This window comes from Paenibacillus sp. FSL K6-1122, assembly GCF_037977015.1.
Classification (GTDB): domain Bacteria; phylum Bacillota; class Bacilli; order Paenibacillales; family Paenibacillaceae; genus Paenibacillus; species Paenibacillus amylolyticus.
Genome location: NZ_CP150272.1, coordinates 2,018,173 through 2,248,858 on the forward strand (window position 1 = coordinate 2,018,173; position 230,686 = coordinate 2,248,858).

The 230,686-nt window shown below is 45.2% G+C and carries 189 protein-coding genes, 2 tRNA genes and 1 riboswitch (2 of these 192 running past the window's edge); of the genes, 150 read left to right on the top strand and 41 right to left on the bottom strand.

Annotated elements, in window-relative coordinates; all coding sequences use genetic code 11:
• The 6 genes from NSQ20_RS09100 to NSQ20_RS09125 all read left to right on the top strand — a co-directional run.
• Nucleotides 1–1,253, top strand: partial view of an EAL domain-containing protein gene (locus tag NSQ20_RS09100; protein ID WP_340032313.1) — the 3' portion only. It extends 874 nt beyond the left edge of the window; the window shows 1,253 of its 2,127 coding nt (coding positions 875–2,127); its start codon lies off the left edge, out of view; the stop codon is at nucleotides 1,251–1,253.
• Between the two features lie 161 nt (nucleotides 1,254–1,414).
• A tRNA-Gly gene (locus NSQ20_RS09105) sits at nucleotides 1,415–1,485 on the top strand.
• A 519-nt stretch (nucleotides 1,486–2,004) separates the two neighbouring features.
• Nucleotides 2,005–3,897, top strand: a complete 1,893-nt coding sequence (gene abc-f, locus NSQ20_RS09110; protein WP_340032314.1) for an ABC-F type ribosomal protection protein — start codon at nucleotides 2,005–2,007, stop codon at nucleotides 3,895–3,897.
• Nucleotides 3,898–4,307: 410 nt separating this feature from the next.
• Complete coding sequence (gene pheS, locus NSQ20_RS09115; protein ID WP_340019848.1) at nucleotides 4,308–5,342, top strand: phenylalanine--tRNA ligase subunit alpha; 1,035 nt, start codon at nucleotides 4,308–4,310, stop codon at nucleotides 5,340–5,342.
• A gap of 82 nt (nucleotides 5,343–5,424) precedes the next feature.
• Nucleotides 5,425–7,878 (top strand): phenylalanine--tRNA ligase subunit beta, encoded by a 2,454-nt coding sequence (pheT, locus tag NSQ20_RS09120; protein ID WP_340032315.1) that lies wholly within the window; start codon nucleotides 5,425–5,427, stop codon nucleotides 7,876–7,878.
• A gap of 138 nt (nucleotides 7,879–8,016) precedes the next feature.
• Nucleotides 8,017–10,725, top strand: coding sequence for a hypothetical protein (locus NSQ20_RS09125; protein ID WP_340032316.1), 2,709 nt, complete (start codon nucleotides 8,017–8,019; stop codon nucleotides 10,723–10,725).
• A 104-nt stretch (nucleotides 10,726–10,829) separates the two neighbouring features.
• On the opposite strand, the gene NSQ20_RS09130 is transcribed toward NSQ20_RS09125, so the two are convergent.
• Nucleotides 10,830–11,222, bottom strand: a complete 393-nt coding sequence (locus NSQ20_RS09130) for a cytochrome c oxidase subunit II (protein ID WP_036669784.1) — start codon at nucleotides 11,220–11,222, stop codon at nucleotides 10,830–10,832.
• A gap of 220 nt (nucleotides 11,223–11,442) precedes the next feature.
• Nucleotides 11,443–11,802, bottom strand: a complete 360-nt coding sequence (locus NSQ20_RS09135; protein WP_036610114.1) for a phage holin family protein — start codon at nucleotides 11,800–11,802, stop codon at nucleotides 11,443–11,445.
• Nucleotides 11,803–11,990: 188 nt separating this feature from the next.
• Between NSQ20_RS09135 and NSQ20_RS09140 the strand changes: the two genes are divergently transcribed.
• The 4 genes from NSQ20_RS09140 (at nucleotide 11,991) to NSQ20_RS09155 (ending at nucleotide 16,878) form a co-directional block, all read left to right on the top strand.
• The gene (locus tag NSQ20_RS09140) at nucleotides 11,991–14,357 is read left to right on the top strand and encodes an endonuclease MutS2 (protein WP_340019851.1); all 2,367 of its coding nucleotides are present in this window, start codon (nucleotides 11,991–11,993) and stop codon (nucleotides 14,355–14,357) included.
• A 50-nt stretch (nucleotides 14,358–14,407) separates the two neighbouring features.
• Complete coding sequence (locus tag NSQ20_RS09145) at nucleotides 14,408–14,848, top strand: DUF350 domain-containing protein (protein WP_082219034.1); 441 nt, start codon at nucleotides 14,408–14,410, stop codon at nucleotides 14,846–14,848.
• A 119-nt stretch (nucleotides 14,849–14,967) separates the two neighbouring features.
• Nucleotides 14,968–15,534 (top strand): hypothetical protein, encoded by a 567-nt coding sequence (locus NSQ20_RS09150; protein WP_076327048.1) that lies wholly within the window; start codon nucleotides 14,968–14,970, stop codon nucleotides 15,532–15,534.
• A 129-nt stretch (nucleotides 15,535–15,663) separates the two neighbouring features.
• Nucleotides 15,664–16,878, top strand: a complete 1,215-nt coding sequence (locus NSQ20_RS09155; RefSeq protein ID WP_340019853.1) for an MFS transporter — start codon at nucleotides 15,664–15,666, stop codon at nucleotides 16,876–16,878.
• 95 nt (nucleotides 16,879–16,973) lie between these two features.
• Here the strand turns inward: NSQ20_RS09155 and NSQ20_RS09160 are convergent, their stop codons facing one another.
• Nucleotides 16,974–18,194 carry an FAD-dependent oxidoreductase gene (locus NSQ20_RS09160; RefSeq protein WP_076252433.1) on the bottom strand — a complete coding sequence of 407 codons (1,221 nt, stop codon included), beginning with the start codon at nucleotides 18,192–18,194 and terminating at the stop codon, nucleotides 16,974–16,976.
• Nucleotides 18,195–18,291: 97 nt separating this feature from the next.
• On the opposite strand from NSQ20_RS09160, the gene NSQ20_RS09165 reads away from it, so the two are divergent.
• From NSQ20_RS09165 to NSQ20_RS09195, 7 genes are all read left to right on the top strand, one after another.
• Nucleotides 18,292–18,528 carry a hypothetical protein gene (locus NSQ20_RS09165; RefSeq protein ID WP_036610100.1) on the top strand — a complete coding sequence of 79 codons (237 nt, stop codon included), beginning with the start codon at nucleotides 18,292–18,294 and terminating at the stop codon, nucleotides 18,526–18,528.
• A gap of 31 nt (nucleotides 18,529–18,559) precedes the next feature.
• Nucleotides 18,560–18,955, top strand: coding sequence for a spore coat protein (locus NSQ20_RS09170; RefSeq protein WP_062833450.1), 396 nt, complete (start codon nucleotides 18,560–18,562; stop codon nucleotides 18,953–18,955).
• A 160-nt stretch (nucleotides 18,956–19,115) separates the two neighbouring features.
• Entirely contained in the window at nucleotides 19,116–19,616 is a 501-nt protein-coding gene (locus tag NSQ20_RS09175; protein WP_024628343.1) for an Lrp/AsnC family transcriptional regulator, read from the top strand.
• Nucleotides 19,617–19,629: 13 nt separating this feature from the next.
• A complete protein-coding gene (locus NSQ20_RS09180; RefSeq protein WP_036610094.1) occupies nucleotides 19,630–20,838 on the top strand; it encodes an aminotransferase class I/II-fold pyridoxal phosphate-dependent enzyme in 1,209 nt (402 codons plus the stop codon).
• Between the two features lie 143 nt (nucleotides 20,839–20,981).
• Nucleotides 20,982–21,248: an aspartyl-phosphate phosphatase Spo0E family protein gene (locus NSQ20_RS09185; protein WP_017689627.1), complete on the top strand. Its 267-nt coding sequence runs from the start codon at nucleotides 20,982–20,984 to the stop codon at nucleotides 21,246–21,248.
• Nucleotides 21,249–21,416: 168 nt separating this feature from the next.
• Complete coding sequence (locus NSQ20_RS09190; RefSeq protein WP_017689626.1) at nucleotides 21,417–21,968, top strand: hypothetical protein; 552 nt, start codon at nucleotides 21,417–21,419, stop codon at nucleotides 21,966–21,968.
• 37 nt (nucleotides 21,969–22,005) lie between these two features.
• Complete coding sequence (locus NSQ20_RS09195) at nucleotides 22,006–22,548, top strand: bifunctional adenosylcobinamide kinase/adenosylcobinamide-phosphate guanylyltransferase (RefSeq protein ID WP_100529510.1); 543 nt, start codon at nucleotides 22,006–22,008, stop codon at nucleotides 22,546–22,548.
• 85 nt (nucleotides 22,549–22,633) lie between these two features.
• Here NSQ20_RS09195 and NSQ20_RS09200 read toward each other — a convergent pair whose 3' ends face one another.
• Nucleotides 22,634–23,245 (bottom strand): DedA family protein, encoded by a 612-nt coding sequence (locus tag NSQ20_RS09200; protein WP_017689624.1) that lies wholly within the window; start codon nucleotides 23,243–23,245, stop codon nucleotides 22,634–22,636.
• Nucleotides 23,246–23,393: 148 nt separating this feature from the next.
• Here NSQ20_RS09200 and NSQ20_RS09205 point away from each other — a divergent pair, with 148 nt between their 5' ends.
• The 8 genes from NSQ20_RS09205 to NSQ20_RS09240 all read left to right on the top strand — a co-directional run bounded on the left by NSQ20_RS09205 (nucleotide 23,394) and on the right by NSQ20_RS09240 (nucleotide 30,700).
• Nucleotides 23,394–23,969 carry a cob(I)yrinic acid a,c-diamide adenosyltransferase gene (locus tag NSQ20_RS09205; protein ID WP_036610088.1) on the top strand — a complete coding sequence of 192 codons (576 nt, stop codon included), beginning with the start codon at nucleotides 23,394–23,396 and terminating at the stop codon, nucleotides 23,967–23,969.
• Entirely contained in the window at nucleotides 23,966–24,949 is a 984-nt protein-coding gene (locus NSQ20_RS09210; protein WP_340032317.1) for an RluA family pseudouridine synthase, read from the top strand. The genes NSQ20_RS09205 and NSQ20_RS09210 overlap by 4 nt, the downstream gene beginning before the upstream one ends.
• Nucleotides 24,950–25,343: 394 nt before the next feature.
• A complete protein-coding gene (locus NSQ20_RS09215; RefSeq protein WP_017689621.1) occupies nucleotides 25,344–25,709 on the top strand; it encodes an arsenate reductase family protein in 366 nt (121 codons plus the stop codon).
• 139 nt (nucleotides 25,710–25,848) lie between these two features.
• The gene (locus NSQ20_RS09220; RefSeq protein WP_017689620.1) at nucleotides 25,849–26,742 is read left to right on the top strand and encodes a 5'-3' exonuclease H3TH domain-containing protein; all 894 of its coding nucleotides are present in this window, start codon (nucleotides 25,849–25,851) and stop codon (nucleotides 26,740–26,742) included.
• A 5-nt stretch (nucleotides 26,743–26,747) separates the two neighbouring features.
• Entirely contained in the window at nucleotides 26,748–27,854 is a 1,107-nt protein-coding gene (locus tag NSQ20_RS09225) for a phosphodiester glycosidase family protein (RefSeq protein WP_340032318.1), read from the top strand.
• 30 nt (nucleotides 27,855–27,884) lie between these two features.
• Nucleotides 27,885–28,598, top strand: coding sequence for an MOSC domain-containing protein (locus tag NSQ20_RS09230; RefSeq protein WP_340032319.1), 714 nt, complete (start codon nucleotides 27,885–27,887; stop codon nucleotides 28,596–28,598).
• Nucleotides 28,599–28,643: 45 nt separating this feature from the next.
• On the top strand, nucleotides 28,644–29,522 hold the full coding sequence (locus NSQ20_RS09235) for an ROK family protein (RefSeq protein WP_047842269.1): 879 nt from the start codon (nucleotides 28,644–28,646) through the stop codon (nucleotides 29,520–29,522).
• A 176-nt stretch (nucleotides 29,523–29,698) separates the two neighbouring features.
• Nucleotides 29,699–30,700 (top strand): HRDC domain-containing protein, encoded by a 1,002-nt coding sequence (locus tag NSQ20_RS09240; RefSeq protein WP_340032320.1) that lies wholly within the window; start codon nucleotides 29,699–29,701, stop codon nucleotides 30,698–30,700.
• A gap of 70 nt (nucleotides 30,701–30,770) precedes the next feature.
• Here the strand turns inward: NSQ20_RS09240 and corA are convergent, their stop codons facing one another.
• Nucleotides 30,771–31,706 carry a magnesium/cobalt transporter CorA gene (gene corA / locus NSQ20_RS09245; protein ID WP_036610074.1) on the bottom strand — a complete coding sequence of 312 codons (936 nt, stop codon included), beginning with the start codon at nucleotides 31,704–31,706 and terminating at the stop codon, nucleotides 30,771–30,773.
• A 451-nt stretch (nucleotides 31,707–32,157) separates the two neighbouring features.
• A riboswitch (SAM riboswitch) is annotated at nucleotides 32,158–32,281 on the top strand.
• Between the two features lie 236 nt (nucleotides 32,282–32,517).
• On the opposite strand from corA, the gene metA reads away from it, so the two are divergent.
• The 6 genes from metA to NSQ20_RS09275 all read left to right on the top strand — a co-directional run bounded on the left by metA (nucleotide 32,518) and on the right by NSQ20_RS09275 (nucleotide 39,415).
• Entirely contained in the window at nucleotides 32,518–33,435 is a 918-nt protein-coding gene (metA, locus tag NSQ20_RS09250; protein ID WP_036610071.1) for a homoserine O-succinyltransferase, read from the top strand.
• 24 nt (nucleotides 33,436–33,459) lie between these two features.
• Nucleotides 33,460–34,647 (top strand): PLP-dependent transferase, encoded by a 1,188-nt coding sequence (locus NSQ20_RS09255; RefSeq protein ID WP_036610068.1) that lies wholly within the window; start codon nucleotides 33,460–33,462, stop codon nucleotides 34,645–34,647.
• On the top strand, nucleotides 34,644–35,816 hold the full coding sequence (locus NSQ20_RS09260; protein WP_036610065.1) for an aminotransferase class I/II-fold pyridoxal phosphate-dependent enzyme: 1,173 nt from the start codon (nucleotides 34,644–34,646) through the stop codon (nucleotides 35,814–35,816). Before NSQ20_RS09255 ends, NSQ20_RS09260 begins: the two co-directional genes overlap by 4 nt.
• Before the next feature lie 241 nt (nucleotides 35,817–36,057).
• Nucleotides 36,058–37,194 (top strand): cyclic dehypoxanthinyl futalosine synthase, encoded by a 1,137-nt coding sequence (mqnC, locus tag NSQ20_RS09265; RefSeq protein ID WP_074096829.1) that lies wholly within the window; start codon nucleotides 36,058–36,060, stop codon nucleotides 37,192–37,194.
• Between the two features lie 233 nt (nucleotides 37,195–37,427).
• Nucleotides 37,428–38,405, top strand: coding sequence for an aldo/keto reductase (locus NSQ20_RS09270; protein ID WP_340032321.1), 978 nt, complete (start codon nucleotides 37,428–37,430; stop codon nucleotides 38,403–38,405).
• The gene (locus NSQ20_RS09275; RefSeq protein ID WP_076252422.1) at nucleotides 38,402–39,415 is read left to right on the top strand and encodes a zinc-binding alcohol dehydrogenase family protein; all 1,014 of its coding nucleotides are present in this window, start codon (nucleotides 38,402–38,404) and stop codon (nucleotides 39,413–39,415) included. The genes NSQ20_RS09270 and NSQ20_RS09275 overlap by 4 nt, the downstream gene beginning before the upstream one ends.
• 85 nt (nucleotides 39,416–39,500) lie before the next feature.
• On the opposite strand, the gene NSQ20_RS09280 is transcribed toward NSQ20_RS09275, so the two are convergent.
• The 4 genes from NSQ20_RS09280 to NSQ20_RS09295 form a co-directional block, all read right to left on the bottom strand.
• Nucleotides 39,501–40,406, bottom strand: a complete 906-nt coding sequence (locus tag NSQ20_RS09280; RefSeq protein ID WP_051447155.1) for a YitT family protein — start codon at nucleotides 40,404–40,406, stop codon at nucleotides 39,501–39,503.
• Between the two features lie 113 nt (nucleotides 40,407–40,519).
• Nucleotides 40,520–41,758 carry a cation:proton antiporter gene (locus NSQ20_RS09285; protein WP_036610060.1) on the bottom strand — a complete coding sequence of 413 codons (1,239 nt, stop codon included), beginning with the start codon at nucleotides 41,756–41,758 and terminating at the stop codon, nucleotides 40,520–40,522.
• A 4-nt stretch (nucleotides 41,759–41,762) separates the two neighbouring features.
• Entirely contained in the window at nucleotides 41,763–42,257 is a 495-nt protein-coding gene (locus tag NSQ20_RS09290; protein ID WP_036610059.1) for a cation:proton antiporter regulatory subunit, read from the bottom strand.
• A 294-nt stretch (nucleotides 42,258–42,551) separates the two neighbouring features.
• Complete coding sequence (locus NSQ20_RS09295; RefSeq protein WP_051447154.1) at nucleotides 42,552–42,956, bottom strand: hypothetical protein; 405 nt, start codon at nucleotides 42,954–42,956, stop codon at nucleotides 42,552–42,554.
• Nucleotides 42,957–43,127: 171 nt separating this feature from the next.
• On the opposite strand from NSQ20_RS09295, the gene NSQ20_RS09300 reads away from it, so the two are divergent.
• From NSQ20_RS09300 to NSQ20_RS09375, 16 genes are all read left to right on the top strand, one after another.
• Nucleotides 43,128–44,081: a putative sporulation protein YtxC gene (locus NSQ20_RS09300; protein ID WP_051447153.1), complete on the top strand. Its 954-nt coding sequence runs from the start codon at nucleotides 43,128–43,130 to the stop codon at nucleotides 44,079–44,081.
• Between the two features lie 415 nt (nucleotides 44,082–44,496).
• Nucleotides 44,497–46,434, top strand: coding sequence for a threonine--tRNA ligase (gene thrS / locus NSQ20_RS09305; RefSeq protein ID WP_036610058.1), 1,938 nt, complete (start codon nucleotides 44,497–44,499; stop codon nucleotides 46,432–46,434).
• Nucleotides 46,435–46,610: 176 nt separating this feature from the next.
• A complete protein-coding gene (locus NSQ20_RS09310) occupies nucleotides 46,611–47,402 on the top strand; it encodes a 3D domain-containing protein (protein WP_256721250.1) in 792 nt (263 codons plus the stop codon).
• 112 nt (nucleotides 47,403–47,514) lie between these two features.
• Entirely contained in the window at nucleotides 47,515–47,730 is a 216-nt protein-coding gene (locus tag NSQ20_RS09315) for a hypothetical protein (protein ID WP_036610057.1), read from the top strand.
• A 198-nt stretch (nucleotides 47,731–47,928) separates the two neighbouring features.
• On the top strand, nucleotides 47,929–48,957 hold the full coding sequence (gene liaF, locus NSQ20_RS09320; protein WP_340019866.1) for a cell wall-active antibiotics response protein LiaF: 1,029 nt from the start codon (nucleotides 47,929–47,931) through the stop codon (nucleotides 48,955–48,957).
• A 3-nt stretch (nucleotides 48,958–48,960) separates the two neighbouring features.
• Complete coding sequence (locus NSQ20_RS09325) at nucleotides 48,961–49,986, top strand: sensor histidine kinase (RefSeq protein WP_036669825.1); 1,026 nt, start codon at nucleotides 48,961–48,963, stop codon at nucleotides 49,984–49,986.
• An 18-nt stretch (nucleotides 49,987–50,004) separates the two neighbouring features.
• On the top strand, nucleotides 50,005–50,667 hold the full coding sequence (locus tag NSQ20_RS09330; RefSeq protein WP_340032322.1) for a response regulator transcription factor: 663 nt from the start codon (nucleotides 50,005–50,007) through the stop codon (nucleotides 50,665–50,667).
• A 148-nt stretch (nucleotides 50,668–50,815) separates the two neighbouring features.
• Nucleotides 50,816–52,480: a trypsin-like peptidase domain-containing protein gene (locus tag NSQ20_RS09335; RefSeq protein ID WP_340032323.1), complete on the top strand. Its 1,665-nt coding sequence runs from the start codon at nucleotides 50,816–50,818 to the stop codon at nucleotides 52,478–52,480.
• A 175-nt stretch (nucleotides 52,481–52,655) separates the two neighbouring features.
• Complete coding sequence (locus NSQ20_RS09340) at nucleotides 52,656–53,345, top strand: response regulator transcription factor (RefSeq protein ID WP_036610048.1); 690 nt, start codon at nucleotides 52,656–52,658, stop codon at nucleotides 53,343–53,345.
• Between the two features lies 1 nt (nucleotide 53,346).
• Nucleotides 53,347–54,807 carry a HAMP domain-containing sensor histidine kinase gene (locus NSQ20_RS09345; protein ID WP_076318315.1) on the top strand — a complete coding sequence of 487 codons (1,461 nt, stop codon included), beginning with the start codon at nucleotides 53,347–53,349 and terminating at the stop codon, nucleotides 54,805–54,807.
• Nucleotides 54,808–54,874: 67 nt separating this feature from the next.
• Nucleotides 54,875–55,828: a 4-hydroxy-3-methylbut-2-enyl diphosphate reductase gene (locus NSQ20_RS09350; RefSeq protein ID WP_036669829.1), complete on the top strand. Its 954-nt coding sequence runs from the start codon at nucleotides 54,875–54,877 to the stop codon at nucleotides 55,826–55,828.
• A gap of 286 nt (nucleotides 55,829–56,114) precedes the next feature.
• Nucleotides 56,115–57,179, top strand: coding sequence for a 3-deoxy-7-phosphoheptulonate synthase (aroF, locus tag NSQ20_RS09355; protein WP_036610039.1), 1,065 nt, complete (start codon nucleotides 56,115–56,117; stop codon nucleotides 57,177–57,179).
• Nucleotides 57,180–57,592: 413 nt separating this feature from the next.
• A complete protein-coding gene (gene glnA / locus NSQ20_RS09360) occupies nucleotides 57,593–59,017 on the top strand; it encodes a type I glutamate--ammonia ligase (RefSeq protein WP_340032324.1) in 1,425 nt (474 codons plus the stop codon).
• A gap of 239 nt (nucleotides 59,018–59,256) precedes the next feature.
• A complete protein-coding gene (gene serC / locus NSQ20_RS09365) occupies nucleotides 59,257–60,345 on the top strand; it encodes a 3-phosphoserine/phosphohydroxythreonine transaminase (protein ID WP_076318316.1) in 1,089 nt (362 codons plus the stop codon).
• A gap of 139 nt (nucleotides 60,346–60,484) precedes the next feature.
• The gene (gene trmL / locus NSQ20_RS09370) at nucleotides 60,485–60,952 is read left to right on the top strand and encodes a tRNA (uridine(34)/cytosine(34)/5-carboxymethylaminomethyluridine(34)-2'-O)-methyltransferase TrmL (RefSeq protein ID WP_017689589.1); all 468 of its coding nucleotides are present in this window, start codon (nucleotides 60,485–60,487) and stop codon (nucleotides 60,950–60,952) included.
• Nucleotides 60,953–61,119: 167 nt separating this feature from the next.
• Entirely contained in the window at nucleotides 61,120–61,374 is a 255-nt protein-coding gene (locus NSQ20_RS09375) for an AbrB/MazE/SpoVT family DNA-binding domain-containing protein (protein ID WP_036610032.1), read from the top strand.
• A 101-nt stretch (nucleotides 61,375–61,475) separates the two neighbouring features.
• Here the strand turns inward: NSQ20_RS09375 and NSQ20_RS09380 are convergent, their stop codons facing one another.
• A complete protein-coding gene (locus NSQ20_RS09380) occupies nucleotides 61,476–62,399 on the bottom strand; it encodes a serine hydrolase (RefSeq protein ID WP_340032325.1) in 924 nt (307 codons plus the stop codon).
• 473 nt (nucleotides 62,400–62,872) lie between these two features.
• Here NSQ20_RS09380 and NSQ20_RS09385 point away from each other — a divergent pair, with 473 nt between their 5' ends.
• The 6 genes from NSQ20_RS09385 to NSQ20_RS09410 all read left to right on the top strand — a co-directional run bounded on the left by NSQ20_RS09385 (nucleotide 62,873) and on the right by NSQ20_RS09410 (nucleotide 70,536).
• The gene (locus tag NSQ20_RS09385; RefSeq protein WP_036610029.1) at nucleotides 62,873–63,637 is read left to right on the top strand and encodes an alpha/beta hydrolase family protein; all 765 of its coding nucleotides are present in this window, start codon (nucleotides 62,873–62,875) and stop codon (nucleotides 63,635–63,637) included.
• 11 nt (nucleotides 63,638–63,648) lie between these two features.
• Nucleotides 63,649–64,608, top strand: a complete 960-nt coding sequence (locus NSQ20_RS09390) for an ABC transporter permease subunit (RefSeq protein WP_017689585.1) — start codon at nucleotides 63,649–63,651, stop codon at nucleotides 64,606–64,608.
• A gap of 18 nt (nucleotides 64,609–64,626) precedes the next feature.
• Nucleotides 64,627–65,529, top strand: coding sequence for a carbohydrate ABC transporter permease (locus tag NSQ20_RS09395; RefSeq protein ID WP_340032326.1), 903 nt, complete (start codon nucleotides 64,627–64,629; stop codon nucleotides 65,527–65,529).
• A gap of 53 nt (nucleotides 65,530–65,582) precedes the next feature.
• The gene (locus tag NSQ20_RS09400; RefSeq protein ID WP_340026907.1) at nucleotides 65,583–67,178 is read left to right on the top strand and encodes an ABC transporter substrate-binding protein; all 1,596 of its coding nucleotides are present in this window, start codon (nucleotides 65,583–65,585) and stop codon (nucleotides 67,176–67,178) included.
• 98 nt (nucleotides 67,179–67,276) lie between these two features.
• A complete protein-coding gene (gene bglX / locus NSQ20_RS09405) occupies nucleotides 67,277–69,442 on the top strand; it encodes a beta-glucosidase BglX (protein ID WP_340032327.1) in 2,166 nt (721 codons plus the stop codon).
• Nucleotides 69,443–69,519: 77 nt separating this feature from the next.
• Entirely contained in the window at nucleotides 69,520–70,536 is a 1,017-nt protein-coding gene (locus NSQ20_RS09410) for a LacI family DNA-binding transcriptional regulator (RefSeq protein ID WP_253507053.1), read from the top strand.
• A 298-nt stretch (nucleotides 70,537–70,834) separates the two neighbouring features.
• Here the strand turns inward: NSQ20_RS09410 and NSQ20_RS09415 are convergent, their stop codons facing one another.
• Together NSQ20_RS09415 and NSQ20_RS09420 are read right to left on the bottom strand one after the other, a co-directional pair.
• Nucleotides 70,835–71,899, bottom strand: coding sequence for a phosphodiester glycosidase family protein (locus NSQ20_RS09415; RefSeq protein ID WP_036669840.1), 1,065 nt, complete (start codon nucleotides 71,897–71,899; stop codon nucleotides 70,835–70,837).
• On the bottom strand, nucleotides 71,896–72,306 hold the full coding sequence (locus NSQ20_RS09420; protein ID WP_051447152.1) for a uroporphyrinogen-III C-methyltransferase: 411 nt from the start codon (nucleotides 72,304–72,306) through the stop codon (nucleotides 71,896–71,898). The genes NSQ20_RS09415 and NSQ20_RS09420 overlap by 4 nt, the downstream gene beginning before the upstream one ends.
• A gap of 439 nt (nucleotides 72,307–72,745) precedes the next feature.
• On the opposite strand from NSQ20_RS09420, the gene NSQ20_RS09425 reads away from it, so the two are divergent.
• The 3 genes from NSQ20_RS09425 (at nucleotide 72,746) to NSQ20_RS09435 (ending at nucleotide 75,580) form a co-directional block, all read left to right on the top strand.
• Nucleotides 72,746–73,402, top strand: coding sequence for a response regulator transcription factor (locus NSQ20_RS09425; RefSeq protein ID WP_017689577.1), 657 nt, complete (start codon nucleotides 72,746–72,748; stop codon nucleotides 73,400–73,402).
• A gap of 136 nt (nucleotides 73,403–73,538) precedes the next feature.
• The gene (locus NSQ20_RS09430) at nucleotides 73,539–74,762 is read left to right on the top strand and encodes a PLP-dependent aminotransferase family protein (RefSeq protein WP_036610015.1); all 1,224 of its coding nucleotides are present in this window, start codon (nucleotides 73,539–73,541) and stop codon (nucleotides 74,760–74,762) included.
• Nucleotides 74,763–74,953: 191 nt separating this feature from the next.
• Nucleotides 74,954–75,580, top strand: coding sequence for an FMN-dependent NADH-azoreductase (locus tag NSQ20_RS09435; protein ID WP_036610012.1), 627 nt, complete (start codon nucleotides 74,954–74,956; stop codon nucleotides 75,578–75,580).
• Between the two features lie 113 nt (nucleotides 75,581–75,693).
• Here the strand turns inward: NSQ20_RS09435 and NSQ20_RS09440 are convergent, their stop codons facing one another.
• A complete protein-coding gene (locus NSQ20_RS09440; RefSeq protein ID WP_076318322.1) occupies nucleotides 75,694–76,539 on the bottom strand; it encodes a DUF2161 family putative PD-(D/E)XK-type phosphodiesterase in 846 nt (281 codons plus the stop codon).
• Between the two features lie 361 nt (nucleotides 76,540–76,900).
• Between NSQ20_RS09440 and NSQ20_RS09445 the strand changes: the two genes are divergently transcribed.
• From NSQ20_RS09445 to NSQ20_RS09465, 5 genes are all read left to right on the top strand, one after another.
• A complete protein-coding gene (locus tag NSQ20_RS09445; protein ID WP_036669848.1) occupies nucleotides 76,901–78,796 on the top strand; it encodes a PrkA family serine protein kinase in 1,896 nt (631 codons plus the stop codon).
• A 243-nt stretch (nucleotides 78,797–79,039) separates the two neighbouring features.
• Nucleotides 79,040–80,047 carry a globin-coupled sensor protein gene (locus tag NSQ20_RS09450; RefSeq protein ID WP_076318323.1) on the top strand — a complete coding sequence of 336 codons (1,008 nt, stop codon included), beginning with the start codon at nucleotides 79,040–79,042 and terminating at the stop codon, nucleotides 80,045–80,047.
• A 129-nt stretch (nucleotides 80,048–80,176) separates the two neighbouring features.
• On the top strand, nucleotides 80,177–81,181 hold the full coding sequence (locus NSQ20_RS09455) for a LacI family DNA-binding transcriptional regulator (RefSeq protein WP_017689571.1): 1,005 nt from the start codon (nucleotides 80,177–80,179) through the stop codon (nucleotides 81,179–81,181).
• A 281-nt stretch (nucleotides 81,182–81,462) separates the two neighbouring features.
• A complete protein-coding gene (locus tag NSQ20_RS09460; protein WP_340032328.1) occupies nucleotides 81,463–84,285 on the top strand; it encodes an endo-1,4-beta-xylanase in 2,823 nt (940 codons plus the stop codon).
• A 265-nt stretch (nucleotides 84,286–84,550) separates the two neighbouring features.
• Nucleotides 84,551–87,031 carry an EAL domain-containing protein gene (locus tag NSQ20_RS09465; RefSeq protein ID WP_340032329.1) on the top strand — a complete coding sequence of 827 codons (2,481 nt, stop codon included), beginning with the start codon at nucleotides 84,551–84,553 and terminating at the stop codon, nucleotides 87,029–87,031.
• Between the two features lie 139 nt (nucleotides 87,032–87,170).
• Here NSQ20_RS09465 and NSQ20_RS09470 read toward each other — a convergent pair whose 3' ends face one another.
• Nucleotides 87,171–88,607: a SpoVR family protein gene (locus tag NSQ20_RS09470; RefSeq protein WP_076252399.1), complete on the bottom strand. Its 1,437-nt coding sequence runs from the start codon at nucleotides 88,605–88,607 to the stop codon at nucleotides 87,171–87,173.
• Nucleotides 88,604–89,773 (bottom strand): sporulation protein YhbH, encoded by a 1,170-nt coding sequence (gene yhbH / locus NSQ20_RS09475; RefSeq protein ID WP_036609998.1) that lies wholly within the window; start codon nucleotides 89,771–89,773, stop codon nucleotides 88,604–88,606. Before yhbH ends, NSQ20_RS09470 begins: the two co-directional genes overlap by 4 nt.
• A 254-nt stretch (nucleotides 89,774–90,027) precedes the next feature.
• Here yhbH and NSQ20_RS09480 point away from each other — a divergent pair, with 254 nt between their 5' ends.
• The 10 genes from NSQ20_RS09480 to NSQ20_RS09525 all read left to right on the top strand — a co-directional run bounded on the left by NSQ20_RS09480 (nucleotide 90,028) and on the right by NSQ20_RS09525 (nucleotide 100,246).
• Entirely contained in the window at nucleotides 90,028–91,362 is a 1,335-nt protein-coding gene (locus NSQ20_RS09480; protein WP_340032330.1) for an MFS transporter, read from the top strand.
• A 424-nt stretch (nucleotides 91,363–91,786) separates the two neighbouring features.
• Complete coding sequence (locus tag NSQ20_RS09485; protein WP_340032331.1) at nucleotides 91,787–93,055, top strand: sulfotransferase; 1,269 nt, start codon at nucleotides 91,787–91,789, stop codon at nucleotides 93,053–93,055.
• Nucleotides 93,052–94,983: an asparagine synthase-related protein gene (locus tag NSQ20_RS09490; RefSeq protein WP_036609989.1), complete on the top strand. Its 1,932-nt coding sequence runs from the start codon at nucleotides 93,052–93,054 to the stop codon at nucleotides 94,981–94,983. The genes NSQ20_RS09485 and NSQ20_RS09490 overlap by 4 nt, the downstream gene beginning before the upstream one ends.
• Nucleotides 94,984–95,048: 65 nt before the next feature.
• Nucleotides 95,049–95,183 (top strand): paeninodin family lasso peptide, encoded by a 135-nt coding sequence (locus NSQ20_RS09495; RefSeq protein ID WP_179088635.1) that lies wholly within the window; start codon nucleotides 95,049–95,051, stop codon nucleotides 95,181–95,183.
• A 53-nt stretch (nucleotides 95,184–95,236) separates the two neighbouring features.
• Nucleotides 95,237–95,374: a paeninodin family lasso peptide gene (locus NSQ20_RS09500; protein ID WP_174806426.1), complete on the top strand. Its 138-nt coding sequence runs from the start codon at nucleotides 95,237–95,239 to the stop codon at nucleotides 95,372–95,374.
• A 138-nt stretch (nucleotides 95,375–95,512) separates the two neighbouring features.
• Nucleotides 95,513–96,460 carry a hypothetical protein gene (locus NSQ20_RS09505; RefSeq protein ID WP_036669862.1) on the top strand — a complete coding sequence of 316 codons (948 nt, stop codon included), beginning with the start codon at nucleotides 95,513–95,515 and terminating at the stop codon, nucleotides 96,458–96,460.
• Nucleotides 96,457–96,756 (top strand): lasso peptide biosynthesis PqqD family chaperone, encoded by a 300-nt coding sequence (locus NSQ20_RS09510; protein ID WP_036669864.1) that lies wholly within the window; start codon nucleotides 96,457–96,459, stop codon nucleotides 96,754–96,756. The genes NSQ20_RS09505 and NSQ20_RS09510 overlap by 4 nt, the downstream gene beginning before the upstream one ends.
• Before the next feature lies 1 nt (nucleotide 96,757).
• Nucleotides 96,758–97,243, top strand: a complete 486-nt coding sequence (locus tag NSQ20_RS09515; protein ID WP_101313307.1) for a lasso peptide biosynthesis B2 protein — start codon at nucleotides 96,758–96,760, stop codon at nucleotides 97,241–97,243.
• Nucleotides 97,244–97,295: 52 nt separating this feature from the next.
• On the top strand, nucleotides 97,296–98,429 hold the full coding sequence (locus NSQ20_RS09520) for a nucleotidyltransferase family protein (protein ID WP_340033011.1): 1,134 nt from the start codon (nucleotides 97,296–97,298) through the stop codon (nucleotides 98,427–98,429).
• Complete coding sequence (locus NSQ20_RS09525) at nucleotides 98,429–100,246, top strand: ABC transporter ATP-binding protein (protein ID WP_340033012.1); 1,818 nt, start codon at nucleotides 98,429–98,431, stop codon at nucleotides 100,244–100,246. The genes NSQ20_RS09520 and NSQ20_RS09525 overlap by 1 nt, the downstream gene beginning before the upstream one ends.
• Before the next feature lie 162 nt (nucleotides 100,247–100,408).
• Here the strand turns inward: NSQ20_RS09525 and cysC are convergent, their stop codons facing one another.
• Entirely contained in the window at nucleotides 100,409–101,047 is a 639-nt protein-coding gene (cysC, locus tag NSQ20_RS09530; RefSeq protein ID WP_340032332.1) for an adenylyl-sulfate kinase, read from the bottom strand.
• Between the two features lie 207 nt (nucleotides 101,048–101,254).
• On the opposite strand from cysC, the gene NSQ20_RS09535 reads away from it, so the two are divergent.
• Together NSQ20_RS09535 and pdaA are read left to right on the top strand one after the other, a co-directional pair.
• Complete coding sequence (locus NSQ20_RS09535) at nucleotides 101,255–101,665, top strand: hypothetical protein (protein WP_036609973.1); 411 nt, start codon at nucleotides 101,255–101,257, stop codon at nucleotides 101,663–101,665.
• A 97-nt stretch (nucleotides 101,666–101,762) separates the two neighbouring features.
• A complete protein-coding gene (gene pdaA / locus NSQ20_RS09540; protein ID WP_340019877.1) occupies nucleotides 101,763–102,542 on the top strand; it encodes a delta-lactam-biosynthetic de-N-acetylase in 780 nt (259 codons plus the stop codon).
• Between the two features lie 200 nt (nucleotides 102,543–102,742).
• Here the strand turns inward: pdaA and NSQ20_RS09545 are convergent, their stop codons facing one another.
• Nucleotides 102,743–103,591 (bottom strand): DegV family protein, encoded by an 849-nt coding sequence (locus tag NSQ20_RS09545; RefSeq protein WP_076318333.1) that lies wholly within the window; start codon nucleotides 103,589–103,591, stop codon nucleotides 102,743–102,745.
• Nucleotides 103,592–103,695: 104 nt separating this feature from the next.
• Nucleotides 103,696–104,166, bottom strand: a complete 471-nt coding sequence (locus NSQ20_RS09550) for a hypothetical protein (protein WP_340032333.1) — start codon at nucleotides 104,164–104,166, stop codon at nucleotides 103,696–103,698.
• A 287-nt stretch (nucleotides 104,167–104,453) separates the two neighbouring features.
• Between NSQ20_RS09550 and NSQ20_RS09555 the strand changes: the two genes are divergently transcribed.
• Entirely contained in the window at nucleotides 104,454–104,840 is a 387-nt protein-coding gene (locus tag NSQ20_RS09555) for a DUF423 domain-containing protein (RefSeq protein ID WP_017689551.1), read from the top strand.
• A gap of 124 nt (nucleotides 104,841–104,964) precedes the next feature.
• Here the strand turns inward: NSQ20_RS09555 and NSQ20_RS09560 are convergent, their stop codons facing one another.
• Nucleotides 104,965–105,537 (bottom strand): hypothetical protein, encoded by a 573-nt coding sequence (locus tag NSQ20_RS09560; RefSeq protein WP_036609959.1) that lies wholly within the window; start codon nucleotides 105,535–105,537, stop codon nucleotides 104,965–104,967.
• A 269-nt stretch (nucleotides 105,538–105,806) separates the two neighbouring features.
• Here NSQ20_RS09560 and NSQ20_RS09565 point away from each other — a divergent pair, with 269 nt between their 5' ends.
• From NSQ20_RS09565 to NSQ20_RS09635, 15 genes are all read left to right on the top strand, one after another.
• Nucleotides 105,807–108,518: a hypothetical protein gene (locus NSQ20_RS09565; RefSeq protein WP_340032334.1), complete on the top strand. Its 2,712-nt coding sequence runs from the start codon at nucleotides 105,807–105,809 to the stop codon at nucleotides 108,516–108,518.
• 5 nt (nucleotides 108,519–108,523) lie between these two features.
• On the top strand, nucleotides 108,524–109,282 hold the full coding sequence (locus NSQ20_RS09570; protein WP_036609958.1) for a hypothetical protein: 759 nt from the start codon (nucleotides 108,524–108,526) through the stop codon (nucleotides 109,280–109,282).
• A gap of 146 nt (nucleotides 109,283–109,428) precedes the next feature.
• Complete coding sequence (locus NSQ20_RS09575; protein WP_051447147.1) at nucleotides 109,429–110,190, top strand: hypothetical protein; 762 nt, start codon at nucleotides 109,429–109,431, stop codon at nucleotides 110,188–110,190.
• Nucleotides 110,191–110,207: 17 nt separating this feature from the next.
• Nucleotides 110,208–110,750 carry a hypothetical protein gene (locus tag NSQ20_RS09580; RefSeq protein WP_036609956.1) on the top strand — a complete coding sequence of 181 codons (543 nt, stop codon included), beginning with the start codon at nucleotides 110,208–110,210 and terminating at the stop codon, nucleotides 110,748–110,750.
• 65 nt (nucleotides 110,751–110,815) lie between these two features.
• Nucleotides 110,816–111,436, top strand: coding sequence for a hypothetical protein (locus tag NSQ20_RS09585; protein ID WP_101313314.1), 621 nt, complete (start codon nucleotides 110,816–110,818; stop codon nucleotides 111,434–111,436).
• Between the two features lie 33 nt (nucleotides 111,437–111,469).
• Nucleotides 111,470–112,042, top strand: coding sequence for a hypothetical protein (locus tag NSQ20_RS09590; RefSeq protein ID WP_340032335.1), 573 nt, complete (start codon nucleotides 111,470–111,472; stop codon nucleotides 112,040–112,042).
• A 4-nt stretch (nucleotides 112,043–112,046) separates the two neighbouring features.
• Nucleotides 112,047–112,733 carry a hypothetical protein gene (locus tag NSQ20_RS09595; RefSeq protein WP_340032336.1) on the top strand — a complete coding sequence of 229 codons (687 nt, stop codon included), beginning with the start codon at nucleotides 112,047–112,049 and terminating at the stop codon, nucleotides 112,731–112,733.
• On the top strand, nucleotides 112,733–115,315 hold the full coding sequence (locus NSQ20_RS09600; protein WP_340032337.1) for a hypothetical protein: 2,583 nt from the start codon (nucleotides 112,733–112,735) through the stop codon (nucleotides 115,313–115,315). The genes NSQ20_RS09595 and NSQ20_RS09600 overlap by 1 nt, the downstream gene beginning before the upstream one ends.
• A 65-nt stretch (nucleotides 115,316–115,380) precedes the next feature.
• On the top strand, nucleotides 115,381–116,532 hold the full coding sequence (locus NSQ20_RS09605; RefSeq protein WP_340032338.1) for a discoidin domain-containing protein: 1,152 nt from the start codon (nucleotides 115,381–115,383) through the stop codon (nucleotides 116,530–116,532).
• Between the two features lie 58 nt (nucleotides 116,533–116,590).
• Nucleotides 116,591–117,829 carry an SPRY domain-containing protein gene (locus NSQ20_RS09610; RefSeq protein ID WP_253507090.1) on the top strand — a complete coding sequence of 413 codons (1,239 nt, stop codon included), beginning with the start codon at nucleotides 116,591–116,593 and terminating at the stop codon, nucleotides 117,827–117,829.
• A gap of 484 nt (nucleotides 117,830–118,313) precedes the next feature.
• Entirely contained in the window at nucleotides 118,314–119,909 is a 1,596-nt protein-coding gene (locus NSQ20_RS09615; RefSeq protein WP_340032339.1) for a hypothetical protein, read from the top strand.
• A gap of 11 nt (nucleotides 119,910–119,920) precedes the next feature.
• The gene (locus tag NSQ20_RS09620; protein ID WP_222215531.1) at nucleotides 119,921–121,879 is read left to right on the top strand and encodes a DNRLRE domain-containing protein; all 1,959 of its coding nucleotides are present in this window, start codon (nucleotides 119,921–119,923) and stop codon (nucleotides 121,877–121,879) included.
• Between the two features lie 145 nt (nucleotides 121,880–122,024).
• Nucleotides 122,025–122,285: a hypothetical protein gene (locus tag NSQ20_RS09625; RefSeq protein WP_340032340.1), complete on the top strand. Its 261-nt coding sequence runs from the start codon at nucleotides 122,025–122,027 to the stop codon at nucleotides 122,283–122,285.
• Nucleotides 122,286–122,912: 627 nt separating this feature from the next.
• Nucleotides 122,913–123,674, top strand: a complete 762-nt coding sequence (locus tag NSQ20_RS09630; protein WP_101313324.1) for a hypothetical protein — start codon at nucleotides 122,913–122,915, stop codon at nucleotides 123,672–123,674.
• 325 nt (nucleotides 123,675–123,999) lie between these two features.
• The gene (locus NSQ20_RS09635; protein WP_017689545.1) at nucleotides 124,000–124,302 is read left to right on the top strand and encodes a DUF1805 domain-containing protein; all 303 of its coding nucleotides are present in this window, start codon (nucleotides 124,000–124,002) and stop codon (nucleotides 124,300–124,302) included.
• A gap of 106 nt (nucleotides 124,303–124,408) precedes the next feature.
• Here NSQ20_RS09635 and mtnA read toward each other — a convergent pair whose 3' ends face one another.
• Together mtnA and mtnK are read right to left on the bottom strand one after the other, a co-directional pair.
• Nucleotides 124,409–125,482 (bottom strand): S-methyl-5-thioribose-1-phosphate isomerase, encoded by a 1,074-nt coding sequence (gene mtnA / locus NSQ20_RS09640; protein ID WP_340032341.1) that lies wholly within the window; start codon nucleotides 125,480–125,482, stop codon nucleotides 124,409–124,411.
• 24 nt (nucleotides 125,483–125,506) lie between these two features.
• Nucleotides 125,507–126,724, bottom strand: coding sequence for an S-methyl-5-thioribose kinase (gene mtnK / locus NSQ20_RS09645; protein WP_340032342.1), 1,218 nt, complete (start codon nucleotides 126,722–126,724; stop codon nucleotides 125,507–125,509).
• 296 nt (nucleotides 126,725–127,020) lie between these two features.
• Between mtnK and NSQ20_RS09650 the strand changes: the two genes are divergently transcribed.
• The 10 genes from NSQ20_RS09650 to NSQ20_RS09695 all read left to right on the top strand — a co-directional run bounded on the left by NSQ20_RS09650 (nucleotide 127,021) and on the right by NSQ20_RS09695 (nucleotide 136,598).
• Complete coding sequence (locus NSQ20_RS09650) at nucleotides 127,021–127,482, top strand: Dps family protein (RefSeq protein ID WP_017689542.1); 462 nt, start codon at nucleotides 127,021–127,023, stop codon at nucleotides 127,480–127,482.
• Nucleotides 127,483–127,605: 123 nt separating this feature from the next.
• A complete protein-coding gene (locus NSQ20_RS09655; protein ID WP_017689541.1) occupies nucleotides 127,606–128,181 on the top strand; it encodes a DUF1802 family protein in 576 nt (191 codons plus the stop codon).
• Nucleotides 128,182–128,559: 378 nt separating this feature from the next.
• Nucleotides 128,560–129,342, top strand: a complete 783-nt coding sequence (gene sufC / locus NSQ20_RS09660; protein WP_036609931.1) for a Fe-S cluster assembly ATPase SufC — start codon at nucleotides 128,560–128,562, stop codon at nucleotides 129,340–129,342.
• A gap of 25 nt (nucleotides 129,343–129,367) precedes the next feature.
• Nucleotides 129,368–130,672 carry a Fe-S cluster assembly protein SufD gene (gene sufD, locus NSQ20_RS09665; RefSeq protein WP_036609929.1) on the top strand — a complete coding sequence of 435 codons (1,305 nt, stop codon included), beginning with the start codon at nucleotides 129,368–129,370 and terminating at the stop codon, nucleotides 130,670–130,672.
• Nucleotides 130,669–131,889 carry a cysteine desulfurase gene (locus tag NSQ20_RS09670; protein WP_047842300.1) on the top strand — a complete coding sequence of 407 codons (1,221 nt, stop codon included), beginning with the start codon at nucleotides 130,669–130,671 and terminating at the stop codon, nucleotides 131,887–131,889. Before sufD ends, NSQ20_RS09670 begins: the two co-directional genes overlap by 4 nt.
• Complete coding sequence (gene sufU / locus NSQ20_RS09675; RefSeq protein WP_017689537.1) at nucleotides 131,879–132,310, top strand: Fe-S cluster assembly sulfur transfer protein SufU; 432 nt, start codon at nucleotides 131,879–131,881, stop codon at nucleotides 132,308–132,310. The genes NSQ20_RS09670 and sufU overlap by 11 nt, the downstream gene beginning before the upstream one ends.
• A 20-nt stretch (nucleotides 132,311–132,330) precedes the next feature.
• On the top strand, nucleotides 132,331–133,728 hold the full coding sequence (sufB, locus tag NSQ20_RS09680; protein WP_036669904.1) for a Fe-S cluster assembly protein SufB: 1,398 nt from the start codon (nucleotides 132,331–132,333) through the stop codon (nucleotides 133,726–133,728).
• A gap of 301 nt (nucleotides 133,729–134,029) precedes the next feature.
• The gene (locus NSQ20_RS09685) at nucleotides 134,030–135,379 is read left to right on the top strand and encodes a jacalin-like lectin (RefSeq protein ID WP_340032343.1); all 1,350 of its coding nucleotides are present in this window, start codon (nucleotides 134,030–134,032) and stop codon (nucleotides 135,377–135,379) included.
• Nucleotides 135,380–135,587: 208 nt separating this feature from the next.
• On the top strand, nucleotides 135,588–136,307 hold the full coding sequence (locus tag NSQ20_RS09690; RefSeq protein WP_053061508.1) for a M23 family metallopeptidase: 720 nt from the start codon (nucleotides 135,588–135,590) through the stop codon (nucleotides 136,305–136,307).
• Nucleotides 136,308–136,457: 150 nt separating this feature from the next.
• Nucleotides 136,458–136,598 carry a hypothetical protein gene (locus NSQ20_RS09695; protein WP_017689533.1) on the top strand — a complete coding sequence of 47 codons (141 nt, stop codon included), beginning with the start codon at nucleotides 136,458–136,460 and terminating at the stop codon, nucleotides 136,596–136,598.
• Nucleotides 136,599–136,730: 132 nt separating this feature from the next.
• Here NSQ20_RS09695 and NSQ20_RS09700 read toward each other — a convergent pair whose 3' ends face one another.
• Together NSQ20_RS09700 and NSQ20_RS09705 are read right to left on the bottom strand one after the other, a co-directional pair.
• Entirely contained in the window at nucleotides 136,731–137,780 is a 1,050-nt protein-coding gene (locus NSQ20_RS09700) for an HD-GYP domain-containing protein (RefSeq protein WP_036669905.1), read from the bottom strand.
• A gap of 124 nt (nucleotides 137,781–137,904) precedes the next feature.
• Nucleotides 137,905–138,651, bottom strand: coding sequence for a molybdenum cofactor biosynthesis protein MoaE (locus NSQ20_RS09705; protein WP_036609923.1), 747 nt, complete (start codon nucleotides 138,649–138,651; stop codon nucleotides 137,905–137,907).
• A 120-nt stretch (nucleotides 138,652–138,771) separates the two neighbouring features.
• Between NSQ20_RS09705 and NSQ20_RS09710 the strand changes: the two genes are divergently transcribed.
• The 8 genes from NSQ20_RS09710 (at nucleotide 138,772) to NSQ20_RS09745 (ending at nucleotide 146,106) form a co-directional block, all read left to right on the top strand.
• Nucleotides 138,772–140,202 (top strand): 5'-nucleotidase C-terminal domain-containing protein, encoded by a 1,431-nt coding sequence (locus NSQ20_RS09710; RefSeq protein ID WP_340032344.1) that lies wholly within the window; start codon nucleotides 138,772–138,774, stop codon nucleotides 140,200–140,202.
• A gap of 73 nt (nucleotides 140,203–140,275) precedes the next feature.
• Nucleotides 140,276–141,397: an HD-GYP domain-containing protein gene (locus NSQ20_RS09715; protein ID WP_036609917.1), complete on the top strand. Its 1,122-nt coding sequence runs from the start codon at nucleotides 140,276–140,278 to the stop codon at nucleotides 141,395–141,397.
• A gap of 220 nt (nucleotides 141,398–141,617) precedes the next feature.
• Nucleotides 141,618–142,754 (top strand): radical SAM/CxCxxxxC motif protein YfkAB, encoded by a 1,137-nt coding sequence (gene yfkAB, locus NSQ20_RS09720; RefSeq protein WP_155985059.1) that lies wholly within the window; start codon nucleotides 141,618–141,620, stop codon nucleotides 142,752–142,754.
• 46 nt (nucleotides 142,755–142,800) lie between these two features.
• Complete coding sequence (locus NSQ20_RS09725; RefSeq protein WP_036609914.1) at nucleotides 142,801–144,153, top strand: hemolysin family protein; 1,353 nt, start codon at nucleotides 142,801–142,803, stop codon at nucleotides 144,151–144,153.
• A 278-nt stretch (nucleotides 144,154–144,431) separates the two neighbouring features.
• A complete protein-coding gene (locus NSQ20_RS09730; RefSeq protein WP_036609912.1) occupies nucleotides 144,432–144,671 on the top strand; it encodes a spore coat associated protein CotJA in 240 nt (79 codons plus the stop codon).
• Entirely contained in the window at nucleotides 144,661–144,936 is a 276-nt protein-coding gene (locus NSQ20_RS09735) for a spore coat protein CotJB (RefSeq protein WP_036609910.1), read from the top strand. The genes NSQ20_RS09730 and NSQ20_RS09735 overlap by 11 nt, the downstream gene beginning before the upstream one ends.
• A 98-nt stretch (nucleotides 144,937–145,034) precedes the next feature.
• Nucleotides 145,035–145,604 carry a manganese catalase family protein gene (locus NSQ20_RS09740; protein ID WP_036609908.1) on the top strand — a complete coding sequence of 190 codons (570 nt, stop codon included), beginning with the start codon at nucleotides 145,035–145,037 and terminating at the stop codon, nucleotides 145,602–145,604.
• A 193-nt stretch (nucleotides 145,605–145,797) separates the two neighbouring features.
• Nucleotides 145,798–146,106 carry a hypothetical protein gene (locus NSQ20_RS09745; RefSeq protein WP_076327012.1) on the top strand — a complete coding sequence of 103 codons (309 nt, stop codon included), beginning with the start codon at nucleotides 145,798–145,800 and terminating at the stop codon, nucleotides 146,104–146,106.
• Between the two features lie 263 nt (nucleotides 146,107–146,369).
• On the opposite strand, the gene NSQ20_RS09750 is transcribed toward NSQ20_RS09745, so the two are convergent.
• From NSQ20_RS09750 to NSQ20_RS09765, 4 genes are all read right to left on the bottom strand, one after another.
• A complete protein-coding gene (locus NSQ20_RS09750; protein WP_340032345.1) occupies nucleotides 146,370–147,362 on the bottom strand; it encodes a 3-oxoacyl-[acyl-carrier-protein] synthase III C-terminal domain-containing protein in 993 nt (330 codons plus the stop codon).
• A gap of 54 nt (nucleotides 147,363–147,416) precedes the next feature.
• Nucleotides 147,417–147,767, bottom strand: a complete 351-nt coding sequence (locus NSQ20_RS09755; protein WP_036609902.1) for a hypothetical protein — start codon at nucleotides 147,765–147,767, stop codon at nucleotides 147,417–147,419.
• A 186-nt stretch (nucleotides 147,768–147,953) separates the two neighbouring features.
• The gene (locus tag NSQ20_RS09760; protein ID WP_017689521.1) at nucleotides 147,954–148,322 is read right to left on the bottom strand and encodes a carboxymuconolactone decarboxylase family protein; all 369 of its coding nucleotides are present in this window, start codon (nucleotides 148,320–148,322) and stop codon (nucleotides 147,954–147,956) included.
• Between the two features lie 12 nt (nucleotides 148,323–148,334).
• Nucleotides 148,335–149,966: a thiamine pyrophosphate-binding protein gene (locus NSQ20_RS09765; protein ID WP_340032346.1), complete on the bottom strand. Its 1,632-nt coding sequence runs from the start codon at nucleotides 149,964–149,966 to the stop codon at nucleotides 148,335–148,337.
• Between the two features lie 411 nt (nucleotides 149,967–150,377).
• Between NSQ20_RS09765 and NSQ20_RS09770 the strand changes: the two genes are divergently transcribed.
• Entirely contained in the window at nucleotides 150,378–151,349 is a 972-nt protein-coding gene (locus NSQ20_RS09770; RefSeq protein ID WP_340032347.1) for a Gfo/Idh/MocA family oxidoreductase, read from the top strand.
• A 178-nt stretch (nucleotides 151,350–151,527) separates the two neighbouring features.
• On the opposite strand, the gene NSQ20_RS09775 is transcribed toward NSQ20_RS09770, so the two are convergent.
• Nucleotides 151,528–153,246 (bottom strand): methyl-accepting chemotaxis protein, encoded by a 1,719-nt coding sequence (locus NSQ20_RS09775; RefSeq protein ID WP_340032348.1) that lies wholly within the window; start codon nucleotides 153,244–153,246, stop codon nucleotides 151,528–151,530.
• Between the two features lie 294 nt (nucleotides 153,247–153,540).
• Between NSQ20_RS09775 and NSQ20_RS09780 the strand changes: the two genes are divergently transcribed.
• The 8 genes from NSQ20_RS09780 to NSQ20_RS09815 all read left to right on the top strand — a co-directional run bounded on the left by NSQ20_RS09780 (nucleotide 153,541) and on the right by NSQ20_RS09815 (nucleotide 163,573).
• The gene (locus NSQ20_RS09780) at nucleotides 153,541–154,227 is read left to right on the top strand and encodes an HAD hydrolase-like protein (protein WP_047844222.1); all 687 of its coding nucleotides are present in this window, start codon (nucleotides 153,541–153,543) and stop codon (nucleotides 154,225–154,227) included.
• A 205-nt stretch (nucleotides 154,228–154,432) separates the two neighbouring features.
• Nucleotides 154,433–155,323 (top strand): sugar ABC transporter permease, encoded by an 891-nt coding sequence (locus NSQ20_RS09785; protein WP_091014599.1) that lies wholly within the window; start codon nucleotides 154,433–154,435, stop codon nucleotides 155,321–155,323.
• A gap of 54 nt (nucleotides 155,324–155,377) precedes the next feature.
• Nucleotides 155,378–156,247: a carbohydrate ABC transporter permease gene (locus tag NSQ20_RS09790; protein WP_340033013.1), complete on the top strand. Its 870-nt coding sequence runs from the start codon at nucleotides 155,378–155,380 to the stop codon at nucleotides 156,245–156,247.
• Between the two features lie 104 nt (nucleotides 156,248–156,351).
• Nucleotides 156,352–158,103 carry a sensor histidine kinase gene (locus tag NSQ20_RS09795; protein WP_340032349.1) on the top strand — a complete coding sequence of 584 codons (1,752 nt, stop codon included), beginning with the start codon at nucleotides 156,352–156,354 and terminating at the stop codon, nucleotides 158,101–158,103.
• An 11-nt stretch (nucleotides 158,104–158,114) separates the two neighbouring features.
• Nucleotides 158,115–159,719, top strand: a complete 1,605-nt coding sequence (locus NSQ20_RS09800) for a helix-turn-helix domain-containing protein (protein ID WP_340032350.1) — start codon at nucleotides 158,115–158,117, stop codon at nucleotides 159,717–159,719.
• 133 nt (nucleotides 159,720–159,852) lie between these two features.
• Nucleotides 159,853–161,250: a sugar ABC transporter substrate-binding protein gene (locus tag NSQ20_RS09805; RefSeq protein WP_340032351.1), complete on the top strand. Its 1,398-nt coding sequence runs from the start codon at nucleotides 159,853–159,855 to the stop codon at nucleotides 161,248–161,250.
• Between the two features lie 68 nt (nucleotides 161,251–161,318).
• Nucleotides 161,319–161,654: a cupin domain-containing protein gene (locus NSQ20_RS09810; protein WP_340032352.1), complete on the top strand. Its 336-nt coding sequence runs from the start codon at nucleotides 161,319–161,321 to the stop codon at nucleotides 161,652–161,654.
• Nucleotides 161,651–163,573, top strand: a complete 1,923-nt coding sequence (locus tag NSQ20_RS09815) for an alginate lyase family protein (RefSeq protein ID WP_340032353.1) — start codon at nucleotides 161,651–161,653, stop codon at nucleotides 163,571–163,573. The genes NSQ20_RS09810 and NSQ20_RS09815 overlap by 4 nt, the downstream gene beginning before the upstream one ends.
• Nucleotides 163,574–163,635: 62 nt before the next feature.
• Here the strand turns inward: NSQ20_RS09815 and NSQ20_RS09820 are convergent, their stop codons facing one another.
• From NSQ20_RS09820 to NSQ20_RS09840, 5 genes are read right to left on the bottom strand one after another with little or no spacing between them, the layout of a single operon-like run.
• The gene (locus tag NSQ20_RS09820; protein ID WP_051449675.1) at nucleotides 163,636–164,814 is read right to left on the bottom strand and encodes a YheC/YheD family protein; all 1,179 of its coding nucleotides are present in this window, start codon (nucleotides 164,812–164,814) and stop codon (nucleotides 163,636–163,638) included.
• A gap of 35 nt (nucleotides 164,815–164,849) precedes the next feature.
• Nucleotides 164,850–165,956, bottom strand: coding sequence for a YheC/YheD family protein (locus NSQ20_RS09825; protein ID WP_036609870.1), 1,107 nt, complete (start codon nucleotides 165,954–165,956; stop codon nucleotides 164,850–164,852).
• Nucleotides 165,956–167,329, bottom strand: coding sequence for a YheC/YheD family protein (locus NSQ20_RS09830; RefSeq protein ID WP_036609869.1), 1,374 nt, complete (start codon nucleotides 167,327–167,329; stop codon nucleotides 165,956–165,958). The genes NSQ20_RS09825 and NSQ20_RS09830 overlap by 1 nt, the downstream gene beginning before the upstream one ends.
• 60 nt (nucleotides 167,330–167,389) lie before the next feature.
• On the bottom strand, nucleotides 167,390–168,580 hold the full coding sequence (locus NSQ20_RS09835) for a YheC/YheD family protein (protein ID WP_340032354.1): 1,191 nt from the start codon (nucleotides 168,578–168,580) through the stop codon (nucleotides 167,390–167,392).
• A 50-nt stretch (nucleotides 168,581–168,630) separates the two neighbouring features.
• The gene (locus tag NSQ20_RS09840) at nucleotides 168,631–169,998 is read right to left on the bottom strand and encodes a YheC/YheD family protein (protein ID WP_036609865.1); all 1,368 of its coding nucleotides are present in this window, start codon (nucleotides 169,996–169,998) and stop codon (nucleotides 168,631–168,633) included.
• A gap of 237 nt (nucleotides 169,999–170,235) precedes the next feature.
• Here NSQ20_RS09840 and NSQ20_RS09845 point away from each other — a divergent pair, with 237 nt between their 5' ends.
• The 3 genes from NSQ20_RS09845 (at nucleotide 170,236) to NSQ20_RS09855 (ending at nucleotide 172,610) form a co-directional block, all read left to right on the top strand.
• Nucleotides 170,236–170,583, top strand: coding sequence for a YlbF family regulator (locus tag NSQ20_RS09845; protein WP_036609862.1), 348 nt, complete (start codon nucleotides 170,236–170,238; stop codon nucleotides 170,581–170,583).
• Nucleotides 170,584–170,778: 195 nt separating this feature from the next.
• Complete coding sequence (locus NSQ20_RS09850) at nucleotides 170,779–171,063, top strand: hypothetical protein (protein ID WP_085981456.1); 285 nt, start codon at nucleotides 170,779–170,781, stop codon at nucleotides 171,061–171,063.
• Nucleotides 171,064–171,275: 212 nt separating this feature from the next.
• Nucleotides 171,276–172,610, top strand: coding sequence for a DRTGG domain-containing protein (locus NSQ20_RS09855; RefSeq protein WP_036609860.1), 1,335 nt, complete (start codon nucleotides 171,276–171,278; stop codon nucleotides 172,608–172,610).
• A 145-nt stretch (nucleotides 172,611–172,755) separates the two neighbouring features.
• On the opposite strand, the gene NSQ20_RS09860 is transcribed toward NSQ20_RS09855, so the two are convergent.
• From NSQ20_RS09860 to NSQ20_RS09870, 3 genes are all read right to left on the bottom strand, one after another.
• Entirely contained in the window at nucleotides 172,756–173,097 is a 342-nt protein-coding gene (locus NSQ20_RS09860; RefSeq protein ID WP_340032355.1) for a YtpI family protein, read from the bottom strand.
• 82 nt (nucleotides 173,098–173,179) lie between these two features.
• Entirely contained in the window at nucleotides 173,180–173,668 is a 489-nt protein-coding gene (locus tag NSQ20_RS09865; RefSeq protein WP_036609856.1) for a hypothetical protein, read from the bottom strand.
• Between the two features lie 21 nt (nucleotides 173,669–173,689).
• Nucleotides 173,690–174,019 (bottom strand): YtrH family sporulation protein, encoded by a 330-nt coding sequence (locus NSQ20_RS09870; protein WP_026081169.1) that lies wholly within the window; start codon nucleotides 174,017–174,019, stop codon nucleotides 173,690–173,692.
• A 267-nt stretch (nucleotides 174,020–174,286) separates the two neighbouring features.
• On the opposite strand from NSQ20_RS09870, the gene NSQ20_RS09875 reads away from it, so the two are divergent.
• The 8 genes from NSQ20_RS09875 (at nucleotide 174,287) to NSQ20_RS09910 (ending at nucleotide 184,614) form a co-directional block, all read left to right on the top strand.
• Nucleotides 174,287–178,432, top strand: coding sequence for a DNA polymerase III subunit alpha (locus tag NSQ20_RS09875; RefSeq protein WP_340032356.1), 4,146 nt, complete (start codon nucleotides 174,287–174,289; stop codon nucleotides 178,430–178,432).
• 309 nt (nucleotides 178,433–178,741) lie between these two features.
• Entirely contained in the window at nucleotides 178,742–179,233 is a 492-nt protein-coding gene (locus NSQ20_RS09880) for a phosphatidylglycerophosphatase A (protein WP_036609851.1), read from the top strand.
• A gap of 284 nt (nucleotides 179,234–179,517) precedes the next feature.
• Nucleotides 179,518–179,706 carry a hypothetical protein gene (locus NSQ20_RS09885; protein ID WP_017689496.1) on the top strand — a complete coding sequence of 63 codons (189 nt, stop codon included), beginning with the start codon at nucleotides 179,518–179,520 and terminating at the stop codon, nucleotides 179,704–179,706.
• Between the two features lie 405 nt (nucleotides 179,707–180,111).
• A complete protein-coding gene (accD, locus tag NSQ20_RS09890; RefSeq protein ID WP_036609844.1) occupies nucleotides 180,112–181,005 on the top strand; it encodes an acetyl-CoA carboxylase, carboxyltransferase subunit beta in 894 nt (297 codons plus the stop codon).
• Nucleotides 181,006–182,037: an acetyl-CoA carboxylase carboxyltransferase subunit alpha gene (locus tag NSQ20_RS09895; protein ID WP_340032357.1), complete on the top strand. Its 1,032-nt coding sequence runs from the start codon at nucleotides 181,006–181,008 to the stop codon at nucleotides 182,035–182,037.
• 105 nt (nucleotides 182,038–182,142) lie between these two features.
• On the top strand, nucleotides 182,143–183,570 hold the full coding sequence (gene pyk / locus NSQ20_RS09900) for a pyruvate kinase (RefSeq protein ID WP_017689492.1): 1,428 nt from the start codon (nucleotides 182,143–182,145) through the stop codon (nucleotides 183,568–183,570).
• 101 nt (nucleotides 183,571–183,671) lie between these two features.
• Nucleotides 183,672–184,208 carry a thioesterase family protein gene (locus NSQ20_RS09905; RefSeq protein ID WP_047842320.1) on the top strand — a complete coding sequence of 179 codons (537 nt, stop codon included), beginning with the start codon at nucleotides 183,672–183,674 and terminating at the stop codon, nucleotides 184,206–184,208.
• Nucleotides 184,209–184,215: 7 nt separating this feature from the next.
• Nucleotides 184,216–184,614: an FxsA family protein gene (locus tag NSQ20_RS09910; protein WP_036669966.1), complete on the top strand. Its 399-nt coding sequence runs from the start codon at nucleotides 184,216–184,218 to the stop codon at nucleotides 184,612–184,614.
• Nucleotides 184,615–184,715: 101 nt separating this feature from the next.
• Here the strand turns inward: NSQ20_RS09910 and ytvI are convergent, their stop codons facing one another.
• Nucleotides 184,716–185,834, bottom strand: coding sequence for a sporulation integral membrane protein YtvI (ytvI, locus tag NSQ20_RS09915; RefSeq protein WP_036609832.1), 1,119 nt, complete (start codon nucleotides 185,832–185,834; stop codon nucleotides 184,716–184,718).
• A gap of 530 nt (nucleotides 185,835–186,364) precedes the next feature.
• Between ytvI and citZ the strand changes: the two genes are divergently transcribed.
• From citZ to NSQ20_RS09935, 4 genes are all read left to right on the top strand, one after another.
• Nucleotides 186,365–187,477, top strand: a complete 1,113-nt coding sequence (gene citZ / locus NSQ20_RS09920) for a citrate synthase (protein WP_017689488.1) — start codon at nucleotides 186,365–186,367, stop codon at nucleotides 187,475–187,477.
• A 147-nt stretch (nucleotides 187,478–187,624) separates the two neighbouring features.
• A complete protein-coding gene (gene icd / locus NSQ20_RS09925) occupies nucleotides 187,625–188,917 on the top strand; it encodes an NADP-dependent isocitrate dehydrogenase (protein WP_036609828.1) in 1,293 nt (430 codons plus the stop codon).
• A 15-nt stretch (nucleotides 188,918–188,932) separates the two neighbouring features.
• Nucleotides 188,933–189,874, top strand: a complete 942-nt coding sequence (gene mdh, locus NSQ20_RS09930) for a malate dehydrogenase (protein ID WP_036609827.1) — start codon at nucleotides 188,933–188,935, stop codon at nucleotides 189,872–189,874.
• A 141-nt stretch (nucleotides 189,875–190,015) separates the two neighbouring features.
• On the top strand, nucleotides 190,016–190,435 hold the full coding sequence (locus NSQ20_RS09935) for a hypothetical protein (RefSeq protein ID WP_036610969.1): 420 nt from the start codon (nucleotides 190,016–190,018) through the stop codon (nucleotides 190,433–190,435).
• A gap of 264 nt (nucleotides 190,436–190,699) precedes the next feature.
• Here NSQ20_RS09935 and NSQ20_RS09940 read toward each other — a convergent pair whose 3' ends face one another.
• Complete coding sequence (locus NSQ20_RS09940) at nucleotides 190,700–192,259, bottom strand: histidine kinase N-terminal 7TM domain-containing protein (protein WP_340032358.1); 1,560 nt, start codon at nucleotides 192,257–192,259, stop codon at nucleotides 190,700–190,702.
• Nucleotides 192,260–192,648: 389 nt separating this feature from the next.
• On the opposite strand from NSQ20_RS09940, the gene NSQ20_RS09945 reads away from it, so the two are divergent.
• The 12 genes from NSQ20_RS09945 (at nucleotide 192,649) to NSQ20_RS10000 (ending at nucleotide 205,787) form a co-directional block, all read left to right on the top strand.
• Complete coding sequence (locus NSQ20_RS09945) at nucleotides 192,649–193,521, top strand: SDR family oxidoreductase (RefSeq protein ID WP_340032359.1); 873 nt, start codon at nucleotides 192,649–192,651, stop codon at nucleotides 193,519–193,521.
• Nucleotides 193,522–193,773: 252 nt separating this feature from the next.
• Nucleotides 193,774–194,121, top strand: coding sequence for a cupin domain-containing protein (locus tag NSQ20_RS09950; protein WP_340032360.1), 348 nt, complete (start codon nucleotides 193,774–193,776; stop codon nucleotides 194,119–194,121).
• A 43-nt stretch (nucleotides 194,122–194,164) separates the two neighbouring features.
• On the top strand, nucleotides 194,165–195,985 hold the full coding sequence (locus tag NSQ20_RS09955) for an ATP-binding protein (protein WP_340032361.1): 1,821 nt from the start codon (nucleotides 194,165–194,167) through the stop codon (nucleotides 195,983–195,985).
• Between the two features lie 116 nt (nucleotides 195,986–196,101).
• Nucleotides 196,102–196,830, top strand: coding sequence for a response regulator transcription factor (locus NSQ20_RS09960; protein WP_036609823.1), 729 nt, complete (start codon nucleotides 196,102–196,104; stop codon nucleotides 196,828–196,830).
• 152 nt (nucleotides 196,831–196,982) lie between these two features.
• The gene (locus tag NSQ20_RS09965; protein ID WP_340032362.1) at nucleotides 196,983–198,164 is read left to right on the top strand and encodes a methyl-accepting chemotaxis protein; all 1,182 of its coding nucleotides are present in this window, start codon (nucleotides 196,983–196,985) and stop codon (nucleotides 198,162–198,164) included.
• A 227-nt stretch (nucleotides 198,165–198,391) separates the two neighbouring features.
• The gene (gene pstB, locus NSQ20_RS09970; protein WP_036609821.1) at nucleotides 198,392–199,147 is read left to right on the top strand and encodes a phosphate ABC transporter ATP-binding protein PstB; all 756 of its coding nucleotides are present in this window, start codon (nucleotides 198,392–198,394) and stop codon (nucleotides 199,145–199,147) included.
• A gap of 63 nt (nucleotides 199,148–199,210) precedes the next feature.
• On the top strand, nucleotides 199,211–199,870 hold the full coding sequence (gene phoU, locus NSQ20_RS09975) for a phosphate signaling complex protein PhoU (protein WP_036609819.1): 660 nt from the start codon (nucleotides 199,211–199,213) through the stop codon (nucleotides 199,868–199,870).
• A 234-nt stretch (nucleotides 199,871–200,104) separates the two neighbouring features.
• On the top strand, nucleotides 200,105–202,759 hold the full coding sequence (gene polA, locus NSQ20_RS09980; protein WP_340032363.1) for a DNA polymerase I: 2,655 nt from the start codon (nucleotides 200,105–200,107) through the stop codon (nucleotides 202,757–202,759).
• 118 nt (nucleotides 202,760–202,877) lie between these two features.
• A complete protein-coding gene (gene mutM, locus NSQ20_RS09985; protein WP_036669994.1) occupies nucleotides 202,878–203,705 on the top strand; it encodes a DNA-formamidopyrimidine glycosylase in 828 nt (275 codons plus the stop codon).
• A 100-nt stretch (nucleotides 203,706–203,805) separates the two neighbouring features.
• Entirely contained in the window at nucleotides 203,806–204,621 is an 816-nt protein-coding gene (locus NSQ20_RS09990) for an MntP/YtaF family protein (protein ID WP_076326994.1), read from the top strand.
• Between the two features lie 9 nt (nucleotides 204,622–204,630).
• Complete coding sequence (gene coaE / locus NSQ20_RS09995; protein WP_100529451.1) at nucleotides 204,631–205,227, top strand: dephospho-CoA kinase; 597 nt, start codon at nucleotides 204,631–204,633, stop codon at nucleotides 205,225–205,227.
• Complete coding sequence (locus NSQ20_RS10000; protein ID WP_036609809.1) at nucleotides 205,224–205,787, top strand: lytic transglycosylase domain-containing protein; 564 nt, start codon at nucleotides 205,224–205,226, stop codon at nucleotides 205,785–205,787. The genes coaE and NSQ20_RS10000 overlap by 4 nt, the downstream gene beginning before the upstream one ends.
• A gap of 82 nt (nucleotides 205,788–205,869) precedes the next feature.
• Here the strand turns inward: NSQ20_RS10000 and NSQ20_RS10005 are convergent, their stop codons facing one another.
• Nucleotides 205,870–206,091: an alpha/beta-type small acid-soluble spore protein gene (locus NSQ20_RS10005; protein WP_017689472.1), complete on the bottom strand. Its 222-nt coding sequence runs from the start codon at nucleotides 206,089–206,091 to the stop codon at nucleotides 205,870–205,872.
• 116 nt (nucleotides 206,092–206,207) lie between these two features.
• On the opposite strand from NSQ20_RS10005, the gene nrdR reads away from it, so the two are divergent.
• A complete protein-coding gene (nrdR, locus tag NSQ20_RS10010) occupies nucleotides 206,208–206,675 on the top strand; it encodes a transcriptional regulator NrdR (protein WP_036609807.1) in 468 nt (155 codons plus the stop codon).
• A gap of 186 nt (nucleotides 206,676–206,861) precedes the next feature.
• Nucleotides 206,862–206,934: transfer RNA gene (locus NSQ20_RS10015), tRNA-Ala, on the top strand.
• Nucleotides 206,935–207,889: 955 nt separating this feature from the next.
• On the opposite strand, the gene NSQ20_RS10020 is transcribed toward NSQ20_RS10015, so the two are convergent.
• The gene (locus NSQ20_RS10020; protein ID WP_340032364.1) at nucleotides 207,890–208,027 is read right to left on the bottom strand and encodes a hypothetical protein; all 138 of its coding nucleotides are present in this window, start codon (nucleotides 208,025–208,027) and stop codon (nucleotides 207,890–207,892) included.
• 164 nt (nucleotides 208,028–208,191) lie between these two features.
• Between NSQ20_RS10020 and NSQ20_RS10025 the strand changes: the two genes are divergently transcribed.
• The 4 genes from NSQ20_RS10025 to NSQ20_RS10040 all read left to right on the top strand — a co-directional run bounded on the left by NSQ20_RS10025 (nucleotide 208,192) and on the right by NSQ20_RS10040 (nucleotide 218,129).
• Nucleotides 208,192–210,039 (top strand): AAA family ATPase, encoded by a 1,848-nt coding sequence (locus NSQ20_RS10025; protein ID WP_340032365.1) that lies wholly within the window; start codon nucleotides 208,192–208,194, stop codon nucleotides 210,037–210,039.
• 2 nt (nucleotides 210,040–210,041) lie between these two features.
• Nucleotides 210,042–212,006 carry a UvrD-helicase domain-containing protein gene (locus tag NSQ20_RS10030; RefSeq protein ID WP_340032366.1) on the top strand — a complete coding sequence of 655 codons (1,965 nt, stop codon included), beginning with the start codon at nucleotides 210,042–210,044 and terminating at the stop codon, nucleotides 212,004–212,006.
• Nucleotides 212,007–212,160: 154 nt separating this feature from the next.
• Nucleotides 212,161–216,402 carry a DUF3883 domain-containing protein gene (locus tag NSQ20_RS10035; RefSeq protein ID WP_340032367.1) on the top strand — a complete coding sequence of 1,414 codons (4,242 nt, stop codon included), beginning with the start codon at nucleotides 212,161–212,163 and terminating at the stop codon, nucleotides 216,400–216,402.
• A gap of 14 nt (nucleotides 216,403–216,416) precedes the next feature.
• Nucleotides 216,417–218,129 carry an NERD domain-containing protein gene (locus tag NSQ20_RS10040; RefSeq protein ID WP_340033014.1) on the top strand — a complete coding sequence of 571 codons (1,713 nt, stop codon included), beginning with the start codon at nucleotides 216,417–216,419 and terminating at the stop codon, nucleotides 218,127–218,129.
• 591 nt (nucleotides 218,130–218,720) lie between these two features.
• Here the strand turns inward: NSQ20_RS10040 and NSQ20_RS10045 are convergent.
• Complete coding sequence (locus NSQ20_RS10045) at nucleotides 218,721–222,287, bottom strand: S-layer homology domain-containing protein (RefSeq protein WP_340032368.1); 3,567 nt, start codon at nucleotides 222,285–222,287, stop codon at nucleotides 218,721–218,723.
• A 459-nt stretch (nucleotides 222,288–222,746) separates the two neighbouring features.
• Between NSQ20_RS10045 and NSQ20_RS10050 the strand changes: the two genes are divergently transcribed.
• Nucleotides 222,747–230,686: the 5' portion of an immunoglobulin-like domain-containing protein gene (locus tag NSQ20_RS10050; RefSeq protein ID WP_340032369.1), read on the top strand. It continues 109 nt past the right edge of the window; the window shows 7,940 of its 8,049 coding nt (coding positions 1–7,940); the start codon lies at nucleotides 222,747–222,749; the stop codon falls past the right edge of the window.

Genomic DNA, 230,686 nt, shown 5'->3' on the forward strand with positions numbered 1-230,686 from the left:
GCCTTTCACAGCAGCTGAAAAAGATGATGGATGATGCCGTGGTGCAGGAACAGCTTGTTGGTGTATTGGTCCTGAATATTAATCGGTTCAAAACCATTAATGATTCGCTTGGACAGCAAGCAGCTAACCGTGTTTTGCGTCAGGTAGGTCAACGACTGAAACAATTGTCCCTTCCAGGAGAAGAAGTCTTTGGTTTGGGAAGAGATGAGTTTGCATTAACGATGACAGATTTCAGTTCAACCGATACAGCGTTGCGTCGGACAAGATCCATTTTGCAACTTTTTGAGAAGCCCGTCTTGGTTGATGGCAATGAGTATCATCTGACACTTGGAATTGGGATGGCCATTTTCCCACATGATGGGGAGTCACCACTGGAGATTATTCAGAATGCCGATACGGCTTTGCACAGTGCTAAGGAACAAGGAATGGAACTGAATCGTTTTGCCCATGCGATGCAGATGAAGGCACAGGAGCGTTTGCAGCTTGAGAATGATCTGCGCAAGGCGTTGGATCGAGGTCAGTTCTACCTGGTCTACCAGCCGCAGGTTAATCTGCAAAGTGGGCTAATCGTTGGCATGGAAGCTTTGGTGCGTTGGCAGCATCCGCAGCGAGGCTCGGTATCTCCGGCGGATTTTATTCCTCTGGCAGAAGAGAGTGGGCTCATTGTGCCACTTGGCGAATGGGTGCTTCGTGAAGCGTGTGCACAGAACAAACAGTGGCAGGAAGCCGGTTATCGTAAACTGTGTGTTTCGGTGAATCTGTCGATGAGACAATTCAGGCACTCCCATTTGTTGGACAATATCAATGGCATTCTCAAAGAGACGGGACTAGAGCCTGTATGGCTTGAACTGGAGATTACAGAGAGCATGACATTTGATAAAGACCGGTCATTCGAACAGTTGCGCAAAATCAAAGAAATTGGTGTGCATATCAGTATTGATGATTTTGGAACGGGATACAGCTCGTTGCACTATCTGAAGGATCTGCCGATTGATCGGCTTAAGATTGACCGTTCATTTGTGAATGAAGTCATGGAGGACAGCAATAACGCAGCGATCGTATCTACCATCACCTCAATGGCGCATCATTTACAACTGAAAGTCACAGCTGAGGGTGTGGAGAACGAAGATCAGATGGTCTTTCTTCGCAATCAACACTGTCACGAGGCTCAGGGTTATTTCTTCAGCAAACCGATTAAAGCCGCTGAATTTGAAAAGAAGTTTTTGAGAGATGTGGATAAGCCTACAGGATAGGGAACAGCGGGGGCGCGAGGGTGCTCCTGCTTTTTTTTTGATGGATGCGTAATGAAAAAAATGGAAAATATGACTTGCATGCTATAGAGGATCATGGTATATTATTATTTGTAAAATCACTGTTAAATTCCTAAGGAACTTAACAATAAATCTTCAATTATGCGGGTGTAGTTCAATGGTAGAACTTTAGCCTTCCAAGCTAATAGCGTGGGTTCGATTCCCATCACCCGCTTAACGAAGCAGTACCGGAGTCCTTGCGATGCAGGGGCTTTTTCTATTGCGCTAAAGGAAATCCCGTGGTAACAGCGATCAGAAGATTGTTCTATTTTAGGAGTGGCGAGTAAGTAAGTATTCTTTAGTTTAAATTATGTACCCTTTGCTTTTTTACAATGTTCTGGTACAATAACGGAGAAATTGATACTACACATGAATGAGAGGTAACCATACGTCCCATGAAGTAAAACACATGAATTGAACCCCAGTTAACTGCAGACGGTTTTATGACGCAGTCAGCCAGAGCGGCTGAGCAATGAGGGGATTCGTGTGTCCAAATTCAGCTATGGGAAAAGGTATGGAGCAAGTAAGCCATTGAGGTTTACGTGTACCCTGTATTTTGGGTTTCTTTGTTCATGCCGTAGCTTACCTTAGATCTGTCTTTGAATGCTTGATCCAACCCTGAATTGCCAAACCGCCGGCTGATGCCAGCGGTTTTTTTTGTTCAGCAAAAAGGATGCAGGAAGGATGAGGCCTCATGATGACATTGGTACGCTTACATGAAGTATCAAAAGAGTGGAACGGTATTGAATTGTTTACAGGATTGAATTTGGAGATTAATGAGGGCGAACGACTCGCCATTTTGGGTCGCAACGGATGCGGCAAGACAACGTTGTTACGCATCATTTTGGGTGAGGAGCATGGTGGTGGACGGATTGAACGTCATATCCCTCAGCAGGAATGGGGGTTCATGCGCCAGCGCTCGGAAATTGAGACCGGGATGAATGTACTGGATGCGGTCCGCCGTGAGAGCGGTCAGATCTATGAAGTGAAACGGAACTTGGAAGAACTGGAACAACGTTTGAGCATGAGCACTGAAGCGGATGAAGAGCTGCTTGCAGCTTATACACAAGTGATGGAGCAATATGAACAGTTGAACGGTTATATGTGGGAGACTGAGGTAGAGAAAGTACTGACTCGCCTCGGATTATCCGCAGAGCATTGGAATAGACCCTATCATTCCTTGAGTGGTGGACAAAAAACAAAGGCTCGTTTGGCGGGGCTACTTGTCAGCAAACCCAAGTTCCTGATCCTGGATGAACCGACAAATCATCTGGATGAGGGAAGCATGCGCTGGCTGGAAGAGTGGTTATCCTCATATGAAGGTACGCTATTATTTGTATCACATGATCGTACGTTTATTGATCAGGTAGCAACAGGAGTCATTGAGTTCAGTCCAGATGCCCTGACCAAATACAAGGGAGGTTACTCCGACTACAAGATCCACAAAGAGCGTGAATTACGCGAACAGGAAACGATCTACCGCAGGCAGGAATTGGAACGTAAGGCGTTGGAAGAAACGATTCGAAATTATCAGGAATGGTTCCATAAAGCGCATAATTCGGCGACTGATGTGGAGGTGAAGATCACCCAGAGTTTCTACAAAGCCAAAGCCAACAAAAATATTTCACGTTACCATGCGAAACAAAAACAGCTGGAGCGTTTGGAGCGGGAACGGGTGGATAAACCTCGTGAAGCTGCAAAGTTGAACATGGAATTACAGATGAATCCACTGGCTGCACGCCAGCTGCTTGCGCTGGAAGAGGTGAGTTTTTCATATACGGGAGACAAACCATTGCTGCGCGATCTTCGGATTGCTGTGGAACGTGGAGATCGGCTTGCTGTACGTGGTCCTAATGGAACGGGCAAGACAACACTGCTGAAGTTGATGATTGGTGAACTGGAACCTTCGCAAGGCAAGGTCACACGGCATCCACAGCTGAAAATCGGTTACTTTTCACAGGAGCTGGAAGGGCTCCCCGAGAATCAGACGCTGCTGGACAGCTTGCTTACTCTTCCATCCATGACACAAAGTGCGGCACGTACCATTCTGGGATGTTTCCTATTTTCCAGAGATGATGTATTCAAGCGCATTGGGGATTTGAGCATGGGGGAAAAGTGCAGAGTGGCATTTCTGAGACTGTACTTTGGCGGAGCCAATCTGCTGGTGCTGGACGAACCGACCAACTATCTGGACATCGATACCCAGGAAGTCATGGAAAATGTATTAAAACAGACTTCAGGTGCTTTGGTGCTTGTATCCCATGACCGGATGCTGACGAAGTCACTCGCGAATCGGTTATGCGATCTGGAGGCTGGTGGCACAGTAACTCTGTTTGAAGGAGGTGTGTCGGATTGGGAGCAGTCCACCAAACTTCGGGAGGTGGCGCTGGAGACCCGGGAATCCGATGATGAGCGGTTACGATTGGAGATGCGCCTATCGGAGTTGCTGTCTCCTGTGAGCACTGCTGGAAAAGACAGTCTGACACAGCCCGAGCATTCGAATGAGCGAGCAGTCGAGGCAGCTGAGATTCGCGAAATCCAGCAGCGCCTGAAACAATTGAAAGATAATGGTGCAAGCATAAATTAGAACATGGACGGCTTGCTATTTCGATCTATTTTGCATATAATTATGAACGATCATCGATGATTACATCGATATAGGTAAACTAAGCAAACGTGATGATGGAGATAAGTAAGCAGTGCCTCTGGACAGGGAGGAAGCGCCGTAGATTGAGAGCGTTTCTGTAGAACAAGGCTGCCGAAATTCACTCCGAAGCGGTTCCCTGAACCTGTTTGTGTGCAGACACAGAGGCAACAGTAGGGGCAAACGGTTAACGGTCGTTATTCCGTACAAAGTGAGACAGAACCAGTTGCAGGCCATAAGGGCCACGCAGCAATGGATGTCTAACAAGGGTGGTACCACGGTCTTTTCGTCCCTTCAGGGGAGAGAAGGCCTTTTTTTGTTGCAAAAACACCACAAAAAGGGGGCAATTACACATGAAAGAACGTTTAGAGGCATTGAAGATCGAAGCGCTGGAGCAGTTGTCTGGTGTGAATGATCCGCAGACGCTCGGTGATCTGCGTGTAAAGTATTTGGGGAAAAAGGGTGCATTAACTGAGATTTTGCGTGGTATGGGTGCGCTTAGTGCGGAGGAACGTCCAGTTATTGGTCAAGTCGCCAATGATGTTCGGGCTGCCATTGAGGAAGTCATCGACAGCAAGCAGGATCAGTTCCAGAAGGAAGAGACGGCGAAGCGTCTGCAATCCGAGAAAATTGATGTGACTCTGCCAGGACGTCGTGGACGTCAAGGCGGACTGCATCCACTGACCAAAGTGGTACAGGAGATCGAAGATATTTTCATCGGTATGGGATACCGCGTTGCGGAAGGTCCTGAAGTCGAAATGGATTATTACAACTTTGAAGCATTGAATCTGCCGAAGAATCACCCGGCGCGCGATATGCAGGATTCTTTCTATGTTACCGAAGAATTGTTGATGCGTACCCATACATCTCCGGTTCAAGTACGTACCATGCAGAGCATGAAGGGCGCAGTGCCTGTCAAAGTCATCTGCCCAGGTAAAGTATACCGCCGTGATGATGACGATGCGACGCACTCTTTCCAATTCAACCAGGTTGAAGGATTGGTCATTAGCGAAAACATTCGTATGAGCGATCTGAAAGGAACCCTACTGCAATTCGTACGCGAAATGTTCGGTTCCCACACAGAAATTCGTCTGCGCCCAAGTTTCTTCCCATTCACAGAGCCAAGTGCGGAAGTGGATGTAACTTGTGTACAATGTGGCGGCAGCGGCTGTCGCGTATGTAAGCAAACAGGCTGGCTTGAAATTTTGGGCGGCGGTATGGTTCACCCGAAAGTACTGGAAATGGGTGGATACGATCCGGAGAAATACAGTGGTTTTGCATTTGGAATGGGCGTAGAACGTATTGCGATGCTGAAGTATGGTGTCGATGATATCCGTCATTTCTACAATAGCGATCTGACCTTCCTGAAGCAATTCGGACGGCTGTAACTTTAAGACAAGAAAGATTAACCATATAGAGCAAGCGAATGAACCGGGAACACCAATTTATAGATGAAGGAAGTGAACGTCCATGAGAGTATCGACAGATTGGCTGTCTGATTATATTTCCCTTGAAGGTGTGACGCCACAGGAATTGGCTGAGAAAATCACCCGTGCGGGTGTCGAAATTGATGTAGTGGAGAACCGCAACAAGGGCGTCAATAAAGTTGTTGTAGGTTATGTGAAGAGCAAGGAGAAACACCCCGATGCAGACAAACTGAATGTATGTGTCATCGATGCTGGTCAGGAAGAAGATCTGCAGATCGTGTGTGGTGCGAAAAATGTGGATGCAGGCCAAAAAGTAGTCGTAGCCCTGGTTGGAGCAAAGCTCCCTGGTGGATTGGATATCAAAAAAGCCAAACTGCGCGGTGTTGTCTCCCTTGGCATGATCTGTTCCGCCAAAGAGCTGGGCATGAACGACAAATTGTTGCCGAAAGATCAGCAGGAAGGTATTCTCGTTCTGCCGGAACAAACAGAGGTTGGCACGCCAATCAGCCAGGTTCTTGGTCTTGACGATCATGTTCTTGAACTGGACCTGACACCGAACCGTTCCGACTGTCTCAGCATGCGTGGTGCAGCTTATGAAGTGGGTGCCATCCTGGGTCGTGAAGTGAAGCTGCCAAGTCCCAAAGACCAACTGGTTGAAATTGGTGATGCAGCCGCGAATCATATCTCTGTAGAGATCAAGGCACAGGAGCAATGCATTCACTATGCAGCTCGTTATGTAACCGGCATTAAGCTGGGTGCTTCCCCGCTGTGGATGCAAAACCGTCTCATGGCGGCAGGTGTTCGCCCAATCAATAACATCGTTGATATCACGAACTATGTCATGCTGGAATACGGTCAACCGCTACATGCATTCGATGCGGATAAGCTGGAAAAGGGCCATATTGAAGTGCGGATGGCCAACGAAGGCGAAACGATTGTTACGCTGGATGGACAAGAGCGTAAGCTGGAGCCACACATGTTGCTCATCACGGATGGCGTGAAACCAGTAGCCATCGCTGGGGTTATGGGTGGCGAGAATTCCGAGGTATCGGAAGACACGGTGAATCTGTTGCTGGAGTCCGCCAAGTTCGACGGCGGAACCGTTCGGAAAACGTCGCGCCAACTGGGGCTACGTTCCGAAGCAAGCATGCGTTTTGAGAAGGAAGTAGACCCGGGTGCGGTGATTACGGCTTTGGATCGTGCGGCTGAACTGATTCAGCGTTATGCTGAAGGTGAAGTGCACCAGGGAATCGTGGAAGCTGGAGCAGAAGCTGCGGAGAAACGTGTAATTCAATTGTCGCTGGACCGACTGAATCGTTATCTGGGAACCGATCTGTCTTTGCTTGAGGTAAAAACGATCTTCGCTCGCTTGCACTTTGCATGTGGTGATGCTGATCAAGGATTGCTGGATGTGGAAGTGCCAACACGCAGAGGGGATATTACGCTTGATGTAGACTTGTTTGAAGAGATTGCACGCCTGTACGGATACGACAACATTCCAACCACATGGATTGAAGGACCGACGACTCCAGGGGCATATACACGCTCTCAAGCGATGCGTCGCACGATTCGTGGATTGCTCTCAGGCAGTGGCTGGCAGGAAATGATCAGTTACTCCTTTGTACACCCGGATAAAGCGACATTGTTCCCGGCATTGACACAAGGCAGTAAAGCCGTGAAACTCGCGATGCCTATGAGTGAGGACCGCAGTGTGCTTCGTACGAGTATTTTGCCGCAAATGCTGGATGCAGCGGTGTATAACATGAACCGTAAACAGGATTCACTGGCTGTATTTGAAGTGGGCAATGTGTTCTTCACTGAAGAAGATCAGTTGACCAAACAACCACATGAGATTCCGGTACTGGGCTTGCTGCTCACCGGGAATCGTGCAAGCCAGCAGTGGAATGTTGGAGCGGAGAAAGTAGACTTCTTCGATCTGAAAGGTGCTCTTGAGCATCTGTTCGCCTATGTGGGGCTTGAACAACGCATTCGCTTGGTAGCAAACAGCCCTGAAGGATTCCATCCGGGACGTTCCGCATCGGTTTACCTGGAAGGTAAGGATGGCGGGGAAGGCACATTGATCGGTACATTGGGTCAATTGCATCCGGAACTGCAACAGCAGTATGATCTGAATGATGTGTACATCGCAGAGATTGCACTTGAATCGATCTACAATGAAGCAGACGCTGACATTCGTTATCGTGAACTTCCGCGTTTCCCAGCCATGGAACGTGATATCGCGGTTGTTGTGAATGAGGATATTGAAGCGGGAGATATGCTGCGCGCCATTCGTGAATCGGCGGGTGAATTGTTACAAACTGTACAGGTGTTCGATGTGTTCACTGGTAGTAAACTGGGTGAAAACAAGAAAAGCGTGGCGATGGCACTGGTATACCGGAATCGTGAACGTACACTGACCGATGAGGAAGTTACTGAAGTTCATGCCCGTGTAGTGGCTCGTCTGGAAGAGCAATTCGGAGCGGAATTGCGTAAATAGGACAAAAGAAGATTTTTTGAACAAAGATTAGCAGGAATTGTTTGAAGTCACATCGAATCCTTAGCATTAGAGGATCGATGTGACTTTTTTGTGATTACAGCTTAGAATCAACATACAGACTTGAAGGAGGGCACAACTGTGACTACACCTGATCGTACACGCGTCACCGTAGAGATCTACGGGACTTCCTATAAACTGGTTGGCAGCAGTGCCGACTATATGAAACAAGTAGCTAACCTGGTAGATGAGCGTATGGGCGCGATCTCCAAGCAAAATTCCCGTCTGGATACTCCGCGTATTGCGGTACTGGCGGCTGTACATATGGCTGAACAGTCTCTTCAGACTCAGGAAATCCGTAATGAACTGAAGATGCTCACTGGAGAACGTACAGAACTGAGAAACGAATTGAATCGGTTAAACGCCATACAAAATGAACATCAACAAGAATTGGAACGGCGTGACCAGGCTCTTGCTGATTTGCAACAGCTGAAGATTGAAGCAGAGCAGGCGTTGCAAAAGTCCGAATCGGACAAAAATTCAGAGATAGCCAAGTTGAATAAGCTGCTGGAGCAAGAACGCGCTCAAGCAACGGAGCGAGTGCAGAAATTGCAGGCCCAAGCGACGGCACAACTGAAGGAAGCAGAAGCCAAGGGAACGAAACAGCTGAAGGAAATGGAAGAGAAAGCGGCTAACCAGCTTAAAAATGCACAGGCACAGGCTGCTTCCCAGCTCAAAGAAGCTCAGAACCGTTCTGCAGCCGAATTGCAGCAGGCGCAGGCCAAAGCTGCGGCGCAATATAAAGAGTTGCAGGACAAGACTGCAGCTCAATTAAAAGAAGCCGAAAGCCGTGCCGTTGCAGAACGTCAACAGATTGAAGCCAAGGCTGCGCAGCAGGTTCAGACAGCCAAGGAAGAAGCCGAGTCGGCCATTTTGTCCGAGTTGGAGCAGGCAGAGAGCAATCTGAAGAAAGCTCAGGAAGAGGCAACGTTGCAATATAACGAACTTCAGCAACAGATGGAACTTCGTCTTCAACAGGCTGAAGAAAAAGCGCTGCAACAGACACAAGAGCTTACGGATCAGGCGAATCAGGAACGGGCTGACTTGCAGGAACAAGCGGAGCAGAAGCGCCTGACTGAGATAAATCAGTTGAATGCGGAGTTCAAGGCGTTATCCGAGCAGTTGGAACTCGAATGGATGGAAAAAGAAGCAGCCCTCGAGGAACAATTGCAGCAAGCCAAGGAAGCAGCAGCGTCCCAGGCGAAAGAAGCCGAAGCGGCGGCAGAGGCCTTGTTGCAAGAAGAACAGGGCAAGCTCAAGCAGCAACTTGAGGAACAACGTAAACAGGCGGAGACTCGACTATTAGATGTCGAAGAGCAATTAGAAGAAGTGATGACCCAGCTCATCAGTGCACAGGACATGGTTGCAGAGCAAGAACAGCAGCTTCAGCACGAGCGTGGTCAATTGGAATCGTTACGTCATGAGCATGGGGTCCGTAAACAGGAGCAGGAAGTTCAGACTCGCCGAATTACGGAACTGGAACAACAACTGGAGCAGTTGAAAGAGGACCGTTCCCAGTTGCAGGAGCTTCTACGTGAAACGGAACAGGCTGCCCAGCAATCCCGTGATCTACAGGAACAATGGAAGCAGAAGTATAATGAAACTGTGGATAGAGAAACCTCTCTAACAGCACAGCTACGCAAACTTCAGGAGCAACATGCACAGCTTGAACAGGAAGCCCAAAAGCTTCGTGAGACTGAAGTGAAGTCGGAAGAGGAACAGCGCAGACTGCAAAAAGTGCTTGAACAGGCTCATGCTGCGGTGCGTACATTGCAGAATGAGATCGGCACGCTTACGGAACGTGAGCAGTCCTTGAAGGATCTTGCTGAGCAGCGATTGGCTGAGATCGGAGACCTGGAGAATCAGATTCTTGAAGTTGCTGAACAAAATGAAACGTTGGAGTCTGGTGTGCAATCCCTTCATGATGAATTGTCCGTGGTGAAGGAAGAGTCTCGTTTCAACCATGAAGAGGCTGTGCAATACCAGAAGGATGCAGAGCTTTTGGAAGAGAAACGCAATCAGCTTGAAGTTGAGCTAAATGTTGTTCGGGAAGAGCTGAACCGACTTCAGGATAACTATAAACAAATCCGTAATGATTACAGTGATGCATTACAACGGGAAGAGAATTACAGTTCCAAGCTGGATGAATTGAGCAAGGAGAAACAAGAGATTGTGAGCGCACTTGAAGAAGCAAGACAGTCTTCAGCTAAACTTTACGAGCGCTACTCGGAGCAAGAGAGCCGGCTAGCCCAGACTGAGGAAGAAGCGTTGGAATGGCAGATCAAATACGAAGAACTGTCAGCCAAACAGACCGAGTTGGCATCCCGTCTGGAGCAGTTGACAAGACGTGAAGAAGAACTTCGCTCAAGCGTTGAACAAGCAGAGCAGAACGACCAGGTGTGGCAACGCCGTGCAGATGAATGGGCGGCTCAGGAACAATCCTGGCAGGAACGCTGGGCTACACTTGAGAATGAACTGACGGTTTGGAAGAGAGAAAGTGCGGCAAGTAGTGAGTTGCTGGAGGGACTGGAGCAAGAACGACAGCAGCTGGACAAGTTACGTGCAGAAGCGACCCAAGAGAAAGAGATCATGGAAACTGAACTGCTTGAGATGGGGGAGCGTTACGAACTAGCGGCCAATCAATTACGTTTGTTACAGGTTGAACGTGAAATGGAGCAGGAAAAGGCAGAGCAGCTGAACACGGAATATCGTCAGTTGCATGATGAATATACGAAATTGCAGACGGAATATAACGAATGGATTGAATTGATTGAACAGGACCAGACCTAGCGGAATGAATGTAGCAGAACTGGCTCGTGGGCAACGTACTCTGGTACAATTTGTTATACTAAAGAAGGAGCTCCCGTCGCTGCGGGGGCTCCTTGTCTTGAATACTATTCTTCAACGATAATTTTGGAGATCATGCTGCTGTGTCCTGAACCACAGAAGACAGAACAGGACATTTCAAACTCACCAACTTTGTCCGGGGTTATGACTTTGGAGCTATTTCTGGTATCCAGTTGAAGATTCAGCTCAGGCACAAGGATACCGTGATTCCCGTTTTCATTTTTATAAACAATGTTAACGGGAACGCCTTTTTTAAGATGGTACTCAGGTTGATCGAATTCATAGTTACTCGCCTTGATGACCAATTCTTCACTGGCTGTAACTCCAGCATCAGCATCGGATCCATTGCTGCCAGATTCTGCGGACTGTTTTGCCCCTCCACATGCAGTGAGGACCAGAATTAACATACAGGCAGCAAGCCATGTTATGCCTTTCTTCATCATATGCCTCCTTAAAGCGTGATATGGATAAAATTTGAATGATTGCTCCAGTCATCATACCGCAATATGTGGATGCCTGTACACGCTGCGTATGTCGTTTTTTTGAAAATTGTACGTGTACGGCAGAGCGTGTGTACTGCCCGAATGAAATAAACCCCTTCCGGCACAGGGCCTTCAGAGGTTTAGGAGAATACATGGGGACGTTAGGGTGAAGTGGAGATTAACTTTTGGAGCTTCGTCCGGCATCAAAAGGGGTGGATACCGGGATGAAGAGATCGATAATCCCGATAACCAGCGCAGCGAGAATGGCACCGAGCAGGCTGACTTCAACATGATCTACAACATATTGACCAAGCCAAATCACCAGTGCGCTAACGATAAATCCGACAATACCGCGACCAAACGGGTTGACTCTTTTGCCGAAGATACCTTCAACGATCCAGCCGAGCAGGGCAATGACAAGAGCAAGCAACAGAGCGCTCCAGAAGCCACCAACGGCGAATCCGGGAACGATCCAGCTGACCACCATTAATACAATTGCAGCGATGACAAATCGCACGACATGTCCCAGGAAATTCATGGTGTTTACCTCCTTTTATTCGGATTGAACTGAGCAGGGCAACTCCAAGGGGGATGGAGAGGTTGCACAATCCTGACACCTGTAGTTTGTGGTGTTATGGTTGAAGTTATGTGTGGAAGGATTCGTTAAATAGCGTAAGAAAGTTTCTTTCGTTATAATACAGATATAGTTTGGAAGGAGTTGTACACTTGGACACGAAAATTTTACACACACTGGAATATCGCAAAATTTTAAATACATTGCTTAGCTTTGCCCAGACGACCATGGGAAAAAAGAAAGCGGAGCAACTTGAACCAAGCAGTGAACTTGAAGAAGTGAAGCGGTTGCTGCAGCAAACCGATGAAGCCTTCACATTTGATCGCTTGAAAGGCTCACCGTCGTTTGGGGGAATTGTAGATATCACGGCTTCCATCAAACGTGCTGAAATTGGAGGCACACTTAACCCTCACGAACTTTTGGGAATATCCAATACAACCTTTGCAGCGCGGCGATTGAAACGTCAGATTGGTACTTTGCATGAAGATGAGCCCATCGAATCATTGTTCTATATCAGTGATCAACTGTCAGAGCAAAAAACGCTTGAGGATGCTATCAAAATCTGTATTGACGATAATGCAGAGGTTGCCGACAGTGCAAGCGTAACGTTGGCGCAGATTCGTCGTGAGCTGCGAGGCGGAGAAGCGCGGATTCGCGAAAAACTGGATTCCATGATTCGATCCTCTACCGTATCCAAGATGCTTCAGGATCAGCTCATCACCATCAGAGGAGACCGTTTTGTTATCCCGGTGAAAGCTGAATATCGTTCGTACTTTGGCGGGATTGTGCACGATCAATCCGGTTCGGGTGCTACATTGTTCATTGAGCCAGAATCCATTGTTGCAATGAACAACAAATTACGCGAGACCCGGATTCGGGAAGAACGCGAAATAGAAATTATTTTGCAGAAATTGACGGCACTTGTCAGTGAGCAGGGAGAGTGGCTGTTGTATGATGTCGACTTGCTGGGATCACTTGATTTTATCTTTGCCAAAGCACGTCTGGCTCGTGAACTGAAAGCAACATTGCCTCGCATGAATGACCGCGGGTTCCTGAAGCTCAAGAAAGGCCGCCATCCACTGATTCCGATTGAAAACGTGGTACCAATTGACATAGAGTTGGGCAATGATTATACATCCATTATCGTGACAGGTCCCAATACGGGTGGTAAAACGGTAACGCTCAAAACGATTGGATTGCTGAGCCTGATGGCCATGTCCGGTTTATTTGTTCCGGCTGAGGATGGCAGTCAGTTATGTGTATTTGATGCAATCTATGCAGACATTGGGGACGAGCAGAGTATCGAGCAGAATCTGAGTACTTTCTCCAGTCATATGACCAACATCATTCGCATTCTGAAAAACATGACACCAAAAAGTTTGGTATTGCTTGATGAACTTGGCGCAGGGACAGATCCGGCTGAAGGTTCCGCACTGGCGATCTCCATGCTGGAGCATATGCACCGGACGGGATGTCGCATGGTTGCAACCACTCACTACAGTGAACTGAAAGCATACGCATATGAGCGTAAAGGTGTCATTAATGCCAGCATGGAATTTGACATCAACACACTGAGTCCAACCTATCGCCTTCTGGTGGGTGTACCTGGACGAAGTAATGCATTTGCCATTGCAGAGCGACTGGGACTGCCGGGTTACATTCTCGACTACGCCCGTGGCGAAGTGAAGGAAGAGGATCAACGGATTGAACACATGATTGCTTCTCTTGAAGAGAACCGTCTTACGGCTGAACAAGAGCGTGAGAAGGCAGAGAGCTTGCGCCAGGATATGGAGAAATTACGCAGTCGTCATCAGACCGAACTGGAGAAGCTGGAACAGCAGCGTGATCGCCGGATTGAAAAAGCAGAAGAAGATGCACGCAGCATTGTGGACAAAGCTCGCGCGGAAGCCGAGAAGATTATAGCAGATCTTCGCCTGTTGGCTATGGAAGAAGGTGCTTCCGTGAAGGAGCACAAACTCATTGCTGCCCGCAAACAGCTGGACGAGGCTGAACCGGAGAAACGCAGAAAAACGGTCAAGAAGGCGGCAACAGCGCCGAAGACTCGTGCTATCGGTCCTGGTGATGAAGTGCTTGTCTACAGTTTGAATCAAAAAGGCCATGTTGTAGAGATGGCGGGCAGCAAAGACGCTATGGTACAACTGGGGATTATGAAAATGAAAGTATCCCTGGATGACTTGGAACTGCAGCAATCGGCTCCCGCAGCCAAACCAAAGCAAAAACCGGTAACGGGTATGAAGCGCACACGTGATGACAATGTGAAAAGTGAATTGGATCTGCGTGGTACCAACCTGGAAGAAGCCCTGATGGAGACAGACCGGTTCATTGATGAAGCTTTCCTTGCCAACCTGGGCCAAGTTTATATTATTCACGGTAAAGGTACAGGAATTTTACGTTCCGGTATTCAGGATTACCTGCGTAAGCATAAACATATTAAAAGCTACCGGCTGGGCAATTACGGAGAAGGCGGGAACGGTGTGACCGTCGCAGAATTGGAATAGCCGGTCCATGAATCAATGATATTCTGCGACCTTATTCATGAAGGTCGCAGATGGGGAGAGGGGAACGGTGCGTGATAGAAAGCATTGACCAATTGCTGTCTCATCCCTTGGGGATGGTACTCGGTTTTTTCTCGGTAGCGATTATGGAGCTGCTTGTATTTCTGGCTTGCTTCGAACTGGTGACCAAGTATAAATGCTGGACGGAGATCAAGAAGGGCAATGTGGCCGTTGCGATGGCTACAGGAGGCAAGATCTTCGGGATCTGCAACGTATTGCGGTTCTGCATACAAGCGAAATCTTCGGTATATGAAGCCATGACGTGGTCATTCGTAGGGTTTATCCTTTTGCTCATTGCCTACTTTTTGTTCGAATTCCTGACACCCGTGTTCTCCATTGATAAGGAGATCGAATCGGATAACCGAGCTGTCGGATTGATATCCATGATTATTTCAGTCTCGCTGTCGTTTGTTATTGGCGCGAGCATTATCTAGGGGGACCGGTCATGAAGATATTGATACGGATTTTGTTTGCGGCATCGATCGTGTTTTTTGCCATCGGTGTCATCTATGTAATGAATACATGATTATATGAAAGAGAAAGGTTGATCAATATGGAAACAACAGTATGCCCTTGGTGTCAGACGGAGATTGTATGGGATGAGGAGCTCGGTCCTGAAGAAGAGTGTCCTTATTGCCACAATGAGTTAAAAGGATACCGTACACTCAACATTAACATCGATGATGAAGAGAACGATGAAGCTGAGGACGACATCTATGATGTAGACGATGTAACGAACGAGAAACAGACTACGGATCTTTCGGATCTGTGGGGGGATGAAGTCGAACTCAAATTGCCGGAGTTGCGAACGTTAACCAAATACGCGGATGAAGGTAATGATCTCATTCAGTATGAACAAGGTGTACAGAAGCAACTTGATCATCAGGAAGAAGTACCAGAGTGCCCGAATTGCCGGGAATTCATGATTCTCGCAGGTACACAAGCTACAACGCAGGATAACTTCACACCAGTTGCTAACGCAGCTTCAGGCGAAGGGTCACTATTGGCATCACCGTTTAAAGTATTGACCTATGTATGCTCGGGATGTTTCCAAGTTCAATACAGTCTGTCTGAGGAAGATCGTCTGCGTCTGATCAAGAACCTGAGTACGCAGGAATAAACATTTCGGCGATTCTAACCAATTTCATAGCAATCCTGAAGATTCATCATGTTTTCCTCTTGCTTGGGGCACGTTAACCCTAAGACCTACCTGTACATAGTTCACTTCAGGTGGATGAAGGAGGAGCAGATGAAGATTACTTTAGGCCGACAATCCATTCTGCTTTTGGGCGTGAATGGATTGTTTGCGTTAGCCGGAGCGCTGTCGGGAACCTTTTTGAATGTGTTTCTGTGGAAAAGCCGTCCGGATTATGCCATGTTGGGGTGGTTCACTCTCAGCCAGCAACTGGCCATTGGACTGACATTCTGGCTTGCTGGCAAATGGGTCAAGGAACACAATAAAATGAGTGCACTACGACTAGGTACTGCGCTGTCCGGTATATTTTATATGATAGTCCTCTGGGCTGGTTCCAAAGCTGTAGACTGGATATGGCCTCTGGGTATGCTACTAGGTTGTTCCTTGGGGTTATTCTGGATTGCATTTAATGTTGTGTATTTTGAAATAACGGATCGGGAAAACAGGGATTTATTCAATGGCTGGGTCGGGTTACTTGGTTCGATGACAGGAATTATAGGTCCATGGTTCTCCGGTCTGATTATTACTCGCATGACAGACAATACAGGATATCGGCTCATCTTCACGGTATCACTCGTTATTTATGTTATAGCAGTAGTTTGTAGTTTTTTTCTGAAAAAAAGAAAGGTGAGCGGTACATACCGCTGGTCGGAACCTTGGATACAGCTATCCAAGCGGGATAGTCCCTGGAGGACCTTAGGCCTGGGTTTATTCGCTCAGGGTGCACGTGAAGGTGTCTTTGCCTTCCTGATTGCACTGCTTGTATATTTGGCTACCGCACAGGAGTACAAATTGGGGCAGTTCTCACTCATCACTTCAGCTGTGGCACTAGTAAGTTATTGGGCAGCCGGGAAATGGTTTAAACCACAGTATAGATCAAAAGGCATGTTCATTGGAGCCCTCATTCTGCTTGTTGTGCTTCTTCCTCTTCTCTGGAAAGTGACCTATGGAACGCTGTTAATCATGGGTATTGGGAGTGCTGTTGCGATGCCGTTATATGTATTACCGATGATATCAGCGGGATTCGACATGATGGGCACAAGTGGCGAAAATGTAGAGAAAAGGGTTGAACTTGTCGTTTTGAGAGAGTTATGCCTGATGCTTGGCAGACTATGTGGGTTGGCCATATTTATTGTGACGGTCTTAAATGCTCCCTCTCTACGCATGTTAACCTGGCTTATTATTGTCCTCGGTGCTTCTCCGCTAATTGGATGGATCTTTATGCGCAAGTTATTGAACCGAACGGAAGGGCAAGAGCCCTCGGCTTAGCAGGCTTCCCAATATATAAACAGGGTACAGCGGCGGGAAAAGAGAACTTTCCGTGTGCTGTACCCTATTTGTAGTTGTATTGATTCAGTTGTTGGTTATACAGGAGATGGTTTACTTGTACGTGTGAGAGAGAACAGATCCATATCAGGGTTTTGTTTGCCAGTAATAGCATCCACAATTAAGGAAGCAGCAATCATGCTGTATACGGTCCCGTTACCTCCATACCCTTCTACAAAATATGAATGCGGATAATCGGGATGTGTACCGATCAGGGGGAGGCCATCATTCGTATTACCAAACACAGCGCCCCAGGCATAATCGACTTCAAGATCATCTAAAGGGAAATAGGAACGGACCTCTTCCAGGAGTGTATCTCCCCGGTGTTTTGAACGTATTTCACGTTGATCCTCTCGAGGTGTTTCTTCATCCAAACCGCCTGCGATGATTCTTCCGTCCGGTGTTGTTCGCATATACAAATATGGGCGAGCTGTCTCCCAAATCATGCTGTGTTCAAACCATTCACTAAGATCAGACAACGGTTTGGTAGCAATCGCGTAGGTCGTTTTCAGATAGGCTCCGCGATCCTTTTTGATGTCCTGTGTCTCGTAACCGGCAGCAAATATGACTTTCTTGGCACGGATTTTACCGTTGGCAGTGTGGCAGACTACACCATCTTCATCGTATTCACAGTGTATCATCTCCGTCTGACCATAGATTCGAGCGCCACGCTTATTGGCGGATTCAAACAAGGCATGAACAAAACGATAGGGGTTCACTTCCGCATCTCCCATGGTGTACAGTGCAGCGGGTTTGCTGAAGGGGAAATGCTGGCTTATTTTGTCGGCATCCCACAGTTCAGCTTCAAAACCATAACGCTTCAAGGTCTGATATTCTTCCTCCAATAGGGCCACATCATCTTCACTGCTCGCAAAACAAAGACTTGTTCGTGGGATAAACCAAGGGTCTGTATCCAGGCTGTCTGCAATTTGAGCAAGTTGTTTCATTGCTTCACGACAAAGCTCATAAAAACGTACGCCTGTTGCTTCACCAAAAGTGTGGATACATGAGGTTAGTGTCTTGTCATTGGTGTATTGTAAAAGACCTGTATTGGCAGAACTGCTGCCGTTGGCAATGTCTCGCTTATCAATCACAACAGTGTTAACACCCTGTTCCGTGAGTAGTTTAGATGTCAATGCGCCCCCCATGCCCCCACCAATGATGAGGCAGTCACAAGAGATGTCTTCTTGCAGAGCAGAATAATTAAATGTTGAATTGAAAGTGGAGGGCCAGAAAGGTGTGCCATAGACCAGATCCATTAGAAACATCTCCTTTATAATTTAAATTTGTATACTTTTGTGTGACCGGGTTAACAATAATTGCGCATAAACTTTATGCCGAGGAGGCCATCGAAACATGCAGAATCATACTATGCAAGCGCTGAGTCCCAAGGAATTGAACTACATTGCGGACTCTATCACCAATGAAGAACTGCTGATTAAGCAGTGTGCAGCCACAGCTTCCATCACACATAATCCACAAATTCAACAAGCTCTGAATCACTATGTTCGCTCACATGAACAACATCTGAACACGCTTGTCAATGCATTGCAGCAACATCAGTCTCTTGCACCGGCGCAAGTCAGTAATTGAAGACAACTCTAACTGTATAGGAGGAAAACGCATGTATTCTCAATCTTTATCATCTAATGGCGCTTTTATGCAGGAGCAGGATCTGCTGAAGTCGATTCTTGCAGATTTAAGACGAACCTCACGCGAATATACGACTGCGACAACGGAAGCTTCCTGCCCCATGACACGTCGAATGTTCACAGACCTGACGAACGATACCCTAAGATTACAAGGGGAACTGTTCAATCTGATGCAGCAAAACAACATGTATTCTGTCTCATCCAAGGCACTTCGTCAGGATGTGGACAAGCAAATTCAGTCCGCCCACCAGACCCAACAAAAGTGTCAGCAGTTCATTCAGGAAAAGAATACGCAGAACAGTTCATATAGCCAAGCTCCTAATGTGCCGCAGCATCAACCGAATTACGGTAACCCTTATTACATGTAACCTTTGCAAAAGAGGTTTGAAGCACCTAATGGTAAAGGACCATACCACCGCTTGCCTGAATTCAGGGCAGGCGGTCTTTTGTCTATGCATCAACGTCAAATTCATGTAATATAAGTATTAATTCATTTTCAGGAACCTGGATGATGCTGGAGGGAAAACCATGAAAGATTTGAACGATCTGCAATTAAAAGTTCTGGATCTGCTGAAGGAAGACGCGAGAAGGACTCCCGCACTGCTGTCGACGCTGCTGGGGGAGTCGGAAGACAAGATCAAGAACGCCGTGGCACAGCTAGAACAAGACCACGTCATCGTGAAATACGCAACCGTCGTGAACTGGAGCAAAATAGATGATGAAAAAGTAACGGCCTTGATTGAAGTACAGATCACGCCGGAGCGTGGTCGTGGTTTTGAAGGGATTGCTGAACGTATTTATCTCTATCCGCAAGTGAAGTCCGTATATCTCATGTCTGGTGCATACGATCTGCTCGTTGAAGTGGAAGGTGGCAACCTGCGTGAAGTCGCTAATTTTGTGTCGGAGAAACTGTCTCCGATAGACTCTGTACTTTCAACCAAAACAAATTTTATTCTTAAAAAATATAAGCAGGACGGGATTATCTTTGAAGACCATCAGGAAGACAACCGTCTCATGATCTCGCCGTAAAGGAAGATGTGTCATGATAGTGAATGAACAGACAACCGGGAACAACAAGAAAATGACATCTTATCTGGCACCCCTCGTGCAGCAGATACCTCCATCCGGAATTCGCAAATTTTTTGATCTGGTTGGAGACAACAAGGATATTATCACATTGGGTGTGGGTGAACCTGATTTTGTTACCCCTTGGCATATGCGTGAAGCTTGTGTATACTCGCTGGAAAGAGGTATGACCAGTTACACATCCAACGCAGGTATGCCGAAGTTAAGAGAAGCCATCAGTGAATATCTGGATACTCAGTTTGATACCAAATACGATCCCAAGGATGAGATTATTGTTACCGTGGGTGGCAGTGAAGCGATTGACCTGGCTTTGCGAGCATTAATCGTACCTGGCGACGAGATTCTCATTCCTGAACCTTCGTACGTGGCGTATTCACCAATCGCTTCAATCGGTGGCGGTATACCGGTTGGTGTTGAAACCTATGCGAAAGATCAGTTCAAGTTAACGGCCGAAGCACTTGAAGCTGGTATCACACCAAAGTCGAAAGTGGTTATTCTGTGTTATCCGAGTAATCCCACTGGAGCCATCATGACGTATGAAGAGTGGCTGCCTATTGCTGAAGTGATTAAAAAGCATGATCTGATTGTGATCGCGGATGAAATTTACGCTGAATTGACGTATACGCAAAAACATGTTAGCTTTGCAGCTATCCCTGACATGAAGGAGCGGACCATTCTCGTAAGCGGATTTTCGAAGGCTTTTGCAATGACAGGTTGGCGGATCGGTTACATGTGTGGTCATCCTGAGCTTATTGCAGCCATGCTCAAAATCCATCAGTATACGGTAATGTGTGCGCCGGCCATGGGTCAGGTTGCTGCACTTGAGGCGTTGACAAATGGTTTGGGTGAGAAAGATCGGATGGTAGAATCGTATAATCAGCGTAGACGTTTAATTGTGCAGGGCTTCAGAGATATTGGACTTGATTGTCATGAACCTCAGGGAGCATTCTATGCATTCCCGAGCATTCAAAAGACGGGTATGAGTTCAGACCTGTTTGCTGAGCGATTGTTAACGGAGAATAAAGTGGCTGCTGTTCCGGGCAATGTTTTTGGCCCTCAGGGTGAAGGCTTCTTGCGTTGTTCTTATGCTACTTCTGTAACCCAATTAAATGAAGCTTTGGAACGAATCGGAAACTTTGTTTACAAACTGCAAAAAGAGGGTTAATACTAAAGTAGAATCTTTTTACAAATGTGACATTGTTATTATTGGAAAAAAATAACTTTCTTTTACAAAATAATGTGATATAATTCAAATTTGAAATAAGTTTTCATATATTTGGAAACCATTTTTCCAAGGAGGGGTTAGCTTTGTTTTGTGTTGAATATGATTTACCGACGAATCGTGGGCACTATCTGGCAGAAGGCGATCATGGCGACCGATGGTCGGTGAAACCCGATAACGCATCTTTGCATGACATTTCCTTGGAAGATGAAATTCATATGCTTCGTCGCAAGATGGAACAGATCTTCCTCGAAGAGAAATCATTCACATCCGATATTGTAATTGAGATCAGCAGTTTGCTGGATTTAAAGATTAATGAATATATGAAGGCTAACCCGATTAAAGCAAAATAACGTTTATGCTGGATTGAAACGTTTCATTAATCGAATTAGAAAGGGAGACCTGAGAAGGTCTTCTTTTTTTGTGTGTAAAGGCAGGGTGAACCCCCGATAAGCCAGGTTATTTTTTTGCGTGGAACAATTGTGATATATTGGACATAGGAGACTAAAGGGGGAACTGGAATGAAGAGATTTTGGGGGCTTACTGCAATCATTTCTATCGTTTTTCTGCTTGCTGGTTGTGGAGGTAAAGATGGTTTTTCGATTTTCATCATTGATAACCAAGGAAATCCATCTGTAATCTCAGAACAGTTACAGGCCAATCTGCAACAGAAACTGGGCGAGGAACCCAAGGTAGAAGTGATCACCAGTGCGATGTATGATGTTCAGAAAATTATGGTAGAATATGCGGCTGGAGGACATGATATTTTCATATTGCCTGAATCCGACATGAAACAATACGGAAGTAATGGCTCCAATGTTCCGCTGGATGATACTTTTGATCCCAAGAAGTTTGAACGGGGTGTATTTGAGGGTGGAGTATTGGTAGAGAAGGGTGAAGGAGATGGAGGTTCAGATCTCAAGCAAGAATCACATCTTTACGGCATTCCACTCGAAGATATGAAAATGTTTAAAGATGTAGAATATGCTGCGAGCAATTTGTTCGCTACCATTCCAGTGTCATCTTCCAATGTCGAAGAATCCAAAAAAGTGCTGAAGGCGCTGACAGAGTAAAGAAAATTCAGAATGGCTATGGAAGGAGGGAAGCGGATTGCTGATTACGGTCACAGGCGGCATAGGTAGTGGTAAAACCCGGTTTGCCCTTAAGTACGCAGCCGGGATTAGCCGGGAGGGTGTATATTTATCCACCGGTGATCATGATCCCGTTATTCCCGAATTGCCATCCGCTCATTATCGTGCCATTCATGCCGGGAACGGTCAGCATCTGACAGAGGTGATCACCCAGATTAATCGGGAATCCAATCTGTTTTTGGCGGATCAGCGAATTGTAATTGTAGACAGTCTGACCTCCTGGATGGCTGCCGGTTTCAGGGCAACAAAGGATCTGGATCATCAGCGTTCAGAGACACAGCTTTTGCTTGATGCTTTATTGTCTTATCAGGGGAAGTTGCTTGTGATTACCAATGAAATGCATGGCACATTGCATCCTACCGAGGAAGAACGAATATTTACAGCGAGAATGGCTTCGGTTAATCGGATGCTGCAGATACATGCTGAAAAGATGTACATGCTGGTATCTGGTCTGGCTATCGATCTTAAGAGTCAGGGCATGCGAAATGAAGATGAACGATAGCGAGATGACATAAACGGGTGACATAAAGAAGCCTCCTTAACCACGAATTGGTGGCGAGGAGGCTTTATTTATTAAGCTATTCTTTTTATTTCTGCTTTTTGCTACGTCTGATCCACCAGATGATACATCCGATGACAATGATGGCCAGAATGACGTACACTACAATGGAATAGACGTCCATAAAGTGCAAAATGCTCTCCCATGATGCGCCAAGCGCAGCACCAACGCAGACAAGAATGACATTCCAGATCAATGTACCAATGGTTGTAAAGAGAAGGAATAAACCAAATTTCATATTGGACATGCCTGCGGGAATGGAGATAAGACTACGAACGAGGGGAACCATTCGGCAGAATAATACGGTCCACATGCCATATTTGTCAAACCATGCATCGACACGGTGAATATCCTCTTTTTTGATGCGCAGAACATGTCCCCAGCGTTCCACAATTTTCTCAAGGCGTTCGACGTCAATGAGTAGACCAATACCATACAGGATCACAGCACCAAGGACAGAACCAATAGTTGCAGCGATAATAACTCCTGGAAGAGTGAGACTGGTATAGGTGGTCATGAATCCGCCAAACGGCAAGATGATTTCGGATGGAATCGGGGGAAATACGTTCTCAAGAGCAATAATGAGTGCAATGCCTATGTAGCCGTATTGTTCCATGAAATCGGTTATCCAGTTTTGCATAATCGTCTCCTTTACTTTTGGTTTCCTTTGATTTGTCGTATACTCGGCAGAGCACACCAATTCTTATATACGTGTAAAGCGATAGACGGGTTTCTGAAAAAATGGCATTCCCGTATTCATTATTATATTACCAATTGGAGGGATAACGATGGGCATATATACACGAACAGGTGACGAAGGACAGACTTCGGTTATCGGTGGACGCGTCATCAAGGATGATGACCGGGTTGAGGCTTATGGTACGATTGATGAGTTGAACTGTTTTGTAGGCCAGGCGATCAGCCTTATTGACTCGGCTCAAGGGGAATTTGAAGATCTGCGTGAACATCTGCTGGAAGTTCAGCAGGAACTGTTTGATTGCGGGTCGGATCTGGCCTTTGTGAAGATTAGTGAGACCAAATATAAGGTGAGAGATGAAATGGTCACACGTCTGGAACAATGGATCGACCAGTATGATGCAGAGAACCCAAAAGTGGAACGGTTCATTATTCCTGGTGGCAGTCAGCTGTCTTCTGCTCTTCATGTGTGCCGTACTGTATGTCGTCGCGCAGAGCGTCGCACGGTAACACTTGGACAACATACAGATATTAATCCGTCTGTACGACGGTATCTAAACCGACTGTCTGATTACTTCTTCGTGGTTGCACGGACAGCCAACGCGAGACAACAGGTGGCGGATATTGAATATGTGCGGAGCAAAAAAGTCTTCCGCCGCAAAGAATGAGCCAGTATTATTCGCCGATTGTCTACACGGTGACCGAACAAGAAGATGGCTGGCTGCTGAAGACCGTGCTTCAGCGCCGGCTGCTGGTGTCGCGTAAGCTTTTGTCCAAAATTAAGCTGACGGAGCAAGGTATCATGCTTAATGGAGAGCGCGTGTACATTAGCGTCAAGGTAGCTGCGGGTGATGTCGTTGAAGTTCGGATGGAGCAAGAGGAATCGGATGATATTTTGCCTGAGCTTATTCCCTTTACCGTTCTGTATGAAGATGAGCACTTGCTTATTGTCAACAAGGATGCGGGCATCATCGTTCATCCGACGCATGGACATTATACGGGTACTTTGGCAAATGGCGTTGTTCATTATTGGAAATCTAAGGGTGAGCGCTTCCGGTTCAGACCGATTCATCGACTTGATCAGGAAACGTCAGGTGTGCTCGCCATAGCCAAGAACCCTTATGTGCATCAACATGTCTCTGAACAGATGATTGCAGGAACAGTGGACAAGAAATATATTGCACTTGTGCACGGCAGTCCTGTCCCGGAACAGGGGGCAGTAGATGGACCGATCGATCGCGATCCTGAAGAGCCACACCGCCGAATCGTAACACCTGATGGCTACGCTGCAAGAACGTTGTACACGACCGTAACACGTTGGTCAGGGGGCAGCGCCAGTGCGATAAGCCTCAAGCTGGAAAGTGGCAGAACCCATCAGATCAGGGTACATATGACGTCCATCGGCTGCCCGTTGATAGGTGATCGAATGTACAAGACACTACCTGTGCATGAGATCGATGAGCAGACCATGGCTGTTCAAGAAGAACGGGATACCTGGATCGAACGCCAAGCATTACACGCTTGTGAATTGACGTTTGAACATCCCATTCTAAAGGAACGCATAACGTTCCAAGCTCCTTTTCCAGCAGATATGGCCGCGCTAGAGAAGCGTTTGAATGATGACGCAGCTCCCAGAGAAGAACTGTAGGAAGCTGCGACGGGGCTCTTAGTTTTGCACCTCGTATCGCAGTTTCCTGCACGGCCTGTCCTGTTTGGAGTTCAACGCTGTTTGTCTTACCCTTGTGAGGGATGCTTTATGCACCCGAACAACATGCCGTAGGCTAATCTTTATGGTTTAATGTATTGATGCTTACCCATTTCATGTTAAATATTTCAAGAATTCAAATCTCAAAAGCTTTTAAGGATACAAAAGCTGTAAGATTTTGATCCGAAAAAATATAGCCGAATGTGAGTTTTTGATCTCATTCGCAAAAGTCAGTAAAATTACATGGCGATGGTATCGATTTGGAGCGACTTTTGGATTTGCGAAGCAAACCAAGGGAAGCGAAAAGTCGAAACCGGAGCAGAGGAGGAACACATACATGAGTAACTTAAAAGTATATCAATATGCCAAATGCGGCACATGCCGCAAAGCTGTAAAATGGCTTGAAGCTCAAGGACACGAGCTGGAGTTAATCCCTATTTTTGATTCACCGCCATCCGAATCTGAACTAACAGAACTCATCCAAAAGAGTGGACTGGAAGTAAAAAAGTTCTTTAATACGAGTGGGGAAGTGTACAAAGAACAACAATTGAAGGACAAGCTTCCGGGCATGTCCGCTGATGAACAGATTCGTTTGTTGGCTTCCAATGGTCGGCTGATCAAACGTCCGATCGTTACGGATGGAGAAAAGGTGACGGTTGGATTCAAGGAAGAAACGTACGAGCAGGAATGGAATAACGCATAAACGCGCTGAATATCAGCCTTGAATTGTTCAAAATTCAGGGCTTTTTTGGCTGAACGATGGTTGGCGGAACTATGCTATAATGATAGAATTAGTTTCGATATTTTATATGCTAGATTTAGATAGGAGAGAACAAATTCAAGTGAATCAACGTAATGAACCTACTTTGTTGCTGGTAGACGGTATGGCGGTGTTGTTCCGTGCTTTTTATGCGACATCTGCAAGCGGATATATCAGACGTACAAAGGCAGGGTTGCCTACCAACGCAGTCTACGGATTTATCCGTTATTTCTGGGATGCGGTTCAGACTTTTGGGCCAAGTCATGTCGTATGTTGTTGGGATATGGGCGGTAAGACGTTCCGCGGTGAAGAATATGCAGCCTACAAAGGCAACCGGGCCGAAGCTCCGGATGACCTGATTCCCCAATTTGCTCTGATTCGTGAAGTCATGGATAGCCTGGGTATTCCGAATATAGGTGCACAAGGATTCGAAGCCGACGATTGCATCGGGACGCTTGCGAAGTATTATACCGAAGAGACCGATATGAATGTTATGGTACTGACGGGTGACCACGACATGTTGCAACTGATCAATGACCGCACAAGTATCATTATTATGAAAAAAGGCCATGGCAACTACATGGTGTACAACCCTGAAACGCTCATGGCTGAGAAACAACTGACACCTCGTCAAGTGATTGACATGAAGGGTCTGATGGGAGATGCCAGCGACAATTATCCCGGAGTACGGGGAATTGGTGAGAAAACAGCGTTGAAGCTTGTACAGGAATACGGCTCCATTGAAGGGATTCTGAGCAACATGGATAAACTGACCCCTTCGGTGCGTAACAAGATTGAGAATGATCTGGACATGCTTCATTTGTCCCGCAAACTGGCAGAGATTCATTGTGCTGTTCCGGTTGCCTGTGCGCTGGATATCTGTGAATTGCGTCTTGATCCGGATATGGTGATGGACAAGTTTGAACAACTTGAGATGAAGAGCCTTGGCTCTTGGATGGGAGTGGCAATAGGGTGAGCAACATGAATAACGTACGAACAGGCAAAAAGTGGTGGACAGGGGCTATGGCCCTTGTCCTGGCCTTGCCCGTAATTCTTTCGGGAGCAGTAAGTGCACCACAGACAGTGGATGCCAAAGCAGCAATTAGTACCAAAGTACAGAAAGTAAAAGCAGCAGGACGTAATTTTACCGTACAGACCGTTTCGATTCCAAAGGGAACACCGGTTACTGTCGGACTCGCGAAGAAGCAAGTTGGCCAGACGGCAACATTGCCATCGATTGTGAAAGCCTATGGTGCGCAAGCAGCCATTAACGGAGCATTTTTTGAAGCATATAACGGAGCACCAGATCCATACGGTATGTTAATAGCAAATGGTAAGGTCATACATATTGGAAGATACGGAACATCCATCGGATTTAAGGAAGACGGCTCGGCGATCATGGATTCACTTCAGGTGAGTTTGACAGGTAAAGTAACGGATACAAAAGGTAAATCACGGAGTTGGTATGCAACCTTTATTAATCGAACACCTTCAGCGAACGCAAGCATTACGATGCTGTATACGCCTGAACGAGGTGCCACAGTCGGATTCAAAGGTGGGACTGCGGTTGTCATGGAGAAAGGTATCGTGACCAAAAAAGTGCCCAATACAAATGTAGCGATCCCTAAGAATGGCTCGGTACTGGTCTTCACAGGTAATCAGAAGTCTTCTTCGGACCGTTTCACTGTTGGTTCGACCGTAGAAATGAATTATAAGTATACGAACGCAGCAGGCAAAGAGATCCCTTGGCAAGATGTAGTGACTGCTGTTGGGGCAGGACCCCGCCTGGTGAAAGACGGTAAGGTAGCTGTCAATCCGACGAGCGAAGGTTTCAAGGATGCCAAGATTCTTAATGCTTCCGGAGCCAGAAGTGGTATTGCGATCATGGCGGACGGTTCTGTTATGCTGGCTACCGTTTCCGGAGCAACAATCAAGGAGTGGGCAGCGGTGATGCAGAAGCTTGGCGCCAAACAGGCCATGAATCTGGATGGCGGTGCTTCCTCGGGTATGTATGCCGGGGGCAAAATGTTGACTTCTCCAGGTCGGCTATTGAGTAATACACTCGTATTTGGCGCTTCTGTGCGTTAAAAGAAAGTGATTATGGGAGGTATGACGCAAATGACACTCACATCTGATCGAAAGCCAGGGGAGGGCAATACAGCTGTTCTGGCCATTAATGTAGGACTGCCGCAGCCGCTCCCTGGGCAGAAGCGTGAAGTGCTGAGCGGCATTGTGAAACATCCTGTATCCGACGCGGTTTTCCTGTCATTCACTGGAATGACAGGGGACGCGCAGGCGGATCTGGTGCATCATGGCGGACCTGACAAAGCCGTTTGTGTATACGATTACAGTCGTTATCCGGCGCTGGAACAACTGATGGATCGCAAGCTGGATTGGGGAGCTTGTGGAGAAAATCTGACGGTTGAAGGCTGTGCCGAAGAAGACGTACGGATTGGTGATGTGTACGAGTTGGGCCAAGCCACAGTGCAGGTCAGTCAGCCCAGACAACCTTGCTTCAAGCTGGGTGCGAGGTATGACTATAAGGAGCTGCCTGTTTATTTTCAGGAGAGTGGATATACCGGCTTTTACTTTCGTGTACTGCAAGAAGGTGAGGTAGGGCCTTTATCGATATTTCGACGGATCAGCACCGATCCAGCCTCAATGACGGTTCTTGAAGCCAATCGAATCATGCATCAGGGGAAAGAAAATGTCGAAGGTATTCAGGCGTTGCTGGCCATTCCTGCGCTGTCAGACAGCTGGAGGCAAACGTTAATGAAACGATTGTCCAAGCTGGAGAACAAGCAGCAGGGTAATTATCGTGTCATCAAGTAAAGCAATTCGAATTCCTTTTTAAACTAACTTGGGAGTGTGACTAACATGACGATCTTAGGCGCAATTGAAGCAGGCGGAACCAAATTTGTATGTGGTATTGGCACGGAAAATGGAGAAGTTCTGGAACGTGTAAGTTTTCCAACAACAACACCGGAAGAGACCATGGCTCAAGTGATTTCATTTTTTGAAGGCAAAGGCATTGAAGCTCTGGGTGTAGGTTCATTCGGTCCGATTGATCCGATTGAAGGAAGCCCAACATATGGCTATATCACAACAACACCTAAACCACACTGGGGACAATATAACGTGATTGGCAAGCTCAAGGAGCATTTTGATGTGCCGATGACATTTGATACGGATGTGAATGGTGCGGCACTTGGAGAAGCAACCTGGGGCGCTGCACAAGGTCTTGAGAGCTGTCTGTATATCACTGTGGGTACAGGTATTGGTGCAGGCGCTGTGGTTGGCGGTAAAATGGTCCATGGATTGTCACATCCAGAGATGGGACATATCATTGTACGCAGACATCCGGAGGATACATACGAGGGTTTCTGTCCGTATCATGGTGACTGCCTCGAAGGCCTTGCAGCTGGCCCAGCTATTAACAAACGTTGGGAGCAACCGGCTTATGAACTGCCTGCAGATCATAAAGCTTGGGAGATCGAAGCACATTACCTGGCACACGCCCTGATGAACTATGTTCTGATTCTCTCTCCGCAGAAAATTGTCATGGGTGGCGGAGTAATGAAGCAGGAGCACCTGTTCCCGATGGTTCGTAGCAAACTGCAGGAGTTGCTTGCAGGATACGTTCAGCATCCGGCACTTCAATCCGACATTGACCAGTATGTTGTTTCACCAGGACTTGGCGACAATGCAGGGCTGTGTGGTTCGCTGGCGCTTGCCAAGTTGGCATTGAATAAGTAGAGCAATAAGGGATTGACGAATTTTACCATTGTGGTATGATATGGGCAACAGCATAGTACGGTTAATGAGGAAGCACCTCTCTTGCATGGATTTTGCAGGAGGGGTGTTTTTTTATGCTGCCTATAGGTAGTATCTCTAACTCGTATAAGCTGAATATTCAAAGGGAGGGAACGAAAATGGAAGTCATTTTCATGAACAGATTGTCCAGAATGTCAGATCAGAATGCAGAGTATGCACAGTTATGGATTGGGGAAGAGGAAGATAGTTGGCAGCTGGGATGGAGTCGCTACGAGGAAGGAGAGCGTGAGGACAGCATCTGGTATGAAGGGACTTCTTGGGAGGAGCTGCTTCATATTTACCGTCATCAGCTTGCCATACAGATGAGTGAGGGGTACCGACCGCAGTTGCAGGGGTTATTTCATGAGAATGATGATCTGAAGTCACGCAGTTATGGTGGACAGCGGCTCCATTGTTACAGTGAGTTATACGGCAATGAACAATTATATACGGATCTGTGCACATGGCGCAGGAAGAGAGCTGTGTCTGACCGGAAGGCACCGTATTTTATTGCAACGAATCGTCTGCTGCGTTTGATCAGTGCCTTTGTTCCGCAGTCGATGGATGAACTGATGCAACTGCCGGGCGTAGGAGAGAGCAAAGCGACTGAGTATGGTACGGAATGGATGGAGATTACAAACGGGTTGGAGCGTTCAACGACATTCCCGCTGGAATGGGTATACACGGCGCTGAAGGAAGAAGAGTATGAGAGCTGGTTATACAAGCAGAGAGAGCAGAAGTACAAGCAGGAACTTGATAAGTTCACCACGCGTAAGCAGGTGCTTGAAGGCATGAAGGAAGGGTATACGTTAGAGGAGATTGTTAATCGATCCGGATTATCCCGACGCGAGTTGGTTGAGCTGTTAGAGGCATTGGATCACGAAGGTTATGACACCGATTGTCTTCTTGATGTGGAGCTGGCAGTGATGCCAGAGAACGAACAAGAGGCCGTATGGAGTGCGTATGAGGAGCTGGGAGATACGTTCCTGAAGCCAGTATTACATAAGGTGTATGGAGGAGAGAAACCCGATGGAGGAAGTCTGGAGCAGGTCTATGAAAGACTGCGCATGATTCGAATCCGCTTCCGTCGGCACGCAGAGACAGAGAAGAATGTTGGTTAATGATCAGAAATGAAAAAAGACGAGGCGTTTCTCCCGGAGGAGCGCTTCGTCTTTGTTATTTCATACGAGTTCATACCCAGTCTTTCTTGCGGAAAATGAAGAACATGCTCAGGCCCAGTGTAACCATCAGGCCAATCACAACAAAATAACTGTATTTCCAGTTAAGCTCTGGCATATTCGTAAAGTTCATGCCGTATATACCGGTAATGACCGTCAGCGGCATGAAGACCGTGGTGATGGCGGTAAATACACGCATGATCTCATTCGCCCGGTTCGCAATACTGGATTGGTAGGCTTCTCGCAAGTTGCCCATCAGGTCGCGATATGTCTCAAAGGTTTCAGATATTTTTACGGCATTCTCATAGATGTCACTGAAATACTTTTGCAGTTGATCATCGATGAGACGCAGATCTTTTTTGTTGAGTGTATTAATGACCTCTTTCTGAGGTCCGAGCACTTTCTTCAGCCACAGAATCTCACTGCGCAGCCCGATAATTTCACTCAAATGTGACTTTTTGGTGTGCATCAGAATGTCTTCCTCAAGCTTCTCGATTCGTGCTTCAATTCGGTCACCTACGGTGAAATAATTATCAACAATCAAGTCAACCAGCAAATACAGCAGACGATCCGGTGTACTGATTTCCTGTTCCCACAGGATCGGTTTCAGTGTGCGCAATTCGCTGATCTTGTGCTTGGTAACACTAATAATGAAATGTCTGCCAAGGAATAAGTTGACCGCACGTAGAAATATCTCTTCATCATCAAAACGGATGCTATTAATCACAATAAAATAATGGTTCTCATAAATTTCAATCTTCGGACGTTGTTCTTCGTCACTAAGACAGTCTTCTACAGCCAGATCATGCATCAAGAACAGCGGCTGAAGTACCGCCAAATCGTCTACGTCTGCATCAATCCAGTAAAATCCTTCCGCTGGTGGAGTCAGCGCCTGCTGAATGTCGTCCACCGGAATAAATACACCGTTGTTTACCAACCGGATTTTCATCGTTAATCTACTCCTTCTGCACCCGCCAACTTGGCGGATATTATCATTATGGGCGCAAAAAGAACAAATCAGCCGGTCGGCAGCGGAGCCTGGAGATCAGGGCTGCGTTCACTATATAATCAAACGGAAGTCACGTCCCGCTGCCGGCATGCTGATGTCAGTTCTCTATGCAGTTTGTCGGAATTCGGCTGCCAGTCAGGCCTCGGGTCGCCATCCATTTAATATGTCACCTCTCACATAAGGGTTTATAACACCTTGTTTAGTATACCGCTGGTACAAGGTGCTTTCAAGCGCAAAAATGTGTCTATTTCGCGCCCTGAGGCAGTGTATGACAACGGATGATGAACGGTTCCGATCTGGGAAGCAGACATCGAACTGCAACTTGACGTGAGGGCATTAATGTAATAAAGTAGACGGTGAACCATATTTAATTACAATCTAATACAGCGAAATCTTATCAAGAGTAGGTGGAGGGACTGGCCCGATGAAACCCGGCAACCGGCGGTATACCGCACGGTGCTAATTCTTGCAGCGACTAAGTGTCAGGTGGCACTGTTGTAACTGAGAGATGAGAGAGGCGCATATCTATTTTACATATGACCTTTCTCGAAATCCGAGGAAGGTCTTTGTCATATGCCCCGACTTCTCAGCAGTGATTTTCGCTAAGGAACTTGAGGTTGTTTGTAACGTTGGATGAAAGAGCAATTCAATGTTTTTACAAGCTCAAGGCAGTCTATAACTGTATTGATGTGAAGACATCAAGCCAAGGGTGGCTGCATCTATCTATGCACAAGGAGGAGTTAGACTTACTATGCCAATCAAAATACCCGATACGCTACCAGCAAAAGAAGTACTTGAAGGAGAGAATATCTTCGTCATGGATGAAACTTCTGCATATCAGCAGGATATTCGTCCACTCCGTATCGCTATATTAAACCTGATGCCCACAAAGGAAACGACCGAAACACAATTGCTTCGTCTGGTGGGAAACACGCCTATTCAGGTGGATGTCGTTCTTGTACATCCCAAATCCCATACGTCGAAGAATACGTCTCAAGAGTATTTGGATCTGTTCTATAAAACCTTTGATGAGATTGAGCACCGTCGTTTCGATGGAATGATCATTACGGGTGCCCCGGTGGAACAGATGGATTTCGAAGACGTGAACTATTGGAATGAAATCCAGGAGATCTTCGAATGGACCAAAACCAATGTGACTTCAACCCTCCACATATGTTGGGCTTCTCAGGCAGGTTTATACCATCATTTTGACGTACCCAAGGTTGCACTTGATGAAAAGTGTTTTGGCGTTTTCCCACATACCATCAATAAACCACATGTTCCGTTGTTGCGTGGATTCGATGAAGTATTCAACGTTCCACATTCCCGTCATACGGAAGTGAGACGCGAAGATATTGAAAAGAATGAGAATTTAGAGATTTTGGCTGAATCTGAGGAAGCGGGGATCTTCCTGGTTGCTACCAAAGACGGCAAACAGATTTTTGCCACAGGACATGCCGAGTATGACCCGTTCTCATTAAAGTGGGAGTATGACCGGGATGCAGCCAAAGGTTTGGATATCGCATTGCCTAGGCATTATTATCCGAATGACGACCCTTCCCGTGTGCCACCAGCTACTTGGCGCGCTCATGCCAACTTATTATTCTCTAACTGGCTCAATTACTATGTGTATCAAGAAACACCTTACGATATTGGCCCGCAAATCTAATCGAGATTACAGGAGGATGCAGCAATGGAAGACAACAACAAGTTGAAAATCGAAAGCCGCTTAGCACAAATTGGGTCCATTAATGAACCGGTAACAGGCGCCATTAACTTTCCGATCTATCAATCCACTGCGTTTCGCCACCCGAAGCTTGGACAAAGCACGGGGTTTGATTATATTCGTACGACTAATCCAACCCGTAAAGTATTGGAAGAAGCCGCCGCAGCGCTGGAGTCCGGTGATGCAGGGTTTGCCTGTAGCTCGGGAATGGCCGCGCTGCAAACGATCTTTGCCATGTTTGGTCAAGGGGATCATCTGATTGTATCGCTGGATCTGTATGGTGGAACCTATCGTCTGCTGGAACGTATTCTGTCCCGTTTCGGCGTAACTGCAAGTTATGTGGACACGAATGACCTGGCAGCACTGGAGAAGGTTCGTCAGCCGAATACCAAAGCTGTATTTATTGAGACACCAACCAATCCACTGATGATGATCACAGATGTGGAAGCTGTCGCTTCCTGGGCGAAAAGTTACAACCTGTTGACCATTGTTGACAACACGTTGCTGACTCCATTTTTCCAACGTCCGATTGAACTGGGTGCCGATATCATCATTCATAGCGCTACCAAATATCTGGGCGGACATAATGATGTGCTCGCCGGACTAATTATTACCAAAGGTGAGGCGTTATCTGCTGAGATGGCGTTCCTGCATAATTCCATTGGAGCGGTATTATCTCCAAGTGACTCCTATCAGCTGATGAAAGGTATGAAAACGCTGGCTCTTCGCATGGAGCGTCATGAGCACAATGCAATTACTATTGCCAAATACTTGCTTGAGCACCCAGCGGTGGTTGAAGTGTATCATCCAGGTCTATCCGATCATCCGGGGTATGGGATACAGAACAAACAATCCACGGGTAACACAGGTATCTTCTCTTTCAAAGTGAAGGATGCACGTTATGTTGAACCGTTGCTACGTCATATCCAACTCATTGCTTTTGCCGAAAGTCTCGGCGGAGTTGAATCACTCATGACTTATCCAGCAGTACAGACTCATGCGGATATTCCGCTTGAAATTCGTGAAGCCGTAGGTGTGGATGACCGTCTGCTCCGGTTCTCCGTAGGCATTGAACATGCCGAAGATCTGATTGCAGATCTCGGCAATGCTCTGACAGTTGCACAACAGGAAGTGGAAGGAGGCGTGCACTCATGAGTGAGTCCAACAACAAGCCCAAATCCGAGTTAAAATTTGATACCAAATTGCTCCATTTTGGAGATGAGATTGACAAAACGACTGGAGCGTCCAGTGTACCGATCTACCAAGCATCAACATTCCATCATTTTGATATCTTCAATCCGCCTCAACATGATTACAGTCGTTCGGGTAATCCGACACGTCAGGCTTTGGAAGATTACATCACACTGCTGGAGGGCGGTGCACGAGGATTCGCCTATTCATCGGGAATGGCCGCGATATCCAGCGTGTTCATGATGTTCTCCGCAGGGGATCACATGATTGTTACGGAAGACGTATATGGAGGTACGTATCGTTTGCTTACTTCCATATTAAGCCGTATGCAGATCGAGACAACCTTTGTAGACATGACCAATATAGATGAAGTAAAAGCGGCACTCAAGCCAAACACCAAGGCAGTTTATATGGAAACACCTTCCAACCCTACACTGCGAATTACGGATATCGCTGCCGTAACTGACTGGTCGAAGGAACATGACCTGATCACGATTCTGGATAACACCTTTATGACACCGTACTATCAGCGTCCAATTGAGCTTGGTGTGGACATCGTCGTACATAGTGCTACGAAGTTTCTCGGAGGTCACAGTGATGTACTGGCAGGGTTAGCGGTTGCTCGCACGGAATCACTTGGCGTACAACTGAAACAGTTGCAAAATGGACTTGGAACTGTACTCGGGGCACAAGAATCCTGGCTTCTGATGCGCGGGATGAAAACCTTGGGGGCTCGTATGGCTCATAGTGAACGGAGCACAGCCAAACTGGCGGCATGGCTTAATGAGCGCAGTGATATTACCGCTGTGTTTTATCCTGGACTTGAGGATCATCCGGGCCGTGAGGCACATGAGCGCCAGTCCACAGGATATGGAGCTGTCGTTTCTTTTGACGTCGGTTCAGGTGATCGTGCAAAAGCAGTTCTTAACCGGGTGAAGCTCCCCATTGTTGCTGTAAGCTTGGGAGCTGTGGAGAGTATTCTGTCCTACCCAGCGATGATGTCTCATGCGGCAATGCCGGCTGAGGTTCGCCGTGACCGTGGCATTACAGATGGGTTGCTGCGCTTCTCTGTAGGTCTGGAAGATATCGAAGATCTCATTGTAGATTTGGAGCAAGCACTTCAGGAATCCTAACAAAAATGGATGCCCGAATCCGCCGATGTGTATCACTTAAGTTCGAACTAATTCTTTTCCATATGTAAAAATTTTTACTTATTTTTAAAGCACCTGTACATAAGGTGCTTTTTTTCACATGTAACCTGTGTTACGATATGTGGAGTACAGAAATGCGATGTTGCCACCAGAACTTGCTTCTCTTGAACAAGTTGGGACGGATCGTTATATAATTTCTCTTCATGAGGGAGGCTTTTTTACGATGAGTACGGTAGACCGTATCTTAGATAAAGCCCTTCGGGGCGAACGTTTGGACTTGGAAGACACGATTCAGTTATTTGAATCCAATGAAGTGGACAAAATCGGGGCAGCTGCTAATGTCATTATGAAACGCATGCACCCTGAACCATACAGAACATTTGTAATTGGGCGTAACGTCAACTACACAAACGTGTGTGATGTGTACTGCCGTTTTTGTGCTTTCTACCGCAGACCTGGTTCGGATGAAGGTTATGTGCTTCCGGACGAAGTGATTTTCCAGAAGATTCAGGAAACGGAAGATGTGAATGGTACCGAGATTTTGATGCAAGGTGGAACGAATCCAAACTTGCCTTTCAGCTATTATACAGACCTGTTGAAAGCTATCAAAGAGCGTTTCCCGAACATCACGATGCACTCTTTCTCCCCAGCGGAGATTATGAAAATGGTTGAAGTATCCGATGGCCTTACATTGGAAGAAGTTGTTCGTGCCATTCACGAAGCTGGACTGGATTCCTTGCCTGGCGGCGGCGCTGAAATTCTGGATGACCGCACACGTCGGAAGATCAGTCGCTTGAAAGGTTCATGGCGTGATTGGATGGACGTTATGCAAACTGCACACCGCATCGGTATGAACACCACGGCAACGATGGTTATCGGACTTGGTGAATCGATGGAAGAGCGTGCATTACACTTGCTCCGAGTACGTGAAGCTCAGGACGAATGTATTGCGAACAAGTATGACTCCGAAGGTTTCCTGGCATTCATTCCTTGGACCTTCCAGCCAGACAATACCAACCTTAAGCTGGAGCGTCAGACTCCGGAAGAGTACTTGAAGACTGTAGCCATCAGCCGACTGGTGCTGGATAATATCAAGAACATTCAATCCTCTTGGGTAACGATGGGTCCTGAGATCGGTAAGAAGTCGCTTGAATTTGGCTGTAATGACTTCGGTAGCACGATGATCGAAGAGAACGTTGTATCTGCTGCTGGTGCAACTTACAAAGTTAACATTGAATCCATTCTCCGTTTGATTCGGGAGTCCGGTTATATCCCGGCACAACGTAACACCCGATATGACATCGTTCGTATGTTCGACGAAGAGAATGCCGTACATGAAGATTTCGTAATGCAGAACTAATTCTAATTAATTCAATACTACTCTCCATAAACTTTGATCGTTAGATAAGTATTTATGAAGCCAAGCCCGCTGACTACTCCGTTTGGAGAGACGGCGGGCTTTTTGATTTCTTTCTGCGGTTCGAGGTCATCAAACAGTACATGTTACGCAATTGGCGATATTTTATATTGAAATTGAACTGTTACAATGAAAGAGAACTTGTTTAGTCAGACACGCTGGAAGGGGTTAAACCGATGAAGAGAAGAATACTTGGCAAGACGGAACTGGACGTACCTGTATTGAGTTTTGGAGCATCCTCACTCGGTTCTGTATTTCGTGACATTAACCGGGACGAAGGGATTCGCACTGTACATGCAGCCGTAGATGCGGGGATGAATTACATAGACGTTTCGCCTTACTACGGGCTGACAAAAGCGGAGACCGTGTTGGGTGAAGCCATCCGCAGCTTGCCGCGTAGTTCATATATGTTATCAACCAAAGCCGGACGGTATGGGGAAAATGAGTTTGATTTTTCACGTCAGCGGATTCTGGATAGCGTGCAAGAGAGCCTGGATCGATTGCATACAGACTATATCGACATTCTGTTTCTGCATGATATTGAATTTGTGCCAGCAGAGATTATTATCGAAGAAGCTTTTCCAACGCTGTTGCGTCTGAAAGAGCAGGGAGTTATACGACATGCGGGCATTTGTGGATTGCCCTTACCATTGTTTGAGAAGGTTCTGCCACAGATCGATGCGGATGCGATCATCTCGTATTGTCATTATTCATTGAATGATACCTCATTATTATCGTTATTGCCCCTGTTGGAAAAAAAAGAAATTGGCCTCGTCAATGCTTCGCCTCTTTCTATGGGCTTGTTGAGTACCCGAGGGGCTCCTGCCTGGCATCCGGCAGATGATCGGGTGAAAGAGCTCTGCCTGAAGGCTGCCCGCTTCTGTGCAGAACAAGGTAGTGACATTGCCAAGCTGGCCGTGCAATTCTCCACATCGAATGAACGAATTCCGACAACACTGGTGAGCAGTGCCAGCCAGCGCAATATCCTCAATAATGCAGCCTGGATAGAGGAACCGTTGGATCAGAGCCTGCTGGATGAAGTGCTGCGCATTCTGGCTCCATTGCATAACGAGACGTGGTCAAGCGGACGACCTGAATATAATACGAAGCCAAGCAACACGTCAGCAGAAGCATCCAAGGGGGAGCAACGATGAGAGCCATTGTATGTGAAGAAATAGATCAATTGAAGCTCCAGGACCTGCCTCAACCAGAACGAGCAGAAGGAGAGGCGTTGGTTGCCATTCGGCGGATTGGGATCTGTGGAACGGATCTGCATGCGTACAAAGGCAATCAGCCATTCTTTACCTATCCTCGTGTTCTGGGTCATGAACTGGCGGCTGTTATTGAAGAAATCGGTCCGAACGAGGCTGGGTTACAGCCTGGGGATCAGGTAAGTATTATTCCGTATCTGCACTGTGGTCACTGTATTGCATGTCGCAGTGGAAAAACCAATTGTTGTGCGTCCATGCAAGTCATGGGTGTGCACGTAGACGGAGGCATGAGAGAAAAAATCAACGTGCCTGTCTCACATCTGCTCTCAGCAGAGGGTTTGACACTGGATGAGACGGCAATGGTAGAACCATTAAGCATTGGAGCCCATGCCGTCAGAAGAGCAGGAATTAAACCTGGTGAGCATGTGGTTGTGATTGGAGCTGGACCCATTGGATTGGGTGTGATGGCATTTGCCAAACAGGCGGGGGCGCGTGTTATTGCCGTTGATCGTAATCTGGACAGGCTGGAGCTTAGCCGGACTTGGGCTGGAGCGGATGACCTGGTACAGGCCAATGAACATGCTGTACAACAAGTAGCTGAAATTACGGGAGGCGACTATGCTACAGCTGTCTTCGATGCAACAGGTAACGTGAATTCCATGAATGGGGCCATTCAATATGTGGCGCATAGTGGTCAACTCATTTTTGTAGGACTGGTGAAAGCGGATATTACCTTTCATGACCCCGAATTTCACAAGCGGGAGATGAGCATCCTGGGCAGTCGAAACGCAACCTGTGAAGATTTTGAACAAGTCCTGTCGACCTTGCGTCAAAAGAAATTAAGCATGGATGGGTATATCACACACCGAGTGGAATTTGATGAGTTACCTACTGCAATAGATCAATGGCTTTTGCCAGATTCACATGTAGTCAAAGCTATCGTTGAACTATAATATCAATTAATTATAATAACAGAAAAAAACGCTCTCTGACCTTGGTGGACAATACTGTCCATCCATAGGGGAAGAGAGCGTTTTTTTATTTTTCCGGATTCGTTACAATACCCGCATGTGGATCAATGTGACGCACAATGGACTTTAACCAGATCATCTCCAGCACATGTACCTCATAATAAAGTGCACCCGGGATTTGCCTGATCCATCCTTCCGCCATCGCGAGTTGTGTTGAGTCAGAAGTGGCTTCCAGAATTCCAGGTTCTCGGCGTAGCCGTTTGCGTACAGCTTTTTCAACTTGAGAGCTTTGTGTGGTCAATATGCATACTTTGCGTTTGGAAGAGAAGCCCCTGAATGCAATGTACACCATTTCATAAGCAATAAGGTAGGCGATTACGGAATACATCGCTTGGTCCCAGCCAAAGACAACACCAGCGGCTGTCAGTATCAACAAGTTAAGCAGCATGATTATTTTTTCGATAAGCATCCGTTTTCCGCTAAACACACGTTCAGGTGGGCGGGAAGACGGATCACCGATTTCCAGCGTATCCAGTGTCCCGCCATACCGCACGACGAGTCCAATTCCGAGTCCGAGGCATAATCCGCCAAACATGGCAGCAGCCAGCGGATGCTCTACAAGTGGCGGCATGGGATGAAGCACAATGGCACCGATCGAAAAGACAACCAGACCTAGAACAGTAACCAGTACAAATTTCTTCTGCACAATCTTGTAAGACAGAAATATAAACGGAACATTGAATAAAAATAGGAACAAACCAATCCTCATTTCGGTCCAGTGGGCGAAGAGTGAGGAAATACCTGTAATGCCTCCAATAATAATTTTATTGGGGTGTAAGAACAATTCAAGTCCCACGGAGGCCAGAATTCCGCCCGCAATAACAAGAAACAGGTTTAACCAGCGGCGGGTAGACGATATCCTGGTCTTGGCGGTGTTTGGCACCGGATTAGCCGATATCAGAGGTGCTTTCATAGGTCATCCTCCTTAGTGCGGCTTTCGAGCCATTCTCCCTGGGTTAGTCACAGAAAGATCGGCGTAAGAGCCGCGAAGTACGTTAGTATGTCTGTTCTGTACAGACATAGGTGTTATCCTTCTTTCTGCAGAACCTTTGGTTCTTCTTTCTTTTTCCGAGGATCTTTGAACTTGAATATTTTATCCAATAAACGGAATACATGTTTGGACTCTTTGGTTAATAAAGGACCCAGAATGGCCAGAATTAGGACATACAGCGCGGCAAACGGTTGAATCATTGGCAACAGTCCCCCGGCTTTACCCATGTTGGCCAAGATGATGGAAAACTCACCCCGTGACACAATGGTTAATCCAATATTCGCCGATGCTTTGGGTGATAGTCCTGCACTGCGCCCGGCCAGCATACCCGCTAGGAAGTTACCGAACAATGTAATAACAACTGCAATCAGAGCTAACCATACGGCATCGCCACCCAAGGACAACGGATCAATGGACAATCCAAAGCTGAAGAAGAAGATTGCTCCGAAGAAGTCACGGAACGGTAGAATCAAGTGCTCAATCCGTTTTGCGTGTTCTGTTTCAGCAAGCACCAGACCAACCAGTAATGCACCAATCGCTTCGGCAACATGAATGGTTTCAGAGAAACCAGCTACCAGGAACAAGGCTCCAAATACAACGAGAGAGAATAGCTCATTCGATCGAATTTTAAGCAATTTGTTTAGTAGCGGTGTTGCTTTGCGTCCAAGGATAATTACGATAAGCATGAATCCGAGTGCAATAAGTGCAGACATGATGACGCCTCCGATGGAGGATGAATCACTAAGCACAAGTCCGGACAAGATCGAGATATATACAGCGAGGAATACATCTTCGAACATAATAATACCCAATATCATCTCTGTTTCCGGGTTGGCCGTTCGTTTCAAATCCACGAGTACCTTGGCCACAATGGCACTGGAAGAGATGGTAGTTATACCTGCGATAATAAGTGCTTCTGCAACTGGGAAACCGGACACAAAACCGAATATTAATCCCAGCGTAAAGTTAATGCCGATGTAGATCGAGCCGCCAACTGCAATAGAGCGACCCGATTTAATTAAACGACCTACCGAGAATTCAAGTCCAAGGTAGAAGAGAAGGAACAGGATACCGATCCGACCCATAAATTCAATAAAAGGCTGACTTTCAATAAAACGGAAGTCCAGATGCCAGATTTTCATGGCATGTGGCCCAACGGCCATCCCGATCAGAATATAAAATGGAACGACCGAAAATCTTAGTTTTGCCGATAAAAGGCCGGCTGCTGCAATGAGCACAAGGGCCAGACCTACTTCGAATATCAAATGATCCATCTATTTACCCCCTTCCAGTCAGGAGGAGGGATTTAAACAGTTTCTGCTGATTGCGTTCGCCAACGGCTACCACCGTGGATTCTGCACTGATAACTACCTCCGGACCTGGGCTGATATGTTTTTTGTGATTTTTCTCTACAACGGCGATAACCGTTGCCCCAGAGTTTTGACGTACGTCCAATTCACCGATGGATTTACCGATACTTCCGAAGGATGGTTCGATTTTGTACCACTCGATAATCAGGTCGTCAAACGTTACTTCAATATTTTCAAGCTGTTTTGGTTTGTAAGTTAATCCGCCAACAATAGCAGCAATCTGTCGTGCTTCGTAATCGTCAAGTGTGATCATCGAGATGCTTTGATCGGGATCATCATACTCGAAGTGGTACATTTCCCGGCGACCGTCATCGTGAATAATAATGACAATTTTATCACCGCTACTTGTTTCAATCTGAAATTTTTTGCCGATTCCCGGCAAGTCTGTTTCGCGTACATCCATGGATTGTTGCCTCCTTATAATTAGGGGCTGGCCATAGAAGACAGGCTTATTTCCCGAAAATGATTAATCTGCTGCTCAAGGGAACATCAAAAGATGCGGGTAAACAGAGCCAGAAATTCCTGACACAGCCATATGATTTGAATTTGTCGGTGTGGGTACAACAAAAACAGGTACTGTCATAAACATAGGTTTATCTAACGTGTGCTAAAAGGGTTATAAGTTATGCACAAGCGCACCGTCTTTCATTACAGAGGTGTCTTCATGCAAAAGCAACCTGTAAATACGTCGTAACGGCTAGTGAAGAGCGTTTACGTATTTTGGTGCTATAGGGGTGAGGGATACATACATGCTGGTAAACTTAATAGGTAGCAGAAATAATCTGCGTTTAAACAAACAATACCACGGTTTAAAGGACAGACCCGTTGTAGGGATTCGCAGCATCAATAACAATGCGAGGACAAGAAAGACAGGCTTATTATGCGTAACCGCAATCAGCTTGGACATAACTTGTGGATATTTGCGAATGACAGGTTTCTGCTGGGATTCGGGTATTTGCAACAGCACTTCCTTGTTGGAAGTTGCTTCTACAGACACCCCAACGGCAGATTCGGACTGCATCGGAATAGGGAAGCACAAGGCTTGGAAAACGCACAAAATGATAATGATAGTGTAGTGGAGTATTCTAGGTTGTTGTCTCATTTTGGCTTCCCTCCTTTCCCGTGAAATATACTGTTATTAAAATAATAACACATTTTTGTCTTAACTCCAAACCTCTTTATAATATACTGAGAAATCATGACACGCTTTCCATCAATCCGCTTCGTATATCCCCATCGGCCTTGCCATATACTTTGAACAGGAAGGAAAGGAGTGATTCTTGTGGAACTGTTTGCTGTATGGACCGATGTATCGGGGCAAGAGGAAGCGGATCAATTTTATCGTTGTGTCAAGGAAAAAACCAAAGGTTTACATATAAGTAAAAGAGGATTTCGGCTCACCTTCAAACATAATGATGGAAGAGCAACCTGGGTGTGCAGAGGGAATGAGAATCACGAAGACTTCCAGCAATGGCTTCCCCGGATCAGTGATCTGCTCTCCCTTGGACTCGCCGACTTCATTATGGAGACACAAGAACGGAGCATGGTGGAGGATATGATCGCCAAGGCGTGTTCTGTCATGGATGAGCATGAGGTGGAAAAGGTCAATCGAATCTGCATGCCACTTCTATTAAATGGTGATCTGGATCAGCCCGGACTTCGAGAGCGCCGTCGTACTACGTTAGCCAGTGGACTACGGCAGGACCTGGAGGATGTTCACTTTTTTCACCTTGAAGGCATTATCAACTTCCGCATACGGCCATATAAGCAGGAGCTTCAGGAATTAGTGGAGTATGCGCTGGATGAGTTTTGGATGGATCGGCAGTATGAAGAGTTTATGGGGCTGTTAAAATATTTTGTGTTTTTTCAAGAAGCCAAAGTACCTCTGGTTCATCTTGTACACAAGGGAATGCATGAATTTCAGGTCCTGGATGCTGGACTTAATCTGTTACCCGTGCAAAAGGATGAACAGGTCGTTGTGGAAATGCCGGGTCTGGAACTGGAGATGGATATTGAAGATATGATTGTAAGTACACTCATCTCAATCTCTCCTGAGAAGGTCATGCTCCATACACGCACCCCGGATCTGCCAATCATCTCGACCATATGCCAGATCTTTGAAGACAAAGTGCAAATATGTCATCATTGCCCGGAATGCGAAGTGCTGCGCTCAGGATTGTTGACAGGTCTTGACGCAAGTGATCTCGGCAATTATAATAACTGTTGATCCATGAATTTTTCATGTGAACCATTGAACCAAAAGCGATGACAAAGACAACAACCACACGCAAGATAGGTGCAGAGAGAGGAACCAAGGCTGAAATTTCCTCCGGATATCACGTATGGTTTACCCCTTTGTAGCTGCAATTTTGAAAGTGGAGTTAGAATATCGCCTTTATTGGGGATTATCCGCGAGTAAGGATCTGCCGGGTCATGCCCGTTATCGTCATGCCAATGAGGGCTGTATTTCCGAATATGGATGAATCAGCTGAATTAGGGTGGAACCACGAGTATATATCACTCGTCCCTTTGCCGGGACGGGTGTTTTTTGCGTTCCTTTGCAAAATGACTGGAATAGCAATAGATAATCAGTCCATAAATATCTGGACACAAAGGTTACATTAACAGGAGGAATGAGACAAATGGCAGTGAACATTAAATTACCGGATGGTTCGGTACGTGAGTACGCGGATGGCAGTAGCATTGAGGACGTAGCCGCTTCAATTAGCAGCGGATTGCGCAAAAATGCCGTAGCCGGCAAGCTGGATGGTATCGTGGTGGACTTGTCCACAACACTTCATGAGGGAGCATTGGTGGAGATCGTAACTCTGGATTCACCAGAAGGACTTGAAGTGATGCGTCATAGTACAGCTCACTTGATGGCTCAAGCAGTGAAACGTTTATATGGGAACAAAGAGGTACGCCTCGGTATCGGCCCTGTCATTGAAGATGGTTTCTACTATGATATGGACCTCGAACATGCGCTCAATCCTGAAGATCTGCAAAAGATCGAGAAGGAAATGGAACGTATTGTGAATGAGAACTTGCCAATTGTACGTAAGGAAGTTAGCCGCGAGGACGCGATCAAAACGTTCGAAGAAGTGGGCGATCCTTACAAACTTGAGTTGATTCGTGATTTGCCAGCGGACAGCGTGATTACGATTTATGAGCAAGGTGAATTCTTCGACTTGTGTCGTGGCCCTCACGTACCATCAACTAGCAAAATCAAAGTGTTCAAACTGATGAATGTCGCGGGTGCTTACTGGCGTGGAGATAGCAAAAACAAAATGCTTCAACGTATCTATGGTACGGCTTTTGTGAAAAAAGCACAGCTGGACGAGCATTTGCACTTCCTCGAAGAAGCTAAAAAACGGGATCACCGTAAGTTGGGTAAAGAGCTGGAAATGTTCACATTCTCCCAACTGGTCGGTCAAGGCTTGCCAATCTGGTTGCCTAACGGTGCGAAGCTGCGCCGTACTCTGGAGCGTTATATTGTGGATCTGGAAGAAAGCCTGGGATACCAGCATGTATACACACCAGTTCTGGGTAACGTGGAATTGTATAAAACATCTGGACACTGGGAGCACTACCAGGAAGATATGTTCCCGAAAATGGTAATGGATAACGAGGAACTTGTTCTCCGTCCAATGAACTGTCCTCACCATATGATGGTGTACAAGTCCAGCATGCACAGCTACCGTGATCTGCCAATCCGTATTGCAGAGCTTGGTATGATGCACCGTTATGAAATGTCGGGGGCATTAACAGGTCTGCATCGTGTACGTGCAATGACACTGAACGACTCACACATTTTTGCACGGCCGGATCAGATCAAAGAAGAGTTCGCTCGTGTTATCGAGTTGATTCAAACAGTCTATAAGGATTTCGGTATTAACGAATACCGTTTCCGTCTGTCCTATCGTGATCCGCAGGATACCGAGAAATACTTCCAGAACGACGAGATGTGGGAGATGTCCCAACGCATGCTGCGTGAAGTTGTGGAAGAACTTGACCTTCCATTCTATGAAGCTGAAGGTGAAGCGGCGTTCTACGGTCCGAAGCTGGATGTACAGATCAAAACAGCTCTGGGCAAAGAAGAGACATTGTCTACGGTTCAACTGGACTTCCTGTTGCCTGAGCGCTTTGAACTTGAATATGTGGGCGATGACGGACAGAAACATCGTCCAGTCGTTATTCACCGCGGTGTAATTAGTACAATGGAACGTTTCACAGCATTCTTGCTGGAGAACTTTGCAGGAGCTTTCCCATTGTGGTTGTCTCCGGTACAGGCAAAAGTGATCCCGGTATCCGGAAACTTCGACGATTATGCGCGTGAAGTGGAAGCGAAACTGAAACGTGCGGGAATCTCTGCTGAAGCCGATCTGCGGAACGAGAAGCTTGGATATAAAATCCGTGAGGCGCAGCTTGAGAAAATGCCTTATATGTTTGTTGTTGGTGAGAATGAGCGTAATGCAGAAGCCGTATCCGTGCGTAAGCGTGGAGAAGGCGATCTGGGCATGAAACCGGTCGATGAAATTATCGCTCAATTGAAAGAAGAAATTGCAACACGTTTGGTATAAATGAACAAATGATCTATCAGATAACCAGTGCATAAGTTGCGCTGATCACTCTGAATAACGTCTGAATAACATGGGATTGACCTATGTTATTCAGGCGTTTTTTCGTAGTGTTTGCAGTAAAAAGTATAGATTAATTGCTTTTTGGAAAACCTTTGCAGTGAGGGGGAGGTTATACAATGAAAAAGCAATTCTCAATTCAAAAGGAACATATACGGGGTTTATTGGTTGGCTGTGTAATATTCGCCGGGATGATGATCAACCTGAATCAGGCGGATGCCTATACATTTGAAGAGGAAAGTGCAGTACTGCATGTGGAGAGTCACAACAGTAGAAGTGAAGGTCTGATTATTAAGACTTCGAGCAAGCCTATTCAGGAATTTCCGGAACAGGTTAGCCATCAATACAGCGATGAGGCTCAGTTGACGACCATGGTGTATATGGCTTTATTGTGGTCACCACAACCAATGGTCATTCCAAGACCTGAGCTTCCAGAGAAACAAGTGGCAGATCCGTCTATGCCTGTGCTTGCTCCGCGTTCAGAACAAATCCTGGGTACACAAAAGGTTACAGCAACGGGATATACGGCAGGTGTTGAGTCTACAGGAAAAGGACCCAAACATCCTCAATACGGAATTACGTATTCCGGTGTCAAAGTACGTCGTGATAAAGAAACAGTTTCCACGATTGCAGCTGATCCAAAATTGTTCCCAATGGGTTCCATTCTGTACATTCCAGGCTATGGTTACGGAATTGTTGCAGATACGGGTTCAGCGATCAAAGGCAATAAAATCGATCTGTATTTCCCGACTACCAAGCAAGTGTACAAAGAGTGGGGAAAAAAGGATGTGGAGGTACAGGTGATCAGGCAAGGCGCTGGGAAATGTACAGAGAAGATGCTCAGCGAGTTGGCCGATGCAATCGATGTGTACAAATCTGTACCGGATTCGTGGTTGGACAAGGCCATTTAATTTCACATGTTGAACATGAATAACTGAAGTGCTCTCTTCACATAATACTGACTGGGGACGAACCCCGCGGTGCAGCAATGCATCGTAAATATGAAGAGAGAGGTGATTCGTTGTGGCTAAAAAATCACAAGGGTACCAAACGCCAAACGAGAAGTACAATGCAGAGTTTGGAGAAGAGAATGCAGCAGCAAAAGTGAAGCAATCCGCTCAAAACAAAGTACAAGATAATTTCCAAACACCTGATGAAAAATACAATGCCGAGTTCGGTGTAGAAAACACAGGCCAAACTGGCCAAGGTCAAGGCAAAGCATCGAAATACAAAAAATAATTGAAGATTCATTAATCAAATGATGATTCAGCACCCTGGAGCAGCAGCTCCGGGGTGTTTTACATATGCGAAGTTTTTTACATTAATATCCTCCCATCTCAGTCTGGAGACCGAGATGAATTCCACCTGCCGCCGCTGTTCTCAATGTCTTGTCTGAGTTACACTGGATACATAATAAAGACAAAGGAGACATGAGCGATGAAACGATCGACGCGTGACCGCTGGTGGGTTGGCATACCTCTTATTGCTATTGGTGCGATGATCTTGTTCAGACAATTGGGATATGACATTGATGTAGGATATATTTTCAGAACATATTGGCCGTTATTTCTAATCTGGTGGGGGGTCAAAGGAATCTCCGAGATTCGTCGCAACGGGGGTTACGCCTTTATAGGACCGGTAATTGTACTGGCGATTGGTGGTTACTTTCTTGCCCGTAACCTGGGATGGATTGATTACTCCATGGGGGAGTTCATTCGTTATCTGATCCCGGTTATGCTGATTGGCGGAGGATTGTTTGTACTGATCGGGCCACGACGTCGTGATCGGAAACATCATGACAAGATGCAGCCACCTCCAGCACCTGAGCAACCTTATAAACCGTTGGCTCCGGAGGATCTGGAGATGCCGTCATCGTTTGACGAACAGTTCGAGAAAACATTTGGCAAACCAAAACAGGAACAGAAAAACGATGCACATGGCCCTCACTTCACAGGATCAACAGATTCATCATCACAAGGGCATCAATATAAGAAGAAACATCAATCGTATAACTCTAACGATACCGGATATGGAGAACATTATGATGATGACTACGGAAATGGTTATGGGGATTATGGCAGTGGCAATACCATTAATAAATCGGCGTTCATCGGTGATCTGTACATGGGGCAGGAAGTGTTCTCGTTGAAACCAATGAACATCTCGGCTTTTATCGGAGATACCGTAATTGATTTGACGAAGGCACAGATTCCTTATGGGGAGACGAAGATTGTCATTTCTTCATTTATTGGGGATGTGAAAGTATTTGTTCCGGAAGATATGGATCTGGGTGTGACGGTGACGACAAATTCCTTCATTGGAGATATGTCACTGTTGAACCAGAAACGCGGCGGATTCCTGAGTAGTGCCCAGGCTGAAACTGCCCATTACCATGAAGCTAGCAAAAAGGTACGGATTATTGTAAGTGTGTTTATCGGAGACGTCAAAGTGAATAAGGTGGGTTAATGCATGATTCGAACAATTCTCAAGGCCAATAAATGGGAACTGATGATGTATTTTGCGCTAACTGGTCTGATTACACTGGGCGGATTCTATCTATTGTATGGAGAGGTGTTGATGGGGGCTGGTCGTCAGCGGGCATGGACCTATGTTGCCGTTGTTGTGCTGGCCACCGTTATCACCGGATATATCGCTGCATTACGACTCCAACGCAAGATCGACCTGCTAGATCTCAATATGTTGAAAGTATCCAAGGGTAATCTGGCGGTACGCATGCCTGAAGCGGATGACGCTTCGTTTGGTCGTGTCTATCAGGAGTTCAATGTCATGATGGATTCGATTGAGAAAAAGATGAGACTGCTTCAGCGCCTCGGTGAACAGGAAGTCATTGAGAAGGAGCAAGCCTCGGAGCGGGCTGTGCTTGAAGAGCGCAAACGAATGGCAAGGGACCTCCATGACACGGTTAGCCAGCAGTTGTTTGCCATGCATATGTCGGCTTCGTCTTTACCGCGACTGCTGGAGATGAATCCGGAACATGGTGGTAAAGTACTGGACCAGTTGATCCAGATGTCACATATTGCACAGCGTCAGATGCGAGGATTGATTGCCCAACTTCGACCGGTGGAGCTGGAAGGGCGTGACCTCACCGCAGCACTGGATAGTTGGTTTCCAGATTATTGCAGGCAGAATGGTCTTAAAGGTGTGAAAGAGCTGGAACTGGATGGCGGAATCTCGGATGCCATTGAGCACCAGCTGTTTCTTGTTATTCAGGAGGCAGTTGCCAATGTTGTGAAGCATGCAGAGGCGGGAGTGGTTAGTCTGTCCATACGGGAGAGTGAACATCAGATCAGCATGAGCATCAGCGATGATGGTCAGGGATTTTTGCAGCAAGCGGAGCGTCCGGGTTCATACGGGTTATCTACCATGCGTGAACGGGCGGAGAAGCTTGGGGGGCAAGTTCAGATTATATCGAAACCGGGAGCGGGAACGACGGTACGGGTATTGATCCCGAAATTCCCGAACGTTCCTGAGTGAACCAGAGGGGGAGACGCAATGAGTGGTAAAGTAAACGTGATGATTGTGGATGACCATGATATGGTGCGCATGGGGTTGAAAACATATCTGATGCTGGAACCTACTTTTCATGTGATGGGAGAAGCGGGCCACGGGCAGGATGCGCTTGATCAGTTACGTAAGTTAAATGATAGTGAAATGCCGGACCTGATTCTTATGGATCTGATGATGCCTGTAATGAATGGCGCTGAAGCAACAAAAGCCATCATGACTGAATTTCCAGGGATGAAAATTGTGATGCTCACCAGTTTCCTGGAGGATGATCTGGTTGTGCAAGCGATTGAAGCGGGTGCGGTAAGTTATATACTGAAGACAGTCTCTGCTGAGGAACTGATCTATGCTCTGCAAGGGGCCTATAGAGGTATGCCTGTTATGACAGGTGATGTGTCGCAGGCGTTAACCCGTGGAATCAGACAACGTACAGCGAGAGAGAGTGAATCGGGACTGACTGAACGGGAGAAGGAAGTACTGCTGCTTATTGCAGAGGGAAAGACCAACAAAGATATCGGAGAAGAATTACATATCAGTATCAAAACCGTCAAAACACATGTAAGTAACCTGCTGATGAAATGTGAGATGGACGATCGTACACAGTTGGCCATCTATGCGCATCGTCAGGGATGGGTGAAAACGAAAGGGTAAAATGCTGTCGTGACGGGGAAAAGAGTCTATTCTTACGTGCTTTTATCTCCTTTTTAATTGTTTTTAAGGTACGGTTAAGGTTTAAAGTACAAAATAAGGACAGTTAAAGAATATCTCTTGGAAATAAGAGATTGGGAGGTAGAGAGGCATGGACGAACGCAACTATAGATCGAACCGTCAAGACGAGGAAAACGAAACCAAACAAACGGAGAACCGTAATTCTTCCGGAACGGACGAATCCTCCTATTATTATTCTTATGGACCTTTTCAGTCCGTGAATCAGGAAGATACAGCAAATCACATGGGAAGCAATAATCAGCGTGAAGAAGGAAATGTAGAGATTACAAAACCTGATCCGGTGAGACCCGTACCTACTTACTATAATAGTGAATCATCTGAACAAGCGAAAAGATCATCAGGAGGCGGCGGAAACGGCTCAGGTAACGGTGGAGATCAAGGGAATGGCGGCAAAGGCAACTGGAACTATAATAACCGCAAGCCACGTTCTTCCGTAAGATCACTTCTATTTTCCTTTATTGCCGGTATGCTGGTCATCACCGTTCTCATGTACACAGCTGACAGAACAAACATGTTCACACCGGAGACGGCACTTACGAACACGGACAATCAAAGTTCAGGACAGGAAGCATCCACAAACACAGGCGGAGGCAACAATGTCACGGCGTCGTTACTGCCAACAGGCAAAGAAGATGTGTCTTCCGTAGTAACAAGTACAAGTCCGGCTGTCGTCAAAATCGAAACACTCGCGAAGCAGTCCTCACGTACAGGATTGGGTCAGGGTGGATCAAATACAAGTGATCCGCTGTACCAATACTTCTTTGGTAATGGCGGCGGAACGGAAGGCAATCAAGGCCAAAGCCAGCAACCACAAAGCGGTAATCAGCTTGTACCTATGGGCATTGGTTCCGGGTTCATTTTTGACAAAGAAGGATATATCCTGACGAACCAACACGTTGTTCAGGGTGCAGATGTAATCCAGGTAACCCTGGAGAACAACAGCAAGCCTTATGAGGCTAAATTGCTGGGAAGCAGCTTTGATCTGGATTTGGCTGTATTGAAAATTGAGAAAAATAGTGGTGACGATGCGTTCCCTGTAGCTCCACTGGGTGATTCCAACAGTACTCAAGTCGGTGAATGGCTTGTAGCTATTGGTAACCCTGAAGGATTCGAACACACGGTTACAGCAGGTGTACTGAGTGCCAAAGAACGTACGATCAGCATTCCAGATGAAGAAACAGGAAAAACACGCGAGTACAGCCATTTGCTGCAAACCGATGCTTCGATTAATCCGGGTAACTCCGGTGGTCCGTTGCTTAACCTGAATGGGGAAGTTATCGGAATGAACGTTGCAGTAAGCGCAGATGCACAGGGGATTGGTTTTGCAATCCCGTCGAGCGTCATCTCTGAAGCTGTTAAATATCTTAAAGAGAACAAAGAAGTTCCCAAAGAGCCAGTACCCTTTATCGGTGCGTCTCTGATGGCTCTCACGCCTGAAGTTGCTAAACAAATGGGAACAGACGTTACCGAAGGTTCAGTTGTAGCCAGCACGATCTTCCAATCACCGGCTTACCAAGCAGATCTTCGTGCATATGACATCATCACAGGTGCCAATGGTACGCCGTACGCGACAAGTCAAGATCTGATTGATTTCATCAAGAAACAGGAAATCGGTAGTGAAGTTACACTGAACGTGGTGCGTGATGGTAAGAAGATGGATCTGAAAATCAAAATCGGCAACAAAAATGATTTTGATACTTCACAAACCACAGATACACAACAGCAGCAACCATAAATATAAGGTAAGGATTAACACAACGGAAGGGTTTGAAGGCCCTTCCGTTTTTTTGCCCTGATGAAGCAGGGTTACAATGGACCAGGACGGATTGGAGACGCCTACTTGAAGATGCAGATTGTGCTTCTGCCTGTTACAATGGGATAAAACGTTAGGATAAAGGAGAAAGACCACCATGCGCTCAACTATTTTGATTGTGGATGATGACGAAAAAATTGTATCCATGCTCCGCCGGGGGCTGGCTTTTGAAGGATATGAGGTACAGACGGCTTCCAATGGAGCCGAAGGCCTCAGCAAACTGATGGACAAGGAGCCGGACATCGTTGTGCTGGATGTGATGATGCCGCAGATTGACGGATTTGAGGTATGTCGCAGATTGAGAGAAGCAGGCAGCAAAGTGCCTGTGCTGATGCTTACGGCCAAGGATGAAGTACAGAGCCGGGTGACCGGACTGGACACAGGAGCCGATGACTACCTTGTAAAACCTTTTGCGCTGGAAGAATTATTGGCACGTGTCCGGGCATTGCTGCGCCGCAAGTCAGATAGTGCGGGTACACCAGACAATCGTCTGATGTATGAAGATATCATTCTGGACAATGACTCACGTGAAGTATTGCGAGATGGGCAGCGTCTGGAGCTGACTGCCAAAGAATTTGAACTGTTGAATCTGTTCATGCAAAATCCAAGACGGGTACTGTCCCGTGATCTGATTATGGATAAAATCTGGGGTTATGATTACAGCGGTGAGTCTAACGTGCTTGAAGTATACATTGCCATGCTCAGACAGAAGACTGAAGAATACGGTGGCAAACGTCTAATCCAGACCATCCGGGGAGCCGGTTATATTCTGAGAGGTGACTCCTGACATGTCCATTCGGTTAAGACTAACCGCATGGTATTCTGGTATTCTGGCCGCCGTGCTTATTTTTTGGGGCGTTGTCATCTATGCCTTTGTTTATTTTAATTCCTATCAGGAAGTCGAACAGCAATTAAAGGTGAAAAGTGCCCGGATTACGGATCAAATTGGTGTAAATCCTCTTTCGCAGTCGTTGGATCTGGACCCATTTACAGAGAGCCAGCTTCAGGAGGCACAAATTTACATTCAACTCTGGGATTATCAGAGTCGCTCAGGCATAATTTCCGGCAATATGAAAAAACTGGAGATTCAGTTTCCGGTATTAAAAGCCAATGAAATTCTTGAAAAGCGAGGCATATCCAAGATCTATGTGGATGGTACACCGTTTCTGGTGAATCAGCTTCCCCTTTCTCTTCAGGGAACCAATGAAGTACGTGGGATTCTTCAGGTTGGTGCGAATGTAAGTTCACAGGAGCGCTTGCTGGAAGCGTTGCTTAATATTTTGGTTTTTGGCTGGCTGGTAGCGATGGCCCTCGCTATTACCTCAGGTCTCGTCCTGGCTCGCAAGTCGATGCGTCCGCTCGTAACTGTCATTGATGCCGCCAATCAGATTCAATCTGGAGATGACTTAAGTGTACGTATTCAATATGCTGGGCCGAAGGATGAGATCGGGCGTCTGATTGAAACGGTGAATAATATGCTTGAACGTACAGAATTGTCATTCCGTGGTTTGGAGGAGACGAATGCTGCCCAGCGCCGCTTTGTATCCGATGCATCGCATGAACTGCGTACGCCGCTGACCACCATACGCGGGAACGTAGACTTCCTGAAGAAGCTGTGGGATCAGGAGGGGACCGACCGACCGAATCTGGATGAGGAGACCGTCAAACAAATGTCGCTGGAAGCCATTGAAGATATGGCGGACGAGGGAAAACGTATGAGCAGGCTGATCAGCGACATGTTATCGCTGGCGAGAGCGGATACGGGTCAGAAAATTGAACTGAATCCGACCCCGCTGCAAATTCTCGTACAGGAAGTGGCACGTAGAGCACAATTTCTGGATCGTCAGGCAGACTGGCTTCCAGGAGATTTTTCCATCCTTAATGGTATTTATGTGAACGGTAGCAAGGACTATCTGCAACAGATGTTGTTTATTTTCATCGAAAATGCGTTTAAATACACACCTGAAGGCTCTGTGACGCTGGATGCCGTATTATACAAAGGTCAGGTAGGACTACGCATCAGCGACACTGGTATTGGGATGGATCGGGACGAAGTGCCGTTCATCTTTGATCGCTTCTATCGGGCGGATGAATCCCGTGGGGCGACACCGGGGATCGGTCTGGGACTTTCGATTGCGAAGTGGATTATTGAAGAACACCACGGATCGGTTGAGGTTGTGACCAGACGTGGAGAAGGAACCACCTTTATTATCTGGTTGCCGGTTGTCTTTGCTCCGCCTATCGAATAAAGGTATAATAGACAGGACTGCAATTACATCGGCAACGTTGCCGAGAAAGAAAGCGGGTGGCAACCAAGTGGAAGTACTACGAATTTCGCCGCGGGGATATTGTTACGGCGTTGTGGATGCGATGGTGCTCGCGCGTCAAGCGGCACGCAATCTGGATTTACCACGACCTATTTATATATTGGGTATGATTGTGCATAACCAACATGTGACGGATTCCTTTGAAGATGAAGGTATTATTACATTGGATGGTCCGAACCGGATGGATATTTTGAGCCAAGTGGAGAGTGGCACGATTATTTTCACAGCTCATGGTGTATCTCCTGAAGTGCGCAAGTTGGCACGGGACAAAGGATTGACAACAGTGGATGCAACATGCCCTGATGTCACCAAGACACATGATCTCATTCGGGAGAAGACGGCAGAGGGTTATCAGATCATCTATATCGGCAAAAAGAATCACCCTGAACCAGAAGGTGCCGTTGGTGTTGCACCAGATCTCGTTCATCTGATCGAGAAGGAAGAAGAGATCGAAGAACTGAACGTATCTCCAGGCAAAATCCTTATTACGAATCAGACAACGATGAGCCAGTGGGATATTAAACACATTATGAGCCGTCTGCTGGAGAAGTTTCCGGGCGCAGAGATTCATAATGAGATTTGCCTTGCAACTCAGGTTCGTCAGGAAGCTGTAGCGGAACAGGCAGGTCAATCGGACCTGGTTATCGTGGTGGGTGATCCTCGCAGCAATAACTCTAACCGTCTGGCACAAGTGTCGGAGGAGATTGCGGGTGTTACGGCCTACCGTGTATCTGATGTTTCCGAGATTCAGCAAGAATGGCTGAAAGGTGTAAATAAGGTGGCGGTTACTTCGGGTGCATCAACACCAACGCCGATCACGAAAGAAGTCATCCTTTACCTGGAACAGTATGAACATGACAAGCCGGAGACGTGGGAGATCAAACGTACCGTGAACATGAGCAAACTGTTGCCTCCAGTTAGAGAAAAAACACGTACACCTTAGGAAATGTAAAAGTAAGTCTAAGTGTATGTGAATTAAAAACGAGATGTGAATGAGAAGAATCCTGTTATGCAGATCCGAATGTCGGAGCCTGTGGAGCAGGATTCTTTTTTTGTATATGGATAAGGAATGTGTACCTTGACGCAATCAGATAACTATGGTATATTCACTTTAACGGATAAAAGCTTAAAAGCGAACAAGCGTTTAAGCACGACAGAGTTTTTATATTTAATCAGACGCACGTTAAGGAAATTATTGTGCTCTCATACAAGGAAGGATGGGAATTAATATGATCGTTATTGCAGGCAAAGCTACACCGGAGGAACAGATTCAGGATATCGTTGCAGTTATTGAAAAAGAAGGGCTTCAGGTGCATATCTCTCGCGGAGAGGATCGTACTATCATTGGTTTGATTGGTAAAGTTGAACCTAAAATGCAAGAGCATCTTCGCCAAATGAAAGGTGTCGAGAATGTCGTTAAAATCTCGAAGTCTTACAAATTGGCAAGTCGTGACTTCCATCCGGAAGATACGGTGATCTCCATCAAAGGTGTAGATATCGGCGGAAAAGAACTTGTTGTCATGGGCGGACCATGTGCGGTTGAATCCGCTGCACAGATTGATGAGATTGCCGGGCTTGTGAAAGCTGCTGGTGGGCAAGTGTTACGTGGGGGAGCATTTAAGCCTCGTACGGGTCCTTACAGCTTCCAGGGAACGGGCGTAGAGGGATTGATCATGATGGCGGAAGCAGGCAAGAAACATGATCTGCTGACCATTACAGAAGTCATGACACCTGAGTATGTGGATATTTGCGCCGAGTACGCAGATATTCTGCAAGTAGGTACACGTAACATGCAGAACTTTGACCTGCTCCGCAAATTGGGTGAGTGTGGCAAGCCGGTATTGTTGAAACGTGGTTTCAGTGCGACATACGATGAATTGTTGAATGCGGCTGAATACATTCTTGCGGGTGGTAACCCAAATGTTATGCTGTGTGAACGTGGTATTCGTACGTTTGAATCCTACACACGGAATACGTTGGATCTGTCCGCGATCCCTGTTCTGCAGTCTCTGAGCCATTTGCCGGTTATTTCCGATCCGAGCCATGGTACTGGACGACGTGAACTGGTGGAACCGATGACAAAAGCTTCTGTTGCTGCAGGTGCCAATGGCCTGATCATTGAAATGCATACCGATCCGGATAACTCCATGACAGGAGATGGTGTGCAGTCTTTGTTCCCTGACCAATTCGCTAACCTATTGCAGGATCTGGAGAAATTGGCACCAATCGTGGGTAAATCATTCAGCACAGCCAAACAACCGGCAGAATTTTTCCCGGCACGTGTAGGCGTTTAATAAGAATTTCATAGTCAAGGTCTGGATCATCATCCGGGCATCTCCTCTGATCTCGTTCATTGCAACGGAATCAGATAGATGCTCGGTTTTTTGCATATTTTGCAGTTTTGAACGTATTTATTAATCAATAGTGATAAGAAACATTTATGATGTGAAGTTTTTCCCATGATTTAGGTTAAAATAGGGGTCGCTTTACCGCATTAAACCAGTTAAATGTATATAAAACTAGTTGTTATATGAATTTATGTTATTTATAAAGTGTGAGTATATCTAACATCCCTTCAAAAAATACCTTACATAAGTATTGACGATGTCATATTTTAAAATTTATAATGACGACAGAAAAAAATTCGAATTTAGACATTTTCTTAGTGGGGTTGTTTAATGTTCGGAATATTTGGGAGGACGAATACATGTCGGTTGAAAACGTATTGAAATCAATTCAAGAGAACAACATCGAGTGGGTAGATTTTCGTTTTGTAGATTTAGCTGGTCGTGCACATCACATCTCGTTGCCAGCTTCGGCTGTTGATGCAGACACGTTCGTAAATGGAGTAGCTTTTGACGGTTCTTCTATCCAAGGTTTCCGCGGAATTGAAGAGTCCGATATGGTTATGATGCCAGACCCTGAAGCGACTTATGTCGATCCGTTCACTGCACACCCTACATTGAATGTTATGTGTGATATCTTCACTCCAGATGGCGAGCGTTATGAGCGTGACCCACGCAGCATCGCTGTTAAAGCAGAAGCTTATTTGCAAGAGAGCGGTGTAGGTACAGCGGCATTCTTCGCACCTGAATCCGAGTTCTTCATCTTCGACGATGTACGTTATGAGAGCGGCACGAACAGCTCTTCTTACTATGTAGATTCCGAAGAAGCTTCGTGGAACACGAACCGCAAAGAAGAAGGCGGAAACCTTGGTTTCAAAGTACGCACTAAAGGTGGATATGTTCCAGTAGCGCCAGTGGATACACAACAAGATATTCGTAGCGAAATGTGTCGCCTTTTGGAAGAAGCGGGCCTGTCGATCGAGCGTCATCACCATGAAGTGGCGACAGCGGGTCAAGCCGAAATCAACTTCCGTTTTGATACATTGAAGAAAACAGCAGATAACCTGCTTGCATACAAATACATCGTGCACAACACTGCACGTCAATATGGTAAAGTAGCAACATTCATGCCAAAACCATTGTTCGGTGATAATGGTAGCGGAATGCACGTTCACCAATCCATCTTTGATGGCGATTCCCCATTGTTCTATGACAAAGCGGGATATGCTAACCTGAGTGAAATGGCTCTGCACTACATCGGAGGTATTCTGTACCATGCTCCGGCACTGATCGCTTTGACTAACCCTAGTACAAACTCATTCAAACGTCTTGTACCTGGTTACGAAGCACCAGTTAACTTGGTTTACTCCAAAGGTAACCGTTCCGCAGCAGTTCGTATTCCGGTTGCAGCTGTGACACCAAAAGGTTGTCGTATCGAGTTCCGTACACCAGACTCCACAGCTAACCCATACTTGGCATTCTCCGCAATGTTGATGGCGGGTCTGGATGGAATCAAACGCAAAATTAACCCAACTGAGCTTGGATATGGTCCGCTCGACAAAAACATCTATGACCTGTCTGATGCAGACAAAGAAAACATCCGCAGTGTGCCAGCTTCCCTGGAAGAAGCACTTGATGCATTGGCAGCTGACAACGAGTTCTTGACTGAAGGCGGCGTATTCACAAAAGACTTCCTTGATAATTACATCAACCTCAAACGTGATGAAGCGAAAGCAGTAGCGATCCGCATTCATCCGCACGAGTACAGCCTCTACTTCGACTGCTAATCGGTCGGGGTCGGAACAGTTCTTGTTCCAACTTAAAGCCTCCGGGACACGCTCTCGGAGGCTTTTCCTTGAATTAAACAATGTAGTGCTTTAACTTTGCAGGGTGATAAAGGAATTTGATGACCTGAATTCAACACTTCAGTGCATATTGCCCTTGAAGCAGATAGAGAATACTGATATCATAGCGATAATATTCACTTTGTATGTCAGAGTTACGGATGGAAAGGGCGGGGGATTTTGTGACAAAAAGAGCGTATAACTTTAATGCAGGACCTGCGGCGTTACCACTTGAGGTACTGGAGCGTGCACAGGCGGAATTTGTAGATTTTCGTAATACAGGCATGTCGATTATGGAGATGTCTCACCGTGGAGCGGTGTATGAGTCTGTACATAATGAAGCTCAGGAGCGGTTGTTGTCGCTTCTAGGCAATCCAAAAGGATACAAGGTTCTCTTTCTGCAGGGCGGTGCAAGCACTCAGTTCGCGATGTTGCCAATGAACCTGCTCGGTGCAGGGCAGACTGCAAGTTACGTGATGACTGGTAGCTGGGCGAAGAAGGCTCTGTCTGAGGCGAAGTTGATCGGCGAGACACATGTTGCTGCATCTTCAGAAGCAGAGAAATTTATGAAATTGCCGGATGTTTCGAATCTGAGTTTGCCAGAACGTACGGCTTATGTGCATCTGACTTCGAACGAAACGATTGAAGGTACGCAATTCAAGTCGTTCCCGGATACCGGTTCAGTACCTCTGATTGCGGACATGTCGAGTGATATTTTCTGTAAACCATTTGATCTTAATCAGTTCGGCATGATCTACGCGGGTGCACAGAAGAACCTGGGTCCATCCGGAATTACGGTTGTAATTGCTCGTGAGGAACTGGTGAGCGAATCGCCTAAAACGATTCCAACCATGCTTCGTTACAGCACACATGTAGATAACAATTCCCTGTACAATACGCCACCATCCTTCTCAGTATATATGGTGAATGAAGTATTGAAATGGATTGAAGAACAGGGCGGACTGGCTGGTATTGAGCAAAAAAATACGAAAAAAGCGGAATTGCTCTATAACACAATTGATGGTTCCGGTGATTTCTACCGTGGTTGTGTGGAACAAGAAGATCGTTCCCTCATGAATGTGACCTTCCGTCTTGCTTCTGAAGAATTGGAGAAAAAGTTCATCAAGGCTTCGGAGGAAGAAGGATTTGTAGGTCTGAAAGGACATCGCAGTGTGGGTGGTCTCCGTGCCTCTATTTATAATGCTGCTCCTTATGAGAGTGTTAAGGCACTGACAGACTTCATGAGCCACTTCCAGAAGACAAATGGATAAATTAGTATAGGTACGGTGTAATGGACCTTTGTGTCTTATCCTGTGCCTTACCAGAGCCTTCCACATTGACGTGTGGAGGGCTTTTCTTTAAGATTAGAGGGTTGTCGTCAACATGAAATGAAAAGGAGATTGAACACATATGGCTTTACACATCGTTCTGGTTGAACCAGAAATTCCGGCGAACACAGGCAATATTTCGCGTACTTGTGCGGCAACCGGTACCCATCTGCATCTCGTACGTCCACTTGGATTTCGAACAGATGATGCTACATTGAAACGTGCAGGGCTGGATTACTGGCATGCTGTCCATATTGAATACCACGACTCATTTGCTGAGGTTCAGGAAAAATATCCGGAAGGTCGTTTCTTCTATGCAACTACGAAGGCCAAGAACCGATATAGTGATTTTAATTTTCAGGATGGGGATTTCCTCGTTTTTGGTAAAGAGACTAAAGGCCTGCCACCTGAATTAATTGCTGCGAATCCCGATACATGCATGAAAATGCCAATGACTGGTGACGTTAGATCATTAAATCTGTCCAATTCGGCAGCAATTATTGTATATGAAGCGTTACGCCAGCTCAATTTCCCGGGGTTAGAAGGATAAAATTTGGTTATAAATGACGGCTAGAATTCGGAAAAAAAACATTTTTCAAAAAAAAGGACAAAAAATGTTTATTTCCAGCAGGATTCGACAAAATCTTGGCGAATCTATAAACATAGTACAAATGTACCTAGAAATTTAGAGTAAGATAGGAGAGGTGTGCCGTAGCTATGAAGCCAGCTGGAGTAGTTCGCAAAGTTGACCAATTAGGTAGGATCGTATTGCCTAAATCTTTGCGTAAAAGGTATCAAATGAATGAGGGAGATCCTGTAGAAATCTTAGTACAAGGGGACCATATTATCTTGGAGAGATATCGTCCAAAATGTATTTTCTGCGGATCCATCGAGGAAGTCAACGAGTTCAAAGAGCGTTACATATGCGCACAATGTTTAGATGAAATGACTCAGCTTCCACAACACGGATAAGAAATAACGTCATGGGGTCCATTGACCCCGTGGCGTTTTTTTTTTTTTATTCTCAATTGAATGGCATAATTGCAATTTGAAAAAAAGATAAAATACGTAGACTAACGCTGGGTGTAAAGGGGTAAAACCTCATTCCACACGGCATTCAGGATGCCTTGCATATTTTCTTCCTCACTATTAATACATATGACAGCTTCCTTTGAGGGAATTATGATACACAACTGACCATAGGCACCATCGGCGCGGTAAGCGTCATGAGAACACATCCAGAACTGATACCCGTAACCTTTTCCCCAATCTCCGTCTCCAGTCGTTTCGATCTGCTGGGACGTAGCCTGTCGAATCCAATCCGCAGGTACAAGCTGTCTGCCTTCCCAAAAGCCCTCCTGCAACAGTAACTGTCCAAATCGACTCAGTTCCTCATTGCTTATCCAAAGACCTGCACAGCCAAGCGTTACGCCGAGTGGAGAGGTTTCCCACTCTACATCATGGATGCCAAGCGGATCAAATAACCGTGGAGTCAGGTAATCTTTCACGGTTTGGCCGGTAGCAGCCTGTAGCATGGCTGAGATCATAAATGTATCCCCACTGCTATATGTAAATTGTTCTCCAGGTACCCGGTCCATAGGCAGAGACATATAATATTTCGCCCAGTCCTTTTCGGTCAATGAAGCTCGCTCATCAGCCCAAAGAGGGGGAGAGTCATGACCCGAAGACATTCGGAGAAGATCACTTAGTTTCAATTCCTGCGGCGATGGGAGATTGCGCTGTGCGGCGGGTACATGATCATGATCATAAGAGAAATAATCACCAAGTGTCGCATCGAGATGTATCAGACCTTCTTCAAGCGCAAGACCAACGGCCATACACGTGAAGGATTTACTGATGGAATGTTGTACTCTGCGCTGATCCTTATCCCGGTCCCAATGGGCAAGCAGATGCCCTTTTTGTAATATGCGAATGGAAAAAACGTTCAATTGTTGCTCCGTAATCGTATGAATGAAACCTTTGAGTTGCTCAGACATATTAACCTCCCTAATATCAGGTGAAACCTGAGTAAAATCGGTTGGTGAAACGTTTCCGTAATTCGAATGCAAAATCAGAACCCATGTTAGTATAAACCTGGTTTGGTGTCAATTAAAGTTGTAATAGTACTTACTAAATTTTCATTTTTTCGTAATAATAGTGTCTTTGGACGCAAATTTAGACTTAAAAGAGCATTTTTTCGAGAAAAAAACGCGAAATTTGTAAAAAGGTTATTGACAGGATTTACTCATCGGGCTTATGATTTATTCGAAACGATTCGAAGAAATCGCTTCCACATTAAAAGTGTTGTAATGAAGTCCATGTGAATCAACGTTGGCTATGTTTTGAAACGATTCGAGAAAATCGTTTCGATAACCCATCGTAATACAAGGGAATCTACAACAGCCTGCAATCCAACGCCAGAGAAACGAATGAGTAAAGACAGCAGGCGATGATGAGAGGGGTTACATTTATGGCACATATAACGATCGAAACTGGATCGCCAACCTTATGCATGAATACCAGCATACATGTTGTGTCCAGTGACTCCGGAGAGACTTCAGGCGGTACACTATATCTGTTGCACGGGGCAGGCGATAATGCGAGTACCTGGCAACGGTTAACCACAATTGAGATGTATGCAGCGCAATATGGCTGTACGATCATTATGCCGGAAGCGAATCGAAGCTATTACACCGATATGGAATACGGCCTGAATTACTTCCACTACATCACTCAGGAGTTACCTGAAATATGCAAGCGTCTGCTCAATCTGAATCCTGATCCGGAGAAAACATACGTTGCAGGTTTATCCATGGGTGGATATGGTGCACTGAAATGTGGACTAACTTATCCAGAGCGATATCGCAAAGTAGTGTCTCTATCCGGCGTAACGGATATCCAGACACGGCTTCATGATCCCCATATGCCAGCGACCATGATCAAGGAAATGAAAGCGGTTTTTGGAGAACGTTTACAGGTAAAAGCCGATCAGGATATTTACGCACTGTCGGCCAAGCTGCTGGAACAGGGTGTTCCTTTACCGGATATCCTCAGTTGCTGTGGCGATAGTGACCCCTTTGTAGAGATGAATCGCGACTATGCGAAATACATGCAGGGGACTGCCTTTGATTTTCGGTATGTGGAGACGCCGGGGGCTCATGAATGGAAATTTTGGGAGCACCACCTGAGAACGATGTTTGATTTTCTGTACAACGACAAGACCATAGTAGAGTGAGGAGATGCAATGTGAAACCTGCAGCCGAAGGACCTAGCAAAAAGCTGAAGGGAAACGTGAAGGGCAATTCGCTCTGGACTGAAATCTGGAAGCACCGAATGACATACACCCTGCTTATTCCGGGGCTTGTCTGGCTAATACTGTTTGCCTACATGCCGATGGGTGGCCTGTCTCTGGCATTCAAAGATTACAAGGCCAACCTGGGCATCTGGGGAAGTCCATGGAGCGGATTCGAGAACTTCAAATATGTTTTCCGTGATCCAACCTTTATCGACGCAGTATGGCGTACGCTGTACATCAATATTTTGAAACTGATTATTCAGTTCCCGTTCCCGATCATTCTGGCGCTGTTGCTGAATGAATTGCGGATGCGCAGAGGGAAAAAATTGTTCCAAACCGTTCTTACGTTCCCGCACTTCCTTTCCTGGATCATCGTATCCGGGGTAGTCATCAATGTGCTGGCATATGACGGACTGGTAAATAGCGCGCTCGGATTACTCGGATTGCCAACGATTAACTTCCTGGGGTCTGAATCCAACTTTGTACCCATGTTGCTGTTGACTGATATTTGGAAATCAAGTGGATGGGGCGCGATTATATTCCTGGCTGCCATTTCCGGTATTGATCAGGATCAGTATGAATCAGCACAGATTGACGGGGCTTCCCGTATGCAACAGATGTTCAAAATTACTTTACCGAACATCCTTCCAACCATCACAATCATGTTTATTCTCTCGGTTGGTGGATTGATGTCTTCCGGGTTTGACCAGATCTTCAACTTGGCAAATGCCGCTACCAAAAATGTATCGGAAGTACTCGATGTATATATCTATCGGATTACGTTCCAGTCATCTACCGATTTCTCATTCTCGACAGCGGTCAGCTTGTTCCGTTCCTTGGTGAATATGGCCTTGCTGCTTCTTGCTGACAGATTTGCCAAGTGGCTTGGCGGAGACGGTTTGTTCCGATAAGAGAGGAGGAAAAATGAGATGAGCAAGAAAGCTAACAAAAAAACGAGAATTGGTACAGAAAAAATGACACTTCTCGATTACATTATTTTCGCCGTATTACTAGTGCTTGCCCTGATGATCCTGATTCCATTCTGGAATGTCATCATGATCTCGTTTGCAACACAAAAAGAATATGCTGACAATCCATTTTTGATGTTCCCTAAAGAATGGACATTGGATTCCTACAAGGCATTGTTCGCTGACGGAACGATTCTGACGGGGTACAAAAATACAATTATATTGTTAGTTATCGGCTTGCCACTCAGCTTGTTCCTGACAACAAGCATGGCATATGGCCTTAGTCGCAACAAATTTCCGTTTAAGAAATTTCTCTTTTTCCTGGTACTGTTCACTATGATCTTTAATGGTGGTATCGTACCGCTGTACCTGATCATGAAATCACTTCATCTTACAGGTACGCTGTGGTCCGTTATCCTGGCGGGAAGCTTCAGTGCGTTTAACATGATTCTGATGATGAACTACTTCTACACCTTGCCTGAATCACTCATGGAATCGGCGAGACTGGATGGAGCAGGAGAGTGGAGAATTTTGTTCTCCGTTGTTCTTCCGCTGGCTACACCAATTATGGCTACAATTACGTTGTTCTACGGTGTGGCTTACTGGAACAGTTGGTATGATGCGATGATATTCCTTCGAAAAGCGGATCAGTTACCACTCCAGAATGTACTCCGAAATATTATCGTGACATCTACGACGAATGCATCCAATGCATCCAGTGTGGATGCTGCCCAGGCAAGCAACTTCTCAATGGGTATGAAGATGGCGGCCGTATTTGTCACCATGGTACCAATTATGTGTTTCTTCCCAATGCTGCAAAAACACTTTGCCAAAGGGGTATTAACAGGGGCAATCAAGACCTGATATACGTATAGGATTTTGCAATAAAATTCTACTAAAAAACATGGGGGTAAAACATGAAAACGAAAAAAAAGTTGTCAGTAAGAGCTCTCTTTGCCATCACGCTTAGTGTAGTTATGCTGATGGTGACCGCTTGTTCCAGTCAAGGAGCTTCGGGTGGTAACGAAAAAGATGCAGAGGGAAATTACAAAGACAACCTGACCATCTCTGTAGCTAACCTGACAGAAATCAAAAACGGGAACCTGGATAATGACTTCCACAAGTTCTGGACAGACAAATTTAATTTAACATGGGACTACAACTATATCGATTGGGATTCATGGGGCGAGAAACTTCGTCTGTGGATCAACTCTGGCGACTTGCCGGATGTAGCGGTATGGAACTACGTACATGGCGATGCCATTAACAGCATTGAACAAGGTTTGTTCTACAAATTCCCGGATGACTGGAAAGAACGCTGGCCTAACGTGGCAGCAGCTTACAATTTGACGGGTCTTGGAGACAAGTTGGAAGAATTGACAGGTGGAACATATGTCCTGCCTAGACCAATCTATTTCGAAAACAAACCGGCTGACCCACTCACGAACCAAATTGGTGTCATTGCGCTACGTAAAGACTGGGCTGAAGCGGTTGGTTTTGAACTGAAAGATGCTTATACAACGACCGAATTGAACGAATATGCTGCACTAGTAAAAGAAAAAGATCCAGGCAAAGTGGGTAACAAACTTGTACCTCTGTCCTACAATGCGGCAGATGCCATGACAAACATGATTATGCCAAACAGTGTGCATGCCATGACTGACTCTCCGTTCTACAAAGGTGAAGATGGCCAATTCCACTGGGGACCAGCAGATCCTGAAACGCTGACAGGACTTAAATTGATGCAAAAAGCCTATAAAGATGGACTGCTCAATCCTGAGTTCTACACATGGAAAAACAATGAAGGTCAAAACAACTTCAAAGTAACAGGTACAGCTGCTGTAACAAGTCTGGGCGGACTGGCTTCGTACAGACAAGGTCTGGATTCCGATATGAAAAAAAATCTGGGTGTAGATAGTGATGAACTGGTACACACAGCAATCGTAGTAGGCGATGACGGTAAATACCGTAACATGGAACAAGCCAACTTCTGGTCTGCATTGATCTTCAATCCGGAGATTAGTGACGAGAAATTCGAACGGATCATGGATCTGATCGATTACTCCGCAACAAAAGAAGGACAGTTGCTCATCAACATGGGCTTTGAAGGAAAAGATTGGAAATATGATGAAAACAACGAACTCGTTAGCTTGTTGCCAGAAGGAACGGTATTGGAAGATAAATATCCAGCACGTTTCGAAGGTCTGTATCTGCTTGGTGACGACTTCAGTGTTGTAAACCCTGCAATCAAAAAAGATTACCGTGATAGAGCCGTGAAATTGTTCGAAGAAAAAGCAAAACTTGGTACAGAAGGCAAATCGCTTGCACCATACGATTGGGATGTCAACCTGTACGATTCCAAAGCTAAGAGTCAGGCTTCATTCGACTACCAGAATGAATATGCCAACTTGATCCTCAAAAACGGAGATCTAGAGGCAAACTGGAAAGAATGGGTAAACAGTAAAATGTCCCTGGTTCAACCTTATCTGGATGAGCTAAACGATAAATTCTAGTAATCATTCAGTAATTAATTTTGAACCCGGTGCGCGGTCTCTCCCCGAACGCAGCCGGGTTCTTTATTTCAACAACTTATAGTGGAGGATACGATTAGATGAATAACGAGCAGTTGCTAGATCTGGTAAGACAGATGACGTTGGAGGAAAAAACAGCTCAGCTTCTTCAGTTGACTGCCAACTTCTATGAAGGAACAAATGTTGAAGGTCAGATCACAGGGCCGATGGAAGAGATGGGGATTACGGAGCAGTCCGTGGATGCCAGTGGGTCCATTCTGGGGTTGTCCGGTGCGCAGGCCATCATTGATGTACAGCAAGCTTATATGAAAAAAAGTCGTTTGGGCATTCCGCTTTTGTTCATGGCTGACGTAGTTCATGGATTCAAAACCATTTTCCCGATTCCACTCGCGATCGGTTGTTCATGGGACACAGAACTGGCTGAGAAAAGTGCTGAAATTGCAGCACGTGAATCAGCTGTATCCGGTTTGCATGTTACCTTTGCACCGATGGTGGATCTGGTTCGTGACCCGCGCTGGGGCCGTGTGATGGAAACGACAGGAGAAGATCCTTATCTGAACAGTTTGTTCGCGGCTGCGTTTGTACGTGGATATCAGGGCGACAGCTTGAAGGATGAGCCAGATCGTCTTGCAGCCTGTGTTAAACACTTTGCGGCATATGGAGCGGCTGAGGGTGGTCGGGATTACAATACGGTGGACATGTCTGAGCGTAACCTGCGTGAGTACTATTTGCCAGCGTACAAAGCAGCGTTGGATGCGGGCGTGGAAATGGTCATGACTTCGTTCAATACGGTTGACGGTATTCCGGCAAGTGGCAATGAGAAGTTAATGCGCGGTATTTTGCGTGACGGGTGGGGCTTTGATGGTGTATTGATCTCGGATTGGGCTTCCATTCGCGAGATGATTGCGCATGGTGCTGCAGAAGATGATCGTGAAGCGGCATATCGTGCCATTCGCGCAGGAGTAGATATGGAGATGATGACACCTTGTTATGTACATCATTTGCCTGAACTGATTGAGAGTGGTGAAGTGGATGAGAAACTCATTGATGAAGCCGTTCTGCGAATTCTGCAACTGAAAGAAAAGCTGGGATTGTTCGATAATCCACTGCGTGCAGCTGATCCTGAACGTGAACGTGAGATTGTATTCTCCAAAGAGCACCGTCAGGTATCGTATGAACTGGCAACCAAATCGGCTGTCCTGTTGAAAAATGATGGCAGCGTGCTTCCACTTCAACCTGACGCTAATGTAGCCCTTATTGGTCCTTTTGCACAGAGTCCTGATATTCTGGGCTGGTGGTCCTGTGAAGGAGTTAAGGAAGATGCAGTTAAGTTGGGAACAGCTCTGCAAGAACGCCTGACGGGTGGGAAAGTTCAATTTGCTCAAGGCAGTAATGTTCATACGATTACAGCTGAGCAGATTGCCGAAGCCCTAGAAGTGGCAAGCAAAGCAGATCTGATTGTCCTTGCTCTTGGTGAAGACTCCGAGATGAGTGGAGAAGGTGGCTCACGCACGGATATTCGTCTGCCAGCAGCCCAATTGGAATTGGTTAAACAGCTCAAAGCAGCGGGAAAACCGATTGCCAGCGTTATTTTCAACGGCCGTCCATTGGATCTGCATGGTGTAATCGATGAATCGGATGCCGTTCTTGAAGCCTGGTTCCCGGGTAGTGAAGGCGGAGCTGCGATTGCAGATGTTCTGACAGGTGTAGTGAATCCATCCGCACGTCTGACGATGTCCTTCCCGCAGTCTATAGGTCAGATTCCGGTCTATTACAACCATTTCAATACAGGTCGTCCACTGAACCCGGAGAAGACGGAAGAACGTTACGTATCCAAATACATTGACAGCCCGAATGAACCTTTGCTTCCGTTCGGTTATGGTCTCTCATACACTTCGTTCTCTTATGGTGATCTTGAAGTGTCAAGTAACGAGATGACTGCCGAAGAGTCCCTGAGCATTCAAGTACGTGTAACAAACACGGGTGAGCGCGCAGGCGTAGAGACCGTTCAGTTGTACGTTCGTGATGTAACGGGTGAAGTCGTTCGTCCTATGCGTGAGCTGAAAGGATATGTGAAACTTGCACTGGCGCCAGGCGAGAGTGGTACAGCCACATTTACGTTAAATGAAGAACAGCTTCGTTATCACCATTCCGATTTAAGCCACCGCAGTGATCGAGGCGAGTTCCATATTCTTGTGGGTGCAAACAGTCGGGATACTCAGAAGAAATCATTCAGACTTGTTTAATCTTGTGAATGTAAAGAGTAATGTGTCAGGCCTTTTGTTATGGAAGGCCTGATGAACATAACAGGGGAGCGAAGAATGTGGTCAGTATCAAGGATATCGCCAAACAGGCGGGAGTTTCCATCTCTACTGTGTCATATGCGCTGAATGGCAGCAACAAAGTGACCGATGAGACGAGTTCCAAAATTTTGGCCATTGCCAAAGAACTGAACTATGTTCCAAATGCCGCAGCAAGAACACTGAAGAAGAGGGAATCCAAAATTCTAGGTGTATTCTTGACCGATTTTAGAGGAGATGTGTATGGAGACTTGCTGAGTGGCATGAAAGCCGTATGTAATGCTCAAGGCTATGACCTGATCGTGTGCAGTGGTAAACAATCCCATCGCATGCTTCCAGAGAGAATGATTGATGGTGCGATCATTCTGGATCATACGTTTGCAAGTGAGGAACTAATGCAGTATGCCGATCGTGGGCACAAAATCGTTGTATTGGACCGTGAGATGGATCATCCCAACATTAATCAGGTTCTGCTGGATAACAAAGCCGGGGCGACACTTGCGATGGAACATCTTATTGAACAGGGACATAAGAAAATCTACGTGGTGACAGGACCGGAAGGTTCGTTTGACTCTGTGCAGCGGTTAAAGGCTGTGAGACAGGTTGCGGAACGTGAAGCCGATGTGGAATGGATTGAGATCACGGGAGATTTTGAAAAGAGTGGTGGAGAACAAGCCGCAGATCAGATTGTACAGGTGTATGATGGACCGGCAGCGGTATTCTGCCTCAATGATGAGATGGCTATTGGCTTGTGTGATCGTCTGGCAGACAGTGCACTTGGCGTTGGTCAGGAGATTGATGTCATCGGATTCGACAATATTGAATTGAGCAAATACGTCCAGCCGAGATTGGCAAGCATTGATTATTCCAAGCGCAAGTGGGGATCACTCGCCGCTGAACAACTGATCAAAATTATTGCTGGAGAACCCGTTGATCATGAACGAATTTATGTGACATTAGTTGAGGGTGGGTCGGTGAGTGGGCCTATTCCGTCTGATTCGGTTATATCCATGCGGAATGACCGGGCGGTTAGCTATTGATCCCGAATACAGCAAGAGACAAGGCTTAGAAGAATCGAATCATTCTTTTAAGCCTTGTCTCTTGTTATTTCTAGGATGAAGCAATAGAAAAAGCCTCTCCAGAGAGAGGCTTGGCCTTTACAAGCCTTTTGTTTTGTCATTGTTGTAGGATGAAGTGAGAATGCCTGTAATGAAGAGAGTCAATACGATTGCAATAATCCAGAATGTCAGTGAAAATGACATGCCCTTCGCACCTCCTGCACAAGCTCATTTTCTTCTATTATAACCATTATAGGTAGAAAAGAAATGCTTCACCCTATTATTTGTAAAATAAAAAGTGTGTGGGCACCGGTCTGAGGCTGCCATCTGAAGGGTTATTTACAACCCGATTATTCAGAATAAGCGAGGATGATCCACCGCCATCCAGATTATAGGCGTCAATCACCCCAAGCTTGTACAACCGCCCTTGCAACTCTTCAAGGGTAGCACCGGAACTTCCGCCCTCATTATATCCGTCAACTACAATAATCAATAACTGATCATCTTTATAATTGCCAATGACTGTACGTGGTGCTCGTTTGGGTGATACTTTCCATTTGGCAGGAATTGTGGTTTTACGCCCATTCTGTAGCAGCACCGGAACAAACGTAGCCCCGAATTGCGGTTGCAGGCGATCCAGTGAGTTTTTGTCGGAGAACTTGCCTCCGACCAGTTTACCGGCATCGTTAAGTCCTACAAAAAACAGATCTTTGAAACTGGCCTGGAAACCATTCACGTATTTCCCGTCCATGACCGTTGTGCTAAGTGGATAACGTTTGCCCCCACTGTCAGCAAATCCACCTGCGTTAATCCCGGCAATTGCGCCGTTACGCTTCACAGCCTGCATGGTCGTCTCAGAACGCCCAGGTTCACTGTCTAGAGCCATCTGCATGGCTGTAGGGTCTTTTAGCTTGATCTTCATGGCATAGCCCTTATAGCTGCCAGGATTCACTCTGTACATTTCAATCGTTAGCCGGTCACTGTCTACCCGTTCAAATGGAACGCCAAGCTTGGATGAAATCCGTTTGTTGTAGATCGTTTCCGGACGATCCGCCTGGGTGGAAGCCTTCTGCACAAGTGTAGACATCGTACTAGTTGTTTTATTATAGAGCTGTGTCGTTCTTTTAATAGAAGAAGAAGTCTGGACAGCAGCATCTTTTGCCCCCGCAAGCTCTTGGCTAATTGCTTGGGTCCGGGGTGTAATCGTATCCTCTGACAGTTCGGTAGGCATCAAACCTCCGGGTTCAAGTGGAGGACGAAGCAGCAGCAGGCATAATATCAATCCAACAAAAGGAGCGAGTGCAAGCATAAAAAAACGATTAACCTGTTTGACGGGTGTAATCATTTGAGCAGGTCCATCTTTTTCTGGAGTGTCTCCAGTTGTTTTTTGACTTCGCTCAGCTGGGTATACAGTTTGTTGCTGTTATCCGTTTTGTCACTTGCATTATCCTTGGTGAAAGTCAGCAATTCATTGAAGGATTGAACCTGTCCCTGCAGGTCTTCTACTTCCTTTGATATCGTTGTTAGCTGATTTTCATAGTCGGTTTTTAGCGCTGCAATCTGCTGCTGATTATGGGCTTGAAGCTGGTTAATCATCTGTTGCTGGAGATGGTTACTATAATAGTAGGTTCCAACGACTCCTAGTGCAATGAGAACAATCCACATTACCAGAAACAGTTTGATTGAAGATCCAGCCTTGCCTTTGGCGCTCCGGGTGTGATGGATGTCAGAGGACGGGTCAGATGGTTTCATATCATCACTCCTGGTCATTTATAGGTACAAAAAAATTTCCAGTCCTCATTCTATCATGCCCCTATTGATTACGCAAAAATGAAATTCTTTACTTAATAGAGTAAAAAGAGATTGCATCGGAAGGAAGTCCTAGGATACAATTTCTTATAGATGCAATAAGTAGGAACTTTGGGCAGGTTTTTCGACTTTTTTAGATAGAAATGCAGGAAATTTATACTATATTTTGACCTTTCCGGGGATGGAAAGATGGACGTCATGGTGTTTTTATAACAAAATACAGTGGAAATAGAGCTTTTTTATCGGCTTCCTCCTGTATTTTTCTGTTTTTCGACATAATCCGACCTATGCTTCTTCTATACTCGGATTGTCGCATAGACGATGAAATCATCATGACAGAATTTAAAAGTTATTTGTCCAATACATAACAGGGGGAACAACAATGAAAAAAGTATGGCAGGTGGTCATCATAGATATCCACCCCACCAGCATGCTCGGTACAAAATTGATTTTGGAAGAGCAGCAAGATCTGACGGTACGTGGCATGACTTCGACCGGAACAGAAGGGCTCGATCTGGTGAATATTCACCAGCCTGATCTGATTCTGATGGATTATCGTCTTCCGGAGGGTCAGGCAGATCAATATATTGCCCAGATGAAGAATCTGTCAGCTCACAGTCACATCATTATTTTGACGGATGAAGACAATGTGAAGCTGTTTCGTCATCTGATGAGCCTTGGTGCAAGCGGCATGTTATCCAAACAGGCTTCCCCTAGCCAGCTGATTCATCTGATCTCTGGATTGCGTGAGGGCCATGTGTCCATTCCATTGTCGTGGTTAAACAGTGCGGAGTGGGCGCAACCTGTGGAGTCTCCGACAGAAGCACGTGTCATTGAATTAACAGAAACCGAAACTTTTATCATGGAAAGAATTGTTCAGGGTGTAACCTATGATAAAATAGCGAATGAGATCAACGTTAGCAGACGTTCCATTGATAATTACCTGCGTAAAATATACGTGAAGCTGGAAGTGAGCAGTAGAGCACAGGCCATTGAACGTTATGCCTTGCATGCAAGACAAGTGAAGACGGGATCCTGACGAAACAGGTCTGTTCTTCCCATGATCACAACAGTTCGGTATGCATCCGGTCATATTCGATGGCGAGCAGGAATAGGTTGTAGGGCTGCGGACTGCGAGTACAGTTTCGGAATAGGGACGAAAGGGGAACGGATCGATGAAATATTTCTTTGCTTCCCGTACCAACAGGCTTTTGTCATCACCACTGAGGGATATACGTGAGATGTCTGGCAGGGATTATTTCATTTCTCTGGCGGAAGAATTGCCTGCGGAGGAGTTGTTTCCTTTCAAATTGTTGGAAGAAGCAGCGGTGTCTGTCTTTAGTTCAGGCCCCTCCGCATTGCAATATGGAGAGCCAGCAGGCTACACACCCCTAAGAGAGTGGTTGAACAAAGACTGGAATGCACGCAAAGGCATACGAACGGTACCCGAGCAGATTCTGTTGACTACTGGTACCCAGCAGGCCATCGATCTGGTGATGCGTCTATTGCTTGAGCCAGGAGATTCTGTACTGGTTGAACATCCCACATCTCCAGGCTGTCTTGAGGTTCTGGAGATGCAAGGAGCCAAGATTGTGCCCGTAATGGGTGATCGGGACGGCATACTGCCAGACCTTTTAGAGCATCACATGCAGCAGGTTAGACCGAAGCTGCTTTTTGCTGCACCCAGTTTCTCGAATCCGACCGGTGCTTTGTGGAGTATGGAGCGGCGGGAGGCAGTCCTTGAGCTGTGTTCGCGCTATGGTGTACTGCTTGTGGAAGATGATTCTTACGGAGAGCTCCATTTCGATGGCCTTGAGCCAACGGAATTCTATCGTAAATATCCTTCACTCTTTGCACTGGATACTGCCGATCAGGGTGGACATGTTCTCTACATTGGTTCATTCAGCAAAACGGTAGCGCCCGCTCTTCGAACCGGATGGGCCGCTGGACATCCTGCGCTGATTCAGGCAATGGCCTCGGTTAAACGAATTGCAGATGGTCAGTCCAGTCCGATGAATCAGCGGCTGTTGTATCAATTGCTTGCCCATTCCCCATTTCGTTGGAGTGATCACCTATCGATGTTGAATCGGGAGTATAAGACAAGACTCAAACTGATGCTTGAACTGTTGAAGAGGCCGGGCTGGAAAGGGTGTCAGTACAACATCCCTGAGGGCGGAATGTATCTGTGGGTACAGTTGCCGGAAGGATTGGATAGTGGCGCTCTGCTTAAGGCGGCTTTGCCCAAAGGTGTATCCTTTCTTCCTGGATCACTATGCTCCACAGGTGTACAGGATCAACGTTACATCCGATTGAACTTTAGCCACCCGGGCCGGGATGAATTGCTGCTTGGCATGAACCTGATCAGTGAAGCCATTTCCGAATTTACGGCTCGTAGCTAAGTCAGATCAAAAATAGATTTTGTAGCAAAAATTAAAATTGGTTCATGACCAAAGTGATTACGTTATTGCATCCACTAACATTTTTATATATAATATGAATTAATGAGTTGTTGGTTTCTTTATATAAGCTACAATGGTGGCCAGTTCAGGAAAAGCACTCATATATTTTATTTAACGGGGGAAAATTCAACATGTCTAATATTTTATTTGTTAAAGCAAATGACCGTCCTGCAGATCAAGCAGTCAGCGTTAAATTGTACGATGCATTCTTGAGCGCATACAAAGAGTCCCACCCAGGTGACACAGTTACTGAGTTGGATCTCTACAATACAGAATTCCCATTCTATGGTAACACTGCTATCACAGGTACTTACAAAGCAGCAAACGGTTTTGAACTGACAGCTGACGAGCAAAAAGCAGCTTCACTTGCAGCACAATTGCAAGATCAATTCCTGGCAGCTGACAAAGTTGTATTTGCATTCCCACTGTGGAACTTCACTGTTCCAGCTCCATTGGTAAACTACATTGCTTACCTGAGCCAAGCTGGTAAAACATTCAAATACACTGCTGAAGGTCCTGTAGGACTTGCTGGCGACAAAAAAGTAGCTTTGCTTAACGCACGTGGTGGCGTTTATTCCGAAGGCCCAATGGCAGCTGCTGAAATGTCCCTGAACTTCCTGAAAACAGTTCTCGGCTTGTGGGGCATTCAAAACCCTGAAGTGGTTATCGTTGAAGGACATAATGCTTCTGCTGATCGTGCTGAAGAAATCGTTACTGCAGGTCTGAAATTGGCTTCCGAAGTAGCAGTAAAATTCTAATAACAATCTTCTATATAGAACACATCAAAACACCTGTAGTCTCCAGTGGAGATTACAGGTGTTTTTTTGCCTTCTCATTTTTTTTCACATCCGTTACTTCAGATGATTCCATATCAGATATGGCCTGTATTTTTTAAGTACTGCTCCGCTGTTTCAGCGATGTGTGCAAGGTCGTCCTTATTTTCACCAGATACAGAATACGTTACATCGAGTTCATTAATGGTTCGTTCAATCATATCATTATCCTCAAGCATGTGTGCATGCTCGGTTAACGCCTGTACTCCCTTAATCGTCAGAATATACTTTCCACGGGAGAGGCGTTCAAACCAGCCATAATAATTTTTTTGCAGAATTGCTGCGGCAGAACCTACGCCTGTCTGTCTGGCAAGGTTGGCTGGAGAGGCTTCTCCGTTCGTCCGTAGAGCGGATGCGACACGCAAAGCCTTCTCACGATATGCTGTGACCAGCTGTCTTCGTGTACTACCTCCCGTATTGTAGTCTCCGCTGCGTTCGTCGAATTCCTTGAGCAATCGCTTCCGCCGAACACCGCTTTTACGGGCAACCTGATTGGGGCCAGTGAGGGGGATCAGGGCGGAGGGCTCGCACAATACATCAATCAGGGGAGCTTTGGTTTTGTAAAATGTGACAGTCAGCAGCCCCAGACCGAGCTGTCTGCATAGTGCGGTCAGTTCGCTCCAGCGTTGGTTCACGGCTCCGCGTTTACTGCGATTGCGCTCGACGGCCAGATACACGAACGGGCTAAGTTTCAAGCGCTGCATGCCCTGCAGCAACAGGGAGAGATTAAATGTTTTTTTCATCTCCACAATGAGTGGTTCGTCCTGGTCTGATCTGACTCCGACGAGGTCACAATGTCTGATTTCCGCCTTGACGTCGAAGCCACGCTGCTCGAAGAAAGCCTTCACAGGCGAATATAATTCGGTTTCGTATTTCACTGCCATCGTCCGTGCTCCTTTCCAGAAGTGGCCTGTCTCTGACCATGTGTTGTCCGGTTTCCTGAATTTAGAACCCTCATTATATCATATTCGTTCTTTTTTTTCTGAAGGCACAAGATGTCTGATAGAACAGGGAAAAGCCAAAATTCGAAGTGGTTGATTGAAAAAAAGAGGTCAACTTATCCGAATTGCCGCATAGGTATGTAATACACTTTTCACAACAAAACAAGACGTTTGGACAGAGGGTGGCGGGACTACACAGGACCGCAAGATTGGTATTCAAGCAGGAGCCGCAATTCTATTGATTTCTTCATACCATTCGGAATGGTTGACAATCACACTAAAGGAGCCATGGGAGGTACCAAGCATGAATATTTTTGAACGCGTTGCGGAACATCGGGCAGAGAGTGACCGTTTGACATGGAACGGAACATTTGAAGATTATATTGCACTGCTGAGAGAGGACCCGACTCCGGCAATGACGGCTCACGCCAGAGTGTATGAGATGATTGAATCGTTTGGGGTGGAAGAAGTAGGTGGGCATAAGCGGTACAAGTTTTTTGAACAGGAGATCTTTGGGCTGGACCGTTCGATTGAAAAGTTGGTTGAAGAATACTTTCACTCGGCAGCACGCCGTCTGGATGTACGGAAGCGGATCTTGCTCCTGATGGGTCCCGTAAGTGGAGGGAAATCGACGCTGGTGACGCTGCTGAAGCGTGGGCTTGAACAGTTCTCGCGGACAGAGAAAGGTGCCATATACGCCATTGATGGATGCCCGATGCATGAGGAACCGCTGCATTTGATTCCGCTGGAGCTTCGTCCTGAAGTGGAAAAGGAAATTGGAGTCCGTATTGAGGGTAACCTTTGCCCATCCTGCCAGATGAGACTCCGTACCGAATATGGTGGTGATATCAGCAAGGTACCGGTGGAACGGGTCATTGTTTCCGAAGATAATCGCGTGGGAATAGGAACGTTCAGTCCATCCGATCCGAAATCACAGGATATTGCCGATCTGACGGGGAGTATCGACTTCTCCACCATTACGGAGTTTGGTTCCGAATCCGATCCACGTGCCTATCGTTTTGATGGGGAGTTGAACAAGGCGAACCGTGGGTTAATGGAGTTCCAGGAGATGTTGAAATGTGATGAGAAATTCCTATGGAATCTCCTGTCGCTCACGCAGGAAGGAAATTTCAAAGCAGGACGTTTTGCCTTAATCAGTGCGGATGAAATGATTGTGGCGCATACGAATGAATCGGAGTATAAGTCTTTTATCTCCAACAAGAAGAATGAGGCACTGCAATCCCGGATGATTGTCATGCCGATTCCGTACAACTTGAAGGTATCCGAGGAAGAGAAAATCTATGCCAAGCTCATTCAGCAAAGTGACATGAAGCATGTTCATATTGCACCGCATGCACTGCGGACTGCAGCCATTTTTTCCATACTTACCCGCTTGAAGGAAACGAAGAAACAAGGCATGGATCTCGTTAAAAAAATGCGCATGTATGATGGTGAAGAAGTGGAAGGATACAAAGAAGCTGATCTGCGCGAGATGCAAAATGAGTATCTGGATGAAGGGATGTCCGGCATTGATCCACGGTATGTCATTAACCGGATCTCCAGTGCTTTGATTAAGCAAAATCTTCAGTGCATTAACGCGCTGGATATTCTGCGGGCGATCAAGGACGGTCTGGACCAGCATGCTTCAATTACAAAGGAAGAGCGGGAGCGTTATCTGAACTTCATTGCTCTTGCACGCAAGGAGTATGATGAACTGGCCAAGAAGGAAGTGCAGAAAGCATTTGTTTACTCATTCGAGGAATCCGCAAGAACGTTATTCGAGAATTACCTCGATAACATTGAAGCATTTTGCAACTGGTCCAAGATGCGTGACCCGCTCACGGATGAAGAGATGGACCCGGATGAGCGTCTGATGCGATCCATAGAGGAACAGATCGGGATCTCCGAGAATGCAAAGAAAGCGTTCAGAGAAGAGATTCTGATCCGAATCTCGGCATACTCCCGCAAGGAGCGCAAGTTCGAATACAGCAGCCATGACCGTTTGCGTGAAGCGATTGAGAAAAAGTTGTTCACCGATCTGAAAGATATTGTCAAGATCACAACCTCAACCAAAACACCGGATGCAACACAATTGAAACGTATGAATGAAGTCATTAAACGTTTAATTGAGGAACATGGATACACCGCAGCCAGCGCGAATGAACTGTTACGTTATGTGGGTAGTCTGCTTAATCGCTAATCGGCAACGAACCATTCCGGATCAGGCTCCTGATGCCTGTTGTGAGGCTCCTTCACAGCAGGGTCAGGGCCTTTTTAATTACATGAAGGTCATATCAGTCTAAAAAGCTGACAAATAAGGTTAATTTTAAAGAGAATTAGTTCTAATGGTATATGTATATTTAGGTATTTTAGTCTATAATCAATACATATATTTACAATTTAAAGTAATTTAGTGTTTATTAAGGAGCTGACTGAACCAGATATGAGCAGTATTTCCGCAACAAGACAGAAGCAACTTGATTACATGGGATTAACCGCAGGGGATCTAAAACTGCTTGCCGATCATCGGCCTGTTTTTAAAAAAGTCGTTAATGAAGTGGTGGATCATTTCTACAATCATGTGGGGAATTATCCTGAATTGGTAGATCTGATCGCTCGATTCTCTACCATTGATCGTCTAAAAGAAACACAGAAGATGTACTGGTTATCAATGACGGATGGAATCGTGGACGACGCATATATTGAGCAACGGATTGCGATTGGACTTGTGCATTCACGGATTGGTCTGTCTGAAGATTATTATCTGGGTACCTATATGGTCTACCTGGATATTGCAACGAGCATATTCCAACAGGTTATCCCTGATTCCTGGCATCTTGTCATTCAAGCGCTCAGCAAAATGTTTAATCTGGATTCACAGCTTGTCCTTGAAGCCTATGAGAAGAAAGAAAAAGAAAAGTTACATCAGCTTGCCGATGACCAACAACATACATTACAGGCAATTACGCAGATTACCCAAGAGCTTACAGGCATGATTAGTGAATTAAATGAAAGTGCAATGGCGATATCAAGTGTAGCCAAAGAAACAGCGGCTTCTCAGGATCAGGCTCAGGTTATGCTTACCGAATTAACAGGAGAGATCCAGCAGATCGGAAAAATGGGTGAACTCATTCGCGAGATATCGGATCAGAGTCATCTTGTCGGCCTGAACGCAGCGATTGAAGCTGCTCATGCAGGAGAGTTTGGACGTGGCTTCGAAGTAGTCGCTAGTGAGGTGCGCAAGCTTGCAGCCAGTTCCCGGGATGCCCAGGGTAAAATTCAGTCTAATCTGGAGCAGATCATGAAGAAACTGAGCAGTGTGCAGCAGGAGTCGGATCATACTTCCAGAGGGGCACGTAGCCAAGCTTCACGCTCGGCTGAACTCGCTGTATTTGCAACAACAATGGAGAAACTGTCTCTGGATTTGAAGAAACTGGAACAGCAGGAATAGAGCTTAAAAGCATTAGGAACCTTCCATACCGTTTCAGGCTGTTTTAAGCTATAATGGGTAGACAAACCTGCCGATGTTATAGAAAATGCAGCCGGAGACAGGGGATTCGAAAGAGGTTGAGGTGATCAGATGGCTTCTATCCATGATGTAGCCAAGGAAGCGGGAGTATCTGTTGCAACCGTTTCCAAAGTGATAAACGATTATCCTGATGTAAGTGAAAAAACACGCAAAAAAGTCAATATAGCCATCGAATTATTGAAATATCAACCCAATGTGGTCGCACGTGGACTTGTCAAACGCCGTTCATGGACGGTGGGAGTACTGTTAACGGTTCCGTTTACGAACCCTTTTGTGTCCGAGTTGCTGGAAGGGATCAAGACAGCGCTGGAGAACAGTGGATATGACCTGGTCCGGTTGTCTACTCGATTCGATGATCCGGCGTACTCGTTCATCAAACATTGCCGCAGTCGTAATGTGGATGGCGTAGTAGTATTCGGGGAAGGCAGAGAAAACGCGAGTATTCAGGAACTGGTGGATGCAGAGATTCCAACGATGTTTGTTGATACGGACATGTTGGGCAAACGTGCCGGTTACATTACTACGGATAACGCGAACGGGATCTCGATGGGTGTCAAACATCTGCATGAGCTTGGGCACCGCAAAATTGCCTATATCTCAGGGACACTTGGACCTGCTGTAGCCAATCTGCGATTGGAAGGATATCGGGAAGGGCTGCGAGAATGCGGCATCCCGTATTCTACGGTATATCTGGAGATCTGCGATTATTCCTTCGACGGGGGAAGCAAGGCTGCCCGACGATTGCTGGCACTTCAGGATCAACCAACGGGAATTGTCTGTGCATCAGACATGTCTGCTTTTGGTGCGATTCATGAAATTGAAAAGCATGGACTGAGTGTACCAGAAGATATCTCGGTTGTCGGGTTCGATAACACGTATTATGCTGAGGTATTCAAACCGGGGTTGACCACGGTGAATCAGAATATCTATTCCATTGGCATTAAGTCCATTGAATATCTGATTGCCATGATCGAGAATCCATCTTATTCTCCTCCTGTGGTGACGGAACCTTCCAATCTGGTTATCCGTCAGACGACAGCACCTTTAAAAGCTTAAAAGCTTAAAAACGTAAATAGTAAAGATGTTTACACGAAGCACAGCTAATAAGCTGTGCTTTTTGTCGTTATATATCTCATTTGGAAACATATGGATTAGGGAGTGGTACAAGTCCTATAGTTTAACGGGTAAACAAAGTTTACTGGCAATCGTATAATGAAAGTGCTTACAATTTTCTGTCCATTTGCATCTATCCATCCTGTATAACGATCTTGTAAAGGGCTGGCACATGGCAGAGCAAAGGTTATTCTTCACAAACAACGAACCAAGGAGGAGATCGGATGCATTTGAGAAAATGGTGGAGCTTGTGCTTGTCGGCTGTATTGATCTTCAGTTTGTTCCCAAGTGTGGGAACAGGAGGGACACGTGCTTCGGCAGCGGACGTTAAGACTGGCGATGATGAAGTACTGTTCAAGGCTGATTTTGAAGATGGTGTGTTGGGACAATGGCGTCCACGTGCAAGTGAAAAGCTTGATATCGTAACGCAAGTAGGTCATGACAGTACACGCAGCCTGAGAACCTCTTCACGTACCGAAACGTTCCATGGACCCTTAATTGAGATGCTGGATCATGTACAGAAGGGCAGCACAGTTCATATTTCATTTTGGGCCATGTACGATGAAGGGCCGGACAGTCAGGTCCTTAACGGTGCACTCGAGAAAGAATACAATAAAGACGCTTCGAGTCTTGAATATGCTACCTTTGCCTCCGCTACCTTGAATAAAGGACAGTGGAAAAAAGTCGAGGCCGATGTGGTGATTCCCGAAGAAAATAGTGGTATCACCGGATTCCGCATGTATGTGGAGACACCATGGAAGACGTCAGCGGAAGTGACGCCGGCAGATACGATTTCATTTTACGTGGATGATGTTCTGATTACGGCTGCTCAGAAAATTGAAATAGAGAAGGATATTCCGAATCTGGTCGATATGGTGGGACAAAATTACGCAATGGGAGCTGCCATCAACCAGTCTGCACTAGACGCGGAAAACCAGCATTCCCAGTTGTTGACGAAACACTTTAATAGTATTACAGCGGACAATTTGATGAAAATGGATGCGATGCAGCCCAAGGAAGGAGAGTTTGTCTGGTCAGAGACAGATCGCCTGGTGAAGTTTGCCGAAGCAAATGACATGGAAATCAGAGGTCATACGCTGTTATGGCATAGTCAGGTGCCGAATTGGTTCTTTACTGATCCGAATGATGCATCGAAACCTGCCACGCGGGAACAGTTGCTTGCACGGATGAAAACCCATATTCAAACCATCGTGACCCGGTACAAAGGAAAGGTTCATACATGGGATGTCGTCAATGAAGTCATCTCAGACGGAGGCGGCTTGCGGAATGAGGCCAGTAATTCCAAGTGGAGAGATATTATTGGGGATGTGGATGGCGACGGAGATGACAGTGATTACATTGAGTTGGCTTTCCGTTATGCACGTGAGGCTGACCCCGATGCTGTACTGGTGATTAATGACTATGGAATGGAGGGCAATGGAAACAAGGTGAATGATATGGTGAAGCTTGTAGAGAAGTTGCTTGCCAAAGGAACACCGATTGATGCGGTTGGATTCCAGATGCATGTATCCATGTACGGACCGGATGTAAAGCTCATTCGTGAGGCTTTTGAGAAAGTGATCGCTCTTGGTGTGAATGTACAGGTTACAGAGCTGGACGTTTCGATCTATTCAAGTAATTCTGAACTGGAGATGCCTGTCACAGATGAATTAATGCTGCAACAAGCTTACCGTTATCGTGAACTGTTCGACCTGTTCGACGAGTTGGGAAAACGCGGTGTAATGGACAGCGTTACAGTCTGGGGACTTGCGGATGATGGTACATGGCTTGATAATCATCCAGTCAAAGGACGCAAAGATGCACCATTGTTATTTGATCGTAAATTAAAAGCAAAACCGGCATTTTGGGCACTGGTGGACCCTACCACCCTTCCGATCTATCGTAATGAATGGACAGCATTGAAGGCCAGCCCTTCTTTCCCGAATCACAAAGGACAGGAAGATATTCTTTGGGGTGCTGTGAAAGGACTCGAAATTAATCATCTGGCAGATGGTACATCTGCGGTTACGGGTGAGGCTCGTATGATGTGGGATGCCAAAAAGGTGAATTTACGAGTGGAAGTGAAGGATACCACACGTCGCAAAGGGGATCAGGTGCAGGTTTTCCTCGCGGAAGAAGTCAAGGGGACAGGCGCTGCAACTTCTGAAGCTGATCTGTCTGCCAAGAAGAAAAATCCGCCGTCTGCAAATGGTCAATATACATTTAAACGGGATGGCGCTAAAGGCAAAGATAAAAATACTTACAACGTACAGGAGACAAAAACCGGGTATGTTGTATACGCATCACTGCCTATGTCAGCTGCTTTACTTACCGAAGGCCAGGTCTTGTCTCTGGATTTTCGGATTACGGATGAACATGCTGCTGGAAAGACAGCGACCATTGTTTGGAATGATATTTCCAATCAACAGCCCGACAAACCAGCCAACCGGGGCAAACTGAAGCTCGGTTCTGTCTTGAAACAAACCAAGGTCACTTATGGCAAACCTGTCATTGATGCAAAAAAGGATAACGTCTGGAAAAAAGCTGCATCTGTTAAAACGGATGTCTGGGTGGTCGGAAACGCCGGTGCAACGGCGACTGCACAGCTGTTATGGGATGAGAAATACCTGTACGTATTGGCAGATGTGAAAGATCCATTGCGAAGCAAATTAAGTTCTAATGCACATGAGCAGGATTCGATCGAGATTTTTATCGACCCTAGCAAAGATCAGACGACATTCTATCAGGAGGATGATGCCCAGTACCGGGTCAATTTTGATAATGAGGCTTCTTTTGGTGGAAATGCACGGAAAGAAAGTTTCAAATCAGCTACCCGATTAACAAGCGGAGGGTATACAGTTGAAGTGGCAATCCCACTAGACAGCGTTCGTGCTGAAGGGCAAAGATGGATTGGGTTTGATCTTCAAGTTAATGATGATGGCGCGGGAGATGGCAAGCGAAGCAGTGTGTCCATCTGGAGTGATTCATCAGGTAATTCTTATCAAGATACTTCCGGTTTTGGCAGTCTGTTACTGACTCGTAAATAGAATATTTAGTTGTGAATTAGAATATGAGAATGTTAGTTATTCAATATTGTATATCTGGAAATAAGTGTTGATTTTAAAGGCTGGGACGTTTAGACTATATACATTCATATAAACGGGTTCCAATGTATGACAACGGCTTCAACTAAGTCTGTTGTCACGAGTCAAATGATGCGGAGGGAGTGCCTGTCATCCAGACAGCGCACTCGCTTCTTTTTTACATTTTTGCATACATACAAGGCATTTCCCGGTTGAAAGGACAGAGTGAGTGGAGCACCTACATGGCACGTACAACTTAGAACTTGTTATTTTATCCTATATTATTGCATCGTTAGCTTCATACGCTGCCCTTGACCTTGCAGGCCGTGTAAGTCAGGCTAGCGGGATGGCGCGGAATGTATGGCTTACCTGCGGTGCAGTATCGATGGGGCTGGGAATCTGGTCCATGCATTTCGTAGGTATGCTGGCTTTTGTTCTGCCTACGCAAGTCTCCTATTCCACCGGTAAGGTTGTTTTATCTGTTCTACTTGCTATTGTCGCATCGGGGGTGGCCTTGAACATTGCGGGTAGACAATCGGGCAGGATAAGCAAACTCATGATTGCTGGAGTACTGATGACCGCGGGGATCAGCTCGATGCATTATGTGGGAATGGCAGCGATGTCAATTCCGGTTACGTATGAACCAGGCAGAGTGGTGTTATCTATTCTGATTGCAGCGCTTGCTTCATTTGCGGCATTGTGGCTCATGTTTTTCTTCCGTTATCATCAATCAAGACATACTTGGGTTTACAAGATGGGCAGCGGTCTCATTATGGGTATTGGAATCTCTGGCATGCATTATACCGGGATGTCAGCGGCACATTTCCATCATTCACATGGCTCGATGGTAAGTTCAGGTATGCAGATTGAGCCAGGTATTCTCGCCTACTTGATCGCATCGGGCACATTTATTGCTTTGGGTTTGACGTTGTTTGGCATATTTATCAATCAGCGAATGTCACAGAAAGATCGACGGATTCATGAGAATGAGCAATGGTATCAGGCCCTGTATCATAACCATTCGGATGCTATTATTTCAGTGAACAAGGAAGGTATTGTTAAAGGGATTAATGCTGCTGTAACAACAATCACCGGATATCCTGAAAAAGAGGTCATGGATCGTTCCATTGATGAGATCGCTCAGCAAATCGATATAGAGTGGATAAGTGAATTTGATTCCATCGATTGGGATGATCATGGGCTGGAGCAGGCGCACTACATGGCCAAAATGAGAGATGTACAGGGTGAACTTCTGGACCTTAGTATTGTTGTAGTTCCTGTTGTCATTGATGGCAGACATGTGGGAAGTCACATTTTGATCAAAGACGTAACGGAGGAGAAGCAGGCTCAGGAGAAGATTCGTCACCAAGCTTTGCATGATCCGTTGACGGGGCTGCCCAATCGGCGCAAGTTGGATGATGTGCTGGCTTGTACGATTAACGATTCAGCAGAAAAAGGGAACTCTTTTGCCGTTATGGTGATGGATATAGATCGTTTCAAGATGATTAATGACTCGCTGGGACATTCCATTGGAGATGTATTTCTAAGAGAAGTGAGCAACCGGATCATGAAAGCCATAGAAGCTTCTGATCCCTTGGCTATGGAGAATGTCATGCTGGCCCGGATGGGCGGGGACGAGTTCACACTCGTTGTGACCCAGGGTCAAGCGACAGAAGTAAGAGTGGCAGAACTTGCAAAACAGATTGTTGAAGCCATTCAGTTACCTTATCGACTGAAGGAGAATGACTTTTACGTAACCGCCAGCATTGGAATTGCGATGTATCCGGATCATGGAGTGGGCGTGGATGCTTTGTTGAAACATGCGGACTCCGCCATGTATGAAGTGAAGAAAAACGGCAAAAATGGTTTCCAATTCTACACTGCCCAACTGGATTCGGAACTATATGAACGTATTGAGCTGGAGGGTTATCTTCGTAAAGCTTTGGAACGCGATGAGATGGTCCTGTACTATCAACCACAGATTCGTACTGAGGATAGCCGCATGATTGGTGTGGAGGCTCTTATACGTTGGAACCATCCACTCAAAGGTCTGCTCGCACCCAATGTGTTTATCCCGCTTGCAGAAGAGACAGGCATGATCTATGAGATTGGCAATTGGACGCTCCGGGAAGCATGCAGGCAGATGAAACTCTGGCATGCCAGTGGCGGACCACTCATTCCGGTATCGGTTAACTTGTCCAGCCAGCAGTTCCACCAATCCAACTTGGTAGAACAGGTCAAGAATGCACTCTTGGAGACAGGGCTGGATGCTCGATATCTGGAGCTGGAAATAACAGAGAGCATGATGATGGATGCAGCCGTATCCACGGCGATCCTGAATGAACTGACAGCACTGGGTGTCAAGATCAGCCTGGATGATTTTGGTACGGGATACAGTTCACTCAGTTATCTGAAGCATTTCCCGATTCACAAGCTCAAGATTGATCGTTCGTTTGTGACGGACATTACAGAGAGTCACAGCGATCAAGCCATTGTGGCGACCATTATATCGATGGCACAGAATCTCAAGATGGAAGTCATTGCTGAAGGCATTGAGACGAAAGGCCAACTGGATATTCTGATGCAGAATGATTGCCGCGAGATTCAGGGATATTATTTCAGTCGGCCACTGCCGGCAAGTGAAGTGGAGCATGATTTTTTTGTGCCGCTGCGATTGCAGGGTAATAGTACACCACCGGCACCATCCTAATTTTATGTATGCCAAGCGGCAAGTCCCCGTTTATGTCGGGAACTTGCCGCTTTTTTATGTCTTATCTTTTATTAATCATTAAACTCACCCATGATAAGAGCATTTATATTTTCGTTTCCTATAATGATAATCGAAAACCTTACATAAACTTGCGGTGGTGTTTCTTGCCATCATACGTAAACCAGATCGGTTTATCCTCGACACGTGTCTCGACATGTACGGTACGTCCCCAGAGGCGATACAGATAGGGCAGAGTGCGTTCCATATATTTCAGATCCAACTCAATGCCTTCATATTGATGCTTGAGCACGAGTTCCCCTGTCCGCAGATAATCAGCATCTTGCACGACCAAGTAAGGGGAGCCCCCGTTGACACGTGAAAATACGAGCTGATCCCGTATGTTCTCCCAGGACTTGTCGGTGATTTTCCAGTCCGGGCCTTTTTTCTCAAATACGTAGAGGTCCAGATCCTCGGTTAATTGCTTGGTCATGTAATTGCGGATAAAGGAGGTATCGGAATCGAATTCACGCACCTCGAACATTTTGGCACGACCTTGCCCTGGTTTGCGGCCCCAACGTTCCTGTTCTTCACGGGTTGGGTTATCCCAGCGCCGTTCAATATCCTCAAAGATCTTCAGTCCCAAATAATATGGATTCAGACTTTGTTTGGATGGCTGCACCACGGAGGAGTTGAGTTTGGCAAATTCGATCGTATCCTCACTGTTCAGATCAAGCTCACGGATAATGCGTTGATGCCAGTAAGATGCCCAGCCTTCGTTCATGATTTTGGTTTCCATCTGTGGCCAGAAATATAACATCTCCTCACGCATCATACTCATGATATCCCGCTGCCAGTCGGTCAACACTTCCGAGAATTCCTGAATAAACCACATGACATCCTTCTCCGGTTCAGGCGGAAAATGATGGACCTGAATACCTTCAGCGGGTGCTTCTTCCGTCTGCACGTCATCAAGTGACCATAGATCATCATAGCGACCTTCCGGCCGTGGTTTTTTCTCACCGCGCTGCTCCCGCATTTTCATCTCCATGTAACGTTGTTTGTCCAAATGGCGGGGTTTAATCAGCTGTGGGTCCACATGTTCCTGAATTGCGATCACGGCATCGATAAATGCTTCAACCGCTTCCGTGCCGTATTCCATCTCATAATTGCTGATCCGATCCGCCGTAGCGGCCATGCTTTCGACCATATTACGGTTGGATTTGGAGAAGCGGGCATTGTTTTTGAAAAAATCGCAGTGTGCCAATACGTGGGCTACGATCAATTTGTTCTGAATCAGGGAATTTCCATCCAGCAAGAAGGCATAACAAGGGTTGGAGTTGATGACAAGCTCATAAATTTTGCTGAGTCCAAAATCGTATTGCATTTTCATCTTATGAAATGTTTTGCCAAAGCTCCAGTGGCTGAATCTGGTCGGCATGCCGTAGGCTCCAAATGTATAAATAATATCCGATGGGCAGATTTCGTACCGCATGGGGTAATAATCCAGGCCAAAACCATTGGCAATCTCCATAATCTCGGCAATAGCGTATTCTAGGTCGCGGATCTCATCTGTCATCTAACGCTGCCTCCTTCCCGTTTCTGGAAAAAGCTGCGCAAAGCTTTGTACACTTCGCCTTTTTCTTTGATCACATAATACATGAACTGATCCATCTTGATATGACGATAAGCCGACATCAGTGTGCTGCTGCGGTTGTACTGATTCACTTCGCCGTATCCAAACATATTGCTACGCTTCATTAACTCACCGATTAGCTTCACACACCGTTCGTTATCCGAGGTCAGATTATCCCCGTCAGAGAAGTGGAAAGGGTAGATGTTGTAGCTGGAAGGTGGATACCGACTGTCAATAATATCCAGCGCCTTCATATATACAGAGGAGCAGATGGTGCCTCCGCTCTCGCCGCGGGTAAAGAACTCTTCTTCGGTTACTTCCTTGGCTTCCGTATGATGGGCGAGGAAAACAATCTCAACTTTCTCATACTGACGGCGTAGAAAACGGGTCATCCAGAAGAAAAAGCTGCGCGCGCAGTATTTCTCAAACGAACCCATGGACCCGGATGTATCCATCATGGCAATAATAACGGCATTGGATTGTGGAATGATTTTGTCTTCCCATGTCTTGTAGCGCAGGTCATCTGGACTGATGTGATGGATGCCTGGCGTACCAGTCGTTGCATTGCGACGCAGATTCTCCAGAATGGTACGTTTCTTGTCAATATTGGACTGCATGCCTTTTTTGCGAATATCGTTGAAAACTACCGTATGTGTCTCAATCAGGTCTTTATCTTTCTGCTTCAGATCGGGTAATTCCAGCTCAGCGAAGAGCATATCTTCCAATTCCTCAATACTAACTTCGGCTTCCACAATATCATGACCAGGCTGATCACCAGCTTTTTCGCCTTTGCCGGGTTTCTGCGAAGCAGAGGGATCACGACCGATGACGTCTCCGACCTGACTGTCACCGTCTCCTTGACCGACATGTTTTTGCTTCTGGTAGTTATACACAAAACGGTACTCATCCAGACTGCGGATTGGTACCTTGATGATTTGTTTTCCATCAGACATGATGATGTTTTCTTCCGTAATCAGATCAGGCAGATTCTGCTTGATGACATCTTTCACCTTTTGCTGATGGCGCTGTTGGTCCTGGTACCCTTTGCGGTGAAGCGACCAATCTTCCTTCGACACAACGAACGAGTAAGGCTGGTGTGAATTTGACATGTAGGCACCCCCCATTGATTACGCGGCACAGTTTGGCCTGTCGGTAATTAAGTATATTCACGGGCGAGGACGATATGTGATGAGAGTGGATATAAAATGATACAATTACGCAAGTTCACCTCAGAGGTAAGGTGAGTCGTAAGAACAGAACTGCACCATTTTTTACAGAAATAGTGAACAAGTGTGATATCCTTCCTATACAATAGGAGAAAGACATCAATCATTTAATAGATGCATGTAAAGGAAGGATTTATGTGAATAAAAAGGCGATCAAGGCTTGGATTATGTATGATTGGGCCAACTCGGCTTATGCAACAACTGTGCTGGCCGCAGTACTGCCTGTATTCTATGCATCGGTGGCTGCAGCAACGCTGGATACGGATACCGCCGCCTCCTACCTGGCCTATACACACTCCATTGGCATGTTGTGCGTAGCTCTGCTAACACCGTTGCTAGGCACGCTAGCTGATTTGTCAGGACGGAAGGGCGACTTCCTGCGTGTATTTGCAATTATAGGCGTCCTTGCTACATTGGGATTCAGCGCAATCGGTGAAGGGGACTGGTTCCTTGCTTCCGCGTTGCTGGTCATATCTACAATCGGTTTTGCGGGTGGTAACACCTTTTACGATGCAATGCTGCCGGATCTGGTACCCGTGGAACGAAGGGACATGATATCCTCCAAAGGTTATGCCTATGGTTATATTGGAGGAGGCTTGTTGCTTGCAGTGAACCTGCTGATGATTCAGCAACCGGGCTGGTTCGGGATGAGCAGTACACTGGCAGGCACAAGACTTGCTTTCATCACCGTCTCGTTGTGGTGGTTGCTGTTCTCGATACCGATCTTCCGCCATGCTCCGAGACGGCCTGCATCACCGGATCTGCCCGGAACGTGGACAGGGTACGTTGCGGTGGGCGTGCGCAGAATGCGGCAAACCTTTCGTCAGATGCGGCGTTTTCCCCAGTTAATCCGCATGTTGGTGGCTTTCTGGTTTTTTAATGACGGCATTAATACCATCATTCTAATGGCTACGATCTATGGGACAAGTATAGGCATAGGCACAGCTGACCTGATGCTCGCGCTACTGTTAACCCAGTTCATCGGGTTCCCGTGTACATTGTTACTGGGAGCATGGGCACAGCGTTGGGGAGCAAAGCAGGTATTAATCGTTAGCTTATCGGTCTACATATGTATTGTGATTCTCGGTTATTTCATGACACAAGCGATCCACTTCTATGTGCTCGCCGGGCTGGTTGGTGTCGTGCAGGGTGTGAGTCAATCCACAGCGCGTTCCCTGTTTAGCAATCTGATGCCAGCAGGCAGAACAGGAGAGTATTTTGGTTTTGTGAATATTACAGGCAAATTCTCTTCGATCTTTGGTCCATTTGTGTTTGGTTATGTTGGGCAGATCACGGGTTCCACACGTTGGGGTATTCTGTCGCTCATCTTCTTTTTCGTCGCGGGCATTGCTGTATTGTTAACCGTGAAGGTACAGAAGGGATTGCAGGATGCTACACGGGCAGATCAGGAAGAAGAGCGAAATGGGAGCGTTGGAGCTACTGGGAAAAGTTCAGATGTAAGATTTACCTGATGGTTGTTCACCCGTTTTCATATTAAGTTTCTCAACGGATTACGTATGGCTTCAGGCATTGTTCCTCACAGAACATGTCTGGAGCTTATTCGCGTTTGTGCAATCAGAACATAATTGATCCATGAATAAGTGCTTAAATGACAGACAGCAGAATACAGTGAAAGAGTATCAATTTATGAAAAGGTGAAAATAAAAGATTGACATGATACATTTTGTATCATAGAGTAAAACTATAAATACATATTGTATCTGAGAGTTGTCGAATGTAATCATGTGTTTTGCTTCATTCCCGGGTGAACTTCCGACGGAATATTGCAAAATGCTCACCTATAGCATGCATATTACTCGTTTTGCCAAACACAAAGGTAGAGTCTGGTCTATCCCAGCTACACATTTATACTAATGAACAGAGGAGAGGCTGCCATTGATCGATGCTCAAGGTAACGGACTTGTTTTCTTACTATGTGTTCCCCGCAGTGGTAGTTCCTTATCCACCGTAATGCTGCAAAATCATAGTCGTATATTTGCCACCCAGGAAATGTGGTTTCTGATGAATCTTGTCGATTTACCCAAGGCTGATTCACGTGCTTACGGTGGCAGCTCCATCATGCGCCAGTTCTACAATGCCATGGTATCTGAGGATGTCTTTGAGAAGGCGTGCAGAAGTTTTGCTCTTGAAATCTACAATGGATTCCTGGAGGGGAGCGGAGCAGACTTCATCGTTGATAAATCTCCACGGTACTATTACATGCTGGAATGGCTGGATCGTCTGTTCCCTCAGTCCAAGCGTATTCATCTCCAGCGTAATCCTCTGGCCGTAGCAGCATCATTCAAAAAGGTAAACCGCCATACAGGAGAAGGATTCGACCTGATTCATAGTCTGCAGAGCCCCAAATTAAATATGAAATCCGTAGATCTCACACTTGGGATGCTCCGCTTGAATGATTATTTTGCCAAACCCCACTCCAATGCGTATGAATTGCAATATGAACGATTGGTTTCCAATCCTCAAGAAGAACTTGAGAAACTATGTGCGTTTCTGGGAATTCGATATGAACAGGGAATGGAGCAGTATGGACAGTTTCTGGACAGTGCCAAGTCTGACATGTTCTACAGTATGGGCGTGGGTGATCCTTTCCTCTCTTCGCATCAAGAGGCACATCAGGGTTCTGTTAACAACTGGAAAAACATATTAGAACCACATGAAGTTGAACTGTATTGCCGTGTGATGGGGGCAGATCTGTTCCACCAGATGGGATACAGTGAACAGCTCGCAGAAGCCGAACAATGGACGGGTGTACATTATGATGCAAGTCCGGATCAAGAGGTCATTGACCGAATCACGCATCAGTTGACAGCAGCGACCGGTTGCCAGTGGCAACCACAATACCGAATGCAACCGGCAGATTCTGTCGTTCATGATCCGGTTGGGAATCGTAATGACCCAGTTGTCGAAGAACCGGAAAAGACAGACCCGACGCTAGCTGCACTGGTAACGATCAGACAGCTGCAAGCCGCATTACGTGCAGCAGATCATCGTCTGGAACGGGGTTACAGTGAGCGAGAACGCTTGAAAGTCCAGCTGGCTTCTGCTCAAAGCAAAATACAGCGTATCAAATCATGGGTACCATTTGGTCATCAGATCAGCGCATGGGCTTCACAGCGCAAGATTCTACGGGGAGGCAAGTCATGAGCGCCATAGCAGGAATTGTTCACAACGATGGTCAGCAGGCGCTATGGGAAGACAGCTGGCGTCTGTACGCAAGCCTGGGGCATGTCCCTGCGGATACAACAGGGGTGTGGAAAGGCAATGAGGCGTTCCTCAGCTGTCATGCCCAATGGATTACACCGGAGTCGGTTAGCGAGAAGTTGCCTTTATATGATGAGGAAAGTGGTCTGACCATCACGGCAGATGCGATTCTGGATAACCGGGAACAACTGGCAGATCAATTACAGATATCCAGAGCTGAACTGGCTATGTTGGCGGATAGTGAATTGATCCTGCGTGCCTATCAGCGCTGGGGAGACGATGTAGCCGTCCGATTGCTGGGGGATTTTGTATTCGCGATATGGGATGAGCGGAATCGAAAACTGTATGCAGCAAGAGATATTACAGGCATGAGAGCTTTTTATTACCGACATGATGGTTCACGTTTTGCTTTCTGCACACTGATGAATCCGTTGCTCGGGCTTGAAGGGGTACATAAAGAACTTGATGAGACCTGGCTGTCCGAATTCCTTGCCATTCCTGACATGCATGATTCAGCAGATATCAATTCAACTGTATATCGGGGAATAAGCCAGCTGCCTTCTGCACATACACTTGTCTTCCGGGATGGGAGACTGGAGCTGAAGCAATATCATCGCTGGAATGAAGTGGAACCTCTAAGGCTTAAATCCGATGGCGAGTATGTAGAAGCGTTTAGGGAGGTCTTTGGGCAGGCGGTTGGATCACGATTGCGAACGCACAGACAGGTGGCTGCTGCATTAAGTGGCGGACTGGACTCGGGAGCCGTGGTTGGTTTTGCTTCCGGAACACTGAGAAGTCAGGGCAAACGGCTGCAGGCCTATAGTTATGTTCCCGTACCCGATTTCACAGATTATACGTCGAAAACGTTGCTCGCAGACGAACGGCCCTTCATACGTTCCACGATTAATCATGTCGGCAATATCACAGAGAACTACCTCGATTTTGAAGGCAGAAGTCCACTCAGTGAAGTAGATACCTGGCTCGACATTATGGAAATGCCCTATAAATACTTTGAAAATTCATTCTGGATTCGCGGATTCTATGAAAAAGCGAGCCAGCAAGATGCAGGCATCCTGCTCACAGGGGCACGTGGTAATTTCACCATCTCCTGGGGACCGGCTCTGGATTATTACGCCAGTCTACTGAAAAGTGGCCGCTGGTACCGCTGGTTCCGTGAGATGCAGCAGTATAGTGAACGAACGGGCATGCCTTTCTCACGTATAGCCAAGATCACCGGGAAAAAGGCATATCCGGATTGGTTCAAGGCTCAGTCCAAAGGAGCCAGCCAGGCCGCATCCGTACAATTGATCCATCCTGACTTTGCGCAGAGAACGGGTGTACTGGAAAGACTCAAATCCATTATTGTTCTGCAGGGCGGTGCCCAGGCTGATGCACTCAAAGTCCGTGCCGAGAAATTTAATAACCTGGCCATCGCCAACAAAAATGGTGCTGTAGCTACGAAATGTTCTCTGCGTTACCGCGCTTGGGAACGTGATCCGACAAGTGATGCCAGAGTCATCCGGTTCTGTCTGTCCGTTCCGATTGAACAATATGTGAAACAAGGGACGGATCGTTCATTGATTCGCCGGGCTACTTCACCGGAGTTGCCTGACAAGGTCAGACTGAATCAACGGGTACGAGGTGTGCAGCCTGCAGATTGGTTACATCGCATCATTCCAAATTGGGATGCCTTTACGGCTGAGTTACGTGCTTTGTGTTCTGACAGCAAGGTTGCTGGCATATTAAACACGGAGCGTATCAAATCTGCCCTGGCCAACTTTCCAAGTCCGAGACCAGAGCTTGCTTCACATCCAGATCTGCGATTGATGATGCATAGTCTGATCGTCTATCGGTTCATTCGGAAATTCTGATATAGCCCGGTGAACTGTGGGCCCGGATTTTTCTTACAATTGACTCATGATAGGAGGTGAATACGATGCAAATGGAAAAAAAGGAATGGCAAGAACCAGCACTGGAAATATTGGAAGTCAACCAAACAATGGCGGGCACAGGTTACAAACATATCGACTGGGTTACGGTTCACGATGCGGATCTCTACGGAACTAGTTAGAAAGCTTTACCATATGCCATCATACTTAGAAGTGCGAAAAGGAGGTGAATACGATGCAAATGGAAAAAAAGGAATGGCAAGCACCAGCTCTTGAAGTGTTGGAAGTCAATCAAACAATGGCCGGTACTGGCTACAGACAAATTGACTGGATCACGGTTCACGATGCGGATCTGTACGATCCAACTTCCTAAGTTGTTTAGTTTTATGAAGTGTCATCATACTTAAAGGGCGGAAATGCAACAAATCCAGCTTTTCGCCTCCGCCCTTATATTGAGCAACATGAATATAAGGGCTTTTTTTACATTTTATTACGAAGGAGGCGTCGTTCATTGTTGCCTGTGCATTATGTGGCGTATGGTCTGCGCTGGTCGAGCCAAATTCGAATGCCTGAACTACAGATCGCACCCAAGGATGCGGAGACTGATTTTGATGTCGTGGATGTGCACATCGAGTCTTCAGATCTGACCCCATTGTGGGAGGATTGGGATGTAGGCAACGACAACTTTGTGGCACGAGAGGGCAGTCTTTTTTTCAAAATCGAAGATACAGGTCTGTTTCTAATGGAACAAGGAAAGCGCATTGTTGTATCCCCTCAGCCAGGAGCGGATGAGAAAAAGGTCAGATTATTCATCCTGGGCACCTGTATGGCGGTCATTATGATGCAGCGTGGCATCCTTCCATTGCATGGTAGTGCAGTGGTTATTGATGGCTGGGCTTACGCATTTGTCGGACATTCGGGAGCAGGCAAATCGACACTGTCGGCCGCACTGGCATCACGCGGGTATCCGCTTCTCACCGATGATGTTGTTGCACTGACCTGGGATGCCGGAGGAAGAGCTATCGTATCACCTGGTTACCCGCAACAGAAGTTATGGCAACCCAGTCTGGACGGCTTCGGCATGAAGGAACAGGATTATGCAACGGTTCACGCAGAGATTACGAAGTATGCGATACCTGTTCAGCACTATTTTCATGAGATGGCCGTACCACTAGGTGGAGTATTTGAACTTGCTCCACAACCGGAGGAAAACCATACATCTGTTCAACTGGTTGAAGTGGCGGGGCTAGAACGACTGCATCTGTTATGCTCGCATACGTTCCGTGGTGGACTCGTTGCAAGACAGGGGCTGGCACAGTGGTTGTTCGAGACGGCTTCAAGACTTTCAGCAAGTGTGGAGATTGGCAGATTGGTCAGAACGGGTGCTGAGTTTACAGCATTTGAGATGGTGGATCGGATCACAGATCATATACGCAAAGGAGTGCATACAGGACAATGACAGCGACTACGCCGATGAATGTGGAAGACCGGGTAACCCGGAAGGAAGGCAATCTGGTCAGTGATATGGGTAGTGAGAAAGTCATGATGAGCATTAGCTCTGGAAAATACTATAATCTCGGGAGTACCGGTGGACGAATCTGGGACCTGATCGCAGAAGAACGCACGCTGGGTGAAGTTGTTGAGGTACTTGCTGCGGAGTATGAGATTGAGCCAGATGTATGTCGTGAGCAGGTGGTGCAATTCATGGAACATCTGTCCCGTGAAGGTTTAATCGACGTTACTCGCGGAGTGTAGAATGATGTTGCGAAAAATAAAGGCTTATCTCTCGCTCCCGCGGTCGATGCGTCGACTGGTATGGGAGGCCTATATCCTCCTTGGCTGGGCACGCATACAGAAGGCTATGCCATTCGCCAAAATCGCGCCAGGGCTGGGTACGCCTATGGTAGAAACACCGATGACAGGACTCGAACGCAGCGAGGTCATCACTATACGTAATATTTCCAAAGCAATTTCGCTCGCCAGCAAATATACGTTATGGGAAAGCCGCTGCCTTGTAATGGCGATTGCCGGGATGAAGATGCTTGAGCGACGCAAGATAGAGAGTACGTTATACATGGGGACTGCACGGAATAAGCAAGGACATATGATGGCTCATGCCTGGCTGCGAAGTGGTAAATTGATCGTGACCGGAGCTGATACTATGGACCAATATACGGTTGTCGGTGTGTTTGGCAAACGGTGTCCGGAGAAGGGATCTGGGGAGATTGTCTATGATACATGAAAGTGAACTCTATTCATCAGGGTTTCCGAAGGAGCTTAAGCTGATTTTGAGCATGATTAGAGGTGATCTGACGGCTCTATCCCCTGAAGAACTCAAGGCGGGTTTGCAAGGAACCGATTGGCAGCTTTTTCTGCGGCTTGTCTATCATCACCGCTTATACTCTGTCCTTTATGTGAAAATGAAAGAATTAAACTCTGCAATCATTCCTGCAGATGTTATGGAGAGTCTGAGACAACAATATACGGTCAATACGTTCCGCATGTTACATCTAACAGCTGAGATGGAGCAGGTGTGTGGTGCTTTTCGTGAACGCGGTATCCGCAATATTACACTAAAGGGACCAGCGCTCGCCCATGATCTCTATGGCGATGTATCGATGCGAACCTCCAAAGACCTGGATATCCTGATTCCGTTTGATGATGTGGAAGCGGCTGAAGGCATTCTGGCTACCCTCGGATATGTATCCAAGGAAGGGGAGCGGGCACCTACGGTGCGCAGCTGGAAATGGCGGGAACATCATATCTGTTACACCCATCCGGTCAAAAGGACTCAAGTGGAGATCCATTGGCGCTTGAACCCGGATTCGGGCAAAGAAACCAATTTTGAATTGCTGTGGAAACGCAGCCGGTTCAGTTCATACACACAGACACCTGTCCGTATGCTCGAACAAGAAGACCTATGGGCTTATCTCGTAACCCATGGTGCACGACACGGCTGGTTCAGACTGCGCTGGTTACTGGATATCGACCAGATGATCCGCAGTATGCCACTTGATGTGAAGAAATTAGAGAGACGTCTGAAAGCGGAGGGGCGTTTATCGATTGGTTCGCAGGCTCTTCACTTAGCCTCAGATCTGTTGAATACGCCGCTGGATGTAGAGTACAGGTCCTTGATGTCCTTAAGTGACCGTACAGGCAAGCGATTAGCCAACGAAGGCGCAAAGTTCATGAACGACATGCTGGAAAGTCCGGCTGATATGAAGTCTTATCAATCGTATTTGTTTAAACTTCGAAGTACAAAACAGAAATGGTTTTTCTTTATTGAACGTTTATATCCAAGTACATGGGATGTGGATCAATTGCCACTTCCACGTTCTTTGTTTTTTCTATACTTTCCGTTACGTCCGTTTCTCTGGTTCTGGCGGCGAATTAAAAGGTATACGGTGACGGAAAGGGGTAAAGTATGATCTCGGAATTAAGGTATTTCATGCGAAAGTTGCATCATGTCACGGGGCCCATTTTATATTGGAATCTGCTAGGGATGATCTGTATCAGTCTCATGGAAGGGATCGGTATCTACATGCTTGTTCCGATGCTGAGTCTGATTGGCATATTTGAGATGGGCTCCACAGGCTTAAACATTCCCTGGCTTGGCGTCGTGTTGAATCGTTTTTCTGAAAATAGCCAATTGTTACTCGTATTGTTCACTTTTGTGTTGATTGTCTCCGGACAGGCCTGGATGCAGCGTCTCCAGACGATCCGTAATACTCGAATCCAGCAGCAATTTGTACGAACGCTGCGCATGGAAACCTATGGTGCTATTATTATGGCGCAATGGTCATTTTTTCTCCAAAAACGAAAATCCGATTTTAACCATATATTAACGACTGAACTTGCACGTGTGAGCCAGGGAACGAGCATTATGCTGCAAATGGCAGCCTCGCTGATCTTTACGGCCATTCAGATCGGTCTTGCTTTCTGGTTATCCGCCAAGCTGACGGCACTTGTGCTGATCTGTGGATTGTTATTATTTTTTGTCTTGAGAAAATTCGTCAAGCGGGCCAAGCAGATCGGAGACCAGACCTCTGAATTTTCCCAAAGTTATTATAACGGCATTACCGAGCATTTCAACGGCATTAAGGATATTAAGAGCAACATGCTTGAGCGCTCCCACATGAACTGGTTTGAGCGCATGTGCAGACAGATAGAACGCAATGTCATTCAATTTAGCCAATTGAACAGTGGAACACAGCTAATTCACCGGATGTCCGCGGCAATCATTATTGCGGCATTCATCTATCTTTCTCTCCGTGTAATGACGGTGCCACCCGCAAGTCTGCTGCTCATCATCCTAATCTTTTCCCGCTTATGGCCAAGGTTTACGGCAATTCAGTCCAATCTGGAGTACATCAGCTCCATGCTGCCTGCATTTCGGGTAGTCAGAGAATTACAAGCGCAGACGGCGAAGAGTCGTGAGATTAGTGAAGAGATTGCTTCGGCAGGAGACGTTGGAACTGATGGGATTCAACCTATGGAACTGAAGGGATCTATCACCTGTGAGGATGTCTGCTATCGCTATGAGGGAAGTGATGCTTACTCATTGAGAAATGTGCAAGCTTCGATTCCAGCAAGGGGTATGACCGCAATTGTGGGGAAATCCGGAGCAGGCAAAAGCACGCTGATAGATCTGATTATGGGCCTTGTGAGGCCTGAAACTGGTCGTATTTTGATTGACGGTGTTCCTCTGTCAGAAGAACGATTATTGAGCTGGCGAAGTTCAATCGGATATGTCTCCCAAGATCCATTCCTGTTTCACACAAGTATTCGTGAGAATCTGCGTCTGGTTGATCCAAATGCAAGTGAAGAACAGATGTGGCAGGCTTTGCAATTTTCCTCCTCTGCAGCATTTGTACGGAAGTTGCCTCAGGGTCTGGATACGATTATTGGTGATCGGGGTATTCGTCTATCCGGGGGTGAACGTCAGCGATTGGTGCTTGCCCGGGCTATGCTGCGTAATCCTTCTGTATTGGTACTGGATGAAGCAACGAGTGCGCTGGACAGTGAGAATGAACAGTACATTCATGAGGCGCTGGAACGGTTAAAAGGACATGTGACCATTATTGTGATTGCACACCGATTGTCTACGATTCGGACGGCAGATCGTGTAATTGTACTTGATGAAGGTCGGGTGATTCAAGAGGGCGGGTACCAGCAGTTATCTACTGATCCGGTAGGGACGTTCAGCAAACTTTTGAACATGCAAGCGGGTGTTGTGGGGCAGTAAGTGAGTGAGTGGACATCAGAAAACGTTCAAACGTGATGATAGAGTGTGTATCTTTTTCTCTTTATTCATTTATCGATGGTATAACCAGCAATGGGTTCACATAAAGAGGCGCGCCACGATTGGTGCGCCTTTCATGTAAGTAGTTAGTATAATGAGCAAGAATTAATGAACGAGGGCTGTTTTCGTAGGAAGCGTCAGTTGAAGAGCACCGATCTGCTCCAAATGCTGTACGATCTCTTGCACGGCTTCCTCAATGGACCACTGCTCTGTATCGATGATAAATGAAGGAGATTTGGGTACATCATAGGGGGCGGAAATGCCTGTGAAATGCGGGATGTCACCATTGCGTGCTTTTTTGTATAGACCCTTTGGATCACGACGCTCACATTCTTGAATTGAACAGCGCACATAGATTTCAATGAAATCATCTGGTTCAAATAACTGTCTAACCATCTCCCGATCCTGTTCATGAGGAGAGATAAAAGCCGAAAGTACAAACAACCCGGCATCTACCATTAACTTCGATACTTCACCAATTCGCCGCAGATTTTCTTGACGATCCCCTGCTGTAAAACCGAGATCACGGTTCAGTCCATGACGTACATTATCCCCGTCCAGAACATAACAGCGTACGCCTTGATCGTAGAGATACTGCTCCAGGGCAAATGCAAGGGATGACTTTCCTGCACCTGATAACCCGGTAAACCATATGGCACGACTATGGTGCCCATTATGCTTCTCCCGGTCTTGCCTGTTGATGCTGGATGATTGCCAGGTTATGTTGCGCTCTTCCTTCGACATGAGTATCCCGCCTTTTCCCTACCATGATATGTATAATATTTTAACATATTTACAAGATTATAGCACCTTACAGATTTCTTCAAAATAAGCGTGAATCGACAAAATATCGGGTATAGATGTAGTACATACATAAGCATTATGCATATATCCAAGGAGTATTTTGAATCAAATGATGCAAAATGCTCACATCGCAGGAGGAACAATGTCATGAATAAAAACATACAAAACATACAAGTTGGGTTCAAATGCCCGGATTGCCAACAGGATATCCGAGCGGAATTTATAGATGAACAGGTCAGCACGGTTCGTTGTAAGGGTTGTGACAGAGCGTATACACTTTTGAAGCCAACCATAGGTGATGAGATTCTACTGGATTGGGAGCAGGAGGCTTTGTATCACAAGCTGAGGGCAGAGCGGTCCGAACTGGATAATCACAATATGTCGGCCTTGATTATCAAAGTTATCGAGTTGCTTACATGGCGTGATCGGGGAGATGGACAGACCCGTGCTATACAGACCGTGAGGGAATGGCTTGCTTCCAGTGGCAAACCTCAGACCTTACTTGAATTGTTCCATCAATCTCCGCCACAACCTGAAAATAAACGTTTCGATCGTTAATGATTTACATACATTAGCCGTTCCTGTGGCATATTACCTGAAGGTGTTCGTGTGTGCAAACGACTAACCGAATTTTTCAGGAACAGGAGCGGATAGAATGAAGCGAATGGTTCTATATATACTGTTGGGACTGTTATCCATCAGTATGGTACCGGCACAGACTGAAGCATCACCGGTTACCGGAGCGTATCACTTTGGCTTCAAAAAAAGTCAAAACGGTCAACTGCCCTCCATTGATCAGGAAGGCTTCAAATCAATCTTACAACATAACGATGCCATTTTCCTGGGGGATACAAAACAGAAGGAATTGTATCTCACGTTTGATAACGGGTATGAGAATGGATTCACACCTGCCATACTGGATGTTTTGCGTACCAAGAAGGTGCCAGCGGCTTTCTTTGTGACAGGTCATTATCTGAAAGATCAGCCTGAGTTGGTCAAACGTATGGCGGCTGAAGGTCATATTGTCGGTAATCATTCATGGAGTCATCCGGACATGACCCGCATCTCCAATGAAAAGCTTAGAGAGGAACTTGAGAGGGTCAAGACGGAGGTCAATCGGCTGACCGGTCAACAAGCGACCTTTTTACGGCCACCGCGTGGAATTTTTAACAATCGTACGCTTGCAGAGAGTCATGCCCAAGGGTATGTGAATGTGTTCTGGTCTGTTGCTTATAAAGATTGGGATACCAATGTGCAGCGTGGCGCACAATATGCTCATCAACAGGTGTTGAAACAACTCCATCCGGGCGCTGTCATTTTGCTTCATTCAGTATCCAAAGATAACACGGAGGCTCTGGGTTCCATTATTGATGAGGCCCGCAAGCAAGGATATGCATTCAAAAGTCTGGATGATCTGCGGACCAAAAGTTATTGATCCATTATCATAATGAGCAATGGACCAAGTGTAGGTCATTCAAAAGTTTAGCAAAAATATTAAAGGGCATCCTGAGCGATTAAGCTCGGAATGCCCTTTTTAGTTTATAACGGTATGCCAGTCCAAGTATTGGATGTACCACATACAGATCCAGAAGAAAGGATTGGATTGGGTAATACGATACGATGTAACGTGTAATACTATAAAACAGTATTATAGATGATTCCAATCGTTTTCGGGCCGCAATGACTGCATACTACACAACCAGCAGTGGTTAGTTCAACTCGGGCACCCGTCTGTTCCTGTAAAGACTTCTTCAAGTCAAGCGCATCCTCTTCAGCCATGGTGTGCACAACAATCAGCAGGTCTGGATCGATCTGATCCTTCTGGCTGAGCGTATTATTCAGCATTTGTTCCAGAGCTTTCTCCCGTTTGCCGCGCACTTTATAAGCAGGTGCCATCTTGCCATCTGTTACCCGGATGACAGGACGAATCTTCAACAGGCTTCCAATCAGGTTCTGCATGCCCGAACAGCGTCCGCCTTTATGCAGATACTCTAGTGTATCGATAACAAACTCCGTGCGTACATTTGATTTCATCGCCTCAATCAGGTGTGTAATCTGAGTCAGGTTTTGTCCTTTATCAGCAGCATGAACAGCTTTCATCACCATCAGTGCAATTCCTGATGAGAGATTCTGTGAGTCAATGACCGATATTCGACCTTCCGGGAACTCGGAACTCGCTAGTCGTGCATTTTGATAGGTAGAGGAAAGTTCAGAAGATAAGCTGATATATAAAATCTCATCCCCTTGATCTATGTAAGGTTGAAATGCCGTTATGAAATCAGCAGGGGAAGGTGCAGCTGTTTTGGGAAGACGCCCATCTTGGCTAACACGTTCATATAGCTGTTCAGGCTTAATCTCAGCACCGTCTTTCAGTGATTCTTCACCGAACACGACATATAAAGGGATGATACCGATATCGTGCTGCTGGATCCATTCTGGAGCCAGATCACTTGTGCTGTCCGCAAAAATTTTGATTCGTGACATGTCAATCTCCTTTGAAAACAATGATTTTGGCAAAAAATATAGATTGTACTTATGTGTAAACCCATTCATTTTATTATAAGGAAACATGACGCTGATGCAAAGCGTTACATCAGCGTCATGCCTACCAAGATAAGTCCAACGAATAACAGAATCATGATCCCATTTAATATGGTTCCGATAATGGCAAAAACTTTCTTTCGATTCTTGAGGACAAGACCAATAATTCCGACGATGCCTCCGGCCAGATTGAGAATCAGGCAGACCAGAATGGCTAATGAAGCCAGAACCACTGCTGGATGCAAGGCGATCTCTTCTGTCTGCAACGGGGTGAAAACTCCGATGGACTCGTTTACAGCCATGGTGGCAATAAAGAATATCAAAATATAACCCAAGATTGCAACCAATCCAATGACAAAGCTGGCGATCCCAGGTCCGGAATGTTTCAGTGGTATCATTGGTTGCCTTTCATCATCTGGCGGGTATGCTTCATACCCATTGTTATTGTATGGATCTGCATGGCCAGGATTCTGATCCGTGTTGTTATAACCTGAATTATAGGAATCGCGATTATCCATAATGTTGACTTGCCTCCCTTAATCATCGTACTGAGTGTTATTAACCTAATCGATGAGTAATGATTCTCCTTTTAAAATACAACGATTACATACCTGTTTACTTTTCCATAATTATCGATAAAAATCAAGGATTTACGCCAGTTTTCTACGATATTTAGGGCAGGGATAGGATTGTTAAGTATAAACAGACATATGATCTTTGAAGCTCCGTCCAGACTGGTAAAGAAGGAGTGGATTCGCTACAATAATAGGTGTGAAGTGTAGTTGAATTAAGGGAGAGAACTTATATGCAACGTAGATGGATGATGCTTGGAGCTGTAATGACCATGCTGTCGGTGGCGATTGGTGCGTTTGGTGCTCACATGCTCAAGGATACAATTGGGCCGGCGGCCATAGCTACATATGAGACAGGTGTGCAATATCACATGATTCATGCATTGGCCTTGCTCATTATTGGCTTGACGGCTGGTCAACTTGGAGCATCGACAAAACTGAAGTGGGCAGCGCGTCTGTTGTTTATCGGAATTATCGTGTTCTCGGGCAGTTTGTATGTGCTTAGTATTTCTGGCATCAAGATTCTGGGTGCCATCACACCGATTGGTGGGGTAGCCTTCATTGCCGGATGGTTGTTATTGGCATTAGATGTATGGCAGCGAGGTAAGGATCGCTCCTGATCGGTCCAAATAAATCTCGGAGGGTTCAATCCTACATGAACCATTGAACTAAAAAAGCAACTTGCGTTAGAATGTCCCGTCATTCTAACGCAAGTTGCTTTTTGTTTTAATCTGATGAAGTTAGTTACAGAAACTCATCGATTTCATTGGTTCGGAACGTATACACCTGTTTTTCATCGACATGGTAGATGCTCACAATACTGGTATCACGATCAAAATTCAGAATACGGCAAGGAATGCTCTGATGTTTACCGTTCTTGTTATTGACAACAATACGGGTGAGTTTATTCTCTTTAATGAGCGTGTCAATCCACGCGTCAAACGAGTTCCCATCGGATACATTGGATGTTTGGGTGGCAGGCTTTTTCTCGCTAACCGGTTGTTCTTGTTGATTCTGTGTTTTGACTGGAGCAGGTGAGGCAGGTGTCTGAGCTGCAGTGGACGCCTTCTGTGCTGCGTTGGCTTTTTTGCGTTCGTTGTGAAGTGTGACGAAAGAGTCCTTCTTGGACTGGAGTGTCGCTTCAATAATTTTGCCTAGCTCTATGCCGGATTGAATCCGAAAGTCCGCAATTTGTTCTTCATTGTTTATGAACTCCAACAGGGACTGCAGTGCCAATGCATTTGAGCGGCTCTTAATAAGTATATCGACATTAAATAAAAAGCCGATGTCCTCTTGATTGGATAAGGTTTCTTTCATTCATCCCAGCCCCGTTAAAAATTATGTCAGCTCAAAAAAACGCTTCAATTCACTATATCATTAAAAAGGAAATTATCATAGTGCTAGAGACGCAGAAATATGCCGATTCGAGATGAATCTAGTCCCGGAGTGCCCCTTAAATTCTCCCCAGAATAGAACAAATAATCTTCTTTTTTCATCCCCTGATCGTCCTGTTTGCCTGCGCCAGTCGTGCGGGTCTACTCTATAATTTATTTAATCAGGACAGGAAGCAACAGGGGGAATCGGGAATGGGCAATGCATATCAGGATCGATTGAGATACGTTTATAAAATTACATCTTCCAGAATTAGAAAAGCGGATTATGATCTGCATCTTACTTATCAAGAAGCGACAGTAAATGGAGAAGTGGCATCTATTGGAAACCATCAGGTGTTTCGTTTTATAGATCGTATTCGAGGCTACAAGGAGAGGGAACAAGATCTGGCTAGAATCAAGCTGGAAATAGAGCGATTAAAAGCCTTGAAAACCAATGCTGAACATAAAAGAACAATGAAGAAATTGCATGAAGAACTGAAAAACCTGAAATTTGCCGATGATTACTTGCTGGTGGTCATTGAAAATAATAAAGACTATGATCGGCTGAATTCATCGAAAGCTTTCTCCATCAACGGCAAGAAATACAAGCGGTTATTGGCTACGACAGGTGGAGCCAAAAGTTCGACGGTCATCTATGTGAGTGAGGATATCCACCCGTCTTTGGAGAAAAGATTGAATAACGGCAGAGATCCCAATAAAGAGCTGGTTCCTGCCAAACTGGAGGCATATAAGGCCTTGGCTTGCAGTACAAGCACGCCTGTGTCACATCCCGAACGTGTATTGGTTATTCATGATTGTATAACTGAATTTGGTGCAGACATAATTCAGATTGATGATACCGAGACAGAATACCCTCGCATAGAGAGTAGGAAAAATGAGCCTATTCAGATGAATATGAGTGATGGGTTCGGTCTTATCTCTCCTGCACTTAGTGAACGATGGGCAACCGAGCTGGGACATGCATATATCCCGAGTGGATTTTGTATTCGTAATAGCTTCTGTAAAGGGATGGTCTTTACATTTGATTATCACGAATTTGCAGATCGAGTTGCAGGCAATTATATGGTGGACGATGCCTGGGGTAATCCTGTGGATATTCGAGAGGTAGACCTGATCATCACAACGTCCATGCTCAAACTATGGAGCTCATACAACAGTATCGACGATTACCTGTTATGTTGCGGTTATTATGGCTACACGTTCAGCGTAACGAAGGTTACACCCGAAGAACTGGAGGATGAGCGTCATTTAAATTACCAGTTTATTCAGTCACTCCAATTGGATGATAACGAGATTGGTGAACTTATTCGTCCCACAGTAGACTCGATTAAAGATGTGCTAGGTGAAGACTATCGCAAGGCACTGTTATTTCTCAAAGGAATTCACATCCATGAGAACGATTATAGAAATAGTCCAGATGATTATATCAAAGGGCTGATGGTAGACCCGCGACTTATAGATGATCCTTTTGTGCGCAACAAAATTCATACCTTAATACGTAAACGAATGAATGAAGCCAAGATCGGAGTTCTAAGAGTGAAAGGCAATTTCAGCATTATTTCTGGCGATCCCTATACATTGTGTCAGAGCATATTTGGCTTACCTTTAACAGGATTGCTGAGTTCAGGTGAGTTCTACTCCAGCTATTGGAATGAACGCCATGTGGACCGCGTGGCTTGCTTCAGAGCTCCGATGACTTGTCATAACAATATCAAGGTGCTTCGTTTTCAAAATACAGATGAGATGCAGCATTGGTATCGCTATATGAACACGGTCACGATCTTAAATTCATGGGATACGACGACACATTCTTTAAATGGTGCAGATATGGATAGTGATCAGGTCTTAACTACAGACAACTACACGATTCTTGGGGCAATACAGGAGCTTGATGCGATTGTATGTGTACAGAAAACCTCAGCCCATAAAATTCCGGATGAAAAGGATCTGATTAAGGCTAACAAAGACAGCTTTGGTGATCTGATCGGTTTTACAACGAACAAAATCACATCGATGTTTGATGTATTAGCCAATTATGAGGAGCATAGTGCAGAATATCAGGAAATGATGTACCGAATTCAATGTGGTCAGCATTATCAACAAAATGCCATTGATCAGGCTAAAGGTATTGAATGTAAAAAAATGCCGAAGCACTGGTATGATATTCGCGCTGCGGTAACGGACGAGTCTGCCTTGAAAATGGTAGCACACAAGAAACCTTATTTTTTCATATACAATGACCCGGAACAGAAAAAAGAATATGCCACTTATGTAGAAAAAACGAGTCAGAAGTGCTTGCAGTTATTTGGCATGACTGTGGATGAGTTGTATTTGAAGAAGGAGCTATCTCCGGATCAGGAACAGTTCCTGGCACAGTATGAACAGAGAATGCCTGTATCCACGGCACCTTCTGTGATGAACCGGTTATGCCATCAAGTGGAAGACGAGTTCAACAAGTTAAAGTTAAAACAGACCGAGAGTCCGTTTGATCATACGATATTGAAGAGTACCAAGAAATATTCCCAGGCTCGTTATAAAGAGCTCCAACGATTATATCAGATGCATAACGAAGAGCTACGTAGCTATATGACTAACTTGCGCAAGAGTAAGGTGAAAAAGGAAGAAAGATCAGCCCGATGGCAGTTGTTTGTTTCACGTTTCAAGGAGCAGGCGCTGGAGATCTGCAATAACGAAGAAGATCTGTGCAATATGATTGTGGACATGTGTTATCGAAATGCGGAGAAATCAAAGCAATTTGTATGGGATGTCTCCGGGGATCAGATTATTCGCAATCTATTGCTCCGCAATGATCACATCATCCATTATCCGGTTAGAGACCGGGACGGCGATATTGAGTACGCGGGAAAAACCTTTAAAATGACCCAAATGCATGTGAAGGAGTAGCGCCCTTGAAAATCATTCTGAATGAACGTCATCATGCCGAGCAAGCAATTGCACATGGGAAAATGGATAAGAAGCCAACCAAAACGTTGATTTGTTTAGCTAAATACGGGCTTCAACAAGGGAAGAACGCCGAAGATGCATATGCGTTGTTAAATCAGTTTATGACCAAGTATTATCCAGACTACAATGCTGTCCAGTGGGATACATTTCTCAATCGTATCATTAAGCAGTCTCAGAAGTATATCAAGATAAGGGAGGAGGCAAGCAAGAGCACGTTAATCGAGATTGATCATGTACCTGTAACGCACGAAGAACTTCAAAAGATCAAACAACTTAAAAGTAAACGACTCGAGAAATTGGCCTTTGTTTTACTGGTCTACAGCAAGATTAATAATCGAATCAATGAAAATGATACGTACTGGATTAATCATGAATGGAAAGAAATCTACGGTGATAGTCAAATGGCCGTAAGCAAAAAAGATCAGGGGTTATTGGTGCACAAACTTATTCAGTTAGGGTATCTCAAAGAAAGTAAACGCGTCGATTCAACTAATGTACAGGTTTTGTTCGCTGCGGAGCATGGTGAGGTTGCCTTCCAGTTAGTTCGCTTCGATGACTTTGTGCTGGAGTACTCTCGCTGGAAAGGAGAAAATATTAAAAATTGTACCGTATGCGGAAAACGGATGCTTGCAAAATCGAATCGAATGAAATACTGCAAGGAGTGCAAAAAAGCTGGCATTAGTCCAATTAGAAAACTTCTCTAAAGCCAGACACAGCAATGTTTTGCATGGTTGTTCAAGAATTTCTTTAATGATAAGCCAGAGACAGGTTTCCTAGTTATGGGGGAGGTATCAACTTGGAAGCCGTCTTATAAAGAAAATACGCTACATAACGCTTAGGTAGGTGAATTATGTCAAATGGGATAACTTTAGCACATGTAGAGTCTTTAATTAGAGAAGCGGTGAAACATAGCGGTCCCGGGCAGCCAGGAGATCCTGACGAAACTGAACTCGCTATCAAGCGGGCACTGGAGGCTGCTGGCGAAGCCTTACAGGCTGCCGGAAAAGCAAAAGAGGCTTATCAGACGACTCGACTTGTGTATCAGAGTCCAGTTGCTGATTTTGAGGAGTTAAGTATGCAATACTCTTCTCCTGAAATAGGCTGGACGGTGCAGACGTATAAGGATGGTAAAAGATATCGTTTTGATGGACAGACATGGGTAGAGATTGATGTATTTGGTCAAAACCTTCAGGTCGTTAATTCCGATGTGGATGGGCTCATGAGTACAGCTGAACACCTGAAATTAAATGAGATTCCATTGGAAGTACAGGATCGTGTTATTGTCTTTTGCAAAGAATCACAGGTTTACCCGGAAGTACTGGGCATTTTAGCCCCTTTTCCATTCGATGGCGAGATTTTACATGTAAAGGGCTACTGTGGGGTTACTGGAGATACCGCAACTGAAATAAGAATTGAACGATCCAAGGATCTCATTCACTGGCAGGATGTGATGGGGAGTCCACTGAAATTTGAAGCATTTCAACATCAAGATGATGGTGAGGCTACATTTGAGGTGAGAAAAGTGGAGGCTGGAGATATCTTCAGAATCAACATCGTCGAAGCCGGTTCAAACATTCAACATCTTACGATTCAATTAACGATCAGAACATAAAAAGGAGATGGATTATAATGACACAACCAATTATTTCATGGATGGATGCTACACATAGTAATGAGATTATTACCCCTTTTGACTACAAGGTTATTGATGCGGATAGCAAAAGTGATATTTTTATTTTCAATGTATGGAACAATAAAAATGGTGCTTCGGACGTATCTAAAATGGAAGATTGCACGATTACAACGCGAGATATGACTGGTGGTACTGGTGACACGGAGGCTCATGATGTAGAAGTGGTGAAGAATAACTGGTTCCACGTTCAGGTTGATTCCTTGGGGGAGACAGACCTGGAAGAAGAAAGTTCACGTATTGGTAAGGATTTTTCCAAACCCATCGGAACAACAGGCAAGACAACCAAAGATCATACGGGAACCGCTTATGCAACACCATTTGCACCGGGACCGAAAGAAATCCTGGGCGTTAGTAACAATGGAAATCCTCAAGATGCGGCTGGTAACTATGTAACGCTATCCATTCAATGTGTAGTACCGCTGAACGCGAAAAGTGGCAAGCAACAGTTCAAGAAACGTATCTCTTATCGTTACGTGTAAAAAAAGAAACAGTTATGGGACAGGCTATTGCAGCCTGTCCTTTTTATTAAAAGGGGGGAAGTTCTGTGATTCTAGGTAATACACAATTTACGCGCTCACCTGTATCTCAAGCTTATGTATGGATTGCTGATTACTATGATGGTACTTATTTAAGCGAATTCGATTTGCAGACACAACAATCAAACAGTTTTTATAAAATTAACAAGGAAAAGTTGGTCTCTTTTGGATTGATTGGGCAAGGATCTCACGTGTATCACAACGTTGCCAACGGTGTATTTCATATTAATGCGGATCGGTACTCTATATCATACGTATGTGAAGAACAAGAATACCCGCTAACGGGTAGGACCTTTCTATACAGTGACATCATTCAATTTAAGAATGTTTCTTCAGATGTGAATATGAGTGGACATTCAGGTAATGGGAGTTCGGGGGCTTTCCATAATACGATTGAATGTTTTAACTTCGGTTACAAAAAAATGATGAATTTGAACGATGTGCAGATTAACTTTCAATGTGTTTGTTCCCTGCCGTTGAAAGAAACTGCGTTTCTCCAAATTAAAATTACCTCAGATCAGGACCTGCCTGGGCAATTAGTTATTCGTAAAAATGGCTTTGTCATAGATCAAATCGTAGCCCCTCTGAAGGCAAATCATGCAGGGATCATAAACTGGGACATTCGTTGAGTTGGATTTTGAGATGAGATAGGTGGTGAGAGTATGGCGATTCAAGAAATAGCACTGGATATAGATCTATCTATAGGTGTTTTCAAAGATACGATATATCAGGCCCAGAAGTTGAAATTAAGAGAGTTGAGCCAGGATGCGGACGGGAATTCAATCTATCCAGCTAATGGGTCTTGGGAGTCCACTCCCATTCGGATTCAGGATAAGATTGCTTCATTTAAAGGTGTGGCTGCAAAGGTAGATGTAGTAGGGGGAGCATCATACAAGATCTATTGGAGTACATCTGAGGATGGCTTTGAGTGGGGGGCGTATGAGGAAATCTCTGCTAATAGCGCTGTGTCCAAATCGCCTGCAAAGTATGCGAAGGTGAAAATTGAGATTTTTGCAGAAAAGAAATATTCGAACTTTTACATAGACGATTTTAAAGAGAAGGGGAAATACAACAACTCCTTTGTTGAAAGCGATTCGGGTTCACTAGGCTTAAAGAAAATATATCAATTGAACATGGAACGAGCATCGGATACTCCGACAGGGATAGTGCTACGTCAGAAGGTTGAAAATACGAAATTTCAAAAAGTAGATGGAATCAGAGTGAGTAAGGGGTGATTTTATGGCAGTTCCAGCGACTATAGGCGTATTGAGATCAAATATAAGTGATATGGAGATTGGCGACTATATTGTATGGAGATATGATTCTTCTGGAGAGCAATTTATAGATGGCACTCTAGGAATAAACGAAATACCTGTAAATGGGTTGGTTGGTACTACAAGTTTAAACAACTACTACTGGTACGCTATTAAAGTAGACAAAGGTCTTTTAATCTCTGATCGCATTAGACATCATACTGTCACTTGGGATTCAATGAATGCAAATAAGATTATTGAAGGTTTGCCTAAAACCTTTGGTGGTGTCTCAGGAATTGTCCGTAGTATATCTGGTGGAGTAGGATATGCAGACAAAGATGGAAAACTGAGCATGAAGGACTTAGGATTGGGAGCATTCCCTACAATTAATGAGTGGGATGTGTATATCAAAAATGGTCGTTTGGGTGGAAAGGTAAAGCCCAATGACGATAATGTTTGGCATCATCTAAATGTTTTTTCTTGGACTAAAGAATCTCCAGCTATTGGCACATGGACTACAAATGCTGGAACATCATTAAGTGCAACTAATACTTCAAAAATTGTACGTGGATATGAATCAAGGTCAGACAATCGAGGTGTAGCTTTTACAGGTTCTTCGGCATCACAAAACTATATTGGTTTTCGTCCAGTATTTGAATATAAGGAGGTGTAATGATGGCAGTATTAGGAGATCAATTAGTTGCACCCGAATCAGGGTGGAGACGCTATGATGATACACATGTTGGCTTAAAGTATACAGGAACTTGGACCACCCCATCCCCATCCAATACAGTTTATTATGGTGGCAGTATAAGAGTAACTAGCCGAGCTGTCGACAATAACTATGTTACATTTTCTTTTTTCGGAACAAAGCTTAGGATTATCTCTGACTTTTACTCAGATAGGCATTCTGATAACTCTATCACGATAGATGGTGTAACAGAGATGTATAGTGCGTTTCGTACAGTAGGTTCCCCTAGCCTTCAGCAATCCATAGTGTATGAAAAGACTGGATTACCTCTTGCATTTCACACGGTTACTATTGCAACAGGTCATAATCGTATAAATTTCACTTTAGATGCTATAGATATTGATGAAACGGGGTATCTGTATGGACACACTCTAACCTCCCCTGAAACAGGATGGAAGAGGTATGACGATACACACGATGCTTTTGCTTATCTTGGAACGAATTGGATTGCTTATACAGGGGCAAATCAAGGTATTTACAACAATAGTCATCACTATACATCTCAAGGAAAAGGTGACACTGAAATTAGGTTTAAATTTTACGGAACCAAATTTAGACTAATTTCAAGCATAGGTCCGGCTTTTGCAAATGATATTTCAGTGGTCATTGATGGAGTAACTGAGAAGTTTAATCCAAGAATGCCAACAACAGCAGACGAAAGACAGAAAGTAACCTATGAAAAAACCAATCTACCATTAGGTATTCATGAAGTTAATCTTATCAGCGGAACGAACGGAGATTGGAGGTTGGATATTGATGCTGTAGATATTGATGATAACGGTTATTTGGTAGCACGTGTCGGACAACAACTGACAACACCAGAGCCAGAGTGGAAGAGGTATGACACGGATAACTACGCACTGTATTTGGGTACAGATTGGAAGACAGTAACGAATTCCACGGGGCGTGTATTTGAAGGTGGCTCAGTTAGGTATAGCAATGTAATTGGGAATTATATAAAATTTTCTTTTACAGGAGACAAGCTTAGACTCATTGCAGAGTATGGTAGCGCATATGATACAAATGTTGAAGTTAGCATTGATGGAGTAATAAAATATATCGACCTAACAACTTCATCTTCTTCTATTCAATATCAACCTCAAAGGATCGCTTTTGAACAATTAGGTTTAACTGATGGGGTTCATGAGGTTATAGTTAAAAAAGTTAGTGGCACAGGTAATTTTCATATTGATGCAATAGACATTAATGTAACTGGACGCATGGTAAGACTTATTGGAACCAAATTGACTACACCAGATGAGGGTTGGAGAAGGTATGATGACCAAGATGTCTACTTTGTTCGTGACAATACCTCTGATTGGACACTCTACTCCCACTCTAGCACCTACAAAGGATCATATTTATATGCAACCAAACCAAGTGGCGAAACTAAAATAAGCTTTGATTTTATTGGAACTAAAATTAGAGTCATTGATGTAATGCATCAAAATCGTGGTATTTCAAAGATTGAAGTCGATGGAGCGGAATATACATATTCATCTACTGACTCAAGTAGTGGGAATTTTCAGCGTCTTGTTTTTGAATTGCTTGACTTACCTCGGGAGAAACATAGTGTGACCATATCCTATGTGTCTGGAACATATATTTCACTCGATGCCATCGATATTGATTCCGATGGTCGATTATACCATCCAGATGAAGTAACAAGCATTGCAGAACTTGAGGTTGGTAAACGTATCAGATGTAACTATGTTGCTTTAGCTTCTGGTGCGGCAGGAGAGTTTAAAAATATAGGAAAACAAACATCTGACTTTATCTCAACAACATCTATTCCAAGTGTGCCTAATGGCGATTTCTATTTTATTTTTGCTGACGAATACAATAAGAAGAAGATATTGATTGCAGACAGGAATATTCAAGCGGCTATCACATGGGATGCATTAAATAGTAATGGTCTTGTATTTGCCGTTCAAAAGGATTTAGGAGAGAAGAATTATATGTTCGTTGCAAGACTCCTATCTGGTGGATATTCGGCGGCAGACAAAGACAATGAATGGGATCAGTACATTGTCAACTCAACGTTAAATGGTAATATTATTGCTGGAGACGATAGAGTATGGAATTGGAGCGCAGGATATTCCTTAGCAAGCACAACAAATTCTAATAGTGCGAACAGGGTTCGAAGAGGGGCAACTACGGTTGCAACATTTAGTGCGGTGGCTTCTTCATCTACATCTTCTAGTGGATATAGACCATTATTTGAACTAGAAACTTTGCCAATGTTTAAATCCTTCGTCAAACATGATGGAGCCTATAAAAGGCTTGATACTGGAACTTTAGAATGGAATACAATTTCAGCAACTTTACCATCAGAAGACACTTTTATTAATGAAGGAATGGATGATCTATCTGTATTAGACAGGGAAAACGAAGTTTTTATACAGACCATGAATGCAAATGGCTCACTAGGATCAGGCAAGTTGTTCAAAGAAAGAATCGATCTGAAGAAGTATTTTGAAATAACGAACGTAAGTGTGAAGTAGGGCTTAAATGCTCTACTTCTTTTTGTTGTTGAAATAATGATCTTATTTAGAAAGGAGAATCGTTCATGGGGTATTATAAAGATTTGCTCCCTGCAATGACTGCGGCAAATGTGCCGCAACCATATGCTGTTCAAGCTAACGAACAAGTAACAAATGGATTGTTGTGGTATGCAGTAGATAAAAACTCTTCTACTTTTTGGAATACAAATGCGAAAGCTCCATCATGTTGGTTCAGGGTTGACTTCGGCAATAAAGTTAAAGTTGCTAGATATTCTATATCTATAGATACAACAGTACCACCTACTGGATTTAACTTAGAAGCAAGTGAGACTGGTTTATTTTCAGGAGAACAGGTGATATTAGATTCGCAAAATTCTGTTGTGTGGAATACAGATGGTAAAAATCAATATGATACAAACAATTCAAATTCATATAGATATTACAGGGTTAACTTCACTTCTGGAACATACTCAATGAGAATCAAAGAGTTTGAATTTTTAGAGTATGTACATCATAATAGAATCTTGCTTTCATCAGGCGATAAGTTTTATTCAGTAGGTGGAATAAAATATGAGAATGCAATCCCAAAAATGACCAGCAACACTTCTGCTTCGCCCATAGTTCCTATATTCTCAACAGAGTGGACAAATGGTATTCAGACTGGAGCGGGTTCAGCGTTCAATGCATTTGACGGAGATAAAGAAAAAGTTTTTGGATGGTCTAGTGCTTCATCTGGATATTATATCGGAATTGACTGGTCGATTGAGAAAAAAATTATTGGTTATCGATTAACATCCCATTCAAGTATTAGTAACACACCTCCGACTGCTTGGTATTTTGAGTCAAGCAATGACAATTCAACTTGGACTATTCTAGACACAAAAACTGGTATCAGTTGGACTAAGGGGGAAACAAAGGAATTTATTATTAAGAATGAATTATCATACAGATACTATAGAATTCGAGGAACATTGAACATAACTTGGGCTATAGCTGAATTCGAATTATTACATTTATCCCCGTCTTACTTGGTTAGTGTGCCAAAACTGAATGAAGAATCTTTTCTTAAATATGGTAGAGACTCTTCAGTGCCATTCAATTTAATGAATAAGGTTCAAAAAAATAAGGATGAGTACAACTCATTAGGCTCAGGTAAAACCTTTGAACACACAGTTGATATGTCAAAACGCCGAGTAGATAAAATTACCCTCGGTTAATCGAGAACACCTCTATAAGATGTGTTCTATTTATTTTTGGGAAGGAGATGCTCCATTTATGGAAACAATCCCAGTTACATTAAACCCAAACGATATGGGTTCAGGGTTCACTTTTTCTAATGGTAACCTTACCGTAGTCACCTCAACTGATTATCGTGCTATTCGTGCTACACACGGTAAGTCAAATGGAAAATGGTATTGGGAGGTTAAATATGATGCTGGAGTAAAAAACGTTCATATTGGGGTATCCAACAAATCATTCTTTTTAACAGGGAATATTGTTGCAGATAGCTCAATGTGGAGAACTTATTATGGTAATAGCGGGAACAAGTATCCGGAAAATACAGCATACAGTACAGTCTGGGATATTGGGACAGTTGTGGGTGTCGCACTTGATCTTGACAATGGAACATTAGAGTTTTTTAAGAATGGTGTTAGTATGGGCATTAGTCACACTAATGTAAAGGAATTAGGAGAAGTTTATCCTACTCTAGGCTCATTTAGTTCAAACAGTAAAACAGTCACAATTAATTTTGGTGTAAGACCCTTTGTACATAATGTTCCTTCTGGATTTAAAGCTTATAACTTAGTGTACTCTAATAAATTTTTATTTTCATCAGAAGACAAGCACTATAGCATTACAAATAAATACAAAGATAATGCTATTCCTGCAATGACATCTAACACTACTCCATCAGGTGTTGTTGATGCAAGTTCGACTTACACAACATTTTATCCATGGAGAGCATTTGATAGAATTGTTGATCCAAATGGATGGGTTGCAGCTAGTGGAATTTTGGTCGGATGGTTAAGCTATGAGTTTCCGCAGGCCAAATTAATAACTGCGTATTCTATTAAGTCTGGAACAACCCCAGTCAACAGACCTCCAAAAACCTGGACATTTGAGGGATGGGAAGGAACGAAATGGATTATCCTTGACACCAGAATAAATGAGCCTAACTTTACTGTAGAAGAGTTCCGTCTCTACGGGTTTAAGAATAAAGTTGGGTTCAAGAAATATAGAATTAATGTTACTGCCAACCAAGGCGCTGGAGACTTCTTGGCGATTGGTGATTTTGGCATGTATGAATCCGAAAGGTACATAACTTCCGTGGAATGTTCGGAAGTAAGTATTCTAGAACATGGGATGAACAAAGGAATGATTATTGATTTGGAGGATGAATTCAGCGAAAGAAGGTCATTGGTTAAAGATAGTGAAAAAATCGGTTCAGGAAAAGTCTTCAAACAAAAGATTAATACTAACAAAGTATCAATCAAAAAAGCATCAATTATTTAAATCAGTTAGATGAAATTGTTTAATTTACATTTAGAAAGGAGATGGGATTATGGCAAAGCTTGTGAATATCGTACCACCTATGACATCGTATACTTCACCTTCAGGGGTAGTAAGCTACAATGGTCAAAATGGTGCATATCACGCTTATAAAGCCTTTGATAGAAGTCAAGGTACGTTCTACGGAACCTATCGTGTCACTAATACATGGGTTTCTTACAGGTTTCCAACCTCTATAAAATTGGCAGGGTACTCGATATATTGCTTGGAAAACAACTCGCCACCTCGATCTTGGGTTCTGGAAGCAAGTAATGATGCAGTTACATGGGATCTAATTGACACAAGAAATGATTATGTAGTCGCATCATGGACAAACAATAGAAAAGTCACTTTCAATATCGCTCCCACTAAAGCCTATCTCAACTATAGAGTACGGGTAACAAGAAATAACACCTCTGAAGTAATCAATATCCATGAGATTGAATTTATGGATTGGGTCTATGACAATAAGTATTTAGTGCAAAATAGCTCAACCTATAAGTATTACGCAAGTGGGCAATGGCAAGTGATTTCAGGTTCACCCACCGAGCAGGACTATTTAAACTATGGTATGGACGACATCTCCATCATACCTGAATCCGCATGGTCACAACTTCAAGGTGAAGTAGAACTATGTTACTACACGGACGACCCAACCAAAACAGAAGCATCTTTCAATATCGAAACTGAACCCTTCACCCTAGCGGAAGAATGGGAAGACAAAGAGATCAAAATCATTGAATACACTGACGACCCGAATCAAACCGAATCAACGATTACAATCGAAACCGAGCCTTTTACAATATACGATGAGTTGGGTGATAGTGTAGACGTTCTATACTACACAGATGATCCATCCAAAACATCAGCGGAACTGAATATTACGGCTAACTACTCCCCATTGGATGAACTTGAGGGAGATTTTGACGTAGTTACGTGGACGAATGATGAAGAGGTAATCGCCGGAAACCGGGACATGATGCTAACCTATGACGCGCTACCGTTTGAACAGTTAATTGTGCAACCAATAGACATAGCACTCTATGGAGATGTCAAAAAGGTTATTGCTACGAAAGTAACGGAGAACAGTCCGGAAGGTATATTAAGAATGGCTGCTTCGTTCGACTCAGGGCTCACATGGAAGACATACCGTTTCAACAAGTGGCTTGATCTGGATATCCAGGATACAACGTTATTCAAAAGAAAAGGAATGAACCTGGACACACTCAACGCCATCCCTGAAAAGGATCTAATAGCTTTAACACGAATCGCCTATTACTTCGATAGCAACAAGCATTATGAAAATAGCTATTCGCTGGACGAAGTGAAGATGGTCGTTGATGCACCGCGTAATGCGGTTGAGTTTAGAGATATGTCACTGCAACTGGTAAACACCACTGCCACAATCAACCTGACCTTTTCTGGTAACAAACTTACAGGTGTGCTGGATGATGTAGATCAGGGCAAGGTTAAGTACCGCGTGTTGTTGAACGGTAAAACGTATTATCCGGCGGATGGCAATTTTACGCGACTAGCAGCTTCACCATTCAATATTGAACTCAATATTGACGAGAGAAATGTTAATTTTGGCGTTGAGAATACCTTGAAGGTTGAATTTCAGGACTATTGGGGTGCCACAGACTCTAGGGAAATCAAGTTTATCGGATCGTATTCAGGATTAATGTTTATGGATGAGTCTGGAGACTTTCTGTCAGATACCTTTGGCGGAATTTTGAAACAACTTGATTATGGGGTGATTATTGCCGGACAGACGACGTTAACGAAGAAAGTCAGAATCAAAAACTTGCTTGGATACGCTGTGGATCATGTATACCTGGAGATGGATAAGAAATTCGAAACGGATGGTGTTGAAGTCCAATTATCCAGACAGGCCGACCCGTTTCTTCCGATCGATTATCTGACCTATGGTCTGATTCAACCGGAGGATAGCATCGATTTTTATATTCGTATCGCAACGGATATTCATGCCAAGCCGAATCCTAATGGCAATTTTGAAATGAAGGTCACAGCAGACCGGGTGTAGCTCTCAATACAATGAGACAGGAAGTGAGTGGAATTAATAACGGGGAGACTCTATTAGATAGTTATATACATATTAAAAGTCCGGAAAATCGTTTTACAGCAAAGTATATTCTGTACAATCAGGTGGATGAAGAACTGTCTTCAACCCTAATAGCTGCTACAAGAAAAGTGTCCGAGATCGTATCCAGTGTATCCGTACGTGTCAGACGGTCACAGGAATTGAGCAATTTGCTATATGTAATGTACAAGGCGCAAGGAGATCTGAGCGCAACCATTCAAGCGGCTTCCAAAGTTGATCTTGAAGGCATGTTGTACGTTCGGCCACATAACCGTGCACACGGCAAATATGAATTACTGGAAGCACCGCGTGTAACTGTTAATCTTAAGCCTGTTGCTGATGCAACCACGCGAAGTCAAACTCACTTGCAGACGATCAACTTTGGTGATACACAGCGTATGATGATCGGCAGAGACGAGATGGAGCAATTCGAATCGTTTATACATTTCGGTGATCTGGATACCAGAATACCCGATTTGTTACATTTGGAAGAAGCTAAATTGAGGTTATATTACACAGGAACCCTGGCATCTGGAGCACACATTGAGCTGCATCAGCCTGATACGTTGTGGCGTGAGTACGGGATTACGTATGCGAACAGACCTCAGTCCATTCAGCTCTTATCGTCCAGTTATATCATTGATACGACTGAACGTTATGTTGAGTTTGATATGATGGCATTACTCCAAATGTGGAGAGAAGGTATTCTTTCAAATGTTGGAATGATTATTCAGTCTAGCGGTAACACGCCGATCTATTTCAACACTCGTGAGTCTTCTAAACCACCTGTTTTGCAAATTAAATATATCACTTCTCAGATCTATTCCATCGGTCGAACCGAAATTGAAAGTGAAGTTTTTATTTATGGCGCAGGTCGCAAGGATATAGCTTCAACGTTAGTTGTACACAGTGATATTGGTTTGGATTGGCTCAAATCTCAGTTGTACGTCCACCGCTATGAGGATCATATGCATCATGATATACCTCAAGTAATCGCAGTCAGTCGTCCGGACCTGGATATAGATTTGACAATAGCTAAACGTATAGATGCAGAACTGGATTCGAACATTTCTATTGCTGAAAGTAGGATAGAAGAGAAGGAAACATGGGTTGTTGTTTCTAAACCCGAGCTTCATTCGCAGTTCATTACTGCTATACGAACAACTAAAGATACAGACGGTAACCTTGTTGTTAGAACAAGTCTTGACGACACAAGAACTGTAGAAATCGCAGTGTCTCATCCTGACTTACCTTCAGTTATTACGGTAGATAGACAGATGTCTCTAGTCAGTACGTTAACGATATCACAGTTGTTCGATGATGGACGGGATACGAGTTTAGTTGTATCCATACCTGATCTTCATGGTTCATTGGAAGTCTCCAATTATGTAAAAGCAACTTCAACGTTGGGGTCTTTGCTAACGGTCATGTACGACGATGATTCGACTGTGATTTCGGAGATTATGGTTAATAAGCCTGATCTGAATAGTGTTCTTCAAGTCAGAGCATTAGATCATGATGAGAGGGCAGGCAGTCTTGAGATTCCTTATCTGGAAGAACAGCCTGGGCAATTATATATCTCCAGACCTGATTTGCTTTCCAGCATTGAGGTCAAGTATATGGATGTTTTGGATGGCCACATTAGTATTAAGGAAAGAGAATACTTGGATGGCTATCTTCAGGTGCGAGAGTGGAAGGATATGCAGTCTACGGTAGATGTGAGACAGATTGTGGATATGGCTACTGAAATGACAATTTCCAAGCCTGATCTGGCCGCTTATGTCCTACCAAGAGTTATTGGGTATGAAGAGTTAGATTCGATCACAAGTATCCGTAAACGGGATGCCAGTGATTTAGTAACCACAGTGATTGTGAAGAGCCCAGGGAATCAAGCGTATTTTTACATTTTATAAAATGAGTTAACTATCAAAGAGGGCGTTGGCCCTCTTTTTTTTGCGTTTAGGCTTTGCCCAACTCTAAGCATCTGTACTTTATTGTGTAACAGTCGTCTTCTCGTTATGATACAATGTGTTCATCACATATTAAGGAATGAAGACCATGCGTCAAGAGGACAGCGTATTTGAACAGATTATGAAGCAGAAAAGATTGAAGCCTATCAAGCCTGAAACTACAAAAGTTCTAGTTAAACCAATACATAAAAAGAAACTAGCTCAGGAGCAATTAAGTGATATGGATGTCCAGTTCAAAAAGTCGGTAGCTGAATCAATAGACCGCAGTGTACTGCATAGACGTGTACTGGGAATTAGAAGAGAGTTAACGGAGATAAGACGATTAAAGAATGATGAGCATACGTTTTAAGGTAGGCCCAATTCGACTCACTTTAGACGACGCTTTAATCCGTTTTCATATGGTGTGAATTCCATTTATAGTCTATTTTAACCAGTTAAATTTATGATAGCAAAGACGTAGAAAAAGATATAGACGCCGATGTGGTTGCTTTTGAATCTAATTGGGTGAGGGTCAAAAATAACCATCTCCACCTCCTGAAACAGAGATTGATGATAGGTGGTGATTATATACTTGCGCCCTCTGTTTTTTATTTTCTTGCGATATATTGATGTATTGATTATTTCTAATAGCTTTATCTGAAAGTGGAGAGGAACGAACAACAGGTTCTCTATTGCTACTACAGTCTTTTTTCGGTGATTTCTTTTGTTGTTTTCTACATCCATAACCATGTTTAGGATTTGTCTTTTTGTTCGTACTTAAAGTTGTTAGAGGAGAGTCTACCTGAATCTTATAATAATAGTTATATGATTCAAAAGAGATAGACGTAAAGAAACAAATAGATTTAAAATGAAAGTCTGTTTGTATACTGATATTTAAGGCCTATTTCAAGCAGGATGAAATGGCAATTATTTAAAGACATTAGTCATTATTTACTATATAATTAGCAATGTAAATAGTACATTAGGAGGTAGTATTTTGAAGTTGTTAAGAATTTTAGCTTGGTTATTCGTTCCTTTCATTATGATTTTTGTCTCATGGAAGAAGCTTGGCAAGGTTGCGAAAATCGGCGGTGCTATATGGGCTGGCTTTATATTATTGATAATTGTGATACCAACTGAGGAAAAGCCAAACGTGACAGCAACCGTAGAAACAGATGCAGTGGCCTCACAGGAAAAAGCACCAAAAGTGGAAAAGGCAGTTGCTGTGGTTGATACAAAAACCGAGAAAAAAGATGATCAAAAGGCTAAAGAAGAGGCTAAGCTGAAAAACGAAACTGACGCTGCAGCTAAAAAAGCCAATCAAAAAGAAGTATTAGCATTTGAAAAATCTGTTTATGCATTAGAAGAGACTATGTCTCCAATTATGAATACATATCAAGAAGCTATGACAGGCTTAGGAAATGGTACGGTTGACATCTATACTGTCTATGAAGCAACAGAAAATGCACAGAAGGCCGCCAAACACTTGCAGAGCAAATTCTATAATTTAGATGTTCCAGAAAATCTCCCTAAAGATGTGAAACAAATGTTGAATGCAACGGCCTCGAACTTGAGTACAGCCTATTATTCTAAAGGTAAAGCATTCGATGCAGTTCTTGAGTTCTTGGACGATCAGAAGCCCAGTCATATGTCCAAATTTAAAGAAGAAATCTCTATGGCAGATTCATTTGTTATGAAGGGTATTTTGAAATTAATGGAAGCGAAAACTGCTGTTGGATTAGAGGTAGATTCAAAATAGTTTAATATTAGAATAAGAATGAGATGCCCGTTATAGGGCATTTTTTCTTTTTGTTGTGAATTTAATTTTACCAATAAAAAAAAGATCCACTTAGTACTATATCGCATTTTTTGTCCTGTTAGAAAGCTGCCTCATTTCTGAGGTGGCTTTTTATATTTCAAATAAAGCATAGTTCTACTATCTAAGTCTGCGAAAAGATTTACCAACAGTATATTTGAACTGTAAGTACCTACATTTTCTCAAACACGGCAGGTGTCCACACGACAATCCAGAATGAGGCATACAATTATCGTGACCTGTGGAAGAGGAGGTGGATCGGGAAATTATGGTGACGATGGAGCCCATTGTAGTTGGAGAACATGTATTAGTTGGGGTAGAAGTCAAACTGCCCAAAACAACTTTGCTGACTATTAACACATCCAAAGGATATATCATGTGCGGAGCACTCGACGTGGGATTACTTAATGAGAAGCTCGGGGATCGCAAAATTATTGCAGCTCGGGCGGTTGGTGTGCGTACACTGGAGCAATTGTTGCATGCACCTATGGAGTCGGTGACAACAGAAGCCGAGGCCATGGGCATTACGGTTGGCATGACGGGTGTAGAGGCTTTGTTGAAAATGATCTAAGCACTAACAAAAGGGCTCCCTATGGGAAGCCCTTATTTAACGCCGTAATACAGAGCCTGGCACATCGTAGCTCCCACCTCTATACACACGAACTCTTTCTATTAAATTAAGCTTCTTCCTTCGCGAACAAGGCAGCCAGGTTTTCTTGGAAAGGAGCGCGAACAACGCCTTTTTCCGTGATAATAGCTGTTACATATTCGTTAGGCGTTACATCAAATGCTGGATTGTATACTTTAACACCTTGCGGTGCTGTACGTTTCCCAAATCCTTCAGTGACTTCTTCCGCAGCACGTTCCTCAATTGGAATGAAGTCCCCGGATGGAGTGGACAAGTCGATGGTTGACAATGGGCTGGCTACATAGAACGGAATATTGTGAGCTTTGGCAAGCACAGCCACGCTGTATGTTCCGATTTTGTTAGCTACATCGCCATTCGCAGCAACACGATCAGTTCCGACGATAACGGCTTGAATCCAGCCTTTGGACATCACCATGCCTGCCATGTTATCACAGAGCAGCGTAACGTCAATGCCGGCTTGCTGTAGCTCAAAAGCAGTCAGGCGTGCACCTTGAAGTACGGGACGAGTTTCGTCTGCAAATACCTTCAGGTGAATGCCACGTTCCTGTGCGAGATACATTGGAGCAGTTGCCGTACCATATTTCGCAGTAGCCAGTCCACCTGCATTACAGTGAGTGAGTACACCCATACCATCTTCGAACAATGGCAGTGCATTCTCACCGATCATGCGGCATACTTCTTCGTCTTCTTTCTGAATCAACAGAGCTTCTACTTCAAGAGCATCATTGCCCTCATCCAGGCTCAGGCCGGATTCAACGACCTCATTTGCTTTTTGCATCATGCGATCCAGTGCCCAGAAAAGGTTCACCGCTGTTGGTCGGGAAGTAGCCAGATGAGCACATATGGATTTTACGTGATCCAGCCAACCTTGAATGGTCGATCCGTCATATGACTTGGCACCCAGTACGACACCAAATGCAGCAGCAATACCGATTGCTGGAGCACCGCGCACTTTCATGGAGTGGATGGATTCCCATACTTCCTCAGGAGTGTACAATTTCAGCATGAGGATGGTTTCGGGCAGCAGACGCTGGTCAAGCATTTCAAGCTTGTCCTTTTTCCAGATGAGAGAGGACAGAGGCTGATATTCAGGGGTTGTCATGGGTGGTTCCCTCCGTTCCTTATGTTAAGCCTTAGTAGTAGTAACAGCTGTGGATACAATATCCAATACTTCGCCGATGGTATTCAAGCGACGATTGTTCTTGATCAATGCTTTACCAATGGACAACGCTTTACGCTGAGCATGTTCACGTTCAGTCGCATTTGGAATGGTATCTATATCCGCCACGTGAGCGAGTCCCACGATACGACGAACCATTTTGGCACCTGCAAAGCCGATCGAATCTCTGAACAATTGTTGCACATACAGATCCTGATAGCCTGGCGTTTTTGCCATCGGATCAACGAGGTCATTAACCCAGAGGGCACGGAAACGAGATTCGAATTCAGTCCATACATCACGAACCATATTCAGCAAAAGCGTCTCACGCTCACGCAAAGCAGTCTCATTCTGAATCCATCCTGGCAGGGATGCGTAATTTAAGAGCAGGTTTGCGAGGACTGCACCGACATCAAATCCCATGGGGCCGTAATATGCAAATTCGGGATCGATGACCTTGGTTGATTCAGGTGTAACAAAAATACTGCCTGTATGCAGATCTCCATGAAGCAGTGCCTGCCCATGTGTCAGGAATTTTTCCCGTAGTAATGCGACTTCAAGGTGAAGCACTCCATCTGTGCGGAGGGCTTCAGCCTCGTCCTCAATGGAAACATCATAATTATTTTTCTCAGCGATCCGGTAGGGTTCATCAAAGATCAGATCCTCCGTTATTTTGCATTGGTCCGGATTAATGAATCTGCCCTGTTGTTCCTTCTTCAATTGCTGATCCATGCCCAAGTCGGATGTGAAGAACAGCGTTCTTGCCATGAATTCCCCAATATGCTGTGCAAAAAGAGGATAGGAAACACCTTCGATCAGGCCTTTACGCATGATCACATGATCACTCAGATCTTCCATAACCGTTAACGCAAGGTCATCATCGTAATGATACACTTCGGGTACCATCCCTGGACACAGACGATACTCTTCCTGCAGAATCTCACGTTCAATGCGGGCACGTACCACAGAGAGTGGCCATGATTCTCCAACCACTTTCGCATAAGGAAGCGCCTGTTTGATAATGATACTTTTATCGGAGTTCTGATCCGTGATGTGGAATACCAAATTCAGATTGCCATCGCCGATCTCGTGACAATCCAGATTCGCATCTGCCGCAAATGGACCCGGTAATGTTTTGGCCAGTTCAATTGCATCCTGGGGGGTAAACGGGCGATATTGGGACAAAGGTGCCACCTCCATATATATGAAGAAACAGGAAAACCCACTTCTTTGCTTGGTATATGTCAGTATATCGGAAATAACGCGGTTTTTGAACTTTTTTTTGAGACAAGTCAAGTCGATCCTGATTCGAACTTCCGGTTCAAGGGTAAAAACAAATAGGCCGGACGGTTGAGAGAAACGCCGTTAACAAGTCTCTCCACTACATGTGGTGACACATTATTAACTCTCTGTTATGCATTGCGGGACAACCTGCTTATCATGGCATGACAGACTAATTTTAAATAAAGGATGGGATTAATATGGCTACAAAAAACAAAACAGATCAAGCAAAATCGGTGGAACAAGTACTTAATCGTCAGGTAGCTAACCTGAACGTATTGTATGTTAAAATCCATAACTATCACTGGTACGTTAAAGGACCTAACTTCTTCACGTTGCATGTGAAATTCGAAGAGTTCTACAACGAAGTTACAGTACAAATGGATGAAATCGCAGAGCGTATCCTTACGCTGAAAGGTAGCCCGGCGGCTACAATGAAAGAGTATTTGGAGCTTTCCTCTATCCAGGAAGCAGCAGGCGGAGAAGACGCAAAAACAATGGTGCAAAACCTGATCGAGGACTTCGCTACACTTTCGAATGAATATCAGGAAGGTATCGAAGTTGCAGATGCAGCTGAAGATCAACCAACATCCGATATGCTGACAGGCTTTAAGGCTGACCTGGAGAAACACATGTGGATGCTTCGCTCTTTCCTGGGTTAATATAGCCAAGATTTTGCTTAATACAAATGGTTTCTTACGCAAGCCTTCTGCTCCCCAATCGGTTGTCAGAAATGCCCTGAGCGTCTATACTGCTGACAAGAACGATAGGGGAGGGGACCGCTTATGTTAGAACCAACGATACCGGCTTTAAAAGAATGGGCTTCTGCAATCAAAGCACTGGAAACGGGTCGCCAGATTATGGTGATGCGCAAAGGTGGCATTGTAGAGGAAACCCGACATTTTGAGCTGAAAAGTCCAGCGTTTTATCTGTATCCGACTTATGAACATCAGCGTAAAGAACTGATTAAGTCCTCGGATCAATCCTATGTTGAAGAATCACTGGCCGAATGGGTGCCCGAAGCTTCGACAATCCGTATTACTGCATATGCCGAAGTAACGCAGGATCTGGAGATACGAGATCAGGAGATGCTGGATCGACTTCTTGACTTTCATATGTGGACAGCGGATTTTGCCGAAGACCGTTTGAAATGGAAACGCAAAGATCCGCTCCATGTATTGATTTTACGTGTGTACCTTTTGAAAGAACCGATGGAAATCCCCGTACTGCCTGAATATAATGGTTGCCGTTCATGGATTTCTATTCCGAATGGTCCGGTGCCGCGCGAAATGACGCCGGTGGTGGACGTTGCGGATTTTGACGAACAGGTACAGAAGATTAACGAGATGCTCAAATTGTAAATGGTAACATTATTTAACGGAGGGACTTGTCCATAATATGGATGAGTCCTTTTTTTAGATTAGTGTACAGCAGATGGCATAAAAGCTTGAATTGCTGTGATTTTTCTCACTGTGCATTTGTGCTTAAGATGTTTTCTGATTTGATTCAATTTGTCTTTTACTATAGAATCAGAAAGAATAAGGTTTCATGCAAGGGACAAAGGTTCTTAGGAAATGACTTGATTATCATTGAGAATCAGTTTAGAATTATTCTAAAGTGTTCTTGCTTTAAGAATCGAGTACAGGAGAAATTCAGGGGAAGCCCTGTTCAGATATAATAGGCGCTTTTTCGTTTTCGACAACTAACATCAATTTAATCAATGGAGGGAAACAATACACATGGCTACGAATTTCGTCATTGAAGGTCTGAAAGCGACGATCGAAGGTAAGGAAATCCTGAAAGGCATCAACCTGGAAATGAAAGGTGGAGAAATCCACGCAATCATGGGACCAAACGGAACAGGTAAATCCACTCTGGCTTCTGCATTGATGGGTCACCCTAAATATGAAGTAACAGACGGTAAAATTACACTTGATGGTGAAGATGTATTGGATATGGCTGTAGATGAGCGCGCACGTGCAGGTCTCTTCCTGGCTATGCAATACCCAAGTGAAATTGCAGGTGTTACAAACTCCGACTTTTTGCGTAGTGCAATTAACGCACGTCGTGGCGAAGGTAACGAGATCTCCCTGATCAAGTTCATTCGTCAAATGGAAGGTAAAATGAAAGAACTCGACATGAACCCTGAGTTCGCTCACCGTTACCTGAATGAAGGTTTCTCCGGTGGTGAGAAAAAACGTAACGAGATTCTGCAAATGATGCTGCTTGATCCGAAAATCGTAGTACTTGATGAAATTGACTCCGGTCTGGACATCGATGCTTTGAAAATCGTGGCTGATGGTGTGAACGCTATGAAGAGCGAAGACCGTGGCTTCCTGATCATCACTCACTACCAACGTCTGTTGAACTACATTACGCCTGACTATGTTCACGTAATGATGCAAGGTCGTATCGTGAAATCCGGCGGACCTGAATTGGCTCACCGTCTGGAAGCGGAAGGGTATGACTGGGTAAAGGCAGAGCTGGGAATTACAGACGAAACTGTAGGCCAAGAAGCGTAGAGACAAAACGGAGGAGGATTAATTAATGACTACACAAACAATTCTTCCGGTTGAATCTGAAGCGCTTCGCGCCTTGTCGGAAAGCAACAATGAACCCGGCTGGTTGACCGAACAGCGGCTTGAAGCTTTAAAGCTTGCGAGCGGGCTTGCGCTTCCTAAACTGGAAAAACAAAAAATCGAACGCTGGAATGTCAGCGAGTACGGAACATATAAAACAAGTGAAGCTATTTCTTCTTTGACAGAAGTACCTGCTTCTATCAAAGATCTGGTTCAGGATCAAGCTGAAGGCAGTCTGGTTATCCAGCGCAATTCCGGTACGGTATACTCCAAGGTGTCTGCTGATCTGGCAGCAAAAGGAGTTATCTTCACGGATCTGGCTACAGCGGTTCGCGAACATGGCGATCTGGTAAAACAATATCTGAACACAGCAGTTAAAGCGGATGAGCATTCCCTCGCTGCATTGCATGCGGCACTTTGGAATGGCGGGGTCTTCCTGTATGTTCCGAAAAATGTCGAAATCGAAGTACCACTGCAAGCAGTGTTGCTTACGGACGACGCATCTGCAACGTTTGCACCTCACGTGCTTGTAGTTGCAGAAGCAAACAGTTCAGTAACTTATGTTGATAACTATGTATCTGGCGAATTGTCCGCACCTGTTTTCCATAATGGTGTTGTGGAAGTATTCGCAAAATCCGGTGCTAAAGTACGTTTCGCATCGGTTCATCAACTGAGTGTGAATGTAACTGATGTTTCATTCCGTCGTGCAGTGTTAGAGAATGATGCTTCCATCGAGTGGATTGTAGGCGAAATGAACAATGGCGACACAGCGAGCAACACGATGACCGTGCTGAAAGGCAATGGATCAAGTTCTGATTCCAAAGTCATCGCTGTAGGTTCCGGTTCGCAGAAAATCAACTACACCACAGAAGCTCGTCACTTCGGCAAGAATACACCAAGTCAGATGATTACACGTGCAGTTATGCGTGAAGAAGCATCTGCAATCATTAACGGAATCACTAAGATTGAGAAAGGCGCTACCAAAGCCGATGGACAGCAGACAGAGAAAGTGTTGATGCTGAGCCCTAAAGCACGTGGAGATGCGAACCCAATCCTCCTTATTGATGAAGATGATGTAACAGCAGGTCACGCGGCTTCTGTTGGTCAAGTCAATGCCGAGCAGATTCATTACTTGATGTCGCGCGGAATTAACCGTACGGATGCCGAACGCCTGATCATCTATGGCTTCCTGGCTCCGGTGGTGGCGGATATTCCTCTGGAAGCACTGCGCACCCAATTGCAGTCCCTGATTGAGAAGAAGCTGGGACAATGAACCCATCCATTCGCGAGCAGTTCCCGATCCTCCACCAGGAAATTAACGGACACCCGCTCGTATATTTAGATAGTGCTGCAACTTCACAGAAGCCTCATGCTGTGATCGAAGCAGTCAAACATTATTATGAGTATGAGAACTCCAACGTACACCGTGGTGTTCATACCCTTGGAAGCCGTGCAACGGACGCTTACGAAGGCGCACGTGAGAAGGTAGCCAAGTTTATCAATGCCCGCAGTACACAGGAGATTATCTTTACTCGCGGGACAACGACAGCCCTCAATCTGGTGGCTTCATCGTACGCCCGCGCCAATTGCAAAGAAGGCGATGAAATTGTTATCACGCAAATGGAGCACCATAGTAATCTGATTCCTTGGCAGCAGGTTGCCAAGGAGACAGGTGCAACATTGAAATACATTCCGCTTCAGCCTGACGGTCATATTGAATTGGCTGATGTTGAGAAGACGATTACGAACAATACTAAAATTGTAGCAATCGCTTATGTATCCAATGTTATGGGTCTAATCCATCCTGTGAAACAAATTGCTGAAATTGCACACCGTAATGGTGCTGTCATCGTTGTTGATGGCGCACAAAGCACACCTCACATGAAGGTGGACGTTCAGGATCTGGACTGTGATTTCTATGCATTATCCGGTCATAAAATGTGCGGACCAACCGGAATCGGTGCACTCTACGGCAAAAAGGCGCTGCTGGAGTCCATGGAACCCATTGAGTTCGGTGGTGAAATGATTGATGATGTGGGTCTGTACGAATCCAACTGGAAAGAGCTTCCCTGGAAGTTCGAAGGTGGAACCCCGATTATCGCAGGTGCGGTAGGGTTGGGAGCTGCCATTGATTTTCTGGAGCAGATTGGTATGGATGAGATCGCACATCATGAGAGTGTGCTGGCAGCTTATGCAACAGAACGATTGGCCGAGATCGATGGGTTAACCATCTATGGCCCAGCCAAGCGGCATGTGGGTGTTGTTACCTTTAATCTGGGGGATGTTCATCCGCATGATGTGGCAACTGTGCTGGATGCGAGTGGCGTAGCCATTCGTGCCGGACACCATTGCTGTCAACCACTAATGCGCTGGCTTGAAGTTAGCTCAACAGCTCGTGCCAGCTTCTATCTATACAATAACGAACAAGATGTAGATCGGCTTGTCAGCGCCTTAATCCAGACAAAGGAGTATTTTGGCGATGCAACTTGATGATCTGTACAGACGTGTTATAATGGACCACTACAAAAACCCGCGTAACCGCGGAACATTTGATAATGACGCTGTCACGGTGAATTTGAACAATCCAACGTGCGGCGACCGGATTTCACTGCAAATTTTGCTGAAAGACGGAATCGTCCAGGAAGCCAAATATACGGGTGAAGGCTGCTCCATCAGCATGTCCTCTGCATCGATGATGACAGAGGCCGTCAAAGGCAAAACGATGGAACAGGCACTCGATATCGCTAACCGTTTTTCCTCACTGATGAAAGGTGAAGAAGTCGATTTCGACGATTATGAAGATCTCGAAGCCCTATCCGGTGTGAACAAGTTCCCTGCACGCATCAAATGTGCCACTCTGGCCTGGAATGCATTACGCAAAGGGATTGACGAAGAGAACAAAGTACAATAACGATAGGGAGGTAGAGCAAGATGGCTAAAAAAGCACCAGAAATGGAAGAGTACAAATATGGTTTTCGCGACGAGCACAAATCCATCTTTCAAACCGGTAAAGGTCTGACTGCAGAAGTGGTTACCGAGATTTCCAAGATTAAGAATGAACCGGAATGGATGTTGGAATTCCGTTTGAAATCCCTGAAACAATTCGAAAAGATGCCAATGCCGAAATGGGGCGGAGATCTCGACGGATTGGATTTCAATGAAATTCAGTACTACGTTCGTGCTTCTGAAAAACAAGGTAAAACATGGGAGGAAGTTCCTTCCGAAATCAAGGAAACCTTTGATAAATTGGGTATCCCTGAAGCAGAGCAAAAGTTCCTTGCAGGTGTATCGGCTCAGTATGAGTCCGAGGTTGTATACCACAACATGCAAAAGGAATTGGAAGACCAAGGTGTAATCTTCATGGATACGGACACGGCTCTCAGAGAGCATCCCGAAATCCTGCGTGAATATTTTGCAACGGTTATTCCACCAGCAGATAATAAATTTGCTGCTTTGAATAGTGCGGTATGGTCCGGAGGAAGCTTCATCTACGTGCCTAAGGGCGTTAAATGTGAAGTACCTCTGCAAGCCTACTTCCGGATTAACTCCGAGAATATGGGACAATTCGAGCGTACACTCATCATTGCGGACGAAGACAGCTTCGTTCACTATGTAGAGGGCTGTACAGCTCCAATCTACAGCACGAACTCACTGCATAGTGCGGTTGTTGAGATCATCTGTAAGAAAAATGCTCGTGTTCGTTACACAACGATCCAAAACTGGGCACCAAACATCTACAACCTCGTTACGAAACGTGCGGTTGCAGAAGAAAATGCAACGATGGAATGGGTCGATGGTAACATCGGTTCCAAACTGACGATGAAATATCCAGCGGTTGTACTGAAAGGCCGTGGAGCTAAAGGTTCCGTACTCTCCATCGCTGTAGCTGGTAAAAACCAGCATCAGGATGCAGGTGCGAAAATGATCCACTTGGCTCCGGATACAACATCTACGATTGTATCCAAGTCCATCAGTAAACATGGTGGTAAAGTAACGTACCGTGGTTTGGCTTCCTTTGGACGTCAAGCTGAGGGCGCGAAATCCAACATCAAGTGTGACACACTCATTCTCGATAATGAGTCCACATCGGATACAATTCCTTACAATGAAATCATGAATGATAACATCATGCTGGAGCATGAAGCTACAGTATCCAAAGTGTCTGAGGATCAACTCTTCTACCTGATGAGCCGTGGTCTGACTGATGCAGAAGCAACACAGATGATTATCATGGGCTTCATTGAGCCATTCACGAAGGAATTGCCAATGGAATACGCTGTTGAGATGAATAGATTGATCAAGTTCGAAATGGAAGGTTCCATTGGTTAATCCAATGCAGCGCCTTTTGAAGCCGTAAAGCTGAAGCTAGTTGCTGATGTTAAGCGGTAGATATCGTTTTATGTGATCGAATACCCTCTAGAACAGACTTTTTAAAAAGTCTCTCTAGGGGGTATTTTTATTCAAAAAATCTGGGGATAACAGTGATCAGAAGGTTATTCTGTTATCGGAGTGGCAAGCGGAAATATTCTTTAGTTCAATTTGTATATTTACAAATGAATAGACCAGCGTTATTCTTCCATTAACGAATATTACATATATTTGAATAGATTCTAATATGAGGAGGGTTATGATGCGAAGAAGTATAGTTCAAAAAGGAGCAGCCTTGGTATTGTCTGCTGTTGTTGCCTTTACAAGCTCTCTGTTATTTTTATCAACGGCGAGTGCAGCAGAAGGTGGATCGGTATCGGGTTCATTCAAGGTACTCAGTTACAATGTAGGTGGTCTTCCGGACCTGGTATCCAGCTCCAACCCAAAGGAGTACACCGTTCAGATTTCCCCAAAATTAAATGACTATGACATCATTAATGTGCAAGAGGATTTTAATTATCATAATGAGCTGATATCCCTAGTCACTCTGCCGTATTTGACGAAAACAAGCGGAATTGCGGGGTTTGGTAGTGGGTTGAACAGTCTGTCCAAATATCCATTCCGTGACTTGAAGCGTATTACCTGGGATAAGCGATCTGGTCTTTTTGACAATGGAAGTGATGAATTGACTCCAAAAGGATTTACAGCAGCTACATATGAGATCACACCTCAGGTAAAATTGGACGTGTACAACTTGCATGCGGACGCAGGTAGCGATGATAAATCGCTTGAGGCCAGACGAGATAATATCAGACAACTCTCCAATTACATAAAGGAGCACTCGGACGGGAACGCAGTTATCGTATTCGGGGATACCAATACACGGTACACCCGTGCCGCTGACAATATAGAGCTACTCATGTCTGAGAATGGTTTAAGAGATCCGTGGATCGATTTGATTCGTGGTGGGAGTATTCCCGCTGATGGAGACGCCCTTATGGATGCAAGCAATTTAAATGGACCCAACTATGAGATCGTGGACAAAATTTTGTATCGCGGAAGTAAAGCATTGTCCCTTAATGCACAGAGCTACCGTTTGGAAAATCAAACATTTGTTGACCCGAGTGGGAAGCAACTCTCCGATCATTATCCGATTACAGCGGAATTTGTGTACAGCACATCTTCTCAGTACCAACTAAGTTCAACAATCGGAGGATCTGGAGGAACTGGGTTTAATGATCTGAATCAGATTCCCGATGCCAGACCTAGCTCAGTGGTGCTTAACTCGGGCAATCGTGTAGACGGCATTTCAACGCTGTACAGGGATGGAACGAACCTGGTACATGGTGGTCAATCCAACATTGCCACACTGAACTTGGCAGACGGAGAGTACTTAACCGAGGCAACAATTGGTCAGGGGACACGTAATGGAGATAAACGGATCTTTTACGTGGAGTTGTCCACCAATCTTGGAAATAAAGTAGAAGGCGGACAAAAGACCACAGAACAAATCAAACTTGAGGCACCAGCGGGGTGGTACATTGCCGGATTTTATGGAAGAGCAGGACAGGAATTGGATCAGCTAGGCGTCATATACAGACCTCTGAATTAGAAGTGAGCAGTGGTTAAAATGAAATAATAATATATACATCTCATAGAGTGTTCATATTAGCACAGCGCCGCTTGGAATATACCGTTGGAGAGACCATAAGGTTTCCTTAATGATATTCTGAGCGGTATTTTTGTGGAATAAAATAAGACCAATAGCACAAGCCATTTCATAGATTTAAGCATTTAATGATAGAAAAGGATGTGAGTGTATGAGCGTGAACCCTTTCGAGGGATATCGGATTACAAGTTCATTCGGCTATCGAATTCATCCTATTCATGGTGGACAGACATTCCACCGCGGAATTGATCTCGTGACAGAGCCTTGGAATGGCCCCGTCTATGCCTTTATGGAAGGTAGGGTACGTTTTGCTTCCGAAGGAGTTACAGGCTCCGGATTCGGTGGTTATGGGCTTACAGTTGCAATTCAAGATCATCGCGGTTACTTGCATTGTTATGCTCACCTTTCGCGGATTGCCGTAAACGTTGGGCAGCGGGTGAAGAGAGGCCAGCTTATCGGTAATCAGGGAAGCACGGGTCAGAGTACCGGCCCGCATGTACATTATGAGATCCGGAAAACCAGCGCGCCATCTTACGGATATACTGCCAGCGAAGATGGTGTGACAGAACCGGGTGTGTATCTACAGGCCGAATACGGAACTGCATCTCAGGAACAGGAGGCTCCGCCGATGACGACTGAGCAGAAGAAAATGTTTGAAGCCATGCAGAAAACGCTGGAGATTCAAGGGGGATGGATTCAGCAACAGGAGCAACTTTCCAATATGGATTGTCCCGCATGGGCTCAACAAGCATTTGATTATTATCGACCGTTTATTATGAATGACAAAGGCAGTTATGAATTTTGGAGATTACTTGTTATCATGTACCGCAAGGAAAAAGGCATCCAGGTTCATTCGGAGTCCGATATATAGATCCCTGCAAAGAACAGGGAGTAGCAAAAGGCTAACCCACTCAGGTAGATGCAGACAGACAACCATTTATCGAATGTTGCCTGTTCGCCCGGTTCATTCCAACGGAAACGTCATATGTTAGGGTATACCTGATGAAGAGGAGGCAATCACATGAGCGAAGTAGGATATGGCTGTGGTGGCAATGTAGGCGGAGTAGGCGGCGTTGGTGGATACAATATGTTCACAAACACTGGTGCAATCTTGGTACTGTTCATTCTGTTGGTTATCATTACAAAAGCATTCTGTGTGTAATCCAACATGATTGAATCGGAATAGACAAAAGGGAAGCCGATTACGGCTTCCCTTTTGTCATATGCCAACCTATAAGTTGGTTATTTCAGTTACTATGGGGTTCTTCGTATACATGCTGTGTACAATGAACAGTTATTGTACATAAATCTCAACGATAGCAATATCTCTTTCTTTCGCTAAATCGATAAAGGCCGTAGAGGTCTGAACGAGTGGTCGGAAATAATCCGCAGGATTATTCATGACAATGAGTCCCGTCTGACCCGTGGTGAGCAGAACCCTTTTACCGATAAAATTAGGCAGCATGTGCTTGATCAGTTCTTGTGTTGCTTCAGCATTTAACTGACCAAAGCTGAGGCTGTACAGTTCACACAGTACAGAGATCAGTTCCTGTTTGGTCTGGTACACCCGATTGGTCGTCATGGCGCTGTAAACGTCTGCTACAGCAGTTATACGGGAATAGGGGTGGATCTCGTCTCCTCGCAGTCCATGAGGATAACCACTTCCATCCTCGCGCTCATGATGTTGAAGTGCAACCGTTGCCAGAATTTCATCCTGCGTGGATTCTTTAATGATATCGTACCCATAGAATGTGTGTTTCTTCATTTCGTCAAATTCTTCCGTAGTCAATTTACCAGGTTTATGTAAAATCTCAGAAGGAATCTTGGACTTGCCGATATCATGAAGATATCCTGCTTTGGCTACCGTTAGACATTCCTCGGGGTTGTAACCCATCCAGCCGGCGATATAAAAAGCGAGCATTCCGACTTGCAATGAATGGTTGTACGTATAATCGCTATCCCCGTCCAGCATAAGCAACAAGGAGACAACATCTTTTTGTTTTTCCAACTGTTCTGTTAGGGTAAACAAAATCTCATCGACCTGTGTCTCATCAATAAAACCCTTCTCCATCGCTTGTTGAAATAGAGATTCAGTACCTTTGATCGTATCGTTAAACAAATTAGTTAACAGACGGGTTTGATCGGAAGGTAAGGTTTGTGCATCAGAGTGTAGGTCGGATGGTGTGTGTTCTACATCTGCGTACTCGATTCCATGTTGCAACAGTTTGGATAGGTCATCTTCACTGAGGGTGGAACCTTTCATCAGCATGTGGAGACCCGAACTGTTGTATACATCATTTTGTAACAGGTCACCCGGTTTAAGATCAGTAACATGCACTCTCACGTATAAACCACCTTTTCTCGACTAATATCGACACATATAATTATAATAACAAGAAAAAAATGGGTTGACAACGACTTATTTACTATTAACCCACTCTGTCTAAAAAGGTGTAAAGGCTCATTGTTTAGTTCTCCATGGGGTTCCATGGTCCTAATTGATGTCCCTTCCATTCAGATCCATCTTCCCAAATTTCCTTTTTCCAGATCGGAACGGTCTGTTTGAGTCTCTCTATGGCGTAACGGCTTGCATCATAACAGTCGTTGCGATGAGGCGAGGAAACAGCAATGACTACACTAATCTCTGCTACATCCACTTTCCCGATTCGGTGACTGATTGCACATAACACACCAGGCCAGCGATCGGAGATTTCCACACCAATGGCTGCCATCTGAGAAAGAGCCATCGGCACATAGGCCTCGTATTCAAGATGAACGGTGCGCTGTTCACCGGTCATTTCACGAGTTGTACCTACAAAAGTAAGAGCTGCCCCGTGATTCGGGGTAATCACTAGCGCCGTTGTTGCTTCCACGGACAAAGTGGATTCTGTAATTAGAAATAAGCCATCTTCAGTCCGATGCTCTGGAACGGTAGAGCGAAGCTGTTCATCGGATATATCCGTACCATCGCCTCCAGAGACGGGAGGGATCAACGCAAGTTCATCTTCTGAGCTAAGTATAGTATCGGCAGGAGCGTACTGCTGGTTAACTGCCAAAAAGGATGTCCTTATCTGAGAAGCTGCCTCTGGGTAGGCCAGACTCAGTTTTTCTTTTAAATCGGCAGCGGTTGGAATATCTCCAATGTACTCAAACTCCAGAAGGGATGTATTTAAACGTTCTGCAATGCCTGCAAATAGTTGAATTGTCAATTTCATAGATATGACTCACCTCTTTTTGATCTCTAAACCCTATAAATATATCATAACGACGCGGAAAATGTTATGCTTATCCATTAGAAGAATGAACGTTTATTGAAGAGCAGGGGAGGCGGTGTGATGAGCACCAGGGAGAAGCAAACGTTAACGATTCTGCACACCAACGACATCCACAGTCACTTCGGCTCCATGAGTACCATCGCCGCTATGATCAATGAGGAACGTGACCAAGGTGGCAACTTCCTTGTATTGGATATCGGCGATCATATGGACCGAATGGCCGTTGAAACAGAGGGAACACTGGGTACGGCTAATGTTGATGTTATTAACCTGACGGGCTACGATGCCATTACAATCGGTAACAACGAAGGACTAACCTTTACGCCAGATCAGCTCTCACAGTCCTACGCTGGACTTCTGTGTCCTGTGGTATGCAGCAATGTTGTAGAGCAAGATACTGGACTTGCGCCAGTGTGGATGAAACCTTCTCTGATTGTGGAGAAAGGTCCATTTCGCGTTGGTCTGCTGGGGGCAACGGCCCCTTTTACCACGTTTTATGAATTGCTCGGGTGGGATGTTCTGGACCCTGTGGAGTCATTAAGAGCTCAAGTGGAAGCATTACGTGATGAAGTGGATGTTGTGGTTATTCTTTCTCATCTGGGGCTTTCGACAGATCGGAGACTGGCGGAGCAGATTACGGGAATTGATGTTATTCTCGGTGGACATACCCATCATGTTCTCGAAGAACCCTTAGTCATTGGTCAGACCGTGCTGGGCGCAGCTGGAAAATTTGGCCAGTGGCTTGGGAAAGTGGTTCTGGAACGAACAAGTGTGGGGGAACCTCTCCAACTGGTAAGTAGCGGTTGTATGGCTGCCAAGAGTATATTACTGGATGATCAGGTCGCGCTGGCAATCGCTACGAATCGTGCGGAGGCTCAAAGAACACTCAATCAGACGGCAGTGATAACGGATCGGGTGCTGCCCATCACGTACGACCGGGAATCCCCGTTTGCTACCTTGCTTGCACAAGCTGTTCGTCATTTCACGGGGGCACAGCTGTCTCTGGTGAATGCAGGTCAGCTTCTCGGAGAGCTTCCACAAGGTAATATTACAAAAGGAATGTTGCATTCCCTATGTCCATCTCCTATAAATGCTTGTACAATATGCTTGAGTGGAAGTCATATTCGTGAAGCACTTGAGCAGTCCTTGTTGGACGAGTTTTCAGGTAAGCCCATTGTGGGATTTGGTTTTCGTGGTCATATTCTAGGCACGTTATGTATGGACGGAATGGAAGTTCAATACAATCCAGATGCGCCAGCCTATGAGAAGATCCAGACCATATCCATCAATGGGGAGCCTATGGACGAACAATGTGAGTATATCGTTGGGACACTGGACATGTTTACGTTCAATGTGGGGTATCCTCCTCTTGCTCATGGAACCCGTACGCTCTATCATCTTCCGGAATTCATACGCGATTTGCTGGAAACGGAAATAAAACGACCAGGGGCTCTGGACGACAGCCTGCGAGCCCGCTGGCATCAAAGCTAAATTTAAAGTACTTGCCTTCTGCTGAAGCGGCGGCTAGTGGTAATTACATCTACGGAGCGGGAGAGGATAGGCTGTGCGTTTAGTACATATAAACTTATTGCAGCCTGGCATGAAGCTGGGGAAACGTATTTATAGTGAAGAAGGCCTTGTATTACTTAGTGAGGATGTAGAGCTAACCAGTCGATTGATTGGACGCCTTAAGGATCTCGGAGTCGGTTATGTGTATATTAAAGATGCTGCGACAGAGGACATCATTGTTCCTGAAATGTTGCAGGAAGAGACCCGAAGGAAAGCACTGGTCGAGATTAAACAGCAATTTCAGAGCATGTCAGGACTGAAAACCAAAAATCGGATTCCTCATTTCGGTAAAGCGCTTAGTGGTGTGATGAATGCGATTCTGGAAGACATCGGCAGTCAGAAGGAAGCCATGATTATGCTGATGGACATGAACTCCAGTGATTTTGACCTGTATAATCATTCGCTGAATGTATGTGTGTATACACTGGTTCTTGGTGTCGCTTCGGGTTACACACGCCAGCAATTAATGGAGATTGGTCTGGGTGCCTTATTGCATGATATTGGCAAGACACAGATTGCACCAGAAATTCTGCATAAGCCTTCCAGATTAAGTGACGAGGAATTCAAAATCATTCAGCAGCACACTACATATGGACATCGTATTCTCAAAGACGAACCAGGTATACCGCTTCTATCTGCACATTGTGCATTGCAGCACCATGAGCGAATTGATGGCAGCGGATATCCCTTTGGGCTGAAGGATAAAGAGATTCATGAGTATGCCAAGTGGATTGCTCTTGCTGATTCGTATGATGCCATGACAACGAATCGAGTCTACAAGCAAGCCTTGCTGCCACATCAGGCCGTAGAGGTGCTGTATACGGGCTCAGGAACGCTTTATGAACAACGAATGCTGGAGAGATTCAGGGATTGTGTAGCGATCTACCCCGTGGGTCTATCGGTCACGCTCAGTACGGGAGAGGTTGGGGTAGTTGCAGCGATTCATCCACGTGTTCCTCAACGTCCACTTATCCGGGTGCTCAAGGATGCCGACGGCCAGACCTTATCTTCGCCCTACGAAATTAACCTGTCTACAGCACTGTCTGTGATGATCACAGGTGTAGAGGGTCTGGAGGATACACCTTCATCTGCCCAAAGTGAACGGTTGGAAAGCTGAACAAGCTTAGAAATGATTAGCGCTCATGTCGTAATATCGGGGCCGTTTCGTGATTCGGCCCGGAGTTACCTGAGTGTTTTTTGTCATGTAATGGACAGGGTCTACGTATGCCGGAGCATTCAAAATTGTGCTATGATAAAAGACAACTCCAAAAAGAGAAACACAAGGTATGATGTAAATAAAACTTTTTAGGTTAATAAAAGGAATAAGGTGAAGAACAATGACCATGCTAAACTCAGGATCGGTACAACCGATGCCTTTATCGCCAACGAATGATCCGTGGGATCCGATTGGCTCTCTGCGTACATATGGACGCCATGTGTTGACCAGTGTAGAAATGACTGTGACACATCTGTGCAACATGCGGTGTGAGCACTGTGCCGTAGGAGATATGCTTACGATGCGTGAAGCGCCGGCTCTTCCATTACCGCTGATGCTGAAACGATTGGATGAAGTGGAGCATCTGCAGACGATTAGTCTGACGGGTGGCGAGCCAAGCTTTAGCCAGAAAACAGTGGATGAGATGATCATCCCGCTGCTCAAATATGCCAAGGAACGTGGAATTCGTTCCCAGATCAATTCGAATTTAACGCTGGATATCAGCCGATATGAGCAACTTTTGCCGTATCTGGACGTTATGCATATCTCATTCAACTACCTGAATGCTGACGATTTCCATCAAGTCGGATTTGCGAATAGTGGCAGACCTGTGAAACGTGAAGTCGCGGTGAAGATGTATGAGAAAATGATTGAAAATTCCCGCAAATTAAGTGAAGCAGGCATGTTTATCTCTGCCGAGTCCATGATTAACTTCCGTACACACGACAAGCTGGATGGTATTCATCAATTGATTCGTGAGATGGGCTGTGTTCGTCACGAAGTGCATCCAATGTATAATTCGAACTTTGCTTCGTCGTTGCCCGTGTTATCACTGGACCATATGAGAGCAGCGATACATCGTTTGCTTGATGCACGTGACAAAGATATGTGGATGCTCTTTGGTACTCTTCCATTCTTCGCGTGCAGTGCTGCAGAGCAGGATCGAGAACTGATCAATCGACTATACAGCGAACCAAATGTGACGGTGCGTAATGATCCGGACGGACGCAACCGCGTTAACGTGAACATGTTTACGGGCAATGTATATGTGACGGATTTTGCGGACATCCCGGCGTTTGGCAACATTCGTGATCGTAAACTGGATGATGTGTTCCATGAATGGTCAGCTGAACATCCGTTGAATCAAACGGTCAATTGCCATTGCGATATCGCATCCTGTTGCGGACCAAACCTGCTGGTGGCAGATATGTATTACAAGGGTGTGGATTTCAAATCGAGAAAGGCAATCACACGTTGATATTCCAGGTGTATTCCTGAAATAGATAGAAAAGGGGAGTTTCAACTTGGATATTCATACCGAATTTCATCTTGGGCAGCTGGTATTTAATCTGGTCTGTGTCTTTTTGCTCGTATTTTTGAATGGCGTATTTGTCGCAGCGGAATTTTCGCTTGTGAAAGTAAGGCAGACACGCTTAACTCAATTGCAGAGTGAAGGAAATCGTATGGCGGGTTATGCACTGAAGGTGAATAGTAAACTGGATTCCTATCTATCGGCAACTCAGTTCGGGATTACGCTGACATCGCTTGGACTCGGGTGGCTGGGAGAACCGGCCATCTCCGAATTGCTCGTTGAGCCACTCATGTTTAAACTTGGTGTAGGAGATACAGGGCTTATTTCGACCGTGTCGGTCATTATCGGTTTTTGTATCATTACGTTTCTGCATATTGTGCTGGGTGAGCTTGCACCTAAATCGTTGGCAATTCAAAAAACAGACGGAGTGGCATTATTTTTATCTGCGCCCTTGCTGTTGTTCTACAAAATCTTCTTCCCGTTCATCTGGGTACTGAATGTATCGGCCAATGCATTGCTGCGTCTGGCGGGTATCGAACCTGCCAGTGAAGGCGAAGCTCACTCGGAAGATGAACTTCGTATTCTGATGAAGCAGAGTGCCAAAAGTGGTGTCATCGATAAAGATGAGATCAAACTGATGGACAACATCTTTGATTTCTCCGATATGTTGGCACGTGAAGTGATGCTGCCACGCACAGACATGGATTGTCTGTACACACATATGTCTTTGGAAGAGAACCTGGAGATCATTAATGCAACCAAACATTCCCGTTATCCCGTAGCAGTAGAAGACAAGGATGAGATCATTGGATTTATACACATCACCGATCTGTTGCTGGCTAAACCGGAGCAACAACATGATCTGGCTTCACTTGTCCGTCCAATCTTAAACGTTCCTGAATCGATGGAAATCAGCCATGTGCTGCGTCTCATGCAGAAGAAACATTCACAGATGACGCTGGTTGTGGATGAATATGGTGGCACAGCGGGACTACTGACTGCGGAAGAAATTCTGGAAGAGATTGTTGGAGACTTGTATGACGAGTTTGAGGATGAGCGTCCGCATATGGAACGCAGTGGAGATTCATTCTCCATTGATGGTCGTTCGCTTATTGAAGAAGTTCATAAGTGGACTGGAGCCATCATTGAGGATGAAGAAGTGGATACCATCGGCGGATGGTTGTTTAAAGAGCTTGGGGGCAATCCATCCAAGGGGAAAACGCAGGAGCTGAATGGGTACGTTTTTGAAGTGGAAGAATCGACTCGTTTGCGAATTACCCGTGTTCGAGTGTACAAGCAATCTGTCCCTCAAGACATGAATTCGGAAGAAAAACCAGCAGAATAGAACTCGTTGCAGGAGTAAGATAAGACGAGCAAAAGTATAAAATGATGCAGATTACGAAGATCTGCCAGGATGTAAGACCTTTGGACGTTACCTGAAAGGGGAACGAACCGAAGGTCTTTTTTTATTTTAAAGAAGAATTTGGAGAAATTCTGCACATAGTTGAAACGAATTTCGGATTAACTTCGGGGACAGCGTCATATGGATATAGAGACGGGAAGCGGGAAAGAACTCAGTGTTATTCAATATGCACCAACGATGTAATAAGGAGGCGTTGTTTTGTGAAAGATCCGCAGCTTCGTGCTTACGCCCCTTTTGTGGGGCCGTTTGATCCTTGTCCGCCGGTAGCGATTCGGACGTATCTGGTACCTCCGCAGTTATTTATTCCATTTCAGCCCATGGGCTGGCCGCAGTACAGCCCGGCGGAAGCGTTGAGATTGGGAACCTTATGGCCTGCATTATACAGCCCTTATACACCAGCTAGATCAAAGGGAAGGAAGGTGGAAGTGGATGGAACCTGAAGTGCCGAAACCCTGTGACGCTAAATACTACGAATTGCTTGAAGAACTTCAGGCGCTGGATTTCGTGTTGGTGGAACTGAATCTGTACCTGGACACCCATCCGGGAGACTTCCAAAGCATTGAGCAGTACAACAAGTTCAGCCAGGAGCGAATGAGGGTAGCCCATGAATTTCAGCAGTTGTACGGACCGTTGATGAACTTTGGGCATGCTTTCTCCAAGTATCCTTGGGAATGGTCTCAGACACCCTGGCCATGGCAAGTGTGACACATCAGCCTCAGGCTTCCTTGCAGGACTTTAGGGACAGGAAGCCCGAGGGTTAGAAGAAGGGCTGTATTTTAATAACGTAGAGGGAGGCGTCTTACATGTGGGTGTATGAGAAAAAACTGCAATATCCCGTAAGGGTTAGTAAATGTGATCCTCGTATGGCGAAATTGCTGATGGAACAATATGGCGGTGCCGATGGGGAGTTGGCCGCTGCCCTTCGATATCTGAATCAGCGTTATACGATTCCAGACAAGATTATCGGTCTGCTGACGGATATTGCTACAGAGGAATTTTCTCATCTGGAGATGATTGCCACCATGATCTACAAGTTGACCAAGGACGCGTCGGTGAATCAATTGGAAGAAGCGGGACTTGGGCCGAACTATGCTCAACGCGATTCTGCCTTGTTTTATACCAATTCCTCCGGTGTACCCTTTACAGCTGCCTACATTGCTGCAAAGGGTGATCCAATTGCGGATCTGTACGAGGACATTGCAGCAGAAGAGAAAGCCCGGGCTACATATCAATGGTTGATCGACCTGACCGATGACGTGGATCTGCAGGATAGTCTGAAGTTTCTGCGGGAACGGGAGATTGTGCATTCTCTAAGATTCCGCGAAGCCGTGGAGATTCTGAAAGACGATCGGGATACGAAGAAAATTTTCTGAATATTTGATATCGAGGCAGAAGTTCAGCAGTCCAGTAGGGCTGCTTTTTTGTATGAAAAGATAGTATTACTAAATAATTCATTTTAAAATAAAATTACATATAATTATATAATTTACAAATATTGTTGTTAAATGTACTCGCATACTATACAATGAAATTGTAGTTAAAAATTCTATTTAGGAGATGATCATTTTGAGACTTAGTAAAGTTCTTATGTTGACTGCATGTTCCTTTATTCTGACCACTTCCATTTCAAGTGGAGGCGTGTCTGCGGCAAAAGTTCAACCGAATACCAGTACAAATGTATCAGACGTAGTATCTCCTATGCTTGAAAGTAAATTTTTTTCTGTAGTGCATTATTACCCTGTAGGTTTTGGAGTACCGAAATATCTTACGGACTATATTACGCCAGATGGCTATGTAGGAACCTTGGTGTTGGTTAGTTATCATACTGTGGATGGAATTGTTGCTGCAAGATACGAAGGGACCGTTTACAGATAATCAGAAATGGTAGATTAAACCTTCTAGTATTTAAATTCTTATAACAACGAATTTATAATAAAATTGAAAGTAGCAGTTCCAAGATAAAATAATTTGGACTGCTACTTTTCACTTTTAAATCATATTTATTGTGTAATAATATGTAAGTGGTGCTTTTCACAATTATAGATGTTTAATCTCCAATGATAGGGGAGAAAAAGGAAAAAATAAAACCATCCCCGGTATACTACTGGGATGGTTTTATTGGATTTTGAAGTGTATACCTAATATTCAACTACCATGGCAACATTTTGCCACCCGGCTCCAACGGTCCAGAACAGAACTTTGTCACCACGCTGAATCTGACCGGTTGTAACCGCTCGATGTAATGCGATGAATGGACTGCTGGTTGAGGTGTATCCGAACTCATTTCCGATATAGACGGCAATATCATCACCAATGCCGACGTTCTCGGATACAGCCCGAATGTTACTAATGGATAGCTGGGAGAAGCAGGCGGCTTTGATCTCGTCTGGTCTAATCTCGTTGCGAGTCAGCAACGTACGAATGGACTCGGAAGCAGCATCCACACAGATGGAATCATCAAATGGGATGAAATTCACATGAAAGGCACCCGCATCTACACCCGTATTGCCCAGCTTCGCCAAGCCTTCTGCAGGAAAAAGAGAATTACCATACACACAGGTATCCGTCTGATAGATTGAATCAATGAAACCGACAGCATGTTCATCCCGCTCTACAATGACCGCCGCTGCTGCATCACCGAAATTGGCGAAGTACACGGGATCATCGGGACTGGCGTGAGGAGCCACGTAATCCGAGCCGATGATTAATGCGCGGCGAATTCGAGGATTGCCCAGCATCTGTCGGCTAACTTGTTCGAAAGCAGCAGTCATACCCGCGCAGTTGGCGTTGCTGTCAATACAGATCGTGTGAGAAGCTCCGTTAATCAGGCGATGGATCATCAGGGAATTCGTAGGAAAGATGTATTCTGGCGTTTGGCTTGCATAAGCAATCAGATCAATATCTGCACCGGTTAGTCCGGTTTTCTCCAGTAGGTTACTGGCTGCCTCATAGGCCATGCTTAGTGAATTTTCGTCATCGTTGTCAATTTTATAACGTGTATCACGACCAAGTGCCTGTAACAATCCACGAATATCTACACCTCTTGCATCAAAATGTTCAATATAAAAATCATTGTGCACCTTGGTTGCTGGATGATAGATATCGATATCTACAATACGAATTCCGGCCATCTTCATTCTCCTCTTGAGCGGAAGGGTGAATTCACAGCTTGTCCGCCTGGTTTATTAAGTGGTAACGGTAGATATGATTTCGAGATTGTCCAGACCGACTGATCGGCCGAGCCGGGACAATTGCATTTTTAGAATCGCGTTGTTCTCGAGGGTCAACACGACTTTTTTATATTCATCTTTTTTGAACAATTGAAGGCAGCCTTCCAGAAGAGGAACAATCTCCGGAGCAGTAACATTCAACTTTTTGCAATCGATGTTCAGGTCATACTCCTTGGTGTTAATAGAAGCGATCGTATCCTGATAGGCCGAGATGGAACGCAAACCGTCTTCTTGAGAGAAAGAACCCTCCAGTTCAATGTTTAACACCTTGTTTGGAACGTCAGTCTTCAGAATGAAATTTCCCATGTTTGATCTCTCTCCTTTAAATGAGTTAAGGCTATCCTGTTAGTGGATACACAGCCCATTGGGCCTCTGCCGAAAGCTTCTAAGATGCGAGCTGGTTCGAAGGATAATTTAACCATATTATAAAGGTAGGAATGTAAAAAGATCAATAAAAAAGTCGAATCGTGTATAAAAATGTAGAAAAGTGAATTACTGTATTTCATCCAAGGTGGCAAGCAAAATATTAAATGCACTTATAATGCGTGGAGCACCCACACATGGCGCCAGATGTAGCAATATTCCCTTGAGCTGATCCACCGTCACTCCCACGCTTAGAGCCATCGTGTAATGTACGCCCAATTGTTCATACTGTCCTTGGGTGATCAACGAAGAGATGATAGCAACTTCCTTCCATTGATCCGTAATCGTGGTGCGCTGAAAAATATCCCCGTATGCCGTCCCCATAATAAATTCCGACAATTCGGGAAAATGTTCTTTGATGGGGGCGAGCGCTCTTGCACCGTACTCCCCAGAAAGTTTGGCGAAACGGTCTAGTCCCTGAGCTACATGTTCACTCATGATATGCTCCTCCTAATTCAAAGTTACGGTGCGGTGAGCTGTGGGTGGAATTTCATCTCGATCGGTCAGAAGCTCAATAACAGTTACCTGATTCAACGTCTGGGCTGTGTTCAGCGCAGATGAGAATTCAGCAAGGGTTTCTGCTCGAAACGCAACCGCACCGAGAGATTCGGCAAATTTGGCAGCATCCATAGGAACTTCATATAATGTGCCATCAATTCTGCCTGTTGTTTTTTCCATTCCTTTGAGTGCCATGTCCAGTTGTTTGTTGTTAACGACAATGAAAATGACGTTCAGATTGTTGCATACCGCGGTATTGATCTCCGTCCCCAGCATCATGAAACATCCATCCCCGGTGATACATACAACGGTCTCTTCAGGTGAAGCGGCCTTTGCACCTATCGCCATACCAATGGCGTTCCCCATGCAGGCAAAGTAAGCGTCAAACACAAAGCTGCCTGGTTTCTTGACTTTATATCGCTGAACTGCATGAAATCCATGGCTGCCATCATCAACAAACAGCTTATGATCGTACGGAAGCAGATCGCTCATTCCATCTAGCACAGAAGCCAGAGACAGTTGGGGGATATCTGGTAAAGGGACAGTGTAATCCATGGGTGCCGTGGTTCTCACAGGAGTAGGGAGGTCTTCTAATGTGCCCAGCCAATATTGCAGGTTGTCCTTCAAATCACCGGTGATATGTAAGGTTTGAGCGCTCAGAATCTTGCCTACAAATGTAGGATCAGCGTCAAATTGAATGAGGTGTGCCGGGTGATGTTCAGGCTTCAGATTGCAGAGGGTCATGTCACTTAGACGTGAACCGAGTACGATATAAAGGTCACTTTGGTTCAACATGTCGTCTGCATGAGGGAAACCTCCAACACCACAAGGTCCATGGTACAGGGGATGGTCCCACGCAATCGCTCCTTTTCCACCAGGAGTAGTAATGACGGGAATGTTGAACGATTCGGCCAATTGAAGCAATTCATCATGGGCTCTGGCGCGACTTACACCTTTACCAGCAATAATTAAAGGGCGGTTGGATTGTTGAATGAGAGGAAAAATGCGATTCAGGTTAGATACGCTAAGCAGAGATTCCGGTTCGGGAATGACAATCCGGCATTGGGATAACAACTCGGTCTGTACGTCAAAAGGAATACAGAGGTGAACAGGGCCTTTATTAGGGCCGAGTGCAATGGAAAGGGCATGGTTCAGCAGTGTGCCGAAGTGATCTCCACGCTCAACCAGTTTGCTGAATAGCGTAGCAGGCCTGAACATCTCGGCAAGATCAGCCAGATAGGAAGAAGAATCCTGACACTGGGGGAGCCCCAGTTCCTGAATGGATTGATGACCCGTAATAAACAGTACAGGCAGATTGTTGGCCTTTGCATGAGCTGCTGCGGTAAGCAGATTGGTTCCGCCTGGACCGGATGTGGCAAAGGCAACGCCGAGTTTACCTGTCTGTAATGCATAACCGGATGCGGCAAAACCTGAGCTGGATTCATGACGGCCTGGAATGAACTCTAATCCGTAATCCACCATTTTCAGTACAGCAGGACAGATGGATTTACCAATAATACCAAAGACATGAGTAACGCCTAGATTACGCAGAGTTTCTGCCAAATAGTCCGCAACTGTTCTCATGCTGGACACCTCGCTTCATGAAATAGGTTATTAGAACCATACGCATATTCCATTTATTGAATGCAAGTTACTGTCTAAGGTTGTAATAGGAAATATTCATTGTTATTAGGAAGAGTATCTTTTTTTGTGGTTTTTTGTCAACCTGTTTTTGTGAGTCTAAATTCCTGATTCTTAAGTTGGTAACGCTTTAAGTATTGCTGGATAAAGTAAAAATAATTGGTTATATATCCCTGCAACGAATTACCCAATCTTTACGAAGTTACAAATAATGTAAAAATATGACTAACAATGATGAATTTCAGTCTCTAATAGCGACTTCAAAGCTAGAGATTTATCTTTTTTCGTATCAACGCATCGCATTCGCAATTCTTTGCTTTCTGCTATACTGGAAAGGAATTGGGAGGGGATGGAATGACAGTCATCAAGATGGCTCTGATTGGGCTGGGTAAAATGGGACTACATATGGTTCATCTAATCGAGAATACCAAGATGTACACGGAGATTGAGATTGTAGCGGTGTGTGATGCGAATGAGGAAGGTTTGGCGTCTTTTGCAGCTTCTCATCGGGGAGTTAGGACATATACGGATTACAAGCAATTGATGAATGAACATCAGATTGATCTGCTGTATATTGCAGTTCCGCCGAAATTTCATTATCCGGTTGTCATGGAAGCGCTGGAGCGCAAAATTCATGTATTCTGCGAGAAACCGCTTGCCAATAGTGTAGAAGAAGCCAAAAAGATGCTGGATGCAGCAGAGCAGGCGGGCGTAGTTCATGCCATCCACTTCTCTATGCCGCATGAACCTTCCGTGCTGAAGTTGCAAGAGATGATTGAGCAGGGTACTGTGGGGGCCATTCGCAAAATAGATCTCATTTTGCAATTCCCGCAGTGGCCACGATCTTGGCAACAGAATGCATGGATTACGAGCCGGGAACAGGGTGGATTTATTCTTGAAGTGGGGATTCACTGGATTCATATGATTCAAAAGGTGTTTGGTGCCATCCGGGTTGTTAGCACTCAGGTTCAATATCCTGAGAATGGTGACTGTGAACTAGAAGTACAGGCTGCAATGGAACTGGAAGACGGAACCCGAATTCAGCTGAACGGCATCTCTCAATTTGCGGGGGAAGAACGTGTATCCATGGTGGTGTACGGTGCAGAAGGCACAATTGCTCTGGAAAATTGGGAAGAATTGAAGACGGGTTTGGTGGGGCAGCCACTGTCTCCAGTAGAAGTGCTTGAATCCGCCAGTGAATTGCCGGTGCTTAAACATGTCATTGCCCGTATACAGGGCAAACCAGCTAAGATATATGATTTTAACGATGGGTATCAGGCACAATTGGTACTGGAAGCGCTACGGAACACAGAACAATCGAGATAAGAAAAGGAGTGCTTAGGTTTTTTCATATGAGGTGCCCGGTGCACCTTTTCCTGATTCAGTTCTCCTTAACACAAAGAAGCATCGCAGAGGCTCGGGTGAGTCTGTCTGCGATGCTTTTTCTTTTGATATATGCTCATGATACAGCTATTTAGATACTCGATCAGTAGGTTGAGTCGGATTATGCGAGTTTGAAGCGTTTAACCAGCTGATCAAGTGCATCGGACATTTCATTCAACTGCTTGGACGTGTCAGACATTTCCTGCAGAGAAGCAAGTTGTTCCTCCGTCATCGCAGATACTTCTTCTGTGGCTGATGCAGTATCTTCCACAACAGCCGATACTTCATTGATGGACCTCATCACAGCCTCACTACCGGAAGTTAACTCCTCGACAACAGCAGATACCTCCAGAACTTCACCACTGAGGTTATGAATATGCTGAGTAATGGTTGAAAAAGCATTACCTGCATCCTCAATGGTCCGCAACCCTTCATTCACATGTAGCGTGCTCTCATCAACCACCTGCACCGTACTTTGAACACCTGCTACCACGGTTTCCAATATACTTGTAATCTCTTTGGCTGATGTTGCACTTTGGTCTGCAAGATTACGGATTTCCGCGGCAACGACAGCGAAGCCACGTCCATTTTCCCCAGCGCGGGCAGCTTCAATTCCGGCGTTAAGTGCAAGCAGATTGGTTTGTCTAGCAATACCCGACATTGAATCTGCAATGTTGATCACTTGATCAGACATCTTCGAAATTTCATTAATGGCTTCCTGTACAGAGAGGAAGGATTGCTCAATGGAACTCATTTTACCTACAGCATTATCAATGCGCTGTTGCCCATCCACAGCAATGGATTCGGTACGAACTGCACGGCCTGCCACGTCACTTGCTGAGGAGGCGACACGATTAAGTCCGTTGAGGGATTGCTGCATCGCAGCTACCATGGTTTGCGTAAGAGCAACCTGTTCATCAGCGCCTTCAGCGACACGTTCCATGGCTGTGGCAACTTCTTTTCCTGCAAGATGGCTATCGGCAACCCCTTTATCCAATCGATCCGAAGCTGTGCTCAGAATCATGGCATTGCTCTGAACGTCCAGCATCATTTGCTGCAAACCAGTGAGCATTGTATTGGCTGCCTCCGCGAGTTCACGAGTTTCGTCTTTCATTGGCGTAGCGATTCTCAGTGTCAGGTCACCATTGGAAGAACCGATGTCATTTAATGCCTGCTTTACGGTACGAATATTTCTAACAATGGCACGGGAAAGGATCAAAGCAGTGATGAACGAGATAATGGCGACAACGATAAGTGCCCCATACAGTTCCAGGTTCAGTAGTGTGTTTTTTTGCTTCAGTGCTTCTGTACGGTTATCGGTTAACGTATGCTCGTTGGTTCGAAACGTATCGAGAGCAGTCCGAATCTGGTCCATGTCTCTTTTACCTGGATCATCTGCAAAAAAATCCCGAATGGCCTGTGTATTATTGGCTTGGCGAAGGGCGACCATAGGTTCACCAGCGACCTGGACCCAGTTCTCCATATTAGTATGTATGTCTTCCAAAAGTGCAAGTTGAGCCGGATTATCAGAAATTAAAGCAGCAAGTTCATCTCTGAGTGTAATAAGTTGCTCTTTTCCTTGGGTGTAGGGATCGAGATAATTGTCCTGACCGGTGATGATGTAACCGCGTTGACCTGTCTCCATATCTACCATGTTTCTTTCGAGTTCATAAGTGAGGGCGTGTACCCTCATATCGTGATCGACCAGAAAATCCAGTTCCCGTTGGAGCTGACTTGTGCTGTTCTGAATCAGCAGGATGCAACCAGCCAGTACAGCCAGTACGAGTAAATATCCTAATCCGATCTTATAAAAAATCTTAAAGGTCTTTCGCTTTTTCATGTTTGTTATTCCTCTCTATGGGGTATATGTAGTTGTCGAAAAAAACGGAAATGTGATAATTGTAGGTCTTTAGATTAGGTGTCTAAAGAACTATTTTTTAGTATTATACGTAAAGGAACTTCTTTTGTATATAGTTTGTTTAACTGCAATATAACGTTTGGTTAATGCTGTATAAGGTTGGGGTTGATGATGTTTTACAATCGTTGGTTTACACGCTCAAACGTTATGTTTATCATGGGAAGGGAACGATTCCAATTACATATACAATATCCCAATCCGAAAGGAACATTGGACATGAATAAAGAGAAGGTATTGCTCAAACCGGAAGCGATGATTTTTGACATGGATGGTACGCTGTTCCAGACAGAGACCCTGTTGTTGCCAGCTTACCAGCAACTATTTGATACATTGCGTGCCGAAGGGCATTTTGAAGGAGAAACTCCACCCGAGGAACGGATGCTGGGAAGTTTGGGCATGTTGCTCGAAGATATATGGAAAGTGGTTATGCCTGAGGCATCGGAAGCGGCACATCGCCGTGCAGACGAACTGTTGCTTCAACTGGAGATTGAGGGGCTTGATCAAGGAAGTTCTCAATTGTATCCTGGGGTGAAAGAAACGCTGCAAGCATTAAAACAACAAGGAGTGCGTCTTTTTGTCGCAAGTAATGGGCTGGAGGACTATGTGAAGGGTGTGGCGTTTGCACACGAGATTATGCCTTTCTTTGAAGGGGTATACAGTGCAGGCCAGTACAAGACTCCTTCCAAAATTAATCTGGTGCAGATCCTGCTTGAGAAACATCGTATTCAGGACGCATGGATGGTAGGGGATCGCTCTTCTGATGTGGAAGCTGGTAAAATGAACGGTCAGGCGGTCATCGGCTGTGCCTATGCCGGGTTTGGTCGTGATGAGGAGCTTGCAGGCTCAGATGTGCTCATCTCTGATTTTACAGAACTGCTGCGTCTGTATGATGAAGCAGAGTAGCCTCTACGCTGTATACGTTTAATGAGATTTAAGATTACGAACCGCATGATATGAACCTGTAGACTCAACGGAAATTCGTTGAATACAGGTTTTTTTGTTTGGTCATGCAGTCACATTCTCCCCTGCAGAAAGTTGATTTCCCTATCCCGCTTTCCTCCATATTCCCTCTATACTTCATTCAAAAGCTATAGGGGGTCCGATTCTGGTGAAACCATCCAAAATACATGCCTATATGTTCATCTTTCCAAGTCTTTTTTTAACTGTTGTATTCGGGATCTATCCGCTGTTATGGGCGCTGCGTTACATGTTCTATGATTATCAAGGCATCGGGACGCCTGTCTTCATCGGGCTTGATAATTTTGGACGCATTTTGCGTGACGGGCAATTCTGGGATTCAGTAGGCAACACGGGTGTGTATGCCCTGGGCAAACTTGTCGTTACAATTCCACTGTCGTTAACTTTGGCGATTATTCTGAATCGCAAATGGAGAGGGCGATCCCTCTTTAGGGCGATCTATTATCTTCCCACTATTTTTAGCGCTTCGGTCATGGCGATTGTATTCTTTATTATTTTCAACTCCTATAACGGAATATTGAACCAATTGCTGCTCAAGTATCATGTGATCTCCGAATCCATTAGCTGGCTGGGGGCTGAACATGCCATGTTAACAACCATCATCATTGCCATCTGGGGGGCCGTGGGCAACTATATGTTGTTGTTCATTGCGGGTCTTCAGAGCATTCCTGAAGAGCTATATGAGGCGGCATCGCTGGATGGAGCGAGTGAGTTTCAGAAACTGCGAAATGTAACGATTCCGTTGCTGGGTCCTGTCTTGCAGATGATCATCATGCTGGCAATTACCACGGCGCTGAAAGGTTACGAGAGTATTATGGTGCTGACCGAAGGGGGGCCGTATGGCAAAACAGAGGTGATGTATCTGTATTTGTTCAAACTGTTGTTTCCCGTGTCGGCTGACACACAATCACTCCAGCAGCTCGGTTATGGCAGTGCAGTCGGTTTCACAACGGCTCTCATCGTAGGGGCTGTGACGCTCATTTACTTCCGCATATCCAAAAAGCTCAATGATGTCTATTAAACTGAAAAACAGACTTTTTTGAACACGTATAAAATTAATCAGGAGGAAACGATGATGACTCATAACGTACTTGCGCCCTCAGGGTCTCCCCAACTCATTCGCTGGACCAAACGAACGGTACTTTGGTTGTTTTTGATCGCTATCGCTCTGCTGTCGTTGTTCCCCATCATACTTGTATTGCTCGGTTCCTTCAAAACAAACCAGGAATTGACCGGAGGAGCTACCATCTGGCCGAAGATTTGGCAGTTCTCCAACTATGCTCAGGCTTGGAAAACCGCCAATTTTTCGGGTTTTACCATTAACAGCGTGTTTGTTAGCATCAGTACAACAGTTGGCACACTGCTGGTAGCTTCGATGTCAGCCTACGCTGTGGATCGAGTGAATTTCAAAGGGAAAAAGGGGTACACCCTGCTCATGGCATCTACTCTGTTTATTTCCATAGGCGCGGTTGTGCTGCGTCCGCAATTTGACCTCATGGTCAAGCTGGGGCTGAATACCACGTTGTGGGGCGTTATTATTATACTGATCAGCGCACACGCTGCCACATATTTTATTCTGATTGGTTTCTTCAAGAGCATCCCGCGCGAACTGGATGAAGCGGCGATGATTGATGGCTGTAATTTCTTCACCACATACTGGCGAATTATTCTTCCACTCCTGCGGCCCGGACTCGCCGTTGCAGGTCTGGGTGTATTCCAGAGTTCATGGAATGAATATATTCTTCCTTTTGTGTTCACCATGAGCAATCCGGACTTGCAGACTTTGCCGGTTGGGCTGGCTAATCTGCGATATGGCATCGGAGCTGCGGCTGAGGTCCAACTGATGATGGCCGGAGCCTGTCTGTCCATTTTGCCACTGCTCATCGTTTATATTTTTGCCAACAAATCATTCATGCAGGTGACCTTGGGAGCTGTGAAAGGATAGGCGTGAGCACAATCATGGAAACGGTTTTACGGGTTATTCCACTGTGCTATACTCATTTTAATTCACAGCGGACGGGCCAAGCCGTGTTCAAGGAGCGAGCGCCGATGATATTCAACTTTTATAAAATGTCCCTGAAAAAAAGAATACAGCTGCTGTACATTTTTCTCGTTGTCTTGTGCATCAGTGTGACCGGGATATGCTCTTATCTCTTTGCTGCACGAAGCATTGAGCAGAATGCACTTGAACTGAAACAAAGCATTCTGAACAAATCGGTGCAGGTTATGGATGAACATCTGAGGCACATTGTTGTATCCTCTTTTTCTTTTATGCTCAATGAAACGTTCACCCAGGTCATGAAGGACGTGGGAAAAAATAACACATCTCATTATTATCAGAATCTCTCGCTGCTGCAAACATCGTTTGCTCAATTGAAGCTCGTAGAGCCACTGATTGATACCGCATATCTGACCACACCCATCGGTGATTTTTTCTCGACCAAAGATTTTCCGAATCACAATAACTCATTCAACAAGGAATACGGACGCTACGTGAAGCTGCAAGGCTGGAATACGATGTGGTTTGGTTCACATCAGAGTCAGTTATTCCAGTCCCAAGGAAATGTGTTATCTCTGTTGCTCAAACCCATTGTGATCGATAATCATACCTATTCGAATGTATACATGGTCGTCAATATGAAGGAAGAGGCGATGCGAGACATTCTGACGCAGGATCTCATGAATAACCAGATTCAACTGTTTTTGCTGCACAAAAACGGAAATGAAGTTATTCGGCCCAGGTTCCGAAATTACGATTTCATTATGGAGCCTGACTTTACCCAACAGTTTAGCCGTGGCGATGCTGGAGATTTTACCTACAGGAACGATCAGGGGGAGGACATGCTTGTTAACTATTCGTCATTGTCGATGAACGAGGATTGGGTCATGGTAAGTGTACAGTCCAAGGCTGACTTGTTGTCCCCCCTACAAAAGATACGCTGGCTGATCATCCTGATCATGTTGTTTTGCATTTTGCTCGCACTCGGGTTGTCCAAGCTGCTGGCCTCCGCTCTGTTGAAGCCACTGAACAAACTGCGACGCTTGATGGTTGAGGTGGAGTCCAATGATCTGGATGTACGGTTTCGCAGCAAGTATGACGATGAAGTCAGCGCTGTAGGGCATCGTTTCAATCGGATGTTGGACCAGATTCAGATTCTGTTTGAAGAAGTACGGACAACGGAGCAAGACAAACGGCGGTTTGAAGTCAAGGCGCTTCAGGCGCAGGTTGATCCTCATTTCCTCTACAATACGCTTAATACGATGTTCTGGAAAAGTGAGAGCGGAGAGAAGAAGGATGTAAGTGAGATGATCGTCTCCTTATCCTTGTTATTCCGTCTGGGACTGAATGATGGGAAAGACATCACCAGTGTGGAGCAGGAGATCAAACATGTCGAACAATACATGCAGCTTCAGCAAAAATGTTACGAGGATCTGTTCGTTTATCGGATTGAGGTGGGGGACCCCTCTTGTTACGCTGTTGATATTTTAAAAATATTACTCCAGCCCTTGGTGGAGAATTCCATCCTGCATGGATTCAAGGACAAAGAAGATTTGGGTGTTATCCTGATCCGCATTGACCGTCAGGGTGACACACTACGGCTGGAGGTGGCTGACAATGGATGTGGTATGGATGTAGCCAGCATCTATGCTGAGGATGTTCCTGACGGGGGACGCAAAGGTTATGCCCTATCCAATCTCCATGGCAGATTAAGCCTGCACTATGGGGATGTGGCCTCAATTGTATTTCATAGCAGTACAGATGTGGGAACAACGGTTGTTATCACGATTCCGATCACCTGAGGAGGGGCAGTATGGGCCAATTGACGATGTGTGTTATGGATGATATCCAGGCAGTTGTAAAGGGCATATCTTCAACTATTCCGTGGGAAGATCATCAGGTTCGGATTGTAGGCACGGCGGGAAATGGAGAGCGCGGTTGGTCCTTGTTGCTGGAGCAGCAACCCGACATCGTGATTAGTGATATCAGGATGCCCAAGTTGAGCGGGCTGGAGCTAATGAAGCGGGCATTGGATGCCGGACTGCGAGCCAAATTTATTTTCATCAGTGGTTATTCGGATTTTCAATATGCACAGGAGGCCATCAAGCTGGGTGCATCCGATTATTTACTCAAACCGTTTACCCCTGAAGAAATACTCGGTGCGGTGTTGAAGGTAAGACAGGTGATTAAGGAAGAACAGGCACAGTGCAAACAGTTGGAACAGTTGGAGCAGAAGGTGGAGAGCAGCAGCCAGTACGAGCGTCACAGCTATCTACTGGGCTTGTTGCGTCATGAAGTCGGGGGATTCCTGAATGAAAGTCGCTGGAACGAGCTGCATATTGATCTCGATTCCTCCAATCTTATCGTCATAGTTATCGAGGTGGATGGTTATACGCGATATGGATACACGATGCATCTGGATGCCGAAATCGTTCCTTTTGCGGTTCAAAATATTGTTGGAGAAACCATAAATCGTTATACCAAAGGCGTTGTTTTACGGGAAAACCGATACCGGCTTGCAGCCATATTTAACACACCAAGCCACATAGATGTCTCCGAGTTACTGGAGCAATGCCGCCAAAATGTGGAGCGATTCAGCAAAAAAACAGTCTCAATTGGTGTGGGTACGATTGCTCGCAGACCACAGGAGATCTGGACGTCCTACGCACATGCAGATCAGGCGATATCCTATCGTTTTTACAGTGAAGGCAATTGCATCCTCCAGTATGCTGAACTGGAAAATCAGGCCTGTGTGGCTCCGGTGTATCCTTTGGAGAAGGAAAAAGGGCTTTTTTACGCCCTCAAATGTGGTAATGAGAGCACCTGTCACCGCATCATTGATGAAATTCTCGAAGAATGGCAGGTTTCCGAAGGTTTTCCCGAGCCACTCACGATGATTCGTTTGCTGTCTGGACTGGCTTTTGCCATCTACCGTGCCTTTTGTGATGAGATTACAGCAGAGGAACGCTTGCGTCTGGAGGCCGACTTGACAGTGCTTGAGGCGATGCGCTCCTTGACGTTTGAGGGCTGGAGGGGATATATCAAGCATTTTAGCAGTATGGGTTGCGAGATTATGGACAAAAAACGACTCACCGATGTCAAACAGGCCATTAGCAAAGCACAGGAATATATCAGTCTGAATCTTGCAGAAAATCTGACGCTGCATGCCTGTGCCCAATCCGTGCATTTAAGTCCGAGTTACTTTGCCAATGCCTTCAAAAAGGAAACGGGCATAACGCCGATTCAATATATTACTAAGATGAGGATGGAAAAAGCCAAAGAGTTGCTGGTTGCAGGTGTACAGGTGCAAGAGATCTGCCAGAGGCTGGGTTATGAGGACAGGCCTTATTTCAGCGGTTTGTTCAAGAAATATTGCGGCATGACGCCAACCTGTTTCCGGCAAATGTATGAGAACTGAAACCGATACGGATCGTCATTTTTCCCACCATGCAAAGTCAGAATGTCCCTCACCTCCATGAAAGCGTAGCGATTATCATTACGTTAACGGATAACCAAACGGGTTGTCCAGACAAGCATAAGGGGGCATATCAATGGTTAAAAAGTGGATGGTGACTACGCTAAGTGCATTGCTGGCGCTAAGTTTGGCAGGTTGTTCTGCTGACAGTGGTACTTCGGCAAATGGCGAATCGGGGACCAGCGGGGAGAATGCCGGAGGGAAAACCAAAATCATATATTGGACACCGGACCGCCATGATGCTGATTTTATGAAATCCAAGATCGATGAGTTTAACCAGACGAACAAGGACAACATTGAAGTGGAGATGACCGTGATGGGGGACAACTATCCACAGGCGGTCGATATTGCTTTTGCCAGCAAGCAGGCACCCGATGTGCTGCAAGTTAATGATTTTCAGACGTATTATCAGAAGGGGTATCTCGCCCCGATTGATGGATACATGAGTGATGAGATGAAGGCCGTATTTAAAGACAGCTTGATTGAAAATAAAAACACGATTGATGGAAAAATATATTCCCTCCCCAATACAGGGCAGGTCTGGCGGCTTGTGTATAACAAAGATATTTTCAAAAAGGCAGGGATCGAGAGTCCGCCAAAAACGTTGGCTGAGATGGTTGCGGATGCCAAAAAAATTACCGAAATTGGTAAAAGTGAAGGCATCTATGGCTTTGCCAGCCCATTCAAGAGCAGCAGCGGCTTCTGGAGAGCAGCCAATACGATTGCAGGTGCAAGCAATAATGTTGGTATTGATGGTTACAACTACAAGACTGGTCAATTTGATTTTGGGATGTACAAGGATATCGCAATGGCGCTTCGTCAGATGAATCAGGATGGCAGCATGCTGCCAGGGGTAGAAAGTCTGGACATCGATCCGCTCAGAGCCCAGTTTGCTCAAGGCAAAATCGGAATGTACATTAACCACTCCGGTGAACCAGGTGTATATAAAGATCAGTTTCCTACAAAAGAAAATTGGGCAGCCGCTCCTGTACCAACTAATGATGGAACGATCAAGGGCGCTTCACAAGTCATCGGGGGCTCCTACATCGGCATCAATGCAGATTCTGCCAACAAGGAAGCGGCATGGAAGTTTATGGCGTATGTGTACAGCACAGATCTTCAGAGTGAGTATTACGAAAAAGGATACGGAATCTCACTGATTCCTGCTGTATTAAGCTCTGACAAAAAACCAAGCATTCCGGGCATTGAAGGTTTCCTGCCCAAACGATATGATGCCATTTTCCCGGCAAATCCAAGTGTGGTGACCGAGAGTTCACTGGAAGGCACCAAATGGGGTGAGGCTTTTTCAATCTTTGTATTCACGGGTGGCGATCTCGATGCTGTGATCAAGGATCTGGATACAAGGTACAATGCAGCTCTGGAGAAAACCAAAGCGGCAGGGCTGACCAACATAACTGCTGATCCTTCGTTTGATTCTTCCAAACTTCAGGGTAAATTGTCCACAGAAGACTAATAAACGTTCATAGCGGCCGTGGTTTAACTACTTCGGTCGCTTATTCACAAGGAAAGGGGAAAAGCAAAATGATTATTGATCATGCGTCTATCGATGCACATATCGTGAACGAAACGAGTTCCCGGAAGATCTTGGGTATGGGCGGTACATTAATGATGGTGGAGGTTACCTTTGCTAAAGGTGGTATTGGAGAAGTTCACTCCCATGATGCGCACGAGCAGGTCAGTTATATCGTCAAGGGTAGCTTTGAGGTTCAGGTCGGTGAAGAAACTCGCATCTTAAAAGCAGGGGACAGCTTTTATGCCGGTTTTAACGTCCCGCATGGGGTTAAGGCACTGGAGGACTCCGTCATTCTGGATGTGTTTACCCCGTTCCGTCAGGATTTTCTTGAGGCGTCCCAATGAGCGATTTTTACCTTTCGGCAACGGACCTGCAACGGGCTGCCCAATATTATGAAAAACATTTTCCGGAAGAAGCCCGAAATTCGCTCACGATTGCCAATCGTGCCATCCTGAATGAATTTATCGTTCCTTATACCAACGATCTGAATCGCTGGATTCCGATGGGGACACCCGTGGACTGGCTTCACAACCCGACCAATGATCTGGAGTTCACATGGGGCATCAATCGACACTGGCATATGCTCGATCTGGGCAAGGCGTATCTGATGAAGGGCAATCCGCTATATGTAACAGCATTTATTGACCACTTCCGTAGCTGGAGACAGCAAAACCCGGTACCTGTAAATCTGTTTTACGACGAGGCCGTGTTCTTTCAAAAACCCGGTCCGTGGCGCCTGCTGGAGACGGGACTACGTGTGCAGTCCTGGATATCGGCATATAAATATATGGAAGCGAGTTCACTGATAGACGAAGGCTTTCAGGCGGAGTTTCGACAAGGTCTGGACGAGCACGCCGAGTTTTTGAGCCGTTACCTCGGCAGCACGGAAATAAATCATGCCATTATGCATATGCAAGGGTTGTTCATGATCGCTACGTTCTACCACCAGCACCCGCGAAGTCCATACTGGCGTCAAGTGGCGATGGAACGTCTTGAGCTGTGTTTGTTGCATCAGTTGGGTGAAGAAGGGATACAGGTTGAACTGACAACACATTACCACAATGCCAGCATCGAAATGTTTGGCACCCCTTATCGATTGGGTGAGATTTCAGGACATCCTTTCTCGGCATGGTATGCCCGCTGTCTAAGCCAAATGGCCGCATTTACTGAGGCGCTGATCCGACCAGATCATCAGTCTACCGGTATTGGTGATTCGGATTGGGTTGGCGATGGACGACAACGACTGACCCTGCTTGGCGCGATCCTGGACGATGATGATTTGATGGCTCGCGGAACGGATAGCTCGGAGTGTCTCTGGTTGCTGGGTGTAGAAAAATATGAGCGATGCCTCAGACTACAGGCTTCTTCTTCTCCGGTGTTGTCCAGCCGAGCCTTTTCGCAGACAGGATATTATGTCATGAGGGACAAGTATCAATATCTTTTTTTTGATGCGGCTGCCATGGGCGGAGCACACGGACATGCGGATGCGCTGAATGTGGAGTGGATGTGGAAGAACCAGCTTTTCTTCACGGACACCGGACGTTATACGTATGAAGAAGGGAAATGGCGTCGGTATTTCAAAAGTACGCGGGCGCACAATACCGTCACGGTGGATGGTCTGGATCAGACACCTTATCTCTCCACACAGCAATGGGGTGAACCGGAGGCTCAGGCCACAACGCTACGTTGGGAGAGCAATGACAGCTATCACTTCATTGATGCTTCACAGGATGGATATACACATTTGCCAGATCCAGTTACACATCGTCGGTGGATGCTGGCAGGGGTGGAGATCCCTATACTATTAATTGTGGATTGGCTGGAGGCAGAAGCAGAGCATACTCTGGAGCAACGTTTTCACCTGCATCCGCAAGCGGATATTGCGTTGAGGATCAATGAAGCTGGAGAAATGACGGCGGATATGAGCTATGAGGCATCTTCCATAACGCTGACGATGCAATGGGTTACGGCAGGCATCAGGAAGGGAGCCTTCGCGTTGACGGAGCAGCCCGGCTGGGTATCTGAGGTGTATGGTTCCAAGTCGGAAACATCGGTCATCCAGGGCAAGACTGATTTCTCGGGTAAAGTGGGTATTCTGACGTTGTGCCTGCCCGCAGATCATACAGACCAGGTTACACGTATAACCACATGCCAACTGGAACCTGACCTGATGAGATTGGCATTATCTTATGTGCAAGGTGAGGAAAAAGGGGATATTGTGATTGACAACGACACGCTGCAATGGTCGAAAGAACAGAAATAAAAACAGTGAAGCAGGAGCAGATGCTCGCACTTGGCGAACATAGACTCCTGCTTTTTCTTCACTCACTTGGCTTTACTTTTTCTTTTTACTCTGGGTGATTTTTGCGTAACAGGCTTGGGAATGGCTGGCTTTCTGGCCGTTCCGGGAGGTCTGTTGCGATATACCCATAAGGCATACTCCAGCGGCTGAGTGATGGCTTTATAATAGATATCCCGCTCCCCGATGCGAGCGAATACTTCACGTGCAGGTTTGGGGTTAACTTCAAGCAGGTAGATACGCCCGCTTCTGTCAATCGCCAAATCCAGTGCCAACTCACATAGGTCCCCATACGTATCTTCCAGAAACGAAGCAACATCAATGCCGAATTTCTCTGCAGTTGTGTTAATTTCTGCCCGGAGGTCGTCATCTTCGATCCATTGCTTCATGAGTCGGTCCATCGCTATTGCCTGACCGCCGCCATGCAGATTGGAGGTCACGCTTTTTTCTGCACCCATGCGTCCAGCACATCCAGTAAGCTCCCATTGTCCTTCACCGTTCTTCTGAACGAGCATGCGATAATCATGCACACGTCCATTCGGAAGCTGAAGTTGAATGCCCTTTTGTACAAGATACTTGTCTTTCATGTTCCAGTGCTGGAGCAACGCGCCAAGTCGTGATAAATGAACTTTACGTGGAGTGATGATACGACGCTTCTGATCCCGCCCTTGAACAAGCACTGTATTAGCCTCGCTACTGCTGCGTTCAATGCGCAGAATACCACGTCCGCCTGTTCCATTAATGGGTTTGAGATAGACCAGAGAAGAAACTTTAAGCATCCGGTTTACATCGGACATATCCTGAAATAGAGCGGTTTCCGGCAGGTGTTCACGAAAGTTGGCTTTTTGCAAAAGGGTCTGGTGGATGGTCCATTTATTGCGCAGTGGCCTGTTCAGAAAGAGCAGATGCCCATATTTCTCACGAAAAGCAAGCAATTGCTGGAACCTTCGGTTACGCTGAATCCGGCAACGATCAAAGATCAGGTCCGGGAATGATCGCCACTCCCTGGACCAGCCTTTTCCTTCATGAAAAACCATGGCTTCAATTTGTTTGCCGCCGGGGTGTACGTCGGCTGGTGTGAATACATAGATATCGAGTCCCCGCTTGCGCCCTTCAAGAATCATTCTGCGATAAACGCTTCGTTCTTCAAGAGCGCGATGTTCATTTAAGTACAACGTCATAATGCCCAGAACAGGTGAGGACACAAACAATCACCTTCTTTTTGCAGTATTCCTGTCTATCATCGTTTGGACTGACGGGCAAGATAAGCGCTGTAGTGAAATATACGTTCCAATGACCGCCGTCTGATCTGTGGTTCATCAAACTTCATGGGCTTTGCATTGGCTTCGAAGAACCAGAGTTCCCCCAGGTCATCAATGCCCAGATCCATGGACATTTCTCCGAGCGTGTAACCTGATCCCCGTTCTACCTGTCTTGCGATCATTAATGAAGTGGATTTCACACGTTTCATCAGGGTTGTTGACATTTCTTCGCCAAAAAGCTCGGTCAGCAGCTTCTCAGGGTCTTCTACGCTCCCGCCGCGCGGCACATGAGTTGTAATGCTACGGGAGCCAGCAAGTCTCGCTCCTACACCGGTTACGCTCCATTGGCCCTTGGTGTTCTTTTGTACAAGAACACGCAAATCGAAGGGGCGTTTACGAGAGGATGCCAGTTCAATGCCTTGTTGCATGATATAGGGCGTATGTCCGGTTTCTTTGCGAATTCGTGCCCATAACTTGGCAAGTGTAGATGCTTTATAGGTCGTGCTTCTACGTGTGGTTTGTATTTTGAGACGATAGGGAAGCCGTTCTTTTTCCTGAAATTTAAGCATCATGATTCCTTTACCAGCTTTGCCGCTCTCGGGCTTAAGGTACAGATAGGGATACGTCCGTAGAACGGCACCCAGAGAAGAAGCACTTCGCATCCGCCGAGTATAAGGGATCAGTTGCTGAGTCGATTTGGATTTCCTGAGCCATTCGAACAGATCCCATTTGTTGAAAAAGAATGGGTTATACAGTTCGATTCCTGATTGCATGCATTCGTCAATTTTACGCTGCACGGAAGGTTTTCCTTCGTCTTCCCGGTTGGGAATACGATTGTACAGAACATGGGGAAGGGGGAAAGGTTGTGAAACCCACTTTCCACTCCCCTTGTTGTACGTATATCCTTTCACGGTGGGGCCACTCACGTTCAGATCCCGTACAGTTACAATGTACACCACGTATCCCATGCTCTCGCCTGTCTGTAAGATATCTTGAAAATTTTGATGATTTCCCCTGAACATACGCTGTTTATCATGCATGGTCAAAACAGCAATGACAGGTTTGAAATCATCATGAAGGGTCATCAAATCTCTTCCTTCTTCCGGAACTTGCTCAAATACAGGCAGTGTTCCAAGATGTGCTCCACCGACGATTTGCCCTCCACCCGGAGTGAAGGGTGACGGAAAATGGAGCGCCCGGGTTTGGCGTTCGCTTCGAACATCCATACATGTTCCTCCTGATCAATGCCCAGATCAAAGCCAATCTCACCAATCAGATGCTGGTGCTGGGTTTCAATCGCCTGGGCCAGTGTAATAGCGACGGATTTGGCATGCTGAAGAACTTCTCCCGCACGATCGCCGAAGTTGCGACTGAGCGCCTGCTCAGGAGTCATTAGGGAGCCGCCATTTTTGATGTGTGTTGTGACGCTGCCACGTCCTGCCTTTTTGGCTCCAATTCCGACAACAACCCATTGATTGTTACCATTTTTGTGCATGTGAAAACGGAAATCAATTGGACATTCATCAATCTCAATTAGGCGTATTCCCTGCTGAACTACATATCCGCGTAACTGTTTACCATGTCTTCCCTGAAGCATGCGCATCAGACTGTTGAAGGACCCAAAACGCAGGAGTGCATTACCGCCTTTTTTGCGATAACGTGCGAAATATCCACGTTTGGGCGAATAAGTCAGGCGGTAGATCCCGTTCCCCAGACTTCCTGCAGTAGGCTTATAGTAGACGAACTGATGGCGTTCCAACATTTCCTTCATCTGTTCAACAGAAGGATTGGTAATCGATTCAGGGATATACCGTCCTGCTGCCGGCTCGTTCTCCAGCAACGTATAGATATCCGATTTGTTGAAGAAGCTCCAGTTGAAGAACGGAATTTTTCGGCGAACAAATCGTTCCCGCAGCTGGTTGATGGCTGGTGAGAAGTCTGAACGACGGCTTGGTAACCGGTTGTAGACAACATCGGGCAGAGGTACGGTTCTGCGGGTAAAGCTTCCGTTATCATTCAGGAAAAAACCCGATACCGTCTCGTTCTGCCAATTGATATCCCGAGGAGTAAATGCGTAAATGTAGGATTTACGGCTGCCTTCACGGAGTAACTGTTTGATGAAACCAGTACGGGAACCGAATGGATTCGTGCTCGTCGCAGGCCCATCAGAAAGTACGCCGATCAGTGGACCCAACTGGACCTCATCATTTTGCAAATTACGGAGATAAATACTGCCCCGTTTGGGGACGTTCATCATATTACGGATACCTGAAGCGAGATACAGATGTTTACCTGCTTTTTTGATTGGTTTGATCGTTGCAGGTACCCGGTCACGCCCGAAGCGAAGGTGCACCGTTTTTTTGCCGGACAGGTTGAGGCTCTTCATTAAAGCGTTGGATACATAAACCACTTTATCCGGTTGCTTGGTGAAATGCAGATTGCAAAAGGTCAAACTCATGATTTATCCTCCTATCCTGAAAAGATCCTTGGGCTCCATGGCAAGCGGGCGCTGCGGGCCTCAGCCGCCGTGAATCGGGATGGGTTTCAGGCCAGCTTTGCTGGATGTATTCGGCAATTTCATTGGACGAAAGACGTCCGTGAGAACATGTTGTTGCAACAGATAACGGGCATAGGCAAGCGGCTGGGTATAAGTAAGGGTATGCATGCGTCGGTCGCCCGCTTCTGCAAATGAGGTGCGGCCTGGTTTGGAGTTGACTTCAATTAGCCAGAGTTGGCCCTCTGCATCTGCTCCGAAATCAAGCCCCAATTCGGCTAACCTGCCGAAACGGCTTTCCAGCAGGGTGGGGATAAGAGTAGCAGTCTGCCGGATGCTCTTCAGCAGAGTTTCCGTGCGGATCGTTCCATATCGCTGGAGCAGATATGCTTGGGCAGGATATGCTTTACCCCCACCGTGAAGATTGGACGTGAGTGAACCTTCGGGTCCTTCCCGTACCATACATCCGGTAAGTGTCCAGCGACCTTGCCCATTCTTTTGCATTAGAGCCCGTATGTCGAATGCTCTTCCATGATGGCTAAGCTCCAGATATGGCTGCACGATCATCTTACGCTCAGCCTGATGTAATGCTAGCCAGGAAGATACAGCCTGGGTATGGTTGAATATAAGAAAAAAGGGTTCATTGTCCTCGTTACGCCCCTCCACGATCCATGTTGATAGAGTCGTTCCCCGAGACAGGCGAAAGGTATTTTTGCCATGAGTCCCGGATACCGGTTTGAAGAACAGTCCTTTGGGCCAACGGTCCAGCCATGTTTCCCAAGGAATATGCGATCCGATCCGGGTTGTGGGAGCAAGTTGTGACCTCAATTCAGGATTTCGGGACAACACACGATGTACCTCCCATTTTCCTGGAAGGGAAGCAGACCAATAACGGTGTTGATCTGTGCCGTTGGTTGGTATCCATTCCTTAAGCTGTTGTCTGACGTACCTGGATATAGGGCGAAGACAACGATCCATAATGAGATCGACTGCAGGAACAGGTACCGAATTCCACTTCCCTTGATGATAGACATATCCCCATTGAAGAGGGAGATGGACTGCATCATTCGATATCGGGATCACAATAATCTGAAGGGCGTATTTCATGCTCCCCAAACTGAGACGACGGCAGAAAAGTTCATCCGTAAAGGGAGGTGAGCCTTCGGTTGCACGTACCAGAATGGCCAGTGTCTTGGTCTGAGATGTTGGAAACATTACGCTGCACCTCTCCTCTATCAGATTTGTTTCCCTTAGGGAATAACTTTTCAAAAACCCGCCAGGTAGGTAGAATATTCGAGCATGGCTTTGACGGAAGGGCGGATCTTGCTCTCACTCAGTGGTGTATTATCATTCTTGGATGGTTTGGAGTTGACTTCGAGCAGCCATACGCGCCCAGTGGTGTCCAAGGCCAGATCAATACCAAGTTCACCAAAATGAGCAGGGATGGCACTCTCGATCCCTTTGGCGATATCCAATGCTGCGGTGTGCAATCCTGCATACGCGGAAGCTTTGGCTGATCCAGACAACTGTGTTTTGGCAACAGCATCCTTGACGGTGCTGAGACTTCCACCCCGTGCCAGATTGGATACGTAGTGACTTCCGCCCGCAATCCGGGCGACGATGGAGGTTACACTCCATTTACCTGTACGGTTCTTTTGTACGAGCGCACGGAAATCCACGGGTCTGCCACTGTTGTCAATGAGAGTCAGCCCTTGTTGGATCTGATAACGCGTTGTTTTCATTTTCCCAGACATACTGGCATACAGTTTATCCAGAGAAGTATACGTTTGTTTCCGGGTACCCCCGACGCCAGTCGCCAGAGTCAGGAAGCTTCCGTCAATCTGACGTGAGACCCGGATGATCCCTTTGCCCAAAGAACCGCGGACAGGCTTCAGAAATACAACCGGATGTCGGTTGCACATCGTCTTGAGCATGGCGGACGTCTTGAGCAAATGAGACTCGGGAAGAACTCGTTTAAGCGTTGAAATGGACTTGAGTGCGTCAAACACTTCGTTTTTGTCCAGAAACTTTTCATTGAAGGTTTGCGTGCCGTAGAGCGATTTTACTTCTTTCATAAAATGCTGTACGCTAGGTTTGTTCTCAAGCTTGCGGGACGTTAGCCGGTTATTGACGACGTCTGCTACAGGCAGAACAGTCTTTTTCCAGCCGTCATCATACACCCAGCCTTTCATATAACCCGTTACCGCTCCAATATCCTCCGGTGTGAAAAAGGATACATAGGCGCCTTGCTTACGGCAGGCGTTCACCAGTTCTTGACAGAACATCGTGATGGAGCCAAAGGGCCGATCGGGCTGATCGGGATAATCCTGGCTAACCAGTACACTGATGTAGGGTCCAAGGCGAAGCGTACGGCTGGCTGAACGATAGGATACCCTCAGGACCGAACGTGGAACGAGACCGGTCTTGCTGGCAACTGTCTGATTGATGCGCAGCCCGTCATACCTTGGTACCGGAATAACAGTGACTTCGCGGCGGAAAGAGCCAAATTGCAGCTGAAGCGGCCTTCCTGAAGGGATTTTAAGCGCCTTAAGCACCCCTTCGCCCAGCATGATGACGTCGTCCTGCAGGATGCCCGAGCCGGTAACCTGAATCGTTACTTTTTTAGTGGACATCACGGATCTCCTTCCGGGCGGCAACTTGATGTCTGATCTCGAAGTTGAACGGCATCTGAACATGGCATGTGCTTCATCATATGAGGACATATAACCCTTGGTGATTGACCCATATGGATTAAATGCATTTGATTTCGAGGCAGGTTATGGATGGCCTGTTTCAGAGCGCCTTTGTTTGACAGGAGAGAAAAGCGTGTATTAACACGGATGAACAAACCAATCTGAGGAGGAATAATAGTGAACATTTATGACAAAGCCAATGATTTGGCCAAAGCACTGAGAGAAAGCAGCGAGGTGGAAGAGATTACTTCCGCGATGAAGCTGATTGAAGCTGATCCGGATGCAAAAGCAATGCTGGATAACTTCCGTGATCAACAAATGGAATTGCAACAACGTATGATGAGCGGGGATATGCCAGCTCCGGATGAGATGGAGAAAATGGAGAAGCTGTTTGAAGTACTGAGTTTGAATCTGAACATCCGTCGTTTGTTTGATGCGGAGCGTCGCCTCAGTGTCATCATTGAAGACGTGAATAAAATTATTGCTGACAGCCTGGGTCATCTGTACGGTGGCGCTGAAGCGTAAAAAGGTAGTTCAAAAAGTCCACTTTTGATTACGAAGGATGCCTAGCTTCATTCCATCTTCTCGGTACTGAAAACTGATCTATTTGAACACGTACTAAAAGGTTGTCTTGTTTTTTACCTGAACCTTTCATATTAGCTCCTTATCGTTCATAGACTAGACATATAGAGTCGATCAAGAACGAAGGAGCTGTGAATGGTGAAGAGGTTGAAAAAAGCAAAACATGTGATCTATCTGCTTATTGCGTTGTCGATGCTGGTCATTGCACTGCCGCGGATTTCCTTTGCTGGAGGAATGGACTGGGTTAATATTTTTGGCATCGTATGGGTGCTGTTCTCCTTATTAATCGTTGGTGCACATCTGCATTTTATTCTCGGTGTGGATGAAGAGAAGAAGCGTGCACTGGAAGCCGTTCGCCGGGCGAAGCTGCGGCAGTGGGAGATGAAACTGCTGGACAAGCAGGAGCGGAGCGAGTCTGTATAAGGTACAGAATGAGATCCAACATGGAAGACCGGAATCCCTTGGTACAAAGGGGCCCCGGTCTTTTTTGGTACATACAGAATTAGAGGTTAATGGGATGATTAAATTTAGATGGCGAACTTGCCTGTGAGAATGGGTAGGTGTGGGGTTATTTTCCTAAAGCCGTGTTATAATAGATACAGTATAGTACAGATGCATCTTCGGGGGTGGTACAGTTGGACGGACAGGAAGAGAACGTCACGAAGCATGAACAGTTACTTCAACATATTGAACAACTGAAGGTTGGCAGCAAAATATCAGTACGTGGACTTGCGCGGGAGCTGGGTGTAAGTGAAGGGACAGCGTATCGTGCGGTGAAAGAGGCGGAGAACTTCGGGCTGGTCGTGACCAAGGAACGAATTGGAACGGTGCGGATCGAGAAGAGACCTCGGGGCATGTCGGAACAGTTGACCTTTGCTGATGTTGTGACCATTGTGGAAGGCCATGTGCTGGGGGGGAACGAAGGTCTCGCCAAACCGCTGCACAAGTATGTGATTGGCGCGATGAAGGAACAGGCAATGGCCCGTTATATTGACGCTGGGAGTCTGCTGATTGTGGGTAACCGTGAAGATGCTCACTCGCTTGCCCTCGAACAGGGAGCGGGCGTGTTGATTACGGGTGGTTTTGGGACAAGTCGTGAAGTAAGAATTATGGCTGACGAGCTTGGGCTACCGATTATTTCATCCAGACATGATACATTCACGGTAGCTTCAATGATTAACCGTGCGATCTTCGACCGGCTGATTAAGAAAAAAATTATGCTTGTTGAGGATATCATTGGTCAGAAACCTCGCTTGCAGGTATTGAAGGTGACCAGTTCAGCCGCAGATTTTCATATGTTGGTTTCAGAGACGGGTGAACATCGCTTTCCAGTCGTGGATGAATGGAACCGGGTTATCGGGATTGTGAGTCTGAAGGATGTCAGTGAGCTGAAAGAAGATCAAAGTATTGAGAAATGTGTGATACGCCGCCCGATTACGGCCTCATTGCAGACATCTCTTGCTTCTGCTGCCCAGATTATGACCTGGGAAGGCATCGATTTTCTGCCAATCGTGGATCGGAATCGCAAACTGATTGCGTCCGTCACACGCAAGGAAGTGCTTCAGGCCATGCGGGATGCACAGAAGCAACCACAACTGGGAGAGACGTTTGATCATCTGATCTGGAACGGGTTTGCCGAGGAGCGCGGTGAACAGAACGAATTGTTATTTCACGGATTCATCATTCCTCAGATGGCAACGGATCTGGGTACGATCTCCGAAGGAGTTCTGTTGAATGTGATGACCCAGGCTGGCCGGCGGGCAGCGTGGGATGTTACAGGGAACGACCATGTGGTCGATAATGTAACGACGTATTTTGTTCGACCAGTACAGATTGAGGATCAGATCCTGGTTCGACCGTTAATTCTGGAAACCAGTCGTCGAACGTGCAAAATGGACATTGTGGTTACCCGTGAAGGCAGTGTGGTATGCAAAGCGGTAATGACATTGCAGTCGATTGACCATGCCTAGCAGGGTACGTTGCCTCGGGCATAGACAAAGAGAGTACTCCCTGATCAAGAAGCTCTGCCGGGTTGCGCTGTCGCGCGGTTCTGGCTTCGCTTAATGAAGGGGAAGTACTCTCTTTTTGCAGACACAATGATATAGCTTCAGCGAATCATGCAGATTGTCCGGAGGTTTTACCTGATCCATTAGTGGACCGTTGTTGAAGCCGCGCATAATAACTGCGGTTACGTATTCCGGCAAATACATTGTACGCACCCATAATCAGAAATAGCGCTTCCACAATCACAGATAAAGTGGAGCCCGTGAAGATAAACATCAGGATCAGGGCAAGAACAACAAGCATGCCACCCATCCAGATATTTGTCCACGAACGGTACAGACCGGCGCTGGTAGCATCCGAACTTCTGTGTGAACGAATACTGTTCAACGCTGCAAAAACCATGGCAACAGCAAAGATCGCGATTAGTGCATATTTGAGTACATCAATGAACACAAAGACGCAGCTCCTTTTCTGGAAAGCATTTACTGCCCTTATTGTACCATGCAGAGATGCAGACAAGGGCAGTTTTTTGCTGTTACGCAGGAACGTGCATGCGAATCTGTACCCAAACTTGCAGTACGCCTTCCATAACCAGCATCGTTTTGACCTGAACGGTGTATTCCTTTTCCCTGACTGAGTAAACTTTCTGATTCAGCATGATTCGCGTCATTTTGCTATACTCATCGATGTTGAATACATCTCTGCCCCGAAGTACCTCAAGTTCGTCTCCGAGCTTCTGTAACATCACTTTCAGAGAAGCTTCGTCTGGCCCCTTATCCGATTCTTCTGCACGGACCTTGATTTCCTTGATAACGGTTTGGCGTTTACTGTATTTTTTCAGCGTTTTGATATCCTCCTCATTCTGATGCAGCTGAAGCTGCAGCTCCTGATTGTTCAGCCACAACGCATTGTAACTCAGGTGAAATACGCCGTTGTAGACGACACATCCAGCGATCATTCCCAGAACAAACACAGCGGTCATTCGCATCAGCGGGCGGTAACGAGAAAATGGCGGAACTCTCATGAACGCTGTTCCTGTCTCATATTAGCTCCGGCCTCCGCCGCACACCCATTTCACTAGCTCGGTTCCCATATGCGCACCCATAAAAGCAGAGATCAGATACAGGATTTGTTTGACCGCCGGAGACAGGTTACCATCCAGGAAATTGCTCTCGATGACACGCATGGGATCTATTGTGCCGCCAACAGCGGCTGCGAGTGCCCATATCTTTATTTTTCCAGAAATATCGAGCATCGTCTGTGTCGGAGGCTGAAGAGAGATCACTGCTCCAATACCTCCGATCATCGCGCCGCCCAGCACGATTCCAAACGCAATAAAGAAATCAAGAATGGCTTTGGACAAAAATGTGCTCACTGGCAACACCCCTTTCAGACCTAGCAGCACACCTCCTGTCTTTGGTCTGTCACAGGGGGAGCGGCTTGTACTTCTATTGTATGGGCGTGCCCCCGAACGTTATGATAAAATAGAATAATAAAGTCTCCTTTTAAGAGGTTGTTACAAATTCTAATATGGGGATTCCATTTTTTATTTATTTAATTCATATAGTATGAGATAGATAGGGTAGCAGACGGATCAGAAGATCGATGCTGCGACTATCTGCGGCGAAAGGAAGAAAAAAACATGAGTTCTTTTGTGCATTTGCACGTTCACAGCGAATACAGTTTGCTGGACGGCGCTGCGCGTATTCCGGATCTCGTGAATAAGGCTGCAGATCTCGGAATGACGACACTTGCGCTGACCGACCATGGCGTGATGTATGGTGCAATTCCTTTTTATAAAGCATGTATGGAGCGAGGTATCAAGCCGATTATAGGTTGCGAGGCATACATGACAGCAGGGTCCCGCAAAGAGCGGGGAAGCCGCAAGGATCAACCGATTCATCATTTGATTTTGCTGGCCAAAAATATGACGGGTTACCGAAATCTGATGAAATTGTGCTCGATTGGACATCTCGAAGGTTTTCATTACAAACCCCGTGTAGATATGGAAAGTCTGGCTGCCCATCACGAGGGCATTATCTGTCTAAGTGCGTGTCTTGGTGGTGAAGTACCACAACATTTACTGCATGGACGAGAAGAAGAGGCGAGACGTGCGGCGTTACGCTACAAAAATATCTTTGGTGACGACTTCTATCTGGAACTTCAGGATCACGGGCTGTCGGAGCAAAAAAGGGTGAATCCGCAGTTGATCAAACTGGCTGCCGAGCTGGAGATTCCGCTTGTAGCCACCAATGATGCACATTATCTGTCCGAAGAGGACGCGGAGCTTCAGGATGTACTGATCTGTATCGGAACAGGCAAGACCGTGGATGATGAGAATCGGCTCCGAATTGGAACCAATCAGCTCTATCTGAAAAGTGAAGAAGAGATGGCTCGTTTGTTTCCTCATGTACCGGAAGCTCTGGCAAACACCGTCCGCATTGCGGATTCCTGTGAGTTGAAGCTGGAATTTGGCAAATCGATTTTGCCGGAATACAGACCGCTTCCTGATGGACTCAGCCCTTCGGTGTATCTGCGTCAGCTGTGCGAAGAAGGAATGAAGGAGCGTTATGCGCAGTCCACACGTTGGACAGATGCAGAGCTTCGATCCGAACTCGAACAACGATTGGCGTATGAGCTGGGTATAATCGACAGCATGGGATTCTCGGATTATTTCCTGATTGTTTGGGATTTTATCGCCTATGCGCATAAACAAGGCATTGTTACTGGACCGGGCCGGGGCTCCTCGGCAGGTAGTCTGGTAGCGTACACTTTGCATATTACCGATGTTGATCCGATGAAATACAACCTGCTCTTCGAACGATTCCTGAATCCCGAGCGGATCTCTATGCCGGATATTGATATTGACTTCAGCGATGAGCGGCGGGATGAGGTCATTGATTATGTCGCGCATAAATATGGCAAAGCCCATGTCGCCCAGATCATTACGTTTGGAACGATGGCTGCCCGTGCAGCCGTACGTGATGTTGGGCGGGCCCTGAATGTGCCTTATGGCGAAGTGGACAAGGCTGCAAAGCTGATTCCGGCTCAACTTGGTATTAACATCGAGCGGGCTATGGAAGCTACACCTGAGCTGAAGGCGCTGTATGAAACCAAGCCTAAGACACGTGAGCTGTTGGATATGGCGATGAAGGTCGAGGGCATGCCACGTCATGCTTCGACCCATGCTGCGGGAGTGGTTATCTCCCGTGACCCGCTGACTGATGCGGTGCCACTTCAGGAGGGCAGTGAAGGGACGGCGTTAACCCAGTATTCCATGGAAAACCTGGAGTCTATTGGGCTGCTTAAGATGGACTTTCTTGGTTTGCGTACCCTCTCAATCATTGAGCGGTGTGTACGCTGGATTGGGGAACATGGAGAAATTCCGGATTTCCGCCTTATCCCCGATGATGATCCGTTAACGTACGAGATGCTTGGGCGAGGGGACACGATGGGCATATTCCAACTGGAATCTGCCGGGGTACGCCGTGTGCTGAAAGAGATGAAGCCAAGTGGTTTTGAAGATGTAATCTCTGTACTTGCCTTGTACCGTCCGGGTCCGATGGAGTTCATATCCAAATACATTCAGGGCAAGCATGGACAGATTGAAGTGGATTACCCCCATGTGGATCTGGAGCCTATCCTGAAAGATACGTACGGGATCATCGTGTATCAGGAACAGATCATGCAGATAGCCTCCCGGATGGCGGGTTTCTCGCTGGGTGAGGCAGATTTGCTCCGCAGAGCAGTCTCCAAGAAGAAACGGGAAGTGCTGGATCTGGAGCGTGGACACTTTGTACAAGGCAGCCTGAAACAAGGGTATAGCGAAGAAGAGGCAGACCTGGTCTATGATATGATCGTCAAGTTTGCCAACTATGGCTTCCCGCGTGCTCATGCCGCGGCATATGGTGTGCTTGCGTTCCAGACGGCGTATCTGAAGGCGCATTATCCAGTTCATTTTATGGCATCCATGTTAACAGCCGTAATGGGTAGTCATCGTAAAGTGGCAGAGTACGTGGTGGAATGTCGGCGTATGGACATGGAGGTGCTTCCGCCGGATGTGAATGAGAGCGGTATTCTGTTTACACCTGTATTTGTGCCGTCCGGCAGCGCAGGAGCCGGGGATCAGAGCAATGCATCGCAGCAGACTGCGGGAGCAGATGCAGAGAGTGACGCTGGAAGCCCGGCCGAAGAACATGCCGCGAACGGTAACGGGAGTTCCTTCAGGGAAGATCGCGTTCATGAGCAAGATGGGGATTCGGGACAAGCTGAATATGGTGAAGCACCTCTGCCGGATGATCCTGGTCCTGAACCGGAAGAGGACAATGGCGGATATGAGTGGCAAGCAGCGACATCGATGCCTGAGGCATCCGACAACCGGAAGGAACCGGGATTGGTGACGGCTGCTTCAACGGAAAATGGTAATGACCAGGGGAAAGAAGCGTCTTCTTCGCGCGCGGAGCAAGGGGAACTGTCCTCTGTGAAGAAAAACGATGCAGTGTCTAATGCAAATGCGGATGAAGATAAGGAAAAATTAACGGGTGCAATACGATTTGGTCTGGCCGCTGTGAAAAATGTCGGTACCCAGGCAATGGAAAGCATTATGATCGTAAGGCAAGAGAGACCGTTCGACAGTCTGCTCGATTTTTGTCGTCGTGTGGATCTGCGTGTATGCAACAAACGTGTGATTGAATCGCTGATCCAGGCCGGAGCTTTTGACTCATTACCTGGGCACCGTGCCCAATTGCTGGCGATGCTGGATGAGACTGTTGAAGCGGCGTTGAAATGGCGCAAGGAACGTGAGGATCTGCAGATTCAATTGTTCGACTTTGTTGAGACGCCAAACTGGGAGATTGAATATCCGGAAATTCCTCCTTATTCCTCAGGGCAGCAACTGGAGCTAGAGCGAGAGTTGTTAGGTTTGTATCTCTCTGGGCATCCTCTGGATGACTATGAAGATGTGCTGGAATCGAGTGGGGCTGACCGGATCATGGAGCTGACCGAGGCGGCAGACGATACGATGACCGTCGCAGCGGGTATGGTTGTGTCTGTGAAGTCGATTACGACGAAACAGGGCAAGGCTATGGCGTTCATGGAGCTGGAAGACCAGATTGAACGCTGTGAAGTGGTTCTCTTTCCCGAGGTATGGCGGCGTAGCCAGCAACATGTCGGGAAAGGTGAACTGCTCGTCGTGCGTGCCAAAGTGCAGCAGCAGGACGAAGGGTTTAAGCTGCTGGCTGAGGAAGTGGTGCCGTTGTCACCGGCGGCACTGGAGCAGCAGCTGCGCAGCCGTGACCGGCGCGTCAAGCCCGGCAGCGGTAGCTCTTCGCGCCCGGCGCAGTCGGCTTCGCCGCGGCGGCCAGCGGGCGCAGGAGCCGAGGCGCAGCGCAGCAGCGCAGGCGGGGATGCTTCCGCTGTGCGTAGCAACGGGAGCCAAGGCTCGGCAACGACGCGCAGCGATGCGGCGGGTACGGGCGCAGCCACGGCGGCGGCTTCCCGGCCTGGCGGTGCCGCTGAGGCGGCAGGCAGCCCGGCGCAGAGCCGCGAACCGCGGGCCGTGGAGCAGCGGGTGTTCGTGAAGATTGCCCCGCATGCGGAGAAGCCTGAGCTTCTGGCACGTCTGAAGCAGCTGCTTCAGGAGCATCCCGGACCTGTGGCGACGGTGCTCTTCTATGAGCAGCAGCAGAAGCTGCTTGCGCTGAGTGATGCCTACCGGATTAAGCCATCACCAACCTTGTTCTCCGAGATGGAGAAAATGCTGGGTGAAGGCACGGTCAAAATTAAATAAGAGGCTGTCCTGTAAGTGATAGCACTTATCCATAGTATGAAACCTGTTTGGCTCAATGCTGAACAGGTTTTTTTTGATTATTTTAGTGCGAGCTCGGTTCCCTGACGACAGGGTTTAAACAAACAAATTGCAGACTTGTCATAGGCCAGCTACAGACCAGAGCGGAATGTACAATCCTGCAACAGGTCCAGGGTGCGACTGGTCTTAAGCATCCGCACATTTTATGAACATTTTAACAGGTTGCTGCATACACTTGAGAACACCGAAGGACCTCGCGGTCCTCGGGGGATTGATGCGGGAGGTCGAGATATGTCATATGAAATCGTAGAAGCCATGCTGGCCCGGCGGGGTGTACGGATTGATGCAATCGCAGCAATTGTATACCGTCTGCAAAAAGGGTACCACCCCGAACTGACCTTGGACGACTGTGTAACCAGCGTGAAATCCGTTCTGCAGAAACGAGAGGTGCAATATACGCTCTATACGGGTATTGCTCTCGACGAACTTGCGGAGAAAAAACTCTTGCCCCAACCGTTACAGGCTATTATGGAAGCGGATGAATCCCTGTATGGAGTGGACGAGACTCTGGCCCTCGGCATTACTCATGTGTATGGTATGATTGGTTTAACCAGCTTTGGTTACCTGGATAAAGAAAAAATAGGTGTAATTCATGATTTGAACGAACACACAACAGCCATTCATGTCTTTTTGGATGATCTGGTCGCAGGGGTGGCTGCTGCGGCTTCTGCCCGGATTGCACACAAAAATATTAAAGCCAAAAAATACCCCTCAGACCTTTAACCCCCTGTATTTCCATGCTTGTCTGTTATGGTCAATCTAATGGCTCATATGAAGGTCTTCAAGGGCGGCTGACGCTGCCCTGATAAGCTTGCGGCTACTTATGGAAGAGGTATGAACAAGAAGATTTCGTCAACCATATGAGTTATTCGTGGGGGACTAATGTCCCTCATGATCCCAAATTCTCCCCAAAGGTCCCGAACCCTTTCTTGCAGAAAAAAAGTGAGGTATGTTATCATTAGTCCAATATACGGGCTCTGAACATTAGCTTAGGGGGCGGACAAGGCATGTGGACGGTGATTTACATTGCACCGACAGCAAAGGTTGCGGACAAGATCAAGACCAAGCTTTCGGAAGAAGGTTTTCTGGTACAGACCCGTCCCATCAGTTTATCCAAGCAGCAATTTGAGATTCGCGTCCCTTCTGGGGAATTGGAAGAGGTCCAGGAAGTGCTGAATTCCATTCTGCATTCCTGATTTGTTCGACATCAACGTGCCTTGGCAGATGAAGAAGTACCATCGGTACATAAGGGACTAATCGCGTAAGCGGAGAGAGGAATCGACTTGCATGTATTGTATGCTGCTGTCCTTCCTTCTTTTTTTGTTAGGACAAGGACCGACCTGGTTGCTCCCGGAGACCCTACCAAGATAGATTCAAACATCGGCGCAACAATCTTTCGGTTTTTGCAGGTAACATCAATCGTGCTGACAGAAGCCGGTGATCCTTGCCCTGTACCGGCGGATTTTTTTGTTGTGAATGCTGGACAAGGCCCATGGCAGCGTGTGGGTCGTAAGCGGTTTACCGTAACACGCGGATGAAGCTGCCACAAGCAGCGCTCTGCAGGTTGCGGCCATCAAATCAACGGCTGGAGAGGTGTAGTTGTGTTCAAAGATATATTCCAGAAGAAACGGAAGTACGCTACCATACCTTCCGAGCGTGCACTTCCCGGCGAAGGCCAGGAAGTCCTAGAACGCCCAAAACGTGAAATACCTGAAGGGCTTATGAACAAGTGCAGCAAATGCGGCACCATTCAATATAGCAAGGAATTGGAGAAAAATCTGAAAGTATGTCCTGCCTGCGGTTACCATATGCGTCTTAACGCTATGGAGCGCATTGCTATGGTACTTGATGATCAAGGATTTGTTGAGTTTGATGCTGATATGATATCGGTTGATCCACTTGGCTTTCCTGGATATAGCAACAAATTGGAACAACAGCGTCTGAAATCGGGCCTGAAGGAAGCGGTAATTACAGGGGAAGGAACCATTGATGGCCTGCCTGTAGTTGTTGCTGTCATGAGCTTTGATTTCTTCACAGGCAGCATGGGTTCTGTTGTAGGGGAGAAAATTACCCGTGCCATTGAGCATGCCACAGAGAAACGGTTACCATTGATTATTTTCTCAACATCAGGTGGTGCCCGGATGCAAGAGAGTATTCTTAGCCTCATGCAAATGGCCAAAACAAGCGCAGCTTTATCCCGTTTGGATGAACAGGGCGGACTGTACATTTCGGTCATTACGGACCCAACGACAGGTGGAGTCTCGGCAAGTTTTGCGAGCTTGGGCGATATTAATATTGCCGAACCTGGTGCTGTATTTGGTTTTGCCGGCAGAATCGTTATCGAACAGACGATCCGTCAGAAGTTACCTGATGATTTCCAGACGGCTGAATTTAATATGCAACATGGTCAGTTGGACATGGTTGTGCACCGGAAAGAGCTTCGGGCCACTCTTGGCAAGCTTCTGGATATGCATAGTGAAAAAGGAGGGGTCTAAATGGCGGGTGAGTTGCCATATGAAGCGCCTCTGGTTGAGATGCGCAAAAAGATTGATGAACTCGTACAGTTTGGACAGGAAAAAGGGATCGACTTCACGGATGAGATTGCCCGCCTGGAAGAACGTTACCATAGACTTGAAGAAGAGATCTACACTGGCATAACAGCAGCTCAGAAGATGCATCTGGCCCGTCATCAGCAACGCCCAACGGCGCTGGACCTGATCCAACTGATATTTACGGACTTTATTGAGCTGCACGGTGATCGCATGTTCGGAGACGATCTTGCGGTTGTTGGCGGACTTGCCAAGTTGAATGGAAAGACAGTAACGGTAATCGGACAACAGCGGGGGAAAGACACGAAGGATAATATCGCCCGCTTTTTCGGCAGCGCTCATCCAGAAGGTTTCCGAAAAGGACTTCGTCTGATGAAACAAGCGAACAAATTTGGCCGTCCTATTATTACGTTTATTGATACTAAAGGGGCGTATCCGGGTAATACTGCAGAAGAGAGAGGTCAATCGGAAGCGATTGCTCGCAACCTGATGGAAATGGCGAAGCTATCGGTTCCTGTTATTGTTGTGGTCATCGGCGAAGGTGGAAGCGGCGGTGCCCTCGCTATGGCTGTGGGTAATCGTGTGTTGATGCTGGAACATGCGATCTATTCTGCAATCTCTCCGAACGGCGCTGCTTCGATTCTCTGGAAGGATGCATCCAAGGCAGATCAGGCGGCTGAAGCAATGAAAATAACAGCCAAAGATCTGTTGGAGATGGAAGTCATTGAAGAGATTGTCCCTGAGCCACGCGGCGGTGCTCATCGGGATTATGAAGCGTCTGCTGCTTTCATCAGTGAAGCTTTGGTCCGTCATCTCGACGATATGAAGGGTTGGAGCGGGGATCAACTGAAACAGGATCGTTATGAGAAATTCCGTAAAATTGGATCGGTCACGTTTGAACCTTCAGCATCCATTGAAGCCCCTCAAGAGCTTGTAAAAGTCGATGTTGCGAGTAATTTGTCGGGAAATGCTGAATAATGTGACGAATTTCCTATACAAATGAGCAAAAGTATAGTAAATTTAATAGTTGGAAAAAGAAAAATAGATAAAGAGTAATACCTTTAAAATCGGAGGAAACCCAAAATGCGTAAAACGAAAATTGTATGTACCATTGGTCCATCCAGTGAATCTCTGGAGAACACCAAAAAATTGATTATGGCCGGTATGAATGTGGCCCGTCTGAACTTCTCCCACGGTGATTTCGATGAGCACGGCGGACGGATCATTGCGATTCGCCAAGCATGCGAAGAGTTGAACAAAACAGTAGCGATCCTGCTGGACACCAAAGGACCGGAAATTCGGACAGGTAAACTCGAAGTTGAACCGATCGAATTGGTTCAAGACGAGTACATCACTTTGACAACAGAAGAAATTCTGGGCACCAAAGAACGTCTTTCCATTACGTATACAGATCTTCCGAATGATGTTGAACCGGGATCTACAATTCTGATCGACGACGGTCTGATCGGACTGACTGTGGTGGAAGTGCAAGGCACCGAGATCAAATGCCGTATCGTTAACGGCGGATCGATCAAAAGCAAAAAAGGTGTTAACGTTCCGGGCGTTGCCATTTCTCTACCGGGTATCACCGAAAAAGACGCTAACGATATCGTATTTGGTATCGAACAAGGTGTCGATTTCATTGCGGCTTCTTTTGTACGTAAAGCAAGTGATGTACTTGAGATTCGTGAATTGCTTGAAAAACACAATGCTGGACATATCCAAATCATCTCCAAAATCGAAAACCAACAAGGTGTCGATAACCTCGACGAAATCCTTGAAGTGTCTGACGGCCTGATGGTTGCTCGTGGAGACCTGGGTGTTGAGATTCCTGCGGAAGAAGTACCATTGGTACAAAAACGCATGATCCAAAAATGTAACGTTGCAGGTAAACCGGTTATCACAGCTACACAAATGCTGGATTCCATGCAGCGTAACCCGCGTCCAACACGTGCGGAAGCAAGTGACGTGGCGAATGCGATCTTCGACGGTACGGACGCAATCATGTTGTCCGGTGAGACAGCTGCGGGTAAATACCCAGTTGAATCTGTTCTGACCATGTCCCGTATTGCTGAAAAAGCAGAATCTGCTCTGCCATACCAAGAGTTGTACCTGAAACAACGTGTTGCTCAACAAACAACAGTTACAGAAGCAATCAGCCAATCGGTTGCTCTTCAAGCTCAAGATTTGAACGCAAAAGCGATCATTACTTCGACTGAATCAGGACATACTGCACGCATGATTTCCAAGTATCGTCCAGAATCTCCAATCATCGCTGTGACAACGGAAGACAGAACTTCCCGTCGTTTGGCTCTGGCTTGGGGTGTAACTCCTGTCAAAGGAAGACTGGTTGATTCCACGGATGCTTTGTTCGAAAATGCAATTGAAGGCGGCGTAAAATCCGGGCTTGTTAAAGAAGGAGACCTGGTTGTGATCACAGCAGGTGTACCTTTGGGTCGTTCCGGTTCTACCAACCTGATTAAAGTAAGCCAAATTCCAAACAACGCTTAATAGCGTCTTGGATGGAGAAGCAACAGGAAAGAAGCAATGGGGCTTTATTGTCCCGTTGCTTTTTTTCCATCTTATTGACACTTTACAACGAGGTAACACGTATGAATGATAGAACGAAGGAGGCCGATAACGTGCGAGAACAGAGCAATGGTAACTGGTATGCGGCACGTCTTCGTGTACGCTATCAAGAAAGTGACCAGATGGGCGTGGTCTACCACGCGAACTATTTGAATTGGTTTGAAATCGGTCGAACTGAGATGATTCGCCAAATGGGGTATACATATCGTAAAATGGAGGAACAGGGGTTACTGCTTCCCGTAACCGGACTGGATGTGAAGTATCACAAGCCTGCCCGATATGATGATGAGATTATCATTTTCACCCGTATTGCTGCATTTAGTGGTCTGCGACTGAATTATGAGTATGACGTAAGACGCATGTCTGAAGAACCTGATGAGCATATGGCGATTGGAGAACGGGTATGGTCAACTGATGAATCACTCCCCGGTGAACGGCTAGTTACAGGTTCTACACAGCATGTATGGGTGAATGGGGACTGGAAGCCAGTTCGGCTGGATAAGGCAGCCTCTGAGTTATACAGCGCGCTTGAAAAGGTGTGGCTTTCGGGAAAGGGGTAATACGTCAATGCGAAAATGGATGTGGGCTTTACTCTTAATCATTCCGGTGATTGAATTATTTGGTTTTGTTCTGATGAGTGACTGGATCGGAGCCGGAAAGACATTGCTTCTCATGATTCTCACGTCCTTGATTGGTATAGCAATGTTGCAGTTTGAAGGGCGAAAGGTACTTGTGGACGCCAAATCCGAGATGGAGCGTGGCAAGGTACCTGGAAGAAAAATGGTCGATGGTCTTTTTATTTTTGTCGGTGGTTTCTTGCTTTTGATTCCAGGCTTTGTAACGGATCTGATCGGGTTCACACTGGTATTTCCATTAACACGTCCGGTGTACCGTCTGTTCTTCCTGGGGTGGCTGGAGAAAAAAATGAAAAGTGGCAAAATTACGTTTTATCGTCGTCCGAAATGAAACACCAGTTGTTATGCAAAATGGAAAAGGCTCCGCTCAGCAGATGATTTCTGTTGAACGAAGCCTTTTTCTATTTTCCTGGGTGCTCATAAGATGATGCCTCATCGGACACGACCGTTGATGATATACGTTCTGAGGTCGCGTAATACGTTAGCCCGATTGAACGCATCCAGAATCACGAGACTGACAGGGCCAATAATCAAGCCCAGAACACCGAACAACTTCAAACCCACAAACATGCCAACCAGCGTGGCGAGTGGGTCGAGCCCTACACTGCTTGCAAGTACCTTCGGTTCAATAATCTGACGGGCGATCAATAAGATCAAATAGATAATACTAATCCCAATGCCCAGATACAGATCCCCATTCATAAAGAGGTACGCTGCCCAAGGCACCATGATAAGGCCAACACCCAGATAAGGAAGCAGATCGACCAAACCAATCATCAGAGCGATGGTGAAGGCTGAATTGACTTGCAATATAAGCAGTCCAATCATGACGAATAGTGCTGTAATCGAGATCATGATCAATTGTGCTCTTGCGTATCCGAACAGTGCCTTCTTAAGGTCGGTCCAGATGTCGGATATCGGCTTGCGAATGGAAGAGGGTACCCATCCCGATACGGTGATGTTGTGCCTGGTCCAGCTTTTGCTAATGAAGAATGTAGACAACAGAACAACGATTAATACCGCGCCCATGTTCGGCAGAGAAGTCAGCAGACTCAGAATCATGTTGAAAAATCCGGTGACCAGATCTGTGACGGCTGTACCCACCGTTTCAGTTGTTTTACTAATATTGCTGTTGATGGTTTCCTGGTAGTTGGGATTTTCCTTGTAAAATTCATTGATCTGCGCAGTCAAACTTTGAATGGTGTCATTCTGGGTCCAGCGCACAAACGTGTCCTTGATCTCATCAACATGAAGATCAAAGCTTGTCGTAAGTGAAATGACTTCTTTTACCATGCGGGTAATCGCCGCAGACAGCACCACCGCAATGGCTCCAAAATAAAGGATCAATGAAAGAGTCACAGCCAGCCAGCGCGGGAATCGTGCTCGATGCTGAAGCAGTTTCACTAAAGGATTCATGGCATAGGCGATAATCCAAGCAATCGCAAAAGGGTACAAAAGCGGGAACAGCAAGTATATGGCAACGGCGATCAGAACGGCCGCAATGATAACCCATAAGCCACGGAGCAGGCGTTTCATTATTATTCTATCCAAGCATCAACTCTCCTTATTTCAATTAAGCCGACCTATGTATGATCCATGAAGCAGTATTAGAAATAGATGGCTATCTTAATTAATATAGAGCATTTACAAGGTTTTGAAACGCCGGGATGTTACCAGATCTTGTTCAAAAGCGGATTTTTGAACAAGATCTACGGGGATTCTTTCTTTTGCCTAGAGTATGCCTTAGTATTACAGAATATAGCAATAGAAAGTTCTCATACGACAGGATTGGTTAAAAAACATTAAATGTCAACCTTGTTTTTGTAAAGGCTTTCAAAAATGCTTTATCGGACCGATAAAGAAGTTTGATGTGCGAATGAACTCTCATCATGTTCACATAAACGACAAAATCCAGTATGATGTTATAAGTAAATACCGATTGACAGATAGGAAAACCGTAGTTTGAAATATTTGTTAATTTTAAAATGAAAATGTTTACAAAAAGAGAATAGGTGCATTTTGGCACTTATATGACACTCTGGAATGGTTCCTGATTTCGCTTATTAAAGGAGAGATGTAATATGACAGCTACCAAAGGTCTGGAAGGCATCGTTGCGACAACCTCTTCGATCAGTTCTATTGTAGACGGTGTGCTCACATACCGTGGTTACGATATCGACGATTTGGCTGAACATGCCAGCTTTGAAGAAGTTGCCTATTTGTTGTGGTTTGGTAAATTGCCAACAACGGATGAACTGAAATCCCTTCGTAAAAGCCTGAGCGATTACGCGCCGATTCCGAGCGAGTTGATTGCACAAATCCAATTGTATCCGAAAAACGTCAGTACCATGGCAGCACTTCGTTCCGCTGTCTCTGCACTTGCACTGTACGACGAGCAAGCGGATGAGATGACAACGGAAGCGAATGAGAACAAAGCGGTTAAGTTGCAAGCACAGTTGCCAACGATTGTGGCAGCCATCGCCCGTATCCGTCAGGGCAAAGAACCTGTGGCTCCAAAAGAAGGCGCTTCCATCGCAGAGAACTTTTTATATATGATGACTGGTGAAGAACCATCCGAGACCGCAGTGAAAGCATTGGATCAAGCCCTTGTCCTGCATGCGGATCACGAGTTAAACGCTTCGACATTTGCAGCCCGTGTAACGGTTGCTACGCTGTCAGATATCTATTCCGGTGTAACTTCCGCCATTGGCGCACTGAAGGGACCACTGCATGGCGGTGCTAATGAAGCCGTTATGAAAATGTTGAATGAGATCGGTACGCCTGATCGTCTTGAAGCGGCAATTCAGGAAAAACTGAATAATCGTGAAAAGATCATGGGCTTTGGACATCGGGTGTACAAAAACGGTGATCCACGCGCCAAACATCTACAGAAGATGTCCAAGGAACTTGGCGAGATGAACAATGATACGCGTTTGTATGATATGTCTGTGAAGATCGAGGAACTGGTAACAGGACAAAAAGGATTAAAGCCTAACGTAGACTTCTATTCTGCTTCTGTATATACCCAACTGGAGATCGAACAGGAATTGTTCACTCCGATCTTTGCCATCAGCCGGGTGTCTGGATGGACAGCGCATATTTTGGAACAGCTTGCGGACAATCGCATCATTCGTCCACGTGCGGAGTACACTGGCCCTACAGAACAGAAATACGTTTCTATTGAACTTCGCTAATAGCCGCAAAAACAGTATAATAATATGGACGAGGTGAAGGGTTGGAAAGCAGAGGCTTTACTGGCTTAAGCTCTCAGGACCCTTCTCTCAACAAGACTAGTGGTATGATGAATACTGCATATACGAAACCTAGGAGGAATTTTAACTATGAAATTAGAAAAATTTGCTCACCCAACTGAAGGCGAAAAAATCCAAATTGATAACGGTACACTTCAAGTACCTAGTAATCCAATCATTCCATTTATCGAAGGTGACGGTACAGGCCGTGATATCTGGAAAGCTTCCAAACGTGTATTGGATGCAGCTGTTGAAAAAGCTTATGATGGCAACAAAAAAATCGCATGGTATGAAGTGTTTGCTGGACAAAAAGCATTCGATACATACGGTGAGTGGTTGCCGAATGATACACTGGAAGCCATTCGTGAGTATATCGTAGCGATCAAAGGACCATTGACTACACCAATCGGTGGCGGTATTCGTTCCCTGAACGTAGCCCTGCGTCAAGAGCTTGACCTGTACACATGCTTGCGTCCTGTTCGTTATTTCGACGGTGTACCTTCTCCGGTTAAACGTCCTGAGTTGGTAGACATGGTCATTTTCCGTGAGAATACGGAAGATATCTATGCAGGAATCGAGTATGCTGAAGGTTCTGAAGAAGTGAAAAAAGTGATCCAGTTCCTTCAACAGGAGATGGGTGCTAACAAAATCCGTTTCCCTGAGACTTCCGGTATTGGTATCAAACCAGTTTCCTCCGAAGGTTCGAAACGTCTGGTACGTGCAGCAGTGCAGTATGCAATTGACCATAACCGTAAGACAGTTACACTGGTACACAAAGGTAATATCATGAAATTCACAGAAGGTGCCTTCAAAAACTGGGGATATGAAGTGGCTGAAGAAGAGTTCGCTGACAAAGTATTCACATGGGCACAATACGACATCATCAAAGAAAACGAAGGTACAGATGCAGCGAATGCAGCACAAAAAGCTGCTGAAGATGCTGGTAAAATCATCGTAAAAGATGCGATTGCCGATATCGCTCTGCAACAAGTATTGACTCGTCCAGGCGAATTTGATGTTATCGCAACATTGAACCTGAACGGTGACTATCTGTCCGATGCACTTGCAGCGCAAGTTGGCGGAATTGGTATCGCTCCTGGAGCGAACATCAACTACGTAACAGGACATGCTATCTTCGAAGCAACTCACGGTACTGCACCTAAATACGCGGACAAAGATGTCGTGAACCCTGGTTCCGTTATTCTGTCCGGAGTAATGTTGCTTGAGCACTTGGGATGGCAAGAAGCAGCTAACCTGATCTACAAAGGTATGGAAACATCCATTAACAATAAAACAGTAACGTATGACTTTGCACGTCTGATGGACGGCGCTACTGAAGTGAAATGTTCTGAATTCGCGGATCAAATCATTAAAAACCTGTAAGGGGAGATGTGAATCTTGACTATTCAGCGCAAAAAAATCACAGTAGTCGGCGCCGGTTTTACCGGTGCTACGACCGCATTAATGCTTGCCCAAAAAGAACTCGGGGATGTTGTGCTGGTTGATATTCCTCAACTGGAGAACCCGACGAAGGGGAAAGCACTCGATATGATGGAAGCAAGTCCTGTTCAAGGATTTGACAGTCATATCGTCGGTACTTCCAACTACGAAGATACTGCAGGTTCTGAGATTGTAATCATCACCGCTGGTATCGCCCGTAAACCGGGTATGAGCCGCGACGATCTGGTCAATACGAATGCGGGTATCGTGAAGTCCGTTTGTGAAAATGTGAAAAAATATTGCCCTGATTCCATCGTCATTATTCTAAGCAACCCGGTGGATGCGATGACTTATGCAGCTTATCAGACCCTTGGTTTTCCTAAAAACCGTGTTATCGGTCAGTCAGGTGTTCTGGATACAGCACGTTATTGTACCTTCATTGCGCAAGAGTTGAACGTATCTGTTGAAGATGTTCGTGGATTCGTTCTTGGCGGCCACGGAGACGACATGGTGCCACTCGTTCGTTATTCGAGTGTAGGTGGTATTCCGATCGATACGTTGATTCCGGCAGACCGCATTGAGTCAATTGTTCAACGCACACGTGTTGGCGGAGGCGAGATTGTGAATTTGCTGGGTAACGGCAGTGCCTATTATGCACCAGCAGCTTCGCTTGTTCAGATGACCGAAGCCATTTTGAAGGACAAGAAACGTATCATTCCAGTGATCGCTTATCTTGAAGGTGAATATGGCTATAATGATTTGTTCCTCGGTGTACCAACCATTTTGGGTGGTAATGGCATTGAGAAAATATTCGAACTTGACCTGACAGCGGAAGAAAAAGCAGGATTGGACAAATCTGCTGATTCGGTTCGCAACGTCATTTCGGTAGTAAACCTGTAAGTTTGAAAACTTTTTGAACAGAAGCTAAAAGAAAACCTCCGGTAAACCCGGAGGTTTTCTTTTCTTTGGATAAGTTCCCCAGTATAATGGGATGTGATGTATAGCACACCGAAAATGTTGAGGAGGATGAAAATTTTGACAATGATTATGTATTTGCTCCATATTGTTGGAGCACTGGCGATGGGATTCTATTTGATTCTGCCATTTGTGGTCGGTAAAATCCGTACCTTGAATGCTGCAGCACAAGAGGGAGCCTTTGCATCACTTCGTTCTTTGAACAAAGTCGCGCAGTATGGACTTGTAATCCAACTTCTTACTGGTGGTTACCTGATGACCAAAGGTGAGTATTCTCATGTCTGGATGGCTGTCGTTGTTGTTCTGCTCTTGGCTATTGCGGCTATTGGAGGAATCATGGGTAAACCGCTGCGACTCGCTGCAGAAGGTGTGAAAAACAAACGTGATGTGGGTCCTGAGCAAAGCAAGATCCGTATGTTCAGTACACTTCTGGCTGTATTCTTGCTAATCATGGTGTACCTGATGGTGAATAATCAGGTGATCTAAGTGCGTTGCGGACGGTTAATCCACCTTACGAAGATGTATTGTTAGTCGTTGGTTAAGCGTTTGCAGACGTACTTAGGACAAGCCGGATGAGATGTAAGATGGTGTTTCGTTGAAACAAACAAAAAGTAGACAGCCAATGAGGCTGTCTACTTTTTGTTAATACCAAGATGAAATCAGTAGTCCTCGGTTTATTTGAACTAAAACTAGAGGGAATCACTACCATACATAACATCATGCATTACCATCTGACATGGTCTACATTGATTAGGTTGTACTCACAGTATACGCACGCACTGCATTTCGACCATTACGCTTGGATTCGTACAAGGCGGTATCAGCATCGCGTAATAAGGACTCCAGCGAATCTGACCCTCCATTGTACTGGGCAATACCAAAGCTTGAGGTCAGCGTAATAGGCACACCCTTAACATCCAGGGGGGCATTCAATAAGGCAACTCTCAGTTGTTCGGCAAGTTTCTCGGCTTCTTGAAGCGAGGTATTCGGAAGAGCGATGACAAACTCTTCGCCTCCATATCGGGCAAACAACATCTCAGGGCTTAAATATCGATTACAAACAGAGACTACATGAATGATGGCCTGATCGCCAACATCATGCCCGTACGTATCGTTGATGCGTTTAAAGTAATCAATATCAAATAAAATGAATGAAACAGGTTGCGGGTTAAGCTGAGCTTCACTCAAAATCTCCCGACCTCTATGCAAAAATTGAGTGCGATTATAGATTTTGGTCAGACCATCGAAATAAGCCAGTTGTTTCAACTGTTCTTGCAAGAAGCGTTGTTCCGTTATATCGATTAACATAATTAGACTGCCCACAGTCTGTGCATCCTTGTTATACACGTAAGATGTCCTGACCTGATAACAGACGGTCTCTCCATTTAACTGCCAGTACAGATCGGTTTGCAATCCTTCTCTTCCGTATTCAACGGGAAACGTCTTTCCAGCAAGATTATGCCAGATTTCATCCAAGGGTTGGCCAATCATGGTTGTATTAAGCTCTGGCAACATGTCACGCAGAGATCTGTTGTAATCGACCAGTCGATTGAAACTATCAAGTACAATAACACCTTCACGCATACTCTCGAAAATACTGTCTTTGGCGATGGGTACGATGGTCAGTAGACGTGAGGATAGAATCGCCCAGATATACATGGCAGATGTGATACACATGAGCACGGGGACGGGGTCCATCCCACCGGGGGTCAAACCAAGCAAATACAGAAAAGCTGCGACCATAGGAATAATCTGTGAAGTAATGAGAGTAAGTAATTGACGACGATACATCTTCTTGGTGTGTCTCCATTGTCCAATCAGAATAAGGCAGGCACATAACAGACAGGAGAAGGTGAATGCACCATGTACAACATACCATTGACCCACTGCGATATCCATCAGAGGAACGGGACTATCTTCTCTTAGCCATACTTTTTTATAAAATAGATGATGAAAGTCATTGGTTGCAACCATACCTAGTGTAATGGAAGGGATTACAAACAGCGCGGCAGTTACCTTTTTGGATAAGGTTTTTCCTGTGTACTTTATCATCAACATGAGGCCAAGAGATGCGGAGAAGGGCATGCCTATATACTCCACGGTGGTCCAAAACATCATCTGCTCCAGCGTGTTGCTGGCTAGCTCAATCGCATAACCAAAAGTATATATGGAGAGTGCTGCTGTGTAGAGAATGAATATTTTGGAACTGGGAATCTCGGATCTTCTGAAATAGGTATATAAACACAAAAAGACATTCAGCACGGCTGAAGTAGCGACGAGTGTTATATATGAATTAATATGCGATTCCATTGTCAGGTCTCCATGTTAGGTTAGAATGATTAAACCAATAAAGATGAGAGTTAAAGCACATCAGTATACTGTACATTGTACATCAGCCCAAGCAGCATAGGAATACACTTTGTATCATGAAACAGTCTAATTTCGAATAAATTTCGAATTTTGGCCAAACAGGCATTGAAGCAAATTGGTTGTTTGATATCTAAAGAGGGTGGTAAATAACGATTAGAGACAGCACGCTGAGGCTTAAGTTGCTGTTCATCGCAGAAGAATAATCTGAACTGTTCATGCCATCCTACAGAATGAGACTTTTTCAGAGAACGAAAGACAAGGAAGTATACAGTTAGGGTCCATGTCTTCTGTAATCCAATCATGTTCACATTTTGAGAGGAGAATGTTAGATGTCAACCAACACACAACAAAATCAAAAAACAATGCCAGCACAGCATCAGGATCAACGCCCCGGTATTGAATCGGAGATGCATCCCAGACCGGAATTTGAGAAGCCTGAATACAAGGCAGCAGGTAAACTGACGGGTAAGGTGGCCCTTATTACAGGGGGTGACAGCGGAATTGGACGTGCTGTTGCTGTTACGTATGCCAAGGAAGGCGCGGATGTAGCCATTGTATACCTGAGCGAGCACGAAGATGCCAAGGAAACGAAACGTCAGGTCGAACAAGAAGGACGCAAGTGTATCTTGATTGCAGGGGACATTGGTGATGATGCCTTTGCGAAGAAATCGGTTAAGCAGACAGTAGATGAACTGGGCAAACTGGACATTGTCGTGAATAACGCAGCAGAACAGCATCCACAGCAGAATCTGGAGGATATTACGCCAGAACAGCTGGAGCGTACATTCCGTACCAATATCTTCGGCATGTTCTATGTGACACAGGCAGCCCTGCCACATCTGAAGAAGGGCAGCACGATTATTAATACAACCTCTATCACAGCCTATCGCGGAAGCCCGACCCTGCTTGACTATTCATCTACCAAAGGAGCAATCACTTCGTTCACTCGTTCGTTATCGATGAATGTGATTGAGAAGGGAATTCGTGTCAATGCCGTTGCACCAGGGCCGATCTGGACACCACTCATTCCATCCACATTTGATGAGAAAAAAGTAAGTGAGTTCGGCGCAACGCAGCCAATGAAGCGGCCAGGACAACCGGATGAACTGGCTCCCGCTTACGTATACCTTGCTTCGGATGACTCTTCGTATGTGAGCGGACAGGTGATACATGTGAATGGCGGCGAAGTGGTGAACGGATAATACGTAATGAACGTTTAGACTCAGGATAGGATTGATTATATAGAGAGACGTATCGCTTTCAGCATGGCTGAGCGGTGCGTCTTTTTTATATCAGGTGAATATGTATGTCAAAGATGCGGTTAGCACCTGTTTACAAAAGTCGGCATCTCTGTTGATACAACTATGATATTTTATTATTAGCCTTGTCTGACTGGAAACTCCCTAATCTGTGATATGATAGATCGAGCAATTATACTCGAAGGGACAAGTCATATGAAAATGAGCAAACAGAATGCAGCACATTATATATGGGGTGCACAGTGCGACGGTTGGCATCTCGTTCAAAATGAAACACTGAGCATTATTCATGAACGAATGCCCGCAGGAACGGCTGAAATACGACATGTTCATTCGGTAAGCCGTCAGTTTTTTTTCATCCTCAGCGGTGAAGCGTGTATGGAACTTAATGGAGAGACGTTTGTGCTGGAAGCCCATGAAGGAATAGAGATTGTACCCGGAATGCCGCATCAGATGATGAATCGGAGCGACGAAGAAGTGGAGTTTCTTGTAATTTCCAATCCGGGTACCCGTGGGGACCGAATTGAACTGGATTCAATGTAGAGCAATTCATTAGATATTAATCTGATCATAAAGGAAGAGATAGATGAGACCGTTCCGAATTCGCCTTGCCATCATTATGATGGTGCTGATCGGCGTATCCGTCATTGTGGCTGGATACACGATGGGCAGAGTGTTTAAGACTACGCATATAGCCGCATTGGAGCAAACCATGGTGCGCGAGATTAATTTGCTCAAAGCAACTTTTCCATTCCATGATGCAAGTGATCCAACCTCGGAAGCCACACGAAAGTATTATTCAGATCGGGCGCTGGAACTGGACCGTCTGACGGATTCCCGGGTAACCTTCATCAATAAAGACGGCATGGTCATTGGAGATTCCGAGAGTGATCCGGCATCCATGGATAATCACTTGAACCGTGAGGAGATTAAGGGTGCCGTCGGAGATGGATACGGGCAATCCATACGTTACAGTGAGACACTGGGACAAGACATGCTGTATGTAGCACTACCTGTGAATTCGGATCAAAGTGACATGATTGAAATACCTAGCGGCAAATTTGATGGTTACATTCGTCTATCCATGAGTCTACAGGCTGTGGATCAAGGGCTTCAGCGTGGTTGGATGATTATGTTTGCTGCACTTGGATTATTGTTCTTAATTGTCGCGTTTGTCAGTTATCGGGTTGCACGCGGATTAACCTCCCCGATTGAGCATATTACAAAAGTGGCCCATCGGATCACCAAGCTGGAATACGATGCCAGAGTTGATGTAACGCGAAGAGATGAGATCGGACAGCTGGGGCTTGCGATAAACGGAATGGCAGACAGCTTGCAGTCCCAACTGAAGACGATTCGTGACAATGAAGCGTTGTTACAGAGTGTCCTCGCGAACATGACCGGAGGTATTGTCATGATCGACGCAGGGCAATCTATTGCACTGGTCAATCGGGAAGCGGAGCGTATGCTTGGTATTCAAGCAGGAAAGGTTACGGGTAAGCCTTATACTGAATTGAAAAGACACTACGAATTAACTCGCACCATTGAAGAGAGTGTTGCACTGAAAGAACGGATGCATGAAGAAGTGAGTGTGTTCAACCCGGAGGAAAAACTGATCCGTATTGATGGAGTACCGATGTCCGAAGATGATGGTGGATATCGAGGCATGTTGTTCCTGTTGCAGGACGTGACGGCGATTCGCCGATTGGAGTCCATGCGCAGTGAGTTTGTTGCAAATGTCTCTCATGAGCTCAAGACACCAGTCGCTGCGGTCAAAGGGTTTGCCGAAACGTTGCTCAGCGGCGGGGTACAGGATAAGGAGACAGAGCGATCATTCCTGAAAATCATCTATGATGAAGGAGACCGACTTAACCGATTAATCGGGGATATTCTGGAGTTATCCAAAATTGAATCGAAACGCGCACCGCTGCAATGCTCACCTGTGCATGTACACTCTTTCTTCGAAATGGTGCTGGGCACCTTGTCCAAGGTGGCGGAGAAAAAGAAAATTCGTCTGGAAATGCATGTTCCGGAGGAACTGTACATTGAAGCGGATGAGGACAAGATGAAGCAGATTTTCATCAATCTGTTATCCAACGGCATCAACTATACCCCCGATGGTGGACGAGTGAAGTTACAGGTGACGATGGATAACGATGATGAAGTTGTCTTTGCGGTGTCGGATACAGGAATTGGCATACCGAAAAAAGATTTGCCGCGAATCTTCGAACGGTTCTATCGCGTTGATAAAGGCAGATCCCGTAATTCAGGGGGCACAGGCCTTGGACTTTCCATCGTTAAACATCTGGTGGAATTGCATCATGGCAAATTGTCTGTAGAGAGTGAACTGGGCATGGGGACAACGTTCCGTGTGATCCTTCCATTCATTCAAGACGAAGAGATGTAGGCGTCTAGTATCAAAATGTAAAAAGTGTGTATTGTTTTACACCGCGTTAACAAATTAGTGCTATGATAGAAAAAGTGTTGTGGCAACAGACAACCTATGAAGAGAGAAGGGGTATCATGGCACAGCGTTTACTAGTTATTGAAGATGAACCTACATTATCAAGATTACTCACGTATAACCTGACACAGGAAGGTTATGACGTTACGGCAGAGGATCACGGATCTGCAGGATATGATCGGGCCTTGTCCCAGGAATTTGATCTCATTTTGCTGGATTTGATGCTTCCGGGCATGAATGGTCTGGACATTCTGAGCAAGTTAAGAATACAGGGTGTTAGTACACCGGTTATCATTCTGACGGCCAAGAACGGTGAAGCCGAGGTTGTACAGGGACTGAAATCAGGTGCCGATGATTATATTACCAAACCGTTTGGTGTATCTGAGTTATTAGCCCGAGTGGATGCGGTATTAAGACGTTATTCCAATGGTGAAGATTTACCACAGCTTGAGGACAAGGATGGCTCACGAATTATTCTGGGAGAGCTGGAGATTTATCCTCTGAAATATGAAGTGACACTGGGTGGACAATCCATCAGTCTGCGTCCGAAAGAGTTCGAAGTACTTCTATATTTGGCTAAAAAGCCGGGTGTAGTACTGACAAGGGATGATCTGATGAACGCTGTGTGGGGCTTCGATTATATCGGAGGTCAACGAACCGTGGATGTTCACGTCAGTTCATTACGTAAAAAGCTGGAGCTGGACCCGGAATCGGTCCACATTGATTCCATTCGTGGTGTAGGTTATAAATTGGTTGTCAAAAGAAAAACTCCCCATCATTCAAGTTAGCAATGATCGGGGAGTTTTATTTTACGTTCATTTAACATAAAGGAAGATTTTTCTTTACGTAGAGGGAGTAGCATGGACTTATCTGAGTGATACTTTGTACCTACATAACCCACCTCAAGACGGAGGTATTACGTAAAGGAGATTGCGCATTTATGCCCATGTTGCTCGAAGTGAAACCTGACCAGCCTCATGTTGTTTTACATAATGAAGAATTAACAACATCCGAACAGCAGCATCATGAAGTAAAGGTGGTTGCTGAAGAACCTGTAATCCATTTACATGACTATTACCGTCAAGTACCTGTCGCCGGGGTCCATACGACCTGTGGAGAAGCAGCGACGATGATGAATCAGGATCAGGAGTACCCATGTATCGTATTGTGTGATGAGCAGATGAAACCTACTGGATTGTTAATGCGAGAGACGTTATATCGGATGTTAAATGGCCGTTTTGCCGCAGATCTATTCTACCGTAAGCCGGTCATACAAGTAGTGAATACATCTCCGGTTATAGCAGATATTCATATGGAAGCCTCAACGATTATTGATATCGCACTTGGACGCGATGAACAGCATTTCTACGATTGTCTGCTGGTTACGGAACAAGGCAGACTGCTAGGTGTGCTGACGATGCGTGACGTAATGTCGCTATCTCGCAGATTGCAACAGTCTGTTACGGAAGAGCGCATACGTACAGTAACCGAGAGCAGACAGGAGATATCCAGAATCAACAATGCGGTCACCAAGCTGGTGAATGCAGCGAATCAGACCGTTCATGAGGCCCGTGAGATCATGGCATTGTCCAAGCAGGGCGAAGAGAGTTTGAAGCACGTTGATGCTTCCTATAACCGCGTACATCAGCATATGGAGAGTCAAGGACAACATGCGGATCACATGCTGAATTCGATCAAAACAGGCTCAGGGATGGCACAATCCATTCGCTCCCTGGCAGATCAGAGTGGTCTCCTCGCCCTGAATGCTTCCATCGAAGCAGCTCATGCCGGTGAATATGGACGAGGTTTTCAGATTGTTGCAGGCGAGATTCGAGCGCTCGCAAAACAGACCCGTGAGGTTGCGGGGAACATGTCTTCATTGTTAGAGAATATTGGTGGATTGACCCTTCAGACTGTTGAACTGGTTAAGGCAAGCGGAGCGGAGATTGACGACAGTTCGGTGCATGTCACCGCAGGGGGAGCAACGTTCCGACAACTGAACAGTGCGGTGAGAGATTTGTCTCGTATAGCAGAGGAGATCGCCATGGAAGGTGGGAAAGCTGGAGAAGTCGCAGAGCACATTCGTACGAAGCTGGATGAGATGGTTACGAATAGTGAGTAATATAAAGTAGTCAATAAGGCAGGCATCAGCAATCAGATTGATCCATCAAGCAGATCATGAAGGTTAAGGATGTCTTTTTTACATTCCGTTAACATGAAAGTGATACTGTTTTTACAATGAAAGGGTAGGATATTAAAGATGGCCGAGCAGCGATGAAAGTTTATCAGTATCGGTCTCAACGTAAAGGGAGTTTCCGTGTCCCTGCAGCGAAGGAGAAGTGAACATCCATGAAGGACCTCATTCACATTGAAAATCTTAATTTATATTATGATACGCATCACGCGCTTAAAAATATATCGATGGATCTGCCGGAAAAAACCGTTACTGCGTTCATCGGGCCGTCAGGTTGTGGTAAATCGACATTGCTTCGCACGTTAAACCGGATGAATGACATGATTCCGGGTGTTCGTGTGGAAGGACAGGTTATGCTGAATGGCTCTGACATTTACAGTAATGAGATCGAAGTGGAGACACTGCGCAAACGAGTTGGCATGGTGTTTCAACAACCGAATCCTTTTCCAAAATCCATATACGATAATGTGGCTTATGGACCGCGCTTGCACGGGGTAACCCAAAAGGCTGAACTGGATCAGTTGGTGGAACAAAGTCTTGTCCATGCTGCATTGTGGGATGAAGTGAAGGATGTATTGAAAAAGTCGGCACTTAGTTTGTCCGGCGGACAACAACAGCGTCTCTGTATTGCACGGGCGCTGGCTGTACAGCCTGACGTTCTACTGATGGATGAAGCAACGTCTGCACTCGACCCAATCTCCACATTGAAGATTGAGGAGCTAGTGAAAGAATTGCATCACAAGTACACGATCGTTATGGTTACCCACAATATGCACCAAGCGGCACGGGTATCTGGACGCACGGTATTTTTCCTGAATGGTGAAGTGGTGGAGGCAGCTGATACGGAGACGTTATTCTCCACACCGCAAGATTCCCGAACCGAGGATTATATATCTGGAAGGTTCGGTTAAGCGAGCTGAATTGGAATGATCCCGGCATACCCGGAGATGATGGATAAGGAGGACATGAAATCTATGATTCGCAGAAAAGAATTTGATCAGGAGCTTGAAGAGCTGCGTACCTTGCTCAAACAAATGGGTGAACATGTAGGAGCAGCATTGGATGGTGCTATTGAGAGTTTACAAACGATGAACGCGGAGAAAGCTCAGGTCATCATCAAGAATGATGCGAATCTGAATGCCCTTGAAGACAAAATTATGGAACTTGGCTCCAAACTGATCATCACACAACAGCCGGTGGCAAAGGATCTCAGACGTATTATCGTGGCATTCAAAATCTCCAGTGATCTGGAGCGTATGGGAGATCTTGCGCTCGACGTGGCGAAGGTGACACTCCGGATGGATGGACAGAAGCTGATTAAACCTTTGGTGGATATCCCGCAAATGGCAGAAATCGTGAAATCCATGATTGATGAATCCATCGAATCTTTCCTGAAAGAAAACACAGACCTGGCCTATAAAATGGCTCAAACGGACGATCAGGTGGATCAACTGTACAGCCACATGATCAGTGATCTCTACACGTTAATGTCAGAGCATCCGAATCAGGCTTCACAGGCTATGCTGCTGATGATGGTTGGGCGTTACATTGAACGTATTGGCGATCATGCAACCAACATTGGTGAGAGCACGGTGTACCTGGTGACAGGTAAACGTCCGGATCTGAATCAATAGGAAGAGCATTACTTTGGAATTGGGGAATCAGTACTGATTAAGTAATGCAATCATATGAATGGAAAAGGACTTTCTCTCAGGTAGGCTGTGTACAGCTGTCTGTGGAGAAGGTTCTTTTTTGCGATTAAATGTGAAGTGAAAGAGGCTATTCTTTTTGATGTAACAGGTGGGTATGGTATCATGAGAGTAGATGTAATTTGAAGAGGTTGACCATATAATACGCGAGGTGCTGGAATGGACAAGTTTATTCTCATAGATGGAAATAGCATTATTTACAGGGCGTTTTTTGCAATGCCGCCTCTGACCAACTCGAAAGGTTTGCATACCAATGCGGTATATGGCTTCACTACGATGTTGCTGAGATTGCTTGAAGAGCATAAGCCTACACATGTCATGGTTGCATTTGATGCAGGCAAAATCACGTTCCGCCACGAAGGGTATCAGGAATACAAGGGTGGACGGGAGAAAACACCACCAGAGTTGTCAGAGCAATTCCCTTTGCTCAAAGAACTGTTGAAAGGACTTGGCATTGCTCAGTTTGAGCTGGCTGGATTCGAAGCGGATGACATCATCGGAACGTTAACCAAACGCGCAGATGAAGCGGGTAGACAGGTGCTCGTTGTATCGGGTGACAAAGATATGCTGCAGCTTGCTTCCGAACATGTACATATCGGGCTAACGCGTAAAGGGGTAACCGATATTGAGCTGTATGATCCTGCTCAGATTAAGGAGCGTTATGGTCTGACGCCGCTGCAAATTATTGATCTCAAGGGTCTGATGGGCGATGCGTCCGATAACATTCCAGGCATTCCCGGGGTTGGAGAGAAAACAGCGTTGAAGCTGCTACACCAGTTCGGATCGGTAGAGGATGTGCTGAACGGCACAAGTGAACTGAAAGGCAAGATGAAAGAAAAGATCGAGGCCCATGCCGAAGATGCCCGGATGAGCAAACAACTCGCGACGATTCACAGGGAAGTTCCGCTGGAGCAGACGTGGGAGGATATGCAATTCGCGGGATTAAAAGAAGAACATGCTGGCCCTGCATTGGCCAAGCTGGAATTCAAATCCTTGCTCGAACGCCTGTCGTTCAGTGGCAACATCGGTTCTGAACAGGAAGCAGTCCCTGCTGCCGAAGTTGAATCCTCCATTGCAACAGAGGACAACATCAGTGAGCTGTTCAGTTCCCTCGATTCCATTGATGTACTCCACGTGGAGACACATGGAGATAACCCGCACCAAGCGAAACTGATTGGACTAGCTGTAGGTTCTGCTGGAACATATACGTTCATATCTCCCGAATTACTTCATTCCGAGGCTGCGGCTCCAGTGCGGGCATGGCTTGGTAATTCAGAGCAGCCCAAGCGCGGGTATGATCTTCATCGTGTAGATCTGGCCCTGCATGCACATGGCATTGAATTCGCTGGTGCGTCATTTGATGTACAGCTGGCGGCGTATTTGCTTGATCCAACCGAATCCAACCAGACGATTAGTGGACTCACGACCAAGTATGGTCTGCCTTCACTTGTGGAGGATGACACGGTTATGGGCAAAGGTGCCAAGTACAAGGTACCGGAAGTGGAGATCTTGGGTGATTTCCTGTGCCGCAAAGCTGCCGCAGTAGCAGCCATTATTCCACTTCAGGAGCAAGTGCTGGAAACCGATGAGATGAATTCACTGTTCCATGAACTGGAGATGCCGTTGTCACGCATATTGGCGGACATGGAGAAACAGGGTATCAAGGCCAATACAGCCGATCTACAGGCTTTGGGTAGTGAGTTTGAAGAACAGATCAGCAGGTTGATGGCTGAGATTTACAAGCTGTCAGGAACGGAATTTAATCTGAATTCACCAAAGCAACTGGGTGAGATTTTATTTGATAGACTGGGCTTGCCAGTGGTGAAGAAAACAAAAACGGGTTATTCCACAGATGCGGAAGTATTGGAGAAATTGGCTCCTTATAATGATGTGGTCAAGCATATTCTGCAATATCGTCAGCTTGCCAAGCTGCAATCCACTTATGTGGAAGGATTGCTCAAAGAAATATCCAATCGGGATGGCAAGGTGCATACGTATTATCGTCAGACCATCGCCGCTACTGGACGACTTAGCAGTCAATTCCCGAACTTGCAGAACATTCCGATTCGGATGGAAGAAGGTCGCAAAATCCGGAAGGTATTTGTTCCTTCCGAACCTGGATGGTCCATTTTGGCAGCAGACTATTCCCAGATTGAACTGCGAGTACTGGCCCACATTTCGGACGATGAGCGCTTGAAGGAAGCGTTTGTCAACGATATGGATATTCATACAAAGACAGCTTCGGATGTATTCGGTGTGAAGCCTGAGGATGTGGATGGGGATATGCGTCGTTCCGCGAAGGCAGTTAACTTTGGTATCGTGTATGGCATAAGTGATTATGGCTTATCACAGAACCTGCACATTACACGTAAAGAGGCTGCGCAGTTTATTGATCAGTATTTTGAAGTGTTCCAGGGTGTCCGCCGATACATGGATGACATTGTGAAGGAAGCTCGTCAGGATGGTTACGTCAAAACGCTGTTGGAACGTCGTCGCTACCTGCCAGAGATTAATGCCAGTAACTTCAACCTGCGTTCTTTCGCAGAGCGTACGGCGATGAATACACCGATTCAGGGAACAGCGGCAGATATCATCAAGCTGGCCATGGTACAGATGGATGAAGCGCTACGGGAACGCAAGTTGAAGAGCCGTATGTTGCTTCAGGTGCACGATGAACTTGTATTCGAAGTGCCTGCCGATGAATTGGAATTGATGAAGGAATTAGTGCCTTCTGTCATGGAAAAAGCATTGGAACTGTCGGTTCCGCTGAAAGCCGAAGTCAGCTTTGGTGATAACTGGTACGAAGCGAAATAAATCAAGTGTTGAGCGGTTTTTCCGGTATTTTACAATAGGCCCTTCCATGTTTGAGATATAAGAAAAGGGTCCCGCTGAGCGCCATCTTCCGTTATAATATAGGGGAGGTGAGAACATCATGCCGGAATTACCGGAAGTCGAAACAGTCAGAAGAACATTGAATCAACTTATTGTGGGCAAAACGATTGATCATGTTACCGTTAGCTTGCCGCGGATTATTCAGCGGCCGGACGACATAGATGCATTTGCAATGGAACTCGCGGGACATACCGTCATTGGGGTGGAGCGCCGCGGCAAGTTTTTGCGTATTTTGCTGGACGGGCTGGTGCTTGTCTCCCATCTGCGGATGGAAGGAAGATACGGTGTGTACGAGCAGCATGAAGATGTGGAGAAACATACACATGTGATCTTCCATTTTAATGATGGTACGGAATTGCGTTATAAGGATGTGCGTCAATTTGGTACGATGCATCTGTTTAATGCAGGTGAGGAACTGGTGTCCAAACCTCTGCTGAAGCTGGGACTGGAGCCGCTTGATCCAGCCTTTACGGTAACTGCATTCCGCGAGGCGGTTGGCAAGCGTACAACCAAAATCAAGGCTGTACTTTTAAATCAGGCATATGTGGTTGGTATCGGGAATATTTATGTGGACGAGGCTCTATTTCGCGCAGGTATCCATCCCGAGACCATCGCCAAGACACTGACCGAAGCTCAGTTAACGGTGCTTCATGAAGCGATTGTGGCTACGTTGCAAGATGCAGTGAATGCAGGTGGATCTTCCATCAAGTCCTATGTGAATGGACAGGGTGAGATGGGGATGTTCCAGCATCAACTGAAAATCTATGGACGCAAATCAGAACCTTGTACAACTTGTGGTACGTTAATTGAAAAAACGGTGGTTGGTGGCCGTGGCACGCATTTTTGTCCGAACTGTCAGCTGCTGTAACATGAACTGAATGAACGAAATGATGAAATCATAGCACCCTTGGATTCCTCCCTCCATATACTGATATGGCAGAAATAAGCGGGCGTATACCCATACTGGCATCTTCAGTTGGCACGAGTACCGCACAGAGGAGGAGTCCGGGGTGCTGCATCATTTTATTTCATTGCTGGCGCTTGCTTTGGCGCTTAGTTTAGATGGTTTTGGAGTCGGGATTACATATGGGTTACGGAGGACGAAGATTCCCCTGTTATCTATCGCTGTTATTTCGATCTGTTCAGGATTGGTTATTGCCTTGTCGATGCAAGTAGGTGTGTTGTTGTCCCATGTGGTGTCACCGGATATCGCTTCGATCGTGGGAGCCGTTATATTGATAGGTATTGGTGCATGGTCACTGTTGCAACTAATTCGAAAGCAAGGCAAAGAACAGCTGGAAACAGACACTGGAATGGGTGAGGGAACAGAAGCAAAGGTAACTGGAGTGGGAGAAGCACAAGAGAGACTGTCGGATTCAAAGGGCAGGAATCAGGTGCTTGCACTGGATCTGGAGCAGTCGGCTTCAAATGGATCACTGGAACGAATGGTATTTACACTGGAGCTGCGCAAGCTGGGCGTTGTCATTCAGATCCTTCGCAGTCCCTCCAAGGCGGATATGGATAACTCGGGGAGTATATCTGCTCAAGAAGCGATGTGGCTTGGTATTGCCCTGTCTCTGGATGCGTTTGGAGCAGGTTTGGGAGCGGCACTTCTGGGATTCCCTACACTATGGACAGCACTCATTATTGCACTGTTTAGTGGGGCGTTTCTGTCACTCGGCATGAAGGTTGGCCTACGATTCTCAGCTCTGCGCTGGATGCGAAGACTGTCTGTATTGCCAGCGCTATTGTTAATGATTATGGGAATAATGAAGTTGTTATGAGGTGAAACGATGAATATAGGCTTAACCGGCGGGATCGCGACAGGCAAAAGCAGTGTTTCCGCCTATCTCGCCAGTAAGGGAGCGTTGCTCATCGATGCAGACGTTATTGCCCGGGAAGTTATGATGCCCGGGCATCCCGTGTTGGCCGCCGCTGTTAAGCGGTTCGGACAAGCCATACTGAACGAAGATGGAACACTGGATCGGAAAAAGCTCGGAAGTATTGTTTTCGAACAACCAGAGGAACGAAAGGCATTGGAGGCTATCACACATCCGGCGATCCGAAGAGAGATGCGCGAACGGGCTGCTGCATACGCGTTGCAACATCCGGATAAACTTGTGGTATCTGATATTCCTTTGCTCTACGAATCAGGCCTGGAGGATGGTTTCGAGGAAGTCATGGTAGTATATGTCCCGAGATCAGTGCAACGAGATCGCTTGATGAGTCGGGATGGAATGACTGCAGCACAGGCCGAGGCTCGAATGGATGTACAGATGGATATTGAGCGCAAAAAACAGCTGGCAGACATTGTCATCGATAACAGCGGCTTATGGCCTGCGACGGAGCAGCAAATTGACTCATATCTACAGCGTAAGGGTTTGTTATGAGAATATTGCGTAAGAAACGTGTACTGCTGTTGATGTTTGTGTCCTTTGTACTGGTGTTATTTCTGAATACAAACTGGATGGCATGGTTCTATCCCATACATTATAAGGAAGAGATCCGTGCCCAATCTCAGAGTTATGAGGTTGATCCGTTTCTGATTGCTTCCATTATCAAGGTGGAGACCAATTTCAAGACAAGCAAGGAATCCAAACGAGGTGCCATTGGGCTCATGCAATTGATGCCGGACACGGCGAACTGGATACTGGAACAAGCCAAAATTCCCGACACTTCGCTGGAGGAATTGAAGCACGAGCCTGAACGAAATATTCAATTAGGCACATGGTATCTGCGAAATCTATCCGATCAATTCGATGGCAATGAAGCAGTTATGATCGCTGCCTATAATGCGGGTCCAGGCAAAGTGAACAGTTGGCTTAGAGATGGTGTATGGGATGGCTCGTTCGATACAGTGAAAGATATTCCGTTTGGTGAGACGCGTCACTATGTACAAAGAGTCATTTACTATTATAATCAGTATGTAAAGATCTATAATACGTTCTAAGTATATAAGTAGAAGCACAGAGCAGGCCGGTTATTCACCGGCCGCTCCATGCTCCTCTGTGTAGCGTATTACGATGCAGATATTATTGGTATTGACCTGCCAATTGCTGTTCTGCAATTGTTACCAGACGCTTCGTGATGTATCCACCGATCGAACCGTTCTCGTAAGAAGTCATGTTACCTTGGTATCCGTCTTGTGGGATGCTGATTCCGAGTTCTTGAGCAACTTCATATTTCATTTGCTCGAGTGCTGCGGAAGCTTTAGTTACCACCAAGTTGTTGGAGTTACCATTGCTTTGTGCCATTGCTGTTCACCTCCTCGCGGGTTGGTAAAAGTATTATGTGTCGGCAATGCGTTTTTCATTACAAAATCAGTACAGGGAATATGTGGTAAAAAGTAAAACGTGGGAAGTGATCTGTTTTGAAGTGTCCTTATTGCGGTTATATGGGTACCAAAGTGCTTGATTCGCGTCCGGCCAACGAAGCAAAATCCATTCGTCGTCGCCGTGAGTGTGAGCAGTGTGCCCGAAGATTTACAACGTTTGAGATGATTGAGGAGACTCCACTGATCGTCATTAAGAAAGATGGCAGTCGTGAAGAGTTCAGCCGGGACAAAATTCTCCGCGGGCTTATTCGTGCCTGTGAGAAACGTCCAGTCTCCGTAGAGACCCTGGAGATGATGGTATCTGAAGTGGAGAAATCTCTGCGTAATACAGCTGATGCTGAAGTTGAGAGTCGCCAGATTGGTGAGCTATTGATGGAACAGTTGTTTCCGGTCGATGAAGTGGCGTATGTCCGTTTTGCGTCGGTATACCGCCAGTTCAAAGATATCAATATGTTCATGAAAGAACTGAAATCCCTGTTGTCCAAAGACGATCTGGAGGATTAGTGAAGTTGGTAAAGGGAGAAGAGCAGTCTGGAGTTCCAGTCCGTGTGTACCAGAGAAATCGATTGTTCTTCTCCAATCACTTTGGATCTTGAAAAAGTGATTGACAGCGAAAGCTGGATTTTATATGATATAGGAGTCGCCTGTGGAACGTTAGCAGTGCTGGACAAGTTATCTATTTCATATCCTGGGGCCTTAGCTCAGCTGGGAGAGCGCATCGCTGGCAGCGATGAGGTCAGGGGTTCGATCCCCCTAGGCTCCATACTAAAACAACCCGCTAAACACAAGGATTTCCGAGTGTTTGGCGGGTTTTTGCATATGTGAAAATTGTTCGGTTTTGTGGTTGTGGTCACACTGATGGTCACAGTGGAGAAATTTTTAATGATTTTTTTGATTGAGTGCCACTAATGTTGCACATAATGTCATCCAGATTTACGAAACATTTTAGACGACAGAAGGTTAAGAACTAATCGAAATTCCAAATATTATTAGTATGATGGAAGGCTAGAAGAGAGGCCGAGGATAAAAAGAAATTTGATTCGATAATAAAAAAACTACATGAGTTAGGTATTAATCCTGTATCCATTCCAGTAAATGAAGGGATTAATTACTTACCATGTTTATTTGATTGTATCTAACTGTAAAGGAGAGCAGTAATTTTTGCTCTCCTCATATCAATGAATCTTGTTAACCTTTTTTTCCCAATCCCACTTCTTCCAGACGATATTTCTCCTAATTTACGCTTGGCGGTGTCTTTCAACATCCAGAGAAAATTGTTACTGTTCTCAAAATCTCCGGTCAAACAACCAGCGCTAAATTGATGGCAATTATCCAAGATTAAATTGTAATTTCGATACTTGCCCTCCATTTCTAACGCTTTTCGACCAGCTTGGGGAAAAGAGATGGTGTTATCCCAATCAGCATAACAGGGAACATAGATTTCATTGATTGAAGATTGTTAGGTGTCCTGTGAATTCTTGAAAGCTTACCTTTCTAATATTGCCTCTCCCACTAAGATCAATAATTTCTCCATCGGAGACATAAATTCCTAATGCTCCATTGAACCAAAACCTAATTCTGTGTAAATTACAGAAGCAAAAGAGGGTTCAAGATTTTGTCTTTTCATCATTCGGTACCTGAGCTTGTCCCTTTTTCCCATTAACCATTCACTGATTTGTATCAACTCCTTTTAGGGCTTTTGAAGCAATGTTTGTCAGTTACGTATGAGCGATTTGGACAATTTCCAAAACCCGATACCAGATATAAGTTATGGGAGTTATTGCCGCATTTCCAGCAAGAGCAACGCCCCCTGTGACAGCTGTTTTTCTTGTTGTTACAATGATTTTATCGTTCATGTAGTTTACCTCCTCAGTATAAGTGTCAGGGGTATAATATAGAAATAAATTTGATGATTTTGCTAACTATAAGGCGTAATTACATAACCACTAAAGGGAAATGACGGAAGAAGTCGAATTATATGGGTGGGTGACAAATTACCTAAGCAGAGGAGCGTTTGTTAATGTTTCTTTCAGAAGTCAGAATTACTAACTTTCGAAAATTTGGTCAGGGAACTAACGGTGAACCTGGACTGATTCTCGTATTAAATAAAAGTCTAAATGTCCTTATTGGTGAAAATGATGCAGGAAAATCGGCAGTAATCGACGCAGTCAAGTTTGTATTGTTAACTCAGAGTCGAGATTATTCCAGACTTGAGAAAGAAGATTTTCATAATGATTCTAATGAACTGAAAATTGAATGCATTTTTCAAGGGTTTTCTGTGAATCAAGCGAAGGATTTCTTAGAGTGGATCACTATTGATTCAGATAAACAATATAATCTTCGGGTTTTCCTGACAGCTAAAAAGGATATTAAAGGAAAGATAATAATTGACGATGTTCATGCAGGAAGTGATAGTGAGGGCCAAATTTTACATAGCAAAGCACGTGATTTACTGAGAACGATTTACCTTAAACCCTTGAGAGATGCTGAAAATGAACTCGCAGCAAAAAGGAATTCACGATTGTCTCAGATTTTATATTCACATCCCGAGTTTTCTATGAGTGAAGATCATAGACTGGTTGAAATTATTAGGGAAGCTAATGAAAAAATAAGAAATTATTTTAATTACGACGAAATTACCAGTGATGAGAAAAAGATTCTAAAATCAATTAATATTTATTTGTCGAAGTTCTCTGATAATAAAAATTTGTTGCGTTCAAATATAGAGATAGCTGCAGTTAACTTGAAAATGATCTTGGAAAAAATCGATCTTTTGCTTGTTACTACTAAGTCAGGTCTAGGCTCGCTTAATCAACTATACATCGCGGCTGAATTACTACTTTTGCAAATCGAAAAAACAGAAGGGATAAATATCGCCTTGATTGAGGAAATAGAGGCTCACTTGCATCCTCAAGCCCAGATAAGGGTAATGGACTACCTTCAAGAATTAAGTGAAAGTAGCACATCTCCAATGCAAATACTATTGACAACTCACAGTGTTACATTAGCTTCAGTTATCAAATTGCATAATTTAATCTTGTTTACTGAAGGTAAGGCTTTTTCTTTAGCAGAAGGCAGTACCAAACTACACAAAGGAGACTATAAATTTTTACAAAGATTTTTAGACGCTACGAAGGCCAATTTATTTTTCGCAAAAGGAGTTATTATTGTTGAAGGTGATGCAGAGAACTTATTACTGCCCACATTAGCCGATAAGCTAGGAAAATCTTTTGCTAAGAACGGAGTCTCTATTGTTAACGTGCGGAGTACTGCACTGCTAAGATATTCAAAAATATTTGCTAGAATGAAAGAACCGATGATGCGACTACCAGTTGCAATTGTTACCGATTGTGACGAACCAGTATCAAAAATTGACAAAGATTCTGGTAATCTTATCTTTCTTGCTGATAGAACTCCTCAAGCAATAAAATTTGATAAAGAACTCAAATATAGCGATGGAAATATAAAAGCTTATATTTCTCATGAGTGGACTTTAGAATTTGATATAGCTTGTAGTTGCTTGAAAAAGGAACTGTTCGCCTCAATTCTAATGGCAAGGGAATATATTAATCAAGATAAGGCATTAACAGAGGGCAAAGAAGTAAAAAAATCCATAGAAATTAGTGACTATATTACAGAAGCTGGGATACAAATTAGTGAATGGGCCACCGATGACCCATTCATGTTGGCTTCAAAGATAGTTAGAGATGTAGTGCTTAAGCAAAATATTTCGAAAGCTGTTGTAGCTCAATGCTTTTCTGAAATTTTGAAAGAACGTAACTTCACTTTGGAGGAATTAGATGGTATCAGAAGCGATATTTATCTAAAGTACTTAATTGATGCAATAGACTATGTGACAGGAGCTTAAACATGTTAGCCATAACAGATGAAGACATTGCATACGCGACGGGAGTTTTAAATATAAAGAATGGCTTTGATGTGCCGAGAATCAATGTTATAAAATGTATGGAAAGTAGAGATGTAGTTGCATGCCCAGGGAGCGGGAAAACCACGGTATTACTTGCAAAGTTATTAATTCTAGCAAGACATTTACCTCTTAAAAATAATAAAGGAATATGTATTTTAACTCATACAAACGTTGCAATTGACGAGGTTAAAGAGCGGCTAGGAGACAAAGCTAATGACCTACTTTCTTATCCAAACTTTGTTGGGACAATTCATTCGTTTATTAGTAAGTTTTTAGCAAGTCCAGCATTTGTTCACTATCACTCTTCAAGAATTTCAAGGATCTTTGAACCTGAAGATTATAAATTACGATTAGTAAGAAAATATAAGTCCTTGTACCCTCCATTTTCAGGAAGTAAACTAGATGGTTTTCTTTATGGAAGACTTGAAAAAAAGATTAAAGATTCGAGAGACAATAATATCATAAATAGAGCAAAAGAAGACTTACTGCGCTCCTTAGAAATAGATTACACCGACAATACTATTAAAAAGGTAGCTTTTAACAAGAAGGCTACTCTTTTAAAGAATCCTAACTCAGATGCTTATAAAGAATACATTAATCTGATTCATGGCCTTCAAAATGAAGGTGTTTGTTCCTACAAAGAGCTTCAAGGACTTGCACTTAGGTACGTTAATGATTTTCAAAAAGAGCTGCAATCAATATTCTCTGAGCGTTTTTCGTTTGTTTTTGTAGACGAAATGCAGGATACTAGCCTACTTCAGATGCAAATTTTAGAAAAAACTTTCGATAAGGAAAAAGTAACCTTCCAATGCTTTGGTGATCCGCAACAAACAATTTATGAATCTGACGACAAGGGCTGCGCTTGGGAGCCCAGAGATCCTTTATTAATTAAAAATAGTAACAGACTGAGTAAAAACATAGCAAAAGTTGCTGATGTTGTAGCGTTAAATCCTTACGGAATGCAAGGCAAGGTACCTCAGAGTGGAGTTCCAATTTCACCAGTAATAATTACTTACAAGAATGACGATGTATCACATGTACTTGAAACTTACTCTAAGTTAATCATTAAATATAAGCTTAATGAGCGGGGAAATACAATCTTTAAAGCAGTTGGGTTGGTTAAGGACAAAACTGAAGGACTTTCTATAACAAGTTATTATTCTGGTTTTAAAAAAAACGAGACTAGAAGAAAAATAAATAAAGACTTCACTGAGCTTCAGAGCTACTTAGTTAAGCTCGATAGAGTAGTAATTGAAAAAGAAGGTGCTAAGGCATATTATAACAGATTTATTTTAGCAATCTTGAAGTACTTACGTATGAATGACATTAAGACTCATGAAGGCAGATATTTTTCAGGTATATCTTTGTTAAAGTATTTACGAGAAAGTGATGAGAGGTTATATAGAATACTTCACAGATACTTTGCAAGAATAGTTTTGTTAATAGAAAAAGAGAAGTCTGTATTAGTAAGTTTTAAGTATATTATCGCTATTATCATGAATCGATTATTCCGTTTAAAAGTTGATATATCTAGAGATCAATTTATTAATGATACTCCTGTCTCTAACACTGTGGCCGTTAATCAAAAAAAGGAGAATACGTACAAATATAATAATTTAGAAATTGAGTTGGATAGTGTTCATGGAGTTAAAGGACAGACACATACTGCCACCCTTTATTTGGAAACTTTTTATTTCTCTAAAACAAATGAGAGTATTATTAAGTATCTGATTGGACAAAATAATCCAACTATTGAGGAACGCGTTGAAAAGCATTTACGAGTAGCGTACGTTGCTATGACTAGGCCGACTGACTTGTTGTGTATTGTACTAAATGAAGCAGTTTATTTAGAACATGAGATAGAGTTAAAAAGATTAGGCTGGGTTCACCATATTGATGTATTTTAGCATGTGAGCTCAATTTCTTATATGGCTAATTAGTAACGGTAAGGAGGTTCTCAAATCGGTTAGAGATACGTTGAAATGATAGATTCAGGAAATGGATTTGAAGGTTTCTATGCTGATGAATTGATGTCATAAATCAAACAAACATAGGAGAAAAATGATGAAAGAAAAAGAATTTATAAAAATGTTATATGCAGAAAAATCAAAAAATGATAGTAATTCCAAGTCACTTGCCGGCCTTTTAAATATACTTACCCAGACCGTGTTTGGTGACGCGAATCGATTTGTTTTTGAGTTAATTCAGAATGCCGATGATTCTCCTAGAGAAACAGGTGCCGCTAACGTTGAGATAGAATTAAAATTATTAAACAATTATTTGATTTTTAGTCATACTGGAAAGCACTTCTCTGAAGAGGATGTTAAAGGTATCTCTGATGTAGGTAGTGGGGATAGTGGTAAGACAAAAAACATTGAGAAAACGGGATACAAGGGCATTGGTTTTAAATCCATTTTTGGCACAAGCGATCAAGTACATATCTTATCCAATAAGTTCACATTTAAATTTGATAAAAATCATAGCGAATGGAACGGATCTAAGGAATACCCTTGGCAGATAATTCCTATCTGGTTTGAAGAGTCGGAGTTGCTTAACGAGCTTAAAACTGAATTAAATACATCCAATGTTATCACGGTTATTTCTATTAGTGATAATGAAAGAATCAAACAAGAGGTATTAGCAGTTTTAAATGATTCTAGAGTAATGTTGTTTTTACGACATATTAAAAAAATAACATTTATCGACAGTGGGATCAAAGTGCTTGAACTGAATCGAGAGCCAGCTAGTAGTAATAGCAGTAATATGAGAAGTTTATTTGTAAATGGACAATTGAAAAGCAACTGGCTGTATAAAGAATTTGTAGTTCCTGTAGATAAAGATACAAGGGAAAAAATCAAGTCACTTGATCCTGCTACATGTCCGGAAAAGTTAAGGAGAGCCACTTCTACAAAAATCACATTTGCAGCTTTAATAGTAAACGATATTATACAGGATCTTTCAGATGATTTAATATATTGCTACTTACCAACAAAGGTAAAACTTAATTTCAATTTTTTAATTAATGGTGACTTTATAACAAATGCTGAAAGGACTCAAATTCTTGATAATGATTGGAATGGATTTATATTCGAGCAAATCGCAATTTGTAAAATAAATTGGTTAGCTGAATTAGCAAATCAAAACAATTTTAAGTATGAGTTTTCAAAATTAATTAAACATAAATTTCCTCCTACATCTTCTTTGATTTTGAAGTCTTTTAATTCTGGACTTGATGAGGCAATCGCCAAAATCCCCTTTATTCCAATACAGGGTGACGAAGAAAGGTTACTGAAAATAAATGATTGTATTTTGGATTACACAGGGTTTTCAGATGTTTTTGGTACGGAAACACTTGAGAAATATTGTAATAATAAATTGAAGGTTGCGGATTGTAATATACAGAATAAAGCTAGACTAGCAACACTAGGCGCGAAAAAATTTAATATAGAGGATCTAAGAGAGTTTTTTTCGACAGATCTTTTTAAGTTGACATTCAAATCAAGTATAGATCTTAGTTTAAGATTAATTGATTTTTTATACAGACAAGGTTCAAATGATCAAGTAATCGATTGGGTCAAACATTTGAAAACAGCTACATTTATGTTAACTGAAGGGGATCACTTGGAATCACCAGAAAATTTATATTTTCCCCTAGCCGATGGTAAAGAAGAAATAACTAAGATCATCGATCTTAATTTTATTAATTCTCAAATATATGAAAACATTAAAAACAACAGTGAAATAGTTAAATGGTTAGGTGCTCTGGGTGTAAAAGAACCATCCGAAGTTGATATACTTAGAAGATCAATAATGAGGATGATCGAGGCAGATAAGCTCAATAAAGAAAACGTTTTTCAAATAGGAAGGTTTATATTTTCTATCTACCAGAAGGGGAAACTTGAAGATAATGATTATAGAGGTCTGTATAAACTTAAGATTTTCAATAACAGAGGTCAATTAGAACTTCCTAATAAATGTTATTTGCCAAATTATTATGAGCCCGATCTGAAGATAGAGGAGATTTTCCCGGAAGGAAATTATGTATCAGATAAATATGTAGAGCATGAAACGGAAATTCCTAAATGGAAGAGATTTTTCACAAGATTGGGTGTCAAAGAGAACATTGGCCTTAAAATAGAAGAGAGCATTGAGAGATTAACCTTAGAAAGGAAGTATCCGATAGTTCAGTCCTATTTACAGTATATCGATAACAAAGGGGTTTTTTATAACAGCATAACTAGACCGTACATTTATCAAAAACAACATGGTTTTAGAAACTTTATGCTAATAGAATATATAGAATATTGTTCTAACTACAAGTTCTCACTTTCTTTTTGGAAATTAATTTTAGAAAATCATTGGAAAAAAATCCAATCCAATAGTGCTGAGGCAATTTATTATACAAGGTTAGAGAGTAAAGCCGTAACTTCATTTTTTCAATATTACGTAGCAAGCTATCCGTGTATACCATCAAATCAAGGGATTTGTCACAAATCCAATGAACTATATTCAGGGAGTTTGAAAAGAGTAATAAAGAATTTATCGCCTGTAGTTCATGAAGATATCCAATTTAGTAGAGATCAGGAAGAGTATCTTGGGATAAGGACGTTAATTACAATTGAAGATTGTTTTAAACTACTTAAGAATCTTGAGGAAAACAGCATAGATAATGATACATTTAAGCAAATTGAATCTATCTATAGACAATTAATTAAGAATGAGCCATCTACAAATTTAATAGACAGAGATACAGTAATAAAGGGGTTAAAATTATTATCAACGAATGATACATTCCAATCAGTATCTTCTCTTTACTTTTTCGGAGTAAAAGGATTACTCCCACCAACTAACTCTTGTTACTTCATTAAAATATCAGAGGTACTTAAGGGCAAGGAGAATTTATTGACCTTATTTGAAATTCCAATTGTTCAAAGTGATGATCTTCAACTAAAAACGAACGGAGCTCTAAGTGATCAGGAGCTTAAAAATATATTATATGAAAAAGCGAAGTACTTTGCTACGATTATTGCAAGCTTCAAAGCAGAAGATCCAAGAATCACTTTGAATAAGATAATAAGAAAAATTAACAAAACGAAATTTTATAAAACCCAATCTTTATCTTTAGTTTTTAATAATAAGTCGGGAAAAGAAATATACAACCAAAATATTGACTCATGGTTTGAATCGGAAACCAATTCTATTTATTATTCAGGTTCGTTAAGTAGTCCATTGACTCTATACAATTTAAGTAATTCATTAAGTTCCTTTTTTGAGCTGGATGGTAGTGATAGGGATAGGGAAGTTGCATTACTACTACAGCTTTCTGATGATGAAACTATTAGATGGTTAAATTCTAAAGGATATGAAGTTGTAGAGAGTATGGTCTGTGAAGTTATTGATGATATTAGCACATATGAAATAATTTATCCCTCCCCTGATGAGGATATTATTAGATTTGAACGTGGAGAAGATCAAGAATTAGAGCTGTTCTTGGAACAAGGTGATTTGGTGTTAAATGAAAGCAATCCCCAATATTCATTTGTTTCTGAACAAGTTCAAATAAATTCTAAAAAAACAAACTATAGATCTAATAGCGGTGATATTAGTGAGCAAGATAAGGAAGGGAATTTTAATGACGAAGAAAATTTCATAGGTTCATCAGAATATGATGAGAAATTGAGTAGAAACAATAAAAAATCTCGATTACTTTCATATGTTTCGAATGAATCTGGAGAGGATCTCAAGAAATTCACCGGAAAAAGTAATCAAAGATTGCAACTGAAAGCAAGAGAAATTGTATTAAGTTACGAGAAAAAAGTTGGACGAAACCCGGTTGAGCTTCCAGAAATGCAAGAATCTTATGATATTATTGCATGTAATAATGATACTAAAGAAGTTGAAAGATATATTAGAGTCTATGGCTTTTTTGGCGAATGGAGCACTAATGATGTTGCACTTCTTTCGACTGCTCAATTAAAAATGGCTAAAAGCTCAAATCGCTTTTGGATATACGTTGTTGAATACGCTGGTGATGAGGAAAATTATCGTATCTATCGTATTCAGAATCCTTTTGAAAAAATCACAAAATATGCTTTTGATTACGGCTGGAAATCTATAGCTGAACAGGATAGTACAGTAGATAGATTTGTTGCAGGAGTTAAAATAATTCACAAAACATTCGGAGAAGGAATTATTAATGCTGAGATTAAGAAGGGGAAAATCAAATTACTAGTTGTAAATTTTCAAGATGGTGAGAAAAGAATACCACTAAATTTGACACAAATTAAAATCATGGAGGGATAACGAAATTGGCTACAATGATACCAGATTTAACAGAAATACAACTCTCTCAAGTTGTCTCACAAGGAGAGGTTCAAGTATATAGGGAGTTAAAGTCACAATTACCGGATAGTTTTATTGTGTTTTCCCAAGTTGCATGGATTCTTAAAGAAGAGAATGATAAAGCTAGAGATGGTGAAACTGATTTTGTGATCTGCCACCCTAGTAAGGGGTACTTATGTGTTGAAGTTAAAGGGGGCGGAATTTCATTCGATTCTATAACAAATCAATGGTATTCAATAGATCGTTACAGCCAGAAGAACTTAATTAAAGATCCTATACAGCAATCTAAAAATGCAAAGTACTCTATTCGAAAAAAACTTTACGAAAATGAAGAATGGATAAAAAGTGGCTACCAAAAGGTAAGTAGTGGGCATGCCGTTTTTTTTCCCGATTTAAGAAACCCATTACAGTTAGGTAGAGCTGATATGCCAACCAACCTAATCGGTACACTGGATAACATGACTAGCATTAAGCAGTGGATTGAAAATTGTTTTGAATGGTGGGGCAAGGAAAATGCTTCAACAATCTCCTTAGGTACAAGAGGTGTTGAGGTTTTTCGAAAAATATTTGCGAATTCTGTTTCGGTTAAAGTGTTAGTTTCGACAAGTTTAGAAAAGAACGAAGAAATTCGGATAAAACTGACAAATGAACAAATCAAAGTATTGGATTTGCTAAGAAGACAACGGCGGGTAGTAGTCAGTGGAGGAGCTGGGACGGGGAAAACAATCTTAGCTGTAGAAAAGGCTAAAAGGTTAGCTAATGAAGGATTTTCTACCTTACTAACATGCTATAATAGACCGCTTGCAGATCATCTCTCAGAAATATGCAGAGATACTGAAAGATTAGACGTTATGGATTTCCATCAACTTTGTTATAAAAAAATTAAAGAAGCAGATGGAATAAGTAAAAGAAATTTATTATCGGAAGCAAAAACCACATTTCCGGGTGAAGATGAATATGATGTACAACTTCCTAATGCACTTGTTTATTCTTTAGATATTATTTTAGATAGATATGACGCTATTGTATGTGACGAAGGTCAAGACTTTAGAGAAGAATATTGGTTACCTTTAGAATTAATGTTATGTAATCAGAATTCAAGTCCATTTTATATCTTCTATGATGACAACCAAAACCTATATTCAAGAGTGAGTACCTTCCCAATTTCAGATGAAGGTATATACTCATTAACGAAGAATTGCAGAAATACAATACCAATTCATACTGCATCATATCAATATTATCAGGGTGATTCTGTCGAACATTCAAATATAGAAGGTCAAGAGATACAATTTGAACAAGGAAACAATACAAATAAACAGGCTATTAAAATTCATACGAAAATATTAAATTTGATTTTAGAAGAAAAAGTTAATCCAAAGAATATCACCGTCTTAATAGGTGATGCAAAATATAAACAGATTTATTTTGACGCACTTAAAGAGCATCCCCTTCCTCAAAGTATACAATATCTTGAAAATGATCTTTTAAAAGAAAACGTTGTATCAATGACTTCTATTAATAGATTTAAAGGGTTAGAATCTGAAATAGTTTTTTTATGGGGAATGGATTATTTAGACTTTAATGAGTATAGGGAACTAATATATGTAGGTTTAAGCCGAGCAAAATCAATGCTTTTTATTGTAGGGAATGAAGAAACATGTATAAAATTCCAATTAATTAATTGAATTCATATAACTAAATTCCTAATTGTCGAAGTTTTTTTAATAATTGAAATCATGTACTTAAATCCTTATTAGGAAAAAAGGCAATTAAGTTGATGAATCTGATATTTGGTGCCTACGTCCCTGATGGCTTCTAGTTTATTGATAATGTAATGTTAACTTAGTGGTCACATTTTTGGTCACACTTTTTCTTTCTCTGAGCGCAACGGAGCACTCGAATGTAGAAACATAAAACTCAAAGAAAGTTTGTTCCACAAGGCTACTTCCCACGTTTCTCTAAACGCTCAGAACCCTATCGCTCCACTGGCAGCGATGAGGTCAGGGGGTTCGATCCCCCTAGGCTCCATAATCAAGAATGCCATCACATTATTGTGATGGCGTTTTTTTGTGCGTGAAATAAATCAGAACATGCATTAATTAATTATAATTTTTGGAATTAGTGACGAGCCTGTTGACGAATATTCTAGATGCAAAAATAGAGGGTTTAAAGTCCTGACTGTGGAGTTGTCAAAAAAAGTACAGTTTGAAAACAAGGAGACCCTTCCGGCTGGATATTGTCCAACCGGAAGGGTCTGCATTTATCTGTATACGCTTTCAGTTAGCCAGGTATTCGACGAATCTTACAAAGATCGTGGCTACTTCGGCGCGGGTGGCGGTGGCTTTGGGAGCAAATAAGTTGTCCGACTTGCCTAATACAATGCCGATGCCTTGTAGCGCCTGAACGGCCTCCAACGCCCATGAGCTGATCTCACTCTCGTCCGTGAAGGGCTTAGAGTGGCTTTCAGGGAGCTCATAGCCTTTGTACTTCATGTAGTTGTACAGTATCACCAGCATCTGCTCGCGCGTCATCGGTGAATTGGGGTCAAACAGGTTTGCGTTTGTACCGTTTACTATGCCTTTTTCGGCCGCCCACTCGGCTGCCGCCGTGTACCACTGTCCGTCCGTCACGTCGTTAAAGCGGGAACTCGTGTAGCTGGAGAGGTTTACGTTCTCAAGATTGGACAGTACCTGCACGAACATTGCACGCGTCATTGCGGTGCCGGGTGAGAACGTCGTGGACGTTGTGCCGTTGAAAAGATCGTATGTGTAGGCGAAATTTATATCGTTGTAGAACCAGTCGTCCATGTTGGCATCCCTGAAAGGATTGCCCGATATCACGAGGAAGCCCAGTGGGGTGGCGTCATCAACCGCCAGCTCCGTACCCTCACGGATGTTCAGCGACATATCGTTGTCTAAGTTAATTCTTGCGCCGCTCGGTCCTACCACAACCGCTCCGCCGCTCCGTATCTTCGATCCGCTGTGGATAAGCACCTGGTTGCCGTTTGGCAGGCCCACATGCGCGTCTTTGCCGCCTACTATAACCGTACCGTCGCTCGCGATCGTCGAGCCGCCCGAAATGGTCACTATGCTGTTGCCGCCGGGTAGTGTCACTTCGGCGCTCTTGTCTTCCGGTATGGTTACCTTACCGTTTGAGTCTATCGTTGTGCCTTCGGGTACCTTAATCTTGGTCCCGCCTTTGGTCGCAAGCTCGCCACCGCCGGGGAGGGTGGTGTTGCCGTTTTTGTCTGTGACCGCGGGGTTATCCTTCGGTGTATTCACTGTGTAGGTCGACTTCGGCGTTCCAGCGTCTGTCCCGGTGCCCGTATTGTCGGTGTTGCCCGTATTACCAATGTTACCGATGTTGCCGGTATTTCCGGTGTTTCCCGTATTGCCGCCAGAATCAGGCACAGTGGGAGTCGTCGTCTTCATCGGCGTCGTCGTAGCACTGATCTCCGCGCCGTCGCCCTTCGCGTTCATCGCGATGATGGTGAAGTTGTAGCCTTGGCCGTTTGTCAGGTTCTTGAAGGTATATTTGGTCTCCGTCGCATCCAGTGTGATCGGCGTCACGTTGCCATACCATACCTTGTAGCCCAAGATCGCACTGCCACCATCGTCAGCAGGGGCGGTCCAGCTCAATGTGACCTGTCCGTCACCGGCTGTCGCTTTGAAGCCGCTCGGAGCACCGGGCACGACCGGTTTTCTCTGCGCGAACATCCAATCAAAAACGTCTGTGTAGTCATTGTTCCAAGCTGGCAAGTTAGAGGACTGCGCCGTGGGAGCTATGCTCCAATTCCCCATAGTTATCTGGTTGTATAGAACCGCCGCTTCAACTTCGTGCGCTATGTAATCAGCCAGAACAGGTGTGTTGGCCGGATTTGGCCTCAGATTCGGCTGATCAAATTGATTGTAGGGCCACGTAAGAACCTCATTGCTCTCAAAGCGCGAAGCTCTCGCGTTGATCATTTTCGGCATATTGTTATTGATGAAGTTATTGAGGTTAGTCTGGTAGCCTCCAACATTATGAGTATTTAAAAACATCCAATAGGCCAAGGTGTTGTGAGCGTCATTGTCCTTAGCATTCGGTGAACCGCTTACCGGGGCCATAGGTGCGGCGGCGGCGAAGAAGCCCGGGTGGCTGTTAACTAAGTTGTTTGTATACTGGCCGCCCCATGAGAAGCCCGCCGCGTAAACACGATTAGGGTCTACTTCGCCGCTGGCAATCAGGGCGTCTATGACCTTCTTAACATTCTCTGTTGAGGGAACAGATACGCCATTATAGGAAATGTTCAGTACATGGCTGGCGTACTTATCGGGATTTTGTTCCATCTTTTTCATTAGAGCGACCGAGCCGTTGGCGGATTTCATGGCCGCTTTTTGGTCTGTCGCAGCGTTTGTGCCGCCGCGTGACATGCCGTGGGTATAAACATACAGCGGCAATCCTTTGATCACTTTACCGTCTTCATCCTTGTGAAGGTAGAGCGAGCGATTGACCGAATTGTCCGTGAATGTTGTAAACTTGTCAAGGATCGGATTCACAACTTTTTCCTGTTCAAAAACCACGTTGCGAAGTGGACTCCCCTCTGTCAGTACGATCTCTCCGTTTGGGACGATGTTGTAAACCTGCTTTGTCGAGTTACTGCTGCCATCCAGCGTTGTTTTGCCGCCGCTCGCTGAATAAAACTCAGACTCAACTACGATGTAACGGCCGCTTGCCAGTCCGTCCTGATAATCCGGTGAATTGCTTACCGGCCCCAGATAGCCGCGTACCTTCGGTTCGTCATTAGCGTATACCCTTGTGATCTTGCGCGTTCCTTCAAAGGTCACCGCTTCGCCGTTCAGGGTTGTGTTCCTGGCTGACAAGGTAAACAAGCCCGAATTAAGCTCGGAGCCTAACGCTGCCTTCCCCTCGCCTAAGTCGATGATGACAGCCGTTGTGTACTCGCCACTGGCGAAGTTGTCATTCCATACGATAAAGGGAAGTATCCCCGCGTCCGGATCGTTTTTGAATGTTACGTGAATTGTATGGTCAGCCTCAATATTCGAAAAGGTATAAGTGCCAGCAGATAGAGTCACGGTCTCGCCGTCTACCGTTACGGTATCCACCATTTTGCCGGAATCGGGGGTAAACGTAATTTCTTTGTTAGAGCCCCGATCTACTCTCAGCACATCGCCGGGTGGGTTCGGCGTTATTCGGCCGCCCGGTCCCGCAGTGGCGGTGATTGAGAATCTGGTGTCCACTTCATTGGCTAAAGAGAGCTGCAGGCTGTCTGTAAATGAATCAGCGCTGGTATAAGCTGCGTCTGGAACTCCAAAAGAGGAAACGACTTCATAACGATCACCGCCCTTTTCCGTTGAGTTATTAATATAAACCTCAAAGGTAAGCTTGCCCTCCTCCAAGGTCAAGGTTCTTTTGGGTATTCTCATCTCCACGATATATCCTGTTTCCGTGATCTGGGTCCATGCAGCTCTGCCCGGAGCGGCCTGCCCTGAGAACACACCCGTCGCGCTAACGCGCCATTGGTTTGAGCCTCCGGTTCCGGTGCCGACATAAAACTCCAGGCTGTCGTACTGGTGATCTCCGCTAGCTCCCTGATATAGATTACTGTCATTCACAACTACTCGGGAATACAGGTAGTCATGGTCCCAAAGGATTCTGGCTGTGCCCGTGGCATGGGGTCTGGGATCGGCGGGCACAGTGCTTTTGTTGATGTGATGCTCCATGGTCTGGTCCCAGAGTGGGTCGTTTGACCCGAGTTCGGGAGTTCCAAAAATGGCGGTGGGTGTTTCATTCGCTTCTGCGTTCTCGATGTTGTCAGTGGCGGCGGCATAGCTGGTAGGCATTAGCGACGCCACCATTACCAAGCAACAGAGGAACGCGAGCATTCTACTAAATCGTTTTGGCATAAATGAAAATCCTCCTTATTTTTCGATGCGGTACGCCCATGGCTTACCGCATCGTATTCGGACACGTTGTCCATATGACAAGCGCCCAACTATATATATTATGTTTATCAGGCGTTCAATCCTTTAATTTAAACATAGCGTATATTTAGAATGAAAACGATTACTTCGAAGTATAGGGATAGTGTTGAAGTTTGCGTGAATTGCAATAAAAAAATCCACCTTATTAACAAGATACTACATTGAATTGGAAGTGTTGAAGACGTAATATGAGAAGAAATGTAAGCGCATTCTTTTTTTAAAAAAAGTATCTCTATTTCCTTGAGCGAGGTGGTCTGGTTTTATAGGTGAGAGATATGGGTTGTATGCTTCTGAAAATTAATCGAAGGGAAGAATGCTATGCGGAAGCAAATTACAATCCTAATGTTAGTTTTACTTATGACCTTCAGTAGCTGGTTTAATCTTGTTCTGCCATTTAGCAATCAAGCTTCAGCGGACACAATAACACCAACGATGTTGGCGCATTATCCATTGCTTGAGGATGTACAGGATATATCAGGTAATGAAAAGCATGGAACGGCCGTAGGAAACATTACGTACACCGATGGTCTCACTCTACCTGGGGGAACAGATAGTAATACGAACTACGTTCAGCTTCCTACTGGTATGTTTGATAATCAAGAAAATACAACGATATCTGTATGGATCAAGAGCAACACTGGAAGTGGGAACTACTCAGCATTATTCTACGGTACTCCAGCAGCTGGCAATAACTTACCAACGAATTACTGGATGTTTAATCCATCGAATCCAAGTGGGGATTTTAAGTCAGTATTTACGAATAACAATAATATTGACCAGCCTTGGACGACTGAGGTAGGGGTATCAGGCACTTCTACGTCACAGTACGAAGGTCAATGGGTTCACTATACGACGGTTATTACAGAACGCTCTATTACAGGTTACATTAACGGTGTAAGTATAGGCACGACCGCCAAAGAGAAAACAACAGCAAGCTTTGGTACTAATTTGCATGCTTACATCGGTCGCTCCAATTATTTAGGGGATGCTACTTTTGCGGGTAGCTTTCAAGATTTAAGAATTTACGGAGAGGCACTAAATAATGAAGATATCGCTGTAGTATATGAACAATCGTTTAATGAAAAGCAAATACAACAATGCAAAATAGAGCTAACGTTAGGTGATATATCGGCAGTTACAGAATCTCTTGAACTGCCTACTGAAGATAAGAATGGCGCAATGATCTCATGGACTTCTAGTGATGAGAGTGCGATTAGTCCAACTGGGGAAGTGTTCTTACGAGAAATGGAACAACAAGTGACGTTAACTGCAACCATTTCTTTAGGTGGAAGCCAGGCAACGAAGGAGTTCATTGTTACCTTACTACCTAAGGATGACTCTATTGAGCAGATTGCCGTTAAGAATGTCTTGCTTAATGAACCTACATTTATTTTATCAGCGGGGGACAGCGAGACATTAGTGGCTACTATTTCACCTTCAAATGCAACGAATAAAAGAGTTATTTGGACATCTAGTGACTCCAGTGTAGCGATTGTCAATTCAACGGGTAAAGTTACAGCTGTTAGTGAAGGTACAGCCACAATTACGGTACAGACTGAAGATGGAGAGTTTACAGCTACATCAGCCGTTACGGTTAAAGGAAAATCGCTAAAAGATGACCTTATTCTTCATTACAACATGAAAACGACTGAAGAAGTAGACGGTCAAATCGTACTGAAGGATGTTGCTAATAAGGCAGTTACATTTGACGGAATATTTAGAAATCCAAACAATGGACAATTCATTTCAAACAGTGAGGTTGGCTTTGTTTCCTTCAATGGTGGAAGCTCTACATCTAATAGTGGGCATGTTGAGATTCCTAAGGACTCAAATGGACTAGATCTACTACACGGTCTGAATGAGATTACAGTATCTTCAATCGTGAACTGGACGAATGATGGGACGAATCGCTGGATCTTCGGTTTGGGTACTGTATTAACTCCAGAAACAAACAAATATTTCTTCGTAACACCACGTCACGGTAGTGGATCAGGTAATATGATTGCGACAGGTATCTCTAAAAATGGCTGGCCAAACGAAGCATTAGTTACAGGTAGCGCAAACTCAAACCTTATCGGTGGGCAGTGGAAGCATGTAACGGTGTCCTTGTCCGAAGCTAGCAATAGGATAACGTTATTCGTGGATGGAGCTAAGGTTGCTTTGGGTAATGCAAAGGGACTAAAGCTGTCAGAAATTATTAATCCGGATGCTACTTTCTCTGGCTTTATCGGTAAATCAATTTTCTCAAACGATCCATACCTTCAAGGTAGCGTAGCTGATTTTCGAGTATATGATCGCGCGTTGACAGACCAAGAAGTAGGCGAGTTATATCAACAAGAAGGAGCAACTCACATCTCCAAAATACGTCAGCTGACTGTTGATGATGCAGCGAATCAACTCAACATCAGTCGTTACTTAGGTGAAGGCGATAAGAGCACCGATAAGATAACGAGAAACGTTACATTACCGACAAGCGGTAAAAACGGCGTGAGCATTACTTGGAGTTCCAGTCATCCTACTGTCATTTCTAACCATGGCACTGTACAACGTCCAGCTGTTGAAGCAGGTAATGTTCAGGCAGAGCTTACGGCTACTTTAACGTATCAAGGCGTATCAACTACAGCTGTATTCCCTGTTACGATCTTGAAGCAATTCGATGATCAGCAGAAGGTTGATCTGGACGCTGAACAAATAGAGATCTACAATGCTGACAATATTAAAGGTAACTTACGTCTTACTGCTACAGGTGAACAAGGCTCCACAATTAAATGGGTATCTAGCAAACCGGCTGTTGTGAAAGGAACGGCTGAAGCGGCTGGTGACGCTACACAGCTAGGCTGGGTAAGCCGTCAAGCTACGGATACGCCCGTTACGCTAATAGCTACAATTACAAATGGTGCAGCTTCTAAAGAGCTTACGTTTAACGTTACGATTAAACAAGCAATTGCGCCAGTACAGCATGATGCTTACTTCTTTGCATACTTTACAGGTGAATATGAGGGTGGTGAACAGATATCCTTCGCTACAGCTGAAGATCCATTGTTCTGGAAAGGGTTGAATAATGGTAAGTCGATCCTTCAATCTGATATGGGTGAAAAAGGACTTCGTGATCCATTCGTTATACGGTCTCCAGAAGGGGATAAATTCTATATGCTGGCAACCGATTTGAAAATGGGCGAAAGTACAAATTTCGACCAAGCTCAAATTACGGGTAGTCATTACATGATGATTTGGGAGTCGGAGGATCTCGTAAATTGGAGTGAGCAGCGAATGATCAAGGTTGCTCCTAAAACTGGAGGAAATACGTGGGCGCCAGAAGCGATCTATGATCCGGTAACTGGAGAGTATATCGTATTTTGGGCATCATCGATGAAAAACACTGAGACATATGGTGATTATAACGGAAGACCTGCAGGTCAGTACAATGTGATGTACTACGCAACAACAAGAGACTTCTACAACTTCTCTGAGCCAAAGGTCATGATTGATGAGTCACTTCCAACAATTGATACAACGTTTATTGAGCATAATGATATGTTGTACCGATTCACCAAATCAGAAGTGAATACGAAAGTGTATGTGGAGAAAGCACCAACTTTTTATTATGACAAGGACAATATTGCAGCTAACGGCCTTCAATACGACGCTGTTCCGGGTACACGTGATAATAAACTTGGCTTGATCGGAAATAATGGAAACAACGAAGGGCAAACGATTTTTAAGGATAATAATAAAGACAAATGGTATCTGTTCCTTGATTCATGGCCATATCATGTTCGATATACAACAGATCTGGATAGTAGCACGCAGTATATGAACAATGTATTAAGTAGTGATAAATATGCACTGCCGCCAGGACCACGACACGGGACGGTAATTCCAATCTCACGTGCAGAGTATGATGCTTTGCAAGAGAAGTATGCATGGAAAGGTCCAGCACCATCAACAGACCCGGTTGTACATTACTCATTCGATGCAAATACAGTGAATGGTACAACGTTGAATGACATTTCTGGTAATGGTCATCACGCAACACTCGTAGGTGGAGCAACGATTAATGAAGAGGATCGTATTGGTAAAACGGGTGGTGCACTAGAGCTTAATGGATCAACAGGATATGTGAAGCTGCCAGATAACTTGATTCAATCCTTGAATCTGGAGAAGGCTACGTTCTCTACCTGGGTTCAAATGGACAGAAATCAAGCAAATCAAAGAATATTTGATTTTGCTTCCGAAACAGGCAGACAGGTTAACCGCAACACCATGTACTTGAGCACACAAGGTGATACAGGTAGTCTAGAGTTTGCTGTCGTAACACCTTTTACAGAGAAATTTAGCAATGACAGCACGCGACTGGGATCAGAATATAAATATGCGGTGAGAAATTCCGGGTTATTACCAACAAAGACTTGGCAGCATGTTGCAATTACAATGGATGAATTTGATGCAGTATTGTATGTGAATGGTCAAGAGGTTAAACGTAGCTCGACATTTAACGTTGAGCCGAGAATGTTACTGGAAACAACGATGAATTATATTGGTAAATCGAGAAACAGTTCTCATAGTTTATTTGATGGTAAATTGGATGATTTCCGTATTTATAATCGTGCATTATCCGTTGAAGAGATTGCAACATTAGCTGATGAAGACGTTACTCCTCCAGTAGAGCAGCCATCCGGGGCAGAGCTCATTCTTCACTACGATATGAATGATATCGATGGTGCGACGGTTATTGACCAAACAGGAAACTTCAACGGAAAATGGATGAATCCGTCTAAAGCAGAATGGATTCGTACACAAGATGCTGGTGTACTAAGCTTTACTGGTGGCACAACGAACTCTTATGTAGAACTGCCGCAAGGAGTTCTCGATGGATTAACGGATATGACCGTTTCATCCATTGTGAACTGGAGCGGTAAAAACGCTGCGGAGTGGTTATATGCATTAGGAAGACCAAACAATAATACACACTATACGTACTTCACACCACGTTATAACGCTAACGGTCTAGCTCGCTTAGGTATGGCGACGAATGCTTGGAATAATGAGTCTTCAACTTCTACCACGGGCTTAAAGAATAATGAATGGAAAGTAGTTACGACGGTTGTTTCAGGCACGGATGGTACACTAACGCTTTATATTGATGGTGTTGCTGTTGCATCAGGCTCAACGAATGGAATGACACTAGAACAAATAAAAAATACTTCAGGCAGTAGTGGAACCATCGGTAAGTCATTTTATACAGCTGATCCATACTTCGGCGGTATGATTGCAGACTTCCAAATCTATGATGGTGCTATGACTGCGGCAGATATTACATCACTTAAGGCTCATGCAGATCAGAAGATTGCTTTGATGGAGGGCATGCTTGTATCGGCTGCGACGGAGAAATTAACGATTCATGATCTTCTTGCTGCTAATGCATCAAAAGATACGATTATAAGCAATGTAACATTGCCAACATCAGGTGCTTATGGCACGACAATAAGCTGGACTTCAGATAAGGGGAATGTCATCTCAACTACAGGTGCCGTAACCAGACCAGCTAACGCAACAGGTGATCAAGTTGTAACGTTAACAGCAGTATTTACAGATGGTACAGAGACAGTTAACAAAACTTTTCAGTTGACGGTTAAGGCATTGCCAAACGATGTCACTTCTGTAGATGAAGCAAAAGCAGCACTAGTCGTTCATAACATTAATGATGTAAGAGGTCATATGGCATTACCAACATCTGGACTATATGGAGCAACGATTACTTGGGCTTCTGTACAACCAAACGTCGTTTCAGTTACTGGAGAAGTAAAACGTCCGGCACACGGTAGTGGAAATGTAGACGTGAAGCTTACAGCTACGATTACATTAAATTCAGCATCCACTACGAAGGAATTCATTGCGAAGGTGAAGGAATTGCCTGCTGATGAAAAATATGCGGGATACTTTTTCACATATTTCACTGGAGAAGGTACCGCAACAGGGGAGCAAGTTTACTTTGCACTAAGTAACGGTAATGATCCGTTGAACTGGCGAGAATTGAATAATGGTAAACCTGCATTGACCTCTACCTTAGGGGAGAAGGGTGTACGTGATCCGTTCATTATTCGTTCGCCTGAAGGTGATAAGTTCTACATGATCGCTACCGATCTGAAAATTAACGGCAATGGTAACTGGGGCAGAGCACACACATGGGGCAGTCGTTCCATTATGGTTTGGGAATCGAATGATCTAGTCAATTGGACAGATCAACGCATGGTAGAGGTTGCACCGGAAGAAGCGGGTAATACATGGGCACCAGAAATTATGTACGACAACACAACAGGTGAATATATCGTATTTTGGGCATCAAGAATGTTTGATGATGCATCCCATACAGGCGATGCTTATCAAAAAATGATGTATAGCAAGACAAGAGATTTCTATACGTTTACTGAACCGCAAGTATATCTGGATTATGGATATTCAATCATTGACACAACGATGATTGAGCATGAAGGAAAAGTGTATCGCTTTACGAAAGATGAGCAAAACAACGGAGCTTCTGCTCCATTTGGTAAGATGATCTTCCAAGAGGTCGGTGACTCGATCTTAGATCCAACCTTCAAGATGATTAATCAAGGCGTTGGTAACATCAAATGGGTCGAGGGTCCAACGATCTTCAAATCGAATACCGATGAAAAATGGTATTTATTCGTAGATGAGTTTGGTGGAAGAGGTTATGTTCCATTCGAGACAACTAATCTTGCATCAGGTGTCTGGACATTATCTTCTAACTACAACTTACCAGCGAGTCCGCGTCACGGAACGGTAATTCCAATTACACAACGTGAGTATGATGCACTCAATGGGAAGAACGTACCCGTTAGCGGAATTAGCTTGGACAAAACGACGTTGTCAATCGTAGAAGGTCAATCAGGGCAACTGACAGCTACGGTAGCACCAGCTAATGCAACGAAAAAAGCAGTAACATGGAGCTCTAGCGATACAGCTGTAGCGACTGTAAGTGCGACAGGTCAAGTAACAGCGGTGGCACCAGGAACCGCAAGGATTACAGTAACTACAGTGGATGGTGGTTTATCATCCAGCGCTACGGTAACGGTAACACCATTGGTTGATGGAACACCACAAGCACCAAGCAGTGGTAATGGAAATGGTGGCGGTGACGTTAACATTCCTGCACCTACAGTACCAACAGCTCCAGGTGGAAATGAGCCAGTGGTCATGGACAACGGTCAAATACACATTAAGCCGGTCGTAAATGAGAGCGGTGCTTCTAAAGTGAAGTTAAGTGCGGATACGGTGAAGCGTGCGCTTGATCAAACGACAGGCGGTAAGCTACACATGCAAGTTGAAGCTGATGCAAGCTTGAACGGGCTAACGATTGAGCTCGCAGTAGATGCGCGCTTAACAAGTGGATCTTCTACGATAGATCGCATCGAGATCAACACAGGCTCTGCAGTTGTAACAGTGGCAACCGAACTGCTTGGAACAGGAACAAGTGCGGGAAAAACGTTAGGATTGTCGATTAAGAAAATTGCAGCTAATCAACTGCCAGCTGGCGCACAAGCTCAGCTGAACGGTGAGGTCGTATACGATATCGAGCTAACGATTGATGGTAAGAAACTTACAGAGTTTGATGGCAGAGATGATCTCGTGATTGAATTGCCATACACACTAAAGGCTAACGAAAATCCAAACAACGTCGTTGTATACGATGTGAAGGACAACGGAGAGCTAAGAGTGGTGACGAATGGTAAATACAATGCAGCGACAGGAAAAGTAGAGTTCAAGCCAACGTATCTGAGCAAGTATACGGTAGCGTATGTTGCAACGAGCTTTAAGGATGTGACCCAAGATTGGGCGAAGGATGCGATCTCAGCATTGGGAGCAAGAGGCATTGTGAAGGGTGTAGGCAACGGCGAGTTTAATCCGAATGGTCAAGTGACAAGAGCAGAATTCATCACCATGCTGATGAAGTTGTTTGAGCTATCGGATGAGAGGGCAACGACAAGTTTTAGTGATGTGAAGCAAGGAGAATGGTACCATGGAAATATCGCAACCGCGCAGAAGCTGGGGATTGTGAATGGGAAACCAGATGGACGATTCGGAGTTCATGAGAACATTACGCGAGAAGATATGGCGGTTATGGTATACAAGGCTGTCCAAATTAAGCAACTAGCGTTAACAAGTGGTGAAGCTACAGCCTTCAAGGATGAAGCACACATCGCAAGTTATGCGAAGCAAGCGGTAGAGACAATCCA

Coding starts and splice junctions, on each gene's coding strand:
- NSQ20_RS09500 (WP_174806426.1), top strand. CDS start 95,237: ATGCAAATGGAAAAAAAGGAATGGCAAGCACCAGCTCTTGAAGTGTTG.
- glnA (WP_340032324.1), top strand. CDS start 57,593: ATGTCGGTTGAAAACGTATTGAAATCAATTCAAGAGAACAACATCGAG.
- NSQ20_RS09965 (WP_340032362.1), top strand. CDS start 196,983: ATGCCCATGTTGCTCGAAGTGAAACCTGACCAGCCTCATGTTGTTTTA.
- NSQ20_RS09740 (WP_036609908.1), top strand. CDS start 145,035: ATGTGGGTGTATGAGAAAAAACTGCAATATCCCGTAAGGGTTAGTAAA.
- NSQ20_RS09910 (WP_036669966.1), top strand. CDS start 184,216: ATGCGAAAATGGATGTGGGCTTTACTCTTAATCATTCCGGTGATTGAA.
- polA (WP_340032363.1), top strand. CDS start 200,105: ATGGACAAGTTTATTCTCATAGATGGAAATAGCATTATTTACAGGGCG.
- NSQ20_RS09535 (WP_036609973.1), top strand. CDS start 101,255: ATGAATAAAAACATACAAAACATACAAGTTGGGTTCAAATGCCCGGAT.
- NSQ20_RS09160 (WP_076252433.1), bottom strand. CDS start 18,194: ATGGATCTGGTCTATGGCACACCTTTCTGGCCCTCCACTTTCAATTCA.
- yfkAB (WP_155985059.1), top strand. CDS start 141,618: ATGACCATGCTAAACTCAGGATCGGTACAACCGATGCCTTTATCGCCA.
- NSQ20_RS10030 (WP_340032366.1), top strand. CDS start 210,042: ATGTTAGCCATAACAGATGAAGACATTGCATACGCGACGGGAGTTTTA.
- NSQ20_RS09905 (WP_047842320.1), top strand. CDS start 183,672: ATGAATGATAGAACGAAGGAGGCCGATAACGTGCGAGAACAGAGCAAT.
- NSQ20_RS10045 (WP_340032368.1), bottom strand. CDS start 222,287: ATGCCTACCAGCTATGCCGCCGCCACTGACAACATCGAGAACGCAGAA.
- NSQ20_RS09375 (WP_036610032.1), top strand. CDS start 61,120: ATGAAGCCAGCTGGAGTAGTTCGCAAAGTTGACCAATTAGGTAGGATC.
- NSQ20_RS09605 (WP_340032338.1), top strand. CDS start 115,381: ATGGGGTATTATAAAGATTTGCTCCCTGCAATGACTGCGGCAAATGTG.
- NSQ20_RS09750 (WP_340032345.1), bottom strand. CDS start 147,362: ATGGCCGGAATTCGTATTGTAGATATCGATATCTATCATCCAGCAACC.
- NSQ20_RS09510 (WP_036669864.1), top strand. CDS start 96,457: ATGACAGCGACTACGCCGATGAATGTGGAAGACCGGGTAACCCGGAAG.
- NSQ20_RS09620 (WP_222215531.1), top strand. CDS start 119,921: ATGAGACAGGAAGTGAGTGGAATTAATAACGGGGAGACTCTATTAGAT.
- NSQ20_RS09790 (WP_340033013.1), top strand. CDS start 155,378: ATGACTCATAACGTACTTGCGCCCTCAGGGTCTCCCCAACTCATTCGC.
- NSQ20_RS09435 (WP_036610012.1), top strand. CDS start 74,954: ATGTCTAATATTTTATTTGTTAAAGCAAATGACCGTCCTGCAGATCAA.
- NSQ20_RS09310 (WP_256721250.1), top strand. CDS start 46,611: ATGAAAAAGCAATTCTCAATTCAAAAGGAACATATACGGGGTTTATTG.
- NSQ20_RS09445 (WP_036669848.1), top strand. CDS start 76,901: ATGAATATTTTTGAACGCGTTGCGGAACATCGGGCAGAGAGTGACCGT.
- NSQ20_RS09800 (WP_340032350.1), top strand. CDS start 158,115: ATGGGCCAATTGACGATGTGTGTTATGGATGATATCCAGGCAGTTGTA.
- NSQ20_RS09460 (WP_340032328.1), top strand. CDS start 81,463: ATGCATTTGAGAAAATGGTGGAGCTTGTGCTTGTCGGCTGTATTGATC.
- metA (WP_036610071.1), top strand. CDS start 32,518: ATGCCAATCAAAATACCCGATACGCTACCAGCAAAAGAAGTACTTGAA.
- NSQ20_RS09770 (WP_340032347.1), top strand. CDS start 150,378: ATGACAGTCATCAAGATGGCTCTGATTGGGCTGGGTAAAATGGGACTA.
- NSQ20_RS09165 (WP_036610100.1), top strand. CDS start 18,292: ATGCAGAATCATACTATGCAAGCGCTGAGTCCCAAGGAATTGAACTAC.
- trmL (WP_017689589.1), top strand. CDS start 60,485: ATGGCTTTACACATCGTTCTGGTTGAACCAGAAATTCCGGCGAACACA.
- phoU (WP_036609819.1), top strand. CDS start 199,211: ATGATTCGCAGAAAAGAATTTGATCAGGAGCTTGAAGAGCTGCGTACC.
- mtnA (WP_340032341.1), bottom strand. CDS start 125,482: ATGACAACCCCTGAATATCAGCCTCTGTCCTCTCTCATCTGGAAAAAG.
- NSQ20_RS09955 (WP_340032361.1), top strand. CDS start 194,165: ATGAGACCGTTCCGAATTCGCCTTGCCATCATTATGATGGTGCTGATC.
- NSQ20_RS09830 (WP_036609869.1), bottom strand. CDS start 167,329: ATGAGTTTGACCTTTTGCAATCTGCATTTCACCAAGCAACCGGATAAA.
- NSQ20_RS09515 (WP_101313307.1), top strand. CDS start 96,758: ATGATGTTGCGAAAAATAAAGGCTTATCTCTCGCTCCCGCGGTCGATG.
- icd (WP_036609828.1), top strand. CDS start 187,625: ATGAAATTAGAAAAATTTGCTCACCCAACTGAAGGCGAAAAAATCCAA.
- NSQ20_RS09805 (WP_340032351.1), top strand. CDS start 159,853: ATGGTTAAAAAGTGGATGGTGACTACGCTAAGTGCATTGCTGGCGCTA.
- pstB (WP_036609821.1), top strand. CDS start 198,392: ATGAAGGACCTCATTCACATTGAAAATCTTAATTTATATTATGATACG.
- NSQ20_RS09810 (WP_340032352.1), top strand. CDS start 161,319: ATGATTATTGATCATGCGTCTATCGATGCACATATCGTGAACGAAACG.
- NSQ20_RS09130 (WP_036669784.1), bottom strand. CDS start 11,222: ATGAAGAAAGGCATAACATGGCTTGCTGCCTGTATGTTAATTCTGGTC.
- NSQ20_RS09430 (WP_036610015.1), top strand. CDS start 73,539: ATGAAATATTTCTTTGCTTCCCGTACCAACAGGCTTTTGTCATCACCA.
- NSQ20_RS09935 (WP_036610969.1), top strand. CDS start 190,016: ATGATTATGTATTTGCTCCATATTGTTGGAGCACTGGCGATGGGATTC.
- NSQ20_RS09150 (WP_076327048.1), top strand. CDS start 14,968: ATGGAAACAACAGTATGCCCTTGGTGTCAGACGGAGATTGTATGGGAT.
- NSQ20_RS09780 (WP_047844222.1), top strand. CDS start 153,541: ATGAATAAAGAGAAGGTATTGCTCAAACCGGAAGCGATGATTTTTGAC.
- NSQ20_RS09440 (WP_076318322.1), bottom strand. CDS start 76,539: ATGGCAGTGAAATACGAAACCGAATTATATTCGCCTGTGAAGGCTTTC.
- NSQ20_RS09960 (WP_036609823.1), top strand. CDS start 196,102: ATGGCACAGCGTTTACTAGTTATTGAAGATGAACCTACATTATCAAGA.
- NSQ20_RS09815 (WP_340032353.1), top strand. CDS start 161,651: ATGAGCGATTTTTACCTTTCGGCAACGGACCTGCAACGGGCTGCCCAA.
- NSQ20_RS09215 (WP_017689621.1), top strand. CDS start 25,344: ATGAGTAACTTAAAAGTATATCAATATGCCAAATGCGGCACATGCCGC.
- NSQ20_RS09490 (WP_036609989.1), top strand. CDS start 93,052: ATGAGCGCCATAGCAGGAATTGTTCACAACGATGGTCAGCAGGCGCTA.
- NSQ20_RS09685 (WP_340032343.1), top strand. CDS start 134,030: ATGCGAAGAAGTATAGTTCAAAAAGGAGCAGCCTTGGTATTGTCTGCT.
- NSQ20_RS09670 (WP_047842300.1), top strand. CDS start 130,669: ATGAACCCATCCATTCGCGAGCAGTTCCCGATCCTCCACCAGGAAATT.
- NSQ20_RS09555 (WP_017689551.1), top strand. CDS start 104,454: ATGCAACGTAGATGGATGATGCTTGGAGCTGTAATGACCATGCTGTCG.
- cysC (WP_340032332.1), bottom strand. CDS start 101,047: ATGTCGAAGGAAGAGCGCAACATAACCTGGCAATCATCCAGCATCAAC.
- NSQ20_RS09825 (WP_036609870.1), bottom strand. CDS start 165,956: ATGACCCTTCATGATGATTTCAAACCTGTCATTGCTGTTTTGACCATG.
- NSQ20_RS09590 (WP_340032335.1), top strand. CDS start 111,470: ATGGCGATTCAAGAAATAGCACTGGATATAGATCTATCTATAGGTGTT.
- NSQ20_RS09595 (WP_340032336.1), top strand. CDS start 112,047: ATGGCAGTTCCAGCGACTATAGGCGTATTGAGATCAAATATAAGTGAT.
- NSQ20_RS09380 (WP_340032325.1), bottom strand. CDS start 62,399: ATGTCTGAGCAACTCAAAGGTTTCATTCATACGATTACGGAGCAACAA.
- NSQ20_RS09840 (WP_036609865.1), bottom strand. CDS start 169,998: ATGTCCACTAAAAAAGTAACGATTCAGGTTACCGGCTCGGGCATCCTG.
- NSQ20_RS09615 (WP_340032339.1), top strand. CDS start 118,314: ATGGATTGGGTCTATGACAATAAGTATTTAGTGCAAAATAGCTCAACC.
- NSQ20_RS09260 (WP_036610065.1), top strand. CDS start 34,644: ATGAGTGAGTCCAACAACAAGCCCAAATCCGAGTTAAAATTTGATACC.
- NSQ20_RS09865 (WP_036609856.1), bottom strand. CDS start 173,668: ATGAGAGTTCCGCCATTTTCTCGTTACCGCCCGCTGATGCGAATGACC.
- NSQ20_RS09795 (WP_340032349.1), top strand. CDS start 156,352: ATGATATTCAACTTTTATAAAATGTCCCTGAAAAAAAGAATACAGCTG.
- NSQ20_RS09655 (WP_017689541.1), top strand. CDS start 127,606: ATGTTAGAACCAACGATACCGGCTTTAAAAGAATGGGCTTCTGCAATC.
- NSQ20_RS09705 (WP_036609923.1), bottom strand. CDS start 138,651: ATGAAATTGACAATTCAACTATTTGCAGGCATTGCAGAACGTTTAAAT.
- NSQ20_RS09455 (WP_017689571.1), top strand. CDS start 80,177: ATGGCTTCTATCCATGATGTAGCCAAGGAAGCGGGAGTATCTGTTGCA.
- NSQ20_RS09600 (WP_340032337.1), top strand. CDS start 112,733: ATGATGGCAGTATTAGGAGATCAATTAGTTGCACCCGAATCAGGGTGG.
- NSQ20_RS09765 (WP_340032346.1), bottom strand. CDS start 149,966: ATGAGAACAGTTGCGGACTATTTGGCAGAAACTCTGCGTAATCTAGGC.
- NSQ20_RS09420 (WP_051447152.1), bottom strand. CDS start 72,306: ATGAAACCATCTGACCCGTCCTCTGACATCCATCACACCCGGAGCGCC.
- NSQ20_RS09330 (WP_340032322.1), top strand. CDS start 50,005: ATGAGTGGTAAAGTAAACGTGATGATTGTGGATGACCATGATATGGTG.
- NSQ20_RS09210 (WP_340032317.1), top strand. CDS start 23,966: ATGAGCCAGTATTATTCGCCGATTGTCTACACGGTGACCGAACAAGAA.
- NSQ20_RS10035 (WP_340032367.1), top strand. CDS start 212,161: ATGATGAAAGAAAAAGAATTTATAAAAATGTTATATGCAGAAAAATCA.
- NSQ20_RS09340 (WP_036610048.1), top strand. CDS start 52,656: ATGCGCTCAACTATTTTGATTGTGGATGATGACGAAAAAATTGTATCC.
- NSQ20_RS09880 (WP_036609851.1), top strand. CDS start 178,742: ATGTCATATGAAATCGTAGAAGCCATGCTGGCCCGGCGGGGTGTACGG.
- NSQ20_RS09520 (WP_340033011.1), top strand. CDS start 97,296: ATGATTAGAGGTGATCTGACGGCTCTATCCCCTGAAGAACTCAAGGCG.
- NSQ20_RS09635 (WP_017689545.1), top strand. CDS start 124,000: ATGGTGACGATGGAGCCCATTGTAGTTGGAGAACATGTATTAGTTGGG.
- NSQ20_RS09255 (WP_036610068.1), top strand. CDS start 33,460: ATGGAAGACAACAACAAGTTGAAAATCGAAAGCCGCTTAGCACAAATT.
- NSQ20_RS09225 (WP_340032318.1), top strand. CDS start 26,748: ATGAATAACGTACGAACAGGCAAAAAGTGGTGGACAGGGGCTATGGCC.
- NSQ20_RS09285 (WP_036610060.1), bottom strand. CDS start 41,758: ATGGATCATTTGATATTCGAAGTAGGTCTGGCCCTTGTGCTCATTGCA.
- NSQ20_RS09230 (WP_340032319.1), top strand. CDS start 27,885: ATGACACTCACATCTGATCGAAAGCCAGGGGAGGGCAATACAGCTGTT.
- NSQ20_RS09170 (WP_062833450.1), top strand. CDS start 18,560: ATGTATTCTCAATCTTTATCATCTAATGGCGCTTTTATGCAGGAGCAG.
- NSQ20_RS09235 (WP_047842269.1), top strand. CDS start 28,644: ATGACGATCTTAGGCGCAATTGAAGCAGGCGGAACCAAATTTGTATGT.
- NSQ20_RS09565 (WP_340032334.1), top strand. CDS start 105,807: ATGGGCAATGCATATCAGGATCGATTGAGATACGTTTATAAAATTACA.
- sufC (WP_036609931.1), top strand. CDS start 128,560: ATGGCTACGAATTTCGTCATTGAAGGTCTGAAAGCGACGATCGAAGGT.
- NSQ20_RS09775 (WP_340032348.1), bottom strand. CDS start 153,246: ATGAAAAAGCGAAAGACCTTTAAGATTTTTTATAAGATCGGATTAGGA.
- corA (WP_036610074.1), bottom strand. CDS start 31,706: ATGAAAATCCGGTTGGTAAACAACGGTGTATTTATTCCGGTGGACGAC.
- NSQ20_RS09395 (WP_340032326.1), top strand. CDS start 64,627: ATGAGCAAGAAAGCTAACAAAAAAACGAGAATTGGTACAGAAAAAATG.
- NSQ20_RS09385 (WP_036610029.1), top strand. CDS start 62,873: ATGGCACATATAACGATCGAAACTGGATCGCCAACCTTATGCATGAAT.
- NSQ20_RS09190 (WP_017689626.1), top strand. CDS start 21,417: ATGAAGAGATTTTGGGGGCTTACTGCAATCATTTCTATCGTTTTTCTG.
- NSQ20_RS09875 (WP_340032356.1), top strand. CDS start 174,287: ATGAGTTCTTTTGTGCATTTGCACGTTCACAGCGAATACAGTTTGCTG.
- NSQ20_RS09495 (WP_179088635.1), top strand. CDS start 95,049: ATGCAAATGGAAAAAAAGGAATGGCAAGAACCAGCACTGGAAATATTG.
- sufU (WP_017689537.1), top strand. CDS start 131,879: ATGCAACTTGATGATCTGTACAGACGTGTTATAATGGACCACTACAAA.
- NSQ20_RS09940 (WP_340032358.1), bottom strand. CDS start 192,259: ATGGAATCGCATATTAATTCATATATAACACTCGTCGCTACTTCAGCC.
- NSQ20_RS10005 (WP_017689472.1), bottom strand. CDS start 206,091: ATGGCACAAAGCAATGGTAACTCCAACAACTTGGTGGTAACTAAAGCT.
- NSQ20_RS09270 (WP_340032321.1), top strand. CDS start 37,428: ATGAAGAGAAGAATACTTGGCAAGACGGAACTGGACGTACCTGTATTG.
- NSQ20_RS10040 (WP_340033014.1), top strand. CDS start 216,417: ATGATACCAGATTTAACAGAAATACAACTCTCTCAAGTTGTCTCACAA.
- thrS (WP_036610058.1), top strand. CDS start 44,497: ATGGCAGTGAACATTAAATTACCGGATGGTTCGGTACGTGAGTACGCG.
- NSQ20_RS09885 (WP_017689496.1), top strand. CDS start 179,518: ATGTGGACGGTGATTTACATTGCACCGACAGCAAAGGTTGCGGACAAG.
- NSQ20_RS09415 (WP_036669840.1), bottom strand. CDS start 71,899: ATGATTACACCCGTCAAACAGGTTAATCGTTTTTTTATGCTTGCACTC.
- NSQ20_RS09290 (WP_036610059.1), bottom strand. CDS start 42,257: ATGGATGTACGCGAAACAGACTTGCCGGGAATCGGCAAAAAATTTCAG.
- abc-f (WP_340032314.1), top strand. CDS start 2,005: ATGATGACATTGGTACGCTTACATGAAGTATCAAAAGAGTGGAACGGT.
- NSQ20_RS09240 (WP_340032320.1), top strand. CDS start 29,699: ATGGAAGTCATTTTCATGAACAGATTGTCCAGAATGTCAGATCAGAAT.
- NSQ20_RS09545 (WP_076318333.1), bottom strand. CDS start 103,591: ATGTCACGAATCAAAATTTTTGCGGACAGCACAAGTGATCTGGCTCCA.
- mqnC (WP_074096829.1), top strand. CDS start 36,058: ATGAGTACGGTAGACCGTATCTTAGATAAAGCCCTTCGGGGCGAACGT.
- NSQ20_RS09425 (WP_017689577.1), top strand. CDS start 72,746: ATGAAAAAAGTATGGCAGGTGGTCATCATAGATATCCACCCCACCAGC.
- NSQ20_RS10020 (WP_340032364.1), bottom strand. CDS start 208,027: ATGAACGATAAAATCATTGTAACAACAAGAAAAACAGCTGTCACAGGG.
- pheS (WP_340019848.1), top strand. CDS start 4,308: ATGAAAGAACGTTTAGAGGCATTGAAGATCGAAGCGCTGGAGCAGTTG.
- NSQ20_RS09575 (WP_051447147.1), top strand. CDS start 109,429: ATGTCAAATGGGATAACTTTAGCACATGTAGAGTCTTTAATTAGAGAA.
- NSQ20_RS10025 (WP_340032365.1), top strand. CDS start 208,192: ATGTTTCTTTCAGAAGTCAGAATTACTAACTTTCGAAAATTTGGTCAG.
- NSQ20_RS09835 (WP_340032354.1), bottom strand. CDS start 168,580: ATGTTTCCAACATCTCAGACCAAGACACTGGCCATTCTGGTACGTGCA.
- NSQ20_RS09650 (WP_017689542.1), top strand. CDS start 127,021: ATGGCTACAAAAAACAAAACAGATCAAGCAAAATCGGTGGAACAAGTA.
- NSQ20_RS09550 (WP_340032333.1), bottom strand. CDS start 104,166: ATGGATAATCGCGATTCCTATAATTCAGGTTATAACAACACGGATCAG.
- NSQ20_RS09175 (WP_024628343.1), top strand. CDS start 19,116: ATGAAAGATTTGAACGATCTGCAATTAAAAGTTCTGGATCTGCTGAAG.
- pheT (WP_340032315.1), top strand. CDS start 5,425: ATGAGAGTATCGACAGATTGGCTGTCTGATTATATTTCCCTTGAAGGT.
- NSQ20_RS09470 (WP_076252399.1), bottom strand. CDS start 88,607: ATGACAGATGAGATCCGCGACCTAGAATACGCTATTGCCGAGATTATG.
- NSQ20_RS09895 (WP_340032357.1), top strand. CDS start 181,006: ATGGCGGGTGAGTTGCCATATGAAGCGCCTCTGGTTGAGATGCGCAAA.
- yhbH (WP_036609998.1), bottom strand. CDS start 89,773: ATGTCAAATTCACACCAGCCTTACTCGTTCGTTGTGTCGAAGGAAGAT.
- sufD (WP_036609929.1), top strand. CDS start 129,368: ATGACTACACAAACAATTCTTCCGGTTGAATCTGAAGCGCTTCGCGCC.
- NSQ20_RS09625 (WP_340032340.1), top strand. CDS start 122,025: ATGCGTCAAGAGGACAGCGTATTTGAACAGATTATGAAGCAGAAAAGA.
- NSQ20_RS09275 (WP_076252422.1), top strand. CDS start 38,402: ATGAGAGCCATTGTATGTGAAGAAATAGATCAATTGAAGCTCCAGGAC.
- NSQ20_RS09335 (WP_340032323.1), top strand. CDS start 50,816: ATGGACGAACGCAACTATAGATCGAACCGTCAAGACGAGGAAAACGAA.
- NSQ20_RS09760 (WP_017689521.1), bottom strand. CDS start 148,322: ATGAGTGAACATGTAGCTCAGGGACTAGACCGTTTCGCCAAACTTTCT.
- NSQ20_RS10000 (WP_036609809.1), top strand. CDS start 205,224: ATGAGAATATTGCGTAAGAAACGTGTACTGCTGTTGATGTTTGTGTCC.
- NSQ20_RS09280 (WP_051447155.1), bottom strand. CDS start 40,406: ATGAAAGCACCTCTGATATCGGCTAATCCGGTGCCAAACACCGCCAAG.
- NSQ20_RS09155 (WP_340019853.1), top strand. CDS start 15,664: ATGAAGATTACTTTAGGCCGACAATCCATTCTGCTTTTGGGCGTGAAT.
- NSQ20_RS09145 (WP_082219034.1), top strand. CDS start 14,408: ATGGGGAGAGGGGAACGGTGCGTGATAGAAAGCATTGACCAATTGCTG.
- NSQ20_RS09580 (WP_036609956.1), top strand. CDS start 110,208: ATGACACAACCAATTATTTCATGGATGGATGCTACACATAGTAATGAG.
- NSQ20_RS09200 (WP_017689624.1), bottom strand. CDS start 23,245: ATGCAAAACTGGATAACCGATTTCATGGAACAATACGGCTACATAGGC.
- NSQ20_RS09945 (WP_340032359.1), top strand. CDS start 192,649: ATGTCAACCAACACACAACAAAATCAAAAAACAATGCCAGCACAGCAT.
- pyk (WP_017689492.1), top strand. CDS start 182,143: ATGCGTAAAACGAAAATTGTATGTACCATTGGTCCATCCAGTGAATCT.
- NSQ20_RS09450 (WP_076318323.1), top strand. CDS start 79,040: ATGAGCAGTATTTCCGCAACAAGACAGAAGCAACTTGATTACATGGGA.
- sufB (WP_036669904.1), top strand. CDS start 132,331: ATGGCTAAAAAAGCACCAGAAATGGAAGAGTACAAATATGGTTTTCGC.
- NSQ20_RS09295 (WP_051447154.1), bottom strand. CDS start 42,956: ATGAGACAACAACCTAGAATACTCCACTACACTATCATTATCATTTTG.
- NSQ20_RS09710 (WP_340032344.1), top strand. CDS start 138,772: ATGAGCACCAGGGAGAAGCAAACGTTAACGATTCTGCACACCAACGAC.
- NSQ20_RS09610 (WP_253507090.1), top strand. CDS start 116,591: ATGGAAACAATCCCAGTTACATTAAACCCAAACGATATGGGTTCAGGG.
- NSQ20_RS09560 (WP_036609959.1), bottom strand. CDS start 105,537: ATGAAAGAAACCTTATCCAATCAAGAGGACATCGGCTTTTTATTTAAT.
- pdaA (WP_340019877.1), top strand. CDS start 101,763: ATGAAGCGAATGGTTCTATATATACTGTTGGGACTGTTATCCATCAGT.
- mutM (WP_036669994.1), top strand. CDS start 202,878: ATGCCGGAATTACCGGAAGTCGAAACAGTCAGAAGAACATTGAATCAA.
- NSQ20_RS09950 (WP_340032360.1), top strand. CDS start 193,774: ATGAAAATGAGCAAACAGAATGCAGCACATTATATATGGGGTGCACAG.
- NSQ20_RS09180 (WP_036610094.1), top strand. CDS start 19,630: ATGATAGTGAATGAACAGACAACCGGGAACAACAAGAAAATGACATCT.
- liaF (WP_340019866.1), top strand. CDS start 47,929: ATGAAACGATCGACGCGTGACCGCTGGTGGGTTGGCATACCTCTTATT.
- aroF (WP_036610039.1), top strand. CDS start 56,115: ATGATCGTTATTGCAGGCAAAGCTACACCGGAGGAACAGATTCAGGAT.
- NSQ20_RS09695 (WP_017689533.1), top strand. CDS start 136,458: ATGAGCGAAGTAGGATATGGCTGTGGTGGCAATGTAGGCGGAGTAGGC.
- NSQ20_RS09345 (WP_076318315.1), top strand. CDS start 53,347: ATGTCCATTCGGTTAAGACTAACCGCATGGTATTCTGGTATTCTGGCC.
- NSQ20_RS09690 (WP_053061508.1), top strand. CDS start 135,588: ATGAGCGTGAACCCTTTCGAGGGATATCGGATTACAAGTTCATTCGGC.
- coaE (WP_100529451.1), top strand. CDS start 204,631: ATGAATATAGGCTTAACCGGCGGGATCGCGACAGGCAAAAGCAGTGTT.
- NSQ20_RS09755 (WP_036609902.1), bottom strand. CDS start 147,767: ATGGGAAATTTCATTCTGAAGACTGACGTTCCAAACAAGGTGTTAAAC.
- bglX (WP_340032327.1), top strand. CDS start 67,277: ATGAATAACGAGCAGTTGCTAGATCTGGTAAGACAGATGACGTTGGAG.
- NSQ20_RS09325 (WP_036669825.1), top strand. CDS start 48,961: ATGATTCGAACAATTCTCAAGGCCAATAAATGGGAACTGATGATGTAT.
- citZ (WP_017689488.1), top strand. CDS start 186,365: ATGACAGCTACCAAAGGTCTGGAAGGCATCGTTGCGACAACCTCTTCG.
- NSQ20_RS09735 (WP_036609910.1), top strand. CDS start 144,661: ATGGAACCTGAAGTGCCGAAACCCTGTGACGCTAAATACTACGAATTG.
- NSQ20_RS09205 (WP_036610088.1), top strand. CDS start 23,394: ATGGGCATATATACACGAACAGGTGACGAAGGACAGACTTCGGTTATC.
- NSQ20_RS09135 (WP_036610114.1), bottom strand. CDS start 11,802: ATGAATTTCCTGGGACATGTCGTGCGATTTGTCATCGCTGCAATTGTA.
- NSQ20_RS09400 (WP_340026907.1), top strand. CDS start 65,583: ATGAAAACGAAAAAAAAGTTGTCAGTAAGAGCTCTCTTTGCCATCACG.